Source organism: Pseudomonas sp. J380 (assembly GCF_009827115.1).
In the GTDB taxonomy this organism is placed as follows: domain Bacteria; phylum Pseudomonadota; class Gammaproteobacteria; order Pseudomonadales; family Pseudomonadaceae; genus Aquipseudomonas; species Aquipseudomonas paracarnis.
Map to the genome: position 1 here is coordinate 2,743,594 of NZ_CP043060.1, position 227,881 is coordinate 2,971,474.

Annotated in this window: 205 protein-coding genes, 1 other RNA gene, 1 pseudogene and 1 riboswitch (1 of these 208 cut by a window edge); of the genes and pseudogenes, 90 read left to right on the forward strand and 117 right to left on the reverse strand. The window is 60.4% G+C overall.

Annotated elements, in window-relative coordinates; all coding sequences use genetic code 11:
* Positions 1-764, forward strand: the 3' portion of a protein-coding gene (rlmF, locus tag FXO12_RS12375) for a 23S rRNA (adenine(1618)-N(6))-methyltransferase RlmF (RefSeq protein ID WP_057976115.1). 253 nt of this gene lie to the left of the window's left edge; the window shows 764 of its 1,017 coding nt (coding positions 254-1,017); the start codon falls outside the window, past its left edge; its stop codon occupies positions 762-764.
* Positions 765-946: 182 nt separating this feature from the next.
* Here rlmF and FXO12_RS12380 read toward each other — a convergent pair whose 3' ends face one another.
* Positions 947-1,228 (reverse strand): HU family DNA-binding protein, encoded by a 282-nt coding sequence (locus tag FXO12_RS12380; RefSeq protein ID WP_003188840.1) that lies wholly within the window; start codon positions 1,226-1,228, stop codon positions 947-949.
* A gap of 396 nt (positions 1,229-1,624) precedes the next feature.
* Here FXO12_RS12380 and yejK point away from each other — a divergent pair, with 396 nt between their 5' ends.
* Positions 1,625-2,629, forward strand: a complete 1,005-nt coding sequence (gene yejK / locus FXO12_RS12385) for a nucleoid-associated protein YejK (protein ID WP_003171997.1) — start codon at positions 1,625-1,627, stop codon at positions 2,627-2,629.
* Complete coding sequence (locus tag FXO12_RS12390; protein WP_054921114.1) at positions 2,629-2,979, forward strand: glutaredoxin family protein; 351 nt, start codon at positions 2,629-2,631, stop codon at positions 2,977-2,979. The genes yejK and FXO12_RS12390 overlap by 1 nt, the downstream gene beginning before the upstream one ends.
* A 230-nt stretch (positions 2,980-3,209) precedes the next feature.
* Here FXO12_RS12390 and FXO12_RS12395 read toward each other — a convergent pair whose 3' ends face one another.
* Genes FXO12_RS12395 through FXO12_RS12415 form a run of 5 tightly spaced genes read right to left on the reverse strand, consistent with a single transcriptional unit; the run spans position 3,210 to position 6,969 of the window.
* A complete protein-coding gene (locus tag FXO12_RS12395) occupies positions 3,210-4,187 on the reverse strand; it encodes a FecR family protein (RefSeq protein WP_054897747.1) in 978 nt (325 codons plus the stop codon).
* Entirely contained in the window at positions 4,184-4,762 is a 579-nt protein-coding gene (locus FXO12_RS12400) for an RNA polymerase sigma factor (RefSeq protein ID WP_054897746.1), read from the reverse strand. The genes FXO12_RS12395 and FXO12_RS12400 overlap by 4 nt, the downstream gene beginning before the upstream one ends.
* Positions 4,763-4,769: 7 nt before the next feature.
* Positions 4,770-5,096 (reverse strand): DUF3325 domain-containing protein, encoded by a 327-nt coding sequence (locus FXO12_RS12405; protein WP_034128665.1) that lies wholly within the window; start codon positions 5,094-5,096, stop codon positions 4,770-4,772.
* Positions 5,096-6,670, reverse strand: a complete 1,575-nt coding sequence (locus FXO12_RS12410; protein WP_057976119.1) for a PepSY domain-containing protein — start codon at positions 6,668-6,670, stop codon at positions 5,096-5,098. The genes FXO12_RS12405 and FXO12_RS12410 overlap by 1 nt, the downstream gene beginning before the upstream one ends.
* Positions 6,667-6,969: a DUF3649 domain-containing protein gene (locus FXO12_RS12415; protein WP_014717062.1), complete on the reverse strand. Its 303-nt coding sequence runs from the start codon at positions 6,967-6,969 to the stop codon at positions 6,667-6,669. The genes FXO12_RS12410 and FXO12_RS12415 overlap by 4 nt, the downstream gene beginning before the upstream one ends.
* Before the next feature lie 171 nt (positions 6,970-7,140).
* Here FXO12_RS12415 and FXO12_RS12420 point away from each other — a divergent pair, with 171 nt between their 5' ends.
* The 3 genes from FXO12_RS12420 to fecA all read left to right on the forward strand — a co-directional run bounded on the left by FXO12_RS12420 (position 7,141) and on the right by fecA (position 11,125).
* Positions 7,141-7,629 carry a sigma-70 family RNA polymerase sigma factor gene (locus FXO12_RS12420; protein WP_014717061.1) on the forward strand — a complete coding sequence of 163 codons (489 nt, stop codon included), beginning with the start codon at positions 7,141-7,143 and terminating at the stop codon, positions 7,627-7,629.
* Complete coding sequence (locus FXO12_RS12425) at positions 7,626-8,567, forward strand: FecR domain-containing protein (protein ID WP_034128667.1); 942 nt, start codon at positions 7,626-7,628, stop codon at positions 8,565-8,567. Before FXO12_RS12420 ends, FXO12_RS12425 begins: the two co-directional genes overlap by 4 nt.
* A gap of 221 nt (positions 8,568-8,788) precedes the next feature.
* Positions 8,789-11,125, forward strand: coding sequence for a TonB-dependent Fe(3+) dicitrate receptor FecA (fecA, locus tag FXO12_RS12430; RefSeq protein ID WP_057976121.1), 2,337 nt, complete (start codon positions 8,789-8,791; stop codon positions 11,123-11,125).
* 132 nt (positions 11,126-11,257) lie between these two features.
* Here the strand turns inward: fecA and FXO12_RS12435 are convergent, their stop codons facing one another.
* Positions 11,258-12,130 carry a LysR family transcriptional regulator gene (locus FXO12_RS12435; RefSeq protein ID WP_057976123.1) on the reverse strand — a complete coding sequence of 291 codons (873 nt, stop codon included), beginning with the start codon at positions 12,128-12,130 and terminating at the stop codon, positions 11,258-11,260.
* Between the two features lie 104 nt (positions 12,131-12,234).
* Here FXO12_RS12435 and FXO12_RS12440 point away from each other — a divergent pair, with 104 nt between their 5' ends.
* The gene (locus FXO12_RS12440; RefSeq protein ID WP_057976125.1) at positions 12,235-13,746 is read left to right on the forward strand and encodes an MFS transporter; all 1,512 of its coding nucleotides are present in this window, start codon (positions 12,235-12,237) and stop codon (positions 13,744-13,746) included.
* Between the two features lie 53 nt (positions 13,747-13,799).
* Here FXO12_RS12440 and FXO12_RS12445 read toward each other — a convergent pair whose 3' ends face one another.
* Positions 13,800-14,210: an HPF/RaiA family ribosome-associated protein gene (locus tag FXO12_RS12445; RefSeq protein WP_003188815.1), complete on the reverse strand. Its 411-nt coding sequence runs from the start codon at positions 14,208-14,210 to the stop codon at positions 13,800-13,802.
* A gap of 213 nt (positions 14,211-14,423) precedes the next feature.
* Complete coding sequence (locus FXO12_RS12450) at positions 14,424-15,371, reverse strand: LysR substrate-binding domain-containing protein (protein ID WP_057976127.1); 948 nt, start codon at positions 15,369-15,371, stop codon at positions 14,424-14,426.
* A 137-nt stretch (positions 15,372-15,508) separates the two neighbouring features.
* Between FXO12_RS12450 and FXO12_RS12455 the strand changes: the two genes are divergently transcribed.
* From FXO12_RS12455 to FXO12_RS12465, 3 genes are all read left to right on the forward strand, one after another.
* A complete protein-coding gene (locus tag FXO12_RS12455) occupies positions 15,509-16,885 on the forward strand; it encodes an L-serine ammonia-lyase (RefSeq protein ID WP_034128672.1) in 1,377 nt (458 codons plus the stop codon).
* A 61-nt stretch (positions 16,886-16,946) separates the two neighbouring features.
* Positions 16,947-18,236 (forward strand): serine/threonine transporter, encoded by a 1,290-nt coding sequence (locus tag FXO12_RS12460; RefSeq protein ID WP_057976130.1) that lies wholly within the window; start codon positions 16,947-16,949, stop codon positions 18,234-18,236.
* A 277-nt stretch (positions 18,237-18,513) separates the two neighbouring features.
* Positions 18,514-18,831, forward strand: coding sequence for a DUF3509 domain-containing protein (locus FXO12_RS12465; protein ID WP_034128674.1), 318 nt, complete (start codon positions 18,514-18,516; stop codon positions 18,829-18,831).
* Here the strand turns inward: FXO12_RS12465 and FXO12_RS12470 are convergent.
* A complete protein-coding gene (locus FXO12_RS12470; RefSeq protein WP_003188808.1) occupies positions 18,828-19,316 on the reverse strand; it encodes a phosphate-starvation-inducible protein PsiE in 489 nt (162 codons plus the stop codon). The genes FXO12_RS12465 and FXO12_RS12470 overlap by 4 nt on opposite strands.
* 427 nt (positions 19,317-19,743) lie before the next feature.
* Here FXO12_RS12470 and FXO12_RS12475 point away from each other — a divergent pair, with 427 nt between their 5' ends.
* Positions 19,744-20,004 carry a YebG family protein gene (locus tag FXO12_RS12475; RefSeq protein ID WP_003188807.1) on the forward strand — a complete coding sequence of 87 codons (261 nt, stop codon included), beginning with the start codon at positions 19,744-19,746 and terminating at the stop codon, positions 20,002-20,004.
* Positions 20,005-20,059: 55 nt separating this feature from the next.
* On the opposite strand, the gene FXO12_RS12480 is transcribed toward FXO12_RS12475, so the two are convergent.
* Entirely contained in the window at positions 20,060-21,079 is a 1,020-nt protein-coding gene (locus tag FXO12_RS12480) for a Glu/Leu/Phe/Val dehydrogenase dimerization domain-containing protein (protein WP_054897738.1), read from the reverse strand.
* Between the two features lie 187 nt (positions 21,080-21,266).
* Between FXO12_RS12480 and FXO12_RS12485 the strand changes: the two genes are divergently transcribed.
* Entirely contained in the window at positions 21,267-22,070 is an 804-nt protein-coding gene (locus tag FXO12_RS12485; protein WP_057976132.1) for a SirB1 family protein, read from the forward strand.
* A gap of 99 nt (positions 22,071-22,169) precedes the next feature.
* Here the strand turns inward: FXO12_RS12485 and FXO12_RS12490 are convergent, their stop codons facing one another.
* The 4 genes from FXO12_RS12490 to hmgA all read right to left on the reverse strand — a co-directional run bounded on the left by FXO12_RS12490 (position 22,170) and on the right by hmgA (position 26,855).
* The gene (locus FXO12_RS12490) at positions 22,170-23,486 is read right to left on the reverse strand and encodes an aromatic acid/H+ symport family MFS transporter (protein ID WP_057976134.1); all 1,317 of its coding nucleotides are present in this window, start codon (positions 23,484-23,486) and stop codon (positions 22,170-22,172) included.
* A 147-nt stretch (positions 23,487-23,633) separates the two neighbouring features.
* Positions 23,634-24,269, reverse strand: coding sequence for a maleylacetoacetate isomerase (gene maiA / locus FXO12_RS12495; RefSeq protein WP_057976137.1), 636 nt, complete (start codon positions 24,267-24,269; stop codon positions 23,634-23,636).
* A gap of 12 nt (positions 24,270-24,281) precedes the next feature.
* The gene (gene fahA / locus FXO12_RS12500; RefSeq protein WP_054921080.1) at positions 24,282-25,568 is read right to left on the reverse strand and encodes a fumarylacetoacetase; all 1,287 of its coding nucleotides are present in this window, start codon (positions 25,566-25,568) and stop codon (positions 24,282-24,284) included.
* Between the two features lie 3 nt (positions 25,569-25,571).
* Positions 25,572-26,855, reverse strand: a complete 1,284-nt coding sequence (hmgA, locus tag FXO12_RS12505; RefSeq protein WP_054897734.1) for a homogentisate 1,2-dioxygenase — start codon at positions 26,853-26,855, stop codon at positions 25,572-25,574.
* A 120-nt stretch (positions 26,856-26,975) separates the two neighbouring features.
* Between hmgA and FXO12_RS12510 the strand changes: the two genes are divergently transcribed.
* The gene (locus tag FXO12_RS12510) at positions 26,976-27,755 is read left to right on the forward strand and encodes an IclR family transcriptional regulator (RefSeq protein ID WP_057976139.1); all 780 of its coding nucleotides are present in this window, start codon (positions 26,976-26,978) and stop codon (positions 27,753-27,755) included.
* 1 nt (position 27,756) lies between these two features.
* Here FXO12_RS12510 and dacB read toward each other — a convergent pair whose 3' ends face one another.
* The 6 genes from dacB to FXO12_RS12540 form a co-directional block, all read right to left on the reverse strand.
* On the reverse strand, positions 27,757-29,214 hold the full coding sequence (gene dacB, locus FXO12_RS12515) for a D-alanyl-D-alanine carboxypeptidase/D-alanyl-D-alanine-endopeptidase (protein WP_057976141.1): 1,458 nt from the start codon (positions 29,212-29,214) through the stop codon (positions 27,757-27,759).
* A gap of 169 nt (positions 29,215-29,383) precedes the next feature.
* Entirely contained in the window at positions 29,384-31,798 is a 2,415-nt protein-coding gene (locus tag FXO12_RS12520) for a TonB-dependent receptor (protein WP_057976143.1), read from the reverse strand.
* 83 nt (positions 31,799-31,881) lie between these two features.
* Positions 31,882-32,187, reverse strand: coding sequence for a GIY-YIG nuclease family protein (locus FXO12_RS12525; protein WP_034128684.1), 306 nt, complete (start codon positions 32,185-32,187; stop codon positions 31,882-31,884).
* Between the two features lie 37 nt (positions 32,188-32,224).
* Complete coding sequence (locus FXO12_RS12530) at positions 32,225-32,695, reverse strand: nuclear transport factor 2 family protein (RefSeq protein WP_054897730.1); 471 nt, start codon at positions 32,693-32,695, stop codon at positions 32,225-32,227.
* A 422-nt stretch (positions 32,696-33,117) separates the two neighbouring features.
* Positions 33,118-33,753, reverse strand: coding sequence for a response regulator transcription factor (locus FXO12_RS12535; RefSeq protein WP_034128686.1), 636 nt, complete (start codon positions 33,751-33,753; stop codon positions 33,118-33,120).
* 196 nt (positions 33,754-33,949) lie between these two features.
* Entirely contained in the window at positions 33,950-34,768 is an 819-nt protein-coding gene (locus FXO12_RS12540) for a response regulator (protein ID WP_057976146.1), read from the reverse strand.
* Between the two features lie 270 nt (positions 34,769-35,038).
* On the opposite strand from FXO12_RS12540, the gene FXO12_RS12545 reads away from it, so the two are divergent.
* The 8 genes from FXO12_RS12545 to FXO12_RS12580 all read left to right on the forward strand — a co-directional run bounded on the left by FXO12_RS12545 (position 35,039) and on the right by FXO12_RS12580 (position 42,885).
* Positions 35,039-35,794 carry a DUF1120 domain-containing protein gene (locus tag FXO12_RS12545; RefSeq protein ID WP_306109892.1) on the forward strand — a complete coding sequence of 252 codons (756 nt, stop codon included), beginning with the start codon at positions 35,039-35,041 and terminating at the stop codon, positions 35,792-35,794.
* Between the two features lie 34 nt (positions 35,795-35,828).
* Positions 35,829-36,443 carry a DUF1120 domain-containing protein gene (locus FXO12_RS12550; RefSeq protein ID WP_057976150.1) on the forward strand — a complete coding sequence of 205 codons (615 nt, stop codon included), beginning with the start codon at positions 35,829-35,831 and terminating at the stop codon, positions 36,441-36,443.
* A 12-nt stretch (positions 36,444-36,455) separates the two neighbouring features.
* Positions 36,456-37,079 carry a DUF1120 domain-containing protein gene (locus tag FXO12_RS12555; RefSeq protein WP_054921063.1) on the forward strand — a complete coding sequence of 208 codons (624 nt, stop codon included), beginning with the start codon at positions 36,456-36,458 and terminating at the stop codon, positions 37,077-37,079.
* Between the two features lie 80 nt (positions 37,080-37,159).
* Positions 37,160-37,789 carry a DUF1120 domain-containing protein gene (locus FXO12_RS12560; RefSeq protein WP_054921061.1) on the forward strand — a complete coding sequence of 210 codons (630 nt, stop codon included), beginning with the start codon at positions 37,160-37,162 and terminating at the stop codon, positions 37,787-37,789.
* Positions 37,790-37,820: 31 nt separating this feature from the next.
* Positions 37,821-38,525, forward strand: coding sequence for a fimbria/pilus chaperone family protein (locus FXO12_RS12565; protein ID WP_034128691.1), 705 nt, complete (start codon positions 37,821-37,823; stop codon positions 38,523-38,525).
* A 138-nt stretch (positions 38,526-38,663) separates the two neighbouring features.
* Positions 38,664-41,078 carry a fimbria/pilus outer membrane usher protein gene (locus FXO12_RS12570; protein WP_060772947.1) on the forward strand — a complete coding sequence of 805 codons (2,415 nt, stop codon included), beginning with the start codon at positions 38,664-38,666 and terminating at the stop codon, positions 41,076-41,078.
* 11 nt (positions 41,079-41,089) lie between these two features.
* Entirely contained in the window at positions 41,090-42,229 is a 1,140-nt protein-coding gene (locus FXO12_RS12575; protein WP_057976152.1) for a DUF1120 domain-containing protein, read from the forward strand.
* Positions 42,230-42,240: 11 nt separating this feature from the next.
* Complete coding sequence (locus FXO12_RS12580; protein ID WP_034128692.1) at positions 42,241-42,885, forward strand: DUF1120 domain-containing protein; 645 nt, start codon at positions 42,241-42,243, stop codon at positions 42,883-42,885.
* On the opposite strand, the gene FXO12_RS12585 is transcribed toward FXO12_RS12580, so the two are convergent.
* Complete coding sequence (locus FXO12_RS12585) at positions 42,882-44,147, reverse strand: CynX/NimT family MFS transporter (protein WP_057976154.1); 1,266 nt, start codon at positions 44,145-44,147, stop codon at positions 42,882-42,884. The genes FXO12_RS12580 and FXO12_RS12585 overlap by 4 nt on opposite strands.
* The gene (locus FXO12_RS12590) at positions 44,137-44,796 is read right to left on the reverse strand and encodes a FadR/GntR family transcriptional regulator (RefSeq protein WP_057976183.1); all 660 of its coding nucleotides are present in this window, start codon (positions 44,794-44,796) and stop codon (positions 44,137-44,139) included. Before FXO12_RS12590 ends, FXO12_RS12585 begins: the two co-directional genes overlap by 11 nt.
* A gap of 159 nt (positions 44,797-44,955) precedes the next feature.
* Between FXO12_RS12590 and FXO12_RS12595 the strand changes: the two genes are divergently transcribed.
* Together FXO12_RS12595 and FXO12_RS12600 are read left to right on the forward strand one after the other, a co-directional pair.
* On the forward strand, positions 44,956-45,267 hold the full coding sequence (locus FXO12_RS12595) for a type II toxin-antitoxin system MqsR family toxin (RefSeq protein ID WP_054897719.1): 312 nt from the start codon (positions 44,956-44,958) through the stop codon (positions 45,265-45,267).
* Positions 45,264-45,752 (forward strand): type II toxin-antitoxin system MqsA family antitoxin, encoded by a 489-nt coding sequence (locus tag FXO12_RS12600; RefSeq protein ID WP_057976156.1) that lies wholly within the window; start codon positions 45,264-45,266, stop codon positions 45,750-45,752. Before FXO12_RS12595 ends, FXO12_RS12600 begins: the two co-directional genes overlap by 4 nt.
* 236 nt (positions 45,753-45,988) lie before the next feature.
* On the opposite strand, the gene FXO12_RS12605 is transcribed toward FXO12_RS12600, so the two are convergent.
* The 4 genes from FXO12_RS12605 to FXO12_RS12620 form a co-directional block, all read right to left on the reverse strand.
* Positions 45,989-46,753, reverse strand: a complete 765-nt coding sequence (locus FXO12_RS12605; protein ID WP_010444394.1) for an amino acid ABC transporter ATP-binding protein — start codon at positions 46,751-46,753, stop codon at positions 45,989-45,991.
* A gap of 10 nt (positions 46,754-46,763) precedes the next feature.
* Positions 46,764-47,861 (reverse strand): amino acid ABC transporter permease, encoded by a 1,098-nt coding sequence (locus FXO12_RS12610; RefSeq protein ID WP_014717022.1) that lies wholly within the window; start codon positions 47,859-47,861, stop codon positions 46,764-46,766.
* Between the two features lie 10 nt (positions 47,862-47,871).
* Positions 47,872-49,053 carry an amino acid ABC transporter permease gene (locus FXO12_RS12615; RefSeq protein WP_057976158.1) on the reverse strand — a complete coding sequence of 394 codons (1,182 nt, stop codon included), beginning with the start codon at positions 49,051-49,053 and terminating at the stop codon, positions 47,872-47,874.
* A 72-nt stretch (positions 49,054-49,125) separates the two neighbouring features.
* A complete protein-coding gene (locus FXO12_RS12620) occupies positions 49,126-50,157 on the reverse strand; it encodes an amino acid ABC transporter substrate-binding protein (protein ID WP_034128697.1) in 1,032 nt (343 codons plus the stop codon).
* 346 nt (positions 50,158-50,503) lie between these two features.
* Between FXO12_RS12620 and FXO12_RS12625 the strand changes: the two genes are divergently transcribed.
* Positions 50,504-51,160: an alpha/beta hydrolase gene (locus FXO12_RS12625; protein ID WP_034128698.1), complete on the forward strand. Its 657-nt coding sequence runs from the start codon at positions 50,504-50,506 to the stop codon at positions 51,158-51,160.
* Positions 51,161-51,255: 95 nt separating this feature from the next.
* Positions 51,256-52,722, forward strand: coding sequence for an ATP-dependent RNA helicase RhlB (gene rhlB, locus FXO12_RS12630; RefSeq protein ID WP_034128699.1), 1,467 nt, complete (start codon positions 51,256-51,258; stop codon positions 52,720-52,722).
* Between the two features lie 143 nt (positions 52,723-52,865).
* Here rhlB and moaE read toward each other — a convergent pair whose 3' ends face one another.
* The 6 genes from moaE to FXO12_RS12660 form a co-directional block, all read right to left on the reverse strand.
* A complete protein-coding gene (moaE, locus tag FXO12_RS12635; RefSeq protein ID WP_054921052.1) occupies positions 52,866-53,315 on the reverse strand; it encodes a molybdopterin synthase catalytic subunit MoaE in 450 nt (149 codons plus the stop codon).
* A 2-nt stretch (positions 53,316-53,317) separates the two neighbouring features.
* The gene (gene moaD / locus FXO12_RS12640; RefSeq protein ID WP_032903342.1) at positions 53,318-53,560 is read right to left on the reverse strand and encodes a molybdopterin converting factor subunit 1; all 243 of its coding nucleotides are present in this window, start codon (positions 53,558-53,560) and stop codon (positions 53,318-53,320) included.
* The gene (gene moaC, locus FXO12_RS12645; RefSeq protein WP_034128701.1) at positions 53,557-54,030 is read right to left on the reverse strand and encodes a cyclic pyranopterin monophosphate synthase MoaC; all 474 of its coding nucleotides are present in this window, start codon (positions 54,028-54,030) and stop codon (positions 53,557-53,559) included. The genes moaD and moaC overlap by 4 nt, the downstream gene beginning before the upstream one ends.
* 181 nt (positions 54,031-54,211) lie before the next feature.
* The gene (locus FXO12_RS12650; RefSeq protein ID WP_160049681.1) at positions 54,212-57,940 is read right to left on the reverse strand and encodes an autotransporter domain-containing protein; all 3,729 of its coding nucleotides are present in this window, start codon (positions 57,938-57,940) and stop codon (positions 54,212-54,214) included.
* A gap of 296 nt (positions 57,941-58,236) precedes the next feature.
* Positions 58,237-59,631, reverse strand: coding sequence for a PhoH family protein (locus FXO12_RS12655; RefSeq protein WP_005785025.1), 1,395 nt, complete (start codon positions 59,629-59,631; stop codon positions 58,237-58,239).
* Between the two features lie 339 nt (positions 59,632-59,970).
* Positions 59,971-61,095, reverse strand: coding sequence for a polysaccharide deacetylase family protein (locus tag FXO12_RS12660; protein WP_057976161.1), 1,125 nt, complete (start codon positions 61,093-61,095; stop codon positions 59,971-59,973).
* A 241-nt stretch (positions 61,096-61,336) separates the two neighbouring features.
* Between FXO12_RS12660 and yaaA the strand changes: the two genes are divergently transcribed.
* The 13 genes from yaaA (at position 61,337) to FXO12_RS12725 (ending at position 79,490) form a co-directional block, all read left to right on the forward strand.
* Positions 61,337-62,116 (forward strand): peroxide stress protein YaaA, encoded by a 780-nt coding sequence (gene yaaA, locus FXO12_RS12665; protein WP_034128704.1) that lies wholly within the window; start codon positions 61,337-61,339, stop codon positions 62,114-62,116.
* An 879-nt stretch (positions 62,117-62,995) separates the two neighbouring features.
* Positions 62,996-64,312 carry a nucleotide sugar dehydrogenase gene (locus FXO12_RS12670; RefSeq protein WP_034128705.1) on the forward strand — a complete coding sequence of 439 codons (1,317 nt, stop codon included), beginning with the start codon at positions 62,996-62,998 and terminating at the stop codon, positions 64,310-64,312.
* A gap of 103 nt (positions 64,313-64,415) precedes the next feature.
* The gene (gene alg8, locus FXO12_RS12675) at positions 64,416-65,885 is read left to right on the forward strand and encodes a mannuronan synthase (RefSeq protein WP_034128706.1); all 1,470 of its coding nucleotides are present in this window, start codon (positions 64,416-64,418) and stop codon (positions 65,883-65,885) included.
* A 37-nt stretch (positions 65,886-65,922) separates the two neighbouring features.
* Entirely contained in the window at positions 65,923-67,089 is a 1,167-nt protein-coding gene (locus FXO12_RS12680) for an alginate biosynthesis protein Alg44 (RefSeq protein ID WP_034128707.1), read from the forward strand.
* Between the two features lie 170 nt (positions 67,090-67,259).
* Positions 67,260-68,639 carry an alginate biosynthesis TPR repeat lipoprotein AlgK gene (algK, locus tag FXO12_RS12685; RefSeq protein WP_057976185.1) on the forward strand — a complete coding sequence of 460 codons (1,380 nt, stop codon included), beginning with the start codon at positions 67,260-67,262 and terminating at the stop codon, positions 68,637-68,639.
* Entirely contained in the window at positions 68,636-70,126 is a 1,491-nt protein-coding gene (locus tag FXO12_RS12690) for an alginate export family protein (protein WP_054921029.1), read from the forward strand. Before algK ends, FXO12_RS12690 begins: the two co-directional genes overlap by 4 nt.
* Positions 70,126-71,694, forward strand: a complete 1,569-nt coding sequence (gene algG, locus FXO12_RS12695) for a mannuronan 5-epimerase AlgG (protein ID WP_034128775.1) — start codon at positions 70,126-70,128, stop codon at positions 71,692-71,694. Before FXO12_RS12690 ends, algG begins: the two co-directional genes overlap by 1 nt.
* 11 nt (positions 71,695-71,705) lie before the next feature.
* Complete coding sequence (locus tag FXO12_RS12700; RefSeq protein WP_054898947.1) at positions 71,706-73,154, forward strand: alginate O-acetyltransferase; 1,449 nt, start codon at positions 71,706-71,708, stop codon at positions 73,152-73,154.
* Between the two features lie 8 nt (positions 73,155-73,162).
* Positions 73,163-74,272: a mannuronate-specific alginate lyase gene (locus FXO12_RS12705; RefSeq protein WP_054898941.1), complete on the forward strand. Its 1,110-nt coding sequence runs from the start codon at positions 73,163-73,165 to the stop codon at positions 74,270-74,272.
* Positions 74,273-74,461: 189 nt separating this feature from the next.
* Positions 74,462-75,994: an MBOAT family protein gene (locus FXO12_RS12710; RefSeq protein WP_057976163.1), complete on the forward strand. Its 1,533-nt coding sequence runs from the start codon at positions 74,462-74,464 to the stop codon at positions 75,992-75,994.
* Positions 75,995-76,005: 11 nt separating this feature from the next.
* A complete protein-coding gene (locus FXO12_RS12715; protein ID WP_054921024.1) occupies positions 76,006-77,178 on the forward strand; it encodes an alginate O-acetyltransferase in 1,173 nt (390 codons plus the stop codon).
* A 16-nt stretch (positions 77,179-77,194) separates the two neighbouring features.
* Positions 77,195-77,851: an alginate O-acetyltransferase AlgF gene (locus tag FXO12_RS12720; protein ID WP_032893493.1), complete on the forward strand. Its 657-nt coding sequence runs from the start codon at positions 77,195-77,197 to the stop codon at positions 77,849-77,851.
* 187 nt (positions 77,852-78,038) lie between these two features.
* Positions 78,039-79,490, forward strand: a complete 1,452-nt coding sequence (locus tag FXO12_RS12725; protein WP_057976165.1) for a mannose-1-phosphate guanylyltransferase/mannose-6-phosphate isomerase — start codon at positions 78,039-78,041, stop codon at positions 79,488-79,490.
* Between the two features lie 128 nt (positions 79,491-79,618).
* Here the strand turns inward: FXO12_RS12725 and FXO12_RS12730 are convergent, their stop codons facing one another.
* The 5 genes from FXO12_RS12730 to FXO12_RS12750 form a co-directional block, all read right to left on the reverse strand.
* Positions 79,619-80,083, reverse strand: a complete 465-nt coding sequence (locus FXO12_RS12730) for a hypothetical protein (protein ID WP_054898944.1) — start codon at positions 80,081-80,083, stop codon at positions 79,619-79,621.
* Positions 80,084-80,404: 321 nt separating this feature from the next.
* A complete protein-coding gene (locus tag FXO12_RS12735; protein ID WP_082631527.1) occupies positions 80,405-83,104 on the reverse strand; it encodes an RHS repeat-associated core domain-containing protein in 2,700 nt (899 codons plus the stop codon).
* Positions 83,101-87,636: a SpvB/TcaC N-terminal domain-containing protein gene (locus tag FXO12_RS12740; RefSeq protein ID WP_057976171.1), complete on the reverse strand. Its 4,536-nt coding sequence runs from the start codon at positions 87,634-87,636 to the stop codon at positions 83,101-83,103. The genes FXO12_RS12735 and FXO12_RS12740 overlap by 4 nt, the downstream gene beginning before the upstream one ends.
* A gap of 11 nt (positions 87,637-87,647) precedes the next feature.
* Positions 87,648-92,474, reverse strand: coding sequence for a neuraminidase-like domain-containing protein (locus FXO12_RS12745; RefSeq protein WP_087715931.1), 4,827 nt, complete (start codon positions 92,472-92,474; stop codon positions 87,648-87,650).
* Between the two features lie 36 nt (positions 92,475-92,510).
* On the reverse strand, positions 92,511-96,461 hold the full coding sequence (locus tag FXO12_RS12750) for a Tc toxin subunit A (RefSeq protein WP_057976175.1): 3,951 nt from the start codon (positions 96,459-96,461) through the stop codon (positions 92,511-92,513).
* Positions 96,462-96,831: 370 nt separating this feature from the next.
* On the opposite strand from FXO12_RS12750, the gene FXO12_RS28995 reads away from it, so the two are divergent.
* The 4 genes from FXO12_RS28995 (at position 96,832) to FXO12_RS12765 (ending at position 99,411) form a co-directional block, all read left to right on the forward strand.
* Positions 96,832-97,140 (forward strand): transposase, encoded by a 309-nt coding sequence (locus FXO12_RS28995; protein ID WP_057978987.1) that lies wholly within the window; start codon positions 96,832-96,834, stop codon positions 97,138-97,140.
* Positions 97,141-97,148: 8 nt separating this feature from the next.
* Entirely contained in the window at positions 97,149-97,979 is an 831-nt protein-coding gene (locus FXO12_RS12755; RefSeq protein ID WP_232458742.1) for an IS3 family transposase, read from the forward strand.
* A 140-nt stretch (positions 97,980-98,119) separates the two neighbouring features.
* The gene (locus FXO12_RS12760; RefSeq protein WP_034126362.1) at positions 98,120-98,584 is read left to right on the forward strand and encodes a hypothetical protein; all 465 of its coding nucleotides are present in this window, start codon (positions 98,120-98,122) and stop codon (positions 98,582-98,584) included.
* A gap of 14 nt (positions 98,585-98,598) precedes the next feature.
* Complete coding sequence (locus FXO12_RS12765; RefSeq protein WP_057976901.1) at positions 98,599-99,411, forward strand: SDR family oxidoreductase; 813 nt, start codon at positions 98,599-98,601, stop codon at positions 99,409-99,411.
* On the opposite strand, the gene FXO12_RS12770 is transcribed toward FXO12_RS12765, so the two are convergent.
* Positions 99,408-100,265, reverse strand: a complete 858-nt coding sequence (locus FXO12_RS12770; protein ID WP_057976899.1) for a LysR family transcriptional regulator — start codon at positions 100,263-100,265, stop codon at positions 99,408-99,410. The genes FXO12_RS12765 and FXO12_RS12770 overlap by 4 nt on opposite strands.
* Before the next feature lie 111 nt (positions 100,266-100,376).
* Between FXO12_RS12770 and FXO12_RS12775 the strand changes: the two genes are divergently transcribed.
* Positions 100,377-101,564, forward strand: coding sequence for an MFS transporter (locus FXO12_RS12775; RefSeq protein ID WP_057976898.1), 1,188 nt, complete (start codon positions 100,377-100,379; stop codon positions 101,562-101,564).
* The gene (locus tag FXO12_RS12780) at positions 101,557-101,958 is read left to right on the forward strand and encodes a hypothetical protein (protein ID WP_057976896.1); all 402 of its coding nucleotides are present in this window, start codon (positions 101,557-101,559) and stop codon (positions 101,956-101,958) included. The genes FXO12_RS12775 and FXO12_RS12780 overlap by 8 nt, the downstream gene beginning before the upstream one ends.
* A gap of 183 nt (positions 101,959-102,141) precedes the next feature.
* Here FXO12_RS12780 and FXO12_RS12785 read toward each other — a convergent pair whose 3' ends face one another.
* From FXO12_RS12785 to FXO12_RS12800, 4 genes are read right to left on the reverse strand one after another with little or no spacing between them, the layout of a single operon-like run.
* Positions 102,142-103,002 carry an HlyD family secretion protein gene (locus FXO12_RS12785; protein ID WP_057976894.1) on the reverse strand — a complete coding sequence of 287 codons (861 nt, stop codon included), beginning with the start codon at positions 103,000-103,002 and terminating at the stop codon, positions 102,142-102,144.
* A 10-nt stretch (positions 103,003-103,012) separates the two neighbouring features.
* Complete coding sequence (locus tag FXO12_RS12790) at positions 103,013-103,213, reverse strand: DUF1656 domain-containing protein (RefSeq protein WP_005784982.1); 201 nt, start codon at positions 103,211-103,213, stop codon at positions 103,013-103,015.
* The gene (locus FXO12_RS12795) at positions 103,203-105,380 is read right to left on the reverse strand and encodes an FUSC family protein (RefSeq protein WP_060772873.1); all 2,178 of its coding nucleotides are present in this window, start codon (positions 105,378-105,380) and stop codon (positions 103,203-103,205) included. Before FXO12_RS12795 ends, FXO12_RS12790 begins: the two co-directional genes overlap by 11 nt.
* A gap of 10 nt (positions 105,381-105,390) precedes the next feature.
* On the reverse strand, positions 105,391-106,902 hold the full coding sequence (locus FXO12_RS12800; protein ID WP_057976890.1) for an efflux transporter outer membrane subunit: 1,512 nt from the start codon (positions 106,900-106,902) through the stop codon (positions 105,391-105,393).
* A 181-nt stretch (positions 106,903-107,083) separates the two neighbouring features.
* Between FXO12_RS12800 and FXO12_RS12805 the strand changes: the two genes are divergently transcribed.
* From FXO12_RS12805 to FXO12_RS12825, 5 genes are all read left to right on the forward strand, one after another.
* Positions 107,084-108,043: a LysR family transcriptional regulator gene (locus tag FXO12_RS12805; protein ID WP_034126355.1), complete on the forward strand. Its 960-nt coding sequence runs from the start codon at positions 107,084-107,086 to the stop codon at positions 108,041-108,043.
* 144 nt (positions 108,044-108,187) lie between these two features.
* A complete protein-coding gene (locus FXO12_RS12810) occupies positions 108,188-109,162 on the forward strand; it encodes a D-glycerate dehydrogenase (RefSeq protein ID WP_054898821.1) in 975 nt (324 codons plus the stop codon).
* Positions 109,163-109,338: 176 nt separating this feature from the next.
* Positions 109,339-110,241: a chemotaxis protein CheV gene (locus FXO12_RS12815; RefSeq protein WP_014716988.1), complete on the forward strand. Its 903-nt coding sequence runs from the start codon at positions 109,339-109,341 to the stop codon at positions 110,239-110,241.
* 3 nt (positions 110,242-110,244) lie between these two features.
* Positions 110,245-110,727 carry a GNAT family N-acetyltransferase gene (locus FXO12_RS12820; protein WP_034126353.1) on the forward strand — a complete coding sequence of 161 codons (483 nt, stop codon included), beginning with the start codon at positions 110,245-110,247 and terminating at the stop codon, positions 110,725-110,727.
* 108 nt (positions 110,728-110,835) lie between these two features.
* A complete protein-coding gene (locus FXO12_RS12825) occupies positions 110,836-111,579 on the forward strand; it encodes a YkgJ family cysteine cluster protein (protein ID WP_057976888.1) in 744 nt (247 codons plus the stop codon).
* A gap of 258 nt (positions 111,580-111,837) precedes the next feature.
* Here the strand turns inward: FXO12_RS12825 and FXO12_RS12830 are convergent, their stop codons facing one another.
* A complete protein-coding gene (locus FXO12_RS12830) occupies positions 111,838-112,620 on the reverse strand; it encodes a transporter substrate-binding domain-containing protein (RefSeq protein ID WP_034126351.1) in 783 nt (260 codons plus the stop codon).
* 162 nt (positions 112,621-112,782) lie between these two features.
* Positions 112,783-113,016, reverse strand: a complete 234-nt coding sequence (locus FXO12_RS12835) for a hypothetical protein (RefSeq protein ID WP_034126350.1) — start codon at positions 113,014-113,016, stop codon at positions 112,783-112,785.
* Positions 113,017-113,230: 214 nt separating this feature from the next.
* Between FXO12_RS12835 and FXO12_RS12840 the strand changes: the two genes are divergently transcribed.
* The 6 genes from FXO12_RS12840 (at position 113,231) to FXO12_RS12865 (ending at position 122,905) form a co-directional block, all read left to right on the forward strand.
* Positions 113,231-114,397, forward strand: coding sequence for an efflux RND transporter periplasmic adaptor subunit (locus FXO12_RS12840; RefSeq protein WP_057976886.1), 1,167 nt, complete (start codon positions 113,231-113,233; stop codon positions 114,395-114,397).
* Complete coding sequence (locus tag FXO12_RS12845; RefSeq protein WP_060772871.1) at positions 114,394-117,489, forward strand: multidrug efflux RND transporter permease subunit; 3,096 nt, start codon at positions 114,394-114,396, stop codon at positions 117,487-117,489. Before FXO12_RS12840 ends, FXO12_RS12845 begins: the two co-directional genes overlap by 4 nt.
* Positions 117,490-117,496: 7 nt before the next feature.
* A complete protein-coding gene (locus FXO12_RS12850) occupies positions 117,497-118,189 on the forward strand; it encodes a heavy metal response regulator transcription factor (RefSeq protein WP_057976884.1) in 693 nt (230 codons plus the stop codon).
* Positions 118,179-119,543 (forward strand): heavy metal sensor histidine kinase, encoded by a 1,365-nt coding sequence (locus FXO12_RS12855; RefSeq protein ID WP_054898816.1) that lies wholly within the window; start codon positions 118,179-118,181, stop codon positions 119,541-119,543. The genes FXO12_RS12850 and FXO12_RS12855 overlap by 11 nt, the downstream gene beginning before the upstream one ends.
* 381 nt (positions 119,544-119,924) lie before the next feature.
* A complete protein-coding gene (locus FXO12_RS12860; RefSeq protein WP_034126341.1) occupies positions 119,925-121,247 on the forward strand; it encodes an OprD family porin in 1,323 nt (440 codons plus the stop codon).
* 161 nt (positions 121,248-121,408) lie between these two features.
* Positions 121,409-122,905 (forward strand): diguanylate cyclase, encoded by a 1,497-nt coding sequence (locus FXO12_RS12865; protein ID WP_054898815.1) that lies wholly within the window; start codon positions 121,409-121,411, stop codon positions 122,903-122,905.
* A 173-nt stretch (positions 122,906-123,078) separates the two neighbouring features.
* Here the strand turns inward: FXO12_RS12865 and lpxC are convergent, their stop codons facing one another.
* From lpxC to rsmI, 18 genes are all read right to left on the reverse strand, one after another.
* Entirely contained in the window at positions 123,079-123,990 is a 912-nt protein-coding gene (gene lpxC / locus FXO12_RS12870; RefSeq protein WP_003171886.1) for a UDP-3-O-acyl-N-acetylglucosamine deacetylase, read from the reverse strand.
* A gap of 112 nt (positions 123,991-124,102) precedes the next feature.
* Positions 124,103-125,299, reverse strand: a complete 1,197-nt coding sequence (gene ftsZ / locus FXO12_RS12875; protein ID WP_003188685.1) for a cell division protein FtsZ — start codon at positions 125,297-125,299, stop codon at positions 124,103-124,105.
* A 75-nt stretch (positions 125,300-125,374) separates the two neighbouring features.
* Positions 125,375-126,637 (reverse strand): cell division protein FtsA, encoded by a 1,263-nt coding sequence (ftsA, locus tag FXO12_RS12880; RefSeq protein WP_003188682.1) that lies wholly within the window; start codon positions 126,635-126,637, stop codon positions 125,375-125,377.
* Positions 126,638-126,652: 15 nt separating this feature from the next.
* Positions 126,653-127,522 carry a cell division protein FtsQ/DivIB gene (locus FXO12_RS12885; RefSeq protein WP_019816943.1) on the reverse strand — a complete coding sequence of 290 codons (870 nt, stop codon included), beginning with the start codon at positions 127,520-127,522 and terminating at the stop codon, positions 126,653-126,655.
* A gap of 4 nt (positions 127,523-127,526) precedes the next feature.
* Complete coding sequence (locus FXO12_RS12890) at positions 127,527-128,483, reverse strand: D-alanine--D-alanine ligase (protein ID WP_014716974.1); 957 nt, start codon at positions 128,481-128,483, stop codon at positions 127,527-127,529.
* Entirely contained in the window at positions 128,480-129,928 is a 1,449-nt protein-coding gene (murC, locus tag FXO12_RS12895) for a UDP-N-acetylmuramate--L-alanine ligase (RefSeq protein WP_003188677.1), read from the reverse strand. The genes FXO12_RS12890 and murC overlap by 4 nt, the downstream gene beginning before the upstream one ends.
* A complete protein-coding gene (murG, locus tag FXO12_RS12900; RefSeq protein WP_003188675.1) occupies positions 129,921-130,991 on the reverse strand; it encodes an undecaprenyldiphospho-muramoylpentapeptide beta-N-acetylglucosaminyltransferase in 1,071 nt (356 codons plus the stop codon). Before murG ends, murC begins: the two co-directional genes overlap by 8 nt.
* Entirely contained in the window at positions 130,981-132,204 is a 1,224-nt protein-coding gene (gene ftsW, locus FXO12_RS12905) for a putative lipid II flippase FtsW (RefSeq protein ID WP_003188673.1), read from the reverse strand. The genes murG and ftsW overlap by 11 nt, the downstream gene beginning before the upstream one ends.
* Complete coding sequence (murD, locus tag FXO12_RS12910) at positions 132,201-133,547, reverse strand: UDP-N-acetylmuramoyl-L-alanine--D-glutamate ligase (RefSeq protein WP_034126339.1); 1,347 nt, start codon at positions 133,545-133,547, stop codon at positions 132,201-132,203. Before murD ends, ftsW begins: the two co-directional genes overlap by 4 nt.
* A gap of 6 nt (positions 133,548-133,553) precedes the next feature.
* Positions 133,554-134,636: a phospho-N-acetylmuramoyl-pentapeptide-transferase gene (gene mraY, locus FXO12_RS12915; RefSeq protein ID WP_003188670.1), complete on the reverse strand. Its 1,083-nt coding sequence runs from the start codon at positions 134,634-134,636 to the stop codon at positions 133,554-133,556.
* Positions 134,636-136,006 carry a UDP-N-acetylmuramoyl-tripeptide--D-alanyl-D-alanine ligase gene (murF, locus tag FXO12_RS12920; RefSeq protein WP_160049682.1) on the reverse strand — a complete coding sequence of 457 codons (1,371 nt, stop codon included), beginning with the start codon at positions 136,004-136,006 and terminating at the stop codon, positions 134,636-134,638. Before murF ends, mraY begins: the two co-directional genes overlap by 1 nt.
* Positions 135,999-137,462, reverse strand: coding sequence for a UDP-N-acetylmuramoyl-L-alanyl-D-glutamate--2,6-diaminopimelate ligase (locus FXO12_RS12925; protein WP_054919287.1), 1,464 nt, complete (start codon positions 137,460-137,462; stop codon positions 135,999-136,001). The genes murF and FXO12_RS12925 overlap by 8 nt, the downstream gene beginning before the upstream one ends.
* A complete protein-coding gene (locus FXO12_RS12930; protein WP_019816949.1) occupies positions 137,462-139,204 on the reverse strand; it encodes a penicillin-binding protein 2 in 1,743 nt (580 codons plus the stop codon). Before FXO12_RS12930 ends, FXO12_RS12925 begins: the two co-directional genes overlap by 1 nt.
* Positions 139,204-139,497, reverse strand: a complete 294-nt coding sequence (ftsL, locus tag FXO12_RS12935) for a cell division protein FtsL (protein WP_003188663.1) — start codon at positions 139,495-139,497, stop codon at positions 139,204-139,206. The genes FXO12_RS12930 and ftsL overlap by 1 nt, the downstream gene beginning before the upstream one ends.
* The gene (rsmH, locus tag FXO12_RS12940) at positions 139,494-140,441 is read right to left on the reverse strand and encodes a 16S rRNA (cytosine(1402)-N(4))-methyltransferase RsmH (protein WP_003188661.1); all 948 of its coding nucleotides are present in this window, start codon (positions 140,439-140,441) and stop codon (positions 139,494-139,496) included. Before rsmH ends, ftsL begins: the two co-directional genes overlap by 4 nt.
* Positions 140,438-140,893: a division/cell wall cluster transcriptional repressor MraZ gene (gene mraZ, locus FXO12_RS12945; protein WP_004371993.1), complete on the reverse strand. Its 456-nt coding sequence runs from the start codon at positions 140,891-140,893 to the stop codon at positions 140,438-140,440. Before mraZ ends, rsmH begins: the two co-directional genes overlap by 4 nt.
* Positions 140,894-141,248: 355 nt before the next feature.
* Positions 141,249-141,602, reverse strand: an RNA gene (gene rnpB / locus FXO12_RS12950) — RNase P RNA component class A.
* Positions 141,603-141,698: 96 nt separating this feature from the next.
* A complete protein-coding gene (gene rsmI / locus FXO12_RS12955; protein ID WP_087149550.1) occupies positions 141,699-142,604 on the reverse strand; it encodes a 16S rRNA (cytidine(1402)-2'-O)-methyltransferase in 906 nt (301 codons plus the stop codon).
* Between the two features lie 176 nt (positions 142,605-142,780).
* On the opposite strand from rsmI, the gene FXO12_RS12960 reads away from it, so the two are divergent.
* The 4 genes from FXO12_RS12960 to FXO12_RS12975 all read left to right on the forward strand — a co-directional run bounded on the left by FXO12_RS12960 (position 142,781) and on the right by FXO12_RS12975 (position 146,228).
* On the forward strand, positions 142,781-144,592 hold the full coding sequence (locus tag FXO12_RS12960; RefSeq protein ID WP_054919296.1) for a penicillin-binding protein activator: 1,812 nt from the start codon (positions 142,781-142,783) through the stop codon (positions 144,590-144,592).
* Positions 144,592-144,963: a YraN family protein gene (locus FXO12_RS12965; RefSeq protein ID WP_054898902.1), complete on the forward strand. Its 372-nt coding sequence runs from the start codon at positions 144,592-144,594 to the stop codon at positions 144,961-144,963. The genes FXO12_RS12960 and FXO12_RS12965 overlap by 1 nt, the downstream gene beginning before the upstream one ends.
* 93 nt (positions 144,964-145,056) lie before the next feature.
* The gene (locus tag FXO12_RS12970; protein WP_007904374.1) at positions 145,057-145,650 is read left to right on the forward strand and encodes a phosphoheptose isomerase; all 594 of its coding nucleotides are present in this window, start codon (positions 145,057-145,059) and stop codon (positions 145,648-145,650) included.
* Entirely contained in the window at positions 145,647-146,228 is a 582-nt protein-coding gene (locus tag FXO12_RS12975) for a BON domain-containing protein (protein WP_003188655.1), read from the forward strand. Before FXO12_RS12970 ends, FXO12_RS12975 begins: the two co-directional genes overlap by 4 nt.
* A 217-nt stretch (positions 146,229-146,445) precedes the next feature.
* On the opposite strand, the pseudogene FXO12_RS12980 reads toward FXO12_RS12975, so the two are convergent.
* The 3 genes and pseudogenes from FXO12_RS12980 to FXO12_RS12990 form a co-directional block, all read right to left on the reverse strand.
* A pseudogene (locus FXO12_RS12980) lies at positions 146,446-146,589 on the reverse strand (cell envelope biogenesis protein OmpA); the annotation flags it as partial.
* 184 nt (positions 146,590-146,773) lie between these two features.
* On the reverse strand, positions 146,774-147,544 hold the full coding sequence (locus FXO12_RS12985; protein ID WP_019816951.1) for an OmpA family lipoprotein: 771 nt from the start codon (positions 147,542-147,544) through the stop codon (positions 146,774-146,776).
* 177 nt (positions 147,545-147,721) lie between these two features.
* Positions 147,722-148,366, reverse strand: a complete 645-nt coding sequence (locus FXO12_RS12990) for an MBL fold metallo-hydrolase (protein WP_034126333.1) — start codon at positions 148,364-148,366, stop codon at positions 147,722-147,724.
* 155 nt (positions 148,367-148,521) lie between these two features.
* On the opposite strand from FXO12_RS12990, the gene FXO12_RS12995 reads away from it, so the two are divergent.
* From FXO12_RS12995 to FXO12_RS13010, 4 genes are read left to right on the forward strand one after another with little or no spacing between them, the layout of a single operon-like run.
* Complete coding sequence (locus tag FXO12_RS12995) at positions 148,522-149,112, forward strand: paraquat-inducible protein A (protein ID WP_057976879.1); 591 nt, start codon at positions 148,522-148,524, stop codon at positions 149,110-149,112.
* Positions 149,109-149,753: a paraquat-inducible protein A gene (locus FXO12_RS13000; RefSeq protein WP_054919304.1), complete on the forward strand. Its 645-nt coding sequence runs from the start codon at positions 149,109-149,111 to the stop codon at positions 149,751-149,753. Before FXO12_RS12995 ends, FXO12_RS13000 begins: the two co-directional genes overlap by 4 nt.
* On the forward strand, positions 149,734-151,383 hold the full coding sequence (locus FXO12_RS13005; RefSeq protein WP_014716962.1) for an intermembrane transport protein PqiB: 1,650 nt from the start codon (positions 149,734-149,736) through the stop codon (positions 151,381-151,383). Before FXO12_RS13000 ends, FXO12_RS13005 begins: the two co-directional genes overlap by 20 nt.
* A 14-nt stretch (positions 151,384-151,397) precedes the next feature.
* On the forward strand, positions 151,398-151,955 hold the full coding sequence (locus FXO12_RS13010; protein ID WP_057976877.1) for a membrane integrity-associated transporter subunit PqiC: 558 nt from the start codon (positions 151,398-151,400) through the stop codon (positions 151,953-151,955).
* Positions 151,956-151,964: 9 nt separating this feature from the next.
* On the opposite strand, the gene FXO12_RS13015 is transcribed toward FXO12_RS13010, so the two are convergent.
* From FXO12_RS13015 to FXO12_RS13035, 5 genes are all read right to left on the reverse strand, one after another.
* Positions 151,965-154,694 carry a LuxR C-terminal-related transcriptional regulator gene (locus FXO12_RS13015; RefSeq protein WP_057976876.1) on the reverse strand — a complete coding sequence of 910 codons (2,730 nt, stop codon included), beginning with the start codon at positions 154,692-154,694 and terminating at the stop codon, positions 151,965-151,967.
* 311 nt (positions 154,695-155,005) lie between these two features.
* Entirely contained in the window at positions 155,006-156,370 is a 1,365-nt protein-coding gene (locus FXO12_RS13020) for a DUF1329 domain-containing protein (protein ID WP_034126328.1), read from the reverse strand.
* 42 nt (positions 156,371-156,412) lie between these two features.
* Entirely contained in the window at positions 156,413-158,272 is a 1,860-nt protein-coding gene (locus FXO12_RS13025) for a DUF1302 domain-containing protein (RefSeq protein WP_003188640.1), read from the reverse strand.
* A gap of 332 nt (positions 158,273-158,604) precedes the next feature.
* The gene (locus tag FXO12_RS13030) at positions 158,605-160,287 is read right to left on the reverse strand and encodes a fatty acid--CoA ligase (protein ID WP_057976872.1); all 1,683 of its coding nucleotides are present in this window, start codon (positions 160,285-160,287) and stop codon (positions 158,605-158,607) included.
* Positions 160,288-160,552: 265 nt separating this feature from the next.
* On the reverse strand, positions 160,553-161,185 hold the full coding sequence (locus FXO12_RS13035) for a LysE family translocator (RefSeq protein WP_014716957.1): 633 nt from the start codon (positions 161,183-161,185) through the stop codon (positions 160,553-160,555).
* A gap of 84 nt (positions 161,186-161,269) precedes the next feature.
* Here FXO12_RS13035 and FXO12_RS13040 point away from each other — a divergent pair, with 84 nt between their 5' ends.
* The 3 genes from FXO12_RS13040 (at position 161,270) to FXO12_RS13050 (ending at position 164,106) form a co-directional block, all read left to right on the forward strand.
* Positions 161,270-162,235 (forward strand): 2-hydroxyacid dehydrogenase, encoded by a 966-nt coding sequence (locus FXO12_RS13040; protein ID WP_057976907.1) that lies wholly within the window; start codon positions 161,270-161,272, stop codon positions 162,233-162,235.
* Between the two features lie 30 nt (positions 162,236-162,265).
* Positions 162,266-163,264 (forward strand): class I SAM-dependent methyltransferase, encoded by a 999-nt coding sequence (locus FXO12_RS13045; RefSeq protein ID WP_034126326.1) that lies wholly within the window; start codon positions 162,266-162,268, stop codon positions 163,262-163,264.
* Positions 163,265-163,315: 51 nt separating this feature from the next.
* A riboswitch (yybP-ykoY riboswitch) is annotated at positions 163,316-163,433 on the forward strand.
* An 88-nt stretch (positions 163,434-163,521) separates the two neighbouring features.
* Positions 163,522-164,106: a TMEM165/GDT1 family protein gene (locus FXO12_RS13050; protein WP_054897011.1), complete on the forward strand. Its 585-nt coding sequence runs from the start codon at positions 163,522-163,524 to the stop codon at positions 164,104-164,106.
* Positions 164,107-164,247: 141 nt separating this feature from the next.
* Here FXO12_RS13050 and FXO12_RS13055 read toward each other — a convergent pair whose 3' ends face one another.
* The 4 genes from FXO12_RS13055 to FXO12_RS13070 all read right to left on the reverse strand — a co-directional run bounded on the left by FXO12_RS13055 (position 164,248) and on the right by FXO12_RS13070 (position 166,319).
* On the reverse strand, positions 164,248-165,066 hold the full coding sequence (locus tag FXO12_RS13055; RefSeq protein WP_014716953.1) for a M48 family metallopeptidase: 819 nt from the start codon (positions 165,064-165,066) through the stop codon (positions 164,248-164,250).
* A gap of 120 nt (positions 165,067-165,186) precedes the next feature.
* The gene (locus FXO12_RS13060) at positions 165,187-165,807 is read right to left on the reverse strand and encodes an SOS response-associated peptidase (protein ID WP_034126325.1); all 621 of its coding nucleotides are present in this window, start codon (positions 165,805-165,807) and stop codon (positions 165,187-165,189) included.
* A 36-nt stretch (positions 165,808-165,843) separates the two neighbouring features.
* On the reverse strand, positions 165,844-166,104 hold the full coding sequence (locus FXO12_RS13065) for a putative signal transducing protein (RefSeq protein ID WP_032893538.1): 261 nt from the start codon (positions 166,102-166,104) through the stop codon (positions 165,844-165,846).
* A 32-nt stretch (positions 166,105-166,136) separates the two neighbouring features.
* Positions 166,137-166,319: a CPXCG motif-containing cysteine-rich protein gene (locus FXO12_RS13070; protein WP_034126324.1), complete on the reverse strand. Its 183-nt coding sequence runs from the start codon at positions 166,317-166,319 to the stop codon at positions 166,137-166,139.
* 132 nt (positions 166,320-166,451) lie between these two features.
* Between FXO12_RS13070 and FXO12_RS13075 the strand changes: the two genes are divergently transcribed.
* The gene (locus FXO12_RS13075; protein WP_169918829.1) at positions 166,452-167,615 is read left to right on the forward strand and encodes a 1-acyl-sn-glycerol-3-phosphate acyltransferase; all 1,164 of its coding nucleotides are present in this window, start codon (positions 166,452-166,454) and stop codon (positions 167,613-167,615) included.
* Between the two features lie 165 nt (positions 167,616-167,780).
* Here the strand turns inward: FXO12_RS13075 and FXO12_RS13080 are convergent, their stop codons facing one another.
* Positions 167,781-168,038 carry a hypothetical protein gene (locus FXO12_RS13080; protein ID WP_034126322.1) on the reverse strand — a complete coding sequence of 86 codons (258 nt, stop codon included), beginning with the start codon at positions 168,036-168,038 and terminating at the stop codon, positions 167,781-167,783.
* A 182-nt stretch (positions 168,039-168,220) separates the two neighbouring features.
* Here FXO12_RS13080 and FXO12_RS13085 point away from each other — a divergent pair, with 182 nt between their 5' ends.
* A complete protein-coding gene (locus FXO12_RS13085) occupies positions 168,221-168,430 on the forward strand; it encodes a hypothetical protein (RefSeq protein ID WP_003188620.1) in 210 nt (69 codons plus the stop codon).
* A 60-nt stretch (positions 168,431-168,490) separates the two neighbouring features.
* Here FXO12_RS13085 and FXO12_RS13090 read toward each other — a convergent pair whose 3' ends face one another.
* Positions 168,491-169,075 carry a YajG family lipoprotein gene (locus tag FXO12_RS13090; RefSeq protein WP_034126321.1) on the reverse strand — a complete coding sequence of 195 codons (585 nt, stop codon included), beginning with the start codon at positions 169,073-169,075 and terminating at the stop codon, positions 168,491-168,493.
* A gap of 183 nt (positions 169,076-169,258) precedes the next feature.
* On the opposite strand from FXO12_RS13090, the gene FXO12_RS13095 reads away from it, so the two are divergent.
* Positions 169,259-169,492: a hypothetical protein gene (locus FXO12_RS13095; protein ID WP_057976869.1), complete on the forward strand. Its 234-nt coding sequence runs from the start codon at positions 169,259-169,261 to the stop codon at positions 169,490-169,492.
* A gap of 727 nt (positions 169,493-170,219) precedes the next feature.
* Positions 170,220-171,758: a malate dehydrogenase (quinone) gene (mqo, locus tag FXO12_RS13105; protein ID WP_057976867.1), complete on the forward strand. Its 1,539-nt coding sequence runs from the start codon at positions 170,220-170,222 to the stop codon at positions 171,756-171,758.
* Between the two features lie 98 nt (positions 171,759-171,856).
* Here mqo and FXO12_RS13110 read toward each other — a convergent pair whose 3' ends face one another.
* The 3 genes from FXO12_RS13110 to FXO12_RS13120 all read right to left on the reverse strand — a co-directional run bounded on the left by FXO12_RS13110 (position 171,857) and on the right by FXO12_RS13120 (position 173,384).
* Positions 171,857-172,144 (reverse strand): PA4642 family protein, encoded by a 288-nt coding sequence (locus tag FXO12_RS13110; RefSeq protein ID WP_003188614.1) that lies wholly within the window; start codon positions 172,142-172,144, stop codon positions 171,857-171,859.
* A gap of 211 nt (positions 172,145-172,355) precedes the next feature.
* Positions 172,356-172,823, reverse strand: coding sequence for a WbuC family cupin fold metalloprotein (locus FXO12_RS13115; RefSeq protein WP_034126318.1), 468 nt, complete (start codon positions 172,821-172,823; stop codon positions 172,356-172,358).
* 3 nt (positions 172,824-172,826) lie between these two features.
* On the reverse strand, positions 172,827-173,384 hold the full coding sequence (locus tag FXO12_RS13120; RefSeq protein WP_003188610.1) for a hypoxanthine-guanine phosphoribosyltransferase: 558 nt from the start codon (positions 173,382-173,384) through the stop codon (positions 172,827-172,829).
* A gap of 164 nt (positions 173,385-173,548) precedes the next feature.
* Here FXO12_RS13120 and upp point away from each other — a divergent pair, with 164 nt between their 5' ends.
* Positions 173,549-174,187 (forward strand): uracil phosphoribosyltransferase, encoded by a 639-nt coding sequence (gene upp, locus FXO12_RS13125; RefSeq protein ID WP_003188608.1) that lies wholly within the window; start codon positions 173,549-173,551, stop codon positions 174,185-174,187.
* Between the two features lie 2 nt (positions 174,188-174,189).
* On the forward strand, positions 174,190-175,464 hold the full coding sequence (locus FXO12_RS13130) for a uracil-xanthine permease family protein (protein WP_003188606.1): 1,275 nt from the start codon (positions 174,190-174,192) through the stop codon (positions 175,462-175,464).
* Between the two features lie 127 nt (positions 175,465-175,591).
* Here FXO12_RS13130 and hisC read toward each other — a convergent pair whose 3' ends face one another.
* The 10 genes from hisC to FXO12_RS13180 form a co-directional block, all read right to left on the reverse strand.
* On the reverse strand, positions 175,592-176,644 hold the full coding sequence (gene hisC / locus FXO12_RS13135; RefSeq protein WP_054897013.1) for a histidinol-phosphate transaminase: 1,053 nt from the start codon (positions 176,642-176,644) through the stop codon (positions 175,592-175,594).
* A gap of 3 nt (positions 176,645-176,647) precedes the next feature.
* Positions 176,648-177,964, reverse strand: coding sequence for a histidinol dehydrogenase (gene hisD, locus FXO12_RS13140; protein WP_057976865.1), 1,317 nt, complete (start codon positions 177,962-177,964; stop codon positions 176,648-176,650).
* 128 nt (positions 177,965-178,092) lie between these two features.
* Entirely contained in the window at positions 178,093-178,728 is a 636-nt protein-coding gene (gene hisG, locus FXO12_RS13145; RefSeq protein ID WP_003188599.1) for an ATP phosphoribosyltransferase, read from the reverse strand.
* Positions 178,729-178,939: 211 nt separating this feature from the next.
* Positions 178,940-180,205, reverse strand: a complete 1,266-nt coding sequence (murA, locus tag FXO12_RS13150) for a UDP-N-acetylglucosamine 1-carboxyvinyltransferase (protein ID WP_034126315.1) — start codon at positions 180,203-180,205, stop codon at positions 178,940-178,942.
* 23 nt (positions 180,206-180,228) lie between these two features.
* Entirely contained in the window at positions 180,229-180,468 is a 240-nt protein-coding gene (locus tag FXO12_RS13155; protein WP_003188597.1) for a BolA family protein, read from the reverse strand.
* A gap of 114 nt (positions 180,469-180,582) precedes the next feature.
* On the reverse strand, positions 180,583-180,888 hold the full coding sequence (locus FXO12_RS13160; protein ID WP_003188596.1) for a lipid asymmetry maintenance protein MlaB: 306 nt from the start codon (positions 180,886-180,888) through the stop codon (positions 180,583-180,585).
* Positions 180,885-181,532 carry a phospholipid-binding protein MlaC gene (locus FXO12_RS13165; RefSeq protein ID WP_054919319.1) on the reverse strand — a complete coding sequence of 216 codons (648 nt, stop codon included), beginning with the start codon at positions 181,530-181,532 and terminating at the stop codon, positions 180,885-180,887. Before FXO12_RS13165 ends, FXO12_RS13160 begins: the two co-directional genes overlap by 4 nt.
* An 11-nt stretch (positions 181,533-181,543) precedes the next feature.
* Entirely contained in the window at positions 181,544-182,011 is a 468-nt protein-coding gene (gene mlaD, locus FXO12_RS13170) for an outer membrane lipid asymmetry maintenance protein MlaD (protein ID WP_003188593.1), read from the reverse strand.
* Positions 182,011-182,808 carry a lipid asymmetry maintenance ABC transporter permease subunit MlaE gene (gene mlaE / locus FXO12_RS13175; protein WP_003188592.1) on the reverse strand — a complete coding sequence of 266 codons (798 nt, stop codon included), beginning with the start codon at positions 182,806-182,808 and terminating at the stop codon, positions 182,011-182,013. The genes mlaD and mlaE overlap by 1 nt, the downstream gene beginning before the upstream one ends.
* Positions 182,808-183,617, reverse strand: a complete 810-nt coding sequence (locus tag FXO12_RS13180; protein ID WP_003188590.1) for an ATP-binding cassette domain-containing protein — start codon at positions 183,615-183,617, stop codon at positions 182,808-182,810. Before FXO12_RS13180 ends, mlaE begins: the two co-directional genes overlap by 1 nt.
* Positions 183,618-183,927: 310 nt before the next feature.
* On the opposite strand from FXO12_RS13180, the gene FXO12_RS13185 reads away from it, so the two are divergent.
* The 10 genes from FXO12_RS13185 to FXO12_RS13230 all read left to right on the forward strand — a co-directional run bounded on the left by FXO12_RS13185 (position 183,928) and on the right by FXO12_RS13230 (position 190,936).
* Positions 183,928-184,902 carry a KpsF/GutQ family sugar-phosphate isomerase gene (locus FXO12_RS13185; protein WP_034126314.1) on the forward strand — a complete coding sequence of 325 codons (975 nt, stop codon included), beginning with the start codon at positions 183,928-183,930 and terminating at the stop codon, positions 184,900-184,902.
* The gene (locus tag FXO12_RS13190; RefSeq protein ID WP_054897015.1) at positions 184,903-185,427 is read left to right on the forward strand and encodes an HAD family hydrolase; all 525 of its coding nucleotides are present in this window, start codon (positions 184,903-184,905) and stop codon (positions 185,425-185,427) included.
* An 8-nt stretch (positions 185,428-185,435) separates the two neighbouring features.
* A complete protein-coding gene (gene lptC, locus FXO12_RS13195) occupies positions 185,436-186,008 on the forward strand; it encodes an LPS export ABC transporter periplasmic protein LptC (protein ID WP_014716937.1) in 573 nt (190 codons plus the stop codon).
* The gene (gene lptA, locus FXO12_RS13200) at positions 185,995-186,528 is read left to right on the forward strand and encodes a lipopolysaccharide transport periplasmic protein LptA (RefSeq protein WP_032893554.1); all 534 of its coding nucleotides are present in this window, start codon (positions 185,995-185,997) and stop codon (positions 186,526-186,528) included. Before lptC ends, lptA begins: the two co-directional genes overlap by 14 nt.
* Positions 186,528-187,253: an LPS export ABC transporter ATP-binding protein gene (gene lptB, locus FXO12_RS13205; RefSeq protein WP_003188582.1), complete on the forward strand. Its 726-nt coding sequence runs from the start codon at positions 186,528-186,530 to the stop codon at positions 187,251-187,253. Before lptA ends, lptB begins: the two co-directional genes overlap by 1 nt.
* Positions 187,254-187,437: 184 nt before the next feature.
* The gene (locus FXO12_RS13210; RefSeq protein ID WP_034126312.1) at positions 187,438-188,931 is read left to right on the forward strand and encodes an RNA polymerase factor sigma-54; all 1,494 of its coding nucleotides are present in this window, start codon (positions 187,438-187,440) and stop codon (positions 188,929-188,931) included.
* A gap of 75 nt (positions 188,932-189,006) precedes the next feature.
* A complete protein-coding gene (hpf, locus tag FXO12_RS13215; RefSeq protein WP_003171804.1) occupies positions 189,007-189,312 on the forward strand; it encodes a ribosome hibernation-promoting factor, HPF/YfiA family in 306 nt (101 codons plus the stop codon).
* Positions 189,313-189,322: 10 nt separating this feature from the next.
* A complete protein-coding gene (gene ptsN / locus FXO12_RS13220) occupies positions 189,323-189,787 on the forward strand; it encodes a PTS IIA-like nitrogen regulatory protein PtsN (RefSeq protein WP_034126311.1) in 465 nt (154 codons plus the stop codon).
* Positions 189,788-189,789: 2 nt separating this feature from the next.
* Complete coding sequence (gene rapZ / locus FXO12_RS13225; protein ID WP_034126310.1) at positions 189,790-190,647, forward strand: RNase adapter RapZ; 858 nt, start codon at positions 189,790-189,792, stop codon at positions 190,645-190,647.
* A 16-nt stretch (positions 190,648-190,663) separates the two neighbouring features.
* A complete protein-coding gene (locus tag FXO12_RS13230; protein ID WP_003188577.1) occupies positions 190,664-190,936 on the forward strand; it encodes an HPr family phosphocarrier protein in 273 nt (90 codons plus the stop codon).
* 117 nt (positions 190,937-191,053) lie between these two features.
* Here the strand turns inward: FXO12_RS13230 and FXO12_RS13235 are convergent, their stop codons facing one another.
* The 6 genes from FXO12_RS13235 to pmbA all read right to left on the reverse strand — a co-directional run bounded on the left by FXO12_RS13235 (position 191,054) and on the right by pmbA (position 196,307).
* On the reverse strand, positions 191,054-191,947 hold the full coding sequence (locus tag FXO12_RS13235) for a ZIP family metal transporter (protein WP_160049683.1): 894 nt from the start codon (positions 191,945-191,947) through the stop codon (positions 191,054-191,056).
* A gap of 32 nt (positions 191,948-191,979) precedes the next feature.
* Complete coding sequence (locus FXO12_RS13240; protein ID WP_034126308.1) at positions 191,980-192,591, reverse strand: superoxide dismutase; 612 nt, start codon at positions 192,589-192,591, stop codon at positions 191,980-191,982.
* 1 nt (position 192,592) lies between these two features.
* Positions 192,593-193,021 carry a hypothetical protein gene (locus FXO12_RS13245; RefSeq protein ID WP_034126307.1) on the reverse strand — a complete coding sequence of 143 codons (429 nt, stop codon included), beginning with the start codon at positions 193,019-193,021 and terminating at the stop codon, positions 192,593-192,595.
* Positions 193,022-193,048: 27 nt separating this feature from the next.
* Positions 193,049-194,425 carry a lyase family protein gene (locus tag FXO12_RS13250; RefSeq protein WP_160049684.1) on the reverse strand — a complete coding sequence of 459 codons (1,377 nt, stop codon included), beginning with the start codon at positions 194,423-194,425 and terminating at the stop codon, positions 193,049-193,051.
* Positions 194,418-194,813 (reverse strand): hypothetical protein, encoded by a 396-nt coding sequence (locus FXO12_RS13255; RefSeq protein WP_003188570.1) that lies wholly within the window; start codon positions 194,811-194,813, stop codon positions 194,418-194,420. The genes FXO12_RS13250 and FXO12_RS13255 overlap by 8 nt, the downstream gene beginning before the upstream one ends.
* Positions 194,814-194,960: 147 nt before the next feature.
* Complete coding sequence (gene pmbA, locus FXO12_RS13260) at positions 194,961-196,307, reverse strand: metalloprotease PmbA (protein ID WP_034126305.1); 1,347 nt, start codon at positions 196,305-196,307, stop codon at positions 194,961-194,963.
* A gap of 108 nt (positions 196,308-196,415) precedes the next feature.
* Here pmbA and yjgA point away from each other — a divergent pair, with 108 nt between their 5' ends.
* Positions 196,416-196,937, forward strand: coding sequence for a ribosome biogenesis factor YjgA (gene yjgA / locus FXO12_RS13265; RefSeq protein WP_003188568.1), 522 nt, complete (start codon positions 196,416-196,418; stop codon positions 196,935-196,937).
* A gap of 45 nt (positions 196,938-196,982) precedes the next feature.
* On the opposite strand, the gene tldD is transcribed toward yjgA, so the two are convergent.
* The 8 genes from tldD to mreB form a co-directional block, all read right to left on the reverse strand.
* The gene (gene tldD / locus FXO12_RS13270) at positions 196,983-198,425 is read right to left on the reverse strand and encodes a metalloprotease TldD (protein ID WP_003188566.1); all 1,443 of its coding nucleotides are present in this window, start codon (positions 198,423-198,425) and stop codon (positions 196,983-196,985) included.
* Between the two features lie 16 nt (positions 198,426-198,441).
* Positions 198,442-199,290, reverse strand: a complete 849-nt coding sequence (locus FXO12_RS13275) for a carbon-nitrogen hydrolase family protein (RefSeq protein WP_054897020.1) — start codon at positions 199,288-199,290, stop codon at positions 198,442-198,444.
* A 48-nt stretch (positions 199,291-199,338) separates the two neighbouring features.
* Positions 199,339-203,154 (reverse strand): YhdP family protein, encoded by a 3,816-nt coding sequence (locus tag FXO12_RS13280; protein WP_057976863.1) that lies wholly within the window; start codon positions 203,152-203,154, stop codon positions 199,339-199,341.
* Between the two features lie 78 nt (positions 203,155-203,232).
* Positions 203,233-204,690, reverse strand: a complete 1,458-nt coding sequence (gene rng / locus FXO12_RS13285) for a ribonuclease G (RefSeq protein WP_003188562.1) — start codon at positions 204,688-204,690, stop codon at positions 203,233-203,235.
* A 70-nt stretch (positions 204,691-204,760) separates the two neighbouring features.
* Positions 204,761-205,357, reverse strand: a complete 597-nt coding sequence (locus tag FXO12_RS13290) for a nucleoside triphosphate pyrophosphatase (RefSeq protein ID WP_054897022.1) — start codon at positions 205,355-205,357, stop codon at positions 204,761-204,763.
* A gap of 51 nt (positions 205,358-205,408) precedes the next feature.
* Positions 205,409-205,897: a rod shape-determining protein MreD gene (mreD, locus tag FXO12_RS13295; RefSeq protein ID WP_003188558.1), complete on the reverse strand. Its 489-nt coding sequence runs from the start codon at positions 205,895-205,897 to the stop codon at positions 205,409-205,411.
* The gene (mreC, locus tag FXO12_RS13300; RefSeq protein WP_034126299.1) at positions 205,897-206,940 is read right to left on the reverse strand and encodes a rod shape-determining protein MreC; all 1,044 of its coding nucleotides are present in this window, start codon (positions 206,938-206,940) and stop codon (positions 205,897-205,899) included. Before mreC ends, mreD begins: the two co-directional genes overlap by 1 nt.
* Positions 206,941-207,109: 169 nt before the next feature.
* The gene (mreB, locus tag FXO12_RS13305; RefSeq protein WP_002555108.1) at positions 207,110-208,147 is read right to left on the reverse strand and encodes a rod shape-determining protein MreB; all 1,038 of its coding nucleotides are present in this window, start codon (positions 208,145-208,147) and stop codon (positions 207,110-207,112) included.
* A gap of 210 nt (positions 208,148-208,357) precedes the next feature.
* Here mreB and gatC point away from each other — a divergent pair, with 210 nt between their 5' ends.
* The 6 genes from gatC to FXO12_RS13340 all read left to right on the forward strand — a co-directional run bounded on the left by gatC (position 208,358) and on the right by FXO12_RS13340 (position 213,557).
* Positions 208,358-208,645 (forward strand): Asp-tRNA(Asn)/Glu-tRNA(Gln) amidotransferase subunit GatC, encoded by a 288-nt coding sequence (gatC, locus tag FXO12_RS13310; protein ID WP_003188556.1) that lies wholly within the window; start codon positions 208,358-208,360, stop codon positions 208,643-208,645.
* A gap of 16 nt (positions 208,646-208,661) precedes the next feature.
* The gene (gene gatA / locus FXO12_RS13315) at positions 208,662-210,113 is read left to right on the forward strand and encodes an Asp-tRNA(Asn)/Glu-tRNA(Gln) amidotransferase subunit GatA (protein ID WP_057976861.1); all 1,452 of its coding nucleotides are present in this window, start codon (positions 208,662-208,664) and stop codon (positions 210,111-210,113) included.
* A 10-nt stretch (positions 210,114-210,123) separates the two neighbouring features.
* Positions 210,124-211,569, forward strand: coding sequence for an Asp-tRNA(Asn)/Glu-tRNA(Gln) amidotransferase subunit GatB (gatB, locus tag FXO12_RS13320; RefSeq protein ID WP_054897023.1), 1,446 nt, complete (start codon positions 210,124-210,126; stop codon positions 211,567-211,569).
* Between the two features lie 130 nt (positions 211,570-211,699).
* Complete coding sequence (locus FXO12_RS13330) at positions 211,700-212,071, forward strand: septal ring lytic transglycosylase RlpA family protein (RefSeq protein WP_034126298.1); 372 nt, start codon at positions 211,700-211,702, stop codon at positions 212,069-212,071.
* A gap of 26 nt (positions 212,072-212,097) precedes the next feature.
* The gene (locus FXO12_RS13335) at positions 212,098-213,177 is read left to right on the forward strand and encodes a calcium/sodium antiporter (protein ID WP_057976859.1); all 1,080 of its coding nucleotides are present in this window, start codon (positions 212,098-212,100) and stop codon (positions 213,175-213,177) included.
* Positions 213,174-213,557 carry a carboxymuconolactone decarboxylase family protein gene (locus FXO12_RS13340; RefSeq protein WP_034126296.1) on the forward strand — a complete coding sequence of 128 codons (384 nt, stop codon included), beginning with the start codon at positions 213,174-213,176 and terminating at the stop codon, positions 213,555-213,557. Before FXO12_RS13335 ends, FXO12_RS13340 begins: the two co-directional genes overlap by 4 nt.
* A 124-nt stretch (positions 213,558-213,681) precedes the next feature.
* Here the strand turns inward: FXO12_RS13340 and FXO12_RS13345 are convergent, their stop codons facing one another.
* The 5 genes from FXO12_RS13345 to kdgD all read right to left on the reverse strand — a co-directional run bounded on the left by FXO12_RS13345 (position 213,682) and on the right by kdgD (position 220,366).
* The gene (locus FXO12_RS13345) at positions 213,682-214,623 is read right to left on the reverse strand and encodes an AEC family transporter (protein ID WP_034126295.1); all 942 of its coding nucleotides are present in this window, start codon (positions 214,621-214,623) and stop codon (positions 213,682-213,684) included.
* Positions 214,624-214,842: 219 nt separating this feature from the next.
* Positions 214,843-216,396, reverse strand: a complete 1,554-nt coding sequence (gene garD, locus FXO12_RS13350) for a galactarate dehydratase (protein ID WP_032903376.1) — start codon at positions 216,394-216,396, stop codon at positions 214,843-214,845.
* A 10-nt stretch (positions 216,397-216,406) separates the two neighbouring features.
* Positions 216,407-217,771: an MFS transporter gene (locus FXO12_RS13355; RefSeq protein ID WP_003188541.1), complete on the reverse strand. Its 1,365-nt coding sequence runs from the start codon at positions 217,769-217,771 to the stop codon at positions 216,407-216,409.
* A 183-nt stretch (positions 217,772-217,954) separates the two neighbouring features.
* On the reverse strand, positions 217,955-219,400 hold the full coding sequence (locus FXO12_RS13360) for an aldehyde dehydrogenase family protein (protein ID WP_057976857.1): 1,446 nt from the start codon (positions 219,398-219,400) through the stop codon (positions 217,955-217,957).
* A 54-nt stretch (positions 219,401-219,454) separates the two neighbouring features.
* On the reverse strand, positions 219,455-220,366 hold the full coding sequence (gene kdgD, locus FXO12_RS13365; RefSeq protein ID WP_003188537.1) for a 5-dehydro-4-deoxyglucarate dehydratase: 912 nt from the start codon (positions 220,364-220,366) through the stop codon (positions 219,455-219,457).
* A gap of 233 nt (positions 220,367-220,599) precedes the next feature.
* On the opposite strand from kdgD, the gene FXO12_RS13370 reads away from it, so the two are divergent.
* The gene (locus FXO12_RS13370) at positions 220,600-221,757 is read left to right on the forward strand and encodes a hypothetical protein (RefSeq protein ID WP_057976855.1); all 1,158 of its coding nucleotides are present in this window, start codon (positions 220,600-220,602) and stop codon (positions 221,755-221,757) included.
* 141 nt (positions 221,758-221,898) lie between these two features.
* On the opposite strand, the gene FXO12_RS13375 is transcribed toward FXO12_RS13370, so the two are convergent.
* The 8 genes from FXO12_RS13375 to rplM form a co-directional block, all read right to left on the reverse strand.
* Positions 221,899-222,648 carry a FadR/GntR family transcriptional regulator gene (locus tag FXO12_RS13375; RefSeq protein ID WP_034126291.1) on the reverse strand — a complete coding sequence of 250 codons (750 nt, stop codon included), beginning with the start codon at positions 222,646-222,648 and terminating at the stop codon, positions 221,899-221,901.
* A gap of 159 nt (positions 222,649-222,807) precedes the next feature.
* Positions 222,808-223,227 carry a ClpXP protease specificity-enhancing factor gene (locus tag FXO12_RS13380; protein ID WP_014716912.1) on the reverse strand — a complete coding sequence of 140 codons (420 nt, stop codon included), beginning with the start codon at positions 223,225-223,227 and terminating at the stop codon, positions 222,808-222,810.
* Positions 223,228-223,244: 17 nt separating this feature from the next.
* Entirely contained in the window at positions 223,245-223,862 is a 618-nt protein-coding gene (locus tag FXO12_RS13385; protein ID WP_003188529.1) for a glutathione S-transferase N-terminal domain-containing protein, read from the reverse strand.
* 148 nt (positions 223,863-224,010) lie between these two features.
* Positions 224,011-224,790: a cytochrome c1 gene (locus FXO12_RS13390; protein ID WP_014716911.1), complete on the reverse strand. Its 780-nt coding sequence runs from the start codon at positions 224,788-224,790 to the stop codon at positions 224,011-224,013.
* Positions 224,790-226,001: a cytochrome bc complex cytochrome b subunit gene (locus FXO12_RS13395; protein ID WP_003188526.1), complete on the reverse strand. Its 1,212-nt coding sequence runs from the start codon at positions 225,999-226,001 to the stop codon at positions 224,790-224,792. The genes FXO12_RS13390 and FXO12_RS13395 overlap by 1 nt, the downstream gene beginning before the upstream one ends.
* Positions 226,001-226,594, reverse strand: a complete 594-nt coding sequence (gene petA, locus FXO12_RS13400; protein ID WP_003188524.1) for a ubiquinol-cytochrome c reductase iron-sulfur subunit — start codon at positions 226,592-226,594, stop codon at positions 226,001-226,003. Before petA ends, FXO12_RS13395 begins: the two co-directional genes overlap by 1 nt.
* Positions 226,595-226,860: 266 nt before the next feature.
* Positions 226,861-227,253, reverse strand: coding sequence for a 30S ribosomal protein S9 (gene rpsI / locus FXO12_RS13405; RefSeq protein WP_002555064.1), 393 nt, complete (start codon positions 227,251-227,253; stop codon positions 226,861-226,863).
* 14 nt (positions 227,254-227,267) lie between these two features.
* Entirely contained in the window at positions 227,268-227,696 is a 429-nt protein-coding gene (gene rplM, locus FXO12_RS13410) for a 50S ribosomal protein L13 (RefSeq protein ID WP_003188508.1), read from the reverse strand.
* Positions 227,697-227,881: the final 185 nt, after the last annotated feature.

Consider the following 227,881-nt stretch of genomic DNA (forward strand, 5'->3'; position numbering starts at 1 on the left):
CGTTCTATGGCATCCAGCATTGGGACATCCCTGCCGACTACCTGTGCCCGCCGGTGCCGGGGCGTGCCGACTACGTGCACTTCCTCGCCGACCTGCTGGCCAGCGTCAACGACGGCAAGATCCCGCGGGGCTCGATCGTCAAGGTGCTGGACATCGGTATGGGCGCCAACTGCGTGTACCCGCTGATTGGCTATATGGAGTACCGCTGGAACTTCCTGGGCTCGGAGGTCGACCCGATCGCCGTGTCCGCCGCCAAGGCCATCGTGCAGTCCAACGACCTGAGCAAGGTCATCCAGCTGCGCCAGCAACCCAACCCCAAGCAGATCCTGTTGGGCCTGCTGGAGCCGGGTGAGCGCTTTGACCTTACGATGTGCAACCCGCCGTTCCATGCATCCATGGACGAAGCCACCAAAGGCAGCGAGCGTAAATGGCGCGCCTTGGGCAAGGCCGACCCGAAACGCAAGTTGCCGGTGCTCAACTTCGGTGGTCAATCGGCCGAACTGTGGTGTGAAGGTGGCGAAGCGCGATTTGTGACGCAACTGATCGCCGAGAGCGCGCATTTTGCGCATAAAGTGCTGTGGTTCAGCACCCTGGTGTCCAAAGCGTCCAACCTGCCGGCGATCGAAACCGCGCTGAAAAAAGCCGGCGTGCTGGAAAGCCAGGTGGTGGAGATGTCCCAAGGGCAGAAGCAGAGCCGCTTTGTGGCCTGGACATTCCAGACCAAGAACGAGCAGCAGATCTGGCGCCAGCGCTGGGTTCGATAAGAATCATTGTGGCGAGGGAGCTTGCTCCCGCTGGGCAGCGCAGCGGCCCCAAAATCCTGGGAGCGCTGCGCACTCCAGCGGGAGCAAGCTCCCTCGCCACAATAACCGCGCTCTACAATAAAATCGCAGGCAATAAAAAACCGTGCCCGGATCACTCCGAAGCACGGTTTTTTTGCTGCGTCTTACTTGTTAACAGCGTCGGTCAGGCCTTTAGCCACAACCAGCTTGATAACTTTCTTGGCAGCGATTTCGATGGCAGCGCCAGTCGAAGGGTTACGGCCAGTACGGGCAGGACGCTCGGTCACTTTCAGTTTGCCAACGCCTGGCAGAGTGATTTCGCCGCCATTTTCCAGCTGATCAGCAACAACTTGGCTCAGTTGGTCCAGCAGAGCGCGCACGGTAGTTTTCGGTGCGTCTACTGCTTCAGCCAGGTCAGCGATCAGTTGGTCTTTAGTAATAGCCATTGTGGTGTTCCTTCCCTATCAAATTCATATGGATTGCAGAGTGCAGTGTCAGCCGTCGAGCCCGACCGTCATGGCCTGGCATCCCCGGCCATAACCACGGAGATCGGGGTTATAGATGCTTGAAACGGGGATTGGTTCGACCTGACAAATGCTGAATGCACGCTTAACGCCGAGACTTGGCGTAAGACGGGGCAAAACTAGCACAGAGACGGGGAAATATCCGCCTCAACATACCCATTTGGTCAGCTTTATCGCTCTAAACCGTGAAAAAAAGGCATATGGCCAGTGGGAGGGCGTGCAAAATGCCGTTCGGGGCACGTCTTGACCAATGGGTGCGGTACACTGGGCGACTTTTCGGGGAGGCCAACCGCTCCCCTTCAACCAGCCGAGAAGCCTATGCCGATCCGTCATTGCATCGTCCACCTGATCGACAAAAAACCCGACGGCACACCCGCAGTTCTTCACGCCCGCGACTCGGAGCTGTCCGAGTCCGCCGCCATCGAGAACATGCTTGCCGACCTCAACGAGAGCTACAACGCCAAACAAGGCAAGGCCTGGGGTTTCTTCCATGCCGAGTCCGGCGCGCACCCGTTCAGCGGTTGGTTGAAGGAATACTTTGACGGTGGCCAGGACTTCACCACCTTCAGCCGCACGGCGGTAGAGCACCTGCAAAAGCTGATGGAGGAATCCAACCTCTCCACCGGCGGCCATGTGCTGTTTGCCCATTACCAGCAAGGCATGACCGACTACCTGGCTATCGCCCTGCTGCACCACAGCGAAGGCGTGGCAGTGACCGACGAGCTGGACGTGACGCCCTCGCGTCACCTGGACCTGGGCCAACTGCACCTGGCGGCGCGTATCAACGTCTCCGAGTGGCAGAACAACAAGCAGTCCAAGCAGTACATCTCCTTCATCAAAGGCAAGAACGGCAAGAAGGTCTCGGAGTACTTCCGCGACTTTATCGGCTGCCAGGAAGGCGTGGATGGCCCGGGCGAAACCCGCACCCTGCTCAAGGCGTTCAGTGACTTCGTTGAAAGCGAAGACCTGCCCGACGAGTCCGCCCGCGAGAAAACCAAGACCCTGGTGGACTACGCCAGCAGCCAGGCCAAGCTCGGCGAACCCATGGGCCTGGAAGAGCTCTCCGGGCTGATCGATGAGGATCGGCCAAAAGCCTTCTACGACCATATCCGCAACAAGGATTACGGCCTGTCGCCGGAGATTCCGGCCGACAAACGCACCCTCAACCAGTTCCGCCGCTTCACCGGGCGCGCCGAGGGCCTGTCCATCAGCTTTGAAGCGCACCTGCTGGGCGACAAGATCGAGTACGACGAAGCCGCCGGCACCTTGATCATCAAGGGCCTGCCGACCCAACTGACCGACCAGCTCAAGCGCCGTAACTGATGCTGGGCGGGGTGCTCAAGAAAGTCCTGCTGGTGTTGCTGGTGGTGGTTGCGATCCAGAACTGGGGCAAGGTGGAGCGGCTGTTCAACCCGTCCCAGGTGGCGCCCGAGCACGTACGTGCCTCTGCGCGGGTGGTGCTCTATGCCACCGAGTGGTGTGGGTACTGCAAGCAGATCCGGCGTTTTCTGGACCAGAAGGGTATCCCGTACCAAGCCGTCGATATCGAGAAGGATGCCAAGGCGCGCAAGGCGTATGAGGCGCTGGGCGGTGGCGGGATTCCGTTTGTGGACGTGAACGGCACCTTGATTCGCGACTACAACCCCGAAGCAATCATGGCCGCCCTGAAGTAACACCCAATCAAATGTAGGAGCTGGCTTGCCTGCGATGGCGGTGTAACAGGTTCAATACCTGTGACTGACACACCGCTATCGCAGGCAAGCCAGCTCCCACACAAGTCTGCTCTGCGCATCGAGCTCTGGGGTGTGATTTAAAATTGGCCTCCAGCGACACCATCGCCGAGCGTGTCGAGCTGAGGTATTTCTTGCCTGACAGATTCAGCAGCGAAAACCCCAACGCAGCCCTAGCGCAGCACAATCATGCGGCCCAACAGGCTGTGCTGTTCAAAACCCAGCACCGCTTGCAAGGCGTTCAAGACCGCTACAGGGTCCTGGCTCGGAAAGCTGCCGCTGACGCGTTTTGCGGCCATGTCCTCGTTAAGCAGAAGAATTCGACCGGGGTAATAACGCCTCAGGTCCTCGACCACATCGGCCAGGGGGGCCTTGTAGTAGTTGAGCCAACCCTCGCGCCAGGCCAGGCGTGAGGCGCTGTCGACCCCATGCAAAGGGTCGGCAATACCATCGGCGTAGGCCACTTGCTGGCCTGCTGTCAGCACCTGTTGCTGGCCCTGTTTGGAGGGCGTCACGCCCACACGGCCGGACAGCACAGTGACCTCGGCGCCGTCAGGTTGCAGGCGCACTTCAAACTGAGTTCCCAGTACTCGCGTTTCACCGCCGCTCGCCTCCACCACGAAGGGTTGGCCGGTGTGGGTCACGCTGAAAAAACCTGCACCACGGCGCAATTGGATGTGCCGTTCGCCCTGGCTGAAATCCACGGCGATGGCGCTGTCGGCGTCGAGGGTGACCTTGGATTGATCGGCCAGGGTGAAGGTCTTCACCTCCCCCGGCGCCGTCACATAATCGGCGCCCCACTCATCGACCCAGCGTGACGGCTGCCAACCGACGCCCATCGACACCATTAGCAGCAAGCAGGCGGCGACGGCCAAGGCACCAGACCAACGCGCTACCCGGGAGCGTTTGGAGGCGTTGATCGTGTTGAGGTAGCCCTGCAACGCGAGCGCGTCCTCGTCGGCCAGCTGGCGCGCCGGTACTTCGCTTAATTCCCAGAGCACCTGGGCTTGGGAGTATGCCTCGACGTGTGCGGGATCTGCGCGTAACCAGCGGCTGAACGTGGCCTGGTCGCCGCTGCTGGGCTGGTCATGCAGCAGGCACAACCAATCGAGCGCGGCCTGTTCCTGGGCGGGCGTGGGCGTGACGTTCACGGGGCGTTCCCTGGCGTGCGTGGAGGCGATGGTTCGCGAAGGCTGGCCTTGCAGGCTTCGAGGGCGCGCATCATATGTTTTTCCACGGCGCTTTGGGACAGGCCCATGGCCTTGGCAATTTCGGTGTACTTGCGCCCGTGGATGCGGTTAAGCAGGAAAATCTGGCGAGTGCGTTCGGGCAAGCTGCGCAAGGCGGCTTCCACATGACGCAGATCATTGCCCGCCTCCAGCGCCGCCTGGGGTTCGCAGCCTTGGTGGTCGGATTGTTCCGGTAGCCAGCCTTCGCTGCTGCGCGCCCGTGCGCTTTCGCTGCGCAGGTGGTCGATGGCGATGTTGCCGGCGCAGCGCAGCAGGTAGGTGCTCAGCTCTTCGACCTGCACCAGCGGGCGACGCCAGAAGCGCAGGAACAGATCCTGCACCAGGTCGGCTGCCGTGGCGCGGCAACCCACACGGCGGCTGACCAACGCCTCCATTTGCGAGCGCTGGGACAAAAACACCTGCAGGAAATGCGCGCGTCCACCCGCTGCATCCGGGTGCGGAGTGTCCTGAGAAGATTGCGGTGGTTGGGTCCTCATGGCCGGCTCAAGAGAGGGCGAACGCCGCAACAGGGCTGGCCAGAAGAGCGAGCCCCGCGAGGATCAAGGCCAGCCTCGGCCGATACGGCAACAGCAACACCAGTAGCAAGGCGCTGAGCATCAACACCGCGCACCACTCCACCAGGCCCTGACTCCAACCGGCGCCCAGCACCGATGGCCAGATCGACACGCCCAGCAGCAACCAACCGCCCACCCGCAACCCCAAGCGCCGAATGGGCGTGGGTTTGCTGTGCAGCAGTTCGCCGTGGTGACGGTCGGTGGACAAGCACAGTGCCATGAACCCGGCGTAGCACATCAATAGCGCCAGAAGCATCAGTTGGCCTGCTGCTTGAGTGTTAACCCGCGGGCACGCTCGGCCTTGGGTAGCGGCGCGCTGCGGTGGTGCATCGTCCAGGCTGCCCAGGCGAGGAACACGCCACTCGCCAGGCAGGTGAGGTCGAAGCCGGCCATGGCCCAGTCGCCACTTGGCACGGAGACGCCCAAGTGGTGCGAGGTGGTGATGGCGTTAAGCAATGGAATGGCGGCAAACAATAGCGCGCCGAGGCTCAGTTGCTCGACCCAGCCCTGGCGACCGCGCCGCAGCAAGGCGTGCAACAGGCTCAGGCCCCAGGCGATAAAGAACGCCTGCACTTCCCAGTCCGAACGCTCGGTGAAGCTCACCGGCAGCAGGCGGTTGGCCCAGAAAAACGCTGCAATGGCGATCATCAATCCGGACATGCTGGCGATATTCAGCACCTCCACCAAACGCAGTTCAAAGGGCATCACCGAGGCCTTGGCGTGTTTGAGCTGACGTTTGCCCAGCCAGATCACCAAGCCTGTGCCGATCATCGCCGTGCCCGCCAGGCCGCAGATAAAGTACAGCCAGCGCAGCACCGGGCCGGCGAAATGGCCCATGTGCAAACCGTAGAAACTGCCACCAACGACCGCTGGCAACGATGGCTCGGCACTGGCCCGCAACAGCTCGCCAGTGGTGCCGCTAAACGACAACGTACTGCCCGACGCATGCACTACGCTGTCGGAGCCGGCGCGGAACACATTGACCGAGGCGTTGACATCGCCAGGGTTGTTGACCGCCACACGCCCTACATGACCACCTGCCCACTGCTCCCGCGCCTGCTGGTACATCGGCATCAACGGCAGCAGTTTGCCCGGCTGGCCGAGGGCCGGCGCATTGTCAGTAGCGGGGAACAGCTCACTGAAAAACGCCCGGCTGTCGTCACCGTAGGACGCCACGATGGGCGCGGGCATGACCATGCTCATGAAAATCACCAGGCTGCTGTAGGTGATCATCAGGTGAAACGGCAGCACCAGCACACCCACCGCGTTATGCCCGTCCAGCCAGGAGCGCTGGCCTTTGCGCGGGCGGAAGGTGAAGAAGTCCTTGAAGATTTTCTTGTGGGTGATGATGCCCGTGATCAGCGCGACGAACATCACCATGGCAGCGATGGTCGACAGCCAGCGGCCCCACGGGTAAGGCATTTGCAGTTGGAAGTGGAAGCGATAGAAGAACTCACCGCCCTTGCTTTCCCGGGCCTGCACCGGTTGGCCGGTGACGGGGTCGAGGACTTTCTGGATGAAAGTGCCGCGCTTGCCGGGCTCGACCTTGTCTTGCCACATCACCGACAAGCCGGGGTCGCGGCGGTTCGGCAAGGTAATGAACCAGCGTGCGGCGGTAGGCGCCTGCTGTTGCAGATAGTTTTGCGCGACGGCGAGGCTGCGCTCATCGTCCAGGGGATGGGCCTGCACTTCGGGCTGCATCCAGTGGGTTATTTCATCTTTGAAATAGGCCAGGGTGCCGGTCAGGAAAATCGCGAACAGCAGCCAGCCGAAGATCAAGCCTGCCCAGGTGTGCAGCCAGGCCATGGCCTGGCGAAAGCCCTCTTTCATGTGCGAGCCATCCAAAAACCGATGCCGGCCAGGGTGGCCAAGAGTGCGCTCGGCACCATCACCCCTGCCCAGGCGCGCCATGCCGTGCGGCAGGCAAAACACCAGAGCACCGCCAGCAGGTAGAACACAAAGGAACTCATCATGCCGGTGACCACCGCATCGGCACGGGAGGTGGGCAGCCAGAGCGCCAGGCAAATGGCGGCCAGGGAAGCCATCAGGTAACCGCCAATCACCGCCGCCAGCACGCGCGAGGTGACGGCGAGGCGGTAGGACACGGGCAATGAGGTTTTGCTTTTCATGCGGCAGGCGCCTGGTTCATCAGCGCGCAATATTAATGATAAATATTCTCATAAGCAAAAGAGAACGGATGAATCACCTGCCCTGGCCGATTGCCGAACCTTGTCACGCACCCTACAATGCGAACAATTCTTGTTCTCTAAAGCATGTCGAATGCTTGCGGAGTGATCGCGTTGCAGCCGTCCAACCCCGTCGAAGTGTTGTACAACGACCATCACCACTGGCTCACCGGCTGGTTGCGACGCAAGCTCGGCTGCCCGGAAAACGCCGCCGACCTGGCTCAGGACACCTTTATCCGCGTGCTCAGTGCGCGGGAAGCGCCAACGCTGATCGAGCCGCGCGCCTTCCTCACCACCGTGGCCAAGCGTGTGCTGTTCAACTTCTACCGCCGCCAGGACCTGGAGCGCGCCTACCTCGAGGCCTTGGCGCAGATGCCCGAACATGTGGCGCCGTCGGAAGAAGACCGCGCAATCATCCTGCAGACCCTGCTGGAACTGGACCAACTGCTCGACGGCTTGCCCAAGCAGGTCAAACGCGCCTTCCTGCTGGCCCAACTCGACGGCCTGACCTACGCGCAAATCGGCGCGCAACTGGGCATCTCCATCGCCACGGTCAAACGCCACCTGACCAAAGCGGCCATGCGCTGCTACTTCGCCCTATGAACGTCTCCAGCCAAGTCGCCGAACAAGCCGTGCACTGGTTGCTGGAAATGCAGCAAGGCGCGCTCAACCCACGCCAGCAGGCGGCCTGGCAGCAATGGTTGAATGCCCACAGCGAACACCAACGCGCCTGGGAGCAGATCCAGCGCGTCAACCAACGCCTGCGCGGCGTGCCCTCGCCCCTGGCCCACGCAGCGTTGAACGCGCCCACCTCCAGCAGCCGACGTCAGGCGCTTAAATTGCTGTTGATTCTGGGTGCCGGTTCGGCCGCCGCCTGGAGTCTGCGCCAGCAACATATCTTGCCGCCGCTGACGGCTGACTATCGCAGCCCGGTGGGCCAGCGCCGCACAGTACAACTGGCCGACGGCAGCCAGTTGCAGCTCAACACCGGCAGCGCGGTGGATGTGCATTTCGACGGCCAACAGCGCCTGGTGCGCCTGCTTGAAGGTGAAATCCTGCTCACCGCCCGTGCAGGCCAGGCGCCGTTGCACGTGCTGACCGGCCAGGGTCTGCTCAGCAGCCAGGCAGCGCGCTTGACTGTGCGCCAGTTCAACGACCACACCCAACTGGCGGTACTGGCCGGTCAGGTCGAGGTGATGCCCAACCGCTACAACGGCCTGCCGCTTAGTGTCGACGCCGCGCACCAAGTCAATTTCACCCGCAAAGGCTGGGACACCCCGCGCCCCACCGACGCCAACAGCGGCGCCTGGGCCGACGGCATGCTGGTGGCCGCACACATGCGCCTGGAAGACTTCCTCAATGAATTGGGACGCTACCGTCGCGGCCAGCTCCATTGCGATCCACAAGTCGCCAACCTGCTGCTGTCCGGCAGTTACCCACTGGATGACAGCGAACGCATCCTCGACCTGCTGGAGATCAGCCTGCCGGTGAAAGTGCGGCGCTTTACCCGTTATTGGGTGACCGTGCAGGCACGTGCGTGATGCATAGCGCTTTTTGTAGGAGCGAGCTTGCTCGCGAAAAACCTCAACCCACCGCGTTAAACCAGACAACCCGCGTGATCGTTGACGACCTTCGCGAGCAAGCTCGCTCCTACAGTGGGCGGTGAGCTCGAAATATTTTTTGCAGCTGTGAGCCGTTTTCCGCACCTGGCGTGACAGAGAAGGAAAGCCACCTTGATCCTTCCTTCTCAGGACCGCCCTTCATGCCCCAGCATCCGACGCTTCTCGCCCGTACACTGCGCCAACTCCTGCTCGGCGCAAGCCTCAGCCTGACCGCACTGCCGGCGGTGATGGCAGCCGACGCCAAGGCGTACCACATTGCACCGACCACCCTGGAAGCGGCCCTGAATCAATTCGGTCGTGAAGCCGGCGTACTGGTGTCCTTCGGCTCCGCAGTGACAGTCGGTATGCAAAGCCCAGGGCTGTCGGGCAATTACAGCGCTGCCGGTGGCTTGCAAAAACTACTGGAAGGCACCGGCCTGCAAGCCCGCGCCGAGGGTGATAACGCCTACAGCCTGCAACCAGCCGGCGCCCCCGCCACCCTGGAGTTGCAGACCTCCAACGTGGTCGGCGACTGGCTCGGTGACGCGGCGCAAACCAACGTGTTCGAACACCCCGGCGCCCGAGATGTGATCCGCCGCGAAGAATTCGAACGCCAGGGCGCCACCCAGGCCCGCGATGTGCTCAACCGCATCCCTGGCGTCAACGCCCCGGACAACAACGGCACCGGTAGCCACGACATGGCGCTGAACTTCGGCATTCGCGGGCTCAACCCGCGCCTGGCGTCGCGCTCCACCGTGCTGATGGATGGCATCCCGGTGCCCTTCGCGCCTTACGGCCAGCCGCAACTCTCCTTCGCGCCGATCAGCATGGGCAATATGGACGCGGTGGATGTAGTACGTGGCGGCGGTGCGGTGCGCTATGGCCCGCAAAACGTCGGTGGCATCGTCAACTTCGTCACCCGTGCCATCCCGGATGCGCCGACGGTCAAGGGTGGTTTGCAGACCGAGACCAGCCCCTCCTCCAGCCACGACGGCTTCAAGACCACCGGCAACTTGCTGGCTGGCGGCACCGCCGACAATGGGTTGGGTGGCGCGCTGCTGTACTCCGGCACCCGCGGCGGCGACTGGCGCGAAAACAGCAACACGCGCATCGACGACCTGATCCTCAAGGGCAAATACCAGTTGGACGACGCCAATAGCTTCAACGCCATGGCGCAGTACTACGAAGGCCAAGCCGACATGCCGGGCGGTTTGAACGTCAAGGACTACAAGGCTGATCCGTACCAGTCCACCCGCCCGTATGACAAGTTCTGGGGCCGCCGCACGATGTTCAATGTGGGCTATCGCTACGAGCAGGACCGCCGCGAATTCACGGTCAACAGTTTCTTCACCAAGACCCTGCGCAGCGGCTACCTGGACCAAGGCAGCTTCCTGTCGCTGTCGCCACGGGAATATTGGGTACGTGGCCTGGAAACGCGCTTCGCCCAGGGCTTCGACTTCGGCCCCACCAGCCACGAAGTGGGTGTTGGCTACCGCTACATCAATGAAGCCGGCCACGAGCTGCGCTACCGCACGCCGATTGCCGTCAACCAGCAAATCCCCACCACCAACAGCCGCAACGACCGCGACACGCGCGGCGGCACCGAAGCCAATGCGTTCTTCATCGACGACCGCATCGACATCGGCAAGTGGACCATCACCCCAGGCATTCGCTACGAGATGATCGAGTCCCAGCAGACTAACAACCTGAGCAACGTCAAATACAAGGGCGACTACAACACCGCACTGCCAGCGCTGAACGTGCTCTATCACCTCACCGATGATTGGAACCTCTACGCCAACACCGAAGGCTCGTTCGGCAGCGTGCAGTACAGCCAGATGCCCAACCGTGTGAACAGTGGCGAAGTGAAACCGGAAAAAGCCCGCACCTGGGAACTCGGCACGCGCTACGACAACGGCAGCTTGCGCGCAGAAATCGGCGCATTCCTGATCAACTTCGACAACCAGTACGACAGCAACCAGACCAACGACACCGTGATCGCCCGCGGTGAAACTCGCCACCAAGGCATCGAGTCGAGCATCAACTACGCCCTCGACGGCCTGAGCCCCGCACTGGCCGGCTTCGATGTGTACGCCACCTACGCCTATGTGGATGCGACCATCCGCGAAGACGGCCCCAACAAAGGCAACCGCGTGCCCTTCTCCTCCAAGCACAAAGGCACCCTCGGCGTGGGTTACACCGAAGGCCCTTGGAAGCTGAATGTGGACAGCAGTTACCAGAGCAGCCAGTTCGCCGACAACGCCAACACCCAGGCCGAAAGCGCCGACGGTGCCAATGGGCGCATCCCCGGCTACATGCTGTTCAGCAGCCGCGCAGCCTACGATTTCGGCCCGCAGTTGTCGGACTTGAATGTGGCGGTGGGGGTGAAGAACATCTTCAACAAGCAGTACTACACCCGCTCGTTCGATGACAACAACAAGGGCAAGTACGTGGGTGAGCCGCGTACGGTGTATGTACAAACCTCTATCGCGTTCTAACTGTATTTTGTAGGAGCGAGCTTGCTCGCGAAAAACTCACAGGCGCCGCGTTCATTCAGCAAACACGCGTTATCGTTGACGTTTTTTTCGAGCAAGCTCGCTCCTACAGATGGTTTTCAGTATGTTCAGGATCTAACTGCCCGCCAGGCAACTCGGGGTGGCCGCCACCAACGCGTCAATGGCACACCGCGTCTTGGCCGGCATATGCGCCGCCGTCGGCCAGATCACATGGATCGGCGCAGGTTGCTCACGGTAGCTGGGCAGCACGGCCTGCAACTGCCCGCGCAGCGCATAGTGGGCAATCAACCAACTCGGCAACCAGGCCAGGCCTACGCCCGCGATGGCGGCATCGGCTACCGCCTGGAGGTCGTCCACGATCAAGGGCGAAGCCAGGCGCGAGCGCTGCGCGGTGTTGCTGCGGTAGGCAATGCCACGATGAGCGGCCAGGTCTTCGATACTGCCAATAGCACCCTTGCGCTGCAAATACGCCGGCGACGCTGCCAGCCCCATGACCTGCTGACCCAGGCGCCGTGCGCTCAGGCGGTCGGTGTCGGGCAACGGGCCGATGCGCACGGCCATATCGAAGCCCTCCTGCACCAAGTCGATCATGCGGTCGGAAAAACAAAGGTCGATTTCCAGTTCCGGATAACGATCCAGCAAGGCCCACAACGCTGGCGCGGCATAGTGATGCCCAAACGCCAGGGGCACGCTCACTCTCAAACGCCCCCGAGGTTGCTGGCGGCCGCTTTCCAACACGGACTCGGCGGCCTCCAGCTCTGCCAATGCGCGCAGGCAATGCTCGTAGTACGCCTGCCCGTCCTCGGTCAACCGCTGGCGCCGGGTGGAACGCTGTAACAGGCAAGCGCCCAGGCGTGCTTCCAGGCGCGCCAGGCCCTTGCCCACCGCAGAACGCGTGAGGTTCAGGCGTTCGGCGGCTTCGGTGAGGTTGCCGCTTTCAACAATCTGCAGAAAGAGTTCGACACCATCAAAACGTGGGGTAGCCATGCTTAATTGTCGCCCTCTATTCCCTTGTTCAAGGAAAAATTATCGCTAATAAAGAACCTGATTCCCGAGAGAATAGCCCCTCCCGCTTTCGAAAGGAATGTCGTATGCCCCGCGCCGCCGCACTCTCGGCCCTCACTCCCCCGCGCACCGCCAGGAACGGCCTGGCCCTCACCGCCGTCTGCCTGGTGGCCCTGATGTTCGGCCTGGAAATCTCCAGCGTGCCGGTCATCCTGCCGACGCTGGAACAGGAACTGGGCACGGGCTTTCAAGACGCCCAATGGATCATGAATGCCTACACCCTGGCCTGCACCAGCGTGCTGATGGCGGCGGGGACCTTGGCGGATCGCTTCGGTCGTCGGCGTGTGCTGGTGGTGTGTCTGTGGGTATTCGCCCTGGCCTCGCTGGCCTGTGGCTTGGCCAACGATGCGCCGACACTGATCGCGGCGCGTTTCGTCCAGGGCATTGGCGCCGGGGCCATGATGATTTGCCAATTTGCGATCTTGTCCCATCAGTTCCGCGAACCGGCGGCGCGTGCGCGGGCCTTTGCGATATGGGGCGTGATCGCTGGCGTGGGCCTGGGTTTCGGACCGATGGTGGGAGCCTTGATCCTGGCCGTGGCGGACTGGCGCTGGGTGTTCCTGGTGCATGTACCGCTGACCCTGTTCACCTTGGCGTTGTTGCACATCAGCGTGCAGGAATCCCGCGACCCGGCCAACCATCGCCTCGACATCGCCGGCATGCTGACCATGACACTCACGGTGTTTGCGCTGGTTTATTTCATCACCCAGGGCAGCGAAATCGGCTTTGGCGCCCCGGCGATGCTCGGCTGGGCCGGCCTGGCGGTCTTCGGGCTGCTGCTGTTTATCTTGCTTGAGCGGCGCAGCGCCCATCCGATGTTCGACTTCTCGGTGTTCCGCATCCAACGCTTCAATGGCGCGTTGATGGGCTCGATCGGCATGAACTTCAGTTTCTGGCCGTTCATGATTTACCTGCCGTTGTACTTCCAGGCGGGCCTGGGTTACGACACGCTGACCACCGGCGCCGCCTTGCTCGCCTACACCTTGCCGACTTTGCTGGTACCGCCGCTGGCCGAACGCCTGGCCCTACGCTTTGGCGCCGAACGCATCATTCCCCTGGGCCTGGGGGTAATGGGCGCAGGGTTCATGGGAATGGCCGCCGTTAATTACGCCGAACAACCCAGCACGGCGCTGGTGCTGCTCAGTTGCGTGATCGCCGGTATCGGACTGGCGTTGACCAATTCGCCGACCACCAACACCACCACCGGCTCCGTCTCGAATGACCGCGCAGGCATGGCCTCGGGCATCGACTTCAGCGCACGGCTGATCACCCTGGCGCTCAATATCGCGCTGATGGGCCTTGTGTTGTTGTTAGGGATCAGCCACAACCTGGCCCATGTGCTGCCTGACAGCACGGCAATGGAGTGGGCAAGCCTCAGCCAGCATATTGCCGCCGGCAAGTTGGATGCGCCGGGGCTGACCATTCTGGATGCGCAAACAGCACTGCGCAGCGGCGCCGGCTGGGCCATGCTGTTTGCGGGGTTGGGCGCCTGCGGGCTGGCGCTGCTGAGCCGGCATTTCTTCCGGCGCGAGCGCTGAACGAAAAACGGGCCTGCATGTGCAGGCCCGTTTTCATTGGGGGAGTGGAAAAATCAGCCGTTAATGGCAGCGTTTTCGTTTTCCAGGAATTCCTCTTCCAAAGCGTCTTCGTTCACTTTGTTGATTGGCTGGTTTTTACCGGCAGCGCGCGGCTTGCCTTGCAGTTTGCCAAACAGATGTTCCAGTGCGTGGTCGAGCTTGACTGCGGCGCCATCGATCGCTTGCTCCAGCGTATCGGCTTTATGGCACACGGAAACTGGTTGATGGCCCTTTGGCCGTGCTTCCAGGCGGCAACTCAAATCGTGAGGGCCGGGCTTGTCGCCGTTCTCGTCTCGCAGGTAGACCTCTACACGGGTCAGGTCTTCTTCGTAGCGTTCGAGCGTGCTCTCAATTGTAGTACGTACCCACTCCTCCAGTCGGATGCTGCTTTCAATATGGTTATCGCTATTGACTTGGATTTGCATAGTTCTTCCCTTATTTCAGCTAGCTCGCCAGAGGTCACAAACTGCAACACCGGGGTGGTGAAACCATGACCTCTTGATTACACAATTGAGCACCTGCTGAAACATTTCAACCCCTTTGCAAAGATAAATCCTACATTACAAATTAACCCTGACGACGAGCAAAAACGCTGGTAGGGTGGGGAGTTAGTTACAACTTCTTACTTTCTGTTTTCCTCACAATTGCCCCTCTCCCAACGGGTGCAAGCTGCGAAAAATCCTCGCCTCCTCCACCAGCCAGTCATGCACCGCACGCACGCCCGGATGGTTCAACGCGCCCGGCGCATACAGCAGCACGTAGCGTTTATGGTTGGGCACGGCCAGGCCGAACGGCACGATCAAGGTGCCGCGCTCCAGCTCATCGTTCAGCAAGGTGCGCCGCGCAATCGCCACGCCCATGCCGGCGATGGCGGCTTCGATAGTCAGATGATTGCGGTTGAAGGTGTGCCCGCGCCGTACGTCGGCACCGTGGTAGCCGATGGCATTGAGGTAAAACTCCCATTCGGCATATTCATAACTCCCACGCCAGGCCGTGATGTCGTGCAGCAGCGGGAAATGGGCCAGGTCCGCCGGGCCATGCAAGGGTGGGCGGCCACGCAACAGGCTGGGGGCGCACACCGGGAATATCTGTTCGTCCAACAGGGCTGTGGATAACAAGCCAGGGTAGCTGCCGTCGTTGAGGTCGATGGCCAGGTCGAAGTCGCCTTCATGCAGGGCGATGCTGCTGTCTTCGGCGACCATGCGCAGTTGAATGTCCGGAAAGCGCTGCTGAAAACGTGGCAGACGCGGGGTCAGCCACTTGCCCAGAAATGAGGGGATAGAACGCAGGCGCAAGGTGCCGCTGATCATCCCGGCGTCCAGGCGCTGCAGTTCGGCATCAATGCTGCCATAAGCCTCACCCACCACGGCCGCCAGGCGCTGCCCCTCGGCGCTGAGTTCAACGCCTCGCGCACGCCGATGAAACAGTCGAAAGCCCAGGCGCTCTTCTAGCTGGCGAATTTGTTGGCTCACCGCTCCCGGCGTGATGTGCAGTTCCTCGGCGCAGCGGGTGAACGATAGATGCCGCGCAGCGCAGGAAAACACATGCAGCCAGACATAGGTCTGGCCATGGAGGGGGCGAGTCATAGCGTTTAGTCCTGCTAAAGGGTGTCTTAGGATAATTCGTTGGTCAGTACTGATCCAGAGGCTCAGTATCGCGCCAATTCCGCCTGCTCTACAAAACATGGCAGCGATTTCTACTCCATTGCTTGTAAGGCTTTAGCATGGCTATCAGTGTTTTCGATCTATTCAAGGTGGGCATCGGCCCTTCCAGTTCCCACACCGTCGGCCCGATGCGCGCCGCCGCGACATTCGCCCAAGCCCTGACCGACCTGCATTTGCTCAGCCAAACCCGTCGCGTCGAAGTGCGCCTGTATGGCTCGCTGTCCGCTACCGGTGTCGGCCATGCCACCGACCGCGCCTGTGTCATGGGCTTGATGGGTGAATGGCCAGATCGCGTCGACCCCACCTCGATCAATGCGCGTATCCAGCAACTGCGCGAGTCCGGCCAATTGCTGCTGGCGGGCTCTCAGGCAATTGCTTTCAACTGGCACACCGACTTGCTGCTGCTGGACGAAAGCCTGCCGTACCACCCCAACGCCATGTCCTTGCACGCCTATGGCGACAGCGGCCTGCTGAGCGAACAAACCTATTACTCGGTGGGCGGTGGTTTCATCATCGAAGCCGCCGAAGCTGCGTCAGGCATTGCGCCGACCAGCGACGTGCAATTGCCCTACGACTTTTCCAGCGCCGTAGAACTGCTGGCCTTGTGCAACAAGCACGGCCTGCGGGTATCCGAGCTGATGATGGCCAACGAACGGGCGTGGCGCAGCGATGAAGAGATCCGCAGCGGCCTGCTGCATATCTGGTCGGTGATGCGCGAGTGCGTGGAACAGGGCCTGCGCGATGAAGGCATCCTGCCCGGTGGCCTGGATGTGCCCCGTCGCGCCGCGAAGTTGCATCGCAACCTGTTGGAAATCGGTAAGCCCAACGTGATCACCTCGACTTTGTCGGCGATGGAATGGGTCAACCTGTTCGCCCTCGCCGTCAACGAAGAAAACGCCGCTGGCGGGCGCATGGTCACCGCCCCGACCAATGGCGCGGCCGGAATTATCCCGGCAGTGCTGCATTACTACATGAAATTCAACGCCGACGCGTCTGACGATGACGTGGTCAATTTCTTCCTGGCCGCCGCTGCCGTCGGCATCCTCTGCAAGAAAAACGCCTCCATCTCCGGCGCCGAAGTCGGCTGCCAGGGCGAAGTGGGCTCGGCCTGTGCCATGGCCGCCGCAGGCCTGGCCGATATCCTCGGCGCCACCCCGGAGCAACTGGAAAACGCCGCCGAAATCGGCCTGGAACACAACCTCGGCCTGACCTGCGACCCGGTCGGTGGCCTGGTGCAGGTGCCGTGCATCGAGCGCAATGCCATTGCGGCGGTCAAGGCGATCAACGCCACGCAGATGGCCCTGCGCGGCGACGGCAAACACTTCATCTCCCTCGACCGGGTCATCCGCACCATGCGCGATACCGGCGCCGACATGCATGACAAATACAAAGAAACTTCACGGGGCGGCCTGGCGGTCAGCTGGGTGGAGTGCTGATCGGAGCACTGCTACCCGCCCCAACGTGAGCCCGCGCAAAAATAATAACGAGGCAATACCGATGACTGATGTACGTACACCTGCTGCCGAAAATCCCGATGTCAGAGAAAACACAGTAACCACCGGTTGGACCAAACACGACACCACCTGGATGCTCGGCCTCTACGGCACCGCCATCGGCGCGGGCACCCTGTTCCTGCCGATCAATGCCGGCGTCGGTGGTTTCTGGCCGCTGATCGTGCTGGCGCTGCTGGCCTTTCCGATGACCTTCTTCGCCCACCGTGGACTGACGCGCTTTGTGGTGTCGGGCAAATCCGGCGACATCACCGAAGTGGTCGAGGAACACTTTGGTGTCGGCGCCGGCAAGCTGATCACCCTGCTGTATTTCTTTGCGATCTTCCCGATCCTGCTGGTGTACAGCGTGGCGCTGACCAACACCCTGGGCAGTTTCATGGAGCACCAATTGCACATGGCGCCGCCGCCACGGGCGATTCTGTCGCTGGTGCTGATCCTCGGCCTGATGGCCATTGTGCGCTGTGGCCAGGGCGTGATCGTCAAGGCCATGAGCGTGCTGGTGTACCCCTTCGTTGCCGCCTTGCTGCTGCTGGCATTCAGCCTGATTCCCAACTGGAACGGCGCGTTCTTCGCCTCGGCCAGCGAAGGCATGCCGCTGCCGCTGTTCTTCAAAACGCTGTGGCTGGCGATCCCGGTGATGGTGTTCTCGTTCAACCATTCGCCGATCATCTCCGCCTTTGCCGTGGACCAGAAGCGCGTCTACGGCGCCCAGGCCGAGCGCAAAAGCAGCGGCATCCTGGCCACCGCCCACGGCATGATGGTGCTGACCGTGATGTTCTTCTGCTTTAGCTGCGTGCTGGCGCTGTCACCGGCTGACCTGGCCGCTGCCAAGGCGCAGAACATCTCGATCCTGTCGTACCTGGCCAACCACTTCCAGACGCCGGTGATTGCCTACGCCGCACCGTTGATCGCGCTGGTGGCGATTACCAAGTCCTTCCTGGGTCACTACATTGGTGCCAGCGAAGGCTTCCAGGGGCTGATCGTCAAATCCCTGCGTGGGCGCAACCGTTCGATGTCGTCCAAATGGCTGGAACGCTGCACCGCGTTGTTCATGGTGCTGACCTGCTGGGCCGTGGCCACCTTCAACCCGAGCATCCTGGGCATGATCGAAACCATGGGCGGACCGATCATCGCGTGCCTGCTGTTCCTGATGCCGATGTACGCCATCCGCCGAGTGCCATCTTTGCGCCAGTATTCAGGCCAGGCATCCAATGTATTTGTGGTGGTGATCGGGCTGATTGCGCTGTCTGCGATCGTTTTTTCCGTGATGCCCTGAATTAGCTCACTGATCTCCAAAAACAGCACAAAAAATGTGGGAGCGGGCTTGCTCGCGATTGCAGTCCTTCAGCCAAGTATTTGTTGGCTGATACACCGCAATCGCGGGCAAGCCCGCTCCCACATTTGAATATCTATGTCGGGTAAATCGCTGTACGGCACGTCCTTTGCTGTAGAACTTTTGAGGAAAACGGAATTTGGCCAGTGGTCAGGCAATGCGAACTAATCCCGACACCGGCCGTCAATGACTGCATGTTCTTATCAGGCGGTAACGCACCATGGACAATCCTTTTCAGATCATCACCGACACGTTCAGCCCCCAATACCGCGTCAACCTGAGCATCCAACGGCTGGACGGCAGCATCATGCTCACCCTGTCTGACGAGACTGGCGTGGTGGCCAAGCGCATGATCAGCGCCGAACAACGCAACGACCCGCAGCGCCTCAGGCGCCTGGTGCAAAGCATCCAGTTCGGCATTGCCATCGAGCAAGGCCATAGCGCTGTAGAAATCCTGGAGCTGATGACGGACGGCGACAGCCACAAACTCCTGCAGCGACCGCCCGCCCGTACCCTGCCCTTCAGCGTCGGGCTTTAAAGCTCGCCCTTCTCGGTCTCCAGGCTCGCCTCGCCCTTGCGACGCGGGCTTTCGACCTTCACCGAAGGGAAGGCCGACGATGCGTAGCGCACCACCAGGATTGCAAACGCCAACAGCAAAATGCCGCCGCACAGGTAGATGATGCCCACGTCCGGCGGGTTGTGGTGCGACACGTTGGAGATCAGCAAACGCGTGAGCGCAGTGATCGCCACGTAGATCAGGAAGCGCACCGGCATGTGGTTGGTCTTGAAGTAAATCCCGACCATGGCACCCAATTCCAGGTAGATGAACAGCAGCAAGATGTCATCGATCTTGATATGGCCGTTCTCCAGCATCCCCAGAAATTCCATCACCGCCGCCCAGGCGGTCACCGCACCAATGGCGAACAGCGCCAGGTAATGGAACGACTCGACAAACAGATTACCCAGCGACTCGGCCAGCCCGTGTACTTGCTGACGCAGCCTTTCGGCCCAATTGATTTTCACGATGATGCTTCCTTAGGTCGGCTCGACCGGATAATGCGGGGTGGACGTGACGGTTGTTCTGCATGCAGAAAAAAGGCCAGCACTGCCATGAGATGATGGCTCGGTGGCATGAGGCACAGAAATCCGAGCCCTCGCCACAGCCCGATCGTTCCCACGCTCCGCGTGGGAACGCCGCCTGGGACGCTCCGCGTCCCTCAGACCTGCTCGTGGGTGACGCGGAGCGTCACGGGATGCATCCTCACGCGGAGCGTGGGAACGATCGACCATCGACCTCAGCGTGCCGTGCGAAATTTCCGGTTCAGCCCCCTATTTCCCAACTACATTAAAAACCTACTACCCAAACCCCGACGTTTGGCTTATCCTTTTCGCTGTATATAAATACAGTAGTCGCAAAAGACAACTATCGTGAAGGCATGTGAGGTGGTGAATGGCCGTCGAAGTGGTATACCGCAGCAGCCGAGATCTGGAGCGTTTGTTCATGGATAAAGCCGAAGCTGACCGTCATGACAAGATGCTTGAACTCGCTGAGTTGCTGGCAGAGGTGTTGCAAAAAGCCGTGCCGTCGTTGAGCGAGCAGCAGGTGGAAGAAGCCGGGATCTATATGGCGAAGAACCGCGATGTCTTTGCCAAGGCGTTCAAGAGCCAACCGGACGCATTGTCCGAGTTGCTGAACCCGGCGGCGGAGTAAAGCCCGAATTGAACAGGCCCTGAATCATGGATTCAGGGCCTTTTTAATGCCTGGCCTATTTGTACAGCAAGCGTTCGGCCAGTTCATCGGCCACCCGCGCGGGGGAGCGTTTTTCGGCTTGGGCGTGGGCAAAGATTTCGGTCAGGCGGCTGCCGATGTTCGACAGGTGCGCGGTGATGCCTGGCAGGTCGGTACCGGCGTGTTTGAGGGCGACGTAGATCAGCCCGCCAGAGTTGATCACATAGTCCGGTGCGTAGAGGATGCCGCGGCCTTCCAATTGGTCGGCGATGTCCAGGTTGGTCAGTTGAGCGCTGGCCGAACCCGCCACGGCGGCGCAACGCAACTGGCCGACGCTGTTACGGTTGAATACGGCGCCGACGCCGCACGGTGCGAGGATGTCGCAGGGCGTGCTGAGCAAGGCGTCGTTGGCAATCGGGTGGGCACCCAGTTGCTCCATGGCCAGTTGCACCTTGCCGTGGTCGATGTCGCTGACCAGCAGCTCAGCACCGGCGGCGTGTAGTTGTTCGGCCAGGGCATAACCGACGTTGCCAAGGCCCTGCACCGCCACGCGCAGGCCCTCGAGGTTGTCGCTGCCCAGGCGCGCCATGGCGGTGGTGCGGATACCGGCGAACACCCCCATGGCGGCATGGGGCGCAGGGTCGCCGGCGGCGGTGGTGCTGGTGACAAAGCGGGTGTTCTGGGCGATGCAGTCCATGTCGGCGACCGAGGTACCGCTGTCGATCGAGGTGATGAAGCGGCCGTCGAGTTTTTCCACACAACGGCCAAACGCCTCGAACAGCGCCGCACGGCTTTCCACGTGCACGGGGCGGATGATCACCGCCGTGCCGCCGCCCACCGACAGCCCGGCCAGCGCGGCTTTGTAGCTCATGCCTTGCGCCAGGCGCGCGGCATCGGCCACGGCGGTTTCGTCGTTAGGGTAAGCCAGGTAACGACAGCCACCCAACGCTGGGCCCAGGCGACTGTTGTGGATGGCGATGATCGCCTTCAAGCCGGTCACCGGATCAACGCTCAGGTGCAGCGATTCAAGGCGGGTGCTGTGCATGAGCGCAAACATCAATGGGCTCCCGAATCACTTCTGGTAGTGGGCCAAGTATAGGCTTGCGGCAGAAAACTGCTGGATTGCGCTGGAATAAGCCGCGCGTTTTCGTGGGATCTACGACATAAGAGCGTGGGATATCTCTCAAGATGCTGGACGAAAATTCGCAGCAAGGCTAAAACGGGGGCATATGCCGGAGAACTCAATGAATCCCCGCACCGCCTTTTTCGCCTGCCTGGACCGTTCACCCCCCGCGCTGTTTGAGGCCGCGCTGTGGATTGCTGCCGAGCATGACACCAGCGTGCAGCCGGCGTTGATCCTGCACGACCTTGGCGCGCTACAACAACAGGTCAGCCTGGGCATGCCCCTGTTACCGGCGGATGAACTCGGCCAGCCGCTGCTGCGGCGCATGAATGACCTGGGGTTTGCCCAGGATGACCACACGCCGTTGCGCCCCGCCGCCGCGCTGCTGGACAAAGTGCTGCAACGCAAACGCGGGCAACCCTTGGCCATGGGCCTGATCGCACTGGAGATGGCACGGCGCCTGGATATCCCCCTGGTCGGCGTGAACTTCCCTGGGCACTTCCTGCTGCGGGTACCGGGAGCCGACCACCTGTTGGACCCTTGCGGCGGCCGGCGCCTGTACCCCAACGACTGTCGCGAGTTGCTGGCGCGCCAGTACGGGGCGAAGCTGAAATTGCAGGCCGATCACCTGCTGACCGCCGAGCCACGGGCCATCCTGCAACGGCTGTCGCGCAACCTGCGCCAACTCTACCTTGCCAACGACGAGCCACTGGCCGCCCTGATGGATGCCGAGCGGGTACTGGAACTGGGCAACGCCAGCGCCTCCGACTACCTGGCGCGGGCCAGCCTGTATCAACGCCTGGACTGCCCCAGCGCCGAACGCTTCGACCTGGAACACGCCCTGCTGCTCAGCGACGACCCGATTCAGCGCCTGCGCCTGACCGAGCGGCTGGGGCACCTGCCGCCCAACTCAGTGGTGCACTGACCCCTGTAGGAGCGAGCTTGCTCGCGAAGAACGTGAACGATAACGCAGGCATCCTGGTTTAACGCGCTGTCCTTGCGGCCTTCGCGAGCAAGCTCGCTCCTACAGTGAAGGCGCCCGCACTTGAATAATCAACAACGCTGCAATCACCGCCGGAATCGCGCAGAAGAAGAAAATCTGCTCGACCGGTATATGCATCGCCAACAACAGGCTGCCAAACAGCGGCCCCAGAATTGACCCGAACCGCCCCACACCCAACGCCCAGCCCGTGCCGGTGGCGCGCACCTGCGCCGGGTAGAAGTTGCTCGCGAAGGCATTGAGGGTCAGTTGCCCGCCGATGATGCAGAACCCTGCTGCAAACACGCAGGCCACCAGGTAGCGTGGGTTGTCGTGGTTCAAGCCCAGCAGGATGGTGCACAGCGCTGCCGCCGCCAGCACGCCCGACAGCAACCGCACTTTGCTTTTCAGACGGTCGGCAAACCAGGCCATGAGGATGGCGCCCAAGGTGCCAGCGAACAGGAACATGGAGGTGACCAGGTTGGCTTCGTTCAACGCCAGGCCGCTTTCGAGCAATAGCGACGGCAACCAACTGATCATGAAATACAGCAGGATCAGGCTGACAAAAAAGGTCGCCCAGATCAGCAGCGTCGGGCGTGCGTAGCCGTTGCGAAACAGCTCCACCACCGTCAGTTTGCTGCCCTGTTCCTGCAAGTTTTCAGCTTCGGTCGCCGGTGGCGGTTGCCAATCGGGCAGCATCCGCGCCGTGACTTTGCGCAAACGCAGATACGGCGGTGCATCGCGCAACAGGCGTGGCAAGGATTCGGGCAACAGCCACACCAGGAACGGGAACAGCAGCAGCGGCGTCACACCACCCGCCAGGAACACCGCCTGCCAACCAAAACCATCGATAAACCCGGCCGCCACAAAGCCGCCTGCTGCGCCGCCGAACGAGAAGCCGCAGGCCGCCAGGGTCACCATCAAGGTGCGCATCCGCGGCGGCGAGTATTCAGACATCAATGCCATGGCACTGGGCATCGCGCCGCCCATGCCAATGCCGCAGATAAACCGCGCCGCCATCAACGTGGTCAGGGAATTGGCGAACACCATCAATACCGTGAGGCTGGCGTAGATCAGCACGCATGCCAGCAGGATACGTCGCACGCCGAACCGATCCGCCAGCGGTGTCACCAACAGCGAGCCCAGGGTGAGGCCCAGCAGGTTGGCGCTGAACACGGGGCCAAACGCGGACTTTTCCAGGCCCCAATCCTGGGCCAGCGCCGGCACTACATAGCCCAGCACCTGGGCGTCATAGCCATCGGTGACCAGTAACAGTGCCAGCAGCAGGAGAATCAACCATTGGTAGCGCGACACCGGACGGGCGTCGAGTGCCGCACGAAAGCTGGCAATCTGATTGTGCATCGCAAGGTACCTGTTTTTTTATGATTGTTCCCACGCTCTGCGTGGGAATACAGCCCTGGACGCTCCGCGTCCGTTTTTAGAGCCGTGACGCAGAGCGCCACATGAGGCGTTCCCACGCTGAGCGTAGGAACGATCATTACAGGGGGTTCAGGGGGTGTCAGGTTGATTGGCGGGGTGGGCCTGCATGAAGGCTGGATGTTGGGCCGCCAACGCCGCCACCCGCCCAATGCGTGGGTATGCCGCCAAGGGCACCTTGAAGCGCTCGGCCGCATACAACTGCGGGATCAGAAACGCATCGGCCAAGCCCGGCTGCTCACCAAAGCAAAACCCGGTGTCGCCAATCAACTGCTCCACCGCGCCCAGGCCCTGGCTGATCCAGTGCCCGATCCACTCCAGCAATTGCGCCTCATCGTGCCCCCACTTGCGCAGCAAGTTCTGGGTGCTGGAGTTATGCAACGGGTGGATATCACAGGCGATGATCGACGCCACCGCCCGCTCATGAGCCCTGGCGACCAAATCCCTGGAGAACATCGGCACCTGTGGATAACGCTCTTCCAGGTACTCAATGATCGCCTGTGACTGGATCAGCAACGCCCCTTCATCAGTACGCAATGCCGGCACGCGCCCTTGGGGGTTGATCGCCAGGTATTCAGGCTGGCGGTTGGCGCCGCCTGCCGGCACCAGCAGGTTGACCGGCAGCGCGGTGAAATCCAGGCCTTTGAGGGCCAGGGCAATACGTACTCGATACGACGCGGTGGAACGGTAGTAAGTATAGAGTTCCATGGCCCTGCCCTCTCAGCGCGCCGCGACCACGGTACCGCGGCATTCGCCGAAGCCGATGGAGGCAAAGCCCTCGCGGCTGCAACGGGCACGCAGAATGATTTCGTCGCCGTCTTCAAGGAATTTACGTACCTCGCCGGAGGCCAATTCAATCGGCTTCTTGCCGCCTTCGGTAATTTCCAACAGGCTGCCGAACTGCCCCGGCTGCGGGCCAGACAACGTGCCCGAACCAAACAGGTCACCCGCCTGCAACTGGCAGCCATTGACGCTGTGGTGCGCCACCATTTGCGCCACGGTCCAGTACATATGCTCGGTGTTGCTCAGGGTCAGGCGATGGGCGGGCAGGTTTTGCTCACGCATCGAGGCCGTGGTGAGCAGCACTTGCAGTTCGATATCAAAGGCGCCCGCGTTCTGATCACGCTTATCCAACAGGTAAGGCAGCGGTTGCGGATCACCTTCAGGGCGCGGCGGCTGGGCTTTGCGGAAAGGCTCCAAGGCTTCGGCAGTCACCACCCACGGCGAGATGCTGGTGATAAAGCTTTTCGACAAGAACGGCCCCAGCGGCTGGTACTCCCAGGCCTGGATATCCCGCGCCGACCAGTCGTTGAGCAGGCAGAAACCGGCGATATGCTCGGCGGCATCACCAATGGCAATCGCATCGCCCATGGCATTGCCCTGGCCGATCCAGATGCCCAGCTCCAACTCATAGTCCAGGCGCGCGCATGGGCCAAAGGTCGGCTCGGACTGACCGGCTGGCAAGGTCTGGCCCTTAGGGCGTCGCACCTCTGTACCCGAGGGACGAATGGTCGAGGCACGGCCGTGGTAACCAATCGGCACGTACTTGTAGTTCGGCAACAGCGGGTTATCGGGGCGGAACAATTTGCCGACGTTCTGCGCGTGCTCGATGCCGACGTAGAAGTCGGTGTAGTCATTGATCTTGGCCGGCAGGTGCATCTGGCAATCGGCGGCACGGTGCAGCACTTGCGCCTCGCGGGTTTGCAGCTTGCTGCCTTCGGCCAGCAGTTCCAGCAGGCGCTGGCGCAGGGCAACGCGAGGCCCACGGCCCAGTTCGAAAAACGCGTTCAACTGCCCGCCCGCAGTGGCTTCGACGGCGCGCCGGGCGTCACCGTCAAACTCATCCAGCGCGGCGTGCAGGTCGAGGATCATGTCGCCAATCGCCACGCCACTGCGCGGGGCCGAGCCGTTGATACTGAACACGCCCAGGGGCAGGTTTTGCAGGGGGAAATCCGCGTGACCATTGGCCGAGGCCACCCAGCTGCGGGTCTGCGTTGGTTGAGTCATGGGTTATCTCCGGTTCGGGTTGAAGGTGGCGGGCAGCGAGGCCCAGCACGCGTCGTAAGCAGGTTGCAGTTGGGGGCACTCCAGGGCGAACTGGGTCGGACGCAGCACTTGGCTGGTCTCGAACATGAAGGCCATGGTGTTATCGATCTTGTGCGGCGCCAGGTCCACGTTGATGGCCTTGGTGCAAGTTTCGCCATCCGGGCCGTGGGCGCTCATACAACTGTGCAGCGACGCGCCGCCCGGCAGGAAGCCTTCGGCCTTGGCATCGTAGGCGCCCTGGATCAGGCCCATGTATTCGTTCATGAGGTTGCGATGGAACCACGGCGGCCGGAAGGTGTTCTCGGCCACCATCCAGCGCGGCGGGAAGATCACGAAGTCGAGGTTGGCCAGGCCGTGCACGCTGGTGGGCGAGGTCAGCACGGTGAAGATCGACGGATCCGGATGGTCAAAACTCACCGTGCCAATGGTGTTGAAGCGACGCAGGTCGTATTTGTACGGCACGTTATTACCGTGCCAGGCGACCACGTTGAGCGGTGAGTGATCCAGCTCGCAGGCCCACAGTTCGCCGAGGAATTTCTGTACCAGCGTGGTCGGTTGCTTGAGGTCTTCGTAACGGGCGACGGGCGTGAGGAAATCGCGCGGGTTAGCCAGGCCGTTGCTGCCAATCGGCCCCAGGTCAGGCAGGCGCAGCGGGGCGCCATGGTTTTCAGCGACGTAGCCGCGGGCTTGCGCGTCCAGCAGTTCGACACGGAACTTGAGGCCACGGGGCAGCACCACGATTTCCAGCGGCTCGACATCCAGCACGCCCAGTTCGGTGGCGATGCGCAAGCGGCCCTGCTCCGGCACGATCAGCAACTCGCCGTCGGCGTTGAAGAACACGCGCTCCATGGAACGATTGGCGCGGTAGTTATAAATGCTGATGCCCGAAGGTTTTTCCGACCCCGAGTTGGCAACCATGCCGACCAGTCCATCGATAAAGTCCGTGGGTTCACTCGGAATATCCAGCGGGTTCCAGCGCAGGCGGTTGGGCGTCACCGCCCCCAGCGGGCCACCGGCCAATTGCCGCGCAAGTTTGACGAACGCCGGGTGATTGGCGGACGGCTGGATGCGGTACAGCCAGGTGCGCCGGGCTTCGCTACGCGCCATGGTGAAGGCAGTGCCGGAAAACAGTTCGGTGTAGAGCCCGTAGGGGGCTTTTTGCGGCGAGTTCTGGCCGACCGGCAGCGCGCCAGGCAAGGCTTCGCTGGCGAATTCGTTGCCGAAACCCGACAGGTATTCGAGGTCCATGGATCTTCCTCTGTGCAGAAGTTGTTTTTATCGTAATCCAGTTACGCACAACGTAATTTGATCACTGTCGACCGTCAAGCTATAAAGACGCCCATTCATCTCTCGGATTCTCGCCCTTCCATGGAAAAGCCCCGCGACACCGGTAAACAGAAAGTCCGCTCGGCGGAAGTCGGCACCGATATTCTCAAGGCCCTGGCCGAACTGTCCCCGGCCACCTCGCTGTCACGCCTGGCCGAGCATGTGCAGATGCCAGCGAGCAAGGTCCACCGCTATTTGCAGGCGCTGATCGCCTCGGGTTTTGCCGAACAGAACAGCGCCACCAACCATTACGGCCTGGGCCGCGAAGCGTTGCGCGTGGGGCTGGCGGCGCTGGGCAGCATGGATGTGTTGAAAGTCGGCGCCCTGCCCTTGGCCGAACTGCGCGATGAGTTGAATGAAACCTGCTTTCTGGCGGTGTGGGGCAACCAGGGCGCGACCGTGGTGCAGATTGAGCCGGCCGTGCGCGCCGTCACCGTGGTGACGCAGTTGGGCTCGGTGTTGCCGCTGCTCAGTTCGTCCACCGGGCTGGTGTTCAGCGCCTACTTGCCGTCGCGGGAAACCGTGGAGCTGCGCGAACGCGAGGTTCAAGCCGGCACCGCTCACACCTTGGCGGACGATCAGGCCTATGCCAGCGTGTGCGAGCAAATCCGCAGCCGCGGCCTGCACTTTGTACATGGCCTGCTGATGCCCGGCGTGGATGCGTTGTCGGCGCCGGTGTTCAATGCGGTCGGGCAAGTCGCGGCGGTGATGACCGTGGTCGGCCCAACCTCGCTGTTCCATGCCGATGAAGATGGCCCGGCGGCGCAGCATCTGCTGGCGGCGACCCGGGCCGTGAGTTGGCGGATGGGCTATCAGCCCTGAATCAATCGTCGCTGCGCGCCAGCGCCACGGCCACGCGATCCTCCAACGCCTTGACCTGCGCGCCGGCCACCACGTAGTTGTTGGTCAGCATCGAGAACACCAGCTTGCGCCCGCCGGCATCGGTGATGTACCCACTCAATGACGACACGCCGCCCATGGAGCCGGTCTTGGCGTGCAGGTTGTTTTGCGCCTGTGTGTCGCGCAAGCGATAGCGCAGGCTGCCGCCGGTCATGCGGTCGGTGTTGCCGGCAATCGGCAGCGCGTTGTACCAGGCGTCAAACCACGGCTGTTTGCTGGCGGCCAGCAGCAGGTCGGTGAGGGTTTGCGACGACACCAGGTTGCGCCGCGACAGGCCTGAGCCGTCGACCTGACTGAATGTGGCGGTTTCCAGCCCCTGGCGCTTGAGGAACCCGGCCACCGCCAGAGCACCCGCCGCTGCCGTGCCGCTATTGGCCATCTTGCGCCCCATGGCCTTGAGCAAGGCTTCAGACATATTGTTGTTCGAAAGCTTGAGCAGCGGTGTGATCAGCGCCTGTAACGGCGCCGATTGGTGCTCGGCCAGCACCGTTACCGCCGCCGGGCTTGCCCCGCCCATCACCCGACGCCCCAGTACGGTAATGCCCTGTTGCGCCAGGGCCTGTTCAAACAGATTCGCGACCAGTTGCGTTGGCTCCCAGACGCTGACCAATTGCTGGCTCTGCTTTCCCGGCGCTACTGCGCCGCTGAGTTGCAACAGGTTGGTGCCGTGACGGCGATTGATTCCATAGCTGTTGCCCGGTCCGCTCATGGCACGGTTGCTCAGTTGCAGGTAATCAGTAGGCGGGAAAATATCGACACTCACCGGCGAGCCGTTCCGCAATGGCGCCTTGGCCGTAACCAGTACGCTGCCCGCATCAAAATCCGCATTGGGCGCCACGGTCAGCGCCGAAATCTGCGCGCCGTAGTAGGTGGTTTCATCGTCATGGGACCAATCCACCCCCAATCGCTCGGCATCGAACCAGGTGTCATCGAACACCAGATCACCCTGCACCTGGCGCACGCCCTGGCTGGCCAATTGCGCGGCCAGCGCCTGGTAGTCGGCAAACTGAATGCTCGGGTCGCCCAGGCCACGCAGGTACAGGTTGCCGGTCAGGCGGTCGCCCTGGCGTATGCCGTTGCTCAGCAGTTGGGTGGCGAAGCGGTATTGCGGTCCCAGCACATCCATGGCCGCCGCCGTGGTCAACAGCTTGAGGTTGGACGCGGGCACCAACCGGCTGCGTGGGTTGTGCTGATACAGCGTGGTGCCCGTGCGGGCGTCACGTACCATCAGCGAGACCGTAGCACCTTGCAGCGCCGGATCGCTCAGCAGTTTATCCAGGGTTGCCGGAGTGGAAGTGTGGGAGACGCTGGCGCAGCCGCCCAGTAAAAAACTCAAACCGACCAGCAGGGTGCCGGTGCGTAGCCATTTTCCAAAGTACATCAGTAGCGTTTTCCATAAGCATGCAATGGCGGCAACGCTAACAGCTCGCTATCAATGTGGCGACCGCTTTCCTGTGGGAGCTGGCTTGCCTGCGATGCAGACAACTCGGTGTATCAGGCGAACCCAGTCGATGCCATCGCAGGCAAGCCAGCTCCCACAGATAAATGAATCAGAAGGTAAGCGTGCTGGACACCGACACCTGCCGCGCATCGCCCATGGACACAAACTGCGTATTCACCGAGGACGTGTAGTAGGTACGGTCGAACAGGTTTTTCACGTTGAGCTGGAACTTGACCTTTTGCCCCTCAAGCTTGGTGTCGTAGCTGGCGAACACATCAGCCACGGTGTAGCTGGGCAGCTCGAAACTGTTGGCCGCATCCCCTGCCCGCTCGCCGACGTAACGCGCCCCGGCGCCGACGCGCAGTTGATCACCACCCAGGATGCTGCCGAAGTCATACACCGCCGACAACGAGCCGGTGCTTTTTGCCACATTCTGCAGGCGATTGCCTTTGAGCTTAGGGTCTTCAGTGACCTCTGCATCGGTGTAGGCATAGCTGCCGATCAGGCTCCACCTATCCGTCAGCTGGCCGCTGGCATCCAACTCCAGACCACGGGAGCGCACTTTGCCGGCCACGCTGTACTCCGAGGTCAGGCCCTCGCCTACCTGCACCAACACGTTGCGTTTATCGATGGTGAACAACGCTGCGCTGGCGGTGATACGCCCCGGCAGGTCGAACTTGGTACCCAGCTCCCAGGCTTTGGATTCCTCCGGCTGCAAACTGCCATTCAACACGGTTTTATTGGCCAGTGGCGCGATGGTGGAGTTGGGTTTGAACGACTCGGTGTAGCTGCCGTAGAACGACAATTCGTCACTGTAGCGATACACCAACCCGGCCCGAGGCACCCACTTCTGGCCATTGCCGTCGGTGTTGGCGGTGAACGGCACGCCTTTGCCGGCGTATTGGTCGTACATCTGGTAGCGCGCACCGCCGACCAGAATCCATTGATCGTTGAGGTGGATAGCATCCTGGAAGAACAGCGAATCGCTGCGCAAGAGGTCGGTCTGGTTGCTGTCCGGCGCGCTCACCTTGGAACCGGCGACTTCGTTGCCGTACACCGGGTTGGTGTAATCAAAGGTGCCCCGCGGTGCCTGGCGGATCAGGTCGGCACGGTAGATCTTGCGGTACTCATCGTCCAGGCCGAACACCAGGTCGTGCTGCATACCCGCGACATCTACCTTGCCTTCGAGGCTGGCGGTGGCGAAGCGGTCGGTGGTCAGCGCGCCCTGGGTGCCGTCCATGCTGCGGGTCAGGGTGCCGTTGGTGTTGACCTTGACCACGCGCACCTGGCTGGCGTCGTAGGTCTCGCGGTTCCAGCTGTAACCGAAGTGGGCTTTCCAGTCGTCGTTGAGATCATGATCGACAGTCAGGCGGTACAGATCGGAGCGCCCTTCCATATTGTTGAACGGTTCATCCAGACGGCGGGTGGCGGGGATGTTCAACGGATGGTTGGTCTTGGGGTCGATGGCGGTGCCACGGTCGAACGGTGCGAGAAATTCGCGGTGCTCATAGGCCAGCAGCACTTGGGTGGTGTCGCCATACCAGCCCAGGGACGGCGCCACCAGGGTTTCGCGGTGGGTGCCGTAGTTGCGCCAGTAATCTTCGTCTTCATGGTCGACGATCAGGCGATAAGCCAGGCCGCTGTCACCCAGGGGCCCGGTGGTGTCGAGGTTACCGCCGCTGCCGTTCTTGCCGCTGCCGAAGGTCGAACCGCGTGCGGTCAGGGAAGTGGACTGCACCAGCTCAGGCTTTTTGCTGACGATATTGACTACACCGCCTGGGTCCTGGATGCCATACAACAGCGACGACGGGCCCTTGAGCACTTCGACGCGCTCGGCTGTCGCGTTCAAGGCACGGCCCTGCACCATTGGCATACCGTCCTTCATGATCGAGCCGTTACGGTTGTCGCCAAAGCCGCGCAACATCACCGCGTCCTGGGTGCTGCCGAGGGTGTTTGTCTGGGTGATACCGCTGATATTGCCCAGCGCGTCATCCAGGTTGCGCGGTTGCTGGTCGCGCAGCACTTGAGCAGGCACTACGTTGACGGTTTGTGGGGTTTCCAACAGCAACCCATGGGAGCGCATTACCGAGCTGGTCGGCGGCGGTTGGTAGCTGGTGCTGTCCTGGGTGAGGTTGGCGCCGCTGATGGTGGTAGCGCCGAGGTTGACCGCGCCGTCGGTTGGCACCGGCTCCAGCGCCAGGGTGCGGGCATCGATCTGGCGGAACGTGAAGCCGGATCGGCTCAGCAGGCGTTGCAGCGCCTGCTGAGCCGTCATCGGCCCGCTGACTGCCGGGGCATTGAGGCCGTAGGGCGCTTCATCGGTATAGATCACGCTGATGCCGGTGACCCGGCTGAATTCGCTCAGGGCCTGGGGCAGTGGTTTGGCTGCCAGGGCAAAATTGAACTGAGCGCTGTGCTGCTCCTGCGCACGCGCAACGCTCAAGGGCAGCAACGCCAGCCCCGACACCGCCAAGACCGAAGCTCCCAGCCACTGTTTTACCCAACCGCCCGCCGTCGACTTCATGCTCTGAGAACCCGTGTTGAAAACGCTGTTAATGCGAATAGATCGCAGTTTCAAGCACAACACGGATGGGGCGCAGGTTTACCTCACATGGGTTCGCAACTATTTTTGTGTATGCCGCTCTCGAGGCCACTCGCGGCCAGGCACTCCTTGGCACTCTTCTTCAATTTCTTGATCAAGCGCTCCTGACGCAGCGCCTCGCCCTTGCTCGCACATTGCTCGGTATAGACCAAGGCCACGGCAGGGCTGGACAGAAAAAACCGTGCGCCCTTGCCGCTTTGGTGCGAGGCAAACCGGCGCACGGGGTCATTGCTGATACCGCAGTACAGCGAGCCATTGGCGGCCCGCACCAGATAGACGAACCAGGGTTTGGGTTCAGAGGGATCAGTCACAAGTCGATGTCGGCAAACCAGAAGAGCGCCAAGCTTATCAACGCCCGGCCTGAAATGCCTTCAAGCCTTTGAGCGCCTGGGCACGTACCGCGTTTTTCAGCGCGGGCGACCAACCCAGCAACAGGCCCTTGAGGCCCAACGCCTGGCGCGACCAACGCCACAGGTCGAAGTGGTCGTGGTGTTCACAGATCTTGCCGTCACGGAACACGAACCGCGCACCGATATCGTTGACCACGGTATTGCCGGTGGCGCTGAACAAATACGTCGCCACCCAATGGGCACTGCCGGTGCTGTCATCGCTGCGCACATGGTCGAACGTCAGGGAAAAATCCTTGGCCCGCGTGGTAAGCATGCGCCACATATCACCGGCATCCCGCCCGCGCAGTTCGCCGAACGCCGGGTCGCTGAAGACCACATCGTCGGTGTAGCAAGCGGCCATGGCCTCGGCGTCAAGGCGCTGAAAGGCCTCATAGAAGCGGTGGATCAGAGCATCGTGGGCAGCACTCATGGGCAGGTTCCGCAGCAATTATTGTCAGGCCTGCACGATAATCCGCACAGGCCGCGAAGACCATGGGCATTCATGACAAAAATAGCGCTGCCGTCGATCTGGATCTCTTCAGCGGTCGGCAGTGCGGACTTGAACACTAGCCGCGCGGCCTTGACGGCTATCAATGCAGGCGCGTTGCAACTGACCTCCGGCAGGGTTGCATCACTTACGATCGATCAACCAGCGGTTACGCGGGCACAAGCAAGTACATCGCACAATGGGTATTTCGTCTCAACTAATTTGACCGGAATTTTAAACAACCCTCAACTAATGCCAGCAGGCGCTAACAACAATTTAGAGCACTTAGCGCACCAGCCCCATACAATTAATACGAATCCTGCACTTGGCCTTTAGTTAAACCACTGTCATAAAACTGCAACTTTCTAAGGCACCATTCCCGATGCACGCGCATAGGCGAACAGTTCAACATCGGTAGAGATACTCAGCCGCTGCATCGCTGTACTTTTCTGTTTGCTGATAGTGGAAATACTCCGGTGGACCTTGGCCGCGATCTGGCTGACAGTCATGCCGCTGGCCAACATACGCACCACCTCGCTCTCCTTGCCGGACAACTGCGGCTCATGGGACTGATTGCCTGTCCCCGCCTCCACCAGTTGCACCCGCAGGCATTCACTGGCGAAGGTCTGGCCCGCGCACACGGCTTTGATCGCCAGGGGCAACTCCTTGGCAGAGGCACTTTTGGCGACCACTGCCTTGGCACCATGGGCGAAGGAGGCACGCAGGGTGGCAACGTTGGCGAACATCGTCACCAGGATCACCGGCACGTTCGGGTACTGACGACGCAACAGGCTCAACAGGCTGTAGCCATCAGCTTGCTGACCGCCCGGCATGGCAAAATCGGTGACCAGCACATCACATGCCGTAGTACTCAATACCCCGAGCAATTGATCGGGACCGTCGGCTTCGCCGACCACCTTGCACTTGCCATTCGCCTCAATCACGACTCTCTGCCCGACTCGAACAATAGGGTGATCGTCAGCAATAATTACTCGAAGCATAGATACCTACGAATGGTGGCAACTTGAATCCGCGCAAAATACCTCTGTCAGCGCTCATCAACAACTACTAACAAAGACCCACTTGCAGCCGAAGCCAATGTTTAGTAGCGGCTATTTTTTGGACTACAACATAATAGGAAACCACCTACAGCAAAAACTAGACTTCCAAATAACTTAAACCCTCTGTAAACACCTTTCACAGAGTGGACAGATAATCCAGATAGGTGCGCAAGCGTGCCTGGAACGATGTCAACTCCGCCTGGTGCGCAGACACGCCATCGCGCTGAACCTGCTCGATCAACCTCACGGCACAGGACTCAAGCCCTGTTCCTCCTATAAATACCAGGCTACCCGTCAATCGATGCAGGCGTTCGGCGGTCAATGATGCGTTCAATGCGGCACAGGCACGGCCCAACAGGTCGTGATCTTGCCAAGCCTCGACCAGCAGATTTTCCAACAGTTGATTGACCACCTGTTCACTGCCAAACGTCGCGACCAGGCTCGCGCGGGCGGGCCACCCCATAACCTTCGCAACAGGCTCCGCACCGATAGGCATGTGATCGGCACCCGGGAGCCATCGCGCCAAAACGGCACTTAATTGTTCCAGGGTCAGAGGCTTGAGCAGCCAGGCATCCATGCCCGCGTCGCGGCAGCGCTGGGGGCTGTCGTTTTGCAGGTCGGCGGTCAACGCGATGATCGGCACTCGCCTCAAGCCGACGTGGTGCTCATATTGGCGAATGGCGCGGGCCATGCTGTAACCGTCCATAACGGGCATCTGGCAATCAGTGATCACCAGGTCAAAGGGCCGACAAGCATAAGCCACTCGCCCGAGATACCCGTCGGCGACCAGCTCATGGTCCAACCCGAGTTTTCGCAGCAAGCAACCCAGCAATAGACGGTGGGCTGAATGATCCTCCGCCACCAGGACATGCAACTGCCGCCAGTGAGGCGGGGGAGTAACAGGCGATCTCGATTTGCGGCTCGCGCCTGCGGTTGAACCTGACAGCGAACCCATCAGTACCTCTTCGTAGCTATTGATACGGCAGCAACCTTCGGCACTGGCGCAATAGCCATAGAGGCCTACTTAGGCAGCAACGATCGCCACATTCCTTTGAATGCTATCGACGAAAAACCAATAACCTTTTGAATGGCTTAAAGCCGATACAACAACTACGAAAAAACGCGAACTCACCCTATTCGATCCACCCTGCCAATGTCGTATTAGTTGTATTTCCCCCGCGCACGCTCCTCGCTAAATTGTGCCCCACCCCAAAAGAGGGACGGCTTGCCACTCCCCGGCAGCCGCAAAAAATATCGAGACCGTCGCACCGACAACCACCCGCCGACACCAGCGCGGGCGTTGCGTTGCACGCACCTCTATCTGCCAGCCTGCAATGGAAAAAACAGAAAAATGAAGAGCCCTGTAGCCCTATTGAGCAGTGCCCTGCTGCTCGCCATGAGTTCATCGGTATTCGCAGCCAGCAGCGTGGAACTGGCCGTCAAAGGGCTGATCACACCCAGCGCCTGTGCACCTAGCCTTTCAAGCGGCGGGATTGTCGACCACGGAAAAATTTCGGCCAAGGATTTGAGGCTGGATGGATGGACCGTGCTTAAAAGTCACAACCTGCAACTGGGCATCACGTGCGATGCGCCAACCCTGCTAGCCCTGAAGGGCATTGATAACGTTGGTGACGCCCACGATCCGAGGAACAGCTATGGCCTGGGCTTGGTCAGCGGAAAAAAATTAGGCAGTTTCTCCCTGACCTTAAGCAATCCAATCGCCGATGGCGCAGCGATCTCCATGATTGAGTCCTCGGATAACGGCCTCACCTGGCGGGCAAGTTTCCCAGGTGACATGTGGCCAGCCTCCTACCTCGCTTCGTTTGGCGACAACACCACCGGCAGCTGGGCACCCACCCCGGTCCAGCAGGTGTTGGCAGACCTCATGGTGGCAACCATCATCGCGCCGACAGCAGGAATGGATCTGACCACAGAGGTTCCAATCAACGGGTCCGCCACGCTTGAAGTCAAATACCTATAACGCCTCTGCCCCATGCCCAAGGAGATTCACTGACATGAATGTTTTTGCATCCGGCCTGATAGGCGCCTTGCTCCTCAGCCCGACAGCATTCGCCGCCAGCAACACAGACTTGCTCGTGCGCGGCAGCATCACCCCCAGCGCTTGCTCACCAGTCATCGCCGGCGGCGGGACTGTGGACTTCGGCAAGGTGTCGGTCAAGGACCTCAACACCGACACCTACACCGATCTGCCCAGAGAAACCATGCTGTTGAGTGTGCGCTGCGACGGGCCGACGTACTTCACCCTCAACACCATCGACAACCGTTCAGGCACCGCCGCCAGCCACTTCAGCTGGCATGGGCTGGGCACCACACCCAGTGATGAAAAAGTCGGGGATGCCGGGCTGGGTCTCTATATGCCCGTGGCCGACGGCGTCTCCGTGCGCACCATCACCTCAAGGGATGGCGGCGTGACCTGGATGCCTTCGGTGATGCTCAGCCATACCTTGCTGACGGCGATCGCCCACAGCGACGACGTGATACCGATTGCAGTCCAGGAACTGGACGCCGAGATCCGCCTGATCACCCACATCGCACCTGCCAACAACCTGACGTTGACCGACGAAGTCCCTATCGACGGTCACGCCACCGTACAAGTCAATTACCTTTAAGGAGTCCCTACGATGAAAACCCGATTGACCACCCTGGCCGCCGGCGTATTGCTGCTCGGCTCGGCGACAACCTTCGCTGCATCGTCCGTTGACCTGACCGTCAAGGGGCTGATCGTGCCCAGCGCTTGCACACCCAGCTTGTCCGGTGGTGGCGTGGTCGACCACGGCAAGATTTCCGCCAAGGATCTGAATCTGGACGACGCAACATATCTGGATAAACGCACCCTGACGATGACGGTCAACTGTGACGCTCCGATTCAGTTTGCCCTGCACCCGATTGATAATCGGGCAAGTTCCAGCATGAGCAGCTCGTACTTTGGCCTGGGTTTTATCAACGATACCCAGAAACTGGGTTACTACTTCCTCACCTTGAGCAACCCGGTCGCCGATGATGGCGTTGTAGTGCAGACGATCGGTTCCACTGACCAGGGCCAGACCTGGTTCAAAGAGAAGTTCCTGGACCCAGGCCTGTACATGTCAGTTGCCTCAATGGAGGACCTTACCCTGCCCCTGGCGGTCAAGGACTTGAGCGTTGATGTGGGTGTAAGCACTGCAATTCACCGCGCCGACGGCCTGGACCTGAGCAACGAAGTGACCATCGACGGCTCCGCCACCCTTGAAGTGAAGTACCTCTGACCCATGGCGCCCCATGCCCTTACCCTTGAAGGGCATGGGCTTCGCCGTGGGCTGTGCTCACCCGTGCCAGTGATGAATCGATGACTATGTTCACCCGTTTCTTTACCGTGCTGTTGTTATCCCTGTGCGCTGCGGCCAAGGCCAGTGCGGGCAGCGCTGCCGAGCTTACGGTAACCGGTCGTGTGACACCGGATGCCTGCTATATCGAGCTGTCGGATGAAGGCTTTGTCGACCACGGAAAGATCCCCGCACACACCCTCCTTGTCGACGAATTCACCGTGCTGCCCAGCCGACAACTCGAACTGCAGGTGCAATGCGCCAGGCCCATGCTGTTTGCGCTGGTGGGTATCGACAATCGTGCGGAGTCTTCCCTGGCACCGGATTTTTTCTATGGGCTGGGCAGAAACATCCATGCACCGGACGAACGCCTCGGCTCCGTGGCGTTGTCGTACCGCAACCCAGTGGGGGACTCACAGGCCATGCAAGTCCTGGCCTCCACCAACAGCGGCGAAAGCTGGACGCCCGAGCCCAATGGCTATCCACGATCCTATATGGCATTTGCTCCGACGGGCGACCGTCAGCCCGACTTCATCAGCCAGTTGAGGGTCCAGCTTCAAGTGGACACCGCCATCAACTTTTCGCAGTACCTGACCCTGAATCAGGAAGTGCCCCTCGACGGCTCCATCGTTCTGGATTTGCGTTACCTCTGACCCACTCATTTCGCCTAATGGAAAACCCATCATGACGATGACATGCTCAAACACCGCGTTCGGCCTTATTGCCCTGCTGCTGATATTCGGCAACCAAGCAAAGGCTGACGGCATGGTCCCGGACACATCCGTGGTGATCGTCCACGAGGCCGATGGTGAAGCTTCCGTTTCGGTGACCAACTCCGACAGCCAGCTCTCGTTGTTGCATGTGACCTTGCAGGACATTCCGGAAGACACCGAACCCCTGCTGGTGGTGACGCCGCCGCTGTCTCGAGTCGAAGCGTCCAAATCCCAGTTGGTGCGCTTTATTCTGCAAAACCAAAAACCGTTGCTCACCCAGCGGCTCAAACGCGCCGTGTTCGAAGGCATGCCCCAGGGCCGCGCAGCCACTGCCGCCGGTCATGCCCGCGTGGGCGTGACCGTGCGCCAGAACCTGCCGGTGATTGTGCATCCCAAGGGCCTGGCACCCAATCGCAGCCCCTGGACCGGCCTGACATGGACCCTGCGCGACGGCCAATTGCAGGTGCGTAATGACACACCCTATGTGGTGCGCCTGGCCCAGGAGCTGCGGCTGTTGCCCGGCGACGGCAAGGCGATGCTGCCGCGCACCTACGTGCTGCCAGGTGAAGCCTTGAGCGTGCCTGCCAGCGGTGGCCAAGCCAAGACGGTGAGGCTACAACCGGCCACTGTGTACGGGTTTGCGGTCAAGGCCTACGACGCCCCCATCACCCTCTGACAGAAAACCACAGGCGTCGCCAAGACCGCCGCCTGGATAACGAAGTGACGGCTTATCGACCGTCACCAGAACGCCCAAAGCCCCGAACCCAATGAGGGCTGTGCGTTCACTAAGCGAGTACCTTGCGTGAAAACAGTATTGAGTTACCGTGACGGCGAAGCCGTGCCCATTCGTCCAGCCTTGCCGCTGGTGTTGCTGCTGTATGCGCTTATGCCGGACAAGGCGTGGGCCGACGACACCAGCCCCGCAGGCTTCGACGCCCAGACCTTGCATCAGCGCGGCATCGATCCACAGTTGGCCAGCCTGCTGCTGGCAACACCGCGCTTTGCCGCCGGCCGTCATAACGTCAACCTGCGGGTCAATGGCCTGCGCCGGGGACGCCTGGAGGTCAGTTTCGATCAACAGGGCAACCCCTGCCTGGACCGTGCGTTGCTGGACGCCGCCAACCTGGTGATACCCGCTGAACCCGTGGGTTGTGAGGATTTTCTCGTGCGGTATCCGCAAAGCCTGGTGGAACCGGACCCGTCGACACTGACGTTGGCACTGGTCGTGCCCACCGAAGCACTGCGCCCCGTGCAACAGGACATCTCGGGCTACCAGACCGGCGGGTTTGCCGGGATGCTCAACTACGACCTGAGCGGGTTCTACAACCGCTTTGGCGAAGACGCCAGCCGGTTTGGCTCAGCCAATACCGAAATCGGCTTCAACGCCGGCGACTGGATCGTGCGCAGCCGCCAGGTGCAGACCTGGCAGGATGGCTTATCGCGCAGCGTCCACTTGGAGGCCTATGCGCAACGGACCTTCGCCAGCCATCAGGCAGTGCTGCAGGCCGGGCAGATCAACCTCTATAACCCGGTGTTGTCTGGCGCACAGATCACCGGCGTGCAGGTGCTGACCGAGCACGCCCTTCAGGAGCAAGGCCAGAGCGCGCAAATCCAGGGGATCGCCAACAGCCCGGCACAGGTAGAAGTGCGCCAGAACGGCGCGCTGATTCACTCCACCGTGGTGCCTGCCGGGCCGTTTGTGCTGAACGATGTACGTCGCCTGAATACGCGCTCGGACGTCGAAGTCACGGTCAAGGAAAGTGTCGGCGGGGAACGACGTTTCACCGTACCCGCCGCCATGCTCGGTCTCGGCCTGCCTGCACCCGGCTATTCGGTCGCAGCGGGGCGCGTACGTAACGTCGGCGGGGCCGAGGCAGAGGCGCCGTGGGTGGTCAGCGCCGGTTGGACCGGGAACTTGCATCCGCAACTGACCCTGGGCAGTGGCGTGCTGGCGACCGGCGAGTATCGCTCGGCGGGCGCCAGCCTGGGCTGGCTGCCGTGGCTGGACAGTCAGATCCAGGTGTCCGCCCAATTGTCCAACACCCAGTCGTGGGAAAAAGTCTCGGGCGTGCAGACTGATCTTTCCTGGTCACAGCGCCTGAGCGAGCGATGGTCGTTCAGCGCCGCCAACTCCTGGCGCAGCAGCGGCTACCGCGAACTGGAGGAAAGCACCTACGAGCGCGACGGCAGTCAGCGCAACTCACGCTATCGCGATCAACAAAGTATCAACCTGGGGTGGTCACATCCGCAGCTGGGCGCATTCAGCGCCGGCGTTTCACGTTCGAGTACCTTCGAGGGCAACAGCAGCAGCCGCGCGCTCGCAGCGTGGGGCACGAGCATTGGCGCAGTCTCGTTATCGGCCAGCGCCGAGTGGCAGATGGGCGGACGCCAGCAACAGGACAACGCGGTCTACCTCACTGTCAGCGTGCCGTTGGGCGAAAGCCGCCGGGTGCGCAGTTGGGTGCGCAACTCCGGCGGCCAAAACCGTACCGGTCTGGGCCTGACCGAACAGCTTGACGACCAATTGAGCTACCGCGTCAGCGCCGAACACGACAGCAGTGACCATGAGGTGGAAACCAGCGTGGGCATTTCGGCATTGCCACGCTATACCCAACTCGACTTGAGCTACAGCCGCTCCGATGCCGAGCGTTCGAGCTACCAGGGCGGCGCCCGCGGCGGTGTAGTCGTGCATGGCGACGGTATGACATTTACCCCCTACCCGGTGCGCGACACCTTCGCTCTGGTTTCCGTCGGCGACATGAGCGGCATCAAACTCAGCACCCCCAGTGGCCCGGTCTGGACCGACTGGCAAGGCCAGGCCGTGGTGTCGCAGGTGGCCGCCTACGGGCGCAGCCCAGTGGAAGTGCAGACCCGCTCTCTACCGCGCAACGCCGATATCAACAATGGCCTGGCCATGATCTCGGCCGGGCGTGGCGCTGTCGATCGGGTCGAATTCGGCGTGGGCCTGACCCGCCGCATGCTGCTCACCGTCAGCGACGATCAGGGAAACCCCATGCCCGTGGGAGCGTCCGTTACGACGAACACAGGTGAGTTCATCACCTTGGTGCAGGACGCCAGCCAGGTGTTCCTGCCCAATGTGCTGGACCAAGGAGCGCTGTGGATCACCACCTCGCAAGGCAAACGCTGTGAATTGCGCTACCAACTGCCGGCAAAAGCCGACCCCACGGTGTATTTCGAAACCGCACCTGCTCGTTGCCACACACCATGAGGACTACTGCCATGCACCCTGCAATCTGTTTGCGCTACGTGAGCCTGGGGTTATTGCTCGCATTTGCCGGCACCGCTCAAGCCTTTGAGGAATGCCAATTCAACCTCAGCGAGCCGCTGGTGGATTTGGGCTTGATGAGTCGCCTGGCGCAAAGCGACAGTGCGCCGCAACGCCTGCTCGGCGAGCGCCGTTTGAGCCTGACGTTCACCTGCCCCCAGGCCCAGGACCTGAGCCTGTTTTATCGCGGCACCGCCGCCTCCGCGCAACGCCTGCAATTCACTCCCAACGGCAGCTACGCCATCGAAGTCGGCAACGCCGTACTCGACGGCCGGGCGGTGGAACTGGGCTTGTTGCCCGGCGCAGGCCAGGCGCCGGTGAGCAGCGCCAGCGTGCTGGAATGGCGACCCGACCATGGCATCGCTCCGCTGCACCAGGGCACGGTATTGCAGGGGAAAACCCTGGCGTTGCAGTTGACTCTGCGCGCCTGGGCCGACCCGGCCGCCACCCAGGTACGCGACGCCACCACCTGGGAAGTCAGCGGGATGATGTACCACAGCGCAAGCGGGCGTTACCGCGACCTCACGTTGCGCGCTCACTTCGCGCCGACCGCCTGCCAACCGACACTGTCGGACCAGGGCGTCGTGGACTACGGCACGCTGTACGCCAAGGATCTGAGTGCCACCCACGAAACACCGCTACCGACGCGCACCGTACGCCTGAGCGTGACCTGCGATGCTCCGGCCCGCTTCGGCCTGCGCATGAAAGACAATCGCGATGGCTCGGCTACCGGCGGCACCGATGAAACGGCCTATGGCCTGGACCTGGACGCCAGCAACAACAAAATCGGACGTTTCTACCTGACGGTCGACCCAGCGGAATTCAGCGCCGACAGCTTATCCACGCTGTACCGCACCGACTCCACCAGCAATGGCGCAGCCTGGAGCAGTTCCACTGCGCGGCAGATCCCCATGGCTGCCAACAGCCTCATGGGCTTTACCGACAAGACCGGCGTGACTACGGGCCCGCTCGCCATACAGGTCCTGACCGGCACGATGCGCATCAAGACGTACCTGGCCCCCACCCAATCGCTGGATCTGCGCGATGTCGTGCGTATCAATGGGTCCGGCACCCTCGAAATCATTTACTTGTAGGAGTGCGTACCATGAAAATTCCTGCCCTTTGCAGCCTTCTATTATTGACCAGCACCCAGGCGGCGCTGGCGGCCTCGACGGTGGACCTCAGCGTCCAGGGGTTGGTCACGCCCGCCGCGTGCCTGCCGCAACTGTCAAACGGCGGCCTGATTGACTACGGCAAAATATCTCAACAAGACTTGAACCTGGAAACCCGCACCCGTCTTCCCGCCAAGACCCTGTTCTTCGGCATGGCGTGTACCGGCCCGGTACGTTATGCCCTGCGCATGCAAGACAACCGCAGCGACTCGACCCTGGTCGAAAGCGAGATTTACTACGGGCTGGGATTCGACAGCAACGGCACGCCCCTGGGCGTCTACTCCATGACCTTCGATCCTCGGCAGACCCAGGCCAGCAACAACGGGCAACTCTACGGCACCGAATCCACCACCGGGGGCCTGGCATGGCGCACGTCCAACCTCAACCCCATCGACATCGGTTCCCGCAGCTACCTGGGCTTTACGTCGATCGAGGGCAGCGTCAGCGGCCCCACCGCCATTGGCATAATAGGCAGCCACGTAACGGTGCAGACCGTGATCAATGCTCGCAAGAATCTGGACTTGAGTACGCAAACCCCGATTGACGGCTCGGCCACGCTGGAAGTGGTTTATCTTTAGACCTTCTCACAGGTGACGTGCACGTAGCGCGCACGTCCGGCGCCCAGGCCCGCCACGATGGCGCCGAGGCCGATCACTGCGAAGATCCAGCCGATGGCCGTCCAGCCGCCGGTCCAGTCATGCACCACGCCCACAGCGAAAGGGCCAAGGGACGCCAGGGTATAACCGATCCCCTGGGCCATGCTCGACAGGTTGGCAGCTACGTGAGCGTCACGCGAGCGCAGCACAATCAAGGTCAGCGCCAGGCTGAAGGTGCCGCCCTGCCCCAGACCGAGCAGAATCGCCCAACCCCACAAACCGTCCAGCGGCGCATACAGGCAGCCGAACAGGCCGCCGAGGGTCAGCAGCATCACCACCACGATCGCCAGGCGCTGGTCCTTGCCACGGGTAGCCAGCCATGGCGCGGCCAGGGAACTGAACAACTGCACAATGATCGAGCCGGACAACGCCAATCCCGCCTCTGTGGCACTCAGGCCACGGCCGATCAGGATCGACGGCAACCAGCCGAACACGATGTAGGCCAGGGACGATTGCAGGCCCATGTACAAGGTCACTTGCCAGGCCAACGGGTCACGCAGTAGCCCCTTCACGCGGTAGGCGACGCGATGGGCGCCGTGCTTCTGCCCGACTTGCGGCAACCAGAACAACGCCGCCAATAGCGCTGGCAGAATCCAGAACCCCAGGCCAAGGGGCCAACTGTCGCCGAAGTAATGACTCAGGGGTACCGTTGCCCCTGCCGCCAGTGCGGCGCCCAGGCACAGGGCCATGGTGTAGACGCCGGTCATGGCGCCCGCACGTGCGGCGAAGTCGCGCTTGACGATACCCGGCAGCAATACGCCGATGATGCCAATGCTGGCGCCGGCGATCAGGCTGCCGGCAAACAGGCCCACTTCCCCGAATGAACTGCGCAGGATGATCCCGCCAGCCAGGGTCAGCAAGATGCCGAACACCACCCGCTCAGCCCCAAAGCGTCGGGCCAGGATCGGTGCCATGGGCGCGAACAGGCCCAGGCACAACACCGGCAGGGTGGTCAGTAAACCGGCTTGGGCGGCCGACAGGCCCAGGCTGCTGGAGACGTCGGCCAACAGCGGCGAGAGGCTCGACAAGGCCGGGCGCAAGTTGAGCGCCACCAGGATCAGGCCCAGCAACAGCAACCAGGGCCGGCTCACCAGCGGGTGGTTGTGTTGCACCACGTCGTCATCGGCCTCGGCGTCAATCAACAACTCTTCAAGTTCGGGTGTGTGTTGGGTTTCAGGGTTCATTGATCAACTGCCGGCAGAGGGATTTGGCACGTTCGGGGTCTTGCTGTTCCACGGCGTCAAGCAGGGCAACGTGCAAGTCGAACACGGCCTGGCGACGCGGTGAAAGGTTCAGGGTCTGGCGCAACTGCGCGCCGACGATGGCGGAGAAATACTGATACAGCTCGCTCAAGGCCGGGTTGTGTGCGGCGTCCACCAAGCGTTGGTGAAACGCCAGGTCAGCGCTGATATAGGCCTCGAGGTCGCCCTGATACAGCGCGGCGCTGGTATCCAGCGCTGTGCGCAACGCTCGCAGGTCACTTGCAGTATGGCGTTGCGCAGCAAGGCCGATGGCTTCCACTTCCAGAATCTGCCGCGTCTCCTGCGCCTGCCCCAGGGTGCAATGAGACAACGCACGCATCGTGCCCAACGGGTCGGTCATCGAGCGCAGATAACTGCCGTCGCCCTGACGAATTTCGATCAACCCGGAGAATGCCAATACACGCATGGCTTCACGCACGGTATTACGGCTGATCCCCAGTTCGGCGCACAGTTCGGGCTCGGTGGGCAGGCGTTCGCCAACGGCCCACGCACCCTGGGCAATGCGCAGACGCAGTTGTTCCAGCGCCTGGTCAACCAGGGAGCGTTTGATCAGCGGGGCAATGTCTGTCATGGGCTTTACGTTTTCGTCCAATCATAGGATGAATTTTCCTACAGCCTATTAGGAGTCGCCTACAAAGGCAACGCACTAGGGTTTTTAGGCAGGGAAAGGAGCAGTATTTTCGATTGGTAAAATTACCCTCAGAGGGTAATTATTGGACTCAGGTGTCTTATGGAAAAGTACACACCTCATTACGATCTGGCCTTGATCAAGGCGCAAGTCATCCGGCTGGGCCACAGAGCCTTTACGGCAACTGCGCGGGAGAGCGCTCGTCAACTTGAATTGAGCATCGGCCAGATGCGGTTGGCGGTCTGCGCCCTTGAAACGCGAATGTTGTACAAATCGATGACAACCTATGCAGACCACCGGATATGGCAGGACGTCTATCTGATCAAGATGTACGGTACGGAGATTTACATCAAGGTGACTCACCGCCCAGGCGGCGAAGCTCCCGTAATCTCCTTCAAGGAGAAAACCTTATGAAAACCCAACAATGCGTGAATTGCGGAACCCATAATGGAATGCAGTATTTCGCAGGTCGCACCTTCACCATCAACACACGCGGCATGATGCGCGACATTCCAAACATCGCGGGCTGGGAATGCCAGGTTTGTAAGGAAATCGAATTCGATCATGACGATGACAGCGCAGAGCGTTATTCCGATGCCAGTGACCAATTATTGATTGATGGCAGAAAAGTCATCGCGGCTGAAATGAAGCGAATCCGTCGCAAACTGCACCTCACTCAGAAGGAGGCAGTGAAGCTGTTGACTGTGCGCGGGCAAAACTCATTTTCTCGCTACGAAAGGGCTGAGGTTTTCCCTCCTGAACCATTGTTTACACTCATGCGCCTACTGGATAAGCATCCGCATCTGCTGGCCGAGATCGAGGCGCTCAATGTCGGAGAAGACCTCAATCGCCTGCTCATAGCAAAAGATGAGCAACAACGTGCGGCACAAGCATCCTGAACAGACCAACAGGCAAAAATAAACCCGGCACCAGGCTAATGCCAGTCAGTTAAGACAGAATCGGTAACTGTGGCGAGGGAGCTTGCTCCCGCTGGGGCGCGAAGCGGCCCCCAAAATGGGACTGCTACGCAGTCCAGCGGGAGCAAGCTCCCTCGCCACAAGTCACTGGTTGTCTGCTCTAGCTCTTAACTGACTGGCATTAGGCACCAGGCCGGGTTTATTTTTTCAAACGTCGATCAATGCAATATCTGGCTCAAGAACAACTTGGTCCGCTCATTCTGCGGGTTATCAAAGAAGTCATTCGGCGCCGCCTGCTCGACGATCTCGCCCTTGTCCATGAAGATCACGCGATTGGCCACTGTGCGGGCAAAGCCCATTTCGTGGGTCACGCACAACATGGTCATGCCGTCTTCGGCCAGGCCGATCATGGTGTCCAGTACCTCTTTGACCATCTCCGGGTCCAGCGCCGATGTCGGCTCGTCGAACAACATGATTTTGGGCTTCATGCACAGCGCGCGGGCAATCGCCACACGCTGTTGCTGACCACCTGAAAGCTGCCCGGGAAACTTGTGGGCCTGCTCCGGAATGCGCACACGCTCCAGGTAGTGCATGGCAATTTCCTCGGCCTTGCGCTTGGGCATCTTGCGCACCCACATGGGCGCCAGCGTGCAGTTTTGCAGGATGGTCAAATGCGGGAACAGATTGAAGTGCTGGAACACCATACCGACTTCGCGGCGGATCGCTTCGATCTGCTTGAGGTCGTTGGTCAGCTCCACCCCATCGACCACAATGCGGCCTTGCTGGTGCTCTTCCAGGCGGTTGAGGCAGCGGATGGTGGTGGACTTGCCCGAGCCCGATGGGCCGCACAGCACGATACGCTCGCCCTGCTTGACGTTGAGGTTGATGTCTTTCAACACGTGGAACTGGCCGTACCACTTGTTGACGCCCTGCATCTGGATAATGCCTTCAGGGCTCACAGGCTGTTTGATTGCTTCGCTCATCAAAAAACTCCTAACGCTTGTGGCCAGTGTCGAGCTTGCGTTCCAGATGCATGGAATAGCGCGACATACCAAAACAGAAAATCCAGAACACCAGGGCGGCGAACACATAGCCTTCGGTGGCCATGCCCAGCCATTTGGGGTCGGCGGCGGCTTGCTTGACGCTGTTGAGCAGGTCGAACAGGCCGATGATGATCACAAGGCTGGTGTCCTTGAACAGGGCAATGAAGGTGTTGACGATCCCAGGGATCACCATCTTCAAGGCTTGCGGCAGGATCACCAGGCCCATGCTGCGCCAGTAGCCCAGACCCATCGCCGCAGCGGCTTCATATTGGCCCTTGGGAATCGCCTGCAAACCACCGCGCACCACTTCGGCCACATAGGCCGACTGGAACAGGATCACACCGATCAGCGCCCGCAGCAGCTTGTCGAAGTTCATGCCTTCAGGCAGGAACAGCGGCAGCATCACCGAAGACATGAACAGCACGGTGATCAACGGCACGCCGCGCCAGAACTCGATGAAGGTCACGCAGACCACCCGAATGGCCGGCATGTTCGAACGCCGCCCCAGCGCCAGCACAATGCCCAGCGGCAAGGCGCCGGCGATGCCCACCGTGGCGATAACCAGGGTCAGCATCAAGCCGCCCCATTGGCTGGTCGCCACGTTGCTCAGCCCGAACACGCCGCCATGCAGCAAGCAGTAGGCAATGATCGGGTACAGCACCAAAAAGCCCAGGCCATAGATCGCCTTGCGTGGGAAACGCGAGATGAACAACGGCGCCACGCCCACGATGGCCAGCCATACCGTCATGTCCACGCGCCAGCGCAGGTCGACGGGGTAATAGCCATACATGAACTGCCCGAAGCGCTGTTGGATAAATACCCAACAGGCGCCCTCCTTGGTGCAGTCGGCGCGGGTGGTGCCCACCCAGTTGGCATCGAGGATGGCCCAGTGCAGGATCGGTGGCACCACCAGGTACACCAGGTAGATCGCCAGCAGGGTCAGCAGTGTATTGAGCCAGCTCGAGAACAAGTTGGCGCGCATCCAGGCCACCGGCCCGAAGACTTTGCTCGGCGGCGGCATATCAGGTTTGAACGTATGCGTAGTCATGGGTGTGTCCTCACCGCTCGATCAGCGCAATGCGCTTGTTGTACCAGTTCATCAGCAGAGAAATGCTGATGCTGATCGCCAGGTACACGCTCATGGTGATGGCAATGACTTCAATGGCTTGGCCGGTCTGGTTGAGCACCGTGCCGGCAAACAGCGAAACCATTTCCGGATAACCGATACCGGCGGCCAACGACGAGTTTTTCGCCAGGTTCAGGTATTGGCTGGTCAGCGGCGGAATGATCACGCGCAACGCTTGCGGGATGATGACCTTGCGCAGCGTCGGCCCCGGGCGCAGGCCCAGTGAACGTGCCGCTTCGGTCTGGCCATGGCTGACGGACTTGATGCCCGAGCGCACGATCTCGGCAATAAATGCCGCCGTGTACACCGTCAGCGCCAAGGTCAACGCCAACAGCTCTGGGATCAGTACCCAGCCACCGACAAAGTTGAAGCCCGCAAGCTTGGGCATTTCCCAATGCAATGGCGTACCGAAGATCAACACGCATAACGCCGGGATCACCACCAGCAGCGCCAGGCCCGCCCAGAATTTATGGAAAGGAACCCCCGTCGCTTCAAAGCGCTTGTTGGCCCAGCGGGTCATCAGCACGATGGCAACGATAGCGACCACCAGGCTGGTGACAAACGGCCAGAACCCGTCGGACACCAGCGCTGCCGGCATGTTCAAGCCACGGCTGCTGACAAAGAAGGTGTCACCGAAGTTATGGCTGTTGCGCGGCCCTGGCATGGTCAGGAACACCGCGAAGTACCAGAACAGGATTTGCAACAGCGGCGGAATGTTGCGGAATACCTCCACGTACACGGTCGCCAGCTTGTTGATCATCCAGTTGGGCGACAAGCGTGCCACGCCGATGATGAAGCCGAGCAGGGTTGCCAGCACCACACCGATGACGGTCACCAGCAAAGTGTTGAGCAGGCCGATGACAAACACCCGGGCATAGCTGTCCGATTCGGTGTAGTCGATCAAGTGCTGCGCGATGCCGAAACCGGCACTGCGCTCAAGAAAGTCGAAACCCGAGGTGATGCCCCGGTGTTGCAGGTTGGTCTGGGTGTTATGGAACAGGTACCAGCCCAGCGAGACCACCGCCACGATCGTGATGATCTGGAACAGCCACGCACGCACTTTGGGGTCGCTGAAGCTGAGCTTCTGCTTGGGTGCGCCGATTTGATTTTGCATGAAGTGCCCCGAAAATAATGGAACAGAACATCACCCGGCAGTTGGCCTACCGGGTGACAGAACCATCAGCGATCAGCGCACAGGGGGTGCGTATTGAATGCCGCCGTTGTTCCACAGGGCGTTCAGGCCACGGTCGATTTCCAGCGGCGTGCTCTTGCCCAGGTTGCGCTCGAACATCTCGCCGTAGTTACCCACTTGCTTGACGATCTGTACCACCCAGTCCTTCTTCACTTTCAGGTCTTTACCGTATTCGCCGTCGGCACCGAGCAGACGCGCAACGTCCGGGTTCTTGGTGGCCTTGGCTTCAGCTTCGACGTTCTTGGAGGTCACACCGGCCTCTTCAGCGTTGAGCATGGCGTAGCCCACCCAGCGCACGATGGCCAGCCACTCATCATCACCGTTACGCACGACCGGGCCCAGGGGCTCCTTGGAAATGGTTTCCGGCAGCACCACGTAGTCTTTCGGCGAAGCCAGCTTGCTGCGCTGGGCGAACAGCTGGGATTTGTCGGACGTCAGCACGTCGCAACGCCCGGACTCCAGCGACTTGGCGCTTTCATCGGAGGTGTCGAAGGTGATCGGGGTGTATTTGAGGTTGTTGGCGCGGAAATAGTCGGAAACGTTCAGCTCGGTGGTGGTACCGGCCTGGATGCAGATGGTTGCACCGTCCAGTTCCTTGGCGCTCTTGACGCCCAGCTTGTTGTTCACCAGAAAGCCGATGCCGTCGTAGTAGGTAATGAAGCCCGGGAATTTCAGGCCCATGCCCGCATCGCGGGAGCTGGTCATGGTGGTGTTGCGCGACAGGATGTCGACTTCGCCTGACTGAAGCGCGGTGAAACGCTCCTTGGCGTTCAACTGGCTGAACTTGACCTTGGTGGCATCGCCAAATACGGCAGCCGCCACAGCGCGGCAATAGTCAGCGTCGATCCCGAGGATCTTGCCGCTGGCATCCGGCACCGAGAAACCCGGCAGGCCGTCACTCACACCGCACTGCACAAAGCCTTTCTTCTGCACGGCGTCCAGGGTGGCGCCCGCCTGGGCAAAACCACTGACACCCAGTACAGCCGCCGCAGAGACGATGGCCAGGGTGGATTTCAATACCTTCATTACAAACCTCCAATTGCTCTTGTTGTGTCGGAGCTCCAACCTCAGCGCACCCTTATGAGGCGATATCGACCCGTGTTGGTTTTTTTTGGGGCCAAGCAGCATGAGGTTTTTGCGGTAATTCCAGTTGCTTTCCCACGAGCGGCAGTCACTGATAGTGTTACCGCCCTGGGAGAGTTCTGACATCGAGCTACACATAGCAAGGCGCGTACCAGAGTCTTGGCCGAGTGGCTGTAACTGCGCTTCGATGGCAAAAGATTCAACCTTGCGACATTCTCTTAACAGATCAACCTGTCGCGCACCGTTCCGACGCACCTCATCGGAGCGCCCGCACATCTATGGAGCAGACATGACCGAACCCTTGATTCTTCAGCCCGCCAAGCCCGCAGACGCCTGCGTTATCTGGTTGCATGGCCTGGGCGCTGATCGCTACGACTTCCTGCCGGTGGCCGAAGCCCTGCAGGAAACCCTGCTGACCACCCGCTTCGTTTTGCCCCAGGCGCCCACGCGTCCGGTGACGATTAACGGTGGCTACGAGATGCCGAGCTGGTACGACATCAAGGCCATGAGCCCGGCCCGTTCGATCAGCCTGGAAGAACTGGAAGCGTCGGCAAAAATGGTCACAGACCTGATTGAGGCGCAACAGAGAACCGGAATAGACACCTCGCGAATTTTCCTCGCCGGTTTTTCTCAAGGTGGCGCGGTGGTTTTCCACACCGCGTTCAAGAAATGGGAGGGGCCCTTGGGCGGTGTGATCGCCCTCTCCACCTATGCGCCAACCTTCGATAATGACCTGGAATTATCCGCCAGCCAGCAACGCATTCCCACGCTCTGCCTGCATGGCCAGTACGACGATGTGGTGCAGAACGCCATGGGCCGCAGCGCCTACGAGCATTTGAAGGGCCGTGGTGTCACCGTGACATGGCAGGAATACCCAATGGGCCACGAAGTGTTACCCCAAGAGATACACGATATAGGCACCTGGCTGACTGAACGCCTGCGCTGAATCCCGTGTTTATGTAGCCGTATGACAGACGCACTACGCCGCGCCCGATTCTTGCATTACACTGGCCGGCGTACATTCCTTAATCAATTAATGAGATGACCGTGCTCAAAGCACTCAAGAAGATGTTCGGCAAAAGCGAGGCTGAGCCGCTCGCGCCTGTTCCCAGTGCTCCTGCCCCCAAGCCCGGCAACCGCAATGACGGTCAACAGCCCGGCCGGAACGCGCCCGCCGCCTCACCGAACAAAACCACGGTGACGCCGCCTGAACAGGTAAAGCCTGCCGCACCCGCCCCGGCGCCTGTGGCCAAGCCCCGTCGCGAACGTGCGCCCAAACCGCCCGTGACCCCCTGGAAACTCGAAGACTTCGTCGTCGAACCCCAGGAAGGCAAAACCCGCTTCCACGATTTCAAACTGGCCCCGGAACTGATGCACGCCATCCAGGACCTGGGTTTCCCGTACTGCACGCCCATCCAGGCACAAGTGCTGGGCTTCACCCTCGCGGGCAAAGACGCCATCGGCCGTGCCCAGACCGGCACCGGCAAGACCGCCGCGTTCCTGATCTCGATCATCACCCAGCTGTTGCAAACGCCGCCGCCCAAGGAACGCTACATGGGTGAACCGCGCGCGCTGATCATCGCCCCGACCCGGGAGCTGGTGGTGCAGATCGCCAAGGACGCCGCCGACCTGACCAAGTACACCGGCCTCAACGTGATGACGTTTGTGGGCGGCATGGACTTCGACAAGCAACTCAAGCACCTCGAAGCCCGTCATTGCGACATCCTCGTCGCCACCCCGGGCCGCCTGCTCGACTTCAATCAGCGTGGCGACGTGCACCTGGACATGGTCGAAGTGATGGTGCTGGACGAAGCCGACCGCATGCTCGACATGGGCTTTATCCCGCAAGTACGCCAGATCATTCGTCAGACGCCGCCGAAAACCGAGCGCCAGACCCTGCTGTTCTCCGCGACTTTCACCGAAGACGTGATGAACCTCGCCAAGCAGTGGACCACCGACCCATCCATCGTCGAGATCGAAGCACTCAACGTTGCCAGCGAAAACGTCGAGCAGCATATCTACGCCGTCGCCGGTGCCGACAAGTACAAGCTGCTCTACAACCTGGTCAACGACAACGGTTGGGAGCGCGTGATGGTCTTCGCCAACCGCAAGGACGAAGTGCGCCGCATCGAAGAACGCCTGGTGCGCGACGGCGTCAACGCTGCGCAACTGTCGGGTGATGTGCCGCAGCACAAGCGCATCAAGACCCTGGAAGGCTTCCGTGAAGGCAAGATCCGCGTGCTGGTGGCTACCGATGTAGCCGGTCGCGGTATTCACATCGACGGCATCAGCCACGTGATCAACTTCACCCTGCCGGAAGTACCGGACGACTACGTGCACCGCATCGGCCGTACCGGGCGTGCTGGGGCTGCGGGTGTGTCGATCAGCTTTGCGGGCGAAGATGACTCGTACCAGTTGCCGTCCATCGAGGCGTTGCTGGGGCGCAAGATCAGCTGTGAGACGCCGCCGACGCATTTGTTGCGCGCTGTAGAACGCAAACGCCCTTGAGCTGAAATGCGGTAAAAAATGTGGAAGCGGGCTTGTGTGGGAGCTGGCTTGCCTGCGATGCAGACACCTCGGTTTTTCAGTCACGCCGAGGTGATGCTATTGCAGGCAAGCCAGCTCCCACATGGGTTTCAGCGTCTGGCTGGCTACTTCCAGCGATCCGCTGCGGCGTGGTCACTGCTGCGCCCTTCTACCCAACGCGGGCCCTCACTGGTGTTCTCCTTCTTCCAGAACGGCGCCCGCGTCTTCAAGTAATCCATCACAAATGCACAGGCATCAAACGCTGCCTGCCGATGCGCACTGGCCGCGCCGACAAACACAATCGGCTCGCCCGGCTCCAGCGCGCCGATACGGTGCAGCACCTCCAGCTTGAGCAACGGCCAACGCTGCTCGGCTTCCACAGCGATCTTGCCCAGGGCCTTTTCGGTCATGCCGGGGTAGTGTTCCAGGAACATCCCTGACACGTCGCGCCCCTCATTGAAGTCGCGTACATAGCCGACAAAGCTCACCACCGCGCCCACGCCCACGTTGGCCGCGTGCATGGCGTTGACTTCGGCACCGGGATCAAAGGCTTCGACCTGCACACGAATGGCCATGGTCAGCCTCCGGTCACGGGTGGGAAGAAAGCGACTTCATCGCCGGCTTGCACCGGCTCGTCCAGGCTGCACAACTCCTCGTTGCGCGCACACATCAGGCTCGCTTCGTTGAGCACGGCGAATTCCGGGTCAGCAGCTAGCGCGAGGCGCACGGCATCAACACTGGCAAACTCACCTTCCATCTCCAGCGAGTCGAAACCCACCGCTTCGGCGTAGCGCGCAAAAAACAGTACGTTGATACTCATTGTTCATCCGCCTTGAAATGCCCGCTCTTACCGCCCAGTTTTTCCAGCAGGCGAATACTCTCAATGGTCATGCCGCGATCCACCGCCTTGCACATGTCGTAGATCGTCAGTGCCGCGACGCTGGCGGCGGTCAGGGCTTCCATCTCAACGCCGGTCTGGCCGGAGAGCTTGCAGCGCGCGAGGATATGCACAGCGTCTACGCCGTCGGCGCGCAGCTCCACCTTGACGCCGGTCAGCATCAACGGATGGCATAAGGGGATCAAGTCGCTGGTTTTTTTCGCCGCCTGAATCCCGGCAATGCGGGCCACGGCAAACACGTCGCCCTTGGGGTGGGCGCCGTCAACAATCATTTGCAGAGTGGCGGGCAACATGCGCACCCGCGCTTCGGCCACCGCCTCACGGAACGTCACGGCTTTTTCGGTGACGTCGACCATATGGGCGCGACCTTGGGAATCGAGATGAGTCAGCACAGGGATACTCCTGATCAGGAGCAGCGATTGTAAACCTGTGGGTCAAAATTTGCGCAGGGCTGTTTATCCCATCCTGTAGGAGCGAGCTTGCTCGCGAAAAACTCTCAGGCGCCGCGTTTACCCAGGGTGCACGCGTTATCGTTGACGTTTTTCGCGAGCAAGCTCGCTCCTACATTCAAGGTTAGAACCGGAAGCTAAACCCGGCATTGATCCCGTTGTTGTTGCCCCGGTTGGAGAGCAAGCCGCTGTAGTTCAACGACACCAGGGTGTCCTTGGTCAACGCCATTTGCGCACTGGCCTTGATCACCGCGCCATCCCTGGCCACAGGCACGCTGTTGACGGCGAAGGCCGTGTCACTGCCGGCAAACTTCAGAGAAGCTTCACGATCGGTATCACCAAACTGATGCTCCCAACCCAACTCACCGCGCAGGGTCACCGCCGAGGTGGACGTGAGCGGCAACTGAGTGTGGCCACGCACGCCCAGGGTGGAGAGCGTCGCGTCCTGGCCTTGCTTGCTGGCATGCAGGGCTGCGGCACCGCCTTTTTCCTTGAACGAGTCGCTTTGATAGTTCAGGTACGTGAGGTTGGCGAAGGGTTCAAGCAGGGTCCATTGGGTGTAACCGATCTCGGCAAACACTTGGTCGGTACGCGCGTTGTAGTCGGCCTTGGCATGGTCCGACTGATTGGCATAGGCCACCCGTCGCGAAGTGTCCAGGCGGTGCCAGGTGCTGGCACCGCCCAGGCGCAGGGCAATCGCCTCAAAGCGTTTGCCACCATAGACCGACAGGTGATAGTTGTCGCTGTCCGCCGACGCCGACTGGCCGTTGAGGTGGCTTTGGGTATAACCGGTGGCTGCGCCCACGCGCCAGCCGTCGTTCACCTCGGTGTCCAGGCCCAGCAGTACGCCGCTGGTGGACGAGGAGTAACCGCTGGCGTTGTTGTCACCACTGACGTTGTTGCGTCCACCGAGTAGCTGTACCCAGCCGCCGTTGTCACGGCTGTCGATCTGCGCGTTGGAGTCCAGTGCCTGCGCCTGTTGCAGGCGAGCGTTGACCGCTTCACGCAGGTAGCGGCTGTCGGCCATTTGCGCTGCGGCCACGTCCGAATGCAATTGCCCTGAAAGTTGCTTGAAGCCCTCCCGCGCCTGGGCGGCGGAATCCGATGACAGCAGGCTTTCGTAGACCGGGCTGCCAGCGCCCAATGTCTCGGCCACCGTCGCCACCGCACGCTCGTTGCGGGTTTGCGCGACACTGGCGAAGGTGGTCTGGTTGCGAGCTATCGCCAGGGTCAACTGATTCGGTTGATAGTTGAGCGCAGTGCCAATGAACAGGTAGTTGGGGGCGAACGCTGCAAACTGCCCCTGGATACCTTGGCTGGCGCTGAGGATATTGAACTGCTGGCCCAGCAAGCTGCACGCCTCGGTGGCGGTCAACAGGTTGGGGCTGTTCTCCAGGGACACGCTCACCACACCGCCATTGAGGGTCGCCACCCCGCTGCTCTGCAACTGGTCGCTGCGGCCATCGGCCCCGACTTCGACGACATACACCGAACCCGGGTTGAATGTGACGTCGCCGGTGCGCAGTGTGCCAATCGAATGCCCCGGGGCCACTCGCCCACCGTTGTTGACGGTCAAGGCACCCACCGTGCCGTTGCCGGCCAGGGTGCCGCCCAGTGTGGTCATCACGCGGTTATCGGCATTACGCGTGCCCAGGGCACTGCTATCTACCGTCACGGCAGAGGTCAATGCGCCGTCCACCGACAATTTGCCTCCGCGTACCCAGGTACTGCCCGAATAGCTGTTCTGGCCTTCCAGCACCAACTCGCCATCCCCGGACTTGACCAGGCTACCGACGTAGGTGCTGCCGGTGAGCACGTCCTGGCCGCGGGTGAGTGTTGCCTGCTCCCGGGCATGACCGATGTCGTATTCAAACTGATCGTCGGCCGAGGCATTGGCGGGCAGGCCATTGAGCCAGCCTTTTTGCTGCTTGGTGGCGGCCCAGGTCGCCTGCTCGGCAGCGTCTTCTACGCGGCGGGCGCGAATGGCTTCATCGGAAATCGGGTTGGCCCAGATATCTCGGGTACCGTTGGGCAACGCCACTGCCACAGCCCCGAGGAACTGCCCCGGCCCTTGCATGGCTTTTTGCAGGTTGGGCAAGCCCCAGCCACTGACCACACCTGGTACTTGTGGGACACCCGGCGCGGCATCGTGCACCGGTTGCAGGTTGTCGTAGGTGCGGCCTCCGGTCAGCTCGCCAACCGGCGTGTCCGGTCCATCCGGCGCCTGCAGGCTGGAGGTGGTCAGCAACACGTCCCGCGCCTGGTTGGGCGTCATATAGGGGAAGCGTTGCATCACCAACGCCAGGGCCCCGGAAACGCTCGGCGCAGCGGCCGAGGTGCCGTTGGCATTCGGGATAATTTCGCCCTCGGGGCCGGCAGACGGAATGCCCGACACGCCCATCACGCACCACCACTTGGAGGTACCGCAACGGTTGTAGACCTGGGCGCTAGTTTCGTCGTAGCCCGTGATGGAGAGGAACCTGCCTTCGATATCCGGCTTGAAAAACGGCAGGTTCGCATTGGTGTCCGGGTTGGCGCCGTGGCTGTCGTTGCCCGCCGAGATGATCTGGATGAATGTGTTTTGCCGGGCCGCATCAGCCATGGCGTCCATCCAGGTTTTGTGCCCGGCATGGGCCTTGTCCCAGAACGGGCGATAGGCGGCGGTCATGTCCTGCAGGTTTTGCGCGGCGCTGTCGCCGACGTTGCCGAAGTGGTTCTCCACGTCATCGCGCGAGCTCTGCCCCCAACTCTGGTTGACGATCGCCACGTTCTTCGCCGCCAGGGCGTTGTAGCTGGCCATGAATGCGTTGTAGTCGAGGTCGTTGGAGCCTTGGTAGCGGTCGTTGTCGCTGCCGCCAGTGTTGGCGACAAAAAGATTGGCGTCGAAGGCAATGCCGTGCATACCAGTGCCGTTGCGGTTGGCAGCCAGCACCCCGGACATTTCCGTGCCATGCCCGTCGTTGAACTCCGGGTCGTATTCCCCAGGGATACTGAAAGGCTCCCCCTGCTTGAACTCGCCGCTGGGTACTTCAAGGCGGTAGCGCGGATGGGTGGCGTAGTACTCGCCCGTGGAGGTCACCGCCTGCACCCGGTCCTGGCCCTGGGCATTTTTGCCCTGGAACTCGGAGTGTTCGGTGAGGATGCCCGAGTCGAGTACGCCGACATTCACCCCCTTGCCGGTGATGCCCAAGGCATAGGCGTAATACGCGTTGGTGCGGTCCAGGCCGGAATTGACCTGAGCTTCCGGGGTCTTCCAGGTTTGCGCGTTGGCACTCCAGTCACGGGTTGCGCCAGCCCAGGACTGGCCTGCGTTCAATTGCCCGCTCAGGTTGCTGCTCACGCCCGGCTCGACGTAGGTGAAAGGCTTGGCGGCCGGCAGGTTGGCGATAATGGCCTTGGAGAAGTCCAGAATATTGGTGGTGTAGCGGCCGCTGTTGCTGAACAGCCGGCTGCGGTAGTAATCCAGGCGCGAAGCGTAGTCCAGTGGCCGACGGGTGTCGCCGAGCATGGCGCCGATGGTCAGGTTCTCGGGTTGCAGCTCATAGTTTTGCTTGAGGGCCGAATCGAACTTGCCGGATTGGGCCGCGAAGTCCTTGGCCGCAAGATCGACAATATCCGCGTAGGCAAACCTGAGGTTTTTGTACACGGCAGTCTCAGGACCGAATGAGGCGACGGCTGTCCTGAACGCCGATTCCAATACCTGCGGGGTGTAAGGGTTGTCGTCTGCCCTGGCCACGGAACCGTGGCCCAGCCACAAGGCCAGGCCGAGTGCTATGGGTGTGAGGGGTGTGGTCTTGAAACGGGGGGTGCGATTGCGTTGCGACACAATGAAGCCATTACCTGCTACGTCCATTTTCCTTTCCCTTTGGATATATGCGTCATCAATGAGCGGTGTTTCGGGCTTTTGTAATAGGCAGGGTCACGGTGAAAACCCTGGACAGGTTTTCTAAACGTTCGTCGAATCAAGGAGGTGGTGTTCCGACGGGGTCTTGCAGTGTTCTTATAGTTTTTATCGCAAGAAAAAATGTAACAAAATAATTACAGAGACCACAAGCACCCGGGACGCGTTAACGCAGGCAAATGTCGCACAAAACAAAAACCCCGGACTTCGTGAAAAATCCGGGGCTTTTCGTCGCAGGTTCGCTGCAGTTACAGATGGGACTCGGCGTATTCAGCCAGAATCGAACGCGGTACCCCTTGCAGCGCAATGTGCACGCCGTTCGGGAAGTCCTTGAAGCGTTCCGTCAGGTAAGTCAGCCCGGAGCTGGTCGCGGACAGGTAAGGGGTGTCGATCTGCGCCAGGTTGCCCAGGCACACCACTTTGGAACCGGCGCCAGCACGGGTGATGATGGTTTTCATCTGGTGCGGCGTAAGGTTCTGGCATTCATCAATCAGAATCAGGCTCTGCTGGAAGCTGCGACCTCGGATGTAGTTGAGGGATTTGAACTGCAACGGCACTTTGCTGAGGATGTAGTCGACGCTGCCATGGGTGTTTTCGTCATCCATGTGCAAGGCTTCGAGGTTGTCGGTAATAGCCCCCAGCCACGGCTCCATTTTTTCCGCCTCGGTACCGGGCAGGAAACCGATTTCCTGGTCCAGGCCCTGCACGCTGCGGGTGGCGATGATGCGGCGATAGCGTTTGGTCACCATGGTCTGTTCGATGGCGGCGGCCAGGGCGAGGATGGTTTTCCCCGAACCTGCGGCGCCCGTCAGGTTGACCAGGTGAATGTCCGGATCGAGTAGCGCATACAGCGCCAGGCTCTGGTAGATATCACGCGGTTTCAGGCCCCAGGCTTCCTGGTGCAACAGGGGTTCCTGATGCAGGTCGAGGATCAGCAGCTTGTCGACCTGGATCTCTTTGATCCAGCCCACGAAGCCCTGTTCGTCGACGATGAACTCATTGATATGCACGGCCGGCAGGTTGTCGATCAGCTGTACCTGGTGCCAGGTGCGGCCGTGGTCCTGACGGGTTTCGACCTTGCTGACACGGTCCCAGAACGAGCCGGTCATCATGTGATAACCACGGGACAACATCGACACGTCGTCGACCAGTTGGTCGGTGCTGTAGTCCTCGGCAGCGATCCCACACGCTCGTGCCTTGAGGCGCATATTGATGTCTTTGGTCACCAGCACCACGCGCAGGTCCTTGTCGCGGGCGTGCAGGTCGATCAATTGGTTGATGATTTTGTTGTCGTTCAGGTTTTCCGGCAGCAGGCTGTTGGGCTCGCTGCGCTTGCTCATCAGGATCGACAGCAAGCCCTTGGGCCCGCTCTTGCCACGCTGGATGGGCACGCCGACCTCGACGTCCTCGGGCGAAGCTTCACCCAGGGTCTTGTCGATCAGGCGGATGGCCTGGCGGCATTCGGCGGCAACGCTGTGGTGGCCGCTTTTGAGTTTGTCGAGCTCCTCAAGCACGATCATCGGGATGGCGACGTGGTGTTCTTCGAAGTTCAGCAGTGCGTTTGGATCGTGGATCAATACGTTGGTATCAAGCACATAAAGGATTGGCTGGTCGGAAGAAGGGTTACGTCCATGATCATCCATACTCGGTCACCTTTGTGGGAGCCATTCGACGCAATACCTGGGCGGTGCTGCGCCTCGATTCGACCACCGAGTGCACCTGAGGGACGTCAAGTGCAGTGCCCACATGCGGAGTCTTGGAAGACGCCACCTGTGTTGCAGGTTTCGGCGGTCTGACTTCGTAATACCGCAAAACCCATGACAGGAAAAAGCACTTTGACGCTTTTTTGAAGTTTATTTTTCAGGATGACGAATAGCACTAGCCGAGTGCCATGTACCCCGTTAAAGTCGGAAGTCCGCCTGCATCGAAATGTTGCAGCAAATCGCCCCGAAAACACCCCATCCCCAGCAAAGCCGGGCACTTCATCGAAATGCCTCGCGACACTCCTGCCAACCCAAGCCACTCTGCGCCGTAGCCTGCAACACCATCGGCAATGCCACCCGCGCCTTGTCCTGGGTGTCGTGAAACACGATCACGCCTTTGCGCCAAAGCAGCATCAATGTCAGCACCCGTTGCGCCGACTCATCGGCCTTGAGCTTGCCCGGCTCGTCCTGGGAGTCGATGTCCCATAACGCCACTTGCAGGCCCTGTTGCTGGAAGAAGCCCTGGCTGTCCGCGCGGCGCTGCCCATACGGTGGGCGGAACAAGGGCACATAGTTTTCCGGCATCAGGTTCTGTACCAGCCCGGCACTGCGGGTGATGGAGCTTTGCCAGTCGACCCAATGGCTGTGGGAGCGGTACTGCCAGCCCTGAAGCCCCACGCACTGCCCTTGGTACAGCGCCTGCACATCGGCGGCGGAACTGCGCTCCACACGGGTTTGCAAGCTGCTGCCAAGGACAAAGAACGTCGCGTTCATCTTTTGCTTGCGCAGGTAATCGGTGAGCCAGTCGGTATTGCCGCTGACAGGTGCAGGGCCACCGTCGAAGGTCAGTAAAAACATCCGGTCATTGAGTTCATCACCGTTGCGCTCATGATCGCCAAAGCGCGCCACTTCACTGCTGATCTGCGGAAACAGCGCGGCCTTGCGCAACAACTCGTCCAGATAGCGTGCGTGAAAGTGCCGGCTGGGGGCGGCCCAGCCTATATAGAAAGAGTTGTCACTGACCTCGAACTTGCCGGCCTGCTCACGCAGGTCGTCCATGTTTTCCACCAGGTAGCAGAACGAGGCGTCTTCTTCGCAGCTCTGCTGGGCGAATGTGTAGTTCTCCAACAGCCGTTGCCAGAGCTGGCGACGCAGGTCGCCGATGGCGGCCAGGTTGATGTTCTTCAGCCCCAGGCGTTGCTTGAGCGCCGCGTCGTCCAGGGCTTCGCTGGCGAGCAGGCCGTGGGCGAACATCAGGATCTCCGCACGCGAAGCCACATCGAACAGCGCCGGGCTGGCGAGTTTTTCCGGCCAGGTACCACGGTCCAGGCTGGCGACATCCACCGGCGCGGCCTGGGCATTCAGGCACAGCAGGCAAGCGGACAATAAAAGCGCTAATCGCACACGAGGTCTCCCTCTACAGAGTTACCGCCCATCATAGCGGACTGGTCCGCCCTTTTTGTGTAGGAGCGAGCTCGCTCGCGAAAAACGTCCGGGCACCGCGTCTATTCAGTCTGCCAGCATTCTCGTTGACGACTTTCGCGAGCAAGCTCGCTCCTACAAAAACCGGGGCCTATCGGCTTGATAGGTGGAGTCGAACGCTCCAACCCCCTAGAATCCCCCCACGATTCCAGGAGCCAACTTCATGCTGATGGTGATTTCCCCCGCCAAAACCCTCGACTTCGAGTCCAAGCCGGTCACTGCGCGCTTCACCCAGCCGCAGTACCTGGACCACTCCCAGGAACTGATCGAGCAACTGCGCGAACTGAGCCCGGCGCAAATCAGTGAGTTGATGCACGTCTCCGACAAGATCGGTGGCCTCAACGCCGCGCGTTTCGGCAGTTGGACGCCGGCCTTCACTCCGGCCAACGCCAAGCAGGCGCTGCTGGCGTTCAAGGGCGATGTGTATACCGGCCTGAATGCCGAGACTTTCAGCGAGGCCGATTTCAGCTATGCCCAGGACCATCTGCGTATGCTCTCGGGCCTGTACGGCCTGCTGCGTCCGCTGGACCTGATGATGCCGTATCGCCTGGAGATGGGCACCAAGCTGGCCAACGCCCGCGGCAAGGACCTTTACGCGTTCTGGGGCACACGCATCAGCGAATGGTTGAATGAAGCCCTGGCCGAGCAAGGCGACGATGTGCTGCTCAACCTGGCGTCCAATGAGTATTTTTCGGCGGTCAAGCGCACGGCCTTGAACGCGCGGATCATCAATACCGAGTTCAAGGACCTGAAGAACGGCCAGTACAAGATCATCAGCTTCTACGCGAAAAAAGCTCGGGGCATGATGAGCCGGTTTGTGATTGAAGAACGCATCAACGATCCGGCCCAGCTCAAGCAGTTCGATGTACAGGGCTATCGCTTCAATGCGGAGCAGTCCAAGCCGGATAACCTGGTGTTTTTGCGCGATCACGCACCGGAATAAGGCCTGTACAGCCACCAACATCAACTGTGGGAGCTGGCTTGCCTGCGATAGCGGAGGGTCAGCCGACTCACATGTCGCTGATACACCGCTATCGCAGGCAAGCCAGCTCCCACATTTTTTGCCTGCATTTCACCCCACCAATCGTCATTTATTTGACGTCAAAAAACATCAAGACACATCTCTAACAATTTCTTCACTCGACACTCGTCGGTTTTTTTCGTAGTGGCACCACTTTTTTTTAACGGTAGTGGCACAAAACTATCCTCTCGCACCAACTCCCCACAACTACTGGCCTAAATAGCAAGTGCTATCAATATAGTACTAGTGCCATCTTTTCTAATATTTCAAAAAATTTCCGGAAAGGGGATGAGCGGCCCGGAACTTCGTCCTGAAGCACCGCTCATACCACCGGTAACGAAATTCTCTGTTTACGTAAGAGATGACTTACATACCGACCAATGGAAGTAGCCAAGTTGTCATAAAGCACTTTGGCTCGAGGGTCATATCATCAACTGATTGAGTTGAGGGCGGCGATAAGGACTCATTGCCAACCCCCTAAAGGCCAAGGCAGCGCTGACCTAAATGAGCCAGTGTTAACACCCAAGGCATTGATATCAAAAGGCTTCTCGCCCGTATCAAAGCCCTGTGGCACTGGCGCTGGACCCTTCCGCCATGGAAAACCGGCTGCATTTCAGGGCAAGCCCCAATAACAAGGCCACGTTGCGCACAACTTGAGTGCAATAGTTAGTCACTCGCTATTTAACATGCCTGCACGCGGTAAGTCGGCGTCTATTCGCCTAACTTTCGCGGCATCAGTGACGCTTGCAAACATGAACTCCGGCCATCTAATGGCATGATTTAAACATAGAGGTAATTGCGATGCGCATCAGCATATTTGGTTTGGGTTACGTTGGCGCCGTGTGTGCCGGTTGCCTGTCTGCCCGTGGCCATGAAGTGGTCGGCGTAGACATCTCCAAGGACAAGATCGACCTGATCAATGCGGGTAAATCCCCCATCGTTGAACCGGGTCTGGGCGAACTGTTGAGCCAAGGCATCGCAACCGGTCGACTGCGCGGTACCACCAACTTCGCCGAAGCCATCCGCGACACCGACCTGTCGATGATCTGCGTCGGTACGCCGAGCAAGAAGAACGGCGACCTGGAACTGAACTACATCGAGTCGGTATGCCGCGAGATCGGTTTTGTACTGCGTGACAAGACCACCCGCCACACCGTCGTGGTGCGCAGCACCGTACTGCCGGGCACCGTGGCCAACGTGGTAATCCCGATCCTCGAAGACTGCTCCGGCAAGAAAGCCGGTGTTGATTTCGGCGTCGCGGTCAACCCGGAATTCCTGCGTGAATCCACCGCCATCGCCGACTACGACCTGCCACCGATGACCGTTATCGGCGAGTTCGACAAAGCCTCCGGCGACGTCCTGCAGTCGCTGTACGAAGAACTCGACGCGCCGATCATCCGCAAGGACATCGCCGTTGCCGAGATGATCAAGTACACCTGCAACGTATGGCACGCCACCAAAGTCACCTTCGCCAACGAGATCGGCAACATCGCCAAGGCCGTCGGCGTTGACGGTCGTGAAGTGATGGAAGTGGTCTGCCAGGACAAGACCCTCAACCTGTCCCAGTACTACATGCGCCCAGGCTTCGCTTTCGGCGGTTCGTGCCTGCCAAAAGACGTGCGTGCCCTGACCTACCGCGCCGGCTCCCTGGACGTGGAAGCACCGTTGCTCAACTCGCTGATGCGCAGCAACGAATCCCAGGTGCAGAACGCCTTCGACATCGTCTCCAGCCACGACAAGCGCAAAGTCGCCCTGCTGGGCCTGAGCTTCAAGGCCGGTACCGATGACCTGCGTGAAAGCCCATTGGTAGAACTGGCGGAAATGCTGATCGGCAAGGGCTACGACCTGAGCATCTATGACAGCAACGTCGAGTACGCCCGTATGCACGGCGCGAACAAGGACTACATCGAAGGCAAGATCCCGCACGTGTCGTCCCTGCTCAACTCGGACTTCGACGAAGTGATCAACAACTCCGACGTGATCATCCTCGGTAACCGTGACGAGAAGTTCCGCGCCCTGGCGCACGAAGCCCCGCACGGCAAGCAAGTGGTCGACCTGGTGGGCTTCATGTCCAAGGCCACCAGCGTGAGCGGCCGTACCGAAGGTATTTGTTGGTAAGGAGCAGCGGCTAGTTTCAAGCGGCAAGCTGCAAGTTAGAAGCGCTGGTTTTCGGCTTGTAGCTTGTGGCTTGCCGCCCGACTTCTCTGTGACGGACGCGAATATGCAACGGTTAAACCAAGCGACTGGCTGGCTACTATTTCTGGGGCTTTTAGCGCTTCTAGCTCTGGCTCTGCCAGCCAGCACCTTCGATTCGCAATCGAAGAATTTTATTTTCCTGATTGGTGCCGTGGGTATCTGGCGCTACTCGATGGGCGCGACGCATTTCTTTCGCGGCATGCTGTTCCTGTATGTGGTGTACCCGCACCTGCGCCGCAAAGTGCGCAAGCTGGGCAAGGCCGCCGACCCGTCCCATGTGTTCCTGATGGTCACCAGTTTTCGTATCGACGCGCTGACCACCGCCCAGGTCTACAGCTCGGTGATTCGCGAAGCTATCGACTGCGGCTTCCCGACCACCGTGGTGTGCTCGCTGGTGGAAATGTCCGATGAGCTGCTGGTGAAAAGCCTCTGGGAAAAGATGAACCCGCCGGCTCACGTCAAGCTCGACTTCGTGCGCATCGCTGGTACCGGCAAGCGTGACGGCCTGGCCTTCGGTTTTCGCGCCATCTCGCGCCACCTGCCGGACGACCGCGCCGTGGTCGCCGTGATCGATGGCGACACCGTGCTGGCCGAAGGCGTGGTGCGCAAGACCGTGCCGTGGTTCCAGCTGTTCGGCAATGTCGGTGGCCTGACCACCAACGAATTCTGCGAAGTGCGCGGCGGCTACATCATGAGCGAATGGCACAAGCTGCGCTTCGCCCAACGTCACATCAACATGTGCTCCATGGCCCTGTCCAAGCGCGTGCTGACCATGACCGGGCGCATGTCGGTATTCCGCGCCAGCGTAGTGACTGACCCGGGCTTTATCGCCGACGTGGAAAGCGACTCGCTGCAACACTGGCGCCTGGGCCGCTTCAAGTTCCTCACCGGGGATGACAAGTCCAGCTGGTTCAGCCTGATGCGCCTGGGCTACGACACCTTCTACGTGCCGGACGCCGCCATCAACACCGTGGAACACCCGCCGGAAAAGAGCTTTATCAAGGCCAGCCGCAAGCTGATGTTCCGCTGGTACGGCAACAACCTGCGCCAGAACTCCCGTGCCCTGGGCCTGGGCGTGCGTCGCCTCGGCCTGTTCACCAGCGTGGTGCTGTTCGACCAGCGCGTATCGATGTGGACCTCCCTGCTCGGCCTGACCGTGGCCATGATCGCCACCTTCAAGTACGGCGGCGCGTTCATCCTCGCCTACCTGCTATGGATCGGCATTACCCGCCTGATCCTCACCCTGCTGTTGTCGTGCTCCGGCCACAAGATCGGCCCGGCCTACCCGCTGATTCTCTATTACAACCAGATCATGGGCGCGTTGGTGAAGATCTACGTGTTCTTCCGCCTTGATCAACAGTCCTGGACCCGCCAGGACACCAAACTGACCCGCGATTTGGCCAGCTTTCAACGTTGGTTCAACACCTGGTCGTCTCGGACCATGACCTTCTCCGCCGGCAGCATCTTCGTTGCCGTGTTGCTGATGATGGTCTGACCCTGCCAAGCCTGAATTAACCTAGGAATTACACCCGATGAATAGCCAAGTAAACGCCAACGTTGTCCACGAATCCGAAGCCCAGCGCCAACACGCCCGGGTGAAAATCCCGGCCAAGCTGCGCTTCTTCAACAGCGACCGCACGCCGACCGAAGCAAAGGTTATCGACCTGTCCGCCGGCGGCCTGGCTTTCACCGCTACCCAGCCGCTCACCATCGGCCAAGTGCACAAGGGCCGCCTGCAGTTCGTGATCGACAACCTCGGCCTGGCCATGGACGTGGAGCTGCAGATTCGCTCCTACGACCGCCAGACCGGCCGCACCGGTTGCCAGTTCCAGAACCTCGATGCCCAGGATATTTCTACCCTGCGCCACCTGATCACCTCGCACCTGTCCGGTGACATCGTGACCATGGGCGACGTACTCGCGACCCTGCAACGCGACAACTTCACCAAGGCACGCAAGGTCAAGGACGGCGGCAGCGGCATGACCGCGTTCGGTCGCCTGCGCGCCGTGACCTTCAGCCTGGCGATCTTCCTGGTGGGCCTGGCGGCCTTCGGTTTTGTGGTCAAGTCGCTCTACGGCATGTACTTCGTCAGCCACGCCCAGGCCGGCCTCGTCAGCGTACCGGGCATGAACGTGACCATGCCCCGTGACGGCACCGTGCAAAGCCTGCTCAAGGGTGATTCGGTAGCAGCCAAGGGCGCGCCGCTGGCGACTTTCAGCACCAGCATGCTCGATGTACTCAAGGGCCACCTGGACGAAGACCAGTTGCAACCGGCCAAGGTCGAAGAACTGTTCGGCAAGCAAATGACCGGCACCCTGACTTCGCCGTGCGATTGCGTGGTGGCCCAGCAACTGGTCGCCGACGGCCAGTACGCCAGCAAGGGCGATGTGATCTTCCAACTGGTGCCGCGTGGCAGCCAGGCTAATGTGGAAGCACGCTTCACCTACCGCCAGTTTGGCGATGTACGCCCAGGTACGCCGGTGAGCTTTCAGGTCGCCGATGAAGAACAGGTTCGCACCGGCACCATCGTCAGCAGCACCAGCCTGAACAGCGCCGACCTGTCCTCCGACATCCGCGTGCAGATCAAGCCTGATGCACCACTGGACAGCACCTACGCCGGCCGCCCGGTGGAAGTCACCAGCGACCGTGGCCCATCGCTGAACTGGCTGATCGACAAAGCCATGGCTCACGGTCTGTAAGCGAGGACATGCCTGTGATGACTCTCTCAAAAACACCACAATCCCTGTGGGAGCGGGCTTGCTGTGGCGAGGGAGCTTGCTCCCGCTCGACAGCGCAGCTGGAGCCGGCTTTTGGGGGCGCTGCGCACCCCAGCGGGAGCAAGCTCCCTCGCCACAAAGGCAGTGCCCACATTGGTTCGGTAGCGTTGATCGCCCTAGCAATCAGCCTGGCCGGTTGCGCCGGCCTGCCCGACCAGCGCCTGGCCAACGAAGCCCTCAAGCGCGGCGACACCGTCACCGCGCAGCAGAATTACCAGCAACTGGCAGACCTGGGCTACAGCGAGGCCCAGGTGGGCCTGGCCGATATCCAGGTCGGCACCCGTGACCCCGCGCAAATCAAACAGGCCGAAGCCACCTACCGTGCGGCGGCAGATACGTCGCCGCGTGCCCAGGCACGCCTGGGTCGCCTGTTGGCGGCCAAGCCCGGCGCCACTGAGGCCGAACACCATGAAGCCGAAAGCCTGCTGAAAAAAGCCTTTGCCAATGGTGAAGGCAATACCTTGATCCCGCTGGCAATGCTGTACCTGCAATACCCACACAGCTTTCCCAACGTGAATGCCCAACAGCAGATCAGCCAATGGCAGGCGGCGGGTTACCCGGAGGCCGGCCTGGCCCAGGTGCTGCTGTATCGCACCCAGGATACCTATGATCAGCACCTGGATGATGTGGAGCGCATCTGCAAAGCCGCGCTGAACACCACCGATATCTGCTACGTGGAACTGGCCACGGTCTATCAGAAAAAACAGCAGCCGGAACAACAGGCCGAACTGCTCAAGCAAATGGAAGCAGGCGTCAGCCGTGGCACCGTGACTGCGCAGCGCGTCGACAGCGTGGCCCGCGTACTCGGCGATGCCACCCTCGGTACCCCGGACGAAAAAACTGCCCAGGCATTGCTGGAAAAAATCGCCCCTGGCTACCCGGCGTCCTGGGTCAGCCTGGCGCAACTGCTCTACGACTTCCCCGAACTGGGCGATGTCGACCAGATGATGAAGTACCTCGACAACGGCCGTGCCGCCGACCAGCCACGCGCCGAATTGCTGCTGGGCAAGCTCTACTACGAAGGCAAGTGGGTGCCGGCCGATGCCAAGGCTGCCGAGGCGCATTTCGAGAAAGCCGTGGGCCGTGAAGTGGCCGCCGATTACTACCTCGGCCAGATTTACCGCCGTGGCTACCTGGGCAAGGTCTACCCGCAAAAAGCCCTCGACCACCTGCTGACCGCAGCGCGCAACGGCCAGAACAGCGCCGACTTCGCCATTGCCCAACTGTTTTCCCAAGGCAAGGGCACCAAGCCCGACCCGTTGAACGCCTATGTCTTCAGCCAACTGGCCAAGGCCCAGGACACGCCAGAGGCCAATGACCTGGCCACCCAGCTCGAAGCGCCGCTGACGCCTGAGCAACGCGCCGAAGGCCAACGCCTGGTGCAACAGGAACTGGCCGCCCGCGGCACCCTGGCCCAAAGCACGCTGCAACTGCACGCCCTGCAAGAAGAAGACGGCGAGGAATCCCTATGAAGCTCAACCCATTCGTCAAGGCCGGTATCGGCCTGACCTTCGCCCTGCTGTGGTCTTGCCCGACCCTGGCCGCGCTCACCGAAGCCAAGAACTTCGGCCTGGAAGTCAAAGCCACCGCGCAGTCTGAAGATGACCGCGACCTCGGCACCCAGAAAGGCGGTGACGTCAACGGCATCGGCCTCGACCTGCGCCCCTGGATCTACGGCGAAAGCGGCGCATGGAGCGCCTACGCCATGGGCCAGGCAGTGGTTTCCAGCGATATCATCGAGACCGACACCCTGCAACAGTCGGCCGATGACACCACCGAGCAGCAGTCGAGCAACGACGACCGCAAGGCCAAGAAAAACTACCTGGCCCTGCGTGAGTTCTGGGTCGGCTACAGCGGCTTCACGCCCTACCCCGGCGAGATCCTCAAGTTCGGCCGCCAGCGCCTGCGCAATGACGACGGCCAATGGCGCGACACCAACATCGAAGCGTTGAACTGGACCTTCGACACCACCTTGCTCAAGGCCAACGTCGGCGCTGCCGAACGTTTCAGCGAATACCGCACCGACCTCAAGGAACTGTCGCCGGTCGACAAAGACCGCCAGCACTTCTACGCCGACGCTGCCTACCAGTGGACGCCGGGCCAGTGGATCGGCGTGCGCGGCCACCACACCCATGACGACGGCAAGCTCGACTACGCCGAACCGGGTGTCGCCAGCGACCCGTTGGACAAGCGCGAAAACGGCGACCTGACCTGGCTGGGCATCGAAGCCAACAGCGACGCCTACAACTGGCGCAACACCAACACCGTCAACTACTGGGCAAGCATCACCGGCATGCGCGGCGACCGCGACAAGGTCAACGCCTTGAACGCTGACGGCACACGCCCCACCAGCGCCAAGCGCAGCGATGACCTGAGCGGCTGGGCCACCGATATCGGCGTGCGCCTGCGCCTGGATCCGCAGTGGCAAGTGGGTGCCGCGTACTCGCGCGCCAGTGCCGAGTACGAACAGAACGGCCTGCAAAGCAACCGTTCGAACTGGACCGGCACCCAGTCCCGCGTGCATCGCTTCGGTGAAGCGTTTCGCGGTGAAATGAACAACATGCAGTCCATGAGCCTGTTCGGTTCCTGGCAACTGCGCGAGGACTACGACGCCAGCCTGGTGTACCACAAGTTCTGGCGCGTGGACGGCAACAAGCCGGTGGGCAGCAACGGCATCGACGCGGTGCAGAACAACACCGATGACGTCACCGGCGCGATCCTCTCCAGCACCTCCCTGCCCCTTGAAGACGGCAAGAAAGACCTCGGCCAAGAAATGGACCTGGTGGTCACCAAGTACTTCAAGAAAGGCTTGCTGCCAGCCGCGCTGAGCCAGTCGATCGACGAGCCTTCAGCCCTGGTGCGTTTGCGTGCCGGTGTGTTCAAGCCCGGCGATGCCTATGGCAGCCAGGTCGACTCCTACATGCACCGCGCGTTTGTCGACGTGGTCTGGAAATTCTGATGGGAGCCTGCGCCATGAATGCTCAAAGCCTACTCGTCGCGGCAATGCTGATGGCCAGCGCCACAGCGTTTGCCGATACGGCGGCCAAGGCGCCGATCATCGCCAAGGAACTGCAACAGGCCAAAACCTACACCATCTCCAGCCCGCCCACCGCGCCGCTGGAAATGGCCAAGCCGGCGCTGCCCGACCTGTCGGGCTACACCGCGCAGGCGATGGAAAAGAAAATCGTCAAGGCCAAAGCCGGCAAAATCAGCATCCGCCGCATGATGCAGGAAGACGCACTCAAGGACTTTATCGGCGGCGATAACAAGATGGCCGAATGGGTAGTGCGCCAACACGGCATTCCCCAGGCGATCTTTGTCGACGACGGCTACATGAACCTCAAGGACCTGCTGGGCAAGGTGCCCAAGCAGTACTTCAGCGAAACGTCGCCGGGCGTGTTCCTGGCCAAGTTGCCGATCGTGGTGGGCCGTAAAGGCATCCTCGATATCGACAAAAACACCCAGGAACTGCGCCTGTCCCAGCAAGCCGGCTCATTTTTGATCAATGACGGCCAGCTGTTCGTGCGTGACACCAAGGTCACCGGCTGGGATGAAAAAACCAACGGCCCGGCGCTGTTCAAGTCGGCCAAGGAATTCCGCCCGTTCCTGCTGGCCTGGGGCGGCACCGAGACCTATATCTCCAAGACCAAGATGGCCAGCTTCGGCTACGCCAACAGTAAGTCGTACGGGGTGAGTATTTCCCAGTACACGCCGAACATGGCCAAGGTGCTCAAGCGCCCCGAGCCGACCGGTTGGATCATCGACTCCGAGTTCTCGGACATGTGGTACGGCTTCTACTGCTACGAGACCACAGGCTTTGTGATCAAGGGCAATACCTACAAAGACAACATCGTCTACGGCATTGACCCCCATGACCGCTCCCACGGCCTGATCATCGCGGACAACACCGTGTACGGCACCAAAAAGAAACACGGCATCATCATTTCCCGGGAAGTGAACGACAGCTTCATCTTCAACAACCGCAGCTACGACAACAAGCTCTCGGGCCTGGTGATCGACCGTAACAGCGTGAACAACCTGATCGCCGACAACGAGATCTACCGCAACCACACCGACGGCATCACCCTCTATGAGAGCGGCGACAACCTGCTGTGGGGCAACAAGGTGATCAGCAACCGTCGCCACGGGATCCGCGTGCGTAACAGCGTGAACATCAAGCTCTACGAAAACACCTCGATGGCCAACGGGCTAACCGGCGTGTATGGCCACATCAAGGACTTGACCGACACCGACCGCGACATCGCCCTCGACCCGTTCGATGCCAAGGTGTCGCTGATCGTGGTTGGCGGTGAACTGGCGGGTAACGGCAGCGGGCCGCTGTCTATCGACTCGCCGTTGAGTATCGAGCTGTATCGCGTGTCGATGCTGGCGCCGACCAAATCCAGCGGTATCAGCTTCTCCGGCATCCTGGGTGACCGCCAGGAAGAAATTCTCGACCTGCTGGTGCGCCAGCAGAAAGCCGTGCTGATCGACCCCGTCGAACGCCAGACCGAATTGCAGGACTGAGGATGACCCTTATGCACCCACACATGATCAAACTGCTGAGCCTCTCGGGTCTGACCCTCGGCCTGCTGGCGGCCAGCCAGGGCGTACGCGCCGATGAAGTCAAAGCTCCGACCTTCACCGCCGAACCGTGCTGCAGCCTGTGCCCGGCCGCCCATGACGCCAAGAACTACACCACGCGCTACCAGCAGAACTTCACCACCTTGGTGCAAGCCCAGGGCGACTGGCTGTTCCGTACCCAGGAAGACCTGCGCACCGAGTTCGACACCACCCCGGCCGGCTACAAGCGCATGCAGCAGTTGCACGATGCGTTCAAGAGCAAGGGCGTGGAACTGGTGGTGGTCTACCAGCCGACCCGTGGCCTGGTGAACCGCAACAAGCTCAACCCTGAGGAAAAGGCCAAGTACGATTTCGACAAGGCCCTGACCAACTACAAAACCATGCTCGGGCGTTTCGCCAAGATGGGCTACGTGGTGCCAGACCTGTCGCCGCTGACCAACGAGCAACTGCCGGATGAGTTGCCGGCCCACGATTTCTACTTCCGTGGCGACCAGCACTGGACCCCGTACGGCGCCCAGCGCACCGCGAAAATCGTCGCGGCCAAGGTCAAGCAGATGCCGGAATATGCCGAGATTCCCAAGCGTGAATTCGAGACCAAGCGCTCGGGCCGCATGGGCAAGACCGGCACCCTGCACAACATGGCCGGGCAACTGTGCGGCACCAGCTATGCGATCCAGTACATGGACCAGTTCACCACCGAGCCCAAGGGCGAAGCCGGTGACGGCGACCTGTTCGGCGATTCGGGCAACCCGCAGATCACCCTGGTGGGCACCAGCCACAGCGGCAAGAACTACAACTTCGCCGGCTTCCTGGAAGAAGAAATCGGCGCTGACATCCTCAACGTCGCCTTTCCCGGCGGTGGCCTGGAAGGCTCGATGCTGCAGTACCTGGGCAGCGATGAATTCCAGAAGAGCCCACCGAAGATCCTGATCTGGGAATTCTCGCCGCTGTACCGCCTCGATCAGGAAACCATCTACCGCCAGATGATGGCGCTGCTGGACAACGGCTGCGAAGGCAAGACCGCGCAGATGTCGGCCAGCACCACGCTCAAACCGGGCAAAAACGAACTGATGGTCAACAGCGCGAACAAAGACCTGCGCAACGCCAACCATCAGGTCGATATCCGCTTCGCCGATCCGTCGGTGAAAACCTTGCAAGCCACCCTCTGGTACATGAACGGGCGCCACGAGGACATCAAGATCGAGAAACCCGAAACATCCGATACAGACGGGCGTTTCGCCTTTGAACTGCGCACCGATGAAGACTGGGCCTCGCAGAACTTGCTGGCCGTGGAAGTGCAGGGCCCCGAAGCGGGCACTGCGGCGCAGAAGGTTGAAGCGAAAATTTGCACACGCAACGTATTCCCAAGCGGTGGTCAGCAGACCGCCCAACTCGGGAAGTGAGGTTACTTATGCAAAAGTTATTGCTCCCTACCCTGCTGGGCCTGGCCGTGTTTGCCGGCTCCGTGAATGCGGCCGCGCCGTTGCGCCCGCCCCAGGGCTATTTCGCACCGATCGAAGCGTTCAAGACCGGCGACTTCAAGAATGATTGCGACAGCATGCCAACGCCCTACACCGGGCCATTGCAGTTTCGCAGCAAGTACGAAGGCTCTGACAAGGCCCGTTCGACCCTGAATGTGCAGTCGGAAAAAGCCTTTCGCGACAGCACCGCCGACATCACCAAGCTGGAAAAAGACACCAGCAAGCGCGTGATGCAGTTCATGCGCGACGGCCGTCCACAGCAGCTCGAATGCACCCTGAACTGGCTGGTGTCATGGGCCAAGGCCGATGCGTTGATGTCCAAGGACTTCAACCACACCGGCAAGTCCATGCGCAAATGGGCATTGGGCAGCATGGCCTCGGCCTATGTGCGCTTGAAGTTCTCCGAGTCGCAGCCGCTGGCCAAGCACCCGCAGGAAGCCCAGCAAATCGAAGCCTGGTTCAACAAGCTGGCCGACCAGGTGGTGAGCGACTGGGACAACCTGCCCCTGGAAAAAACCAACAACCACTCCTACTGGGCCGCCTGGTCGGTGATGGCAACGTCCATCGCTACCAACCGCCGCGACCTGTTTGATTGGGCGGTGAAGGAATACAAGGTCGGCGTGAACCAGGTCGATGACCAGGGCTTCCTGCCGAACGAATTGAAGCGCCAGCAACGCGCCCTGTCGTACCACAACTACGCCCTGCCGCCGCTGTCGATGATCGCCAGCTTTGCCCTGGTCAACGGCGTGGACCTGCGCCAGGAAAACAACAGCGCGCTCAAGCGCCTGGGCGACAAGGTGCTGGCCGGGGTGAAAGACCCGGACATCTTCGAGCAGAAGAACGGCAAAGAGCAGGACATGAAGGACCTCAAGGAAGACATGAAATTTGCCTGGCTTGAGCCCTTCTGCACCCTCTACACCTGCGCCCCGGACGTGATCGAACGCAAGCATGGCATGCAACCGTTCAAGACCTTCCGCCTGGGCGGCGACCTGACCAAGGTCTACGACCCGGCGCATGAAAAAGGCAACAAAGGCAGCTAGTCGCTGATCGTTCCCACGCTCTGCGTGGGAATGCAGCACGGGACGCTCTGCGTCCCAAAGCGTGACGCACAGCGTCACAAGAGGCATTCCCACGTAGAGCGTGGGAACGATCACAACCTCCCCCGAAATCGTGGGGGGGTTTGGGGGGGCTCCGGCCCTTGACTGTTGGTTAAACATGGAGAGATCGGGATGGTTTTCTCGTCCAATGTGTTCCTGTTTCTGTTCTTGCCGATCTTTCTCGGCTTGTACTACTTAAGCGGGCAACGCTATCGCAACCTGCTGCTGCTGATTGCCAGCTACGTGTTCTACGCCTGGTGGCGAGTGGACTTCCTGGCGCTGTTCGCGGCCGTCACGCTGTGGAACTACTGGATCGGCCTCAAGGTCGGTGCCGCCGGTGTGCGCACCAAGCCGGCGCAGCGCTGGCTGTTGCTCGGCGTGGCGGTCGACCTGTGCATCCTCGGCTACTTCAAGTACGCCAACTTCGGCGTCGACAGCATCAATGTGATGATGAAGTCCGCGGGACTGGAGCCGTTCATCCTCACCCACGTGCTGTTGCCGATCGGGATCTCGTTCTACATCTTCGAGTCCATCAGCTACATCATCGACGTGTACCGTGGCGACACTCCGGCGACTCGCAACCTCATCGACTTTGCGGCGTTCGTGGCGATCTTCCCGCACCTGATCGCCGGTCCCGTGCTGCGCTTTCGTGACCTGGCCGACCAGTTCAACAACCGCACCCACACCCTGGATAAATTCTCCGAGGGCTGCACGCGGTTCATGCAGGGTTTCATCAAGAAGGTCTTTATTGCCGACACCCTGGCGGTGGTGGCCGACCATTGCTTCGCCCTGCAAAACCCCACAACAGGCGATGCCTGGCTCGGCGCGCTGGCCTACACCGCGCAGTTGTACTTCGACTTCTCCGGCTACAGCGACATGGCCATTGGCTTGGGCTTGATGATGGGTTTCCGCTTCATGGAAAACTTCAAGCAGCCGTACATCAGCCAGTCGATCACCGAGTTCTGGCGGCGCTGGCACATCAGCCTGTCCACCTGGCTGCGTGACTACCTGTACATCACCCTGGGCGGCAACCGCAAAGGCACCCTGACCACTTACCGCAACCTGTTCCTGACCATGCTGCTCGGTGGCCTGTGGCACGGCGCCAACATCACCTACATCGTGTGGGGCGCCTGGCACGGCATATGGCTGGCGATTGAAAAAGCCATCGGCCTGAACACCGCGCCGCGCAGTTTCAATGTGCTGCGCTGGGCCTTCACCTTCCTGCTGGTGGTGATGGGCTGGGTGATTTTCCGCGCCGAAAACCTGCACGTTGCCGGGCGTATGTACGGTGCGATGTTCAGCTTCAGCGAGTGGTCACTGTCGGAACTCAACCGCGCCAACCTTACCGGCCTGCAAGTGGCAACCCTGGTGGTGGCCTACGCAACCCTGGCGTTTTTCGGTCTGCGCGACTTCTACACCAACCGCCCTGCCGACAAGGCCAAGCCAGCCGACCCGAGCCTGATCAAGGCCGTACCCGGCGACAATCCTGGCAGCATCCACGAGCCCGGTTTCAGCGTGGGCCGTGACGCTGCCGTGCAACCGGCCTACTGGACCGCTGACTGGCCACGCTACGCCATGCGCGCTGCGGTGCTGCTGCTGTTCGTGGCGTCGATTCTCAAACTGTCGGCGCAGAGTTTCTCGCCGTTCCTTTACTTCCAATTCTGAGGGAGCCGACCATGACCCGTTCATTACGCGTCCTCTACATAAGCCTGTTCCTGGTGCTGCTGCTGGCACTGGGCGCCTGGTCACTGCGCAGCTTCTTTGGCTTCAGCACCAACGCCGATGCCACGGTGCTTAACGGTCGCTGGACCAAAGCCGTCGAGACTCACTACGACGACGAGTTCCCGATCAAGCGCCTGGGCACCAACCTGTGGGCAGCGCTGGACTACAAGCTGTTCAATGAAGGCCGCCCTGGCGTGGTGCTGGGCCGTGATCACTGGTTGTACAGCGACGAGGAATTCAACCCCGCCGTCAACGAAGACCAGAACCTGCAAGGCAACTACGCGCTGGTCGAAGGCGTACGCCAGAAGCTCAAGGCCCAGGGCATCCAACTGGTGATGGCGATCGTGCCGGCCAAGGTACGCCTGTACCCGGAGCACTTGGGTGAGGTGAAACCGGCGAGCATCCACGCCAACCTGTACCAGGACTTCCACGCCCGCGTGGCGGCAGACAACATCCCGGCGCCAGACCTGCTCGGCCCGCTGCAACAGGCCAAGCTCGCCGGCAAGCAGGTGTTCCTGCGTACCGATACCCACTGGACCCCGGACGGTGCCGAAGTCGCCGCCAAGCAATTGGCCAAGGCGATTGCCGACAAGACCCCACTGAGCGGCGAGCCGCAGCGTTTTGTCACCGAGGCCGAGAAAACCGAACCGCATAAAGGCGACCTGCGTTTGTTCCTGCCCTTGGACCCGCTGTTCGAAAACCTGATGCCACCTAAAGAGCCGCTGGAAAAACGTGTCACCCACCTGGCCGAAGAGAAAGGTGATGACGCGCTGTTCAGCGACAGCGAAACCCCGGTGGCACTGGTCGGCACCAGCTACAGCGCCAACCCCAACTGGAACTTCGTCGGTGCACTCAAGCAAGCCTTGCACAGCGACGTGGTCAGCTACGCCGAAGACGGCCATGGCCCGATCCTGCCGATGCTCAGCTATCTCAAAAGTGATGACTTCAAGAACAGCCCGCCCCAGGTGCTGATCTGGGAGTTTCCTGAACGCTATCTGCCCGTGAATAACGAAATCGGTGATGCCGACCCAGCCTGGGTTGCGCAGCTTAAACAAGCCGGTTCGCGCCAACAGAACATGGCAATCAACACATCTAAATCCGAGACGCCCGACCGGGCGCAAAACTGAAAGAGAGGTAACTCACATGACTTTCACTACTACTCCTCGTCGTCTCGCTAAAACCCTGGCTATCGCAGCAGGCTTGAGCTTCGTATCCCTGTCGGCCTTCGCTGCCGGTGATGCCGCCCTGTACGGCCCGACCGCACCAAAAGGCTCCAGCTTTGTACGTATCTACAACGCCAGCAACCAGGAAGTCAGCGCCACCGTCGGCAGCACCAACCTCAGCGACGTTGCGCCACTGGCCAGCAGCGACTTCAGCTTCATGCCGGGCGGCGACTACAGCGCCAAGGTCGGCAGCCAGACCCTGCCGGTCAAACTGGCTGCCGACCACTACTACACCCTGGTCAACAGTGGCAGCGGCCAGCCGCAACTGATCGAAGAACCGCCGTTCAAGAACAAGCAGAAATCCCTGGTGCGCGTGCAGAACCTCAGCGACAAGGCCCTGACCCTGAAAACCGCCGACGGCAAGACCGATGTGGTCAAGTCGGTGGCTGCCAAGGGCCGTGGCGAGCGTGAGATCAACCCGGTGAAAGTGAGCCTGGCGTTGTATGACGGTGACAAGAAAGTCGGCGATGTGAAGCCGGTTGCGTTGGAACGCGGTGAAGCGGCGGTGCTGTATGTCACCGGTTCTGGTTCGAGCCTGTCGCCAGTGTGGGTGAAACGCCCAGTGTCGACCCGCTGACTATTTCCCTGAGTTGACACGCCCCCTTGTGGGAGCTGGCTTGCCTGCGATGGCGGTCTTGTAGGCGCCATCGCAGGCAAGCCAGCTCCCACACTGACCGGGGCTCAACTCAGGACCGAGACAAAAACAAGAGTGAAACGACAAACCTTCGTAGCTCTGACCCAAACTGATTCAAGGAGAAACACCCATGATCCCAGTAATCCTTTCCGGTGGTAGCGGCTCACGTCTTTGGCCGCTTTCCCGTAAACAGTTCCCCAAGCAGTTCCTGGCCCTGACCGGCGAGCACACCTTGTTCCAGCAAACCCTGGAGCGCCTGGTGTTCGAAGGCATGGACGCCCCCATCGTGGTCTGCAACAAAGATCACCGTTTCATCGTCAACGAGCAACTGAGCGCACGCAAGCTCGACTGCCAGCGCATCCTGATGGAACCCTTCGGCCGCAACACTGCGCCGGCCGTGGCCCTGACCGCGATGATGCTGGTCAACGAAGGCCGTGACGAGCTGATGCTGGTACTGCCCGCCGACCACGTGATCGACGACCAGAAAGCCCTGCAACGCGCACTGGCCCTGGCCACCGTGGCCGCTGAGCGTGGCGAGATGGTGCTGTTCGGCGTGCCGGCCACCCGCCCGGAAACCGGCTACGGCTACATCAAGTCCACCAACGACTCGCTGCTGCCTGAAGGCGTGAGCCGCGTGCAGCAGTTCGTGGAGAAACCCGATGAAAAACGTGCAATCGAGTTCGTCAAAAGCGGTGGCTACTTCTGGAACAGCGGCATGTTCCTGTTCCGCGCCAGCCGCTTCCTCGAAGAGCTGAAAAAGCACGACCCGGATATCTATGACACCTGCGTGCTGACCCTGGAACGCAGCGAGCAGACCGCCGACACCGTAACTTTCGACGACTCCACGTTCGCCTGCTGCCCGGACAACTCCATCGACTACGCCGTGATGGAAAAAACCCAGCGCGCCTGCGTAGTCCCGCTGGCAGCCGGTTGGAGCGACGTGGGCTGCTGGGCGTCGCTGTGGGCGGTCAACGATAAAGACGCCAACGGTAACGTGAGCAAAGGCGATGTAGTGATCCAGGACAGCCGCAACTGCATGGTGCATGGCAACGGCAAACTGGTGTCGGTGATCGGCCTGGACAACATCGTGGTGGTGGAAACCAAGGACGCAATGATGATTGCCCACAAGGACAAGGTCCAGGGCGTCAAGCAGATGGTCAACACCCTCAACGAACAAGGCCGCAGCGAGACCCAGAACCACTGCGAAGTCTATCGTCCGTGGGGTTCCTACGACTCGGTGGACATGGGCGGGCGTTTCCAGGTCAAGCACATCTCGGTCAAGCCGGGCGCGTGCCTGTCGCTGCAGATGCACCACCACCGCGCCGAACACTGGATCGTGGTCAGCGGCACCGCCGAAGTCACCTGTGACGACAACGTGTTCCTGCTCTGCGAAAACCAGTCCACCTATATCCCGATCGCCTCGGTGCACCGCCTGCGCAACCCGGGCAAGATCCCGTTGGAGATCATCGAAGTGCAATCGGGCAGCTATCTGGGTGAAGACGATATCGAGCGCTTCGAAGATATCTACGGGCGCTCGACACCGGTTGAACGTGGCGTATCGGTGAAAACTATCGCGCAGTAAAACAGTCGTACAAGAAGCCCTCGCCCAGCCCATTGCGTCCCCTATCCGCAGTGGGTTGGGTGGGGGCTTTTCGGTTCAATGACCATCAAAACAGACAGAAAGCTCCTCGCGGGATGTCAGGCCTGTTTTTAACGAACCCAGTTACGCGGTGCAAACGCGTTGTAATTGCCGTCCTCCTTGGGTTCAGCATTTTTATACGTGTTCTTGCCGATTTTCTCCGCCGCTTTACCCCCCCACATCAGCGCCGAACCTGCGACTTTCGAGGAAACGCCACCTGAGCTTGCCATCTTCTTGCCGGCCACCTTCGCCATCCCGCCAACGAACGTCAACGCGGCCCCATAGGCTTTGTCTTTCGAACTGTCGGTGCTATGAAGTACTGAGGATGGCAAAACATGCGAACGAATTGTATCGCCGAGGCCTTGCAGCACAGTTTGCCGCAAGCTCGTAAGCCCCATACTTTGCATACGCGGCCCCGAGCGCGATTCGAGGGGGGCGGCACTCGCTTGCACGGGTCCTGCCTGGCTGGAGGCCTCCGCTGGTGCGGACACGCTGAGAGGGGTGGACAGGCTTACAGCGGCGTCTGAAATATTCATAAAAAACTCACATTGTATAAGTGCAACGTTGGGTTCCGTCGTTGATCAACCAAGCCTCCTTGCGCAAACTGTGTGGCAAGTTATTCAAACCGGTTCCCACATCGTCGGGTGCAATGACCTACGTTGACCCTTGCCCTCATCTTGCCGATCCTTGCGCCTACCACGACGCATTCGTGATGAGGTTTGACGGCCTCAGAGATTCATAGGATCCCTTCTTTTTCAGAAGATCCATGTCAGCTATGAGTGGGTTGGGTGGGGGCTTTTTATTTGGACTGTATAACGCCTGTACACAGTTACTCGCCAGGGCCCTTGCGGTTAACATTAAACTTGTTTGAAGTATCCCCGCTTTATCGTCGACAGTTTTGCCTGCTCCTTTATATGTGCGGTTTCCCCTTCCCAAGTAGCAGTACTGTGTCGCGCCATATATAATTTTGCGCCAAACTCATCTATAGGTTTCACACCGTTCGCCCCTACATAACCATTGAACTTTCGGGGAGATATAGTGCTATCCGACCATCGCTCAAGCCGGTTATCAGTCGGCTCCCCCCCCCAAAAATCTATCGGCCCTGGAATCGTACTTTCCAAGGTATCGTGCCCCTCCCGACTGGGATGAAACCCCGCCAACAAGTAGAAACCTGTAGCACTCATCGCTACGCCACTCGCTTCGACCCTTTGAATCGACTGTTCCTCAGCGTCATACGTCAACTCTAAAAGCAGCAGGGAACCGTAGCCTTTCCCCTCGGGCTTTGCATCAAACAAATGAACATCTGCAACTCGTTTCTCAGCGTCATCGCGCACCACATACTCTATATATCCATGAACGGAAGAGTTTTGTTCCTCACTACCATCAGGGTTGGCTCCCACGTAACTAATTCTGTTACTGCCATCTTGGAATGTTTGTCTGGTCACCAGTATATTGGCCGTGGCCGCGCCTCCGCTTGGCGGGATCCACACGTAAACTTGCGTCTCAGCGATGTGCGTAGATGATCGCTCTTGGATCACGCTGTTTTTTTTCAGCCAGGCTGGCAGCATTCTTTGAAATAGAGAGGGCGATGCCGACTTGTTGATCTCTTCTTTCGTAGGTACCAGACCTTCATCATCTCTGAGCAAAACCGGATTATTTCTGACCATTCTATACAGATTCAAACCGTCGATCCGTCCCGCCGGATCAGGGTTAATCCAACGCTGTAACCACGGCACGTAGTACCTGAACCCATAGTAATAAAGCCCCGTCGCATCCCGCTCCTTACCCGAATAACGCAACGTGCGATAACTCTGCTCGCTCGAGTCTCCCCTCTCAGTGAACGCCGTACTGCCAAACGGATGATAAGTCTCGCGGCTGATGATCCGCGCTTCACTGTCCAGCTCCAGCGAGCAGGACCCCAAATGATCGTTCAGGTTGTAGCGGTATTGATCATTGGCCAGTTGACGCGGCACCGCGCCCTCCCAGTGCAACACCTGCACCGTGGTGCGGCCGGCCTGGACGGTGACGACATACAGTTTTTCGTCATCAATCGTGCGGGTTTCCAGACCGGGTAAATAGCACGTCTCGCTGATCACCGTGCGGGCGTTGGTTTGTGCTGTGCGCACCTTGCGCTGGCGCATGCCGTCGGCACCGTAGACGTAGCGCTCGGTGTCATTGAGGCGCAACGTGCGCTCCACCATATGCACATGGCTCAGTTGGTTACGTGCATCCCAACTCAGTGTTCGGCACCGGTCCAACATCAACAGGTTGCCGCTGGCATCGAAGGCTTCGGCAATCTCCGCTTCGGTCGGTGGCCTCCCGCCCACCTCGGGCAGGCAGCGATTACTGTGCTTGGCCGCCGTCAACACACGCCCATGTTGCTGTGGGCCGTGGTGGATCAGCTCGAGCAAATTGCCGCCAGCGTCGTAGCGATAGGTTTGACGATAGTTAGCCACGGCAGCCGGATCCTCGAGATGAGCAGGCCCGCGATTAGCGCTGCCGCCCTCCCAGCCGGTGGCTTCGATCAACTGGTAAAGACTGTCGTAGGTATAGCGGTTGATCGGCTCGATGCGTTGGTTGGCAAAGAAGCGCACCGGCAGTGCCTTGTCTTCAAGGCTAAGGATATTGCCCACCGGGTCATAGACGTAGTGCAAATCCTGTAGCGGTTCGTCGCTAGGCCCGGCAGCGCTCAGACGGTTCAATCGCCCGTCTTTCGGGCAGTAATCAAACCGACTGGTGACCTGGTTGCCTGCCGTTTGCTGTTCTATCTGTCCTTGAGCGTTGTAGTGAATGTCATGTACCAGCCGCTGCGCGGCGGTCGCGTTTTTCAGCTGCAGCCAGGCCTCGCGCAATCGGCCGTCGATGGTGTGAGTGAAACGCTGCCGATTACCCTGCGCATCGGTTTGCTCCAGCACATTGCCCACCGGGTTGAACTGCAAAGTACTGCGAGCACCGGCTGCTTGTTCAAGCAAATCATCTCTCTCATCAAGGGGCAGTGGCCAATCGGGCATATCCAGGCTTTGCAGAAAGTGTTGATGCTGTTCCAGCACCGCGCCGGTCAAGCCGAACTCATTGAAATGCTGCGTTCCAGCCGGGGTGTCGTGGCGGATCAACTGGCCGCATTGGTTGTGCGCGGCATAGTGCGGCGACGCATCGGCGTAGTGATGACGTTCGACGCACGCAGCTTGCTCGAACACCGCCACAGGCCTTAGCAAACTATCGTATTCAACCTGTCGCTCATTACCGCGAGCGTCCCACGCTTGCACCTGTTCAGCCGCCTGCGTGAACAGGCTGACACGCCATCCTGCATCAACGCTGTGGGAGCCCAGTACCTTGCTGCCGAGCGAGTAAACCTGCGTCAGGTTGGCCCGCTCCACCAAACGCGGGTCCCACTCGGCCACGACTCGGCCCGCACCGTCGAAGCCACTACGACTGCTCCTTGCCTGCGCCTGCTCCCGCCCACTCTCACGCCAATAGCGCACCGTGCGCACCGTCAGCCCGCGAGGGTCGCTCACACTCAGGCCTGGGGTCTGCCGGTGCAGCGCAAGAGCGGTCATTGCAATGTCTTCCCCCGGGCCTCTTTCATCGCCATCACCTCTTCATAGGTGTCGTTTTCATCCTCGTAAATGCTGTACCAAGGCCAGTAGGTATGACGCCGCAGGTAGTCCTCCTTGGCGAGGACGGTACGAGTAGGACGGCCCAACGGGTCATAGAATTGTCGGTCGCTGTAACCGTGTTGCCTGAAGCTGACATCGTTGATGTAGCGATGATGATCGGCAAAATAGGGCCTGTAGATGCGCACAATCAGCCCCTTGTTGTTGTACTCGACCCGCTCGCTGACCCGCCAGCGCTCAACATCCTGTACCGTCACCGGCCGACAATTGCCGTCAAGCGCCAACGAGCCATCTTCCTGTACATGGTAGGCATAACCGCGCTCGACCTTTTGCTTGCTCTGCAAGGCGCGACCGAAACCGTCCCAACAGCTCAAGGCGACGCGGATTTGTTTTTCCGGATCGAGCGGGTAGCGATCAGCCTGCAAGGTAACGGCGTGAACAGGCTCGCGGCGCACCTGAGGGATCAAGCTCAACAGGCGTTGTCGCGCGGGCGTCAATGCATCGGATGGCGAGAGCAAACGGGCCGACACACGAATATGCCCGCTGGGTAGCAGGTCGCCCTGCGCTACGCATTCGTCCAGCCATTGGCGATCCTGCAGGTCGGCGTCAGGCACTCGGCCCATCCAACTGAACGGGTCGGCAAAGTGCGCAGTGGCGGCATCCTGCAACGCCGCGGCCGGTGCATCAATGATTTGGCCAGGTGTGCCGCCGAGTGGAGGACGGTAGTCATCGAGCGACGCAAAGCCCACGGGTTGACCACGTTCGGTGCCGAAAAAACTGGTGGCGATCACCTGGCCGAATGCCCCGTAAAGCACCTCCTGAGTGTTTTGATTGGGGTCGATAATGCGCGCCGGTTGCAGCAAGCGATAGTCAATCGAATCCACACGCGTCTCACAGCCGTCAGGTAGGCGTACCCGAGTATTCAGGCAGCCATAGGGGTCGTAACTCAGATGGGTCACACCATGACTGCGGGTTTGCTGCACGGTGATGACGTTATAGAAACCCGCGAGGCCGGCGTAGGTATTGAAACCGCGCTTGACCGACCACAATGGCGCTTGCGCCCCGTCGATGGACGGCAGAACCAGGCGCATTTTGTGGTACCCGACCTCCAGGAGTTTTTGCTCCAGGTCAAACGGCATTTCACCCTCGTCATTGCGCAGCAAGTCGTACGCCTTGAGCGCTGCCTCATCCAGCTCGGCAATTTCCAACTCATCGGCCAAGGCCAGGAACATGGCCTCTCCATCCGGTAAGGGGTGAACCCCGGACAAGTCCCGGTAGCGCTGCACCGACTGCCCCACCAGTGTTCGCTGAGCTTGGGGATTCAAGGGGTTTGCGGCGGTTTGCGCGATAAAGGCTTCATAGCTGATCGCGTCGGGTTGCAAGCCGTTGGGACCAGAGCCCTTACCCAGCACCAGCGCGTTGTCACGTTGCTGAAAAGGCAGGGCCAGGCGCCAGCCCTGTGGGTGTGTCAGGTGAATAAACCGCGCCAGGCTTTCACTCAGGTAGTAAACCTGCTGCGCCGAATCATGGGCATCACACCACCAGCGTTTCTGCGGTGTGATTTCATTCGGGTCCACCTGGCAGGCCGGATCATCCTGGGCCGTCAGGCGCCGGGCATAACTGACCCTGACGCCATGGGTCAGGCTGCCAAAGGCATCCCAGCGCAGGTTGATCCCGTGCTGGCACTGCGGGTCATCGACCTGTTGCTCGTACTGGTAGGCGATCGACTCCAACGATAACGCCAGCATCACCTTGTAAGGTGCGAATTGACCGCCTACTGGCCGATCCAGCACGCGTACCAGGTAGCGGTTTTGCTCGACGCTATAGGGGACGTCGCCTGCGTTGCGCCCTCCATAGGTTTCCACACGCAATACCTGGCCTGCCAGTGCTTGGAGCATGCCAGGCAACTCATCGGCCTGGGGTACGACAAGTTCATCGACACCGTCGGCTTCGTGATAATGGCTAAGCAAGGTTGCTCCCAAGGGGTGAGCGGCCAGATCACCGTTGAAATACTCATCGCACGCTGGGTCGATCACTTGTCCGACATGAAACCAGGTCTTGCGCAATACCGGCTCACTGAAACCCGACTCCGGTGATGCCTCGGCAGCAGTGTCGGTATCAGTCGCCAGGAGCAGGGCAAAACCTCGAAACGTTCGTACCTGTCCGTCGTAAAAACCTTTTCGATATTCGAACCGTTGCGTCAGCCGATTGCCCGTGATTTCGTCACATTGAACCTGCTCACTCACCACCGGCACGGGGAAAGGTAAACGACACACGGCCGGTTGATCGCTGGCGAGCAATTGCTGCTTTTCATCCAGCCACTCCTGGGCCGAACTGCGATATTTCACGCTCGCGGCGGCGCCTTGGTTGTTATTGGTGGCACATAACAAATAGGGTTTGGCTGCGACAAAGTCATACCGCCAATGCATGGGCGACATATGCGGCACCGTCAACACCAGGCTGGAGCAACCCAGCCCTTGCAAGTCAGCGGTACTCACCCGGCAAAATCTGTCATAGCGAACGTTTTTGGGCCAAGGAAGCTCGACGGCGTCGTCAAAGCCGTTGCCACAACGGTTCATGAACACCAGCGCGCACTCGGCTTTCAAGTAGACCAGGTCTGCGGCACCGGAGCCGTCCAGATCCGCGAGCAAGACCCGCGATGCATCGAACTCGTCATAAGCAAAACCCAGCGTGCTGAACCTGAACCCTTTACCAAAGCGGCCTCGCCCCAGGTTGGGCCAGCATTCAAGCCGGTCGTGGCGGATGCGGATCAGGTGCTGCTGGCCGCTGCCGAGCACGTCACTGAAGGCGACCAACTCGGTGGCGGCGTTACTGATCAACGGCAGATCATCCTCGCCTTCCTTGCGCTTAACCTGGGTGGCGGGGGCAAACCCCGCTTGCCGCTGGTTGGCATACAAACGTACGCTGCGCGGGCCGATCATCGCCAGGTCAGACAAGCCGCCCCCCATCAGATTGGCCAATTGCCCCTGGGGATGAAAAAACTCGTGAGGGAAGGCGTCCACGGTCGCGAAGTTCGACCAACTGCGGTCCGGGTTGCAGGTAAAAAAACCACACAGCCCAGGCTGGGCTACGACCCATTCAAGGCCGCCATCACCGGTGAGGTCGCTTAAAAACTGCCGGGGTGCTTGCAGGCGGTCAGCTATCGGAATCTCTGGCAACTCATGCCAATCGTCATAGGCCACGTCGTCAGGGTGGCTCGCCGCCTTGGCCCGCATAGGTGCGCGGTAATACCAGGCTTTATCGTCAGAATACAAAATGCCCGGAAAACCTTCGCCGTACAGGTCGACAAATTGATAACGCTGGCCGTCGTCAAGACCCGGCATCGTTTCAAATGGCTGATAGCGCTGGGGATCCGGTGCGAGCTCGAACGCGTTATAGATGAACTCCAACGGCGGCCGACTCTGTACCTTCCCGGCCCGGTCAATGGCTTGTTCATGGGCCGCATGCAGCAGGCTATAACCCAGTGACGATGGCCGATATTCAAGCAGTAGTCGGCGCACCAGCACGGGCGCCGACCCCATGTCTGGCTCATCGGGAAAGCAGTGGAACATCAGCACCTGCCGACACAGTTGTCGCGTCCTGAGCTTAAAACCATAGACATAGCTGGAGAACGGGTCGCTGCGCCCAGGCCATGCCTGGGTGGCCTCATAAGGTGGAGCGGTCATGAGGGCAGTAGGACGCTCACCATGATCGAACACCAGATGAAAATGCCATAGCACGCCTTGCCCAGCCTCAACGCGCCACGCATACAGCTGGTCATCGGCGAGCGCATTGCCGTAAAGCACCTTGCTCAAGTAACGCTGGGCACCTGCGTGATCGCCGGCCTGATAATGGTAGACAATATGCTCGCCACGCGGGTTGAGGCTTTCTTCGAGCAGCCACTCCCCCACACGCGCATCGACATCCGGGTCGGCACGTCGTGAAGCAGCGGTTTTGCCGTACAGGTGCAGATTGCCGTCCGCACTGTGAATCAGCCAGACCCCCCCCGGGTCGTCGGTATCGGACCAACGCTCGATCAGTGCAAATGCGCCTTCGGTGCGAGGCCAGTAGCGTACAACGGTGTAAGGCCCCACCGGCAAGCCGTTATAGGCCGTCTCGACCCTTGAAACCTCTGTACCCGTCATCGGGTTGCGTTCCGGCATCCAGGGCTCCCCATCCGGCCCCAGGATCACGTCTTCATCGGTATACGCCGGCACCCCTGTGGACGTTCGTCGAGTGATCGCATTGGGCGTCTTGCCCCAGCCTATTCCGAACGAGCTGTTGCCGTTGGTGCTGCTGTAACCCAGCGTCAGGTCCGGGGCAAAACCCCGCCCGGGGGAGATTGGCAAGGGCAGCTCGAACGATGCACCACCGCTGATACCGACCGGTCCCAGGCCGTTGCCGATACTCTGGATGGCGCCACCGCCCTTGGGCAGGGACGGCGCGGCGATTTGCAGCGACTCGTCATGGTTCACTATGCCTCCTCCTAGCCAGCCTTGGCCGTGTAGTGCAGCTTAAGGATGATGTCGGTCAGCGATTCGAACAGGCGGTTCCGCGCCGCAACGTCAGTCGAGGTGAATTCCAACGCCCAGCTTGAAATAGCGCCCGTACCCTCAAAGGGCAAATAACGCTCATCGTCGAAACTGAAAGTGAACAGCCCATCGTCATCCACCCCGCCAGACAAAACGATTTGCTGGCTGGCCCGCAGGTTTTCCTTGAGGGTGTCGCCTATCTGCACGGCACTGTAGGTTTGGGTCAAGGTGGCGTGAATGTCTTCGTAGGGCCCCAGGACCACAGGCAACGACACGCTGATACGTTTGATCCGGCGCACGCTATGCCCAGGGTAATTGCTGTCGAACATGGGCTGCGTCAGCTGGAAATCGACGCGGCAGTTGTCTATCAGGCCAAGCTTGATGGTGTCCCAGTCCTGATTGATGGCGGAGGTCGGATCCTTGTCCTTGAGTTGGCGCAGGGACACCGTCTTGGTGATCTCCAGCCGTCGTTCATTGCGACTCAGGTACGCCGAATCCATTTTCAATAAGGACAACTTCAACGCCTCGCCGGCGCTCAAGCCTCGGTAGCTGTCCTTCCAGACGCCCGCCTGAATAAAGCGCGTGCTGAAGTCGGCGAGTTCAAATTGCCAACAGGCTTCGGCGGCCAGACACAGCGCCAAGGTGGCATCGTAGGCCTGGTAATAGAAGGTCGCGAACTGGCCGTTGAGCCATTGATAGAGTTGCGCATTGCTAAAACGGGTGCGCAGAAAATCATAGCTGGCCAACGCCTGATCCTGGGCGACGCGGGCCTGGTTCAATTGCAGGGTGGTGGCGCGGGCCTGTGCTTCAAGCACCTGCATTTGTGCCTCGATCTGGGCAATTTCCAGCGTGGCTTGGTCACGGGCTTGCATCCATTCCTGGTGGCGGCGGCGGAAGTTTTCAGCGCGGTCCGTCGCCTCCGCAATGGTATGGAGCATCGCCGCCCTGGCTGAAGAATAGGCACTGACCATTTCGGCGACGCCCTCCAGGCGCCATCCCCCGGAGGACGCTATGGCAACGGCACCATTAGTCAAACCCGCGTGAGCCCCGCCGCCGCCGCCAGCCGAATTGGGGGGGGCCTTCAGGCCACTGCCAACGGCATTGGCCACCTGACTGATGTTGTCCAACACCCGCCCTTCCAAGTGCAGCGCTGCAGCAGCTTTTTCACCGGCATTCACCACTTCATCGGCCAACTTACGGTAGAAATCCAGGCGCCCCTGAGCCAGCGCCTTACTCGCCTCCAGTGCTTTTTTCTGCTCAAGGTCAATCGCTTGTGCCTGTTGTTGCAGGTCCACGGCAAACTGGGCGAACTCCCAAGCCTGGTGGTATTGCAGCTCCTGCAGTTGCGCCTGTTCCTTGCGCTCGATCAATGACAACAACGTATTGCCAAATTGGATCAGGGTTTCCACAGCACTGCTGGCACGGTTGTGCATCACACTGTAGCGATAAGGTGGCACCTCCTGGGCCAACAACCGCGCGGCACCACCGGAGGCCGCGCCCTGACCGAACGCCGCCAGCAGATCGCGCGGGTTCAAGGGGGCGGCAAACAAGGGCAGCATCAGCGGCTTGCCGTCCAGCGTACGGTTGTTACGCAGGTTGTCCAGGCGCGCCTCGGCGGTATCCCAGTTCTGGACCAACTCACGGTTGAAGGGCAAGCGCAGGTATCTGTTATCCAGATCAAGCAGGGTAGGGTCGGGCGCGAAAGTGCGCAGGTACAGCGGCGGTTCGGCGAAGTGGTAGAGCGACTCGCCATCGTTGGCCGCGGCACTCTCTTCGCGTAGTTGGTCCTGCCGGATCAGGCGCTGTTCGAACTCGCGCAATTTTGAGTTGGTGGCGTCGCTCAGGGTTTTCAGGGGGATCGGTTGCCAATGGTCCACCACGTTGATATCAGGGCGCGGCCCCAGCAGGTCAAGCACGCGCACGTACCACAGCTTGGCCGCTACGAGGCTGTCGGGGGTCAGTTGCCGGTAGGCGGCGTCACCCCGGTCCAGCAGGTTCTTGATGTAGAACATGTAGATCGCCTTGCGATAGCGCACCGGGTGGCTGCTAGCGATACCGTCCGGATCGGCGGGTTTGCGCGACACGTAGTCCATTTCTACCGGGTCATCCATCAAAGGCCGTACGTTCCAGTAGGCCGGACGGCCCTTCTCGTCTTTTTTGCGCGAAGGGTCGAAGATAAAGCCCAGCCACTGTTCGGCGCCTTCGAAGTTTTGCTCCTGGTTCAGACGGTGGCTGACCATGAAAGGCAGGTGCAGGAACAACTCCCAGAAATACAAGCCGTTGGCACCGTGAAAATCCATCTGGTTAATGGCCGCTGGTGGATTGAGAGGGGGCTCTTCAAGGAGCTGAGTATCCCAGGACAGCAGGTTTTCCAGGGCGATATTGGCGCGGTTGATCAACTCGCGTGCAAACAATGTATTCATGCGGATGGGTTGGCGTGGAGCGGTGCCGGCATCGTTTAGCTTGATGCCAGAGTTGGTGAAATCGATGAATTCGGCGATGCCCAGAGTTGGGCTGGCACGGGTGTTGATGCGAGGGGCGATCAGCGGTGTGGTGACTTGCGCGACAAGCTCCAGTTCTACGTAGGTCATTTTCAGGGCATGTCCCAAAACCTGCCAGGTGGTACCGTTGAACACCTTGATACCATGGATAATCGGAATTTTTTTTGAGCCGATGGGCCAGGCTCCCGGCCAGTCAGGCAACAGGGTTTCAGGGTTAATGGGGAGCTTTAATGTATGGGTGTCGGGTGGATTTATTACTGCGAATCCACCGGAGTGCCAAAGTGACGCCGCGCCAGGATTAGCTGCCATCGGATCACTCAGATTCAGAGGTCGCAGAATAACGTGCTGAAAAACATAAGTAGGGGGCCTTATAAACTCCTGGACCTCAGCGTGACGGAATCCAGCAGGCCAATCCGTCTGCACTGTTTTTAATACTAAACCGGTGTGCATCAAATAATCACGCACCAGCACAGCAATCTTAGAAGATATTGATATAAAACCATTTGCATCCGGCAGACCAAGAGTACAATGATGAACATCATATGTGTCACACAAGAAATAAGACAATAACCCGCTTCCAACGTATCCATTAGTACGAGAAGATATCAAACTAACCCTACACCTCCCCCCACCACTAAACTGCGAACCACTCAACACTTGAATTCTAGAACCGTTCAAAAGCGTCTCATAGCCCGCCGTTTGGTTTGCGGGCAAAACCATTTCAAGCTTATATCTATCTTGCGTCTCCGAATCAAAAGCCGTTATAGAAAACGTCACATCCGGAGGCTTTGAAAATACAGCTGATATTTTAGATTTAAAGAACACTTCCCCTGTAGACTTATCATAAGTAACATCATCCCCACGGGAAGGGCTAACAATCGAAACCTGCCTCTCTTCAAAATTCCAGTTATCCAGCTCTTGATGCGGTCGATGCGACTCGACACTTTTCAGCGCTATACTAAGCTCAGGCACTTTGAACTGAAACCGCCCTTTATTATCCTGAGCAAATAACCGTCCCACCCTCAAGACATGGGGTGCCTTGATCTCCTTTCGAGTTCCGATACTGGGCACATACCCACGATTGGGAAACAGCGCCGTTACATTAAAATTTTTATCGATCATTGCCGTTTTTAGAAACGCATATTGATCCGCCGCACCATCCGTCGCATTACCTGCGGTATACCCCATATACATCGCCACAAACATCGACTCCGGCATTGTCGAACTGTCGGCCACGGCAATGCTCTCAACCTGCTCCGCCAAGTCCATAGTCTTGAACAACGGTGACCCACTCCAGGCTTCAATGACGGTTTGCGGCATACTCCAACTGTCGTCGTACTTCTTGTAGACCATGTTCAAACGCAACATCGGGTTACTGTGTACTTTGATAACCGGTGAGCCCGGATCTGGCGGTATGGGGGTACCACCTGGGCGATAACCTTCTTCAACCGTCATCTGAGCAGGGTCGTTATCCACGCACTCCACCCACAATACAAACAGGCGGTTATTGAACAACACTGGCCTGATGGTGCGCTCAATCGCACTGGCCGAAATCGGCAAGTTAGCCTTGTGCCAGTCTGACCACGCCCCCGGCTGCGGATAATCGAACTTTGGCCGGTTGGGATCCGTGCCGTTGAGGTTCATGTAAGTACGCTGGGACATATCCACCGAGCGCCAGTAGTACACACTCTCGGCCCGGGACTTGCCGATAAAGTAATACATGCCATTCTTGAAATCGGTGGTATTGATGTAACCATTGATAATCGTCAGGTTGGCCACTTCCTCAAAGCTCGCCAGATAAGACAGCACCGCTTCCTGAGTGGTGTCGATCTCGATCTTGTTCTGATTGAGGTCGTTTTCCAGTTGTTGGAAATACGTTGATTTGCTCAAGCGCAACGAGGGGTCGATATACAGTTCCGGGTAATAGCTCAACTGCTGGTTGGCCGCCCAGATGGGGTATTGGCAGTCGATCTCGCGCCACTGCCTGATCAGGTGATCTTCCATCACCTTGGTTTCATAGCCCGGCTCCATGCCCATCAGCGCGGCATTGATGTATTGCTGAATACTGGCGATGGCCGAGGCCACCGGGCTGGTGGGCACGGCCTGGCTGACCTGCACATCCAGCAGCTTGTATTGGTAGAGGTCGTTGGCGGTCTTGATTTTGTCGCTCAACTGGGCGTCGACAAACTCCGCTGCGTTCGGTACCACCTCATCCAGATAGTAGGCAACCAGGGCATCGCGCAGGGTTTCGTTGAGCTGGCTATCGATTGAGCTGGACATGCTCGCTCCTTATTCATCGTAAAAGTGCGCAGGCGCTCAGCGCCGGGCAGCCATGACCGCATTGCCTACCGCTTGCCAGGCCACACCCGTACTGTCGCCGTGCAGGGCTGTGGCCCTGAGCAAGTCCGCCGCAGCCAGGCCGCTGGCGGCACAGGTGGCTTGGCTGCGCAGGATCCAGTCGATGTCGGCCATGGAGCAGGCGCGCTTTTGCGCCAGCAGTTGGAAAAGCTCATGCACGTCGTCCTGCCGCCACCCCAACAGCCTGGCCAAAACGGAAGCGGCCTGGTCGCTGACTGCAGCGCGCAATGTTTTGTTTTTGAGCGCTGTTTTTCCGGGGTTGGCCGCGATGAAATAACCCAGCAATGCCTCCTCCGCCTGGCTTTGGCCATGAAACCACTGACTGTAGCGGCTCAGCAGGTAGAAGCTCTTGAGGTTCAACTCCAGATTTCTACCCGGAACTCCCAGCCATTGCGGATTAAGCAAAAACACACGCAAGGCACTGGTGCTCAACCGCAGGTCCATCACCACTGTCCCATGACGCAATACACGCTCGAGTTGATTGATCAATGAGTCAGTGGCGGCTGCGGTAGCCAGCCCCAACACCGCTGACAACAGGGCGTGTACCGAGGTCTGTGCCCAACGCAGTACAACTTGGGTGCGGTCCATCGGCAGGTTGATCATTTCTTGTGCCAAACCTTCGATCAGCCGCAGTTGGCGGTCATGGCCGGCCAGTAACATGTCGGCAAGCTTCGCCACGCTCTGCTCGCGCTCGTGAGGGAAGAGGTTCAACTGCCCCACTCGATAGTTAATCGCTTCTTGCAAGTAATGATGGGGGTCTTCGAGACCTGTGAGCGGAACAGGCCTCACCAGCCCCTGCGGGTCCAGCAAATACTGCAGCACTTCGCGCCATTTGATGGGCTCTCGTGCGGCAGCGGACTTGGGCCGTTCATAAACAGGCAGATTCAGCGCCGAGATCTGCTCATCGGTAATCAATACCTCTCGCGTCGCGGCGGCCAATATGCCCAAGCGGTCCACCAAGCCTTGGGGGGGCAGGTAATCTCCAGGCTCCAGGCCCAACGCGCGGCGTACCCCGGTAACACTTTGCTTGCTGTCCTTGAGCCAATTCACGGCCCAATCCATCTGCATCAACACATCGAGAACGTCAGGCGCGGGCGCCATTGCATCCTCTTCCCAAGCCTCTACGGTCGGTAGGTGTCTTTTAGGCAGCGTGCCGCACTTTACTTGCAGGTGGTGAACTGAAGACGGTTGGCTGGTTATTACCTCCCAAGCTGTCCTTGAAAGGCGCTTGCCGCTGAGCGACAACGTCCCACCAGCGCTCAACGGTTCAAGCGTAAGCGCGCTGCCGTCAGGATTGCGCACGAAGTTTTCTTCGTCTGAATGCTGGGGCTGCCGTTCCAGGGTAAACACCCGCGTGCCAGCTGCTGATGCAAAGTCGGTCCCCGCCAGCACAAACAAGGCTGAACCTGGCAGCAGACGCAATAAGGTACCTTCATGCGCGGCATCAACCACCAGCACCAGCCTGATGCTCATATCGCTGGCGCCCTGCGCAGTCAACGACCATGGCCTGAGGGACGACAATGAGGGTTGTAGCAGGCGCCCGGTACAGAGTAATCGCTGGTACTCCAGCCCCCCCAGCATATCCACCAGGCCCCAGCCTTCCTCCGGCGACAAGCCAAACATTTGCGGAATACGCGCCTGACGGTAGAGCGAGGACAGGGTGCCAAGGTCGCGGAGTAACGGCCCAACAAAATCCTTCGTTTGGTTGGCCAAGCGAGAAAGCGATGACTCTGTAGGCTCAAGGCCGAGCGCGGCACAGAGTTGTGCGACGATTTTTTTGTTCGCAGCGTCTGTCCCACTGACATTAAAGGCGGCTCTATTGAGTTCCAACGGCGTATCGAACAGCGCAGCAGGGTTAAAGACTTGGTCAAACAGCGGCACCTTGTCACCCGTGGCGTAAGGCGTGAGATCGTGGAGGAACGCCGCAAATTCTTCGGGCTTGATGCCATAACGTCGGCTGAAATAACGATAAACACCCAAGACCCGCAGGGTATTGGTGTTCAGGTCCATGGTCAGGTTGTGTTCACCCTCGCTGCGGATGGCGCAAATGAGCAGCGTGTCCAGTTCGGCATAGGACATGTCCATACCCAGGTCTTTCTTCAGCCAGCGCTGCAGACGAATCATGCGTTGCAGGCGGTCAAACCGTTGAGGGGACGTTTTAGTCAGGTACCAGACCGTGCGGCTACCGAGCGTGGTTTCCTTGAGGCCCATGGAATTGTCGAACTGGTCCGCACACGTCGAGACAACGGTAGCAGGCACAACACTGTCATAACGCTCGCTGCCATGGCCGTTGACATAACACGCGCCATAGTGAGAGGCGTGCGGGTATGCCTTGCCGACGCCATTGCCCCCCGTCCATTGTGGGTTGCCGCTGGGGCAATTGGGAGACACGTGGGGGAAATGCTGACGCTGGGATAAAAGCGCCTCGACCTGCTCGGCATCCAGCTCCGAACGTTGCATGAAGGTCTCGAGCTGCACCAGTGGGTTGTCAACGTGACCAATACCTTGGAGACCGTAACTGCGCTGAAAAAACTCCTGCTGCTCGGCCGTCCATGTCACGTACTCATCCAGGACAATGGTGAAGCTGAGTACCGCCAGTGAAACGGGCCTAGTGGTAGTGCCCGTGGTGGTGGTGACAGTAAATGAGGCTCGATAGCCCGGTTCGATAGGAAACGGTTCTTCTCCCCCCCAGCGGATAACTGTGCAGATTGTTGAGGTATTCGCGGGGTGAAGATAATTAGGCGTCCAAATATTAGCCGTGTTCGCATATAACGGCGTCCCAGAATTAATCCAGAAAAGACCCTCTCGTTTAGTATCGTCAGGCCCCGAGAATTCAATCGTTGCCGTGCTCGTCAATTTCCCTTGGTTGACTAAGGTTTCTGCCTGAGGCACAACAGACTTCAGGCTTGACTGTGGGGATATCAGTAAAGCAATCCTGATGGCCGAATGCGGACTCAGATGAGAAGTCCCCGGCCCTGCCCAGGTCTGCGTCAGCTGAGCCTTCGATAGATAAAACGTGGTGAACAATGAAGGTTCGATCAACAGTTGCTGTTGCTGAGGGCTTAACCCCGACATCAACAGTTGCGCTTGCGCTGCAGTGTTCTGCACCACGCCATAATCGTTCAAGCCCCGTTGGCTGATGGGCAACTGCAAGCTGATGCGATAGTTCAACTCCCCCAACTCAAGCTTCTTTTCGGCCAGCCCCAATCGGCATTGGTGGTGAGGGTAGTAATACGGAAACATGAACGGATAGCGCCGCTCGGCCAGTACGTCGTAAATCGGCTTGTTGGCATCCGGCTTTCCTGTCCGGTACCGGGTGATGTCGGCCATGAGTATCTCATTGACCAACTCCAGCATCGGTCTGGGGGTAAAGGTGCTTTGCTGGTCAATGATCAACCCCTCCAGATCGGGCCGCCGAGTCCTCAACAGAATCTTGGGCCGATCACCCTGGCCGGAGCCTTCCAGGGTGCGCGTAGCGAAACGATATTGAGCGCTGAGGTAGGCCACCGGCGAATCGACCGCCGCCATCGCGCCGACTTTGCAGAACTCATCCCAGTTTTCCTTGAACAGGTTCGGGAAACTCGGCCCGACATCGACCAGCGCACGCACACCGGTCTGCTGGCCCTGGTACTGGGTTCTGCCGTTGGATACCTGGTGTTCACGGTACAGCCGACCGATCTGCACCGCATAGCACATGGCATTGTCATAGGCCAGCTCGCCATCCGCCTCGCAGATCTCACCCAGGCGTTGGACGAAGTGGGGCTTGGGTTGGGCGATGATGTCGAACACCGACGTCATGCCCATTTGCTGCATCGCGGTGATGAAGCTGACTTTTTCCAGGCCCACTTGCCGTTCGGGCTCGTTGACCAACGTAAGAAGCAGACGGTCAGTTCTCGAGTCGTTGTCCATGCCCACGCATTCCCTCAGGTAGAGATACACCGCTACGTCCAACAAACTGAGTGGTTCTAAAAAATAAAGAACCTGTGAACTCTGACAGTAACGACGAACGGTACCTGGGGACGGCCGAACACCAGAGCTACCTGAATTGGACGAGTCTGCAGTTGGCGGAAACTGGCTTGGCTTTGGTGGAAGCTTGCATTGATGGCTTGCAGGCCGATGCTTGTGCTCAGTAAGTCAGTCATCGCGGGCGAGCCCACTCCCACAGTTTGACCGGGTACGTCCTTGGAATAGGGTCAACCTGTGGGAGCTGGCTTGAACTGGCCTAATGCTCCCGGACACCTCTTAAGGGCGATATGATTCGCCCAATCAGGAGGTTTCCATGCAAGAGCGAAAGACCTACACCCGCGAGTTCAAGCAACGTGCTGCAAGCATGGTTCTTGATGATAATTGCTCAGTTCCCGACGTATGTGCATCGATGGAAGTTGGCCCTACGGCTCTGCGCCGCTGGGTTGATCAGGTTCGTAAAGAACGCCTGAAAGGGCAGCCAGTGGTTGGTACCAAGGCAATCAGCGAAGAACAGCGAGAGCTGCAGCAGCTGCGAGCCAAGATCAAGCGTCTGGAGACCGAGGCTGAAATCTTAAAAAAGGCTACGGCTCTCTTGATGTCGGATCCCGATCGTTTTTCCTGATCGAGGAACTGAGAGAGTCGAGTTCATATCCGACCTGCCTGCTTTGCAGTGCGCTGGGCGTTTCCCGTAGCGCGTTTTATGACTGGCTTAAGCGTCGCTCAGCGCCGAATACCAAGCGTGACGCACTCAGAGCAAAAGTCGTGCAACTGCATGACGAAAGCCGGGGAAGTTCAGGCGCGCGGATGATCTCTCAGCACTTGAAGGCCCAGCAGATCAAGGTGGGACGGCATCTGGCCGGAAAACTCATGGCGGAGGCAAATCTGGCCAGCAGGCAGCGCCGCCGCCATCAGTATCGCTCTAGAGGAGTCGAAGCATTTGTGGCCAAGAACTTGCTCGAGCGTAACTTCGAGCCAGCCGCAATTAATCAGGTCTGGTGCGGCGACGTTACCAGCCTGATGGTTGGTAAACGCTGGTATCACTTGGCAGCGGTCATTGATCTGTTCGCCCGCCGAATCATTGGCTGGGCGTTTTCCCTGATCAATGACGCCGACCTGGTTAGCAAGGCGCTGAGAATGGCGGTGGAGGTTCGAGGCAAACATGCAGGCTTGATCTTTCATTCGGATCAAGGCTGCCAATACACCAGCCAGCGCTTTCAGTCTGAGCTGCTGGAACATGGGATAACGCAAAGCATGAGCCGCAGGGGGCAGTGCTGGGACAACGCGCCAACAGAGCGTTTCTTCGGGACGCTCAAGTCAGAGTGGGTGCCCACCAAGGGTTATACGACAGTTGAAGAAGCCAGGCAGGATATGACCAGCTTCTTCATGCGATACAATCGAATCAGGCTCCACAGCTACAACAACTACCTGTCGCCAATAGCCATGGAGCAAAAAGCGGCATAAACACCGTAATCGGTGTCCGGGATTACTTGACCAGTTCAGCTTGCCTGCGATGGCGTGCGCCCGGCCAGCACAATGCTCAAGCTAACCCATCCCGCCTACGCTTAAGTTAGGATGCTCGTTCCCTATTCGAGGTGGTCTCCATGTTTTTCGGCGTTCTCCTGATCATCACCTGGCTGATCCTGCTGCTGCGCTACCCGGCCAAGGCGCTGCCGGTATCGTTGGCCGCTGCCGTCGGCCTGGGGTTTGTCGCGGTTTGGGTGGTATGGCTGGACAATCGCGAAGCGTCACAACTGGCGCGTCTTGAGTTGCGCATCACCTACGCGCCGCAAGACTGCCCCGCCGACCGACCGCTCAAACTGACCCTCAACAACGGCAACGATGTACCGCTCACCGAACTGCGCTGGCGCGTGGCCGCCTACGCACCGGGCGATACGGTCAACCTGGCCGACAATGTCTACGCCGCCCCACGCTATCGCGGCCCCGGCGAGTTGCAGGCGGGCGCCACCTGGGATGACTGCCTGCCCACCCCGCCGCTGCGCCCCGGCTATCGCCCCCAAACCCTGGAATTTCGCGCCGAGCACCTGCAAGGCAGTTTCTCGGACTGACAAAGGATGGACCCATGCCCAACGTACTGATCACCGGTTGCTCCAGCGGCATCGGCCGCGCCCTCGCCGACGCGTTCAAAGCCGCAGGCTTCGAGGTATGGGCCAGCGCCCGCCAACCCGATGACGTCGCCGCCCTCGCGGCCGCAGGCTTCAATGCTGTGCAGTTGGACGTCAATGACAGCGCCGCTTTACAACTCCTGGCCGGGCAATTGAGCGAGCTGGATGTACTGGTCAACAACGCCGGCTACGGCGCCATGGGCCCGTTGCTCGACGGCGGTACCGAGGCGATGCAACGCCAATTCGAAACCAATGTGTTTTCCATCGTCGGCGTGACCCAGGCGCTGTTCCCTGCCTTGCGTCGCAGCAAGGGCCTGGTGGTGAATATCGGCAGTGTTTCCGGCGTATTGGTGACGCCGTTCGCCGGCGCCTACTGCGCATCCAAAGCCGCCGTGCATGCGTTGAGCGACGCCCTGCGCATGGAGCTGGCACCGTTTGGCGTGCGGGTGATGGAAGTGCAGCCCGGTGCGATCAATACAAGCTTTGCGAAGAATGCCGGCGCCCAGGCCGAGTTACTGATCCAGGAACAGTCGCCATGGTGGCCATTGCGCGAGGGCATTCGTGCACGCAGCCAAGCGTCCCAGGACAAGCCAACCCCGGCCAGTGAGTTTGCTGCAGACGTGCTCAAGGCGGTGCAGCAAGCGCAACCGCCGCGCCTGTTGCGTTCGGGCAACGGCAGCCGCGCGTTGCCGTTGATGGCGGCGCTGTTGCCCAAGGGGTTGTTGGAGAAGGTGCTGAAGAAGCGCTTTGGCTTGGGCGGCAGGCTCTAAGGTTTCATGAAATCAATGAACGCCCGCACCTTCAGCGGCAAATGCCGCGTGTCTGGATACATCGCGTAAACCCCTTGCGGGGCAAAGCGGTGGTCCGCCAACAGGCGCACCAAGCGTCCCGCGTCGACATCCCCCTGCACCAACCATTGCGGTAAAACCGCCACACCGTGGCCGCGCACCGCAAATGCCTGGAGGACCGACGCGCTGTCGGCCACCAAGGCTGACGGGCCGGCTCGATAAGGGTGGTCGAGACCTGCCGGGTCGGTGACGCTCAGTTCGCTCAAGCGGCCGTGGCCCAGCCTGGGCAACTGCTCCAACTCAGCCAGGGTTTGAACTGCGGCAAACTGCGGCGCCGCGACGGCGAACACGTCGAATGTGGACAACTGCACGGCGCGGTGATTGGAGTCCAGCAAGCGCCCCAGCCGAATCGCCACGTCAAAACGCTCGGAGATCAGATCGGCGTGGGTGGAGGATGTGGATAAGTGGATATTCAGGTCCGGGTGCAGGCGTCGAAAGGCTTCTACCGCCGGAGCAACTACGGCCAGGGCATATTCGACAGTGGTGGTGATGCGCAGGGTGCCTTTGAGCTGGGCATGTTCACTGCGGGCTTCTTCTACCGCCAGGCGGGCCTCTTCAAGCATGCGCGTGCAGCGCAGGTAGAAGCGCTCACCCGCGTCGGTCAGTGCCAGTTGGCGGGTGTTGCGGGTCAGCAGGGTGACGCCGAGTTCCGCCTCCAGGCGCTTGAGGTTGAAGCTGACCACGGCGCGAGTCTGGCCCAGCAGGTCCGCGGCAGCGGTGAGCGAGCCGGCCTCGACCACGGCCTTGAAAGTGTCAAAACGGTCCAGGCTGACCATGGTGGACGCCCTCCTTTGTCAAAAAATTTTTGACAAACTAGCAGGCAAACCGACGTATCCCAAACCCTGCGTGCGGCCTACCCTGCCGGCTCCACTCGCAGGAACGCGTTCATGACCTACCGCTCGAAAGTCGCCTGGATCTTTTTGTTGGGCTTTGCCCTGGACCTGGTGAACATGTTTGTCGCCACCGTCGCCTACCCGGATATCGCCCGCGAACTGCACGCCTCGGTCACCCAGTTAGCGTGGATCAGCAATGCCTACATGCTCGGGCTGACAGTGATCATTCCCTTGAGTGTGTGGTTGGCGGCGCTCATGGGCGAGCGCACCCTGATCGCTACCAGCCTGCTGCTGTTTGCCGGCGCATCGGTGATGGTCGGCCAGGCTGGCTCCATCGAAGCGTTGATAGCTTGGCGCGCCTTGCAGGGGCTCGGCGGCGGCTTACTGATTCCGGTGGGGCAAGCCATGGCTTACCGACACTTTCCCGCGGCCGAGCGCAGCCAATTGACAGCGCGGGTGATGTCGGTGGCGTTGCTGGTGCCAGCGCTGTCCCCGGCGTTGGGTGGGGTGATTGTCGACAGCCTGTCCTGGCGTTGGATTTTCTACGCCAACCTGCCTCTGGCGCTAGTGACGCTGCTGCTGGCGCTGCTGTGGATAAAACCCGATGTGCCTTTAACCGAGCGCCCGCCCCTGGACCTGGGCAGAGTGTTCAAACAAGCCGCCAGCCCGATGCTGCGCGTGGCAATGCTGGTTTACCTGTGTATTCCGGGGGTATTTATCGGCACCAGCCTGATCGCCATCCTCTACGTGCGTGGCCTGGAGTATGACGCCACCCAGACCGGCGCGCTCATGCTGCCGTGGGCACTGGCCTCGGCCGTGGCGATCTACCTGAGCAAGCGACTCTTCAATCGCTGCGGCCCCAAACCCTTGTTACTGGCCGGCATGGCGCTGCAATGCGGCGGTATCCTGCTGCTCAACGAGCCGACGCTGATTATTGCGGCCTACGTCTTGATGGGCCTGGGCGGCAGCTTGTGCAGCAGCACCGCACAAACCCTGGCCTTTCTGGATATTCCCGCCGAGCGCATGGGCCACGCCAGCGCGTTGTGGAACATGAACCGGCAAGTGAGTTTCTGCGTGGGCGCCGCCGTGCTCAGTGCCGTACTGTCGGCCTTGGATTCCTTCGCGATTACCTTCACGATGGCGGCAGCTCTGACCCTGTTGCCGCTTTTCGCAGTGTTGCGCCTGGATGCTTCCAGGGTACGCGCGCTGCTTCACCCTTGCAGCGAGCCCAAACATGATTGACTACAGCGATTTTTTTGAAGAAGTGATCCAGACCCACGTCGAGATCGAACAATGGTTTGCCGGCGTTGCGCCTGAGGGCACGCTGGAAAATCTGCTGGCGCGCTTCTCACCCGAGTTCAGCATGGTGGCGCCCGCCACCGGTACGCGGGTCAACACGGCCGGGGTCAATGCCTTGTTCACGCGCCTGGGCGGGATGCGTCCGGGACTGAAAATCACCCTGAGTGAAATGACCGGCATCGACCAGCATGCACGCGGCGCGACGGTCACGTATCGCGAGCATCAGATTGACGACAGTGGCACCCAGACCGACCGCCGCGCCACAGTGGTGTTCGAGAAACAGGCCAGTGGCACGCTGCTGTGGCGGCACTTGCATGAGACCTTTATCAAAGCCTGACGCGGGTCTAGATGTATGAGGGGGCTTACATCGCCCACTGTAGGAGCGAGCTTGCTCGCGAAAAACCTCAACGATAACGCGTGCTTCCTGAATGAACGCGGCGCCTATGAGTTTTTCGCGAGCAAGCTCGCTCCTACAAAAGCCTTGACTGACTGGCATTAGGGCTTGCCCCTCCCACATTTTTTAGTTTTGTGTTGGGTTGACGATCACCGTGCAGGTAATCCCCGCCGCCAACAACACGCCCTCCGGCACTTCATCAATGTGAATCCGCACCGGCACACGCTGGGCCAAGCGCACCCAGTTGAAGGTCGGGTTCACATCGGCGATCAGTTCACGGCTCTCGGGGTTGTCGCGATCGTAGATGCCGCGCGAGATGCTTTCCACATGGCCCTTCAAGGTCTCGCCGCTCATCAATTGCATATCGGCTTTGTCGCCCACCTTCACGTGGGGCAGTTTGGTTTCTTCAAAGAAGCCATACACCCAGAACGAGTTCATATCCACCACGGCCATTTTCGCTTCGCCGATACGCGCATAGTCGCCACGGTGCACGTTGAGGTTGGTGACATAACCGTCCACCGCCGCCAGCACTCGCGTGCGTTTCAAGTTGAGTTCGGCGGCCTCCAGTTGCGCCAGGGCGTGCTGATAATCGGCCAGGGCCGAGTCGGCGATGTTGCTGGCGTCGTCGCGGTTTTCCTTGGAGATCACCAGGGCGTCGAGGTCGGCGCGGCGGTGCGCGTTGACCTTGCGCATTTCCCAGGTGGCCTTGCGTGAAGCCACCAGCGATTGCGCTTGCTTGACGGCAATGCGGTAGTGCTCGGGGTCGATCTGCATCAGCAGGTCGCCTTTTTTCACCAACTGGTTATCGCGTACCGGCACGTCCACCACTTCGCCGGTGACGTCAGCCGCCACATTGATAATGTCGGCGCGCACCCGACCATCGCGGGTCCACGGCGTTTGCATGTAATGCACCCACAACGTGCGGCCAATCCAGATCGCCAACGCCAGAACCAGCAAGGTGGCGAGCAGGCTGAAAAACTTTTTCATCGGGGCATTCTCAACGGTAGACGCTCAGCGCCAGGGCGCCGAACAGGCAAGCGAACAGGCTCAGGCGCAGCAGCGCCGGGTGCCAGAAGAAACGGTACAGGTCGAACCCGGCCAGGAAGCGATCAATCGCCCAGGCCAGCCCGGCTGCGATCAAGAACATCAGGGTCATGGTCGGCATATAGATGCCGTGGAATGCAATTTCACGAGGCATTCGGGGCTCCTTTGAGGGCGGCCAGAGGCGATTGCGGGTCGAGCAACGAGGTGCGAATAAAGTGCAGGTAGCTCTTCACACGGCGCAGGGCCGAGGTGTCGAAGTGCGGGGCGAAGGGTTCGTCGGTGGCCTGCACACGGCTGATCGCATGGTCGACGGCAATCAACCCGCGCTCCAGGTTGCTGGCGCTGGGTTGCAGGAACAGCCGCACCAGCGAGCGCCCCATCACGCGGATCGCTTGGCGCCACGGCTGCGATTCGGCATACGCCGGGTGCACCGGCAAAATCGCCTGCTCCTTGCGCAGCTCGATGATCGCGTGGCCGACCTCCAGCACCACGAACATCCAGCGCAGCAAATCGCGCTGCACCTGCGGCTCGCCGGCCGCGAGGCCATACGCCTGGTGCAGCAGGTCGCGGGTGCGGCTTTCAAAGCTCGACGCCAGGCCCTTGAGCTTGCCGCTGATGGCATACACCACTTGCTCACGCAGGTCTTGCTCCAGGCGGCGCCACAACCAGCGGCTGTTGGGCGGCAGGATGATCGCCCCCGCCGCCGCGCACACCAGCATGCCAATGACCATGGCGATGTAGTCGTTGATAAAGGTGTAAGGGTTGTAGACCGTAAGGTTGTCCGGCACCGAGCCGGTGCTGAAGAAGATCAACAGGCCCACACCCACACCGGCGTATTGCGGGCGTGAAGACAGAAAGGCCCCGAAGATGATCACCGGCGCGAGCATCACGCACAGCAGCGGGAAACCGTCGATCCAGGGGAACACGAAGAACATTTCGACAAAGCCGACCAAGGCGCCGATCAAGGTGCCGCAGGCCATCTGGAACGCCATGCGCTTGGGGTTGGGCGTGGCAGCAGACAGGCCCACCGTGGCCGCCGCGATCAGGGTCATGGTGGCGCCGCTGGGCCAGGCAGTGGCCACCCAGTAACTGCCCAGCACAACCAGGATAAACGAGGCGCGCACCCCGGCAGCGGCACAGGCCAACCAGTTGGTCTTTGGCGTGTAGGCTTCGTGCCAATCCTCCCGCGCATGGCGATGCTCGGCCAGGGACGCGTGGGTTTGCGCGTAGTTGTGCAGGTCGTCGACGAAACGGTACAGCAGCTCGTAGGCAGTGTGGAAATCCAACTGCTCGGCGTCCGTCGGGTTGCCCTCCTGGAAGCTCGCCCGCAGGCTGCGCACCTTGGCGGGCAGGCCGTCCTTGTAGGCGCTCAGTTGGTTGACCAGGCGCGCGGCATCGGGGCTGGTGAGGGCGCGGCCAGAGAAGCTGTCGAGCACTTCGGCCAGGTCTTGCAGGCCGGGTTTGATCGCTGCCACCACATGGTCTGCCTCATCGGCGCGCAAGCGTTCGAGCAATTGGTGCAAGGCGTTGAAGCGTGTGGTGATGCTCATGAATTCGCTGTTGAGGCGACTGAGCCGCCCGTTGCGCCGACGCATGTGCGGGTCCTCAAACACGGTGACGCTACGCAAGCCTTCCAGGCCCACGGCTTCGGCAATAAAGCGCACGTTGCTGGCCTCGAAGCCTTCGCGCTGGCTGCGCCCGCGCAGGCCGTCGGTCACGAACAATGCGAACACGCCGAAGCGCTGGTACAGCGCGTTGCGCATGGCGGCGCTGGAGGTCTGCGGCAGGATGGCGGCGCTGACCAGTGTCGAGCACAGTATCCCCAGGGAGATTTCCAGCACCCGCCACACCGCCGCCATGAAGGCGCCGTCCGGGTGGGCCAGGGCCGGCAGCCCGACCATCGCCGCGGTGTAGCCGGCGAGCACGAACCCATAGGCGCGAAAGTTGCGGTTGCGCGTGGCACCGGCGGTGCAAATGCCGACCCAGATCGCCAGCGCCCCCAGGAACAGTTCGGTGTTCTGCGCAAACAAGGCGATCAACAGCACCATCACCGCCGAGCCTGCCAAGGTCCCTAGGAAACGGTAGAAACTCTTGGCGAACACCTGGCCGCTCTGGGGCTGCATCACGATAAATACGGTGATCATCGCCGTGCGCGGTTGCGGCAGTTCCAGGCGCATGGCCAGCCACAGCGTCAGGAACGCAGCGACCAGCACTTTGAAGATATACACCCAGGTCACGCCATCACTGCGTGCCCAGTCGAAGAAACCACGGCGCCACTCAAGGGAATACAGCCAGCGCAGCGGTGCAGGCAAGGGAGTCATCAAGGCCTACTCAGTGATCAAACACGGCGAGCGCCGCCGGAGTCTTGCTTGGGAGTGTCTTGGCAGCCGTGGGCACATCATCGCCAGCACCGAGGCCGCCGCCCAAGGCGGTCACCAGCTCGGCATGGGCGCTGAGGCGTGCCGCCTGCACCTGTTGTTCGATCTGCTGCTGGCGAAACAACAAGGTTTGGGCGTTGAGCACGTTGAGGTAGTCAGTGAGGCCACGTTGATAGGCGACCATGGCGATGTCGTAGGTTTTCTGCGCCGAGGCCACCGACTGCGCGGCGAAGGCCGACTGTTTGTCCATGGACTCGCGGCGGATCAACTGGTCGCTGATGCCCTTGAGCGCATTGACCAGGGTCTGGTTGTACTGGGCCACCGCGATGTCGTAGCCGGCACTGGCTTCACCCAATTGCGCACGCAGGCGGCCGCCGTCGAAGATCGGCAAGGTGATCGCCGGGCCGACGTTGTAGTTGAATTTCTTGCCGGCCAGGAATTCCAGCATGCCGCCGCCGGTGGCCATGTAGCCAAGGCTGCCGACCAGGTCGACGTTGGGATAGAAGCCTGCATGAGCCACATCGATACCCCGTGCCTGGGCTGCTACCTGCCAGCGGCTTGCAACCACATCCGGGCGTTGGCCGAGCAATTGCGCCGGCAGGCTGGAGGGCAATTTCAACGGCGCGGCGAGGGCCAGGGTCGGGCGCTGCAATTGCGCGCCCTCCCCCGGGCCTTTGCCGGCCAACGCCGCCAGTTGGTTACGGCTCAGGGCGATTTCCTCGTCCAGGGCATCCAGTTGGCGATGGGTTTCCGGCAGCGGCGTTTCAGCCTGGCTGACGTCAAAGTGAGTGCCGATCCCGGCGGCCAGGCGTTTATTGGCCAGGTCCAGGATCTGCTGTTGCTGGGCCAGGGTGGCGGCCGCGATGTCACGGTTGGCGTACTGCAACGACAGCTGGATATAGGCGCGCACCACGTTGTTTTGCAGTTCGAGTTGGGCCAGGCGCGCTTCGGCGGCGCTCATGTGCGCCAGGTCGACCGCACGTTCGGTCGTGTTGCTTTCCCGGCCCCACAGGTCGAGGGCGTAGCTCAGTCCCAGGGAAGAATTGTTGTCCCAGGTGTTGGCGCCGCTCAATTCGCCAGGACCGTAGAACTGATCCTTCGGCCAGTTGTGGCGCTTGAGGGTGGTGTCGCTGTTGATCTGCAGCGACTCGGCCGACTCGGCCACCCCGGCCAGCGCTCGGGCTTGCCGTACACGGGCGGCGGCCACGGCCAGGCTGGGGCTGTTGCGGGTGGCGAGTTCGACCCAACGGTTGAGCTGCGGGTCGCCGTAGGCCTGCCACCATTGGGCGGTGGGCCAGTGGGCGTCGCGGGCGGCGCTCTGGATCGCGGCGTCGGTGGCCAGGCTATTGGCGTTGATCGCCTGGCCCTGCGGGGCGATTCCTCCGGTTCCGATGCAACCGCTGATGACTGACGTTAAAGCCCAAACACTGAGAGTCTTCAGCTCTCTGCTGATGCGACGCGGCACGGCAAGCGAATTCCTGAGAGGGTGTTGCGGGAGAGGTGGCGCAATTCTAGGCGGCGCCAGGGAGGACGATAAGCTGGCATTCCTGTGAATCTTTGTTACCGTTCAGGCGATAATCCGTTGGTAGGGATCACTGAAAGCGTAACTTTCTGTCACAATTTGCTATCTCCCTTGAGAACACTCCATGGACACTTTGCAAAACATGCGCGCCTTCAGTTGTGTGGCCGAAGCCGGCAGCTTCACCGCCGCCGCCGTGCAACTGGACACCACCACGGCCAACGTCTCGCGCGCGGTCTCCAACCTTGAGGCCCACCTGCAAACCCGCTTGCTCAACCGCACCACCCGGCGCATCGCGCTGACCGAAGCCGGCAAACGCTATTTGCTGCGCTGCGAGCAGATCCTCGCCTATGTCGAGGAGGCCGAGGCCGAAGCCAGTGACGCCCATGCGCGCCCGGCCGGGCAGTTGAAAGTGCACACCATGACCGGCATCGGCCAGCATTTCGTTATTGACGCCATTGCCCGCTATCGCCGCACCCATCCCGACGTGACCTTCGACCTGACCCTGGCCAACCGCGTGCCGGATTTGCTCGACGAGGGCTACGACGTGTCCATCGTGCTGGCCAGCGAACTGCCGGACTCAGGTTTCGTTTCCCAGCGCCTGGGCATCACCTACAGCATCGCCTGCGCCTCGCCGGACTACGTCAAGGCCAAGGGCTGCGCACAGCGGCCCCAGGACTTGCTCAACCATGCGTGCCTGCGCCTGGTCAGCCCGGTGGTCCAGCTGGACAAATGGACCTTCAACGGCCCTGAAGGCCAGGAAAGCGTGGCGATCAACAGCTCGCCCTTCCTGGTGAACTCGGCCGATGCGATGAAAACCGCGATCACCAGCGGCATGGGCGTCGGCCTGCTGCCGGTGTACGCCGCCATCGAAGGGCTGCGCAACGGCACACTGGTGCGGGTGATGCCGACCTACCGGTCCCAGGAATTGAACCTGTACGCCATCTATCCTTCGCGCCAATACCTGGATGCGAAGATCAAGACCTGGGTGGAATACCTGCGCGGTTCGTTGCCGGAAATTCTGGCGGCGCACCAGGCGGAGTTGGTGGCGTATGAGTTGAGCGGTGGTGTGCGGATGGCGAACTGATTTTGAAATGCTGCTTCCCACCCCCTAAAAATTTATTGTGGGAGCTGGCTTGCCTGCGATGACGGTGGATCAGCCAATACAATAGTGGCTGACACACCGTCATCGCAGGCAAGCCAGCTCCCACATGTTGAGTGGAGTTCTGTCATGAAAAAGACTGTCCTGGCCTTCAGCCGTATCACCCCGCCGATGATCGAACGCCTGCAACAGGATTTCGAGGTGATCGCGCCCAACCCCAAGCTGGGTGACATCAATGCACAGTTCAACGAAGCCCTGCCCCACGTCCATGGTTTGATCGGTGTGGGTCGCAAGCTGGGCCGCGAGCAGCTTGAAAGCGCGAGCAAGCTGGAAGTGGTGTCCAGTGTGTCGGTGGGCTACGACAACTACGACGTGCCGTACTTCAATGAGCGCGGGATCCTGCTCACCAACACCCCCGATGTGCTCACCGAGAGCACTGCCGACCTGGCCTTTGCGTTGCTGATGAGCAGCGCCCGCCGCGTGGCCGAATTGGATGCCTGGACCAAGGCCGGCCAATGGAAAGCCAGCGTGGGCGCGCCTTTGTTTGGTTGCGATGTGCACGGCAAGACCCTGGGCATTGTCGGCATGGGCAATATCGGCGCGGCCGTGGCCCGGCGTGGGCGCCTGGGCTTCAATATGCCAATCCTTTACAGCGGCAATAGCCGCAAGACCGCGCTGGAGCAGGAACTGGGCGCGCAGTTTCGCAGCCTGGAGCAGTTGCTGGCCGAGGCGGATTTCGTCTGCCTGGTGGTGCCGTTGAGCGACAAGACCCATCACCTGATCAGCACCCGGGAGCTGGGGTTGATGAAGTCCAGCGCGATCCTGATCAATATCTCCCGTGGGCCAGTGGTGGATGAGCCTGCGCTGGTCGAAGCCCTGCAAACCCAGCGCATTCGTGGTGCCGGGCTGGATGTGTACGAAAAGGAACCGCTGGCTGAATCGCCGTTGTTCCAGCTGAGCAATGCGGTGACCCTGCCGCATATTGGTTCGGCCACCGGTGAAACCCGCGAAGCCATGGCCAACCGCGCCGTGGACAACCTGCGCAGCGCCCTGCTGGGCCAACGCCCGCAGGATCTGGTGAACCCACAGGCCTGGAAGGGCTGACACCCCACCCCACTGTAGGAGCGAGCTTGCTCGCGAAAAACGTCAACGATAACGCGCAAAATCTGTTTTAACGCGGCGCTTTGAAGTTCTTCGCGAGCAAGCTCGCTCCTACAGTTTTCGAGGACAAGGTCGATAACGGTGTATAGATCGTCATCCCTGATCCACAGAAGGTTTTTATGTCCACCACCAAAGCCCGCGCAGACTCACTCTCGCTTCTGCTCTTTACCTTGCGCAGCGGCAAGCTGATGGCCATCAACCTGTTGAAAGTCAGCGAGATCATCCCCTGCCCGCCGTTGACCAAGCTGCCGGAGTCCCACCCGCACGTCAAAGGCATCGCCACCTTGCGCGGCGCCTCGTTGTCGGTGATCGACTTGAGCCGCGCCCTGGGTGAAATGCCCTTGCAAGACCCGGATGGCGGCTGCCTGATCGTCACCGATGTCAGCCGTTCCAAACAGGGCCTGCACGTGCAGGCGGTGAGCAAGATCGTGCATTGCCTGACCACCGATATCCGCCCGCCTCCCTACGGCTCCGGCGGCAATCGGGCGTTTATCACCGGGGTGACCCAGGTGGAAGGTGGGCTGGTGCAGGTGCTGGATATCGAGAAAGTCATCCATGGCATCGCCCCGGCACCGATTGAAGCGGCGCCGACCGACCTGACCATGGAAGAAGCCGAAGTGCTGGGCAACGCCCGCATCCTGGTGGTGGACGACAGCCAGGTGGCTTTGCAGCAATCGGTCCACACCCTGCGCAACCTCGGCCTGACCTGCCACACCGCACGCAGCGCCAAGGAAGCCATCGACGTGTTGCTGGAGCTGCAAGGCACGGTTGAACAGATCAACGTAGTGGTGTCGGACATCGAGATGTCTGAGATGGACGGCTACGCCCTCACCCGCACCCTGCGCGAAACCCCGGATTTCAAGGACCTCTACGTGCTGTTGCACACCTCCCTGGACAGCGCGATGAACAGCGAAAAAGCACGCCTGGCCGGTGCCGACTCAGTACTCACCAAATTCTCATCCCCAGAATTGACCAAATGCCTGGTCGTCGCCGCACAAACCGTGGCGCAAAAGGGCCTGTAAGCCTTGGGCGAGTATTACCAGCTGCTGCGTCGCGACCTCACCGGCAGCCTTCCCGCCCCGCAGTGGCCAGCGGATACCCGGCTGGATCATTATCGCGATGAACTGGCCCCGGCGATCCATGCCGTGCTGCGCATGACCCAGGACCAGGGCGGCGGCCGTGTCGGCCACCTGGAGGAGTGGCGCCAGCAGTTCGTCACCGATGCCGAGTACGACCCGACGCTGTGTCTGGTGGCCAGTAACCACGACGGTGTCCTCGCAGTGGCCCAATGCTGGACCAGCGCCTTTATCAAGAACCTGGCCGTACACCCCTGCGCCCAAGGCCAAGGGCTGGGCCGCGCCTTGCTGCTGCACAGCTTCCAGGTATTCAAGCAGCGCGGTGAACCCTATGTGGACCTCAAGGTGCTGGAGAGCAACCTGCGCGCCCGGCAACTGTATGAAAGTGCGGGCATGCGATTTGTGCTGCGCGACATCGTATCCAAGGGCTGATCCTCACTGGCGCATAACTTGCTTCCAGAGCCCTTGAGCGGTAGATAGAGGTAAAAACCCGTCACCCCTCAAGCGTGCCCTCTGACCTTGCCTGGTGACAGATCCGCCATGAACACACACTTTTCCTGCGTCGGTTGCGGTAAATGCTGCAGCGACCATCATGTGCCCCTGACCCTCGAAGAAGCCCGCAGCTGGGCGGCGGACGGCGGTAACGTCATCTTTCTGGTGGAGGGCTTTCTGGGTAACGGCCTGGGCCTGCCCCTGCAACAACGGGAACATGCCGAGCGCCGCTCAGTGATCGTGCCCAGCGGCAATACCGAGGCGTTTGTGGCAATTACCTTTGCCGCCTACAACGCCGGACGCTGCCGGAATCTTGACGAAGACAACCGCTGCCGCATCTACGAACGGCGCCCGCTGGTGTGCCGCATCTACCCGATGGAGATCAACCCGCATATCCCACTGAACCCAAGCGCCAAGGACTGCCCGCCGGAATCCTGGGAGCAAGGCCCTGCGCTGATCGTCGGTGGTGAGTTGATGGATGCGCAACTGGCCGAGCTGATTCGCCGTTCACGCCAGGCCGACCGTGATGACGTGCAGACCAAAGAAGCGGTGTGCGCGTTGCTTGGCATTCGCACGACCGCACTCAAGGGCGACGGGTTTACCGCGTACTTGCCGGACATGCGGGCGTTTGCCCAGGCCATTGAACAGGCGGCTGAACTGCCGGCAATGGCCAATGAATGGGTATTTCATGTGTCGGGGATGGACATCGCTGAACAGGTGCTGGATGCCGGGGCGCGCATTGCCACTGAGGTGCCGGCCAATTATGCGTTTATCTCGTTGAGGGCGGCTTAGGCTACTACAGCCTTATTTTGGCGTAGGTATGTACTCAACTTCAGCGCGACGCTGGACCTGTGGCGAGGGAGCTTGCTCCCGCGACGGCCTACCATTCGACGACAATTTCCCTGACGCCCCTCGATCCAACTGTGGGGCGTCAGCTAGATAGTCGCAAGCTGTCAGGCCGTCATCGCAGGCCAGCTCCCACATTTGGAGCTCGGAGTGTCAGGTAGATAGGCGCCTCTCGGGAACAGAGTTGCACTCACACAATAGCGCTCATGGATGGGCAGGCAACACATCGAGGCGATAGGGCTGGAGGATGCGTTGGTATTCGCCATTGTGCATCAGTTGCTCAAACGCGTGATTAAGCTCATTACGCAACGCGGTATCGGTTTTTCGCACCGCAATCGCCACGCTATTACCCAGCAGGCCAGACGACACAGGCGGCCCCATGAAATTGAAGTCCAAGCCCTGGGGCGTGTCTAGCAGGGCCTCTCGGATCTCCACGGCGCCTTGAAGGGTCGCGTCAATATCGCCCGAAACCAGGCTCTGCACCAGTTGGTCGTTGAGCCAGAAACTCCTGATGATTACCCCTGCCGGCGCCCACTGCGACAGGGCAAAGGCTTCCCGGTTACTGCGCACCAGCACCCCGACACGCTTGCCCCTGAGCGACCGTCGATTAGGGCGCAGGCCCGAGGTTTTACGCGCCACCAGCCGAGTGGTGATCGGGTAGAGATCACGGGTGAAACTCACCCGTCGCCGTCGACTGCAGGTGGGCGCCATGCCCATGATCGCGTCGAACTGCCTGGCCTCAAGAGCGGGGAAATTTTCCATGACGATCTGGTCAACCCAGGTACAGCGCACGTTGAGCTGCTCGCACAGGGCATTGCCCAGTTCGATGTTCAGCCCCACCAATTGCCCTTGGGAATTGCGGCTTTGAAAAGGCGGAAAATGTGCAGCGACGGCGAAACGGATTTCACGCCGCGGTTGAACGTCGGCGGCAACGACACTTGTCGAGAGCAAGAGGGCAAGCACCGCACAAAGGTGTATCAGGGCCACGGGAATGTCCTTTTCCGGAAAGCTGACTCACCACGCCCCGATGAGCGTCATCGGGACGAAGCAAACGCTGTGCAAGCTTTCAAGAATCGGTCGCGGACCTACAAGCAGAAATGTCCACGGGCGATGTAGGCAACTGCCTATAACGCACGCAACGCTTTAATCTTAGCGTTTACCCATGGAGCGGCGAGTGCCCGGAGGCGCCATGCCTGGCGTCTTGGTATGGCCGTTCTTGGCGCCGCCTTTGTACCAGGGCTGGCTGGCATTCTTGGCGCCAGCCAGCTCACCCGGTTTGAAGGGGAACTTGAACGCCGGGATCTCGGCTTTTTCAACGCCGTCGGCGGTGGCCGAATCGACGAGGTCAGCCGCGTCGACAGGGGGTTGGGTTGGGGAAGTCATAGGGGCTCCGGCGCAGCGATAGGCGTAAAAGCGCCAGTATACGGGGGCAAAGCGGCAAGCGGTAAGCTTCAAGCCACAAGTAAAAAGCGCTAGCTGTCGCGGCTGTCAGTTTGGCGTCACCGTGCTGACCGCATTACCGGGCTATAAAGCAGCTACCCAACCTTCAACTGGCAGCTTGCAGCTTAAAACGTGCAACTGCGCCCCGGCGCCTCCCATGCAGACAAAACGAAACACGGCCCTGATGGTGGGCATCCTCTTGGTATTGGCGGTGGCCGCCTGGGCAGTAACACGGCCTGCCAAGCCCCGCCTGGCAGCGGCCACGGCGATCCCGGTACGGGTAGTGAGCGTCGCGCAACAGGACGTTCCCAGGTTTGTCAGCGGCATAGGCTCAGTGCTGTCGTTGCACAGCGTGATGATTCGCCCGCAGATCGACGGCATCCTCACCCAGTTGCTGGTCAAGGAAGGCCAATCGGTGAAAGCTGGCGATCTGTTGGCTACCATCGACGACCGCTCGATCCGCGCCAGCCTCGACCAGGCCAAGGCTCAATTGGGCGAAAGCCAGGCACAGTTGCAAGTGGCATTGGTCAATCTCAAGCGTTACAAGGCGCTAAGCATCGACGACGGTGTGTCGAAACAGACCTATGACCAGCAACAGGCACTGGTCAACCAGCTCAAGGCCACGGTGCAGGGCAATCAGGCGGCCATTGATGCGGCTCAAGTACAACTCTCCTATACCCAGATTCGCTCCCCGGTCAGCGGCCGCGTGGGCATCCGCAATGTGGACGAAGGCAACTTCCTGCGCATGAGCGACACCCAGGGGCTGTTTACCGTCACCCAACTCGACCCGATTGCCGTTGAGTTCTCGCTGCCACAGCAGATGCTGCCGACCTTGCAGGGCCTGATCGCCGCCCCCACCCGGGCCACCGTCGACGCCTACCTGGGCGCCGACACCGATGGCCAGACCGGCGATCTGCTCGGCGAAGGCCACCTGAGCCTGATCGACAACCAGATCAGTTCCACCACCGGCACCCTGCGGGCCAAGGCCGAGTTCAGCAACCCGGCGCATAAGCTATGGCCGGGACAACTGGTGACCATCAAAATCCAGACGGCCCTCGACAAGGACGCCCTGGTGGTACCGCCGACCGTGGTGCAGCGCGGGCTGGACTCACATTTCGTGTACCGCGTAAGCGCTGAAAAAGTCGAGGTGGTGCCGGTGGAGGTCGCCTACCAGAACAGCGACATCAATATCATCAAAGGCGTGCAGGCCGGCGATGTGCTGGTCAGCGATGGGCAATCGCGGCTCAAGGCCGGTGCGCAGGTGGAGGTGCTCAAGGAGCCGCCGCAAGTGATCCACACCGCCAACGCCCAGGTGCAGCCATGAGCGCCAGCCGGTCGCCCTCGGCCTGGTGCGTTGATCACCCGGTCGCCACCCTGCTGTTGACCTTCGCATTGGTGTTGCTGGGGATTATTGCCTTCCCGAACCTGGCCGTCGCGCCATTGCCGGAAGCGGAATTCCCGACCATCCAAGTTACCGCGCAACTGCCTGGCGCCAGCCCGGACACTATGGCCTCATCGGTGGCCACGCCTCTTGAAGTGCAGTTCAGCGCCATCCCCGGCATGACCCAGATGACCTCCAGCAGCGCCTTGGGCTCCAGCCTCTTGACCCTGCAGTTCACCCTGGAAAAAAGCATCGACACCGCCGCCCAGGAAGTCCAGGCCGCGATCAACACCGCGTCCGGCAAGCTGCCCAGCGACATGCCGAGCTTGCCTACCTGGAGGAAGGTCAACCCGGCAGACAGCCCGGTGCTGATCCTCAGCGTCAGTTCCAGCAACATGCCCAGCACCGAGCTGAGCGACTACGTGGAAACCCTGCTGGCGCGCCAGATCAGCCAGATCGACGGCGTCGGCCAGATCAACATCACCGGCCAGCAACGCCCGGCGATTCGCGTGCAGGCCTCCCCTGACAAGCTCGCGGCCATTGGCCTGACGCTCGCCGATATACGCCTGGTCATCCAGCAGTCGAGCCTCAACCTGGCCAAGGGCGCGATCTATGGCGAAAACAGCGTGTCCACCCTGTCGACCAACGACCAGCTGTTTCACCCGGAGGAATACGGCCAACTGATCGTTTCCTACAAGAACGGTGCGCCAGTTCAACTGCGCGATATCGCCAACGTCGTCAACGGCTCGGAAAACGCCTACGTACAAGCCTGGTCCGGCGATACGCCTGGGGTGAACCTGGTGATTTCGCGCCAGCCCGGCGCCAACATCGTCGACACCGTCGACCGCATTCAAGCCGAGCTGCCGCGCCTGCAAGGCATGTTGCCGGCCTCGGTGCAGGTCAGCGTGTTGACCGATCGCACCAAGACTATCCGCGCCTCACTGCACGAAGTGGAAATGACCCTGCTGATCGCCATCCTGCTGGTGGTGGCGGTGATGGCGTTGTTCCTGCGTCAACTGTCGGCGACGCTGATTGTGTCTGCGGTGCTGGGTGTCTCGCTGGTGGCCAGTTTCGCCCTGATGTATGTGATGGGGTTCAGCCTGAACAACCTGACTCTAGTGGCCATCGTGATCGCCGTGGGCTTTGTGGTGGACGATGCGATTGTGGTGGTGGAGAACATCCATCGGCACCTGGAGGCAGGCCTGGGCAAGCGCGAAGCAGCGATCAAGGGCTCGGGAGAAATTGGCTTTACCGTGGTATCCATCAGCTTCTCGCTGGTGGCGGCGTTTATTCCGCTGCTGTTCATGGGCGGGGTGGTCGGTCGGTTGTTCAAGGAGTTTGCGTTGACGGCCACCGCGACCATTCTGATTTCAGTGGTGGTTTCGCTGACATTGGCACCGACGCTGGCCGCCTTGTTCATGCGTGCCCCTACCCACCCTGCCCACGCCAAACCCAGCTTCAGCGAACGCCTGCTGGCCGGCTATGCGCGCAACCTGCGCCGTGCCCTCGCGCACCAACGCAGCATGGCCGCGATCTTCGTGGTAACCCTGGCCCTGGCGGTGGTCGGCTATGTGTTCATTCCCAAGGGATTCTTCCCGGTGCAGGACACCGGTTTCGTGCTCGGCACCAGCGAAGCGGCGGCCGATGTGTCGTACAAGGACATGGTCGCCAAGCACAAGGCCCTGGCCGAGATCGTCAAGGCCGACCCGGCGGTGCAGGCGTTTTCCCATTCGGTGGGCGTTACCGGCAGCAACCAGACCATCGCCAACGGCCGCTTCTGGATCGCCTTGAAAGACCGCAGTGAGCGCAATGTGTCCGCCAGCCAGTTCATCGACCGCATCCGCCCGCAACTGGCGAAGGTGCCGGGCATCGTGCTGTACCTGCGCGCCGGTCAGGACATCAACCTGAGCTCCGGCCCCAGCCGCGCCCAGTACCAATATGTGCTCAAGAGCAACGACGGCCCGACGCTGAACACCTGGACCCAACGCCTCACCGAAAAACTGCGCGCCAACCCGGCGTTTCGCGACCTGTCCAACGACCTGCAACTGGGCGGCAGCATCACCCATATCAGCATCGACCGCCAGGCCGCCGCGCGCTTCGGGCTGACCGCCACCGATGTCGACCAGGCGTTGTACGACGCCTTCGGCCAGCGCCAGATCAACGAGTTCCAGACCGAGATCAACCAGTACCAAGTGATACTTGAACTGGACAGCCAACAGCGCGGCAAGGCCGAAAGCCTCGACTATTTTTACCTGCGCTCGCCACTGACCAATGAAATGGTGCCGCTGTCGGCCTTGGCCAAAGTCGACCCGCCCACAGTCGGGCCGTTGTCCATCAGCCATGACGGCATGTTCCCCGCCGCCAACCTGTCATTCAACCTCGCGCCCGGCGTGGCCCTGGGCGACGCAGTGATCATGCTCGACCAGGCCAAGAACGAAATCGGGATGCCGAGCACAATCATCGGCAACTTCCAGGGTGCGGCCCAGGCGTTCCAGAGCTCGCTGGCCAACCAACCCTGGCTGATCCTCGCGGCGCTGGTAGCGGTCTACATTATCCTGGGTGTGCTGTATGAGAGTTTTGTGCACCCACTGACGATCATTTCCACCCTGCCCTCGGCGGGCCTCGGTGCGCTGGTCATGTTGTGGCTGCTGGGCCAGGACTTTTCGATCATGGCCTTGATCGGCCTGGTGCTGCTGATCGGCATCGTGAAGAAAAACGGTATCTTGATGATCGACTTCGCCCTGGAGGCGCAGCGGGTACGCGGGCTGCCGCCCGAAGATGCGATTTATGAAGCCTGCGTCACGCGGTTCCGGCCGATCATCATGACCACCCTTGCCGCGTTGCTCGGCGCCGTGCCGTTGATGCTCGGCGCAGGCCCCGGGGCGGAACTGCGCCAGCCGCTGGGCATCGCGGTGGTCGGTGGCTTGTTGGTGAGCCAGGCGCTGACGCTGTTCACCACGCCGGTCATATACTTGTACCTTGAACGTTTTTTCCACAGGCCCAAACCAGCGCTGGCGCTGGCGACCACACACTGAGGCGGTCATGCGCGTCCTGATTATTGAAGATGAAGAAAAAACCGCAGACTACCTGCACCGCGGCCTGACGGAGCAAGGCTATACCGTCGACGTGGCACGTGAAGGCGTCGAGGGTCTGCACCTGGCGCTGGAGAATGAGTACGCGGTGATCGTGCTCGATGTGATGTTGCCCGGCCTGGACGGCTTTGGCGTATTGCGAGCGTTGCGCGCCCGCAAGCAGACGCCGGTGATCATGCTCACCGCCCGCGAGCGCGTGGAAGACCGTATCCGCGGCCTGCGCGAAGGCGCCGATGATTACCTGGGCAAGCCGTTTTCGTTCCTGGAACTGGTGGCCCGCCTGCAAGCCCTGACCCGCCGCAGCGGCGGCCATGAACCGGTGCAGGTCACCGTCGCCGACCTGTGGATCGACCTGATCAGCCGCAAGGCCAGCCGCAACGGTGTACGCCTGGACCTGACCGCCAAGGAGTTCTCGCTACTCAGCGTATTGGCGCGGCGCCAGGGCGAGATCCTGTCCAAGACTGCAATTGCCGAGATGGTCTGGGACATCAATTTCGACAGCGATGCCAACGTGGTGGAAGTGGCGATCAAACGTCTGCGCGCCAAGCTCGACGGACCGTTCGAACACAAGCTGCTGCACACCATTCGTGGCATGGGCTATGTGCTGGAGAATCGCATGCAGGAAAACCACAGTGGTCGCTAATTCCATCGCCCTGCGCCTGAGTGGCATGTTCACCCTGGTGGCGCTGCTGATCTTTCTGTTGATCGGCGGCGCGCTGTACCAGCAGGTCGACCGTGGCCTGGGGTTGTTGCCAGGTGCCGAGCTGGATGCGCGCTACAGCGTACTGGAGTCGTCGATCAATCGCTTCGGCACGCCGGAGCATTGGGCCAAGATCAGGTCCAAGCTCAAGCTGTTGGGGGAAGAAGACAAGCGCATCCGTTTCTGGGTGGTCAGCAGCGACCCGAGCTACGAATACGGTGAGCCGGATGCGCAGATTCGTGCCTTTGCCGAGGGCGCCACGGGTAAGCGCGACCTGCGCCTGCCGGGTCACGATTATCCCTTCAAGGTGCTGGTCAGCCAGTTTGCAGCCAAGGACCAGCGCCCGGCGCTGCGCTTCATGATTGCCATCGACACGGAGAACTTCCGCGCCACCCAGCATCACTTGCTGGTGGCATTGGTCAGCCTGGCGCTGGTCGGTGTGGTACTGGCGGCACTGTTGGGGTTCTGGGTCGCGCGTATCGGCCTCAAGCCCCTGGGCAAACTCTCGGATGAGGCGCAAAAGCTTGCACCGCCGAAACTCTCCGGGCGCCTGCACCTGTCGCCGCTGCCGCCGGAATTGAGCCAGTTCGTCAATTCGTTCAACGCCACCCTCGACCGTGTCGAGCAGGCGTATTCGCGCCTGGAATCGTTCAACGCCGACGTCGCCCATGAACTGCGTTCGCCGCTCACCAACCTGATCGGCCAGACCCAGGTGGCCCTCACTCGCGGTCGGTCGGCGGAGCAGTATTTCGAGGTGCTGCAATCGAACCTGGAAGAACTGGAACGGCTGCGCTCGATCATCAATGACATGCTGTTCCTCGCCAGCGCCGACCAGGGCAGCAAGGCCACCAAGCTGATCGAAAGCGCCCTGGCCGATGAAGTGGCCACCACCCTCGACTACCTGGACTTCATCCTCGAAGACGCCCAGGTCGAAGTGCGCGTGCACGGCGATGCCGTGGTGCAGATCGAAAAGGCCCACCTGCGTCGCGCACTGATCAACCTGCTGAGCAATGCCGTGCAACACACGGCGCCGGGGCACGTCATCGACGTGCACATTGAAGTGCAGGCACACCAGGTGACGATTGGCGTGACCAACCCCGGCGAGGTCATTGCCAGCGAACACTTGCCACGCCTGTTCGAACGCTTCTATCGGGTGGATGCATCGCGCAGCAACAGCGGGGCCAATCATGGGCTGGGGCTGGCCATCGTCAAGGCGATTGCGTTGATGCATGGGGGGGATGTGTTTGTGCGTAGTGAAGGCGGTGGCAATACGTTTGGTATCACCCTGCCGATCTAAACAACTCGGTCAAAATGTGGGAGCTGGCTTGCCTGCGATAGCATCACCACGGTAGGCCTGGCATACCGAGGTGTCTGCATCGCAGGCAAGCCAGCTCCCACAGAAGATCCCATGGCCCTCACTGTTGCGGTTTGGGCAATAGTTATTATCTTGTTACACTCTGTATCGCACCGCTCGCCTGCGTTACTTTGACGCATCGATGAGCGCGACGGCAAAGGCAGCTGACCACTCACCCGAATTTCCCTCGACTTATTTCCAGGGCTCTACACTGGGAATCTGTCTTAAAGCCGCTGACTTCAGCGGCTTTTTTTTGCCGTGAAAAAAGGCCGGGCACACCCCCACGACACTGGCCGTTCATGATTGACCAAAGGAGCTCCACCGGTGAAGAACTCGCTGACGTTCACCCCGTTATTCCTCGCAATCGCAGCAACGATCATCCCCCTTGCCCACGCGGCAGACGCCCCGCCCGTCGAAGGTTTCGTCGAGGGTTCACACCTCACGATCAACACCCGCAACTACTACATGAACCGCGACCGGCGCGATATTCATACCGATGACAGCAAGGAATGGGGCCAGGGCTTTATCGGCACCTTCGAATCCGGCTACACCCAGGGCACCGTCGGCTTCGGCCTGGACGTCAATGCCATGCTCGGCCTCAAGCTCGACGGCGGTGGTGGTACGGATGGTTCCAGCATCCTTCCGTATGGCAGCGGCAACGGCAAAGCGCCGGGTTCGTTCTCGACGGCTGGCGGCACCTTGAAGCTGCGCGCCTTCGACACCGAACTGAAAGCCGGCGACCTGTTCCTCAACAACCCGGTGATCGCCGGCGGCATGACGCGCATGTTGCCGCAGACTTTCCGTGGCGTGAGCCTGACCAACCACAGCTTTGACGGCTGGATGATCGAAGGTGGCCAGGCCAGTTTTACCAAGCTCTACAACCAGAGCGGCCATCGGCGCATCGGCACCAGCTACGGCACACTGCCCGCCAACACCGACAGCCAGCATCTGGACTGGGCTGGCGTGTCGTTCAGCGGGATCGAGGGGCTGACCAGCAACCTGTACGCCTCCGAACTCAAGGACGTCTGGCACCAGTATTACTACGACGTGGAATACACCTATGCCCTGAACAACCTGGTCAGCCTGACGCCCGGCCTGCACTACTACCATACCCAGGACACCGGCCAATCGCTGCTGGGGGATATCGACAACAACACCTACAGCCTGCATTTCACCGTGGGCGTGGGCAACCACAGCGTCACGGCGACTTATCAGCGGGTCAATGGCAACACGCCGTTCGACTACATCACCCAGGGCGACAGCGTGTACCTGGACAACTCCCAGCAGTACTCGGATTTCAACGGGCCCAACGAGCGCTCCTGGAAGCTCAAGTACGCCTACGACTTCGCCGGCCTCGGCGTGCCCGGCCTGACGTCCGCCGTGTCCTACATCAGCGGCAAGACCGACCTGACCAAGGTCGACCCCAACAGTCGTGGCTACAGCAACTGGTACAGCGCCGATGGCAAGGACGCCAAGCACTGGGAGCGCGATATCGACCTGAAATATGTGGTGCAGGGCGGCAAGGCCAAGGACTTGGCCGTGCGCCTGCAATGGGCGACCAATCGCGGCAGCAATGGCTACTCTGCAGTGGACCGCGATGTGGATGAATACCGTGTGATCGTGGATTACCCGATCAACGTGTTCTGAGTACAGGTGGGAGCGAGCTTGCTCGCGAAAAACGTTAACGATAACGCGTGCTTCCTGAATAAACGCGGCGTCTGTGAGTTTTCGCGAGCAAGCTCGCTCCTACAGCCATATTTAAGAGTTGCTACTACGCTAAGGGCATTCTCAACGCAGAAGTGTGCCCGATGAGTTCAAGCCTTACCCGCCCCAACCGCCGCCCGGAGCGCCTGCTGATCCTGGGCAGTACGCTCACGGTGTTGCTGATCGTGGGGGTCGTCACTGCGCTGCTGATTCGTGAACATGCCAATACCCTGCAGACGGCCAAGCGCACCGCCAATACCATCACTCAATTGATCGACGCGGACGTGCTGCGCAATGTCGAACTTTACGACATGGCCCTCAAAGGCTTGATCAGCGCCACCGAGCGCACCGACCTGCAAGACGTTTCAGAGAGCATCAGGCACTTGGTGCTGTTTGATCGTTCCGCAGCGGCGCCCTACAAGGGCGATATCCTGCTGTTGGACCCGGCCGGCGAGGTGATTGCCGATTCGTCCCTGCTCACGCCAAAGCTGGGTAACTTTGCCGATCGGGACTATTTTCAGGCGCACCGCACCAACCCCGACCTGGGCTTGTATATCAGCCGCCCGTTCATGGCGCGCTGCCAGTGTGCCGACCCCTGGCGCATCGCGTTCAGCCGTCGCGTTTCGTCACCGGATGGGCGTTTCCTGGGAGTGGCGGTCGCGTCCATGCGCCTGTCGTACTTTCATCAGTTGTTCAGCAGCTTGAACATCGGCAGCAACAGCACCATCAACCTGCTCAACCACCAAGGCATCCTGCTGGCGCAAGAGCCTCTGCTGGAAGCAGATATCGTCGACAAGGACCTGAGCCAGCGCCCGAATGTGGCGCGCATGCTGCGCGAACGGGACGGCAGCTTCCAAAGTATCTCCAGTGTCGATCGCCAGGCACGGCTCTACAGTTTTTCGAATGTGGGCAACTTGCCGCTGATCGTGGCGGTGGCCTTGTCCAGCGATGAAATGTTCGCACCCTGGCGGCGTGCGGCGTGGCTGGTCAGCATCGCGACCGGAGTGTTGTGCGTGGGCCTGTTGTGGCTGACTTGGGCACTGTGCATGGAGTTGCGCCGCCGCCATCGGGCTGAACAGGTGCTGTCAGAACTGGCAGCCACCGACGCCCTTACCGGCCTGGCCAACCGTCGCACGCTGGACGAACGCTTGCGGCTGGAATGGGACCGGGCACAACGCTCCACCGAGTCGTTGAGCGTACTGATGATCGATGTGGACCACTTCAAGGCCTTCAACGACCGCCATGGTCACCAGGGCGGCGATGAGGCGTTGCGTGCAGTCGCGCATGTGATCGCCAGCCATATCCGCCGCCCTGCCGACCTGGCGGCGCGTTATGGCGGTGAAGAGTTCGCGGTGGTGCTGCCCAATACCGACGCCAAGGGCGCGTGGGTGATCGCCGAGCATATCCGCAAGGGGGTCCAGCACTTGCCGAGAGTGGCCGGGGATGAGCAACCGATCACTGTGAGCATCGGACTGAGTACCTGGCAGAAGCACAGCCGTATCTCCCTTGAAGACCTGCTGCTCAAGGCTGACCAGGCGTTGTATCAGGCCAAGCACAGCGGCCGTAACCGGATAGTGGATGTTTCAAAAACCTCAAACTGATGAGGTCAGGTGTGGGAGCTGGCTTGCCTGCGATGGCGGTGGGTCAGCTACCTATAAGCTAACTGGCAGGCCGCTATCGCAGGCAAGCCAGCTCCCACATTTGGATCTTCGTCGGGCATAAAAAAAGGCCACCCGAAGGTAGCCTTTCAAAACTAAAGAAAGAGAGTTGTTACTTACACCGCCGCAACGGGACGCATGTAAGAGATCGGTGCGGTGCTGGCATCTTCGAAGGTCACGACTTCCCAAGCGTCTGTCTGCTCAATCAACTTGCGCAGCAGCTGGTTGTTAAGGGCGTGGCCCGACTTGAAGCCTTTGAACTCGCCTATCAGGCTATTGCCCAGCAGGTAGAGGTCACCGATTGCATCGAGGATCTTGTGCTTCACGAATTCGTCTTCATAGCGAAGGCCGTCTTCGTTCAGTACACCATCCGCGTCGACCACAATGGCGTTTTCCACGCTGCCGCCGAGTGCGAGGTTGTGCTTGCGCAGGTACTCGATGTCACTCATGAAACCAAAGGTGCGGGCGCGGCTGACTTCTTTTACGAACGAAGTGCTGGAAAAATCCACGCTTGCACTTTGGGTGCGGTCACGGAATACCGGGTGATCGAAATCGATCTCAAAGCTCACTTTAAAGCCTTCGAACGGGACGAAGGTGGCGCGCTTGTCGCCGTCTTCTACTGTCACTTCCCGCAGAATGCGAATGAACTTCTTGGCTGCGTCCTGTTCTTCCAGGCCGGCAGATTGAATCAAGAATACGAAGGGGCCAGCGCTGCCATCCATGATCGGGACTTCGGACGCGGAGAGCTCGACGTAGGCGTTATCGATGCCCAGGCCAGCCATGGCCGAGAGCAAGTGCTCCACCGTGTCCACTTTGACGTCACCGTTGACCAATGTGGTCGACATAGTGGTTTCGCCAACGTTTTCCGCGCGAGCAGGAATCTGCACCACAGGGTCCAGGTCGGCACGCACAAACACGATGCCGGTGTCGACAGGTGCAGGCTTGAGGGTCAGGTATACCTTCTCCCCGGAGTGCAGACCTACACCTGTGGCACGAATAATATTCTTCAGGGTGCGTTGTTTAATCATGGCTTGGACCGCTTCAGCGCAAATTGCGAACTGGTATCAACAAAGGCTGGCGATAATAGCAGACCAGACCTTTGCTGAACACCAATCACCTTCATAGCCCTGATACATTCCATTAATCGGCCTGACGACGCAGGAATGCCGGGATGTCCAGATAGTCCAGGTCATCTTGCGGATTCGGGCTACGGGACGCCGCAGCACCGGCCTGAGCCTGGTTGCGCATCACGGTCGGACGGTCCAGGTCACGGTAGTTGACCGACGGCAGTTCCTGGCGAGCAGGGGCTGGAGCGGCAGCTGCCTGGCTGGCCTGGCTGGTGTGCAGGGTGTTGTCGATGACCTTCACAGGCTTCTCGATTTTTGCACCCAGGCCGGTAGCAACCACGGTTACATGCAGCTCATCGCGCATGTCCGGATCAATAACGGTACCGACTTTGACCATGGCGTGCTCGGACGCGAAGGCTTCGATGATGCTACCCACGTCGGAGTACTCACCCAGGGACAGGTCAGGACCGGCGGTGATGTTCACCAGGATGCCGCGTGCACCTTGCAGGTTCACGTCTTCGAGCAACGGGTTGCGGATGGCCGCTTCGGTGGCTTCGCGTGCACGGTTCGGACCGCTGGCGCAGCCAGTGCCCATCATCGCCATGCCCATTTCGCTCATCACAGTACGTACGTCGGCAAAGTCGACGTTGATCATGCCTGGGCGCTTGATGATGTCGGAGATACCGCGAACGGCACCGGCCAGTACATCGTCAGCCTTGGCGAAGGCGGACAGCAGGCTGGCATCCTTGCCCAGGATGGTCAGCAATTTCTCGTTGGGGATGGTGATCAACGAGTCGACGCTTTCAGACAGCAGACGGATACCTTCGTCGGCGATCTGCATGCGCTTGCGGCCTTCGAACGGGAACGGACGCGTCACGACAGCAACGGTCAGAATCCCCATTTCCTTGGCCACTTCGGCAATGATCGGGGCCGCACCGGTACCGGTACCGCCGCCCATGCCAGTGGTGATGAACACCATGTTGGTGCCTTGCAGCACTTCGGCAATACGCTCGCGGTCTTCCAGGGCGGCTTGACGGCCGACTTCCGGATTGGCGCCAGCGCCAAGGCCTTTGGTCACCGCGGTGCCCAATTGCAGGATGGTCCGGGCGCCGATGCTTTTGAGCGCCTGGGCATCAGTGTTGGCGCAGATGAACTCAACGCCTTCAATGTTGCTCTTGACCATGTGGTTGACAGCGTTGCCGCCGCCACCGCCGACACCGATTACTTTGATAACCGGGCTAGCGGGGATGTTGTCTACGAGTTCGAACATGTTCCCTCTCCTTTCATTTTCTCTAGTTTTTTCGCCTACTGCTTATTGCGGGTGTTGCGGTGTCGCGGTAAATCTTTAGAAATTGCCTTTTACCCAAGCCTGCAGCCGCTCGAACAATGGCGCTTTCGCCTCGTCGTCGCTGCGGTAGCTGTCACGGATGCTCGGGCCTGACAGGGAAATGCCGTCGGTCTGCTTTTGCAGCCCGTACAACAGCAAGCCCACACCGGTGGAATAAATCGGGTTACGCACCACGTCGCCCAGGCCCTTCACGCCATGGGGCACGCCCAGGCGCACCGGCATGTGGAAGATTTCCTCGGCCAACTCGACCGCGCCTTCCATCTTCGAGGTGCCACCGGTCAGCACGATGCCGGCCGGGATCAAATCTTCGTAGCCGCTGCGGCGCAGCTCAGCCTGGATCAGGGTGAACAGTTCGTCGTAGCGTGGCTCGACCACTTCGGCCAGGGCCTGGCGCGACAGCTCGCGAGGTGGACGATCACCGACGCTTGGCACCTTGATGGTCTCGCCGGCACCGGCCAGCTTGGCCAGGGCGCAGGCGTAGCGGATTTTGATTTCTTCGGCGTACTGGGTCGGTGTGCGCAGCGCCATGGCGATGTCGTTGGTGACCTGGTCGCCGGCAATCGGGATCACGGCGGTGTGACGGATCGCACCCTCGGTGAAGATCGCGATGTCGGTGGTGCCGCCGCCAATGTCCACCAGGCACACGCCCAGTTCTTTTTCGTCGTCGGTCAGGACCGAGTAGGCCGAGGCCAACTGCTCGAGAATGATGTCGTCGATTTCCAGGCCGCAGCGGCGCACGCATTTTTCAATGTTCTGTGCGGCGTTGACGGCGCAGGTCACCACGTGGACCTTGGCTTCCAAGCGAACGCCCGACATGCCCAGGGGCTCGCGCACGCCTTCCTGGTTGTCGATCACGTAGTCCTGCGGCAGGGTGTGCAGCACGCGCTGGTCCGCCGGGATCGCCACGGCCTGGGCAGCGTCGAGGACGCGCTCAAGGTCGGCCGAGCTGACTTCACGGTCGCGGATCGCCACGATGCCGTGGGAGTTCAGGCTGCGGATGTGGTTGCCAGCCACGCCGACGAACGCCGAGTGAATCCGGCAACCGGCCATCAGCTGCGCTTCTTCGATGGCGCGCTGGATCGATTGCACGGTGGACTCGATGTTCACCACCACGCCCTTCTTCAGGCCCCGGGACGGATGCGTGCCAATACCGACGATTTCGATCGCGCCGTCTTCCCCGACCTCGCCCACCAGCGCCACCACCTTGGAGGTGCCGATATCGAGACCGACGATCATTTTGCCGCTTTGCACGTTTGCCATGGGTCCTGCCTCTTCTTAATTCTTCGCGACAGCGGGTTGTGCTGCCGTGGGCGCAGCCGGTGTACGCCAGCCGACGGCCAGGCCGTTGGCGTAACGCAGGTCGACGCTCGCAATGTTCGTAATCTGTTCTTTCAAGGTTTTTTCATAGATGGCAATAAAGCGGCGCATCTTTTCCACCAAGCGGTCGCGTCCCAGCAACAACTCGATGCCCGGGCCGGAACTGCCTGCCCCGGTCGTCAAAAACCAGCTGCCCCGCTCACGCAATTCCAGGCGTGCAATGGAGAAGCCCAGTGGCCGCAGCATCTGGCTCAAGGCCTGGTACTGCTGCATCACTTGCTGCTGCGCCCGCTGCGGCCCGAACAGCTGCGGCAGGTGTTCATAGTTGGCCAGCTCACGCGGAGTGAACGCCTGGCCCTGGTTGTTCAACAGCGCTTCATCGCCCCAACGGGCCACGGGCAGTTGTTCTTCCAGGCGAATCGTGACCTGGTCCGGCCATACTCGGCGAACTTCGGCGTGGGCGATCCACGGCATCTGTTCCAGCTCCGAGCGCATGCCGGCCAGGTCGATGGTAAAGAAGCTCGCCGCCAGGTATGGGCCGATGCGCTGCTGTACCGCTTGCTGGCTGATGTAGCTCAAGTCGCCCTGCACGCTGATCTTGGTGATCGGCCGGTCGGCATACGGCAACAGACGCTGCGCGCCTTCGTACGTGCCAAAGCCCAGCACCACCAGCAGCACCGGCCAGAACAGCGCCTTGATAAAACCAAAGTTGGCTTTTGGCAGGCGCGCCGACATCGGCTCTTTAGCCACCATTCGGCTTGCACCCCGTGGCACCGGCTTGCGGCTCGGTGCTTGTGGGGGCTGATGACGAAGCGATGCGCCGTTCATGTGTTTAGCCTCTTGGCTCAATGCTGTCGGCCAGGATCGCCAGCACTAACTGCTGGAAATCCAGACCGGCGGCACGGGCTGCCATGGGAACCAGGCTGTGGTCGGTCATGCCCGGTGCGGTGTTGACTTCAAGGAACCAGAAATTCCCTTGGTCATCCTGCATCACGTCTGCCCGCGCCCAACCGGCGATACCCAGCGCCTCACAGGCTTTCGCCGTGAGGTCCATCAATTCCTGTTCCTTGGTTGCTTCGAGCCCACACGGGATCCGGTACTGAGTATCGGAAGCCAGGTACTTGGCGTCGTAGTCATAAAAGGTGTGGGGCGTGCCCAAAGCGATGGGCGGCAATACCTGTCCACGCAGGGTGGCGATGGTGTACTCGGGACCGGAAATCCACTGTTCCACCAACACTTGCGAATCGTAGGTACTTGCCGCTTTCCATGCGTCGATCAATTCGGCGGCCGAGTTCACTTTGGCCATGCCGATACTGGAGCCTTCATGGGCTGGTTTGACGATCAAAGGCAGGCCCAGTTCCTTGGCCGCAGAAATACAATCGTCTTCACTGCACAGTACGGCGTGACGTGGGGTCGGAATGCCCAGGCTGTGCCACACCTGCTTGGTGCGCAACTTGTCCATCGCCAAGGCCGACGCGAGGATGCCGCTGCCGGTGTAAGGGATGCCGGCGCATTCGAGCAGGCCCTGCATGCTGCCGTCTTCACCGCCGCGGCCGTGAAGAATGAGAAAGGCACGGTCGATCTTCTCGGCCTGCAGGCGGGCAAGGAAGTCATCGCCCACATCGATACCGAAGGCATTCACGCCAGCACTTTGCAGCGCCTCAAGCACCGCATTGCCGGACTTGAGCGACACTTCGCGCTCGGCGCTCTTGCCGCCGAACAACACGGCCACGCGACCGAAGTCGGCAGGCGCAAGGGTGGAAAACAGGGAGCCGTAATCAGTGGTCATTTCGACTTCCCCTTGGCGGCGGCTGCAAACAGCGGGCTCGCCAGCAATTTGGGCGCAAGGCCACCGATATCACCGGCCCCCTGGCACAGCAGGATGTCACCAGCACGCAACAGCGGCTTGACGATAGGCGCCAGGTCCACGCCACGCTCGATGTAGATCGGGTCCAACTGGCCGCGCTGGCGGATGCTGTTGCACAGCTTGCGGCTGTCAGCGCCCGGGATCGGTTCTTCACCGGCCGGGTAGACTTCCATCAGCAGCAGCACGTTGGCATCGGCCAGTACATTGACGAAATCGTCGTACAGGTCGCGGGTGCGGCTGTAGCGGTGCGGCTGGTACACCATCACCAGCCGGCGCTCCGGCCAACCACCGCGCACGGCCTTGATAACGGCCGCAACTTCGGTCGGGTGGTGCCCGTAGTCGTCCACCAGCATCACGTCACCGCCTTCGACCGGCAGTTGGCCGTAGACCTGGAAGCGACGGCCCACACCGGCAAAGCGCGACAGGCCCTCGACGATGGCTTCATCGCTGACGCCTTCATCGGTGGCAATGCAGATGGTCGCCAAAGAGTTCAGCACGTTGTGATTGCCCGGCATGTTCACCGACACGTCCAGAGGCTCGCGATCGGGGCGCAGCACGGTGAAAAAGGTTTGCATGCCTTCCTGGCGCACATTGATTGCGCGCACGTCGGCGTCTTCGCTGAAGCCGTAGGTCACGGTAGGGCGTTTGACCTGGGGCAGGATTTCACGCACCACCGGGTCGTCCAGGCACACCACCGCCAACCCGTAGAACGGCAGGTTGTGCAGGAAGTCGACGAAGGTTTTCTTCAACTTGTTGAAGTCGCCGTCGTAGGTCGCCATGTGGTCTTCGTCGATGTTGGTGACGACGGCAACCAGCGGTTGCAGGTGCAGGAAGCTCGCGTCACTTTCATCGGCTTCGGCGATCAGGTAGCGACTGGTGCCCAGCTGGGCATTGGTGCCAGCTGCATTCAAGCGGCCACCGATGACGAAGGTCGGGTCCAGGCCACCGGCGGCGAACACCGAGGCGATCAGGCTGGTGGTGGTGGTCTTGCCATGGGTACCGGCCACGGCGATGCCGTGGCGATAGCGCATCAGCTCGGCAAGCATCTCGGCACGCGGTACCACAGGGATACGGCGCTCAAGGGCGGTCGCCACTTCCGGGTTGGACGTGTTCACGGCGCTGGACACCACCAGCACGTCAGCCTCGGCGGCGTTCTCGGCACGGTGGCCGATGAAGATCTGTGCGCCAAAGGACTTCAGGCGCTCGGTGACCGGCGACTCTTTCAAGTCCGAGCCGGACACCTGGTAGCCCAGGTTCAGCAACACTTCGGCAATCCCGCACATGCCCACGCCACCGATACCGACGAAGTGAATACGACGGATGCGGCGCATCTCGGGTTGCGGCATGGCTTTCTGATTCTCAACCATGGGCCACCTCCAGGCAGATATCGACCACGGTGCGGGTTGCGTCAGGTTTGGCCAGGCGGCTTGCGGTGCTCGCCATGCTGTTGAGTCGTTCCGGTTGCATCAAAACCTCGGTCAGGCGTGCGGCCAAATCGGCGGCGCCAGTCGTTCTTTGCGGCAGCAGGAAGGCAGCGCCCTCCCCGGCCAAATATTCGGCGTTGCGGGTCTGGTGATCGTCGATGGCGTGGGGCAAAGGCACCAGCAAGGACGGCAGACCGGCGGCCGCCAGTTCACTGACGGTCAGCGCACCAGCGCGGCAGACCACCAGGTCGGCCCAGCCATAGGCTTGGGCCATGTCTTTGATGAAGGGCTGTACATTGGCCTCTACACCGGCCTCGCGATAACGCGCGGCGGTGACTTCATCGTGGTTCTTGCCGGCCTGGTGGAAGATCTCCGGGCGCACATCCTCAGGAAGTTGCGCAACGGCTTCAGGCAGCAATTTATTCAGTGGCTCGGCACCCAGGCTTCCGCCCAGGATCAGCAGGTGAGCCTTGCGCCCGGCCAGCGCGTCACGCGCAATGGCCATGAACAGTTCGGTACGCACCGGGTTACCGGTGGTGCGAAGCTTGTCGGAGGCGGCGAAGGTTTTCGGAAAGGCTTCACACACCCGCGCGGCCAATGGCACCAGCAGGCGGTTGGCGGTACCGGCGACGGCGTTCTGTTCATGGACGATCACCGGCACGCCCGCGAGTTTCGCCGCAACGCCACCAGGGCCGGTCACATAACCACCAAAGCCAAGCACACACACCGGCTTCAACTCGCGAATGATCTTGCGCGCCTGCATGACCGCCTTGAGCAACACGAACGGCGCCTTGAGCAATGACAACTTGCTCTTGCCGCGCAACCCGGTGACGTTGATCAAATGCAGCGGCAAACCGGCATTGGGCACCAATTCGTTTTCGATGCCACGGGGCGTACCCAGCCAGTGCACGGTATAGCCACGGTTCTGGAATTCACGGGCGCAGGCCAGGGCCGGGAACACATGCCCCCCGGTACCGCCCGCCATGATCAGCACGTTAGCGCCCATGAGTCGGCTCCTCGGCGAAGTCGCTCTCGCTGAACTCCATCTCTTCGCTGCCCAGGTGGGTGCGACTCTCCCACTCGATACGCAGCAACAACCCGAGACAGGCGCAGCAAATCACCAACGAGCTGCCGCCGTAACTGAGGAACGGCAAGGTCAGGCCCTTGGTCGGCAGCAGGCCGACGTTCACGCCGATGTTGATCAGGAACTGGCCGATCCACAGGAAGGCCAACCCATAGGCAACGTAGGCGGCGAAGAACTGCTTGGCCTTCTCGGCCCACAAGCCGATGTACATGGCGCGCACACAGACGAATACAAACAGAGCCACGGTGCACAGCGAGCCCACCACACCCAACTCTTCGGCCAATACCGAGAACACGAAGTCGGTGTGGGCTTCCGGCAGGTAGAACTGCTTCTGCACACTGTTGCCCAGGCCCACACCCAGCCACTCGCCTCGACCGAAGGCAATCAGCGCCTGGGTCAACTGGTAGCCGGAGCCGAACTGGTCGGACCAGGGGTCGGTAAAAGTAATCAGACGCGCCATCCGGTAGGGTTGCGCCTGCACCAGGATGGTCACGGCCGCGACTGCCAGCACCACCATCAAGGTGAAGCGGAACAGCCCGACCCCACCCAGGAACAGCATCGCGGCGGCGGCGCCCATCATCACGACCGTGGCCCCGAAGTCGGGCTCCATCAGCAGCAGGCCAGCCATGGGCAGCAGCACGATGAACGGCTTGAAGAAGCCCATCCAGCTTTCGCGTACTTCTTTCTGACGGCGCACCAGGTAACCGGCGAGGTAGATCACCACGAACACCTTGGCGATTTCCGAAGGCTGCACGTTGAACGCGCCGAAGCCGATCCAGCGCATCGAACCGTTCACCTCGCGGCCAATGCCCGGGACGATCACCATGACCAGCAAGCCGAACGCACCGATCAGCATCAGCCAACCCAGACGCTGCCAGGTGGCAATCGGAATCATCATGGTGACGATGCAGGCGCCCAGGCCGATCACCAGGTACACCAGGTGGCGGATCATCATGTACAGCGTGTTGCCCGACTGCACGGCAGCCACTTCGGAGGACGCCGAAGTGATCATCACCAGGCCCAGGCCGAGCAGCGCCAGGCAACCGGCGAGCATAGGGAAATCAAGGTCAATGCCGCGCCCGGTAATGATCGGCGACGGGTATGGCTTGATGATGTTTCTCAGGTTGAGGCTCATGCCAAAGCCTCCACGGCGCGGGCGAACAGTTGGCCGCGCTCTTCATAGTTCTTGAACATGTCGAAGCTGGCGCACGCGGGCGACAGCAACACCGCATCGCCAGGCTGGGCCAGGGCTTTGCTCTGGGCAATGGCATCATCCAGGGAAGCTGCGCGTACTTGCGGTACAGCGTCACCGAGGGCGGCGGCGATCAGGTCCGAATCGCGGCCCATCAGCACCACGGCGCGGCAATGGGCGGCGACTGGCGCTTTAAGGTCCTTGAAGTCGGCGCCCTTGCCATCACCACCGGCGATCAGCACCAGCTTGCCGTCGATATCGGCACCCAGGCCTTCGATGGCCGCCAGGGCTGCACCGACGTTGGTGGCTTTGGAGTCGTTGTAATAGCTGACGTCATTGAGGTCGCGCACCCACTGGCAGCGATGCTCAAGCCCGGCAAACGTGCGCAGGCTGGCGAGCATGGCGTCGAATGGCAGGCCAACCGCGTGACCGAGTGCCAAGGCCGCCAGGGCATTGGACTGGTTGTGTGCGCCACGGATTTTCAGTTCGCGTACCGGCATCAGGTTCTGGAATTCGAACGCCAGGTACTTCTCGCCGTTCTCTTCACGAATGCCGAAGCCTTTGAAGTCCGGTTTGCCCAAACCGAAGGTCCAGCAGGGCATGCCCTCGCCCATCAGCGGACGGCTCAGGGCATCCTGGCGGTTGACGACAAATTGCCTGGCGCCCCGGAAGATTCGGTGCTTGGCCAGGTGATAAGCCGGCAGGCCGCTGTAGCGGTCCATATGGTCTTCGCTGACGTTCAATACCGTCGCCACTTCAGCGCCCAGGTCGTGGGTGGTTTCCAGCTGGAAGCTCGACAATTCCATCACATACAGCTCGACGTCGTCGCTGAGCAGGTCCAGAGCCGGCACGCCAAGATTGCCGCCGACGGCCACACGCTTGCCCGCCGCCGCTGCCATCTCGCCGACCAGAGTGGTAACGGTGCTTTTGGCGTTGGAACCGCTGATGGCCACGATCGGCGCCTTCGCGTTGCGTGCGAACAGGTCGATATCGCCAGACAGCTTCACGCCACGGGCCGCAGCTGCTTGCAGGGCCGGTGTCGCCAGGGCCAGGCCCGGGCTCACGTAGAGCTCGTCGGCACGACACAGAAACTCGACATCCAGCTCGCCACAACGCACTTCCACGTGCGGGTAGTCACGGCGCAGCGTGACCAGCTCCGGTGGATTTTCCCGCGTATCGGCCACGGCAAACGACGTGCCCCGGTTCGCCAGGAAGCGAACCAGGGACATGCCGCTCTTGCCGAGGCCGACAACGATGCGGAAGTGGTCTGAAGCGATCAAGGACACTCGTTTCTACCTCAGTTTCAGGGTGGCAAGGCCGACCAGTACCAGAATCACGGTGATGATCCAGAAGCGGACAATCACGCGCGGCTCAGGCCAGCCCTTGAGTTCAAAGTGGTGGTGAATCGGCGCCATGCGGAACACACGACGCCCGGTCAACTTGAAGGACGCCACCTGGATGACCACCGACAGGGTTTCCATCACGAACACACCGCCCATGATGAACAGCACGATTTCCTGGCGAACGATCACCGCGATGGTGCCCAAGGCTGCGCCCAGCGCCAGTGCGCCGACGTCGCCCATGAAGACTTGTGCCGGGTAGGTGTTGAACCACAGGAACCCCAGGCCGGCACCGATCAAAGCGCCGCAGAACACGATCAACTCACCGGCGCCCGGCACATAAGGAATCAGCAAGTATTCAGCGAATTTCACGTTACCCGAGAGGTAGCAGAAGATGCCGAGCGCACCGCCCACCATCACCGTCGGCATGATCGCCAGGCCGTCGAGGCCGTCGGTCAGGTTCACCGCGTTGCTGGAGCCGACGATCACGAAGTAGGTCAGCACCACAAAGCCCACACCCAGCGGGATGCTCACATCCTTGAGCATCGGGATGATCAAGGTGGTTTCCACGGCACTCGGCGCGGTGGTGTACAGGAAGATCGCCGCAGCGAGGCCGAACACCGACTGCCAGAAATACTTCCAGCGGCTTGGCAGCCCCTTGGAGTTTTTCTCGATCACTTTGCGATAGTCATCCACCCAGCCGATGGCACCGAACAGCAGGGTCACCAGCAACACAACCCACACGTAGCGGTTATGCAGGTCGGCCCAGAGCAAGGTGCTGACGCCGATGGACGACAGGATCAGCGCACCGCCCATGGTCGGCGTGCCGGACTTGGACAGGTGCGACTGCGGGCCGTCGTTACGAACCGATTGACCAATTTGCAGGTTCTGCAGGGTGCGGATCATCCACGGCCCCAGGAACAGTGACAAAGACAGCGCGGTCAGCACACCCAGGATCCCGCGCAGGGTCAGGTACTGGAAGACCGCGAAGCCTTTGTGGAACTGTTGCAGATACTCAGCCAGCAGCAGCAGCATTAATGTTTCTCCGTACTTGAGCCACACAAGGCTGCGACGACGTTTTCCATCACCGCGCTGCGCGATCCCTTGATCAAAATGGTTGTGTGTTTGTCATGTTCAGCCGCCGTCAACGCCTGGATCAGCTCGGCCTGGCTCGGGAAATGCCGCGCGCCAGGGCCGAAAGCGTTGACCGCATGGGCCATGTTTGTGCCAACGGCGTAGAGCGCGTCCACTTTGCCGGCGGCATAGGCGCCGACTTCACGGTGGCCCTGTTCAGCCCAATCGCCCAATTCGCCGATATCGCCCAGCACCAGCACCTTGCGCCCATCAAAGCCTTTGAGCAGGTCCACAGCGGCATTGATGGAGGACGGGTTGGCGTTGTAAGTGTCATCAATCACGCGCATGCCGTTGCCAGCCAGTTGCGCCACGGTGCGGCCCTTGACCGGCTGCACCGCGCCCAGGCCGGTGGCAATACCGAACAGCGACACGCCCAGGGCATGGGCGGCAGCGGCGGCGGCCAAGGCGTTGGCGACGTTGTGGTTACCCAGCAGGTTCAACTGCACGTGCTCATCACCTTGCGGGGTGTGCAAAGTGAAGGACGGGCAGCCACGGGCATCGACATTGATGTTGGAGGCGTGGAAATCGGCTGCGGCATTCAGCACTGCAAACGTCAGGACCTTGCGACCGGCGGCGCGTACACGCCAAGTCTCGAAGGCCTTGTCATCCAGGTTCAGTACCGCAGTGCCCGAGGCGTCGAGGCCCTCAAGGATTTCGCCCTTGGCTTCGACGATTTTTTCCGGGCCGCCGAACTCACCGACATGGGCGGTACCGGCGTTGTTGATGATCGCCACGTGAGGCTGGGTCAGCGCCACGGTATAGGCGATTTCGCCGATGCGCGAAGCCCCCAGTTCAATCACTGCCGCCGTGTGTTCCGGGGCCAGTTCGAGCAGGGTCAGCGGTGCGCCGAAATCATTGTTCAGGTTGCCACGGGTCGCGAGTACCGGCCCGCGCGTACGCAAGACGCCAGCAAGCAGTTCCTTGACCGTGGTCTTGCCGCTGGAACCGGTAATGGCCGCCACCGGCTTATCAAAAGCAGCACGGTTAAGCGCACCCAATCGGCCCAGGGCCAGGCGGGTGTCGGCTACCAGCAATTGCGGCAAGGCAGAATCGGCCACTTCACGCTGTACCAGGGCACCGACGGCACCTTTGGCGGCAACGTCGTTGAGGTAGTCGTGACCATCGAAACGCGGGCCGGCCAGGGCGACAAACAGCTGCCCCGGCTGGATGTTACGACTGTCGATACTGACGCCGGTGAATGTGCAGTCGCTCGACAGCACACGGGCCGACAGGGCCTGGGCCAGTTCGCTGAACGTCATCGCCTTAAGCATGGGCGACCTCCCAGGCGGTCAGGGCGTGATCCGCCTCGACCAGATCAGAGAAGGCATGGCGCTCACCGTTGATTTCCTGATAGTCCTCGTGGCCTTTACCCGCGAGCACCACTACGTCGTCCGCGCCGGCACTGGCGATCAACTGGGCAATGGCGGCGCCGCGACCAGCCACAAAAGTGACGTTGGAGGCGTCTTTGAAACCGACACGGATGTCGTCGAAAATCTGGCTCGGGTCTTCGCTGCGCGGGTTATCGTCGGTGACGAGTACGCCATCGGCCAAGCGCTCGACAATTTCGGCCATCAACGGGCGCTTGCCGCGATCGCGATCACCGCCGCAACCGAACAGGCAAAGCAGTTTGCCTTTGGCATGTGGGCGCAGGGCTTCGAGGACTTTTTCCAGGGCATCCGGTGTGTGGGCGTAATCGACCACCACCAACGGTTGCGTGCCGCCACCCAGGCGCTGCATGCGACCGGCCGGGCCTTCCAGCTTCGGCAGTACCCGCAGGATTTCATCCAGGGCGTAGTCCAGGCCCAGCAGTGCACCGATAGCGGCGAGCACGTTGCTCAGGTTGAACCGCCCGAGCAAGGTGCTGCGCAAGTGGTGCTCGCCCTGCGGCGTCACCAATGTGGCGCGCACGCCTTCATCATTGAATTGGGCTTCGCGGCAATACAGGTAGGCACTGGCATCTTGCAGGCTATAGCTGATCAGGCGCGCGTCGCTCCCTTCGCCCGCCAGTTGGCGGCCGAATGCGTCGTCGAGGTTGACCACCCGGCACTTCAGGTCATTCCAGGCAAACAGCTTGGCCTTGGCGGCGGCGTACGCCTCCATGGTGCCGTGGTAGTCGAGGTGGTCGCGGGACAGGTTGGTCATCACGGCCACGTCAAAGGCCAGTGCGGTGACACGCCCTTGGTCCAGGCCATGGGAAGACACTTCCATGGCTACCGCCTTGGCGCCGGCCTTTTTCAGATCGGCCAGGGTCGCTTGTACGGCAATCGGGTTTGGCGTGGTGTGCAGGCCGCTTTGCAGCGCGCCATAGAAACCGGTGCCCAGGGTGCCGACGATGCCGCAGTGCTGACCCAGCAGGTCCAAAGCCTGGGCAACCAACTGGGTCACACTGGTCTTGCCGTTGGTGCCAGTCACGCCCACCAGGTTGAGTTGACGGCTCGGGTCACCGTAGAAACGCCCGGCAATGTCGGACAACTGCGCTGCCAGGCCCTTGACCGGAATCAACGGCACATCGGTGATCGGCAGCACGGTGGCGCCTTCCACTTCATAGGCGACCGCAGCCGCACCGCGTTGCAGGGCATCGGCGATATGCGCACGGCCATCGAGCTTGCCGCCAGGTACCGCCAGGAACAGGTCACCGGCGCGTACATTACGGCTATCCAGCGTCAGCTCACGAATAAGCAGATCGTGGCCGGCATGGGCAAAAATCTTGTTCAGGCTAAGAGACATCAGCCGCGCCCTCCATTGGCTTTGACAGCGGCAGCCGGTGGACCAGCGTTGGCTTGTTGCGTTGGCGGCAGGTTGTCCGGCGTGATATTCATCAAGCGCAGGGTGCCGGACATCACTTTGCTGAACACCGGCGCCGAAACCAGGCCACCGAAGTAGCCGGCTTTACTAGGCTCGTCGATGACCACGACGATGGCATAGCGTGGGTCGCTCATCGGGCCGAAGCCGGCGAACAACGAACGGTAGGAGTTTTCGGCATAGCCCTTGGTGCCCACCGAGGTCTTACGCGCCGTACCGGACTTGCCAGCAACGTGGTACGCCGGCACCTGGGCGCGGAATACGCCACGCGGTGCCTCGATCACTTGTTGCAGCATGCCTTGCATAGTCTTGGCGACGTTTTCCGGGATCACTTGGGTGGCTTTTGGCGCTTCGTCGACGTGGATCAGGCTCAGCGGAACCATACGGCCGTTATTGGCCAATACCGAGAACGCGTGGGCCAACTGGATGGCGGTCACCGACAGGCCGTAGCCATAGGAAAGCGTGGCAGTCTCGGCTTTTCTCCACTCGCGGTAGTTCGGCAGGTTACCGACCCGCTCGCCCGGGAAGTCGAGGCCGGTGGGTTGCCCCAGGCCGATCTTTTGCGCCAGGTGATAGATGGTCTCGCCGCCGATATCGAAAGCAACCTTGCTCATGCCGACGTTACTGGAGTTGATCAGGATGCCGGTCAGGTCCAGCACTGGCCCCTCGGTGCGGGACACGTCACGAATGGTGTACTTGCCCAACTGCAAGGTGCCTGGGTAAACCTCGACCTTGTCGCTGGGTTTCCAGCGGCCGGTTTCCAGGGCAGCGCTCATGGAGATGGCTTTCATGGTCGAACCGGGTTCGAACACGTCGATCATCGCGCGGTTACGCATCATCGCCGGCTGCAGGTTGCGGCGGTTGTTCGGGTTGTAGGTGGGCTGGTTGACCATGGCGAGGATCTCGCCAGTCTTCACATCCATGATCACCAGGCTGCCGGCCTTGGCGCCGTTCTCGATGATCGCGTTACGCAGTTCGCGGTTGGCCAGGTATTGCAGGCGCAGGTCAATCGACAACGCCAGAGGCTTGCCGGCCTTGGCGTTCTTGGTGACCTGGACGTCCTTGATCAGTCTGCCGCGCCGATCCTTGATGACCTGACGCTTGCCCGGAACCCCGGCCAGCCATTCGTCATAGGCCAGTTCGACCCCTTCGCGGCCGTGGTCATCGATGTCGGTGAAACCCACCATGTGCGCGGTGGTTTCACCGGCCGGGTAGAAACGCCGAAATTCCTCGATGCCGTAGACGCCGGGAATTTTGAGATCGAGCACTTGCTGGCCTTGCTCAGGGGTAAGCCCACGAACCAGGTAGATGAATTCTTTATTGGCCTGGGCTTCCAGGCGTTCGGTCAAGGCCTTGCGGTCCTGCCCGAGGGCAGCGGCCAGTTCAGGCCACTTGTCCTTGGCAACTTGCAGCTCTTTGGCGTTGGCCCACAGGGTGGTCACCGGGGTACTGACGGCCAGAGGCTCGCCGTTACGGTCGGTGATCAGGCCACGGTGTGCAGGAATCGGGATGTGCCGCAGGCTGCGAGCGTCACCCTGGCCGATCAGGAAGTCGCGGTCGACGACCTGAAGGTCGAAGATGCGCCAGACGATCGCGCCCACCATCAATGCCAGCAAGCCGAGCATCAGGCGAAAGCGCCATGGGTAGAGTGCCCCTTCGAGTTTCATCATGGCGCCACCATGCGAACTTCAGCCGCGCCTGGGATGTGCATCTTCAACTGTTCGGTAGCCAGCACTTCGATACGGCTGTGGGCCGTCCAGGTGCTTTGCTCAAGAATCAACCGGCCCCATTCTGCCTGGGCTTTGTCGCGCACGCTCAATTCCCCGTAAAGGGTATTGAGCAACTGACGGTTCCAGTGGGCGCTGTAGGACACCGCTATCGCGGACACCAGCACGCCGACAAACAGCAGCAACATAAAGAAGCTGCCGCCCGGGAGGGGCTTGGCGAAAAGCTTGCTCACCGCAATTTCTCCGCAACACGCATGACGGCGCTACGGGAACGTGGGTTGGCCTTGAGTTCGGCTTCGGAAGCGAACTGCGCTTTGCCATGGATTTTGATTTTCGGCACGAAGGCTTCGAAACGCACCGGCAGGTTACGCGGCAGGTTATCGGACTCGCCCTTTACCAGACGACGCATGAAGAGTTTGACGATCCTGTCTTCCAGGGAGTGGAAGCTGATCACCACCAGGCGACCGCCCACTTCCAAAGCATCCAGAGCGGCCTCGAGGCCGGCTTCCAGATCGCCCAATTCGTTATTGACGTGAATGCGCAACCCTTGGAATGCGCGGGTGGCCGGGTTCTTGCCCTTTTCCCAGGCAGGGTTGGCGACCTTGAGCACTTCGGCCAGGTCAGCGGTGCGTTCGAACGGCTGGATTTCGCGGCGCTCCACCACGGCACGCGCCATTCGACCGGCGAAGCGCTCTTCACCGTATTCCTTGAACACACGGGCGATTTCTTCTACCGGCGCGGTGGCGATGAATTGTGCGGCACTGACCCCACGAGTGGGGTCCATACGCATATCGAGGGGGCCGTCGTTCATGAAGCTGAAGCCGCGCTCCGGGTCGTCGAGCTGTGGCGAAGACACGCCCAGGTCGAGCAGAACCCCGGCCACCTTGCCCGCCATACCGCGCTCGGCAACTTCGGCACCCAGCTCGGCAAAGCTGCGCTGCACAACGACAAAGCGGCCGTCTTCGGCCGCTAGCGCTTGCCCGGTGGCAATCGCTTGAGGGTCTTTGTCGAACCCGAGGAGTTTGCCGTCGGACCCGAGCTGGCTGAGTATCAACCGGCTATGCCCGCCCCTGCCGAATGTGCCATCGACATAGCAGCCATCGGCACGTACGGCGAGAGCCTCAACGGCTTCGTCAAGCAGTACGGTGATGTGGTTAAAGCCGCTATCAATAGTCACAGGATCAAATCACGCAGTTCATCAGGCATGGCGCCCGGTTGTTGAATAGCAGCCAGGTCCGCTGCAGACACAGCATCCCAGGCATCTTCGTCCCACAATTGGAACTTGTTCAGTTGGCCTACCAGCATTGCGCGCTTGTCGAGCCTGGCGTACTCGCGCAGTCGCGGCGGCACCAGGAAACGACCGCTGCCATCGAGCTCAAGGTCGACGGCATTACCGATCAGCAAACGCTGGAGGCGGCGGTTTTCTTCACGCAATGAAGGCAGCGCGCGCAACTTGGTTTCAATCAACTCCCACTCATCGAGAGGGTAAACACATAAACAGGGGTCAACGGCGTCAATCGTGATGATTAACTGCCCTGAACTTCGCGAAATGAGCTCGTCACGATACCGGCTCGGCATGGCGAGACGGCCTTTTGCATCGAGACTGATAGCGTTAGCTCCGCGAAACACAGATGCGTTTCTCCAAATTTTAGCGTTTTACGTTCAAAAAACCCACTTTTTGCCACTTTCCGCCACTTGCGCACACTATAGGAATGCGCCCACCACACCGTCAAGGCGCGTATTCAAGGAAAAGCCTTACAGAACGGAGATTTAGGAGTGCAAAAGGAGGAGAAACGAGAGTTTGGCGATGTTTTTGACTCAACAACGGCAAATAGCTCAGAGAGCTAGAGGCTAAAGTTAAAGTAATTTATTAAGAGTAAGATTTTTTTGGTATTACGAAGATGCATCTGCCAATGATTTGGCAGGGAGGGATTCTTGCGTTACTACCGGGTTTGCGCACGAGATTCGAACGCAAGGAAAAAAGGTGGAGAGTCGATCTGTAAGCCGGGTTCTGTCTTGAACAGTCATTCGTCTACGATGGCCATCACTGGACATCTTTAGCAACCTACCCGGTCCCAGCGCGGGCCACGCCTTGGGACCCTATTTGGTCTTGCTCCAAGTGGGGTTTACCTAGCCACGAACTGTTGCCAGTCGTGCGGTGCGCTCTTACCGCACCTTTTCACCCTTACCGGCACCGAAGTGCTTAGGCGGTTATTTTCTGTGGCACTTTCCGTAGGCTCACGCCTCCCAGGCATTACCTGGCACTTCGCCCTATGGAGCCCGGACTTTCCTCCCCCCCCTAATTTTCATAGAGGGCAGCGACTGTCCAATCGACTCTCCGCCGCGCAGGTTAACGGCACGGCGGCTTGAGGACAAGTATTAAAAGTGCGGCATTGCCATCACGTTCAGACGAAATACAGATTTGCCCCTGGAACTATTCGGCCTTCTGCTTATCGAGCGCGACCTGATACAACACATTCTTGCGCACGCCGGTAATTTCCGCTGCCAGGGCGGCGGCGCGCTTGAGTGGCATTTCCTTGAGCAACAAATCGAGGACGCGCATGGCCTCGCTGCCCACCGCATCTTCATTCTCCGGCGCGGTCCAGCCTGCTACCAGCACCACGCATTCACCACGTTGTTGATTGCTGTCGCCCTCGACAAACGCTCGCAGCTCCTCCAGCGGCAACCCCTTGAGGGTTTCGAAGGTCTTGGTCAACTCTCGGGCCAGCAAGGCCAGGCGCTCACCGCCGAACACCAGCTCCATGTCTTGCAGGCATTCAAGGATACGATGCGGAGCCTCATAGAAGATCAAGGTGCGCGGTTCTTCTTTAAGTGCCTGCAGACGCGCCCGACGCCCTACAGCCTTGGCGGGCAGGAAGCCTTCGAAGATAAAGCGGTCCGAGGGCAACCCGGCGGCCGATAATGCAGCAATCAGCGCGCAGGCTCCCGGAACAGGCACTACATTGATACCTGCGGCACGGGCCTGGCGGACCAAGTGGTAACCAGGATCGGAAATCAGGGGCGTGCCCGCGTCGGAAATCAGCGCGACGTCATCACCCGCCAAAAGACGTGTGATAAAGCGGCTACCCTCTTCACGTTCGTTGTGTTCGTGGCAGGCCGCTAATGGCGTGCTGATACCAAAATGCTGCATCAACCGTTGGGAGTGCCGCGTGTCTTCTGCCGCGATCAATTTCACCTCGCGCAACACTTTCAGCGCCCGGGCACTGATGTCGTCCAGGTTGCCAATGGGCGTCGCCACCACAAAAAGCGAGCCAGCAGTGGAATTCAAAAGACCTGGAGCAGTCAAAGCGCACACCTCGATGGTTGGCAAAAGCCACATTGTAGCGCGTAGACGCCTTGAAAATATGCCATCACGGCCGATGCCGTTTCAGCCACCATTAGCTAAACACAACATTTGCACGACCTAAATCCACGGTTTAACGCCATGAACATCGCGCCTGGGCCAGTGCTTGGGTACACTTCCACGCTAATTTGATCGGTATCAGGAACACTTACATGATCGCTTGCCTGCGGCTGCTCTCCGCCCTCTGCCTCGCTGCCTTGCTGGCTGCTTGCGCCAGTTCGCCCTCCTCCAGTCTTGGCGAACTGCCACGCACGCCCGATGCCAGTATCGAGCAACTGCTCGAACAGGCGACGAACGCCAAGACGCCAGAAAAAGCCGCGTTGCTGCGCCTGAGCGCGGCGGACCTGGCTTACCAGCAGAACAACCCCGGCCGCTCCTCGCAGATCCTTGCGCAAGTGCCCCTGGACGCCCTGAAGCCAGCCGCGCAAGTATTTGCCAGCACCCTGGCCGCAGAACTGGCCATGGGGCGCAACCAGCCCAAGGCGGCTTTGGCAGCGCTGAACCACCCCAGCCTGCAAAGCCTGAAGGAACTGCCGACCGACCAGCAGATCCGCACCGGTACCGTACATGCACGTGCCTATGAAGCCGATGGGCAGACCCTCGCCGCCGCTCGCGAGCGGGTGTCCATGGCGCCCCTGCTGACGGGTGAGGCTGCCAACAGCAACCACGAGGCCATCTGGGTATTGATTGCCGCGTTGCCAGCCGAACAGCTGCAAGCCACTGGCAACCCGACACTCGATGGCTGGATCACCCTGGCCCAGGCGGTCAAGGGCGCCGGTACGCTGGAGCAACAACAAGCCGCCATCGACACCTGGCGCGCACAGAACCCGGGCCACCCGGCTGCAGTGCAACTGCCAGCGCCGCTGACCAAGCTCAAGGAACTGGCCAGCCAGCCCCTGAACAAGATCGCCCTGCTGCTGCCGCAGGAAGGGCCGCTGGCGGCTGTGGGCAAAGCGCTGCGCGAAGGCTTCATGGCGGCTCACTACCAGGCTGAACAAGCCGGGCAGAAGCCACCGGTCATCGAGTTCTATGACAGCTCGCGCCTGGGCTCCCTCGACGACTTCTACGCCAAGGCCCAGGCCGCTGGCGTGCAACTGGTGGTCGGCCCGCTGGAAAAACCGCTGGTCAAGCAACTCAGCGCACGCCCGCAGCTGCCGATCACCACCCTCGCCCTGAACTACAGCGAGACCGATCAAGGCCCGGCGCAGTTGTTCCAGTTCGGCCTGGCCGCTGAAGACGAAGCCCGCGAAGTGTCGCGCCGTGCACGTGCCGACGGCCTGCACCGTGCCGCCGCCATGGTGCCCCGTGGCGAATGGGGCGAGCGCGTCTACAAAGCGTTCCGCCAGGATTGGGAAGCCAATGGCGGCACTGTCATGGGCGTTGAATATGTCGATCAGCCTGTTGCCCTGGCCCAGCAGATCGCCGATCTGTTCCAACTGCGCAAGAGCGAAGGCCGCGCCAAGAGCCTGCAAAGCACAGTAGGCACCGACGTAGCCGCCCAGCCTTCGCGTCGCCAGGACATCGAGTTCATCTTCCTGGCTGTCACGCCACAACTGGCCCAGCAGATCAAGCCGACCCTGAACTTCCAATACGCCGGCGATGTGCCGGTGTACGCAACCTCCCACGTGTTCAGTGCCAGCGGTGACCGTAACCAGTACCTGGACATGACCAACGTGATGTTCTGCGAAACCCCCTGGTTGCTCAACACCACCGACCCACTGCGCAACCAGGTTGCGGCGCAATGGCCGCAAGCCAATGGCAGCCTGGGCCGCCTCTACGCAATGGGCGTCGATGCCTACCGCCTGGCACCACGCCTGGGCCAGCTCAAGGCACTGCCTGACACCCGTGTCGACGGCCTCTCGGGCAACCTGGGCATCAGCGCCAACCAGCGCGTGGACCGCCAGATGCCGTGGGCGAAGTTCGTCGGCGGCGAAATACAGCGCCTGCCCGATACCCCACGCTGATGCCCCAGCGGTCCAGCGCACAAAGCGGCAAGGATGCCGAACTGCATGCGCTCGATTACCTGCAACAACAGGGTCTGCGCCTTCTGGCGCAGAACTGGTTATGTAAACGCGGCGAGCTTGATCTGGTCATGCTTGACGGCGATACAGTAGTATTCGTCGAAGTCCGCTACAGAAAACACGCACAATGGGGTGGCGCGCTCGCCAGTATCGACGAGCGCAAGCGTCAAAAGCTGATACTCGCTGCGCAGTTTTTCCTGCAAAAAGAGCATCACTGGGCTGACCGCCCCTGCCGTTTCGATGTGGTTGCCATGGAAAGCACCCCGTCAGGCACAGCTGATCTGACCTGGCTTAAAAATGCCTTCGACAGCTGATTCGCCGGGCACCCTCACCACTCACTTTTGCTCTTTGCATTGCGGGCTGCACATTACCTGTGCCAAACAGCCGCGCTACTTAAGGTCACACAGATGGACATGCAATCCCGAATTCGCCAGCTTTTCCAGGCCAGCATCGACACCAAGCAACAGGCGATGGACGTACTTGCACCGCACATCGAGCAAGCCAGTCAGGTCATGGTCAATGCCTTGCTCAACGAAGGCAAAATGCTTTCGTGCGGCAACGGTGGTTCGGCCGGCGATGCCCAGCATTTTTCCTCCGAGCTGCTCAACCGTTTCGAACGCGAGCGCCCGAGCCTGCCGGCCATTGCATTGACCACCGACTCGTCGACGATCACTTCGATCGCCAACGACTACAGCTACAACGAAATCTTCTCCAAGCAGATCCGCGCCCTAGGCCAGCCGGGCGATGTATTGCTGGCGATTTCCACTAGCGGCAACTCGGCGAATATTATTCAAGCGATCCAGGCCGCACATGATCGCGAAATGATTGTCGTAGCCTTGACCGGTCGCGACGGCGGCGGCATGGCTTCGCTGCTGCTGCCCGAGGACGTGGAGATTCGCGTCCCGGCCAATGTCACTGCACGTATCCAAGAAGTTCATCTGCTGGCGATCCACTGCCTGTGCGATCTGATCGACAGCCAACTGTTCGGGAGTGAAGAATGACCGTTAATCGCCTCAGTCTTTTGGCCATTACGCTGTGCGTCGCCATCAGCGGCTGCAGCTCGGCTATCACCGCTACACGGGACACCCCTATTCAGGACGACCGGGGCACACGCACCTTCGGCAGCACCATTGATGATTCGCTGATCGAAACCAAGGTCAAGGTCAACGTCGCCAAGGCTGCTACCGACCTGGGCAACGGTGCCTCGCGCATCGTGGTGACCAGCTTCAACGGCGTGGTCCTGCTGGCAGGCCAAACACCCCGCGCCGATCTCAAGGCCCAGGCCGAGCAAGCCGCTGCCGGCGTGCAACGCGTCAAGAAGGTCCACAACGAACTGCAGGTCATGGACCCGATCACTCTGCTGGCCATCAGCAACGATGCCTTGCTGACCACCAAGATCAAGGCCCAGATGCTGACCGACAGTGCAGTGCCAGGCTCGCGAATCAAGATCGTCACCGATAACGGCATCGTCTACATGATGGGCCTGCTGACCCAGGCAGAAGCCACCCGCGCCGCCAACCTGGTGCAAGGCGTGTCGGGCGTACAGAAGATCGTCAAGGTATTCGAATACATCGACTGATGTAGATCGAAGCTGCCTGATCGTTCCCACGCTCTGCGTGGGAACGCATCCCGTGACGCTCCGCGTCACCGCACAAGCTTCAGCTTTTGCGCCAAGAATGGGACGCGGAGCGTCCGAGCGGGCATTCCCACGCAGAGCGTGGGAACGATCAAAAAAGGGCGCCGTGCATTGACTGCACGGCGCCCTTTTTAGTGCCCAGGGTTTACTGGTATTGCTGCTACGGATTGCCCTGGAACTGGTTGTTCTGCTGTGGTGCCTGCTGCTGACCAGGCTGGCCGTATTGCTGGCCAGGGATCGGGCCGAGGTTGACTTCGACGCGACGGTTCTGGGCACGGCCATTCACGTCGGCGTTGCTGGCAATGATCGTTCCCACGCTCTGCGTGGGAACGCATCCCGTGACGCTCCGCGTCACCGCACAAGCCTCGACTTTTGCGCCATCAGTGGGACGCGGAGCGTCCGAGCGGGCATTCCCACGCAGAGCGTGGGAACGATCAAAAAAGGGCGCCGTGCATTGACTGCACGGCGCCCTTTTTAGTGCCCAGGGTTTACTGGTATTGCTGGTACGGATTGCCCTGGAACTGGTTGTTCTGCTGTGGCGCCTGCTGCTGACCAGGCTGGCCGTATTGCTGGCCAGGGATCGGGCCGAGGTTGACTTCGACGCGACGGTTCTGCGCACGGCCATTCACGTCGGCGTTGCTGGCAATCGGGTTATCCGGACCGGCACCGCGTGCGCTCAGGTTGGCACCATTGACGCCTTGGGAGGTCAGGTAGTTGGCCACGCTCTGCGCACGGCGCTGGGACAGGTCCATATTCAGTTGGCGGCTACCGGTGCTGTCGGTGTAGCCAACGATCTGGATGGTGTTCTGGTTGAACTGCTTGAGAGAGTTGGCCAGGTTGTTCAGCGGCTGGTAGAAGCTGCTGGAGATCGCGTCCGAGTTGGTGGCGAAGGTAATGTTGCCCGGCATGATCAGCTTGATCTGGTCACCCTGGCGCTGCACCTCAACCCCGGTGTTCGCCATGCTTTCACGCAGTTTTTTCTCTTGCTGGTCGGCGTAGTAGCCATAGCCCGCCGCACCGGCACCCGCAACGACTGCGCCAATCAGCGCGCCCTTGCCACGGTTGTTATGGTCGATGGCCGCACCGGCCAATGCACCAGCCAGTGCACCGAGGCCGCCGTACTTGGCGGTTTTGCTCATGCCGCTTTCGGAACCATTGCTGGCCTGTCCCTGGCTGCCGTCATAAGGGTTAGGTGAAGCGCAGCCAGACAACAGGGCTACGGCGGTAGCGACAACAAGCAGACGACGCGGAGTGAACATGAAGGAAGCTCCTACTTTTGCATTCTGTGATGCAGAGGACATTGGCAATGGACCTGTGCCGAGTTTGGAACGCGACAAACGGCAAAAATTCCGTGGAGGGTGCGTAAAGCATAGCTGTGTTTGGCTCGGGCCTGTGTCTGTGTGTCTGTACCGCTTTGTATCAGAGCCGACAACCCATCACGCACGCACGAAAGGATTCTCCCGCATCTCATCGCCCAGCAACGTATCCGGCCCATGCCCAGTGACCACCGTCGCGCCCTCGTCCAGCGTATACAAGCGCTGCTTGATCGACCGCACGATCGTCGCCTGGTCGCCGCCCCATAAGTCCGTGCGCCCTACGCCGCGACGAAACAAGGTATCGCCGGCGATCAACAGCTTGGCGTCGGCGAACCAGAAACTCATCGAGCCCGGCGTATGCCCTGGGGTGTGCAAGGCTACGCCACAGCCGCAGGCCAGTTCTTCGTCATGCTCCAGCCAGCGATCCGGCGACGGTACCGGGACGTAGGGCACGCGAAACATCTGGCATTGCATTTCCAGGTTGTCCCATAGAAATTGATCATCTTTGTGCAGATGCAGCGTGGCGCCGGTCTTTTCTTTCAATTGGCCGGAGGCGAGGAAATGATCGAGGTGAGCATGGGTGTGGATAATGCTCACCACCTTCAGTCCCAGCGCATCAAGGCGCGCCAGGATCAACTCGTGATTGCCACCGGGGTCGACCACGATGGCTTTTTTAGTGATCGGGTCGCCAATGATGGTGCAGTTGCACTGCAACGGGCCGACGGGAAAGGTTTCGCGAATCAACGGTTGTTTTTCAATAGTCATGGGTGTCCTGCAAGCTCTCTGGCGCGTTCCAAGTGCAGTATGGTGTAGCTTGGCCCTGCTCTGGAAGGAGTCGATTACGCGGTCCATCCGCTGCTAAGCTACGCAAGCGCCATTGAAATCCCCTGCTGCAGTCAGTCGCATTTGGAGCAACACCCATGGCGAATCAACAGATCATCTGCGAACACTGCGACTGCGTGTACGAGAAAGTCACGCTCGCCAAACATCAAAAAGCCCTGTGTGTGCGTTGTTCTGGCGTGCTGCAGCGCTATAACGGCCTGTCGGTGCAGCAACGCCTCGCCCTGACGGTGACCGCCGCAGTGCTGTGGACCTTTGCGAACTTTTATCCGGTGATGAGCATCAGCCTGCAGGGCTTGAAAAACAGCGCGACGCTCTGGGATTCAGTCGTTGCATTGAGCCTGGGGCCGATTACGTTCATTGCTTTGGTCGCGGCGATTTCCATCATTATCGCGCCGGTGTTTCAGCTGCTGTTGCTGATCTGGGTGCTGAGTTTCGCGTTGGCCGGCAAGCGCTCGCCGGCATTCAAGCTGTGCATGCGCTGGCTCGAAGCACTCCGGCCCTGGAGCATGCTGGAGGTGTGCCTGCTGGGCGCGATGGTCGCGGTCTTCAAGCTGGCCGGCATGCTGGATGTGATCCCTGGCACCGGCCTGTTCGCCTTGGCCGCCCTGAGCCTGTTGCTGATCCGCATTGCCGGGCGCGATGTACGCGACCTGTGGGACACCGTATGAATTCACCGCCCACCGCCCGCGAGCTGAACCTGTGCCTGTGCCATACCTGCGGCCAGCCCTGCGACATGCGCCGTGAGCCCACCGAGTGCGATCGCTGTGGCGCCGCACTGCATCGGCGCAAGGTGCAGTCCCTGACCCGAACCTGGGCCTACATGCTCACCGCCCTCGCCTTTTATGTCCCGGCCAACTTACTGCCGGTGATGAACACCACCATGCTCGGCTCGGGCGCAGACAGCACCATCATGAGTGGCGTGCTGGAGTTCTGGCAGCATGGCGCCTGGGACATTGCGCTGATCATTTTCATCGCCAGCATTGCCGTGCCGGGTATCAAGTTCCTGTCGCTGGGGCTGCTGCTGGTCACCGTGCAGCGTAATAGCCAGTGGGCGCGCAAGGAGCGTTCAAAGCTGTTTCGGTTTATCGAACTGATCGGCTACTGGTCGATGCTCGATGTCATCGTGGTTGCCCTGGTGGCCGCGCTGGTGAAGTTTCAAGCCCTGGGCACGATCGAACCGCGCCTGGGCATTCTGTTTTTTGGCCTGGTGGTCGTGTTTACGATGCTGGCGGCCATGAGTTTTGATCCCCGGCTAATCTGGGAAAATCCACATAACGAGGAGACCTCGGATGAGCTCATCCAAGGCTGACACCCCTGCGGGGCAACCCGTGATCAAGACGCGTCGTTTCAGTGTCTCGCTGGTCTGGATCGTGCCGATTGTCGCCGTACTGGTGGGGATCTCGCTGGTGATTCACAGCGTCATGCAACAAGGGCCGACCATCGTCCTCAACTTCAAGACCGGCAGCGGGCTGGTTGCCAACAAAACCGAGGTCAAATACCGCAACGTGGTGATCGGCCAGGTAACCGCCGTGGCCCTGAGTGATGACCAGAAAAGCGTCAATGCCACCGTCGAGCTGGTCAAACAGGCCGAAAGTTTCACCCGCGAAGATTCAAAATTCTGGGTGGTGCGCCCGCGCATCGGCGCAGGCGGCGTGTCGGGCATCGACACGTTGTTGTCCGGCGACTACATCGGCGCAGACATTGGCCAGTCCGAGACTCGCGCCAAACACTTCACCGGCTTGGAAAACCCGCCGCCCATCACCTACGGCGAGCCGGGCAAGCGCTTCACCCTGCACACCCAGGCCTTGGGCTCCCTGGATATCGGCTCCCCCGTCTATTACCGCAAGATCCCGGTGGGCCAGGTAGTGGCCTATGAGCTGGACAACGAGGGCAAGGGCGTGAATGTCGAAATCTTTGTGCATGCGCCCAATGATGTGTACATCACTGAGAACACGCGTTTCTGGAATGCCAGCGGCGTCGACTTGAGCGTCGGTGCCAATGGCTTCGCGCTGAAAACCGAATCCTTGTCCTCCATGTTGATGGGCGGGATCGCCTTCCAGGCGCCGCCCTACAACCCCAATGACAAACCGGCCGAAGAAAGTCGCAGCTTTGAATTGTTCGAAGACCAGCAAAGCGCCCTCGCCCCGCCCAACGGCAAGGGGCAATACATGGTTCTGCGCTTCGATCAGGCCCTGCGTGGGCTGAAAGTCGACGCGCCGGTGGAGTTCCTCGGCGTCGAGTTCGGCAGGGTTGTATCGATCAACCTGGATTTCGATGCGAAGAAACGCACCTTCCCGGTCAATGTCGGCATCGTGATCTACCCGCAACTGCTCGGCGAGGCCCACACCAAGTTGCTCAAGGCCATGAACAATAACCCTGACGATGAGGCAGCCGGCGTACGCCTGATCGGCACCTTCATCGAAAACGGCCTGCGCGCCCAGGCCCGCAGCGGTAACTTGCTGACCGGCCAGCTGTACATCGCCCTGGACTTCTACCCCAAGGCCGAGAAAGTCGCGTTCGACCCGAACCAGCGCCCCGTGGGCATCCCCACGATCCCGGGCAACCTGGAACAACTGCAAGAGAAGTTCGAAGGCATCGTCAACAAGATCAGCCAACTGCCTGTCGAGCGCATTGCCGGCAACCTCGACGCCAGCCTGGTCGAACTGCGCAAGGGCCTGGCGCAATTCAACGCTAAGACGCTGCCGGGTGTGCAGACGACCTTGGCCGACGTGAGCAAGACCCTGCAATCGGCCAGTTCAACCCTGGCCGAAGACTCGCCGCAGCGTGAACAACTGACGCAGACCCTCGACGAGTTGGGGCGCATGTCGCGCTCCCTGCGCGAGCTTTCGGATTACCTGGGCCGGCATCCGGAGTCGCTGATTCGCGGCCGCCCCGATAACGCCGCACCGACGGACCTGCAAGGGCCACCCCGCAAATGACCATTGGAGCCGCCATGACATTGCCGTTGAAGATCACGTTGCTGAGCACCCTGCTGCTGCTCGGTGCCTGCCGCAGTGAACCCATCGCTTTTCATACCCTGACCCCGGCGCACTTGAGCCCGAGTACGCGAGCAGAGGCCGGCGGTGTGCGCATTGAGAGCATCAGCGTGCCGCCTCAGGTCGACCGCGCGCAGATCGTGATCCGCCAGGGCGACAGCGGCCTGGCGATTCTTGAAACCCAGTGGTGGGCCGCCACCCTCGCCGATGAACTGAGGAGCGCCTTGGTGGATCAATTAGCCAACAGCAATGCCCGGCAAGCCGTGGCTTTGCGCGTAGACGTGCAGCGGTTTGACTCGGTACCGGGGCAGTACGCATTGCTCGATGTGCGCTGGCGCGTGAGGCAAGTCAATGGCGATCGCCCGGCCTTGACCTGCCGCACCACCTTGCAATCACCTGCCGGGCCGAGCATCGACGAGTTGGTGGTGGCGCATCAGAACAACCTCAAGCGTTTCGCGGCGCTGATCAATCAGACCGTCGACACCTCACTCAAAGGCTGCCCGACCACGCCATAAACCCAGGGCTCAGGCCAACAACCCCATGGCCTTGGCCCGCGCCACCGCCTGGGTACGACGCTCCACGCCGAGCTTGCTGTTGATATGGCTGGCGTGGGTCTTCACCGTGTGCAGGGAGATGAACAGCTGGTTGCTGATTTCCTGGTTTGAACAGCCTTGGGCAATCAGTTGCAGCACCGCCAGCTCTCGAGTGCTGAGGGTTTCCTGTTGAGGTGTGGCTTCAACTGCGCTGGCTTGGGGCAGCAACTCCAGCAAGCTCTGATTGAGCAGCCCATGGGAATCCTTGCCCAACTGATCGCGTATCCACTGCGGATAACCCTCCAACAACCGTTGAAACGGCTGCAACGCACCGCCCGAACCGGCTTCCAGGGCACGGGCGAATACCGGCCGGGCCTTGGCTTCCAGGCCATTATCCAGAAGTAACTGCACCTGCTGGACCAGCGCCATCAGGGCAATCATCTGGCGCCCACTGTCATGGGCATGTTGGGCCAACGCTTCCAGGCGTTGCAGCGCGCTGTCGGGCTGATGGCGCGTGGCATCGAGCGCAGCTTGTTGCAGCTCGATATGTTGCGGCAGGTGCGGATGAAACTCGGGGGCCGCCGCGGCGTGCTCGCCGTTGTAGGTCTGCCCCAGGCGGGCCAGCCAGGCGTCGGCCAGGTCAGTGCGCCCCTGGGCCAGCCACAACTCGCATTTGATCAGGGTGATCATCGCCAGGTAATAGATCGGCGGCACATCCCAGATGTGCATCAAGCGCTCGGCCTCGGCCAGTTCGGCAAAAGCATTGGCAAACTCCCTACGCCGCCCTTCGAAGCTGGCGATGACGCAGTGCCCGATCAGCACGCTGATATCGCGGCAGGCACGGGCCTCGGCCAGGCCGGCGCGCAAACGCGCCAGGCCGGCCTCGGGCTGGTAACGCACCAGCAGCAGGTAGCCTTCGTACAGCGACAGGCGCGCGCGCACGGCATATAGGCGTTGGGAGGCGAGCCCATGCAAGCGCTCCAGGCCCTGACGGACTTCATCCAGGGAACGCAGGATCTCCCCCCGCGCCTGCAGTACCCGGGCCCGGTCGTAATGGGCCAAGGCTTCAAACAAGGGGTTACCGACGCGCTGCGCCAGTTCCAACGATTCGCGGTTCAGGCCACGGGCGCGCCACAGGTCGGCATCGACGATCGCCAGGTTGGACAGGGTCGAAAGGCACATCAGGCGCTGGCCGTAACGCTTTTGCGGCAGGCTTTCCAACGCCTCTTGGCAATAGCGCTGGGTCAGCTCACGGTCCCCACGCCCACGGGCAATAATCCCGCTCAGCGCCAACCACTGGGCCAACATGGATTTTTGCGCGGTGGCCGACGGGGCAGGCAGGAAGCGGCTGAGGTAACTGGACAGCTCCTGTGCCGCATCCAATTGGCACGCCAGCCCCAACGCCCAGCTATACAGCACGATCAAACGTGGCGTGCTGATCAGCAGGCTGTCGGGCAAATCCATCTTCCAACGCAACAGCATGCCCACATTCTGCTCTGCCAGCAGTTGCTCTTCGGACAGGTTCTGCACCAGGTTCGCCGCCACATCCAGATGCCCGGCCCGCAGCGCCTGCTCCACCGCCTCGTCGATCAAGCCCTGGGCGTTAAACCAGCGACAGGCGCGCAAGTGCAAACTGGCCGGCGGCAAGGTGGCGCTTTTCTCGCGGCGGGTGCGCAGCAGGTCGGAGAACAAGTGGTGGTAGCGGTACCAATGGCCCTGCTCATCCAACGGCACCAGGAACACTTGATGAGCCTGCAAATAGCGCAGGATTTCTGCGCTGTCATGGGCCTCGCGGACGGCGTCGCATAGTTCGCTGCAAAAGCGCTCCTGAGGTGCGGTGTCGTACAGGAACGCTTGCACCTCCGCAGGCAGGCAGTCGATGACTTCTTCGAGCAGGTAATCGCGAATCAGACCCTCGCCACCGTGCAGGCTTTGCGGCAAGGCGCTCTCACTGCCGGCTTCGGAGGCCGCCAACAGCCAAAAGCGCAGGCCGGCGACCCAGCCCTCGCTACGGCGAATCAGGTTTTCCAACGCCTCGCCGCGCAATGCATTGCCGTGTCCATCCAGCACCGCCAGGGACTCGTCATGGGTCAGGCGCAGGTCTTGCTCATGCAGTTCCAACAGGTGCCGCGACAGGCGCAGGCGTGCCAAGTGCCAGTCCGGACGCTGCCGGCTGGTGACCAGCACCACTAGGCCATCAGGCAAATGATTGAGAAAAAACTGCAGGCAGCGATCCAGCACCGGGCCTTGGGCCAGGTGATAGTCATCCAGCACCAGCAATAACGGCGAACGTGCAGACAGGTGCACTGCCAGTTCGTCGAGCAGGCCATCGAGCCATTCTTCGAAGGCAAAGGGTTGGTGACGCTGGCGCATTTTCAGCAACCCCAGGGATTGGGCGCCGAGTTGCGGGAAATACTGTTGCAAGCCGTCGAGCAGCCGCTCCAGGAAACGGCCGGGGTCGCTGTCCCGAGGGCTCAGGCCCAACCACAGGCTTTGCCACTGGGCAGGCAAGCCCTGGCAGAACTCCACCGCCAACGAACTCTTGCCAAACCCCGCGGGCGCGCTGACCAGCAACAGTCGCCCATCAAGGCCCGCATTCAGCCGTTCGCACAGGCGCGGGCGCAGCACGTAGCCGTCAGGCAGTGGGGGCCGGTAGAAGCGGCCTTCCAGGGTCGGCATCACCACACTGGCAGGCCCATGGGTTCGGGACAGATCAGTCATCGCCGGGCTCTTGTAGAAGGCTGTTGTCGGCATTGCAGATGTCCGCAGACTAGCGGTAAAAGCGGCGGGATTGTAGATCTTTGCAACAAATGACTGAAAAAGAACTGCGACAAGAAATATCCCGTCCAGCCTCCTGGAAAGAAGTAGGAGCGAGCTTGCTCGCGAAGCGCTCAAAAACAACGCGCCCATCCAGGAATGATCGTTCCCACGCTCTGCGTAGGAATACAGACTTCGACGCTGCGCGTCGACTTTTGAGGCGTGACGCAGAGCGTCACGGGAAGCGCTCCCACGCAGAGCGTGGGAGCGATCAGTTAGCGAACGCCGTCCTGGCGCAGGGCCGCTGGGGTGAAGTCGCTGGTGCTGGCGGTGAAGCCGAAGTCATAGGCCTGCTTCTCTTCGTTCTTCATGCCCAGGGCCAGGTAGCGGCCGGACTGCAGGTCGTAGAGGGTTTCCAAGGCGTACCACGGCACTTGCTTGTCGTAGTAGTTCTCGGCATGGGCTTCGGCAACGCGCCACAGTTGGCCGCGACCGTCGTAGTGGTCGATCACCGCTGCTTGCCAGGTGTCTTCGTCGATGTAGAAGTCACGCTTGGCGTAGATGTGGCGCTGGCCTTCCTTCAAGGTGGCGACCACGTGCCAGACCCGGCGCAGCTCGTAGCGAGCCAGGTCCTGGTTGATGTGGCCAGCCTTGATGATGTCGGCGTACTTGAGCTTGGGATCGTCGACCTTGTAGCTGTTGGAGGCGATGTACATCTCTTTCTTGCCTTCCAGCTTCCAGTCGTAGCGGTCCGGCGCACCGTTGTACATGTCGAGGTTATCGGAGGTGCGCAGGCCATCGGCGGCAGTACCCGGCCCGTCATAGGACACTTGCGGCGCCCGACGCACACGGCGCTGCCCGGCGTTGTAGACCCAGGCCGAACGCGGCTCTTTGACCTGGTCCAGGGTTTCGTGCACCAGCAGTACACCACCGGCCAGGCGCGCTGGCGCAGTCACTTGCTGCTTGAAGTAGAACAGCACGTTGCCTGGGTTTTTCGGATCGAAGTCCTTCATCTTGTCGCGGAACACGAACTGGTCGCGGAAGTACACCAGGCTATAGGAACCGTTGGTTTGCGGGGTGGCCTGGGTAACCAGGCGGGTCACGCTGCCGCCGCGATAACGGGTGATGTGGTTCCAGATAACCTCGACGCCGCTCTTGGGAATCGGGAACGGGACGGCGGTTTCGAAGTTTTCCAGGCCGTTGCCGCCGGACACCAGGTTGGTGGTGGTGGCGTTTTTCTTGATCGAGGCAAACACCTCGGCCGGCACGGTGGCGCCGCGATGGGTCGGGTACACCGGCATCTTGAAGCTGTCCGGGTAACGCTTGAACATTGCGTATTGCCCGGGGGCCAGCTTGTCTTTGTACTGCTCGACGTTCTGCGCGGTGATGGTGAACTGCGGTTGCTCGCTGGCATACGGGTTGGCGAGGAAACCACGGGCGTCCACCGCGCCGGCATTGGTCGGCAATGGCGACCATTTAGGAATGGTGCCGGCCGCGTTACCGGCCATCTCGGCGCCCATCGGGGTCAGGGTCGTGCCGAGCTTGGCGGCTTCATCTGCCGAGACTGCCGCCATGACGTTACTCGCCAGGATCGACAGCCCAAGCACACCCACGTGCAACAGACTTTTTGTTATTTTCATGCTCTGGTCTTCCTGAATACATGCCACTTGAAAAGAGTGTGCTTAGAAGTTGGCGCCGAAGCTCAAGGCGACAAAGTCGCGGTCATCCACGGTGCTGAACTTGCCACCAAAGAAGTTGGTGTACGCCAGGCTCGCGGTGTAGGTGTTCTGGTATTCGGCATCCAGGCCCAGGCTGACCGCCTTGCGACCTTCTTCAAAGTTGCCGCCAGGGCCTGGCGAGTAACCTTTGACGTCGTGGGACCAGGCCACGTTGGGCTTGAGGTTCACGCCTGCGAACACGTCCGGGTATTCCCAGATGGCACGGGCGCGGTAGCCCCATGACGTTGCGGTGGTATAGCCGTCGTTATTGCAATTGGTGTTCAGGCCAGCAGCGTTGGGCAAGCCGGCGCCGTTGGCGGTGGAGTTGTTGAGGGCGTTGCAGAACCCACCTGGCAGCGTGCCTGGGCCGAACACCGGATCGCGGCCGTAACGAGCCTGGGATTTGCTTTCCAGGCCACCCACGTGGGTCACGCCGATTTCACCGACGGTGGTGAGGCGGCTGGCGCCCATGACCTGGTCGAAGAAGTGCGTGAAAGTGGTCTGGAACTGGGTGACTTCCTTGCGGTTGTAGCCGTGCAGGTCCTGGCCTGGCGTGCCCTTGAGCACGGACGCATTGCCAAAGCCGGGGATCGGCGTGACGCCGGCGAACAGAATGTCAGTGGTGCTCAACTGCACCGGCGCATTCGGACGGTAGCTCAACTCACCGCTCCAGGCGGTGCCGGTAGGCAAGGTGGTGGAGAAGCTCAGGCCGTAGAGGCGAATATCTTCCGGGTACTCGACGAAGTAGTTCGAGCTACCCGCCACGATCAACGGCCGCAAGGCCCCCAGTGGCCCCAGCGGACGCGTGTAGGCCGCCGATGGCGCGCCCTGCGCACTGAAGATCGGCGCACGGCTGTGGTAGTTCATGAAGTAGGCGCCGAATTCGGTATCCAGCGGTTCGAAGTTGTAGCGCATGGCCACGCCAAACTGGCCGCTGTCGCGGGCATCACGGTCCGGCCCACGGCGCACCAGCACGCCTTCGCTGTTCACGTCCACCCCCAAGGCACCCAGGGTCGGCAGGGCGGCGGCAGGAATGGTCGAACGCTTGTTCAGTACCCGCAGGTTATTGCTGCAACCATCGGAGATCACGTCCGGCTGCGAGAAGAACGTGCCGCAGTTATCGGTCACGGTCTGGTCCCATTCCAGCTGGTAAAACGCCTCGGCCGACAGGTTGTCGGTGAGCGACTGGGACACGTAGAACATGTTCACCGGGATCAAGCCTTCCTTGATCTCGGCCCCCGGACGGCGAAACGCCGACACGTCGATCGGGTTGATGGAGTTGATGCCGCCGCCGATGAAGGTACTTTCGCCCCAGCTCACGACCTGCTTACCAAAACGCACGGAACCCGGCGCATCGGCAATCGAGTAGTTGTGGTAGACGAATGCATCGAGAATCTGCCCGCCCGAAGACTTGGCACCTTCCTTGCGGTTGTTGTCGCTGATGTCCTTGAACGGACGGCTTTCGTCCTTGAGTTCGAAGTCGTACCAGTACTTGCCCCGCACAAACACACCGGTGTCGCCGTACTTCAGTTCCAGGTCGTGGATGCCCTTGAAGATCTTCGAGAACGTTTCGCCGCGCTTGAAGTTCAAGTGCCCGTCATCGGAGGTCTGGGACAGGCCCTTGCCGCCGTTGTTGGCACCGATCAGGTCACGATTGGGCTTGGCCGTGGACCAGCTCGCCCCCACGGAAAGCGACGAGTCAAAGCTCCCTTCGATTTCACCAATGTTGAAACTGACGCCGAATGCCGGCCCGGCGAGCGTAGAAGCGAGGCTGACGGCCAGGGGCAGTCTTGCCCGGCGCCAGAACTGGTTTACTGAGGTCATCGACGCTACTCCATGTGCATATTTTATTGTTATGGCAGTGAGCCCTTTCTTCAGATGTAACGGCCGGGATACAACGATTCCAATGCCGCATCGCCACCGAGCCTCCATGGCTCGAAGCGCAACATCCGCGAAAAACTCTGAAAGGGACTATAGCCAGAGGGGGGTAGTGCTTGATCCCTCTAAAGTGTGATTTGCATCACCAACCTGTCTGCCACAACCCTTTCGCCACGCCGACGAAGGTCGACGCGGGAAGGATGGCTGAAATTCGGCAAATCACAAGTAAAGGCTTGATATAGAGCATTGCCGCGCCCGAACGGGCGCGGCGAGAGGGTTTAAAGCGTGGACAGGAACGTGCTGTTGTTGGCCTGCCATTCGATGATGTCGACACGGATACGTTTCTTGTCGAGCTTGCCGACACTGGTCTTGGGAATTTCAGTAACAACGGCGATCTGGCTCGGGATCGCCCACTTGCTCAAATGGCCCAGTTCGACAAAAGGCTTGAGGTGTTCCTTGAGCTCTCGCGCATCGATCACATGCCCTTCACGCACCACCAACAAGGCGAAGGGGCGCTCGCCCCATTGCGGATCGGCAATGCCTACCACCGCCACTTCCCGTACGGCGGGGTGACGGCTGACCAGGTCTTCGAGGGCCAGGGAGGAGATCCATTCGCCGCCGGTCTTGATCACATCCTTGATGCGGTCACGAATATCAATCACGCCAAAGGCATCCAGCGTAGCCACATCACCGGTGTGCAACCAGCCACCGGACCATAGCTCGGCGCCCTTGTGCGGCTCGTTGTAGTAACCCTCAGTCAGCCACGGCGCGCGCAGCACCAGTTCGCCCTGGGTTTCGCCATCGGCGGGCAGGAAACGACCGTCGGTGTCCATGATTGCCGCTTCGACCAACGGCCCCGGCACACCGGCCTTGATGCGGTAGGTGGTGCGCTCATCTTCGCTGCCGGCCATCAGCTCATCATTGAGGTGAGCACAGGATACCAGCGGCCCGGTCTCGGACATGCCGTACGCGGCGGTTAGTTGAATGCCTCGGGCCTTGGCGGCTTCGTACAGCGAACGGTTCAGGGCGCTGCCGCCGATGACGATTTTCCAACCGCCGAAATCCACGTTCTGCGCAGCCTTGGCGTTGAGCACCATTTGCAGAATGGTCGGCACACAGTGGGAGAACGTCACCTTCTCCTTGCGCCACAGTTCCACCAGGTATTCCGGGTCGTAGCGGCCGGGGTACACCTGTTTCAGCCCGAGCATGGTCGCCACATACGGCAAGCCCCAGGCGTGTACGTGGAACATCGGCGTGATCGGCATGTACACGTCGTTGGTGCCCAGCAGCCGCACGCTGTCGACGCTGCCCATGATGGTCGCCACGCCGATGGTGTGCAGCACCAGTTGCCGATGGGTGAAGTACACACCCTTGGGGTTACCGGTGGTGCCGGTGGTATAGAAAGTGGTGGCGACCGAGTTTTCGTCGAAATCTTCGAAGTCATAGGTGGGGCTGGCGGCGGCCAGCAGGGTTTCGTACTCACCTATCAGGTTGGGTAGCTCGGCGGTGTGGGTGTCACCATCGGTAATCAATAAGGTCTTGTCGACGGTAGTGAGCTGCCCGGCAATCGCCTGGTAGAGCCCCACGAACTCACTGTTGACCAGCACAAAGCGGTCTTCGGCGTGGTTCATGGTGTACAGAATCTGTTCTGGCGACAGGCGCACATTGATAGTGTGAATCACCGCGCCGATCATCGGGATGGCGAACATACACTCCAGGTAACGGTGGCTGTCCCAGTCCATCACCGCCACCGTGTCACCGGCCTTGACCCCGGCTTCGGTCAGCACATTGGCCAGGCGAGCGACGCGCTCGATCAGCGTCGGGTAGCTATAGCGCAGCTTGTCGCGATAGATAATTTCCCGGGTTTTCTCGTAGCGAGTCCCGGACATCAACAGGCGCTTGATCAACAGCGGGTATTGGTACGCACCTTCGGCGGGCGGGATAACACGGGTCTGCAACATAAGAATCCCTTTAATGACTGCACGGTCTTGGCTTGAAGACCTGCACTGTAGAGCGCTTATGTTTCAGCCAAATCAGCCAAAGGAATGATTTGCAGGGGCCAGTAAATGCTAGCGTTACGCCATTACCGAGGACCTAATGAGACCCAATGTGGGAGCGGGCTTGTTCGCGAATGCGGAGTGTCAGCCGGTATATCTTTGACTGAAGCACCGCATTCGCGAGCAAGCCCGCTCCCACATCTGGATTGTGCTCACTTGAGAAAAATGATTATTTCATGCTGGTAAAGGCCAGTTTCACCCCGATGGCAATCAACACCGCGCCCATGGTCCGATCAAACCAATGACCCATCTTTGCAAACCCGGCGCGCACGCGCTGCTGGCTGAACAACATGGCCACTAGGCAAAACCACAACGCAGTCGCCACCGCCAGGTACACCCCATAACCGGCCTGCACTGCCAGCGGCGTGTGCGGGTTGATCACTACGGTGAACAGCGACAGAAAGAACAGCGTGGCCTTGGGGTTCAAGCCATTGGTCACAAAACCTGCGGTAAACGCGCCGCGTGGGGTGCGCTCGCCCGCTTCACGGTGCAACTCGCCCTCGGCCGCAGGCTTGGCCGGCTGGGCGCGCAGGGCCTTGAAGCCAATGTAAAGCAGGTACGCGGCTGCGGCCCACTTCAACGCATTGAACAACACAATGGACTGGGACACGATCAAGCCGATACCCAGCAACGAGTAACCCACATGCAGGAAAATCGCCGAACCGACGCCCAAGGCCGTCCATGTGCCAGCACGGCGGCCGTGGGTCACGCTTTCACGCACCACCACGGCGAAATCCGGGCCGGGGCTCGCCACTGCCAACAAGTGAATCAAGGCTACGGTCAAAAACTCGGCGACGTACATGCTCACTCCATTAAGTAACTGATTATTTCATCTGATAGGCTCGGCAGATTACGCCTTCGAACCTCGTCGCAAAAGGTACAGTTGATCATGAACAATCGCCGCGCCGTCTTCCTCGACCACCCTTCCCTGGACTTGGGCGACCTCGACCTCAGCGGTTTGCATGACTGCTTCAGCCAGTTGCAGTTGTTTGAACAGACCACGCCAGAAAATGTGCGGGAGCGCTTGCAGGGCGCCCAAGTCGCCATCAGCAACAAAATCCCGCTCACAGCCCAAACCCTGGCGGCCTGCCCCGAGCTCAAGCTGATCCTGGTGTCGGCCACCGGCACCAACAATATCGACCTTGAAGCGGCCCGCGCCCAGGGGATTACCGTGAGCAACTGCCAGGGTTACGGCACGCCGTCGGTGGCGCAACATACGATCATGCTGTTGCTCAACCTCGCCACGCGCTTGAAGGATTACCAACAGGATGTGGCCGCTGGCAAATGGCAGCATGCCAAACAGTTTTGCCTGCTGGACCATCCGATCGTCGAACTGGAAGGCAAAACCCTCGGCCTGCTCGGCCATGGTGAATTGGGCAGTGCCGTGGCACGCCTGGCCGAAGCGTTCGGCATGCGCGTGATGCTCGGCGCGATACCTGGGCGCCCTGCCCGCGCCGACCGTGTGCCGCTGGGCGAATTGCTGACCCAGGTCGATGCGCTGACCCTGCATTGCCCACTCAATGAACACACCCGCGACTTTATCGGCGCCCGTGAACTGGCCTTGCTCAAGCCCGGCGCATTTGTGGTCAATACTGCGCGCGGTGGTTTGATCAATGAACAGGCCCTGGCCGACGCGCTGCGAAGTGGTCACCTTGGCGGCGCGGCGACTGATGTGCTGAGTGTCGAGCCGCCAGTCAATGGCAACCCGCTGCTGGCGGGAGACATTCCACGCTTGATCGTCACGCCCCACAACGCCTGGGGCAGTCGCGAAGCACGGCAGCGTATCGTTGGCCAGCTCACGGAAAACGCCCAGGGCTTTTTCAACGGCGCCCCGCTGCGCGTCGTCAGTTGATAAACTGCGCCCCTTTTCAAGGAGCAGACTATGGATCCGCGCAGTGAAGTACTGCTTCGACAGGCCGAACTTTTTCAAGGCAACCTGCTGCTCGTAGGTTTGCCTGCCGACGATTTGCTTGGGCGCCTGCCCAATGCCCACGGCTGGTGCTGGCATGCCGGTGACCAGGCGGCGCTCGATGCGCGCTTCGCCGAACGCAGCCAGTTTGGCGTGACAGTGCCCGAGCGCGCCTTTGATGCGGCGGTGATTTTCCTGCCCAAGTCCAAAGACCTCACCGACTACCTGCTCAACGCCGTGGCCGCGCGCCTGCCTGGCGCCGAGCTGTTTCTGGTGGGCGAGAAAAAGGGGGGGATCGAAAGTGCCGCCAAGCAGATGGTTCCGTTCGGCAAACCGCGCAAGCTCGATAGCGCACGGCATTGCCAACTATGGCAGGTCACTGTCGCTAACGCGCCGCAAGCCGTGGAGCTTGAGAGCCTGGCGCAGGTCTTCGACGTACCCCTGGCCGAAGGTCCGCTGAAGGTGGTGAGCTTGCCAGGGGTGTTCAGCCATGGTCGCCTGGACCGCGGCACCGAGTTGTTGCTGGAGCACTTGGACAAGCTGCCCAGCGGCAACCTGCTCGATTTCGGTTGCGGCGCTGGCGTACTGGGGGCTGCGGTCAAACGCCGCTACCCGCATAACACCGTGACGATGCTGGATGTGGATGCCTTCGCCGCTGCCAGCAGTCGCCTGACGCTGGCAGCGAACGGCCTGGAAGCCGACGTGTTGACCGGCGACGGAATCGACGCGGCGCCCATGGGTTTGAACGCGATTTTGAGCAACCCACCGTTCCATGTCGGCGTGCACACCGATTATTTCGCCACGGAGAACCTGCTGCGAAAAGCAGCGAAACACCTGGCAAAAGGTGGCGAACTTCGCCTGGTTGCCAATAGCTTCCTGAAGTACCAGCCACTGATCGAAGAACATTTGGGCATCTGCGCAATCAAGGCCGAAGGCAATGGTTTTCGCATTTACCGCGCCAAGCGCCCCTGACGGACGTTTGAAAAAGAACGCTTGCCGAATGGGTTTTGCCTAGGCAGAATCCGCAGCGTCCTAGGGGAGTAGTCTCCCACGAGCCATGCTCGTCCGGCATACGTCAACATACTTGGTCAGCAGACCATGGCGTATGCGACCCAGGAGTCCGCACAGACGGACCGGGGTTTGACAAGACCTATGACACGCACACCTTACCCGGGGCGGGAAGGCTGTACGTGTCATAGCCGTGTCGACCCGCCCCTGGAAACTACCTGATGCTGGATTCACTACTCGTTCCTACCGCAATCGTTGCGTTGGCCGAAATCGGCGACAAGACGCAACTGCTCGCACTCATCCTTGCTGCTCGCTTTCGCAAGCCCTGGCCAATCATCGCCGGCATCGTCGCCGCGACCCTGGCCAACCATGCGGCGGCCGGTGCCGTGGGCGCCTGGTTCGGGAGTTTCTTCTCGGATGCGGTGCTGCACTGGATCCTCGCCGCGAGCTTCTGCGCCACGGCGCTGTGGACCCTGGTGCCGGACAAACTCGATGATGACGAAGCCAGTACCACCCGTAAGTTCGGGCCCTTCCTGACCACCTTGATTGCGTTCTTCCTCGCCGAAATCGGTGACAAAACCCAGATCGCCACGGTGATGCTGGCGGCGCAATACCCGGAACTGTGGCTGGTGATTATCGGTACCACCCTGGGCATGTTGATTGCCAACGTGCCGGTGGTGCTGGCGGGGAATTTTGCCGCGGAGAAACTGCCGCTGACCTTGATTCGTCGCTTGGCGGCTACGGCGTTCTTCGTGCTGGCGATTATTGCAGTGTACAAGGCCATGCAGAGCAGCGGCTGGATCTAAGGCAAACACGGAAGATGGTTTGCCCTGATGCTTGTAGGAGCGAGCTTGCTCGCGAAAAACTCACCGGCGCCGCGTTTATTCAGGCAACACGCGTTATCGTTGACGTTTTTCGCGAGCGAGCTCGCTCCTACACGGCGTCGATCAGGACTTCTTGGCCTGCTGGTAGAGCGGCATCACCTTCGGAATCGCCGCCTGCAAGGACGCGATGCGGCTGTCCGAAGCCGGGTGCGTGCTCATGAATTCCGGCGGTGCGCCTTCCGAAGCCTTGGCCATCTTGTTCCACAACGTGATGGCCGCGTTCGGGTTGTAGCCAGCGCGGGCGGCCAGCTCCAGGCCGATCAGGTCGGCTTCGTTTTCGTTGCTGCGGCTGTTGGGCAAGGTCATGCCGTAGTTGGCGACGGTATCGGCCAGTGCCAGGCTGTCCTGGCCGAGACCGAATATTGCCCCGGCGCCCTGCTTGGCCATCTGGATACCGTAGGCCTTGGACATCGCTTCGCGGCCGTGTTCACGCAGGGCGTGGGCGATTTCATGACCCATCACGGCAGCCAGCTCGTCATCGGTGAGCTTGAGGTTGTCGATCAAGCCGCTGTACACCAGGATCTTGCCGCCAGGCCCGCAGTTGGCGTTCATCTCATCGCTTTTGATCAGGTTCACGTCCCAGTTCCACTGGGCCGCATCCGCGCGGAAAGTCGGAGCCTGGGCGATCAGGCGCTTGGCAATGGCCTGCACGCGCTTGGCGTTGGCGCTGGTCTTGTCCAGCACCCCTTTGCTGCTGGCTTCACCCAGGGTCTGCTGATAAGACTGGGCATACATCTGGTCGACTTCCTGACTCGACAGCATGCTGAACATGTACTGCTTGCGCTCTACCCCAACGGCGCCGCCGCTGGTGGTATTGACCGACTGGCAACCCGCCAGCAGCATTGCTGCAACCAAACCACTTACCACCAATGACTTCTTCATGAACACGCTCCCTGAAAACATGGCGCGTATCGTAGGCGGTCATTTGTATCTGCGCCAGATACCCTGGACGTTTAACCGCTGAATTTAAGATACATCCGAACGCGGCTCGACGGACAAAGCTCATGCCGGGGTCAGGCACTCCGGCCCATTGAGCTTCGGATCGTTGACCATATTGGCCAGCACCCGCTCGCGCAGCACGGCAGGCTCAGCCGCCAGCAGGCCCTGCAGCACCTGCAGCGGAGTCTCGGGGTCGAGCCAGGCGGCCTGCCCTGCCGCGTCCAGGATCAATGGCCGCCGCTGACTTTGCGCCGCCTGGGTAACCACCGCCGTGCTCAGCCACACCTGCTCCTGCACCGGATACGCTTCCCACACTGCGGCAAAGAACAACGTGGAGCCCTCCCCCGGCGTGAGCCAGTACGGGCGCTTGCGCTGGGTGCCGCGCCACTCATAAAAGCCATTGGCGGGCAGCAGGCAACGGCGCAAGCGGAAGGCTTCACGAAACATCGGTTGTTCGGCCAGGGTTTCTGCGCGAGCGTGGGCCGGGGTGCGCGACAGGTCTGTCAGCCAGGGCGGTGTGAGGCCCCAACGGGCACGCGCCAGGGTGAGTTGGCCCTCGCTCAGGCGCTGGATCAGCACCGAATCATTCGGGGAGATGTTCCACTGGGCCTGCTGGTCGGCGGGGAAGCCGGGCAAGGCAGCAAAGGCAGGGTTCCAGCGAAACAGGGCATAACGTCCACACATGGGGCAACACGACTCTTGGGTAAACCGACCGACAGCCTAACAGACCAACACGTCAGGGAAGCTGTCGGGTTCGTCGCCGGGCAAGGGTTGGGCGCCGATATAGGCGGTGATCAGTTCGCGGGCGCAGGCGGCCTGGTCGTTGTCGACCTCCAGCCCCAGCAAGCCGAATATCGGCAACTCGCCCGTGCCGCCGAGCAAATGGCGCCCCACCAGGTGCGCCTCGATACCTTCACTGGCAAGCATCTGCTGCAACAACTCGCCCTCCATCAGATTTTCCGGTTCGTAGATTCGCTGCATGGGCGTACCTTTTTATTCGTTCTCGCTGCGCATTATTCATTTTCGCTGCGGGTTTCAAGCATCCACTCTTCACCATGAACTTGCAGGTCGAACGTGATCGGCCGGCAACACACTTGGCAGTCTTCTATATAGGTCTGGTCCCCGCCAGACAAATCCACCGTCGTCTCGACCGCTTCGCCACAATAAGGACAATCGTACAGCGCAGTTTCGAGCATCGCAGTCTCCTAGGTGACTTGTGCGTATAATCGCCGGTCTATTTACAGGGCTATTCTTGGCCGGCCCCTTATTCGGACCGCACCCTGACATTTCCTTTTACTTACCCTAGCCGTTTCTAACAAGAGAGCATGATGGGCGAATTCGATACCATCCGACCTTACAACGACAGCGAAGTCCCGGCAGTGCTGGCGCGCCTGTTCAGTGACAAGGCCTTTCTGGACATCCTGACCCACTTCCGCTTCCCGCGCTTTGCAGGCGCCCTGGGCTGGCTGCTCAAGCCAATGATTGCGCGCAAACTGCGCCGCGAGTTCGCTGGCGTCACCACCGTGGCCACGCTGCAGGACAAGGTCGAGTACTACGTTGACCACACCATTGACCGGGCGACCGACGGCGTGACCTATACCGGCGTCGAGCAACTGAAATCCGGCACCGCCTATCTGTTTCTGGCCAACCACCGCGACATCGTGATGGACCCGGCCTTCGTCAACTACGCCGTGTACCACGCCGGCCTGCCGACGCCGCGCATCGCCATCGGCGACAACCTGCTGCAAAAGCCGTTTGTCAGCGACCTGATGCGCCTGAACAAGAGCTTCATCGTGCACCGTTCGATTACCGGGCGAAAGGAGAAGATGGCGGCCTACAACCTGCTGTCGGCCTACATCAACCATTCGATCCGCAACGACTGCCAGTCGATCTGGATTGCCCAGGCTGAAGGCCGGGCCAAGGATGGCGATGACCGTACCGAATCGGCGATCCTCAAGATGTTCCACGTCAGCCGCAAGGACGAGCCATTTGCCGAGGTCATCCAGTCGTTGAACCTGACGCCGGTGTCCATCAGCTACGAGTACGACCCCTGCGATGCCGCCAAGGCCCGCGAGCTGTATATCCGCGCCACCACCGGCACCTACACCAAGGCACCGGGAGAGGATGATGTGAGCATTGCCTTGGGCATTACCGGCTATAAAGGCCGGGTGCACGTGAACTTTGCGCCGCCGATCACCGAGCGTTTTGAAGACACCAAGCTGCTGGCCGCGGAAATGGACCGGCAGATCCTCGGTGGCTACCGCTTGTTTCCGGTGCACTACCTGGCGTACGCGCAGTGGAGTGATGCCGACCCGCAATTGCAGGTGCCCAAGGCGGCGGACGTGTTCCCGGCCGATGAGCTGGCCAAGGCCAAGGCGGAATGGGAGCGGCGCTTGAACGAGTGCCCGGCGGAGCATCGGCCTTATCTGGTGGTGCAGTATGCGACGCCGGTACGCAACCAATACCGAGTCAAGGCCGGTATCCCCCTGTAATAGTGAGCCCACAGGGGATATGTGGCAGGCGCTGACTCTGCGGGCAGTACATGGCCAGTGTGGGAGCTGGCTTGCCTGCGATAGCGTTGGTTCAGTTAAAGATTCAGTGGCTGATACACCGCCTTCGCGGGCAAGCCCGCTCCCACATTTGGTTTCGCAGTGGAATTACAAGCGGGTGCTGAGCCAGGAGATGGCCAGGGCCAAGCCAAGGCAGGCGAACCCGACGCGGTACGCCAGGCGATGCGCCCGTTCGGTGCGTGTATCCAGAAACAGCATCGGTTGGTCGATAGCGCGCTCTTCGCTGCGCAGGGCCAGGTCAGCTATCGCACGCTGTGCATGCAGACGGGTGATGAACAACACCCAGGCGCCCGAGCAGGCAACCAAGAGGGCAACAATATTGATGAGCAGTGCGGGCAGCGCCATCGCAAACCTCGGTAAATCAGTCTTCGGGTATCAGTCCAGGTACACACCTGAACGACAGTCGCCTCCTGCGCATTTAATGCTCCTTCCCCATTGACGGCTAATGTATCCAGTAATTTACGCCGTCACCTGAACGTCACCTTAACAAGCCACTCTGTTGCCCTTCGACGCTTGAGGAGCTTGTCATGTTGCATGCGCAAAACCAGGATCGGCTGTATTTGATCGCCCAGAGCGAGGAACAGGAGGCGCTGATCGGCAGTCTCGCGTTCAACGTTCAGGACCGCCATTGGCTGGTGTATTGCGCCCTCGGCGGGCACCAGCATGCCGATCTGCCGGAGCTGGATCTGCTCACCGGTGTGAGCATGCTGGACTTTTATGTCGATACGGCCGCATGACAAAAACCACGGGCACAAAAAAACCGGGCTCAGCGATGAGCCCGGTTTTTTGTGAGCGGCTTATTGCGCGCTGAGCAGTTGACCGATGCTTGGGTCCTTGAACAGGCGGGTCAAGGCATCACTGAGCACGTCGCTGACCAGCTTGGTGTTGGTTTCCTGGTTGGGCGACATGCCGAACCGCTGGTTGAGCGAGGCTGCGTAGCGGCCACTGTAGCGGCGGGTACCGGCACTGACGTCAGACTTGAAGGTAGCGCCGATGGAAGCCTCGGTCACATACAGGCCGTCTTTGGGCGACTGGTATTTCAGCTCGGCCAGGGTCACGGTCAGTTGCGGCACGCCTGGCGAGTTGGTCGGCGTAAAGCCCAGCAAACGCACAGCGGCTTCAGCCTGGGCCTGCAACTTGGGCAGCACATCCTGGCCGTTCACCGAAATCAGTGCGGTCTCAGGATACAGGCCGCCACGCGAACCCAGGGTTGGCGACGGGCGACCGTCAACCACGCGTACCGAAACCGGCTGGCCGTGGCCTACCGCCGCCAACTGCGCGGTGACTTTAGGTTGCGGGCTGAGTTGTTGCGGGCTGTTGGCGCAGCCGACAAGGGTCAAACTGGTCACAGTGATCAAACCGAACAACAGGCGTTGCAACATACGCATTTCTCCAGGACTAGGTGCAGACAGGACGCCAGTATAACGGTGCACGCGCACCACTCACCAGCGATCCTGAACGGCGGCTGAAGCCCCTGCGCAAATTACAAATTCGCATAAATTCGTCACCCCAGTGTCATGCCACACTGGCAACCTTCAAGCATGTAACACACTAGGTACACAGCCATGCGCCTTCTCAAGACCCTGTTCATGTCCCACGCTCGTCATCGCCACTTTGCCCTGCTTGATGCCCACGGACATTGCCTGGCCTTCAAGCAGTGCAGCCTGCCGCCCGTCGGTGAAGGCTGGGTGGAAGTGACCGAGACTCACCTGGGCTGGATGCACCGCCCACTGCCGGCCAGCGCCCGGGTCAACCCAAAGGTTTTTCGCCCACGACACCGGCAAGCGTTGGCCTCCTGACCAGGCCCCTAATAAAAGTCATAAAACACGCCCATTTCACTGACGTTCTTCGCTACAATCTCCCCCCGATTATAAGGACGTCTCCTGATCGGGCCTCGCAGCATCGTTAATGCCCAGGCATTAGCCCCAAAATCGCCCACAGAGAGCCGCCCACACAGATCGAGTGAAGCTGGCGTGCTTGCTGTTTCCTTTGCAAACCACCCCGTCTTTTATCGAATCTGCCAGAGCTGCCATTGCGCTCGGCCACTTGAGTTGTTTGCCCGTTTTGCCGCGTGTCGGCAGAGGTTTACGGGCCAGGTGCCAGGCTGGGGCAGCCCTTTTTTGAGGTTCACGTCTTCAAAAGAGCGTGAAAAAACGGGTTTTCACAACTTCACAAGAGTGTGGCGAGCAAATGAATAGTTTGGCGTTTGTACAAGCACCATCAGCGTCTGGGTCAGCCCAATTACACAGGATCGAGCCTTCCTCAAAAACCGGAGCTTGAGCCTGTCCGCTACGGATTGGTTGCACGAATCGCACGCTTTGACCATAAGTCGAATTGCCACAGGCGCCCATGAATGCGTTCATAGGCAGATTAGCCCGGCAGGAAGCGTGTGCTGAAGTTGCAAAGAATTGCGAATCGGACATGGCGATCCTGGCCATGGGTAACCTGGGGCAACACGTGAACCGCCCCATCACTCCTGGCAGCCATGCCGTCAATTTGGTGCTGCAGATTTTGGAGACGCGTTAAATGGCGCATAACGAAGCAGTCGACGTAGTACTGGTAGGGGCCGGCATCATGAGTGCCACCCTGGCCGTACTGCTCAAAGAGCTCGACCCCGGCCTCACGCTGGAAGTCGTTGAGCTGATGGATTCGGGTGCCGCGGAGAGTTCCAACCCGTGGAACAACGCCGGTACCGGCCACGCCGGGCTGTGTGAGCTGAACTACACGCCGGAGGCCGCCGATGGCTCCATCGACATCAAGAAAGCCGTGCACATCAACACCCAGTTCGAGGTGTCGAAGCAGTTCTGGGCTTACCTGACCAAGAAGGGCACCTTTGGCTCGTCCAGGTCGTTCATCAGCCCGGTGCCCCACCTGAGCTTCGTGCAGGGCGACAAAGGCGTGTCCTTCCTCAAGAAGCGCTTTGAGACCCTCAGCCAGCACCACGCGTTTTCGGACATGCACTACACCGAAGACCGCAGCGAAATGGCCGAGTGGATGCCGCTGATGATGCCGGGCCGCCCGCTCGATGAAAAAATCGCCGCCACCCGTGTGATGAACGGCACAGACGTCAACTTTGGCGCCCTGACCAATCAGTTGCTCAGCCACCTGACCAGCTCGCCGGACGCCCAGGTCAAGTACTGCAAACGCGTGACCGGCCTCAAGCGCAACGGCGCGGGCTGGACCGTGAGTATCAAGGACGTGAACAGCGGTAACAGCCGCGACGTCGATGCCAAGTTCGTATTCCTCGGCGCTGGCGGTGCGGCGCTGCCGTTGCTGCAGGCCTCGGGCATCGAAGAGAGCAAAGGCTTCGGCGGCTTCCCGGTGAGCGGCCAGTGGCTGCGTTGCGACAACCCGGAAGTGGTCAAGCAGCACCAGGCCAAGGTCTACAGCCAGGCTGCCGTGGGCTCGCCGCCGATGTCCGTGCCGCACCTGGACACCCGCGTGGTGGATGGCAAGAAATCCCTGCTGTTCGGGCCATACGCCGGTTTCACCACCAAGTTCCTCAAACACGGCTCGTTCCTTGACCTGCCGATGTCGATTCGCGCCGGCAACATCGGCCCGATGCTGGCCGTGGCCCGCGACAACATGGACCTGACCAAGTACCTGGTCAGCGAAGTGCGCCAGTCCATGGAACAGCGCCTGGAATCCCTGCGTCGCTTCTACCCCGAGGCGAAAGCCGAAGACTGGCGCCTGGAAGTGGCCGGCCAGCGCGTGCAAATAATCAAGAAAGATCCGAAGAAAGGCGGCGTGCTGCAGTTCGGCACCGAACTGGTTGCTGCCAAGGACGGTTCGCTTGCGGCGCTGCTGGGCGCGTCTCCTGGTGCTTCGGTCACCGTCTCGATCATGCTGGAGCTGATCGAGCGCTGCTTCCCGCATAAAGCCGCCGGTGAATGGGCCACCAAGCTGCACGAGATCTTCCCGGCGCGCGAGAAAGTGCTGGAGACGGACGCCGAGCTGTATCGCAAGATCAACACGCAGAACAACATCAGCCTGGAGCTGGTGGAACCTGTAGGAGCGAGCTCGCTCGCGAAAAACGTCAACGATAACGCGGCGCAAGTGGATTAAGGCGCCGCTCTCAGGTTCTTCGCGAGCAAGCTCGCTCCTACCGTTAAAAGCAAAACGCCCCGGACTCTGAAGCCGGGGCGTTTTTTTTGTTCGGACGATCAGCCGCGGGCGTTGTCGATCAGTTCGATGTACTCGGCGGCGTTGCGCTGGTCCTTGATCAGGTCGACGAAGGTCTGGCCATGCTCGTCCTTGCCGTCCAGGTCCAGGCCTGCTTCTTTGAAAAAGCCCAGGAAACGCTCGAAGTCGTCGATACGCAGGCCGCGATAGGCCTTGATCAGTTTGTGCAGGGACGGCGACGTCGCATCGACCGGCTCGAAGTCCAGGAACAACTTGATCTGGTCGTCACCGATTTCGTCGCCAATCACCTGTTTCTTATCTTTACGCATTACCGACTCCAGCCTGCAGACATTTACACGGGGTTTGAAGTCTACCTGCGCGACGCCGGATGTGGGAGGGGGCTCGCCCTAATACCTGTAGGAGCGAGCTTGCTCGCGAAAAGCTCAAAGGCGCCGCGTTTATTCAGGAAGCACGCGTTATCGTTGACGTTTTTCGCGAGCAAGCTCGCTCCTACAGACGCCCACATTTGGATGTCAGTGTTCAGTCGAACTGAGCAAGCATCCAGCGCTGGTAGTCAGCCACACCTGCATCACCTTCTCGCGGTGCCCAATCAGCCAGTTCGCCCTCACCCACCGGTCGATAAGGCCCGGCCTTGCATTCGAACATCACCGTGTCAGGCTCCAGCACCACCAGGCCATGAAACACTCCCGGTGGCAGATCGACGCCTGCGCACTCGCCACCCGCCTGCATCACGCGTTTGGCGATCACTTCACCCGCATCGGTGAATATCAGCAGACCGAGGCGCCCCTGAAGCACCAGCAAAGTCTCGGCCTTGTCGGCGCTCAGGTGCCGATGAGGCGGCACATAGGTACTCGGCTGCAGCGCCACCGCGAGGCGATGACACGGCTCCTCCATCTGGTGGAAATTATGGTGGTATCGGCCACGGGGGCTATCGCCCGCTTTCTCGGCCAACTCTGCAAATAAGGTCTGATCAAGAAAGCGGGCCATCGATTACATCCCTTTAACGGCGTAGATGCCATTGGCGTTACGCCAGTAGCCCTTGTAGTCCATGCCATACCCGAAGATATAACGGTCAACGCACGGCAATCCGACGAAATCGGCTTTGAGCTCAGGACGAGCCTTGCGGTCGTGGTCTTTGTCGATCAGTACGGCGGTGTGCACTTTGCGTGCGCCGGCATGTTTGCAGAAGTCGATGATCGCACCCAGGGTGTGACCCTCATCGAGAATGTCATCGATGATCAGCACATCACGGTCGATGAAAGACACTTCCGGCTTGGCCTTCCAGAACAAGTCGCCGCCACTGGTTTCATTGCGATAGCGGGTGGCATGCAGGTAAGAGGCTTCCAATGGGAACTGCAGGTGAGTCAGCAATTTGCCGGCGAAGATCAGGCCACCGTTCATCACGCAGAAGACCACCGGGTTGGTGTCGGCCATTTCGCGAGTAATGTGCGCGCCGACCTTGGCGATCGCTGCTTCGACTTGCGCTTCGGTGTACAGGCAGTCAGCCTCGTGCATGATTTGACGGATATGCTCGAGATCAGCAGACATGGCGCTCTCCAAGGGGGTGCTGTGGCAAGAAAAGCGGGCGAAGGTACGCTTCTCGTGCGCTCCAATCAAGCCTTTATGGACTAACGTACTTGATGTCTATAGGACAACACCCTCGGATAGATTAATCTAGGCCGGTTTTTTTGCCCGCCGCCGGAGCCTTTCCTATGCCCACTCGCGAGATCCGCCACCCGCTGATCCGACACAAACTCGGCCTTATGCGCCGTGCCGACATTAGCACGAAGAACTTCCGTGAGCTTGCTCAGGAAGTCGGAGCGTTGCTCACTTACGAAGCCACCAAGGATTTGCCCCTGGAAACCTACGAGATCCCCGGTTGGGCCGGTCCCGTACAAGTGGAGAAAATCGCCGGTAAGAAAATTACCGTGGTACCGATCCTGCGCGCCGGTATCGGCATGCTTGAAGGTGTGCTCAGCCTGATTCCGGGCGCCAAGGTCAGCGCCGTGGGCGTGGCCCGCAATGAAGAAACGCTGCAGGCCCACACCTACCTGGAAAAACTCGTCCCGGAAATCAACGAGCGCCTGGCCATGATCATCGACCCGATGCTCGCCACCGGCAGTTCCATGGTAGCCACCATCGACCTGCTGAAAAAAGCCGGTTGCCGGGACATCCGTGCCATGGTGCTGGTGGCCGCGCCCGAAGGCATCGCCGCCGTCGAGAAGGCCCATCCGGATGTACAGATCTACACCGCATCCATCGATGAGCGCCTGAATGAACACGGCTACATCATCCCGGGCCTGGGCGATGCCGGTGACAAGATCTTCGGCACCAAGCAGAAGGACGCGTGAACATGCAGGATGAATTCAACGACCCGCTTTGGCGCCAGATCCTGTCTGGCGCACAAATGCTCTTCGTAGCATTTGGCGCGTTGGTGTTGATGCCGCTGATCACAGGTCTTGATCCAAACGTCGCGCTGTTTACCGCAGGCCTTGGCACGTTGCTATTCCAGGTGGTGACAGGGCGGCAGGTGCCGGTATTTTTGGCATCGAGCTTCGCGTTCATCACCCCGATCATTCTCGCCAAGGGCCAGTTCGGCCTCGCAGCGACCATGGGCGGGGTGATGGCAGCAGGTTTCGTCTATACGTTCCTGGGCTTGGCCGTGAAGGTCAAGGGCACCGGTTTTATCGACCGGCTGCTGCCGCCCGTGGTGATCGGCCCGGTGATCATCTCGATCGGCCTGGCCATGGCGCCGATTGCCGCCAACATGGCCATGGGCAAGTCCGGCGACGGTGCAGAGCTGATCCACTACCAGACGGCGATGCTGATTTCGATGCCAGCGCTGCTCACCACCTTGATCGTGGCGGTGTTCGGCAAGGGCATTTTCCGCCTGGTGCCGATCATTTCCGGCGTGCTGGTGGGTTTTGCCATGTCGTTCTACTTTGGTGTGGTCGACACGGCGAAAATCGCCGCTGCGCCGTGGTTCGCCCTGCCCCACTTCACCGCGCCGGAGTTCAACTGGCAGGCCATCCTGTTTATCGTCCCGGTAGCACTGGCCCCGGCGATCGAGCATATCGGTGGTGTGATTGCGGTAGGCAGCGTGACCGGCCGCGATTACCTGAAAAAGCCTGGCCTGCATCGCACGCTGCTGGGTGACGGTATCGCCACCACGGCTGCCGGCATGTTTGGCGGCCCGCCAAACACCACCTACGCCGAAGTGACCGGCGCCGTGATGCTGACCAAGAACTACAACCCGAAAATCATGACCTGGGCGGCAGTGTTTGCCATCAGCCTGGCATTCATCGGCAAGTTCGGCGCGCTGCTGCAGAGCATCCCGGTGCCGGTGATGGGCGGGATTCTGTGCCTGCTGTTCGGCTCGATTGCCGCGGTGGGGATGAACACGCTGATTCGCCACAAGATCGACCTGGGCGAGGCGCGCAACCTGGTGATTGTGTCGGTAACGCTGGTGTTCGGGATTGGCGGTGTGCTGGTCGGTACCGGCACCGGCCCGGATGATTTCGGCCTCAAGGGCATCGCCCTGTGTGCGGTGGTGGCGATTGGTTTGAATTTGTTGCTGCCGGGCAATGATGGCTGGAAGAACAAGAAGCCGGATGAGCCGCTGCTGTAACTGACTAAACGCAAATCAGTGTGGGAGCTGGCTTGCCTGCGATGACGGTGTATCAAACGACAGATAGGTCGACTGTTACACCGTCATCGCAGGCAAGCCAGCTCCCACATTTGATTTTCAGCGTCTGTCAGAGCTCGCCGAGCCCGTCGATCAGCGCCTGGTTCTGCTCCGGTGTCCCGATGCTGATGCGCAGGAACTGAGCAATCCGCTCCTGCTTGAAGTGCCGCACGATCACCCCTTGCTCACGCAACTTGGCGGCAAGCCCTGCAGCGTCATGCCGCGGGTGACGCGCAAAGATGAAGTTCGCTGCCGACGGCAATACCTCAAACCCCTTGCCCTGCAATTGCGCGACGACCTGGTTGCGGCTGTCGATCACCCACTGACAGGTTTTCTCGAAATATTCACGGTCGTCAAACGCGGCCGCCGCGCCAACAATCGCCAACCGATCCAACGGGTAGGAGTTGAAGCTGTTCTTGACCCGCTCCAGAGCTTCGATCAGGTCTGGGTGGCCCACGGCCAGGCCCACACGCAAACCGGCCAGTGAGCGCGATTTGGACAGGGTCTGGGTCACCAGCAGGTTCGGGTAACGGTCTACCAGGCTGATGGCAGTTTCGCCGCCGAAGTCGATATAGGCTTCATCGACCACCACCACCGAATCCGGGCTGGCCTTGAGGATCTGCTCCACCGCGTCCAGCGCCAGTACGCAGCCGGTGGGTGCGTTAGGGTTGGGGAAGATGATCCCGCCGTTGGGCCTGGCATAGTCAGTGGCCCGAATCTGGAACTGTTGGTCCAGTGGCACCGCGTCGAACGTGATGCCGTACAGGCCGCAGTACACCGGGTAGAAGCTGTAGCTGATATCCGGGAACAGCAGCGGCAGATCGTGCTGGAACAGACCATGGAAGATGTGCGCCAAGACTTCGTCGGAACCGTTGCCGAGGAACACCTTGCCGGCATCGATCCCGTAATACCTGGCCACGGCCTGCTTGAGCAGGTCGCTGTTGGGGTCCGGGTACAGGCGCAAGTTGTCGTTCAACTCGGCCTGCATTGCCGCCAGCGCCTTGGGCGATGGGCCGTAGGGGTTTTCGTTGGTGTTGAGCTTGACCAGCTTGGTCAGCTTCGGTTGCTCACCGGGTACGTAAGGCACCAGGTCCTTGACGAAAGGGCTCCAGAATTTGCTCATGCCTTACTCTCCCTTGACGATGCGGTATTCAGCGCTGCGTGCGTGCGCGCTGAGGGATTCACCACGGGCCAGCACCGAGGCGGTCTTGCCCAGTTCGGAAGCGCCTTGTGGCGAGCAGAAGATAATCGACGAGCGCTTCTGGAAGTCGTACACCCCCAGCGGCGACGAGAAACGCGCAGTACCGGAGGTTGGCAACACGTGATTGGGGCCGGCGCAATAGTCACCCAGGGCTTCGCTGGTGTGACGGCCCATGAAGATCGCCCCAGCGTGACGGATCGATGGCAACCAGGCCTGTGGGTCCGCTACGGACAGCTCAAGGTGCTCCGGTGCGATGCGATTGGCCACTTCAATGGCCTGCTCCATGTCACGCACCAGAATCAGCGCACCACGGCCGTTGATCGACTTCTCGATGATCTCGGCACGCTCCATGGTCGGCAGCAGCTTATTGATGCTGGCGGCGACCTTGTCGAGGAACTCGGCATCGGGGCTGACCAGGATCGCCTGGGCGTCTTCATCGTGCTCCGCCTGGGAGAACAGGTCCATGGCGATCCAGTCCGGGTCGGTCTGGCCGTCACACACCACGAGGATTTCGGAAGGACCGGCAATCATGTCGATACCGACCTGGCCGAACACATGGCGTTTGGCGGTGGCGACGTAGATATTGCCGGGGCCGACCACTTTGTCGACCTTCGGCACGCTTTCGGTGCCATAAGCCAGCGCTGCGACGGCCTGGGCGCCACCGATGGTGAACACACGGTCCACACCGGCGATGCAGGCGGCAGCCAGCACCAGCTCGTTGATTTCGCCACGCGGGGTCGGCACCACCATGACCACTTCGGTCACACCTGCGACTTTGGCCGGGATCGCATTCATCAATACCGACGATGGATACGACGCCTTACCGCCCGGCACGTACAGACCGGCGCGGTCCAGTGGCGTGACCTTCTGGCCCAGCACAGTGCCGTCGGCCTCAGTGTAGCTCCAGGAGTCCTGCTTCTGCTTTTCGTGATAGCTGCGTACCCGCGCCGCAGCGACTTCGAGGGCTTCGCGCTGCGGTGCGGTGATGCGCGTCAGCGCAAGCTCCAGGCGTTCACGCGGCAGGATCAGGTCAGCCATGGACTGCACGTCCAGGCCGTCGAACTGGCGGGTGAAGTCCACCAGCGCTGCATCACCGCGCTCACGCACGGCCTTGATGATTTCGAGCACCCGCTGGTTGACCGAGTCGTCGGACACGCTTTCCCAGCTCAGCAGATGATCCAGATGATGGGCGAAATCCGGGTCGGCAGCGTTGAGTCGGGCAATTGCAGTGGACGTGGTCATAGCGAGGGCCTCAATAGAATTGGCAAAAACTCAGGCGCCCTAAACTAGCAGTCGTTTCCGCTTGGGCACCTGAGAATTCTGGCTATGAGGCGGATAGACGGGCGTAGCTCTTCAGCTACGCGGGTGAGTCAACCGCGGTGTCGAGACTCCACTGCCTTGCGCAGGGTGTCGATCAACGCCTGGATACGGGCGTGCTGCATCTTCATTGATGCTTTGTTGACGATCAGGCGGGAGCTGATGTCAGCGATAAAATCCTGGGGCTCCAAACCGTTGGCGCGCAGGGTGTTGCCGGTGTCGACAACGTCGATGATCTTGTCCGCCAGGCCGATCAGCGGTGCCAGCTCCATGGAGCCGTAGAGCTTGATGATATCGACCTGACGGCCTTGTTCGGCGTAATAGCGCTTGGCAACGTTGACGAACTTGGTGGCGACCCGCAAGCGGCCCTTGGGTTCGACATCACCGACGCGGCCGGCGGTCATCAGCTTGCACAGTGCGATGCGCAGGTCCAGGGGCTCGTACAGGCCCTGGCCGCCGTATTCCATCAGCACGTCCTTGCCGGCAACACCCAGGTCGGCGGCGCCATGTTCAACGTAGGTCGGCACGTCGGTAGCCCGCACGATCAGCAGGCGCACGTCGTCCTGGGTCGTGGGGATGATCAGCTTGCGGCTCTTGTCCGGATTCTCGGTCGGCACGATGCCCGCTTCAGCCAGAAGCGGCAACGTGTCGTCAAGGATGCGGCCCTTGGACAGTGCGATGGTCAACATGGGAAATGTCAGTCCTTCATCAGGCTATTGCTGTCCGGTCGCAAACGGCGCCAGACACAGATCGAGGCCATGACAGCCTCGATTTGAAACAAACCAGTCAACAACAAACTGTGGCGAGGGAGCTTGCTCCCGCTGAGACGCGAAGCGGCCCTCGAAGAGCGGGACTGCTACGCAGTCCAGCGGGAGCAAGCTCCCTCGCCACAAACAGGGACTAGCCCGGTACGCGGCGAATCTTCGCGCCGAGCATCTGCAGTTTCTCTTCGATGCACTCGTAACCACGGTCTATGTGGTAGATGCGGTCGATCAGGGTGTCACCTTCGGCGCACAGTGCCGAGATTACCAGGCTGGCCGAGGCACGCAGGTCGGTTGCCATTACTGGCGCGCCCTTGAGCTTGTCGATCCCGGTGACGATGGCGGTGTTGCCTTCGACCTGGATCTTGGCGCCCATGCGGTGCAGTTCATACACGTGCATGAAGCGGTTTTCGAAGATGGTCTCGATCACGGCACCGGTGCCTTCGGCAATCGCGTTCAAGGAGATGAACTGCGCTTGCATGTCGGTCGGGAACGCCGGGTACGGAGCGGTACGCACGTTGACGGCTTTTGGCCGCTTGCCGTGCATGTTCAGCTCGATCCAGTCTTCGCCGGTGGTGATCTCTGCGCCGGCTTCCTTGAGTTTTTCCAGGACGGCTTCCAGGATGGTCGGATCGGTGTCCTTGACCTTCACACGGCCACCGGTCACGGCAGCGGCAACCAGGTAGGTACCGGTCTCGATGCGGTCAGGCATGACTTTGTAGGTGGCGGTGTGCAGACGCTCTACACCATCAATAGTGATGGTGTCGGTGCCAGCACCGGAAACCTTCGCGCCCATGGCGTTGAGGAAGTTGGCCAGGTCGACCACTTCCGGCTCGCGTGCGGCGTTCTGCAACACGCTGCGACCGTTGGCCAGAGCAGCGGCCATCATGATGTTCTCGGTACCGGTGACGCTGACGGTATCAAAGAAGAAGTTCGCGCCGCGCAGGCCGCCTTCCGGCGCCTTGGCCTTGATGTAGCCGCCTTCGACGTCGATGACTGCGCCCATGGCCTCAAGGCCACGGATGTGCAGGTCGACCGGACGCGAACCAATGGCGCAACCGCCAGGCAAGGCTACTTCGGCTTCGCCGAAACGGGCAACCATAGGGCCCAGCACCAGGATCGACGCACGCATGGTTTTCACCAGTTCGTACGGAGCGACCAGGGTCTTGATGGTGCGTGGGTCGATTTCGACGGCCAGCTTCTCGTCGATCACCGGCTCAATGCCCATGCGACCGAACAACTCGATCATGGTGGTGATGTCGTGCAGGTGCGGCAGGTTGGCCACAGTCACCGGGCCATCGCACAGCAGGGTCGCTGCCAGGATCGGCAAGGCGGAGTTTTTCGCACCGGAAATGCGAATCTCGCCATCAAGGCGGGCACCGCCGGTAATAATCAATTTATCCATAAGAATCTCGACGCCTTGGGGGCTCAGGTGCGCTCGGCCCAGGCCGCGCGGCTGAAAAATTTCATAGTGACCGCATGGATGCTGCCATCGGTGATCCATGGGTTCAAATGGGCATAGATCTGCTGCTGACGCTTGACCGGGCTCAATGCCGCCAGTTCATCGCTAATCACGTTCAGCTGGAAATTGCAGCCTTCGCCTTCGACTTCTACAGTCGTTTCAGGCAGCTTTCCTTCAAGGAAGCTCTTAACTTCTAGGGCCTGCATGCTCAACCTCTATCGGCGCCCAGTGCGCACGGGTCGCACATCATACAAAAAAGCCCCGCGCCTGCGAACCCCGCATAGCAGGACTCTGACGGGGGGCTTCTTTAATAATGTGTATCAGGGATGCGCCAGCAGCTCGGTCAAACCGGAAACTTCGGCAATTTCGCGCATGTCTTCTGGTAACGCACGGATGCTTACCGGCTTTTTCGCCGCCTCGGCATCACGCATGAAGCACAGCAACAACGACAAGCCGACGCTGCTGGACTTGGTCACCGCCGAGCAATCAAGCACCAGCTCTGGCGCCTTGCTGGCCTTGATCAGCGCCTGGCCCTGCTTGCGCAGGTCAGGCCCGGTGCGGTAATCCAGCACGCCGCTGAGGAACAGCTCGCCGGCGTCGCCGATACGAACAGCCGACTCGGTCATTGCGCAGGCTTCCCGGCAGCTTTATCGGTTTCTTCCTTGGCCTTGGCCACTTCACCGGCCCAACCATTGATGGTCTTGTCCAGATCGTTGCCATTGCGCTGCATCGCGTCGGCGAACTGATCACGGAACAGCTTGCCGATGTTGATACCGTTGATGATCACGTTACGCAGTTTCCACTCACCGTTGATCTTCGTCAGGGTGTAGGACACAGGGTACACGGCGCCATTGCTGCCGGAGACTTTCATTCCGACTTCGGCACGGTCGCCCGACTCGTCCTTGGGCGCATCAACGATAATGCCCTGGTTGTTGTATTCCAGCAGAGCGTTACCGTAGAACTGGAACAGCCCCTTCTTGAAGTTTTCCTGGAACGTCTGCATTTGCGCAGGCGTAGCTTTGCGCGAATATTTGACCGTCATGATGCTTTTGGAGATGCCTTCAGCATCGACCACAGGGCCAACGATCGTGTTGAGCGCGTTGTAGAACCTGGAAGGGTCTTGCTTGTACTGTTCTTTATTAGCCTTGAGGTCAGCCAGCATTTTGCTGGTGGTGTCCTGCACCAAATCGTGGGCAGAACCTGCCGCGTTGGCCATCATCGGCAATGCTGCAAGCAGTACCAGCAGGCCACGTCGCAAGGTAGAGATCATGAACAGATTCCTCATTTAGCGTCTTTATTGACCGTATTGAGCAAAAATTTCCCGATCAGGTCTTCAAGCACCAGCGACGACTGTGTGTCGTGGATGGTCGAACCATCCTTGAGCAGGGCTGTTTCCCCCCCCACGCTGACCCCGATGTACTTCTCGCCCAGCAAACCCGCAGTGAGGATAGATGCCGTGGAGTCAGTTGGCAGATTATCTACCTTCTTGTCCAGTTGCATCGTCACCCGACCGGTAAAGCTGTCGCGATCCAGATCGATTGCCGTGACCTTGCCGATGGTGACACCGGCCATGGTCACTTTGGATCTGACCGTCAAACCGGCGATATTGTCGAAGTACGCGTAAAGTTTATAGGTATCGGCGGTAGGGCTGGCCGAAAGGCCACTGACTCGCAGGGCCAGCAACAGTAAAGCCAGGATGCCAGCCAGCAAGAAAAGGCCGACACCGATTTCCACAGTGCGGTTTTGCATCAGAAATCTCCAAACATCAAGGCGGTCAAAATGAAGTCAAGGCCCAGTACCGCCAACGAAGCGTATACAACGGTCTTGGTAGTGGCACGGCTGATCCCCTCTGAAGTGGGCTCACAGTCATAGCCTTGGAATACGGCAATCCAGGTCACCACAAAGGCAAAGACAATGCTCTTTATGATGCCGTTGAGCACGTCACCGGTGAAGGTCACGCTGTTTTGCATGTTGGCCCAGTAGGAGCCGTCGTAGACCCCCAGCCAGTCAACCGCCACCCACGAACCACCCCAGATACCCACCACGCTGAAGATCATTGCCAGCAGTGGCAGGGAAATGAAGCCGGCCCACAGGCGCGGGGCAACAATGTACTTGAGCGGGTCCACGCCGATCATTTCCAGGCTGGACAGCTGCTCAGTGGATTTCATATTGCCGATTTCAGCGGTCAGCGCCGAACCTGCACGCCCCGCGAACAACAAGGCGGTAACCACCGGGCCAAGCTCACGCAACAGGGTCAGGGCCACCATCTGCCCTACCGCCTGCTCCGAGCCGTAGCTGGACAGGATATTGAAACCCTGCAGCGCCAGCACCATGCCGATGAATACGCCGGAGACCACGATGATCACCAGGGACATCACCCCCACCGAGTGCAGCTGCTTGACCAGCAGGCCAAAGCCGCCGCCGATACCGCCGCGCCCCAGCAAGGCGTGAAACAGGAAAATGGTCGAACGCCCCAGCACTTCGACGATGTCGATGCCCGAGCGACCGAAAAGGCGAACCTTCTCGATAAGAGATGTCTTGCGCATCAGCGCTTCCCCAGAAGATCTGAGCGGTAGTCCGCTGCCGGAAAGTGAAAAGGCACCGGGCCATCGGGGTTGCCGGTCATGAATTGGCGAATGCGCGGGTTATCGGCGTTCATCAGCTCTTCAGGCGTACCCTGCCCCAGCACCTGACCATCACCCACTACATACAGGTAGTCGGCGATGCTCGCGGTTTCGGCCAGGTCGTGGGAAACCACGATGCTGGTGATCCCCAATGCATCGTTGAGCAGGCGGATCAGGCGCACCAACACGCCCATGGCGATCGGGTCCTGACCCACGAATGGCTCGTCATACATGAGGATCTGTGGGTCGAGGGCAATCGCCCGCGCCAGGGCGACACGGCGCTTCATGCCGCCGGACAACTCGTCCGGCATCAGGTCGATGGCGCCGCGAAGCCCTACGGCCTGCAGTTTCAACAACACGATGTCACGAATCATCTCATCGGACAGCTGGGTGTGCACCCGCAGCGGGAAGGCTACGTTTTCGAACACATCGAGGTCGGTGAACAGCGCGCCGCTCTGGAACAGCACGCCCATATGCTTGCGCGCATCGAACAGATCGCTACGCGACAGCGTTGGCAGGTTCTGGCCGTTGACCCACACTTCCCCGGCACTGGGGCGCAATTGCATGCCCATCAGGCGCAACAGGGTGGTCTTGCCGCAACCGGAAGGCCCCATGATGCCCGTGACCTTGCCGCGAGGAATGCGAATATCGACGTTATTGAAGATGCTGCGCGTACCGCGCTTGAAGGTAAGACCCTTCAGCTCGACCGCGTAGGCGTTATCGGCACTCATCTAATCTCCTTGGGATGCAGCCTTTCACTCAGACACCATGTGTGCGACTTTGGTTTTCAACAGATGCGCAATAGTTGAGCACATGGGTTGGGCGGACCGAACTGGCGGCGAACTATATCACTGCTGGTACAGAGCCCCCAAGGCCGGAACAGCGCTGGTTCAGATTTGAGACAGGGAAAAAACGTTGCTTGCTATGTTACCGACGGTGGTTTTCAGTTATCCCGCGCACAAAGCCTGACGAACTTGCGTGAGGGAATTGATCATTACCGCTATAATCGCCGACTTTTCGTCAGGCTATACGATTTCAGACATGAGCCAATCCAGCGACCTTATTCAATCCGCACAACGCACCATACGCCTTGAGCTTGAAGCCGTAGAGGGCTTGCTGGCGCATATCGACGCGGATTTCGTGCGCGCCTGCGAGATGATTCTGGCCAGCAAGGGCCGCGTTGTGGTGGTCGGCATGGGCAAGTCCGGCCACATTGGCAACAAGATCGCAGCGACCTTGGCGAGCACCGGGACCACCGCGTTTTTCGTGCACCCGGCCGAAGCCAGCCACGGCGACATGGGCATGATCACCAAGGACGACGTGATCCTCGCCCTGTCCAACTCCGGTACTACCAACGAAATCGTGACCCTGCTGCCGCTGATCAAGCGCCTGGGCATCCAGATGATCAGCCTCACTGGCAACCCTGAGTCAACGCTGGCCAAGGCCGCCGACGTCAACCTGAACGTGCACGTAGCCCATGAGGCCTGCCCGCTGAACCTGGCGCCCACCTCCTCCACTACCGCCGCGCTGGTAATGGGCGATGCCCTCGCGGTGGCACTGCTGGAGGCCCGCGGGTTTACGGCCGAGGACTTCGCATTTTCCCATCCGGGTGGCGCACTGGGCCGTCGCCTGCTGCTGAAAGTGGAAAATGTCATGCATCGCGGCGCCGAGCTGCCGAGCGTTCCACGCGGCACCCTGCTCAGGGATGCGCTGATGGAAATGACCCGCAAGGGCTTGGGCATGACTGCCATCGTCGAAACCGATGGCCGACTGGCAGGGATATTCACCGACGGTGACCTGCGTCGCACCCTGGACCGCACCATTGATATCCATACCGCGACCATCGACGCAGTGATGACCCCTCACGGTAAGACCGCGCGCGCCGAAATGCTCGCGGCCGAAGCGTTGAAAATCATGGAAGATCACCGCATAGGCGCTCTTATCGTGGTCGACGACGATGACCGGCCGATCGGGGCCCTTAACCTTGGCGACTTGCTGCGCGCAGGAGTGATGTAAATGAACAGCGACCTGTTGCAACGCGGTAAAGACATCAAGCTGGCGATTTTCGACGTTGACGGCGTGCTGACCGATGGCCGCCTGTACTTCCTCGAAGACGGCAGCGAATTCAAGACCTTCAACACCCTCGACGGCCAAGGCATCAAGATGCTGATGGCAGCAGGCGTGCAAACCGCAATTATCAGCGGTCGAAAAACACCGGTTGTGGAACGCCGTGCACAAAACCTCGGTATTCCTCACCTGTATCAGGGCCGCGAGGATAAACTGGTGGTGCTGGACGAGCTTCTTGGCCAACTCAACCTAAGCTATGAACAAGTCGCCTATCTGGGCGACGACCTGCCAGACCTGCCGGTGATTCGCCGGGTGGGCCTGGGCATGGCCGTCGCAAATGCCGCGGCGTTTGTCCGCGAACACGCCCATGGCATCACCACCGCCCGTGGCGGCGAGGGTGCCGCCCGCGAGTTCTGCGAGTTGATCCTGCGTGCCCAAGGCAGTCTTGAAGCGGCCCACGCCGCCTACCTATAGAGCGTTATATGCTGAGTAAAAAGATTCGCAACTTCCTGTTATTCGGGGTCATCGCCGCGCTGCTCCTGGCGGTGGGCTACTGGAATATCAGCCCGGAGCGCTTTCTCGACAAGCCTGTTGCACAGGTTGACGAAGGCCTTATCGACTATTACGCCACCAATGCCTACAGCATTCAGTATCTGCCCGACGGCAAGGTGCAGTATGAGATGACATCGGACAAGGTCGAGCACTTGAAGGCTTCCGAAGTCAGCCTGCTGACCAATCCGGACCTGAACCTGTATCGCGGCACCGAATTTCCCTGGCACGTGACCAGCAAGCGTGGCGAAGTCAACCCTGACGGCACCGAAGTTGAACTGATCGACTCGGTTCGCGTCGCACGTACAGACGCGCAGAACCGCGACACCATCATTACCAGCAGTCGCATGACCGTATTCCCACAGAAGCAATATGCGCAGACCGAGCAAGACGTTAGAATCGACGGCGCTGGCGGTGTATCGACTGGCAAGGGAATGAAAGCGTATTTGAAAGAAAGCAGGATACACCTGCTATCGAACGTAAGAGGACAGTATGAGGCTCGTTAAAACTCTCCCTATTTTGCTCGGTCTGGGCGCAGCACTGGGAAGCGTGAGCGCCTGGGCTCTGCCGAACGATAGCCAGCAACCGATCCACATCTCGGCTGACGATGCGCAGCTCGATGACAAGCAAGGTGTCGCCACCTACACCGGCGGCGTGATCATCACCCAAGGCTCGATGAAGATTACCGGCAACACGGTGACCCTGACTCGTACCAAGACCGGCGATATCGATGTGGTGACTTCGGTCGGCAACCTGGCTTATTTCGAGCAGAAGCAGTCCGCTACCGATACAGGCCCCATGAAAGGCTACGGCAAGACTATCCAGTATCACGCCCAGCAGAACCGCATCGTACTGATTGATCAGGCCAAGGTGCTGAGCCCGGACGGCAACTCCACGGAAGGTGAAAAAATCACCTATGACACCGTGAAGCAGATCGCTAACGCCGGTCGCGCCAACGGCAACAAGGTCACCGCACCCCGCCCACGCATCGACATGGTTATCCAGCCGAAGAAGAAGGCCGAGTAATGGCAACCCTGAAAGCCCAGCATCTGGCCAAGGCCTATAAAAGCCGCCAGGTGGTACGCGACGTCAGCCTGTCGATCGACAGCGGCCAGATCGTCGGCCTGCTCGGTCCTAACGGTGCCGGCAAAACCACCTGCTTCTATATGATCGTCGGGCTGGTCCAGGCGGACCAGGGTCGCGTATTGATCGACGACCTGGACGTCAGCCACCAACCCATGCACGGTCGTGCACGGGCAGGTATCGGCTATCTTCCGCAGGAGGCGTCGATCTTCCGTAAACTGTCGGTAGCCGACAACATCATGGCGATCCTCGAGACCCGCAAGGAACTCGATCGCGATGGCCGCCGCCAGGAGCTGGAAAGCCTGCTGCAGGAATTCCACATCAACCATATTCGCGACAACCTCGGCATGAGCTTGTCCGGTGGTGAACGTCGTCGCGTGGAAATCGCCCGCGCCCTGGCGACCGCGCCGAAATTCATCCTGCTGGATGAACCCTTTGCCGGCGTCGACCCGATTTCGGTGGGCGACATCAAGCAGATCATCCATCACCTCAAGGCCAAGGGCATTGGCGTGCTGATCACCGATCACAACGTGCGCGAAACCCTCGATATCTGCGAAACCGCGTATATCGTCAACGATGGTCAGCTGATTGCCGAAGGCGATGCCGAAACCATCCTGGCCAACGAGCTGGTGAAGGAAGTGTACCTGGGTCACGAGTTCCGCCTGTAAACACAGGGGTATCGCGCTCTTACCTGGAGCGTGCGGGAGTCAATGGAAACCTCGGTTTTTTTATTGTTACCGCGCTCTAGGCAAAGGCCCCGAGATCAGGCATATAATTTGCTTATGTTTGGCGCTCACGCGCCCTGTCGTGGATGGCGCATTGCGCCGGCGAATAAGGTGTTAAGCCCCTGCCATGAAACCATCGCTAGTCCTGAGAATGGGCCAGCAGCTGACGATGACACCGCAGCTGCAACAGGCCATCCGCCTGCTCCAATTGTCGACCCTGGACCTGCAACAGGAGATCCAGGAGGCCCTGGAGTCCAATCCGATGCTCGAACGCCAGGAAGAAGGCGACGACTTCGATAACGCAGATCCTCTGGCCGATAACATCGAGCAAAAACCCAATTCCGACGTGCAGGAACCCTCCTATCAGGAAACCGCCCCGACGGTGGACAACCTGGAGGAAGGCGACTGGAACGAACGCATTCCCAACGAGCTTCCCGTGGACACCGCCTGGGAAGACGTCTACCAGACCAGCGCCAGCAGCCTGCCAAGCAGCGATGATGACGAGTGGGATTTCACTACCCGCACGTCGGCGGGCGAGAGCCTTCAGAGCCACTTGCTGTGGCAACTGAACCTGGCGCCGATGTCCGATACCGATCGCCTGATCGCGGTCACCCTGATCGATTGCATCAATAATCAGGGTTACCTGGACGAAACCCTCGACGAGATCCTCGAGGCCTTCGACCCGGAACTGGATATCGAACTGGACGAAATCGAAGCCGTCCTGCACCGCATCCAGCAATTCGAGCCCGCAGGCATCGGCGCACGCACACTCAGCGAGTGCCTGTTACTGCAACTGCGCCAATTACCGGCCAAGACGCCATGGCTCACGGAAGCGCAACGCTTGGTCAGTGACTACATCGACCTGCTGGGCAGTCGCGACTACAGCCAACTGATGCGCCGTATGAAGCTCAAGGAAGATGACTTGCGCCAGGTCATCGAACTGGTGCAAAGCCTCAACCCGCGTCCGGGCTCGCAGATCGAGTCCAGCGAAGCCGAATATGTGGTGCCCGACGTCATTGTGCGCAAGGACAACGAACGCTGGCTGGTGGAGCTGAACCAGGAGTCGGTACCGCGCCTGCGGGTCAACCCGCAATACGCAGGTTTTGTGCGCCGCGCCGACACCAGCGCCGATAACACCTTCATGCGCAACCAGTTGCAGGAAGCGCGGTGGTTCATCAAGAGCCTGCAAAGCCGCAACGAAACCCTGATGAAAGTCGCAACCCAGATCGTCGAACACCAGCGCGGTTTCCTGGAGTACGGCGACGAGGCCATGAAGCCTCTCGTGCTGCACGACATCGCCGAAGCCGTCGGCATGCATGAATCGACGATTTCCCGGGTTACCACGCAGAAATTCATGCATACCCCACGGGGTATTTATGAGCTGAAATACTTTTTCTCCAGCCACGTCAGCACCTCTGAAGGCGGTGAATGCTCGTCCACGGCGATCCGTGCGATCATCAAAAAACTGGTTGCCGCTGAAAATCAGAAAAAGCCGTTGAGTGACAGCAAGATCGCTGGTTTACTGGAGGCACAAGGCATTCAGGTCGCCCGTCGAACCGTCGCCAAGTACCGCGAGTCCCTAGGGATCGCGCCTTCCAGCGAGCGTAAGCGGTTGATGTGACGGGCGGGCCACAGCGTTCCAGTGGTGGGTATTCCTGCCCACCGCTTTATGCACTGGCAACGAAGGAGAAGCTGTATGCAAGTCAACATCAGTGGACACCAGCTGGAAGTCACCAAGCCCCTGCGTGAATACACCGAGAGCAAACTGAACAAGCTTGCGGGGCATTTTGACAAGATCACCAACGTGCAGGTCATCATGGAGGTCGATAAGCTCAAGCAGAAAATCGAGGCCACCCTGCACGTACCGAATGCCAAGCTCGTCGCCAATGCGGAACATGAAGATATGTACGCGGCCATTGACTCCCTCTACGACAAGCTCGACCGCCAACTCATAAAGCATAAGGAAAAGAATCTGCACCTGATGCAAGGTACAGGTCGTTAACTCTCCCCCCATGATCCGACTTGAAAACATCCTGACCCCCGGCCGTTCCCTCGTGAACGTGCCGGGCGGCAGTAAAAAGCGCGCCCTCGAACAAATTGCCAACCTGATCGCCCGGGAAATTCCGGATCTGGAGATGCAAGATGTCTTCGAAGCTCTGATTGCCCGTGAAAAACTCGGCTCCACCGGTTTTGGCAACGGCATCGCGATCCCCCACTGCCGCCTCAAAGGTTGTGATAAACCCGTGAGCGCGCTGATGCACCTAGACGCTCCGATTGATTTCGACGCCATCGACGGCGCCCCGGTCGACCTGCTGTTTGTGCTGCTGGTCCCGGAAGCCGCCACCGATGCGCACCTGGAACTGCTACGGCAGATCGCCAGCATGCTAGACCGCAAGGATGTACGCGACAAACTGCGCAGCGCTTCCAGCAATGAAGCGTTGTACCAAGTTGTCCTGGATGAACAAAACGGGCAGTAATCATGCGTTTGATCATCGTCAGCGGTCGCTCCGGCTCCGGTAAGAGCACCGCCCTCAATGTGCTTGAGGACAACGGCTTCTATTGCATCGACAACCTGCCTGCCGGCCTGCTGCCAGAGCTGGCGGAGCGTGCACTGATCCATACCGAATTGGCGCAGCCGCTCGTTGCGGTCTCGATTGATGCGCGCAACCTGCCCAGCCACCTCTCGCGCTTCCCGGAACTGTTGGAAGAAGTGCGTGCCAAGCACATTCATTGCGATGTGCTGTACCTGGATGCCGACGAAGAGACCCTGCTCAAGCGTTTCTCCGAAACCCGTCGACGCCACCCCCTCAGCAGCGCCAACCGTTCCCTGGCCGAAGCCATCGAGGACGAGACCAAGCTGCTCGGGCCGATCATTGACCTGGCCGACCTGAAGATCAACACCACCAACCTGAACCTGTATCAGTTGCGCGACGCGATCAAGCTGCGCCTGCTGAACCAGCCTGAGCCGGGCACAGCGTTTCTGGTCGAGTCGTTTGGCTTCAAGCGGGGCATGCCGGTAGATGCCGACCTTGTGTTCGATGTGCGCTGCCTGCCCAACCCTTACTGGAAACCGGAGTTACGCGACCAGTCCGGGCTGGATCAGCCCGTGATCGACTACCTGGCCGCACAACCGGACGTAGAAGAGATGTTCCTGGATATCTCCAGCTACCTGCTCAAATGGTTGCCGCGCTTTGCCGCCAGCAATCGAGCCTATGTCACCATTGCCATTGGCTGCACTGGCGGCCACCACCGCTCGGTCTATCTGACTGAGCGCCTGGGCCAGGTGCTGCAACAAACCCTCAAGAACGTCCAGGTTCGCCACCGCGACCTGAGTTGAAAGGAACACCTGCGCGATGCCTGCTCTGGAAATTGAAATCATCAACAAGCTGGGCCTGCACGCACGGGCGTCGGCTAAATTCGTCGGCGTGGCCGGCCAGTTCCCCTGCCAGATCCGTGCTGGGCGTACGCCAGAGTCCATGGTAGATGGCAAAAGCATCATGGCGATGATGATGTTGGCGGCCGGCAAAGGCACAAAAATTCATCTGAGCACCGAGGGCGAGCAAGAAGACGAAGCAATGGCCGCACTGGTCGAGTTGATCAACAACTACTTCGACGAAGGCGAATAACCCCCTTATGTAGGAGCGAGCTTGCTAGCGAAACGTCAACGATAACGCGGGCATCCTGGTTTAACGCAGTGTTCTCAGGTTTTTCGCGAGCAAGCTCGCTCCCACATGGAACCACCCTCAGCCCAACGCCGTATCCATCACCATCATCACGCAAAACCCGAGGCACAGCCCAAGGCTGGCAAGCTTTTCATGGCCATTGCGGCGCGACTCGGGGATGACTTCATGAGTCACTACCAGCAACATTGCCCCGGCGGCCAACGCCAAACCCAGCGGCAACAACACTTCGGCAAGGCTCACCAGCCATGCGCAGAGCACCGCAAATACCGGTTCAACCAAGCCCGATGCAGCGCCAATCAGGAAGGCTTTGATCCGCGACATTCCCGCCCCAGCCAATACCAACGCAATCACTAGCCCTTCAGGTACATCCTGCAAGGCAATGCCCATGGCGAGGCTGTCGGCATCCGCCATGCCTCCGCCCGCAGAAACACCTACAGCCATGCCTTCCGGGATATTGTGCGCAATGATCGCAAACACGAATAACCAGATACGCGGCGGGATAACCGGTTTATCCGGTGTACCCACCAGCATTTCCGGGCTGGCGCCAGAAACTTTGCGGTCTACGAGGTACAGGCCGAACGCCCCGAGCATGATGCCGAAGCTGATCAAGCCACCGGCCCCCCAAGGTGAAAGCCCCAGGTTTTCAGCGGCGGCGATACCCGGCACGACCAGGGAAAAAGCGGTTGCTGCCAACATCACACCGGCACCAAAGCCCAGCAAGGTATCGCTCAGCGCCATTGGCATGCGCCGAATCACCAACACCGGCACCGCGCCCAGCGCCGCGCCCAGCGCGCAGATCGCTCCACCCTGCAAAGCGCGCAGGATGCGCGGCTCTAGGTTCAACCAGGCCAGCCCATGGGCCACCAATAACGCAGTACCTGCCAATAGCAGCAGCGTGCCAAACGCATAACGAAACATTCGTACGCTACCGATCGCCAGTGTTTGAGTGCCCATAGTCGGCCTTAGATCTTGTTATGGAGTGAGTGTCAGGCCAAGGCCGCCTGATACCGCGCGGCAACTTCCGGCCAGTTGATGACGCTGTAAAATGCATTGATGTACTCAGGTCGTCGGTTTTGATATTGCAAGTAGTAGGCGTGCTCCCAAACGTCCAGGCCCAGCACGGGTGTATTGCCGCTCATCAGCGGGCTGTCCTGGTTGCCGCTGCTTTCCACCACCAGCGTTTTCTGTGGCGTGACACTCAACCAGGCCCAGCCGCTACCGAAACGCGTCAACGCCGCCTTGGTGAAGGCCTCCTTGAAGCTGTCGAAACCACCCAATTGCTCGTCGATAGCCTTGCCCAGCGCGCCCTCGGGTTTGCCGCCCCCTGTCGGTGACATGACCGCCCAGAACAACGAGTGGTTCGCATGCCCGCCTCCTTGGTTGACCACGGCAGCGCGTAATTTCTCCGGCAATGTTTCGACGCTGGACACCAGCTTCTCCACGGGCCAGCCGGCGAACTCAGTGCCCTCGACCGCGGCATTGAGGTTATTGATGTAGGTCTGGTGGTGTTTGGTGTAGTGAATTTCCATGGTTTGCGCGTCGATATGCGGCTCGAGGGCATCGTAGGCGTAAGGCAAGGCCGGCAAGGTATAGGTCATATCAATGTGCTCCATAATGGGACGTGGACGGTGGCGTCGCAGCACTTCCCAGCAGCCGATGAGTGCGCGGGTATTCGCCGTGATCGCTGATGAAATTCAGCAGCTCGACGTAGGTCTTGCTGCTCTGGCGCAACGCGGCCTCGCGCAGTGACGGGCTGAGGCGTGGGTCCTGCATGGTCTGCAAGAGGCGCTGATGGATAGCGCAGAGGTATTCGGCGCTTTCCTCAGGCTGGTTCAGGCGCAAGTGCAGGTCCGCCAGGTTGTGATGGGAAATGACACAGGCCGCCACTGCTTCGTCAGCATCCGCCCAGCGTTCGAACAACACTTGGGCCAGGGCCAGGGCTTGCAGATAGGCCTCGCGAGCGTCAACCAACTCGCCTGCCATAAAGCAGCGATTGGCCCGTTCGATCGTGCGTTTCCAGTGCTCCATGGTGAGCCTCCAAAGCAGGGTCGTTGATTACACGCCACCGGCGGTGAGCTTTTCCGGGTCCAGCAGGACTTCCAGTTGGCTGCGAGGCAGGTCGGTGTGTTCGAGGGCGACATCGATCACCGGGCGGCCTTGCTGATACGCCTTCTTGGCGATTTCAGCGGCTTTCTGGTAGCCGATGATCGGGTTAAGTGCGGTGACCAGAATCGGATTGCGCGACAGCGCTTCCTTGAGCTTGGGCTCATTGACCTTGAAGCTGGCAATGGCCTTGTCCGCCAGCAACCGGCTGGCATTGGCCAGCAATTCCAGGCTGCTGAGCAGGTTTTGGGCAATGATCGGCAGCATCACATTCAGCTCGAAGTTGCCCGATTGGCCGGCCACCGTGATCACTGTGTCATTGCCGATGACCTGGGCGGCCACCATGGCGGTCGCTTCCGGAATGACCGGGTTGACCTTGCCCGGCATGATCGAAGAGCCTGGCTGCAGCGCCTCCAGTTCGATTTCACCGAGGCCGGCCAATGGCCCGGAGTTCATCCAGCGCAGGTCATTGGCGATCTTCATCAGCGACACCGCCGTGGCTTTCAACTGGCCAGAGACTGCAACGGCGGTGTCCTGGGAGCCAATCAGCGCGAACAGGTTCTTGCCGGGCGTGAATTTCACCCCGGTCAAAAGGCTCAGTTGCTGGCTGAAGCGCCTGGCAAACTCGGGGTGTGCGTTGACCCCGGTACCGACCGCCGTGCCGCCCTGAGCCAATGCTTGCAGCGCCGGTAGCAGGTCCTGCAAGTGACCGATATTGGCCTTGAGCTGCTGCGCCCAGCCGTTCAGCACCTGTCTCATGCGCACCGGCATGGCGTCCATCAAATGCGTGCGGCCGGTCTTGATGAACGGGTGAACCGCCTCGGCTTTTTGCTCGATGACTTGCACCAGATGCAGCAGGGCCGGCAACGTTTGCTCGTGCAGCACCAACGCGGCACTGACGTGGATGGTGGTGGGGATGATGTCGTTGCTGCTCTGGCCGCAATTCACATGATCGTTGGGGTTGACCGCCTCGCCCAGCAAACGGCTGGCAAGGGTCGCGATCACTTCGTTGGCGTTCATGTTGGAACTGGTGCCGGAGCCGGTCTGGAAGATATCCACCGGGAAGTGCTGCATGTAGTCGCCTTCCAGCAAGCCTTGGGCGGCATCGACAATAGCCTTGCCCTGCCCTTCGCTGATTTGCTTGAGCTCGACGTTGACCTTGGCCGCGGCTGTCTTGGCCAGGATCAGGGCGCGGATGAATTGCGCCGGCATGGGTTGATGACTGATGGGAAAGTTGTTCACCGCACGCTGTGTTTGTGCGCCATACAAAGCTTCTTGCGGCACATGCAGTTCGCCCATGCTGTCGCGTTCGATACGGGTGTCACTCATCATTAGATCCTTGCACCAAGTCAGAAACGGAAATCGAAGGCAGTAATTCGCAGCTCGCCAATTGCCAGGCAAAGGTCTGCCAGCGCTTGAGGCGGCAGGCACAGTGGGAGAGTTTTTCCAAGTCGCGCAGTGGCCGCCAGGCTTGGTCCAGGCACAGGGAGCGCCAATGCCAGGGCAAGGCGACATCAGCGGCGGTGTCGATCAACAAACGAAATGAGGTTTCAGCGATCGTCCACGGATGGGTTGCGGTGCAACACGCCAGATACCGACCTTCGTTCAGGTAGTGCTCAATCAGGCGGGGTTCATTGGGATCCAGGCCACAGCGAATCTGGCGGCTCATCCAACGCCAGCTTTCCAGATAGGGATCCTCATGCAGGACAGAACTCATGAGCCACACTCATTCGGTAATGATATTTATTATTAAATGATATTGAGAATCAAAACAAGAGCAGCCCATTAATCCTGCCGTGACAAGGCAATAAAAAAAGGCGCGCCATCTTCGCGATGGCGCGCCTTTCAGGACGTGCGGGAGGGATTAGCTGCCAGCGACCGTCATGCGTTCGATCAGCACCGAACCCGTGCGAATATTGCTGCGCAGTTCCAGGTCGTTACCCACGGCAACGATCTGCTTGAACATATCGCGCATATTGCCGGCGATGGTCACTTCCTGGACGGCGAACTGAATCTCGCCATTCTCCACCCAGAAGCCCGCCGCACCCCGCGAGTAGTCACCGGTGACCATGTTCAGGCCATGGCCCATCAATTCAGTCACCAGCAACCCGCGCCCCATCCGCCGCAACAACGCCGCCTGGTCTTCATCACCGTGGGTCACGAACAGGTTATGCACACCGCCTGCGTTAGCGGTGCTTGGCAGGCCCAGCTTGCGGCCGGCATAAGTACCCAGCACATAGGACACCAGCTCACCCTTCTCGACAAACGGCTTGGCATAGGTCGCCAGGCCATCGCCGTCGAACGACGAACTGCCCATCGCGCGCATCAGATGCGGGCGCTCGTCAATGGTCAGCCACTCAGGGAACAGTTTCTGACCGATGGCGCCTTCCAGGAACGAAGACTTGCGATACAGGTTGCCACCGGAAATCGCGCCCAGGAAGCTGCCGAATAAACCACCAGCCAGCTCTGCGGAAAACAGCACAGGCACTTCGCAGGTCGGCACCGGGCGCGCGCCCAGGCGGCTCGCGGCCCGTTGCGCCGCACGCTGGCCAATGCTTGCAGGGTCTGCCAGTAAATCGCCTTGGCGGTTTACGTCGTACCAGTAATCACGCTGCATCTGCCCATTGGCTTCGGCAATCATCACGCAACTGAGGCTGTGACGCGTGGAGGCATAACCACCGATAAAGCCATGGCTGTTGCCGTAGACGCGGCAACCCTGATGAGTGCTCAAGGTGGTGCCGTCCGCATTCTTGATGCGGGCATCGGCATCGAACGCTGCCGCTTCGCAGGTCAGCGCCAGCTCGATGGCTTGCTCAGGGGTGATATCCCAGGCATGGAACAGGTCGAAATCCTGCACATCCTTGGCCATCAGCGCCTTGTCGGCCAGGCCCGAGCTTTCATCCTCGGAGGTGTGCTTGGCAATCGCCAGTGCTGCGGCGACGGTCTCGCGAATCGCCTCCGGCCCACTGGCCGAGGTGCTGGCCGAACCTTTGCGCTGGCCCGCATACAAGGTGATGCCAAACCCTTGGTCGCGATTGAATTCAACCGTTTCCACTTCCCGCTGGCGCACCGAAGTCGACAACCCTTGCTCCAGCGACACCGCCACTTCACAGGCGCTGGCCCCCTGGCGCTTGGCTTCGGCAAGGATCTGCTCGACTTGTTCCTGCAGTGCCGGTAACGCTTGTGGACCGACGCTTTGGGCTGCACTCATGGTTTTCTCCACTCAAATTCTGCTTTCGGTAATGGCCATCGAGCGACCGGGCCGGACAAGCGGCCCCCGACTGGTTATCATGGCGGCGTTTCTTTGCGGACTGCCACCATGGTTGATTCTTACGACGACTCCCTCGATGGGGAGAAAAGCAAAACCCAGGTCAAACGTGAGCTGCATGCTCTGGTTGACCTTGGCGAGCGCCTTACAACGCTCAAAAAGGATTTGGTTGCCAAACTGCCACTGACCGACGAAATGCGTCGGGCCCTGGCCGATGCGCCCAAGCACACCGCGAATATCGCGCGTAAACGGCACATCTCGTTTATCGGCAAACTGATGCGCGACCAAGACATTGACGCCATTCTGACTTTGCTCGATCAAACCGATGCCTCCACTCGCCAGTACAACGAACGCTTCCACAACCTCGAACGTTGGCGTGACCGCCTGATCTCGGGCGATGACGCGGTGCTGGAGAAATTCGTACTGGACTATCCGGACGCGGACCGCCAGCAATTGCGCTCCCTGATCCGTCAGGCCCAGCACGAGCTGGCGCATAACAAGGCGCCGGCCACCAGCCGTAAAATCTTCAAGTACATCCGTGAGCTGGACGAGACTCAACGCGGTCTGCGCTGATCCTCTTCCCCGGGTGGCGGTCTTCGCCACCCGAAGCTCCGGCTCCTACGATCCCGTGCCACCCACGGTAATCGCATCAATTTTCAACGTTGGCTGGCCGACACCTACCGGCACCGACTGCCCATCCTTGCCGCACGTGCCCACGCCGCTGTCCAGCGACAGGTCGTTACCGACCATCGACACCTTGCTCATGGCTTCCGGCCCGTTACCAATCAGCGTCGCCCCTTTGACCGGCGCGGTAATCTTGCCGTCTTCGATCAGGTACGCCTCGCTGGTGGAGAACACGAACTTGCCGCTGGTGATATCCACCTGGCCGCCGCCGAGGTTGGCGCAGTAGATACCGCGTTTTACCGAGGCAATGATTTCTGCCGGATCGCTTTGACCACCGAGCATGTAGGTGTTGGTCATGCGCGGCATCGGTAGATGCGCATAGGACTCACGACGACCGTTACCGGTGCGCGCCACGCCCATCAGGCGGGCGTTGAGCTTGTCTTGCATGTAGCCCTTGAGCACGCCGTTCTCGATCAGGGTGGTGCATTCGGTCGGCGTGCCTTCGTCATCGACGCTCAGCGAACCACGGCGGCCGGCCAGGGTGCCGTCATCGACAATGGTGCACAGCTTGGACGCAACCATTTCGCCCATGCGCCCGCTGTAGGCGGAACTGCCCTTGCGGTTGAAATCGCCCTCCAGGCCATGGCCCACGGCTTCGTGGAGCAACACGCCAGACCAACCCGAACCCAGCACCACCGGCAAGGTGCCGGCCGGCGCGGGAATCGCTTCCAGGTTGACCAATGCCTGGCGCAGCGCCTCACGGGCATAGCCCATGGCACGGTCGTCAGCAAGGAAATAACGGTAGTCGGTGCGCCCACCGCCGCCATGTCCGCCGCGCTCGCGGCGCCCGTTCTGTTCGACGATCACACTCACATTGAAACGCACCAGCGGCCGTACATCCGCCGCCAGCCCACCGTCGGTGGACGCCACGAGGATGCGCTCCCACACGCCAGCCATGCTCACGGTCACTTGCTGGATACGCGGGTCCAAGGCACGGGTAGCAGCGTCGATACGCTTGAGCAGCTCTACCTTTTCCGCACGACTGATCACTTCCAAGGGGTTATCCGGCGCATACAACTGCGCCACGTCCTGGGTACTGAACGCCTGCACCGTGCCATTCTGCCCGGCACGGGAGATCGAACGGGCGGCACGCGCCGCCAGGCCCAGGGCCTCCAGGGTGATCGCATTGCTGTAGGCAAATCCGGTCTTCTCACCCGATTGCGCGCGAACGCCTACGCCCTGGTCAAGGTTGAAACTGCCTTCCTTGACGATCCCATCTTCCAACGCCCAGGACTCGGAAATCTGCCCCTGGAAATACAGGTCAGCCGCATCGATACCCGGCCCGGCCAGATCGCCAAGTACGGTTTGCAGGCTTTCGATGGTCACGCCACCGGGTGCCAGGAGGTGATCACTGACTGAGGACAACAACTCGCTCATAGGTTTGGCCTTAAATTCATCGTTCTGAAGCAGGCCGCTGCGCGCCCTGCGAGAAAAAGCGCCGGTGATTGGCCACCGGCATGCGCGCCCGTATCGACGCCTGTTCACTGCTGTCGCGTTCGGCCAGTAACACCGCTTCGCCTTGATCCTGTTGCGCCAGCACTCGGCCCCAAGGGTCGACAATCGCCGCATGGCCAAACGTTTCCCGTGGGCCTGGGTGCACACCGCCTTGGGCGGCTGCCAGCAGGTAGCACTGGGTTTCGATGGCACGTGCGCGAATCAGCACATCCCAGTGTGCAGCCCCGGTCACCGCCGTGAAGGCCGAGGGCGCGGTAATCAGTTCAGCCCCCGCCGCACGTAACTCGCTGTACAGCTCGGGGAAACGCAGGTCGTAACACACCGTCAACCCCACACGGCCCACCGGCGTATCCGCCACCACCACATGGTTACCGAAAGCATAGTCGTCAGATTCGCGATAACGACCGCGAGCATCCGCCACGTCCACATCAAACAGATGGAGTTTGTCGTAGCGAGCGACGATTTCACCCTGATCATTGATCAGCAGCGAGCAAGCATTGGGTTTGGCGTGGGGCTGGTCCTTGGGCGGCAGCGGCAATGTGCCGGCCACTATCCATAAGGTGAGGTCGCGGGCGGCCTGTTTCAACCAGGGCAGCACAGGCCCTTGGCCCAACGCCTCGGCACGGCCTATGTCGGCCAGGTCGCGGCGGCCCATGGCGGCGAAATTCTCTGGCAGCACCGCGAGTTTCGCACCATCGGCCGCCGCCTGCTCCAGCAGGCGACGCGCCTGGGCGAGGTTGGCCAGCACGTCACTCTGGCTGACCATTTGAATTACCGCAAAGGACATGGGCCGACACTCCATACAGGGCATGGGGCCATGCTACTCCACAGGCTCTCAGTTTGGCTTTTCAAATGGCTTGTCGAAGGTGATTTTTGGATCCTTCCAGGGGCCTTGCACCTTGTATTGCACACTGGCGAAGCGCGAAACCCGGTCACCGATCAGCTTGTCGATCAAAAACAGCGCACCACCAATGGCCGGCGCACCGACAATCAGTGCCGCAATCGGCAGGTTGTTGGTCACAGGCAAGGTGACCAGCAATTTGGCGTCGACGCGATCGGCCACCAGATCCAGGGTGCCGTTAAGCTCCAAGTTGGTCGAAGGCCCGGTCATGGTGATGGGCTCGCGGGTCACGAACACGCCATTACTGGCGGCCAACAAGCCTTTGACCCGGTCGTAGCTCAAGCCCTTGCCGAACAAGTCGGAAAAGTCCAAACGCAAACGCCGGCCAATGGAGTTGAAGTTAAGCAGGCCAAACACTCGCAACGCCTGGGCCCCGCCCTCCACTTCGACGAACTGACCTTTACGGAACGCGGCATCCAGGCTGCCGGAAAACCGCTTGGGCCCGACCCAGGCCGGCGACCCCGGCCAGCGGCCATCCACGTCCAGATGAAAGTCTTCGCTGGTCACCGTAGGCGCAAAACCCCAGCCCTTGAGCACGTCGGCAATGTTGCGGCCATCAAGGCGGCCCTTGTACCAACTGCTGCTGGCGCCTGGCGCACCTTCCCAACCCCCGGCGCCCTTGAGCAGCATGCCCTTGAGGCCAAGGTCGAGGTTATTGAAGGCCAGCCCTTTGGCGGTGGGGCGGATCCTCAGCGACCAGGCCCCGATCAGGTCCGAGCCCTGGAAAAGCTGGTCGACGGCAATATCCAGCGCCGGAATGCTTTTTGGGTCGATATCGGCCAGCGGGTCCGGCGCGTTTTCGTCCGCCTGCGCGGTCGGGTCTGGCGCAGGCAATTTCACATACTTGAGGTTGACCGCAATCGGCGCGCCTTTGGCGTCCGGCAGGTACACCGCGCCCTTGGCTTGCTGGCTATCGAGTTGCAAGCCCCAGGCCGCTGGTTTGCGATCGAGCTGCAAGCTGACCTGATCAAACTGGGTACCAAACCCGGTCAGTTTGCCCACCTTGAAGTCCGCACCGCTGAGCAGCTGCTTGGCATTGCCACCTGGATCATTGCCCGCGTAGCGATCCACAAGTTTCTTCCAGGGATCGATATCCAGTTCCGACAGCACGCCACGAATGCGCAGGCCCTTGGCACCGGGCAACATGGCATCACCGTCGCCGAGGAACAGTTCGCCGCGGCCATCATTGAACTTGTCCGGCGGCGCGGCAAAAGTGAAATTCGCCAACTCGCCGTAATCAAACCAGTAACGGCGCTCAGCACCCTGCAAGGTCATGCGAAAGGTGCTGTCACGCCCCTGGCTGGCGGGCATGCCGAACGGTGCCGGCAGGTCCACCGCGACACCCTTGAGGTTGGAGTTGACCATCAACTGGCTGTCCGCGCCGTCCAGGATCACTTGCAACTGGTACGGAATATCGCCGGAGACCGGCAACGGCTGGCTGATTTTCAACCAGTCCGTAAGGCGCTTGACGGTGACCTGGCCATTGGCAGTCACCCGCGTGCTGATATTACCCGGTTTGCCTTCGGCAAAGATCTGCGCCGTGATGGGGCGGTCGAACGCCTGGGCCGAGATCTTCTGCCCGCTCAGGCCCTTGGCGCTGTCGAAGCGAAAATCACCCTTGAGCTGGGTCAGGTCCAGCGGCGGCTCGGCCAATTGCAGGCGCGCCTTGTCGGTCTTGAAGTCCACCACGATCTTGGGCTCAGTGCCTTTGGCCAGCGGTACGTCCAGGTCCAGGCTACCTTGCAGGTCGCCCTCGCCTTTCCAGCCGGCGAACGTAGACGCCGTGCCGATAGGGGCTTCTTGAAGGATCTTCAGGCCGTCGCCCAAACCGCCGGAGAACCCGCCCGTGAGCAGCAGATGACTGTCCCCGCCCGCTGGGGCGTGGGGGATATTGACGTAGACATCCTTGACCTGGGTGTCGAGCAACTGGCCCTTGCTCGCCAGAATGCGTACGCCGCTCTCCTCGACAAACACTTCGCCATTGACCTTGTTCACATGAGGCCAGCCCGGCTGGAAGGCGAGTTCGGCATCATGCACCTTGAAGAACAGGCTGATATTGCGCGATGCGGGCAGCGCATTGTGGCTGAGCGAGCCCTGGTACTGGAAGAAGCCTTCGTCCACCGCGCCCTTGAGGATCGCCGTGCGCAGCCATTCATCCAGCGCCGGGCTCAACACGGCGGGTAGATACTTGGGGGTGAAACGGCCATCGCCATCGACCATGCCGACCCGCAGGTCCATGTAGTCTTCCTGGCTGTGGTCGAAATGCAGACGAATCAGGAAGTCCGCCGCCACCTTGCCTTCCTCGCCCAGTACCTTGATATACGGGGCGATCAGGGTGAAGCCTTGCTTGTCCAGCTTCCAGGTCAGGCGCGCATTGGCCTGGATGTACTGCCACGGCTTGGCGAAGATCGGATACAGATGCAAGGAAAAGTCCTTGCTGTCCATGCGCAACTCACCCTGGCCCAGGTCGCCACTGATGCTGCCGGACACATTGCGTGCGGCCGGCGCGCCAAAGTAGGCATCGAAGCCGACACGCTCCAGGTTGGCGGCAAAACTGAGTTTGCGGTCGGTGGTGTCTTGCGGTCGGAAGTCCACCAGCACATTGCGTAACAGGCCAGTGGCTTTGAGGTGTTCGACGGCCTTGGCGAAACCTTCTGGCAGCGGCGCCAAGGCGTTGAGCAACGGGGTAATGGGGGTCAGGTCGAGGCGGTCGGCCTGCAATTTCCACACTTCCTGTTCCTTGTCGGTCGCCAGGCTTTGCTGCAATTGCAGGCGCGACTCCCAGCGGGTTTCGCCAATGTTCATCGCCAGGGAATCAAACAGCACCTTGAGGCCAGCGTCACTGCGCTGCAGGTAGGCGGTCAGGGCCAGGTTTTCAAGGTGCACCGGCTTACGGTCGGCGTAACTGCCCTTCACTTGGGGCGAATTGAGGCGTACCGCCGCGCTTTGCACCGTGCCTTTGGCCCAACTGAGCCAAAACTCGCCGCCAGCCTTCAATTGCGTCAGCTTCCATTGCTGGGTCAGTTTGGCGGGAATCCACTTGGCCCAGTCGCTTTGCGGCAGGCTCAGGTAGGCATCGACCTCAGCGTCTTGCCACTGGCTGGCACGAATGCGGCTACGCAGGCTGACCGCCAACGGTTGGCCATCGGGCAATGTCAGGCGAGCGTCCAGACGCTGCTGGCTCATGCCGGTATGCAGGCTCAGGCCCACATAGGTCACGGTCACTGGTGCCTGGTCGAAGGGTTGCAGGGTCACCTGGCTGTCCAGCACCGACACGCGCTTGACCATTTGCATGCGCGTCAGCAGTTGTTGCGGGTCCAACGGCTGGTCGTCCTGCACCGGCAAGCCTTGCAGGGTCCAGCGGCCGTCCTGGTCTTCCTTGACACTCAGTTGCAAGCCACTGACTTGCAGATGGGCGATACGCACTTCGCGGGCCAACAGGCTGGCCCACATATCCGGCACCACTTCCACCTGGTCCAGGCGCAAGGCACTGCTGCCCTCGCCGACCATGACGTCGTGGGCCAGCAATACCGGGGCAAACCCGCTCCAGCGGCCTTCAAGGCTGCCGATATGCAGCGGTGTATCCAGCGCAGCCTGGGCCTTGGCCTCGACTTCGGCGCGGTATTCGGCCACCAGCGGGGTGAGTTCGCGCCCCAGGCTCACGTACACCGCCGCCAATACCAGCAACAACGCACACAGGCCCAGACTCCAACGGGTCAAAGCGGCAAAAAAGCGTATCAGACGCTCCATGTCAGGCGACCCTCAAAAAACAGTTAGCGGACCGCAGATCAAGGTCTGCCGGTCTCGAAGAAAGTGCACAGTTGGGGATCAGAGCAACACCACGTCGTATTGTTCCTGGGAATACATGGTTTCGACCTGGAAGCGAATGGTGCGACCGATAAAACTTTCCAGTTCGGCGACGTTACCGGACTCTTCGTCCAGCAGGCGATCCACCACCTTCTGATTGGCAAGCACTCTATAACCTTCGGCCTGATAGGCGCGTGCCTCCCGCAGGATCTCACGGAAAATCTCGTAGCAAACCGTTTCCGGGGTCTTCAGTTTGCCGCGCCCCTGGCAACTGCTGCACGGCTCGCACAGTACCTGTTCCAGGCTCTCACGCGTGCGCTTGCGGGTCATCTGCACCAGGCCCAACTCGGTGATGCCGATGATGTTGGTCTTGGCGTGATCGCGCTCCAGTTGTTTTTCAAGCGTACGCAGCACCTGGCGCTGGTGCTCTTCATCTTCCATGTCGATGAAGTCGATGATGATGATGCCGCCCAGGTTACGCAGGCGCAGTTGACGAGCGATGGCCGTGGCCGCTTCGAGGTTGGTCTTGAAGATCGTCTCTTCAAGGTTGCGATGGCCCACGAAGGCACCGGTGTTGACGTCGATGGTGGTCATGGCTTCTGCCGGGTCCACCACCAGGTAGCCGCCGGACTTGAGTGGCACCTTGCGCTCCAGGGCTTTCTGGATTTCGTCTTCGACGCCATACAGGTCGAATATCGGCCGCTCGCCGGGGTAGTGTTCCAGGCGATCGGCGATTTCTGGCATCAACTCAGCAACAAATTGCGTGGTGCGCTGGAAGGTTTCCCGCGAATCGATGCGAATTTTCTCGATCTTCGGGCTGACCAGATCGCGCAACGTGCGCAACGCCAGGCCAAGGTCTTCATAAATGACGCTGGGCGCGCCAATGGTCTTGATCTGCGCGTCGATTTGGTCCCACAAGCGCCGCAGGTAGCGAATATCCATGAGGATCTCGTCAGCGCCTGCGCCTTCTGCGGCGGTGCGCAGGATAAACCCGCCCGCTTCCTTGATGCCCTCGGCGGCGACGCAGTCGCTGACCACCTTCTTCAGGCGCTCGCGCTCGGCTTCATCTTCGATCTTCAAGGAAATGCCCACATGGGCGGTGCGCGGCATGTACACCAGATAGCGCGAGGGAATCGACAGTTGGGTGGTCAAGCGGGCGCCCTTGGAACCGATGGGGTCCTTGGTGACTTGCACCACCAGGCTCTGGCCCTCGTGCACCAGAGCGCTGATGCTTTCCACCGCAGGACCCTCGCGCAAGGAAATTTCCGAGGCATGGATAAACGCTGCACGGTCCAGGCCGATGTCGACGAAGGCCGCCTGCATGCCCGGCAATACGCGCACCACCTTGCCTTTGTAGATATTGCCGACGATCCCGCGCTTCTGGGTGCGCTCGACATGCACTTCTTGCAGAACACCGTTCTCTACCACCGCCACGCGCGATTCCATCGGCGTGATATTGATCAGAATCTCTTCACTCATGGCTGGGTCTCGTTCAGGCGTTTTCACAATAGTGACCGTTCGCTTAAGGCTTGGCGCTGGAATACGGCGTTCAGCACACGGTAAGGTTTTGCCAACAGGGTATGCCGAATTGGGCGAGCAGTTGCGCGGTTTCGCAGACTGGCAGGCCCACCACGGCGGAATAACTGCCATTCAGCCCGGCCACAAACACCGAGCCCAGCCCTTGGATAGCATAGCCGCCGGCCTTGTCCTGCGGTTCGCCACTGTGCCAGTAGGTGGTAGCCTCCCGCACAGAAACCTCGCGGAAACGTACACGGCTGCTGACACATCGGGTTTCACATTGCTGGCCGTCGGTCAGGGCGATGGCGGTGAGCACTTCATGCTCGCGGCCGGAAAGGGCCATCAGCATGGCCAGTGCATCAGCCTGGTCCACCGGCTTGCCCAGGATCCGCCCATCGACAATCACCGCCGTGTCGGCCCCCAGTACGCAGGTGCCCGAGGTGTGGCCAAGCGCGACAAAACCTGCCGTCGCCTTGCCCCGCGCAAGGCGCTCGACATAGGCAACGGCAGGTTCGTCGTTCAGGGGAGTTTCATCAATAGCGGCGCTGACCAGGGTGAAGGGCACACCGATCTGGGCCAGCAGTTCACGTCGCCGCGGGGAGCCCGAGGCCAGATAAAGCGAATTCATTGCAGACTCTCCCTGTGGGGTTCGATAACCAGGCAGAGCCTCGCAATCCATTCAATTGATTTTATAGCGACGACGCAGCCCACGCAGGCCAAAACTGATCCAGGGCCATAACAAGGCGCTGACCAGCGCCGGCAGAACCAAGGCCAGGGTCGGCTGGCGGTTGCCGGTCAACGCGCTGAGCCATAGTTGCACCAACTGCGCCAGGCCGAAGATCACCAGGATCACCAGGCACTGCTGCCACATCGGGAACATGCGCAAGCGCTGCTGCAGCGACAGCACCAGAAAGGTAATCAGGGTCAGGATCAACGCGTTCTGGCCCAGCAAGGTGCCATACAACACATCTTCGGCCAAACCCAGGCACATGGCCGTGACCATGCCCACCTTGTGCGGCAGGTTCAATGACCAGAACGCCAGCAACAAGGCCAGCCAGAGCGGGCGCAGGATTTCCATGAACTGCGGCAGCGGCGAGACGCTGAGCAGCAAGCCGATGGCGAAGGTCAGCCAGACGATCCAGCCATTGCGTGAATGAGTACCCGCCATTAGTCCCCCCTCTGCGGTGTGGTGGCCGGAGCGGCGGTCGGTTTAGCCGGGCGCGCGTTATGCGCGGCAGGTTTGGCCGGCGTTGCCACAGGTGCTGCAGCTGCCGGTGCAGGTGACGTGGCTGGCGCGGGTGCAGGTGGGCCAACAAAAGCAGGTTTTGGCACCGTGGCCGGCACGATAGGCGCGGTGCCATTCTGCTGGTCCTCCGCTTCCTGGGCCTGGGCAGCGTCGTTAGCGCGCTCTTCCGGGGTGCGGTTGTCGCTGAACACCAGCAGCAGGTAACGGCTGCGGTTCAGCGCGGCAGTCGGTACCGCCCGAACGATAGCGAACGGCTGGCCGGAATCGTGGATCACCTCTTTGACCGTCGCCACCGGATAACCCGCCGGGAAGCGCTGGCCCAGGCCAGAGCTGACCAACAGGTCGCCCTCCTTGATGTCAGCGGTGTCGGCCACATGGCGCAGTTCCAGGCGTTCCGGGTTACCGGTGCCGCTGGCAATCGCGCGCAAACCGTTACGGTTGACCTGTACCGGAATGCTATGGGTCGTGTCCGTCAGCAACAGCACCCGCGAGGTGTAGGGCATCAACTCCACCACCTGGCCCATCAGGCCACGGGCATCGAGCACCGGCTGGCCAAGCACCACACCGTCGCGCTCACCCTTGTTGATGATGATGCGGTGGGTAAAGGGGTTGGGGTCCATGCCGATCAGCTCGGCCACTTCGACCTTTTCGTTGACCAGCGCGGAAGAATTGAGCAACTCGCGCAGCCGAACGTTCTGCTCGGTGAGGGCCGCCAGCTTTTGCATGCGCCCCTGCAACAGCAGGTTTTCAGTCTTGAGTTTTTCGTTCTCGGCGACCAGTTCGGTGCGGCTGCCAAATTGGCTGGACACGCCCTGGAAGAGACGTTGCGGCAGGTCGGTGATCCAGTAGGTCTGCATCAACACCAGCGACATCTGGCTGCGCACCGGCTTGAGCAGTGCAAAGCGGGCATCGACCACCATCAGCGCGACCGAAAGCACGGTCAGCACCAATAAGCGCACACCCAATGAGGGGCCTTTGGCGAAAAGCGGTTTAATAAGCCGCTCCTCCCAGGCAAATGTTCTCTTTATTCATACGGCATCAAACCGGCCTGGATGCAGATTGAAGAAGATAAACGCCAACAGGCAGCACTGCAAAGTGCTGCCTGCCGACGAAGCATGAACCATCCAGGCAATCTTATTCGCTGGAGAGCAGGTCCATGGTGTGTTTATCCATCATTTCCAGCGCACGACCACCGCCACGGGCAACGCAGGTCAGCGGGTCTTCGGCGACGATCACTGGCAGGCCGGTTTCCTGGGCCAGCAACTTGTCGAGGTCGCGCAGCAAGGCGCCACCACCGGTCAGTACCAGGCCACGCTCGGCAATATCGGAAGCCAGCTCCGGCGGCGATTGTTCCAGGGCACTTTTCACCGCCTGAACGATGGTGGCCAGGGACTCTTGCAGAGCCTCCAGCACTTCATTGGAGTTCAGGGTGAAGGCACGTGGAACGCCTTCGGCCAGGTTGCGACCGCGCACATCGACTTCGCGCACTTCACCGCCTGGGTAAGCGGTGCCGATTTCCTGCTTGATGCGCTCGGCGGTGGATTCGCCGATCAGGCTGCCGTAGTTACGACGCACATAAGTGATGATCGCTTCGTCGAAGCGGTCGCCGCCCACGCGCACGGATTCGGCATACACCACACCGTTCAGGGAAATCAGGGCGATTTCGGTAGTACCACCACCGATATCCACCACCATCGAACCGCGCGCTTCTTCCACCGGCAGGCCGGCACCGATCGCAGCCGCCATTGGCTCTTCGATCAGGAATACTTCACGGGCACCGGCGCCAAGGGCCGATTCACGGATGGCGCGACGCTCCACCTGGGTGGACTTGCACGGAACGCAGATCAGCACGCGAGGGCTGGGCTGCAGGAAACTGTTTTCGTGAACTTTGTTGATGAAGTACTGCAGCATCTTTTCGCAGACGCTGAAATCGGCGATCACGCCATCCTTCATCGGACGAATGGCAGCAATATTGCCTGGTGTACGGCCGAGCATGCGCTTGGCCTCGGTGCCAACGGCAACGACACTTTTCTGATTACCATGGGTCCGAATGGCCACAACCGATGGCTCATTCAGAACGATACCGCGCTCGCGCACGTAAATAAGGGTGTTGGCAGTGCCCAGGTCAATGGAGAGATCGCTGGAAAACATGCCACGCAGTTTCTTGAACATGGGGAAAGGACCCTAGGCAACGCGTGGGTAAAAAAGTGCGGCAAACTCTAACAACGACAGGGATTTTGGGCAAGGCGCCAATGTGCTAAATTGGCCGACTTTCTGTGCACCAACCCCCACAATCGCGGCCTTATGACCGTAGAAATGCGGTAGTGTTCCGACAATCTAACACACGGACGCCCTCCGTTCTGTTTTCCACTGGAGAATCCCATGGCGCTTGAACGCTCCGACGTGGAAAAAATCGCACATTTGGCCTCGCTTGGCCTTAATGATGCCGATCTTCCACAGACCACCGCAGCCCTGAACAGCATTCTCGGGCTGGTCGACCAAATGCAGGCCGTGAATACCGACGGCATCGAGCCCCTGGCTCACCCACTGGAAGCCAGCCAGCGCCTGCGCGCAGACGTCGTGACCGAACGCAATAATCGCGAGGCCTACCAGTCCATCGCGCCAGCGGTCGAAAACGGCCTGTACCTGGTTCCGAAAGTCATCGACTAAAGGGAAAGAGCCTTTCATGCATCACATGACTCTGGCCGAGATCGCCCGCGGTCTCGCCGACAAATCGTTTTCTTCCGAAGAGCTGACCCAGACCTTGCTGGCGCGTATCGCCGCGCTCGATCCGAAGGTCAACAGCTTCATCAGCCTCACCGAGGAGCTGGCCCTGAGCCAGGCCAAGGCCGCCGACGCCCGTCGCGCCAACGGTGAGAACGGCGCGCTGCTCGGCGCACCGATCGCCCACAAGGACCTGTTCTGCACCCAGGGCATTCGCACCAGCTGCGGCTCGAAGATGCTCGACAACTTCAAGGCGCCCTACGACGCCACTGTGGTCGCCAAGCTGGCCGCCGCCGGCGCCGTGAACCTGGGCAAGACCAACATGGACGAATTCGCCATGGGTTCGGCCAATGAGTCCAGCTACTACGGCGCGGTGAAAAACCCGTGGAACCTGGAACACGTCCCGGGTGGTTCGTCCGGTGGTTCGGCTGCGGCCGTGGCCGCACGCTTCCTGCCGGCCGCTACCGCCACCGATACCGGCGGTTCGATCCGCCAGCCAGCCGCCTTCACCAACCTCACCGGCCTGAAGCCGACCTACGGTCGCGTTTCCCGCTGGGGCATGATCGCCTACGCCTCAAGTCTCGATCAGGGCGGCCCCCTGGCACGCACGGCTGAAGACTGCGCAATATTGTTACAAGGCATGGCAGGCTTCGATAAACAGGACTCCACCAGCATCGACGAGCCAGTGCCGGACTACAGCGCCAGCCTGAACACCTCGATCAAGGGCCTGCGCATCGGCGTGCCGAAGGAATACTTCAGCGCCGGCCTCGACCCGCGTATCGCCGAACTGGTGCAAAACAGCATCAAAGAGCTGGAAAAGCTTGGCGCCGTGATCAAGGAAATCAGCCTGCCGAACAACCAGCACGCGATTCCCGCCTACTACGTGATCGCGCCAGCAGAGGCCTCTTCCAACCTGTCGCGTTTCGACGGCGTGCGCTTCGGCTATCGCTGCGAAAACCCCAAAGACCTCACCGACCTGTACAAGCGCTCCCGTGGCGAAGGCTTCGGCAGTGAAGTGCAGCGCCGGATCATGGTCGGGGCCTACGCCCTGTCGGCCGGCTACTACGACGCGTACTACCTCAAGGCGCAAAAAATCCGTCGCCTGATCAAGAACGACTTCATGGCCGCCTTTGAAGAAGTCGATGTGATCCTCGGCCCGACCGCGCCGAACCTCGCGTGGAAGATCGGCGCCAAGACCGGCGACCCGATCGCCGAGTACCTGGAAGACCTCTACACCATCACCGCCAACCTCGCGGGCTTGCCGGGCTTGTCCATGCCCGCAGGTTTCGTCGATGGCCTGCCGGTGGGCGTGCAATTGCTCGCCCCATATTTCCAGGAAGGCCGCCTGCTCAATGTGGCGCACCAGTACCAGTTGAACACCGACTGGCACACCCGCACCCCTACCGGCTTTTGAGGAGAACACTATGCAATGGGAAGTTGTGATCGGGCTGGAGATTCATACCCAGCTCGCCACCCAATCGAAGATTTTCTCCGGTAGCGCCACCACGTTCGGCTCCGAGCCCAATACCCAGGCCAGCCTGGTAGACCTGGGCATGCCCGGCGTGCTACCGGTGCTGAACCAGGAAGCGGTGCGCATGGCGGTGATGTTCGGCCTGGCGATTGACGCCGAAATCGGCCAGCACAACGTGTTTGCGCGCAAGAACTACTTCTACCCGGACCTGCCCAAGGGCTACCAGATCAGCCAGATGGAACTGCCGATTGTCGGCAAGGGCCACCTGGACATTCCCCTGGAAGACGGCACCATCAAGCGCGTCGGCGTCACCCGTGCACACCTGGAGGAAGACGCCGGCAAAAGCCTGCACGAAGAATTCCCGGGCGCCACCGGTATCGACCTGAACCGTGCCGGCACGCCGCTGCTGGAGATCGTGTCCGAGCCGGACATGCGCAGCGCCAAGGAAGCCGTGGCCTACGTCAAGACCATCCACGCGCTGGTGCGCTACCTGGGCATCTGCGACGGCAACATGGCCGAAGGCTCGCTGCGTTGCGATTGCAACGTGTCGATCCGCCCCAAGGGCCAGGTCGAGTTCGGCACCCGCTGCGAGATCAAGAACGTCAACTCGTTCCGCTTCATCGAGAAAGCGATCAACAGCGAAGTACGTCGCCAGATCGAACTGATCGAAGACGGCGGCAAGGTGATCCAGCAAACGCGCCTGTACGACCCGAACAAAGACGAAACCCGCGCCATGCGCAGCAAAGAGGAAGCCAACGACTACCGTTACTTCCCCGACCCGGACCTGTTGCCGGTGGTGCTGGAGGATTCGTTCCTCAATGACATCCGCGCCACCCTGCCGGAACTGCCGCAGCAAAAACGCGAGCGCTTCCAGGAGCAATTCGGCCTGTCGGTCTACGATGCCAGCGTATTGGCCTCCAGCCGTGAACAAGCCAACTACTTCGAAAAAGTCGTGAGCATTGCCGGCGACGCCAAGCTGGCGGCCAACTGGGTGATGGTCGAGCTGGGCAGCCTGTTGAACAAACAGGGCCTGGAAATCGACGACGCGCCGGTCACCGCCGAACAACTGGGTGGCATGCTGCTGCGCATCAAGGACAACACCATCTCCGGCAAAATTGCCAAGACCGTGTTCGAAGCGATGGCCGCCGGTGAAGGCAATGCCGACGAGATCATCGAGAAGCGTGGCCTCAAACAAGTCACCGACAGCGGCGCCATCTCGGCCGTGCTCGATGAAATGCTCGCGGCCAATGCCGAACAGGTCGAGCAATACCGCGCCGCAGACGAAGCCAAGCGCGGCAAGATGTTCGGCTTCTTTGTCGGCCAGGCGATGAAAGCCTCCAAGGGCAAAGCCAACCCGCAACAGGTGAACGAACTGCTCAAAAGCAAGCTCGAAGGCTGATCCATGATCGTTCCCACGCTCTGCGTGGGAACGCCTCACGGGACGCTCCGCGTCCGCTTTTGTGACGCGTAGCGTCACCAGCTGCATTCCCACGCAGAGCGTGGGAACGATCCAACGGGGACATCTTGAAATGAAGCGTCTACTCGGCCTCCTGGCCCTGTCCTCCCTGCTGGCCGGTTGCGCCAGCGGCCTCATCGACCCCAACGGCTACGACGAAACCGGCACCGCGTCCTATTACGGCGCCAAGCACCATGGCAAGAAAACCGCCAGCGGTGAACCTTTCAACCAGAACGCCTTGACCGCCGCCCATCGGCGCCTGCCCTTCGGTACGCAGGTCAAGGTGACCAACCTCGACAACAACCGTTCTGTCGTGGTGCGTATCACTGATCGCGGCCCGCATACCCGTGGCCGCCTGATCGACGTTTCACGCAAGGCTGCCGAGCAGTTGCGCATGCTGCGCAGCGGTACCGCACGGGTACGCGTGCAAGCCCTGAACAACTGATCGAGGCAGCCTTGAGCATTTTCGGATTGAACGCCCTCTCACCCTGGAGCCTGCTCGAACTGGTGGGCGGCCTGATCTTGCTGATCATCGGCGCTGAAATCCTGGTACGCGCCGCAGTACGCCTGGCGGCGAGTCTCAAGGTTCGGCCACTGATCATCGGCTTGAGCATCGTCGCCTTCGGCAGCAGTGCGCCGCAGATGACCGTCAGCCTTCAGGCCACGCTGGCCGGCAACACGGATATCGCTGTGGGCAGTGTCATCGGCAGCAGTATCTTCAACATCCTCGTGACCCTGGGCTTGTCCGCACTGATCATTCCGTTGCGGGTCTCGCGGCAACTGGTGCGCGTAGATATCCCGGTGATGATCGTCGCCGGCCTGCTGGTATTTATCCTGGCGGCTAACGAAATGCTGACGCCCTTCGATGGCGCCGTGCTGCTGGTGGCGCTGGTGGCCTACCTTGGCGTATTGCATTATCAGACGCGTCATTCCCGCCGCCCGCGCACTCTGGACACCGTGGCGAAGGCGCCATGGCTGAGCAGTGTGCTGCTGATGCTCGGCGGTTTGCTGGTGCTGGTGCTGGCCGGGCATTTGTTGCTCGGCGCAGCGGTGGATGTAGCGGGCGATCTCGGATTGTCGGAGCGCGTCATCGGCCTCACGTTGATCGGCGTCGGCACCTCGCTGCCGTGCCTTGCCACATCGCTGATCGCCGCGTTGCGTGGCGAACGGGAGATCGCCGTGGGCAACGTGATCGGCAGCAACTTGTTCAACCTGCTCGGCGTGCTGGGCTTTACCGCACTGGTGGCGCCGACGCCGCTGTCGGTCTCGCCCAACGCCCTGAACTTCGATTTACCGGTGATGCTCGGCGCCATCATCCTGTGCCTGCCGGTGTTCTATACCGGCTATCGGGTAACACGTATCGAAGGGCTGGTGCTGCTGGGGCTGTACCTGGCGTACGGGCTGCATGTCATGGCCTTCACCACTGGCATGCCGCTGGCCAACAAGCTTGAACAATTGATGCTGTATTACGTCCTGCCAGCGTTAGGGGCTCTGCTGTTGTTCACCTCACTGCGCGCCTGGCACCGCCAACACAAGAGGGAATCGCAATGACCGAACAGAAAAAACCCGGGGTTGAAGTACGTCGCCAGGTCATGGGCGATGCGTTCGTCGACCGCGCCCTGGGTAATGCCACGGCGTTCACCCAACCGCTGCAGGACTTCGTCAATGAGCACGCGTGGGGCAGCGTCTGGAACCGCGAAGGGTTACCGCTCAAGACCCGCAGCCTGATCACCCTCGCCGCCCTCACCGCCCTCAAGTGCCCGCAGGAACTCAAGGGCCATGTGCGCGGTGCGCTGAATAATGGCTGTACGGTGGAGGAGATCCGCGAAGCGCTGCTGCATTGCGCGGTGTATGCAGGGGTGCCGGCGGCGATTGATGCGTTTCGGGCGGCGCAGGAAGTGATTGAGGCGTATCAGGCCGATCAGCAGTGACTGTCCTGTAGCTATCGCAGGCCAGCCAACTCCCACACTTGAGGGTATTCACACGCCCACATGTGGGAGCTGGCTTGTCGGGTCGCCGCATCGCTGCGATGGGGCCTCAAGCTGCCCGCCGATTTCAGATCCAACCACCCGCCTGCAACACAAAAATCCCGATATTCGTGGTCACCGCCGCCATCAGCGTGGTGATCACGATAATCGCGGCCGCCAGCTCATGATTACCCTGCGCCGCCCGGGCCATCACAAAGCTTGCGGCGGCGGTCGGCGCACCGAAATACAGAAACAGAATCCCCAACTCCGGCCCTCGGAACCCCAGCAACCACGCGCCCAGGGTGGCGATCACCGGTAGCCAGATCATCTTCATCAGGCTCGCGCTCAACGCCATGTTGCCGCTCTTGCGCAGCGCGGCCATGGACAAGGTGCCACCGATGCAAATCAACGCCAGCGGCAGCGTGGTATCGGACAGGTACTGCAAGGATTTCTCAAGCCAACCGGGCACGCCGATCTGGAAGTACGCGAACGGCGTAGCGACGATCACGCTGATAATCAGCGGGTTGGCCAATACGCTTTTGAAGATGCTCCACGGGTCGGACTTGATCACCGGGCTATAGACCGCCAGCACAATGGTCGACAGCGTGTTGTAAAAGAGGATCACCAGCGCGGCGAGGATCGCGCCCAGGGATATGCCGTAATCGCCGTACATACTGGCCGCCAGTGCCAGGCCGATGACCCCGTTATTGCCACGAAACGCGCCTTGGGCGTAGATGCCTCGGTCTTCGCGCTTGCAGCGAAAGATCGCCCAACCCCAGGCCACGGCAAAGCTCACCAGGGTGGCGACGCAGAAGTAGATGAGCAGGCCCGGCTTGAGCGCCGAGTGCAGGTCGGCATGCAGAATGCCAAGGAACAGCAGCGCCGGCATGGCCACGTTGAACACCAGGGACGATGCGGTGTGGATAAAGTTGTCGTTGATCCAATTGATGCGCTTTAGAAACACGCCCAGGAACAGCATGGCAAACACCGGCGCGGTGATGGTGAGGGTGGTGAGGAAGATTGCCAGCATGCCGGGGAGAACCTTGGTGGGCGTCGTTAGTTGGCTAATGATAAGCCAGTACGAGCGGGTTCGTGTGGGCAACGCCATTCAAATGTGGGAGCTGGCTTGCCGTCGTAGGAGCGAGCTTGCTCGCGAGAAACTCCCAGGCGCCGCGTTCATTCAGTTAACACGCGTTATCGTTGGCGTCTTTCGCGAGCAAGCTCGCTCCTACAGGGTTAGCGCCTGGTTTCAGGTAATCGGCGCCGGGTTGAACAGCGTGATGTCGTTATGCAGCTTATGCCGCTCTGCCCAGGTCTGCTTCTTGCCGCTGGCCACATCCAGATAGAAGTGGAATAGCTCCCAACCCAGCTCCTCGATACTCGCACGCCCCGTCGCAATGCGCCCGGCGTCGATATCGATCAGGTCCGGCCAACGCTGGGCAAGCTCGGTGCGGGTGGAGACCTTCACCACCGGCGCCATCGCCAGCCCATACGGCGTGCCGCGCCCGGTGGTGAACACGTGCAGGTTCATCCCCGCTGCCAGTTGCAAGGTGCCGCAGACAAAATCACTGGCCGGTGTGGCGCAGAAGATCAGGCCCTTTTCCTTGAAGCGCTCGCCAGGGCCAAGTACACCGTTGATTGCACTGCTGCCGGATTTGACGATGGAGCCCAACGACTTTTCGACAATATTCGACAGCCCGCCTTTCTTGTTACCCGGCGTGGTATTGGCGCTGCGGTCTGCCTCGCCCTTGGCCAGGTAACGGTCATACCAGTCCATTTCCCGGACCAGCTCGCGGGCAACGTCCGGGTTCTTCGCGCGTGAGGTCAGCAGGTAAATCGCATCGCGCACTTCAGTCACTTCGGAAAACATCACCGTCGCGCCGGCGCGCAGTAACAGATCCGAGGCATACCCCAGCGCCGGGTTGGCGGTGATGCCGGAAAACGCATCGCTGCCGCCGCACTGCATTCCCAGGATCAACTCGGAGGCCGGCACGGTTTCGCGGCGACGCTGGTTGAGTTTTTTCAAGCGCACGTCGGCCAGGGCCATGATCTGCTCGATCATTTCGGTAAAACCATGGCTGGAATCTTGCAAGCGATACAGCCACGGCTCGCTCAGGTCCACGGAGCTGTCGTTGTCGTGCATCACCTGGCCGGCCTGGAGCTTTTCACAGCCCAGGCTGATCACCAAGGCTTCGCCGCCCAGATTGGGGTTGCGCGCCAGGTTGCGCACGGTGCGGATGGGAATGTAGGCATCCGTCGCCGTAATCGCCACGCCGCAGCCGTAGCTGTGGGTCAGCGCCACCACGTCATCGACATGCGGGTACTGGGGCAGCAACTCGTCCTTGATGCGCTTGACCGCATGGTCCAGCACGCCGGTAACGCATTGCACGGTGGTGGTAATGCCGAGGATGTTGCGCGTGCCCACGGTGCCGTCCGCATTGCGATAGCCCTCGAAGGTAAACCCCTCCAGGGGCGCCTGGGTTTCAGGCACCTCGGTGGACAGCGGCAAGCTGTCCAGCGGCGGTGCGGTGGGCATGCGCAACTGGTCCTCCTGCACCCAACTGCCACGCGGAATCGGCGCCAGGGCATAACCGATGGTCTGGCCGTAGCGAATAATCTGGCCGCCCTCGGGGATGTCTTCCAGCGTCACCTTGTGGCTCTGCGGGATGAAATCCACGGTGACCAGGCCGTCGGGAAACTCGGTACCGGCGGGTACCCCTTGATCGTTCACCACGATCACCACATTGTCGCGCTCGTGCAAACGGATCGAGCGCGGCGAGTCGGCATGTTCAATCAACTGCATCACACGAACCTCAGGAATGCGCTTGAGAAAGGTTGGTCAACTCAGGGCCCTGGGTAGGCGGCTCCTTGAGCACCACGCGCTTGATCGGGCCGACAATCACCAAGTAACTGAACACCGCCACCAGCGCGTTGGCGCCCACGAACACCAGCGCCCATTTGAACGAGCCGGTGGTGCTGATGATGTAGCCAATCACAATCGGCGTGGTGATCGAGGCCAGGTTACCGAAGGTGTTGAACAAGCCGCCACTGAGGCCTGCGATTTGTTTCGGTGAGGTGTCGGACACCACCGCCCAACCCAGTGCGCCAACGCCTTTGCCGAAGAAGGCCAAGGCCATGAAGCCCACCACCATCCATTCGATGTCCACGTAATTGCACGCCACGATGCTGCTGGAAATCAGCAGTCCACCGATGATCGGCGCCTTGCGTGCGAAGGTCAGCGAATGGCCTTTGCGCAGCAGGTAGTCGGAAATCACCCCGCCGAGCACTCCGCCGATAAAGCCGCAGATCGCCGGTAACGAGGCAATGAAGCCGGCCTTGAGGATGGTCATGCCACGCTCCTGCACCAGGTACACCGGAAACCAGGTCAGGAAGAAGTAGGTGATGCCGTTGATGCAGTACTGGCCCAGGTAGACGCCGAGCATCATGCGGTTGGTCAGGAGCTGGCGGATGTAATCCCACTTCGGCCCGTCGGTTTTCTTACCCTTGCCCTTGTCCTGATCCATATCGACCATCGCGCCATTGGCGGCGATGTGATTGAACTCGGCCTCGTTGATCATCGGATGCTGGCGCGGGCTGTGGATAACTTTCAGCCAGATCAGCGAGAAAACAATGCCGATCACGCCCATCACGATAAACACGTGCTGCCAGCCGAAGCGATAGACGATCCAGCCCATCAACGGCGCGAACAACACCGTGGCGAAGTACTGGGCCGAGTTGAAGATCGCCGACGCAGTGCCGCGTTCAGCCGTAGGAAACCACGCCGCAACAATACGGGCATTTCCAGGAAACGACGGCGCCTCGGCCAAGCCCACCATGAAGCGCAGCATAAACAGCGCGACCACCGCAGTGGAGACGCCAAACTCACCGACATAGCCTTGCAGCACGGTGAACAGCGACCAGGTGAAGATGCTCAGGGCATAGACTTTTTTCGAGCCGAAACGGTCGAGCAGCCAGCCACCGGGAATTTGCCCGGCCACGTAGGCCCAACCGAATGCAGAGAAGATATAACCGAGGGTGACCGCGTCGATACCGAGGTCTTTTTGCAGGCTGGAGCCGGCGATAGCGATGGTGGCCCGGTCGGCGTAGTTGATCGTGGTCACCAGGAACAGCATGAGCAGGATCAAATAGCGGACGTGGGTCGGCTTGGTCGCTTGCATGTAGAAGTACTCCCACTAATTATTTTTTTTGCGGGTAATGATTTTGTATTGCCTGGTTGCGCCTCCCTGTAGGAGCGAGCTTGCTCGCGAAGAACTTCAACGATCACGCGGGCATTCAGGATGCACGCGGTGAATTTGAGCTTTTCGCGAGCAAGCTCGCTCCTACAGAGAGGATGCTGCGTGTTACGAACCGATGTAGCTGGTTTTCACCACGGTGTAGAACTCTTGCGCATAGCGACCCTGCTCACGCGAACCGTAGGATGAACCCTTACGGCCACCAAATGGAACGTGGTAATCCACCCCCGCCGTCGGCAGGTTGACCATCACCATCCCAGCCTGGGAGTGGCGCTTGAAGTGGTTGGCATATTTGAGCGAGGTGGTGGCGATGCCGGCCGACAAGCCGAACTCGGTGTCATTGGCCATGGCCAGCGCCGCCTCGTAGTCCGCCACGCGCACCACGTTGGCCACCGGGCCGAAGATCTCTTCACGGCTGATGCGCATGGCCGCTTCACTGTCGGCAAACAGTGTGGGCGCCAGGTAATAGCCTTCGGTGTCGCAGGTCACCAGGCCGCCCCCACTCACCAGCCGGGCACCTTCGCTCTGGCCGATGTCGATGTATTTCAGGTCCTGATCCAACTGGGCCTGGGATACCACCGGGCCAATATCGGTGCCGCTATTCAAAGCGTGGCCCACCTTGATCGACTTCATGCGCTCGGCCATGGCGGCGACAAACTGGTCGTGGATCCCCGCGGTGACAATCAAGCGGCTCGAGGCCGTGCAACGCTGGCCGGTAGAGTAGAACGCACTCTGTACCGACAGCTCGACAGCCTGCTTGAGGTCGGCATCGTCGAGAATGATTTGCGGGTTCTTGCCACCCATCTCCAACTGCACCTTGGCCTGGCGCGATACACAACTGACCGCGATCTGACGCCCAACGCCCACCGACCCGGTGAAACTGATGCCATCGACTTTCGGGCTGTTGACCAACACGTCGCCGACCACACGGCCACTGCCCATCACCAGGTTGAACACACCGGCGGGGAAACCGGCGCGGGAGATGATTTCGGCCAAGGCCCAGGCGCAGCCCGGCACCAGCTCGGCAGGCTTGATCACCACGCAGTTGCCGTAGGCCAGGGCCGGGGCGATTTTCCACGCGGGGATGGCGATCGGGAAATTCCACGGGGTGATCAGACCCACCACACCGAGGGCTTCGCGGGTCACTTCAACGTTGACGCCCGGGCGCACCGAAGGCAAGTAATCGCCCGAGAGGCGCAAGCACTCACCGGCGAAGAATTTGAAGATATTGCCGGCGCGGGTCACTTCGCCAATGGCTTCAGGCAGGGTCTTGCCCTCTTCGCGGGCCAGCAGGGTGCCGAGTTCTTCGCGACGGGCGAGGATCTCGCTGCCGACTTTATCCAGCGCATCGTGACGCGCCTGGATACCGGAGGTGGACCACGCCGGGAACGCGGCGCGGGCAGCGTCGATGGCCGCGTTGACTTGGGCCACGTCGGCTTTGGCGTATTCGCCAATGGCGTCGGACACATCCGACGGGTTGATGTTGGTGCAGTAGTCGGCGCCGGTTACCCATTCGCCATTGATGTAGTTCTCAAAACGCTTTGCCTGGGACACGAATCTTCTCCTGACGCAAAAGGCCGCTGATTGCTCAGCGGCCTTGTGGATAATTTATTGCGCGCCTTGCTTGTCGATCAGCGCGGCGAGGGCTTCGTACTCTTCCGGCAGCAGGTCGGTCAGTGGCGTGCGCACCGGGCCTGCGTCATAACCGACGATTTTCGCACCGGCCTTGACGATGCTCACCGCGTAACCGGCCTTGCGGTTACGGATATCCAGGTATGGCAGGAAGAAGTCGTCAATGATCTTGCCAACGGTGGCGTGATCTTCGCGGGCAATGGCGTGGTAGAAATCCATCGCAGTCTTGGGGATGAAGTTGAACACCGCCGAGGAGTACACCGGCACGCCCAGGGCCTTGTAGGCCGCGGCGTAAACCTCTGCGGTCGGCAAGCCACCGAGGTAGCTGAAACGGTCGCCCAGGCGACGGCGGATCGACACCATCAGCTCGATATCACCCAGGCCATCCTTGTAGCCGATCAGGTTCGGGCAGCGCTCGGCCAGGCGCTCCAGCAGCGGTGCGGTCAGGCGGCAGACATTGCGGTTGTACACCACCACGCCGATCTTGACCGACTTGCACACGGCTTCAACGTGGGCGGCAACCCCGTCCTGGCTGGCTTCGGTGAGGTAGTGCGGCAGCAGCAACAGACCTTTGGCGCCGAGGCGTTCGGCCTCTTGGGCATACTCGATGGCCTGGCGGGTGGCACCGCCTACACCGGCCAGGATCGGCACGCTGGACGCACAGGTATCCACGGCGGTTTTCACCACCTGGGAATATTCGCTGGCCGCCAGGGAGAAAAACTCACCTGTGCCACCTGCGGCGAACAAGGCGCTGGCGCCATAAGGGGCCAGCCATTCCAGGCGCTTGATGTAACCCGCCTGGTGGAAATCACCCTGGGCGTTGAAATCGGTCACCGGGAAAGACAGCAGACCGTGGGAGAGGATGGACTTCAGTTCTTGTGGATTCATTATTCGAACACCCTGGGCGAAGACTTTCTAACGAAAGGTTGTTGTTGGTTTTGATGATGTCGTACGTCATCGTACAACTATAAATAGATTCGTCAACTGCAATTCATCCGGCGTCATCCCGCGAAGGCTTAAGACGCGGCTCTTGACGTAGGAAATTTCTCACATATGATTCAGAAAGCTGTATGCATATACAGTTATCACGGAAGATTCCTACGACATAGCAAGGAGCTAACATGTCAGGTCTTGAACTCGCAGCACCCGAAAAAACACCACCTACCCTGCGCTTCGAAGGCGGTGAACACACCGCCATCGGCGATGACACCCTGCTTCGCTTCGTCAAGGACGCCCCGGCCATTCCTGCGCGCCAAGTCGAACTGCACCTGCCCAACGGGCTTGCGCTGACCTATGGCCAAGTGATCGCCCTGGGCGGCGACTTCTATGGCATCCCCGGCCAACCGATCAGCGAGGGCAATTCTCCGGCCGAGCGCGTGCAACGCTTCACCGCGGCCTTCAATTCTCTTGCCGTGTTGCCTGCTTCACGGGAAGAAGCGCAGAAGATCCTGGCGGTGATGCAAAAGGAGATCAACGCCGTCAACCAGGCGATCAAGGACGGCAAACAGCCTCATGAAGCCTATGACGCCTTGGGAGATACGTTGTCGGAGGAGTGGAACCGTATTACCGGTGGGGGCAGTGCTGTTTCGGCCCTCGTGCCGCTGGGCCGCTACCTGAAGCTGGCAGCGGACAACGCCGACCACTTCGGTGAATGGGCCCTGTCCGCCTACTTGGCCGGCCATACGGCAGCCTTGCAACAGGCAGTAGTGGCCCATCAGACCGGCACCGACCAGGCCCTGGAATTGGCCTACGCCATGAACAGCTTTGCCGATCATTTTTTGACCGACCTGTTTTCCGCCGGCCACCTGCGGGTACCGCGCAAACAACTGGCAGCGGTCGTGACGCCTGGAGAACTCGGCTCGCTGATCAGCCGCTTCATGCACGATGAAGACAGCAAATTCGGGCTCAAGGTGCGCAATGCCATGGGCGCTCAGTGGCATGCCTACGGCGACAAGCGCTACTTCGACAGCATCGACGCCGACAATCGCGTGCAGGTCAAACAGGCGGTACAGGCCTCGGCAGATGAAATCTTCGAAACCTTCATCAGCGGTATCGCGCCCTTCCCGGCTGAATTCAAGGCACCGCTGTATGTGCCCGACCTGAACGCCGCGCAAAACCCGACGAATAACTTCTCGCCGCTGTTCAAGATGGAGGGGGACAAGGTGCTGCGGCGCAAGGACGTCAACGATTTGAACGACAAGCACTGGACCAATGATTGGTGGGGGTGGAGTACGTACTTGCTGCTTAAAGACTACAAGCCAAACCAACCCGTCAACTAACGGCTGGCATGATCGTTCCCACGCTCTGCGTGGGAATACAGCCTATGACGCTCCGGGTCACCCTGCGAGGGCTTGAGAAGTTCACGCGCATCGGGACGCGGAGCGTCCATAGAGGCGTTACCACGCAGAGCGTGGGAACGATCAGACCCGCTGCGCCTCTGCCTCTTCATGGGCATGGCGCAGTCGTTCGCGACTGTTGGTCAAATGCAAGCGCATCGCAGCCCGCGCCGCATCCGAATCCTGGCGGGCTATCGCCTCGTAGATCTCTTCGTGTTCGCGGCTCAAGCGGCTCATGTAGTGCTGTTGATCATCATGGGCCAGGCGCGCCGAATTCAGGCGGGTACGCGGAATGATGCTGGTGCCCAGGTGGGTCATGATGTCGGTGAAGTAGCGGTTGCCGGTAGACAGTGCAATTTCCAGGTGGAAGGCAAAGTCCGACGCCACCGCATCGCCGGCGTGGGCCGCACTCTCATTCAAGGCATCGAGGGCCGCACGCATGGCCGCCAGTTGCTCATCGCTGCGACGCAGCGCCGCGAGGCCCGCAGACTCCACTTCCAGGCTGATACGCAGCTCCAGAATCGCCAGCACATCGCGCAAGGTCACCACGGTGGCCGGGTCTATGCGAAAACCGCTGGGGCTTGGCGTGTCCAGCACGAAGGTGCCGATACCGTGGCGAGTCTCGACCTGCCCCGCCGCTTGCAGGCGCGAGATGGCTTCACGCACCACCGTCCGACTGACGCCGTGGGCATCCATGATCGCCGACTCGGTGGGCAACTTGTCGCCGCGTTTGAGCTGGCCATCGCGGATCTGCTCGGACAACACCGTGACCAATTCCTGGGCAAGGCTGCGGCGCTTGCGGGGAAGACGTGGGGCGGCGCTGGCGTTTTCCATGATGAACCATCTTTCTCGACGAACTAAAGACCGCATCATAGCCCATGGTGGTTGTACGATCACCGTTCTGGCGCGACTTTCATCCATATCCTTCACGCAAAAAAAATGCCCCGACAGACGTCGGGGCATTTTTCAGATGGATCTGTAAGCGAAATCCGCCTACTTCACCACTTTCAAGCTTGGCCGACCGCTAGGGCGCGGCGGCTCGGTATCCGGTGGCGGTACATCATCACCGTCTTCGCCTTCGATCGTTTCGTCATCCTCCAAAGGCGACTCCAGATCGAACACCATACCCTGGCCATTTTCCCGGGCGTAGATCCCGAGGATGGCACCGATGGGCACGAACAGCGTATGGGGCACACCGCCGAAACGCCCTTCGAAGCTCACCGCTTCGTTGTCCATGTGCAGGTGGCGCACGGCACTGGGCGATACGTTCAGCACAATCTGTCCGTCACTGGCAAAACCCTGGGGTACCTGAACCGCAGGAAATTCGGAATTGACCAGCATGTGCGGGGTGCAATCGTTGTCCACAATCCACTCATAGAGCGCGCGGACCAGGTAAGGTCGACTGGAGTTCATCAACGGCTCCTTAAGCCTTAGCGCATATCACGTTCGGCACCAGACAGACTTGCCTGGAAAGCCTCACGCGCAAACTGGCGCTCCATGTAATCAAGCAACGGCTTGGCCGGCCGTGGCAGTTCAATGCCCAGAATCGGCAAGCGCCAGAGTATGGGTAATAGGCAGCAATCCACCAAGCTTTGTTCCTCACTGAGGAAAAAAGGTTTATCGGCGAACAACGGCGAAACGCCGGTGAGGCTCTCGCGCAATTCCTTGCGCGCCTGCACACGAGCGGCTTCTTTGGAACGCGAATCCAGGATCACATCCACCAACCCGCACCAGTCACGCTGGATCCGATGGATCAGCAGGCGGCTGTTGGCACGCGCCACCGGGTACACCGGCAGCAAAGGCGGATGAGGGTAACGCTCATCCAAGTATTCCATCACCACGGTCGACTCCCACAACGCCAGGTCACGATCGACCAGGGTGGGCAAGCTGCCGTAAGGGTTCACTTCGATCAGCTTCGGCGGCTGACGGCCCGCCTCCACACTGATGATCTCGGCGCTGACACCCTTCTCTGCGAGCACGATGCGTACTCGGTGGGAATAGTGGTCGGCGGGGTCGGAGTAACAGGCCAACCGGTTGGTCACGCCCATGGCGGTCCTCCTCGCTTGTTGAAATTATCGAAAGCTCAAAAACGAGCGCGCCCAGAAAGCATCCCTGTAACGTCCGGTTCAAACCGACGCTACGTGTTCAGAGATGCCGCTGGGCGCGCAAGATTAACAGCAATTGCTTACGGTTGGATCAATGCACATCCTTCCAGTATTCACGCTTGAGCAAATAAGCGAATACAAAGAAGAAAGCCAGGTACAGCAAGACGTAGGTACCGATGCGCTGATGCTGCAGTTTGACCGGGTTGGCCGAGTAGGCCAGGAAGGTCACCAGGTTCTTGACCTTCTCGTCGAACTGCTCTTCGTTCAGCGTACCGGTCTTGGGCACGATGGTCAGTTGATCGCACGCTTCATGGGTCAGCGGCGTGCCGGTCAACGGATCATATTGCTTCTTGCCGTCTTCAACGACCTGAACCTGTTTGCATCCTACCACCTGGCGCCCCTGCAGGCCGACCAGAACGTTCGGCATGCCGACGTTCGGGAAGACTTTGTTGTTCACGCCATAGGGGCGTGCAGGGTCTTCGTAGAAGGATTTGAGGTAACCGTAGAGCCAGTCGGTACCGCGTACACGAGCCACCAGGGTGAGGTCGGGCGGCGCGGCGCCGAACCAGGTCTTGGCGTCGGCCGGTTGCATGCCGATGTTCATGTGGTCGCCGATCTTGGCACCCGTGAACACCGCGTGGCTGAGCATCACTTCATGGGGAATGCCCAGGTCATCGGCAACGCGCTCGTACCGTTGGAACTTGGCGCTGTGGCACCCCATGCAGTAGTTGGTGAATGTACGCAGCCCATCCTGCATGGCGGCTTTGTCAGACACATCGATATCGACTTTTTCCAGCTGCGCACCATGTTCGGCAGCGAAGGACAGTAGCGGCAGCGCCGCAAGCACGAATGCAACGAGTAATTTTTTCATCAGCCAGTCACCCTTTCCGGAACCGGTTTGGTCTTCTCGAGCCGGGTATAGAACGGCATCAGAATAAAGTAGGCGAAGTACAGGAAGGTGCAGACCTGCGACAGCAAGGTCCGTTCAGGGGTGGGCGCCAATACACCCAACACACCCAGGATCACGAACGAAATGCAGAACACCCACAGCCAGATCTTGCTCAGCCAGCCTTTGTAGCGCATTGACTTGACCGGGCTACGGTCGAGCCACGGCAGCACGAACAGCACCGCGATGGCCGCGCCCATGGCGATCACGCCCATGAGTTTGTCGGGGATCGCACGCAAGATCGCGTAGAACGGCGTGAAGTACCAGACCGGGGCAATGTGCTCAGGTGTCTTGAAGGCGTTGGCCTGTTCGAAGTTAGGCTTCTCCAGGAAATAACCACCCATCTCCGGGAAAAAGAACACGATCGAGCAGAACACAAACAGGAACACGACCACGCCGACAATGTCTTTCACGGTGTAGTACGGGTGGAACGGAATGCCATCCAGCGGGATGCCGTTTTCGTCCTTGTGCTTCTTGATGTCCACGCCATCCGGGTTGTTGGAACCCACTTCGTGCAGCGCCAGGATATGCAATACCACCAGACCCAGGATCACGATCGGCAAGGCCACCACGTGCAAGGCGAAGAAGCGGTTCAGGGTGATGCCGGAGATCAGGTAGTCACCACGAATCCACTGGGTCAGGTCGTTGCCGATCACCGGGATTGCGCCGAACAGCGAGATGATCACCTGGGCGCCCCAGTAAGACATCTGGCCCCAAGGTAGCAGGTAGCCCATGAAGGCTTCGGCCATCAGCGCCAGATAGATCAACATGCCGAAGACCCACACCAGCTCACGGGGCTTCTGGTACGAGCCGTAGAGCAGGCCGCGGAACATGTGCAGGTAGACGACGATAAAGAACGCCGACGCGCCGGTGGAGTGCAGCAGGCGCAGGATCGAGCCGTACTCGACATCACGCATGATGTATTCGACAGAGGCAAACGCCTCTTCCGCCGACGGCGTGTAGCTCATCGTCAACCACACGCCGGTGACGATCTGGTTGACCAGCACCAACAGGGCCAGGGAGCCGAAGAAGTAGAAGAAGTTGAAGTTTTTCGGCGCGTAATATTTGCTGAGATGGTCTTCCCACATTTTAGTGGCGGGGAAGCGCGCATCCACCCAATCCATGAACTTGCTCATCACGCGTTCTCCTTGTCGAGGCCAATGACAATGATGTCGTCAGATTCGTAATTGTGAGGAGGAACCGGCAGGTTCAGGGGGGCGGGCTGGGATTTGTAGACGCGGCCCGCAAGGTCATAGTGAGAACCGTGGCACGGGCAGAAATAACCGCCGACCCAGTCTTTGCCCAAATCGACAGGCGCCACTTCCGGGCGGAAGGTAGGTGAGCAACCCAGATGGGTACAAAGACCAACCAGCAGCAGAATCTCTGGCTTGATCGAACGTGCTTCGTTCTTGGCGTAGGCGGGCTGGTCGGACTTTTCGGATGTCGGGTCAGACAGCTGGCCTTCGATCTTCTTCAGATTCCCCAGGATTTCCTCGGTACGACGAACAATGAAAACCGGCTGGCCGCGCCACTCAGCAATCATCTGCTGGCCTGGCTCGATCTTGCTGACATTCACCTTCACCGGTGCACCTGCGGCTTTCGCCTTGGCACTGGGAAACCATGACCCCACGAACGGGACCGCAGCCCCCACCGCTCCTGCAGCACCCACCACGGATGTGGCTGCTACCAAGAAGCGACGCCGGCCTGCATTCACGCCGTCATTGCTCATTCAGTCCTCTCCCATCAGCTTTTTGGCCTGTTAAATCAGGCGTCTACTAAGTGTTGAATCTTTACTTATAAAAATTTTGACGGATGGTAATGAAAAGCCCCACGTATGACAAGGGAATTGCCCGGGGCTCCGTCTCCAGGCCTTGTAGTATAGGGGGTCTACGGATGTGGCAAGTTGTCACGGCGAAAAATGTGCATAAATCACAGGCAATAAAAAACGCCCAGCTCCGTGAGGAGGCTGGGCGTTTTTGTGGAACGTAAAGCGAATTAACGCTTCGAGTACTGCGGACGCTTACGCGCTTTACGCAGACCGACTTTCTTACGTTCAACTTCACGAGCATCGCGAGTCACGAAGCCAGCTTTGCGCAGAGCGCCACGCAGGGTTTCGTCGTACTGCATCAGAGCGCGAGTGATACCGTGGCGGATTGCGCCAGCTTGACCACTTACACCGCCACCGATAACGGTGACGTAGATGTCGAACTTTTCAACGGTCTCGGTCAATTCCAGCGGCTGACGAACTACCATGCGGGCAGTTTCGCGACCGAAGAAGTTGTCCAGGGAGCGGTTGTTGATCGAGATGTTACCAGTGCCCGGACGCAGGAAAACGCGTGCGGTTGCGGTTTTGCGACGGCCAGTGCCGTAATTTTGAGTCGCCGACATAATGAACTATTCCGTTAAAACTTCAGTTCTTGGGGCTGCTGAGCAGCATGAGGGTGTACAGCGCCCGCATAGACTTTCAGCTTGCGAAACATATCGCGACCCAGTGGGCCCTTAGGCAGCATGCCTTTGACCGCGATTTCGATCGGGGCTTCAGGCTTCTTGGCAATCAGGCCTTCGAAGTTGGAAGACTTGATACCGCCTGGGAAACCGGAGTGACGGTAGTACATTTTGTCGCTTGCTTTGTTGCCGGTTACACGAACCTGCTCAGCATTGATGATGACGATGTAGTCGCCGGTATCAACGTGCGGGGTGTATTCAGGCTTGTGCTTGCCACGCAGACGGCTGGCGACTTCAGTGGCCAGACGACCCAGGGTCTGACCAGCGGCGTCGACGACAAACCAGTCGCGCTGAACTGTTTCCGGTTTTGCAGTAAAAGTTGTCATTCTTTAATAGCCTCAGGGGCCGCCTGTAAATTTAGACGGCGGATCTTACTGAATAGTGCGTACTTTGACAAGGTCAAAGGCAGCCGGATACAGACGCTATCGGGGGCTCGGGTCGGCGCGTCCGTTCAACGGCAAGATTCTTCGGCAGGCGGCGCATCACTTCCACTGCAGAAAGAGGTGGGCAA

What these genes read in the sequence shown, in the direction of transcription:
- ptsN (WP_034126311.1), top strand. Translation starts at nt 189,323, where the DNA reads ATGATCCGACTTGAAAACATCCTGACCCCCGGCCGTTCCCTCGTGAAC.
- FXO12_RS12970 (WP_007904374.1), top strand. Translation starts at nt 145,057, where the DNA reads ATGGACATGCAATCCCGAATTCGCCAGCTTTTCCAGGCCAGCATCGAC.
- FXO12_RS12845 (WP_060772871.1), top strand. Translation starts at nt 114,394, where the DNA reads ATGAGCGCCAGCCGGTCGCCCTCGGCCTGGTGCGTTGATCACCCGGTC.
- FXO12_RS12460 (WP_057976130.1), top strand. Translation starts at nt 16,947, where the DNA reads ATGACTGATGTACGTACACCTGCTGCCGAAAATCCCGATGTCAGAGAA.
- upp (WP_003188608.1), top strand. Translation starts at nt 173,549, where the DNA reads ATGCCCACTCGCGAGATCCGCCACCCGCTGATCCGACACAAACTCGGC.
- FXO12_RS13110 (WP_003188614.1), bottom strand. Translation starts at nt 172,144, where the DNA reads ATGCGTAAAGATAAGAAACAGGTGATTGGCGACGAAATCGGTGACGAC.
- FXO12_RS13065 (WP_032893538.1), bottom strand. Translation starts at nt 166,104, where the DNA reads ATGCAGCGAATCTACGAACCGGAAAATCTGATGGAGGGCGAGTTGTTG.
- pmbA (WP_034126305.1), bottom strand. Translation starts at nt 196,307, where the DNA reads ATGAGTGCAGCCCAAAGCGTCGGTCCACAAGCGTTACCGGCACTGCAG.
- FXO12_RS12775 (WP_057976898.1), top strand. Translation starts at nt 100,377, where the DNA reads ATGACCTACCGCTCGAAAGTCGCCTGGATCTTTTTGTTGGGCTTTGCC.
- murF (WP_160049682.1), bottom strand. Translation starts at nt 136,006, where the DNA reads ATGCTTAAGGCGATGACGTTCAGCGAACTGGCCCAGGCCCTGTCGGCC.
- FXO12_RS12710 (WP_057976163.1), top strand. Translation starts at nt 74,462, where the DNA reads ATGGTTTTCTCGTCCAATGTGTTCCTGTTTCTGTTCTTGCCGATCTTT.
- rhlB (WP_034128699.1), top strand. Translation starts at nt 51,256, where the DNA reads ATGACCGTGCTCAAAGCACTCAAGAAGATGTTCGGCAAAAGCGAGGCT.
- FXO12_RS12990 (WP_034126333.1), bottom strand. Translation starts at nt 148,366, where the DNA reads ATGACTATTGAAAAACAACCGTTGATTCGCGAAACCTTTCCCGTCGGC.
- FXO12_RS13190 (WP_054897015.1), top strand. Translation starts at nt 184,903, where the DNA reads ATGAACAGCGACCTGTTGCAACGCGGTAAAGACATCAAGCTGGCGATT.
- FXO12_RS13015 (WP_057976876.1), bottom strand. Translation starts at nt 154,694, where the DNA reads ATGACTGATCTGTCCCGAACCCATGGGCCTGCCAGTGTGGTGATGCCG.
- FXO12_RS12520 (WP_057976143.1), bottom strand. Translation starts at nt 31,798, where the DNA reads ATGAAGTCGACGGCGGGCGGTTGGGTAAAACAGTGGCTGGGAGCTTCG.
- FXO12_RS12670 (WP_034128705.1), top strand. Translation starts at nt 62,996, where the DNA reads ATGCGCATCAGCATATTTGGTTTGGGTTACGTTGGCGCCGTGTGTGCC.
- yjgA (WP_003188568.1), top strand. Translation starts at nt 196,416, where the DNA reads ATGGTTGATTCTTACGACGACTCCCTCGATGGGGAGAAAAGCAAAACC.
- mlaE (WP_003188592.1), bottom strand. Translation starts at nt 182,808, where the DNA reads ATGCGCAAGACATCTCTTATCGAGAAGGTTCGCCTTTTCGGTCGCTCG.
- gatB (WP_054897023.1), top strand. Translation starts at nt 210,124, where the DNA reads ATGCAATGGGAAGTTGTGATCGGGCTGGAGATTCATACCCAGCTCGCC.
- mreD (WP_003188558.1), bottom strand. Translation starts at nt 205,897, where the DNA reads ATGGCGGGTACTCATTCACGCAATGGCTGGATCGTCTGGCTGACCTTC.
- murA (WP_034126315.1), bottom strand. Translation starts at nt 180,205, where the DNA reads ATGGATAAATTGATTATTACCGGCGGTGCCCGCCTTGATGGCGAGATT.
- FXO12_RS12585 (WP_057976154.1), bottom strand. Translation starts at nt 44,147, where the DNA reads ATGAACCCTGAAACCCAACACACACCCGAACTTGAAGAGTTGTTGATT.
- FXO12_RS13345 (WP_034126295.1), bottom strand. Translation starts at nt 214,623, where the DNA reads ATGCTGGCAATCTTCCTCACCACCCTCACCATCACCGCGCCGGTGTTT.
- FXO12_RS12850 (WP_057976884.1), top strand. Translation starts at nt 117,497, where the DNA reads ATGCGCGTCCTGATTATTGAAGATGAAGAAAAAACCGCAGACTACCTG.
- FXO12_RS13380 (WP_014716912.1), bottom strand. Translation starts at nt 223,227, where the DNA reads ATGAACTCCAGTCGACCTTACCTGGTCCGCGCGCTCTATGAGTGGATT.
- FXO12_RS13085 (WP_003188620.1), top strand. Translation starts at nt 168,221, where the DNA reads ATGTTGCATGCGCAAAACCAGGATCGGCTGTATTTGATCGCCCAGAGC.
- FXO12_RS12705 (WP_054898941.1), top strand. Translation starts at nt 73,163, where the DNA reads ATGCAAAAGTTATTGCTCCCTACCCTGCTGGGCCTGGCCGTGTTTGCC.
- FXO12_RS13180 (WP_003188590.1), bottom strand. Translation starts at nt 183,617, where the DNA reads ATGAGTGCCGATAACGCCTACGCGGTCGAGCTGAAGGGTCTTACCTTC.
- FXO12_RS13090 (WP_034126321.1), bottom strand. Translation starts at nt 169,075, where the DNA reads ATGTTGCAACGCCTGTTGTTCGGTTTGATCACTGTGACCAGTTTGACC.
- FXO12_RS12490 (WP_057976134.1), bottom strand. Translation starts at nt 23,486, where the DNA reads ATGCACAATCAGATTGCCAGCTTTCGTGCGGCACTCGACGCCCGTCCG.
- lptA (WP_032893554.1), top strand. Translation starts at nt 185,995, where the DNA reads ATGAGGCTCGTTAAAACTCTCCCTATTTTGCTCGGTCTGGGCGCAGCA.
- FXO12_RS12745 (WP_087715931.1), bottom strand. Translation starts at nt 92,474, where the DNA reads ATGTCCAGCTCAATCGATAGCCAGCTCAACGAAACCCTGCGCGATGCC.
- moaD (WP_032903342.1), bottom strand. Translation starts at nt 53,560, where the DNA reads ATGAGTATCAACGTACTGTTTTTTGCGCGCTACGCCGAAGCGGTGGGT.
- FXO12_RS12825 (WP_057976888.1), top strand. Translation starts at nt 110,836, where the DNA reads ATGAACACACACTTTTCCTGCGTCGGTTGCGGTAAATGCTGCAGCGAC.
- FXO12_RS13340 (WP_034126296.1), top strand. Translation starts at nt 213,174, where the DNA reads ATGACCGAACAGAAAAAACCCGGGGTTGAAGTACGTCGCCAGGTCATG.
- FXO12_RS13245 (WP_034126307.1), bottom strand. Translation starts at nt 193,021, where the DNA reads ATGGAGCACTGGAAACGCACGATCGAACGGGCCAATCGCTGCTTTATG.
- mqo (WP_057976867.1), top strand. Translation starts at nt 170,220, where the DNA reads ATGGCGCATAACGAAGCAGTCGACGTAGTACTGGTAGGGGCCGGCATC.
- yaaA (WP_034128704.1), top strand. Translation starts at nt 61,337, where the DNA reads ATGCTGATGGTGATTTCCCCCGCCAAAACCCTCGACTTCGAGTCCAAG.
- FXO12_RS12785 (WP_057976894.1), bottom strand. Translation starts at nt 103,002, where the DNA reads ATGAAAAAGTTTTTCAGCCTGCTCGCCACCTTGCTGGTTCTGGCGTTG.
- FXO12_RS12445 (WP_003188815.1), bottom strand. Translation starts at nt 14,210, where the DNA reads ATGCAAATCCAAGTCAATAGCGATAACCATATTGAAAGCAGCATCCGA.
- FXO12_RS13075 (WP_169918829.1), top strand. Translation starts at nt 166,452, where the DNA reads ATGGGCGAATTCGATACCATCCGACCTTACAACGACAGCGAAGTCCCG.
- kdgD (WP_003188537.1), bottom strand. Translation starts at nt 220,366, where the DNA reads ATGAATCCACAAGAACTGAAGTCCATCCTCTCCCACGGTCTGCTGTCT.
- FXO12_RS12400 (WP_054897746.1), bottom strand. Translation starts at nt 4,762, where the DNA reads ATGAGGACCCAACCACCGCAATCTTCTCAGGACACTCCGCACCCGGAT.
- yejK (WP_003171997.1), top strand. Translation starts at nt 1,625, where the DNA reads ATGCCGATCCGTCATTGCATCGTCCACCTGATCGACAAAAAACCCGAC.
- FXO12_RS13045 (WP_034126326.1), top strand. Translation starts at nt 162,266, where the DNA reads ATGGATCCGCGCAGTGAAGTACTGCTTCGACAGGCCGAACTTTTTCAA.
- FXO12_RS12965 (WP_054898902.1), top strand. Translation starts at nt 144,592, where the DNA reads ATGCCCCAGCGGTCCAGCGCACAAAGCGGCAAGGATGCCGAACTGCAT.
- FXO12_RS12985 (WP_019816951.1), bottom strand. Translation starts at nt 147,544, where the DNA reads ATGTTCACTCCGCGTCGTCTGCTTGTTGTCGCTACCGCCGTAGCCCTG.
- FXO12_RS13160 (WP_003188596.1), bottom strand. Translation starts at nt 180,888, where the DNA reads ATGACCGAGTCGGCTGTTCGTATCGGCGACGCCGGCGAGCTGTTCCTC.
- FXO12_RS12765 (WP_057976901.1), top strand. Translation starts at nt 98,599, where the DNA reads ATGCCCAACGTACTGATCACCGGTTGCTCCAGCGGCATCGGCCGCGCC.
- alg8 (WP_034128706.1), top strand. Translation starts at nt 64,416, where the DNA reads ATGCAACGGTTAAACCAAGCGACTGGCTGGCTACTATTTCTGGGGCTT.
- FXO12_RS13165 (WP_054919319.1), bottom strand. Translation starts at nt 181,532, where the DNA reads ATGATCTCTACCTTGCGACGTGGCCTGCTGGTACTGCTTGCAGCATTG.
- FXO12_RS13275 (WP_054897020.1), bottom strand. Translation starts at nt 199,290, where the DNA reads ATGTCCTTTGCGGTAATTCAAATGGTCAGCCAGAGTGACGTGCTGGCC.
- FXO12_RS12450 (WP_057976127.1), bottom strand. Translation starts at nt 15,371, where the DNA reads ATGACTCGCCCCCTCCATGGCCAGACCTATGTCTGGCTGCATGTGTTT.
- FXO12_RS12780 (WP_057976896.1), top strand. Translation starts at nt 101,557, where the DNA reads ATGATTGACTACAGCGATTTTTTTGAAGAAGTGATCCAGACCCACGTC.
- FXO12_RS12560 (WP_054921061.1), top strand. Translation starts at nt 37,160, where the DNA reads ATGACTATGTTCACCCGTTTCTTTACCGTGCTGTTGTTATCCCTGTGC.
- FXO12_RS12405 (WP_034128665.1), bottom strand. Translation starts at nt 5,096, where the DNA reads ATGCTTCTGGCGCTATTGATGTGCTACGCCGGGTTCATGGCACTGTGC.
- FXO12_RS13000 (WP_054919304.1), top strand. Translation starts at nt 149,109, where the DNA reads ATGAATTCACCGCCCACCGCCCGCGAGCTGAACCTGTGCCTGTGCCAT.
- FXO12_RS13230 (WP_003188577.1), top strand. Translation starts at nt 190,664, where the DNA reads ATGCCTGCTCTGGAAATTGAAATCATCAACAAGCTGGGCCTGCACGCA.
- FXO12_RS13055 (WP_014716953.1), bottom strand. Translation starts at nt 165,066, where the DNA reads ATGAAGAAGTCATTGGTGGTAAGTGGTTTGGTTGCAGCAATGCTGCTG.
- FXO12_RS13115 (WP_034126318.1), bottom strand. Translation starts at nt 172,823, where the DNA reads ATGGCCCGCTTTCTTGATCAGACCTTATTTGCAGAGTTGGCCGAGAAA.
- FXO12_RS12795 (WP_060772873.1), bottom strand. Translation starts at nt 105,380, where the DNA reads ATGACTCCCTTGCCTGCACCGCTGCGCTGGCTGTATTCCCTTGAGTGG.
- garD (WP_032903376.1), bottom strand. Translation starts at nt 216,396, where the DNA reads ATGCAGTTGATTGAACATGCCGACTCGCCGCGCTCGATCCGTTTGCAC.
- dacB (WP_057976141.1), bottom strand. Translation starts at nt 29,214, where the DNA reads ATGTACTTTGGAAAATGGCTACGCACCGGCACCCTGCTGGTCGGTTTG.
- algG (WP_034128775.1), top strand. Translation starts at nt 70,126, where the DNA reads ATGGGAGCCTGCGCCATGAATGCTCAAAGCCTACTCGTCGCGGCAATG.
- FXO12_RS12805 (WP_034126355.1), top strand. Translation starts at nt 107,084, where the DNA reads ATGGACACTTTGCAAAACATGCGCGCCTTCAGTTGTGTGGCCGAAGCC.
- ftsZ (WP_003188685.1), bottom strand. Translation starts at nt 125,299, where the DNA reads ATGTTCGAACTCGTAGACAACATCCCCGCTAGCCCGGTTATCAAAGTA.
- FXO12_RS13390 (WP_014716911.1), bottom strand. Translation starts at nt 224,790, where the DNA reads ATGAAAAAATTACTCGTTGCATTCGTGCTTGCGGCGCTGCCGCTACTG.
- FXO12_RS12835 (WP_034126350.1), bottom strand. Translation starts at nt 113,016, where the DNA reads ATGACTTCCCCAACCCAACCCCCTGTCGACGCGGCTGACCTCGTCGAT.
- FXO12_RS12455 (WP_034128672.1), top strand. Translation starts at nt 15,509, where the DNA reads ATGGCTATCAGTGTTTTCGATCTATTCAAGGTGGGCATCGGCCCTTCC.
- rpsI (WP_002555064.1), bottom strand. Translation starts at nt 227,253, where the DNA reads ATGTCGGCGACTCAAAATTACGGCACTGGCCGTCGCAAAACCGCAACC.
- FXO12_RS12790 (WP_005784982.1), bottom strand. Translation starts at nt 103,213, where the DNA reads ATGCCTCGTGAAATTGCATTCCACGGCATCTATATGCCGACCATGACC.
- murC (WP_003188677.1), bottom strand. Translation starts at nt 129,928, where the DNA reads ATGGTTGAGAATCAGAAAGCCATGCCGCAACCCGAGATGCGCCGCATC.
- FXO12_RS12555 (WP_054921063.1), top strand. Translation starts at nt 36,456, where the DNA reads ATGAAAACCCGATTGACCACCCTGGCCGCCGGCGTATTGCTGCTCGGC.
- mreB (WP_002555108.1), bottom strand. Translation starts at nt 208,147, where the DNA reads ATGTTCAAGAAACTGCGTGGCATGTTTTCCAGCGATCTCTCCATTGAC.
- FXO12_RS13250 (WP_160049684.1), bottom strand. Translation starts at nt 194,425, where the DNA reads ATGAGTGACACCCGTATCGAACGCGACAGCATGGGCGAACTGCATGTG.
- FXO12_RS13355 (WP_003188541.1), bottom strand. Translation starts at nt 217,771, where the DNA reads ATGCAAGCGACCAAGCCGACCCACGTCCGCTATTTGATCCTGCTCATG.
- FXO12_RS12530 (WP_054897730.1), bottom strand. Translation starts at nt 32,695, where the DNA reads ATGAGTGCTGCCCACGATGCTCTGATCCACCGCTTCTATGAGGCCTTT.
- FXO12_RS12715 (WP_054921024.1), top strand. Translation starts at nt 76,006, where the DNA reads ATGACCCGTTCATTACGCGTCCTCTACATAAGCCTGTTCCTGGTGCTG.
- FXO12_RS13050 (WP_054897011.1), top strand. Translation starts at nt 163,522, where the DNA reads ATGCTGGATTCACTACTCGTTCCTACCGCAATCGTTGCGTTGGCCGAA.
- FXO12_RS12415 (WP_014717062.1), bottom strand. Translation starts at nt 6,969, where the DNA reads ATGAAAAGCAAAACCTCATTGCCCGTGTCCTACCGCCTCGCCGTCACC.
- hisC (WP_054897013.1), bottom strand. Translation starts at nt 176,644, where the DNA reads ATGAGCAAATTCTGGAGCCCTTTCGTCAAGGACCTGGTGCCTTACGTA.
- FXO12_RS13120 (WP_003188610.1), bottom strand. Translation starts at nt 173,384, where the DNA reads ATGTCTGCTGATCTCGAGCATATCCGTCAAATCATGCACGAGGCTGAC.
- moaE (WP_054921052.1), bottom strand. Translation starts at nt 53,315, where the DNA reads ATGGCCATTCGTGTGCAGGTCGAAGCCTTTGATCCCGGTGCCGAAGTC.
- FXO12_RS12650 (WP_160049681.1), bottom strand. Translation starts at nt 57,940, where the DNA reads ATGGACGTAGCAGGTAATGGCTTCATTGTGTCGCAACGCAATCGCACC.
- FXO12_RS12885 (WP_019816943.1), bottom strand. Translation starts at nt 127,522, where the DNA reads ATGAACGGCGCATCGCTTCGTCATCAGCCCCCACAAGCACCGAGCCGC.
- FXO12_RS12600 (WP_057976156.1), top strand. Translation starts at nt 45,264, where the DNA reads ATGAAAACCCAACAATGCGTGAATTGCGGAACCCATAATGGAATGCAG.
- FXO12_RS12975 (WP_003188655.1), top strand. Translation starts at nt 145,647, where the DNA reads ATGACCGTTAATCGCCTCAGTCTTTTGGCCATTACGCTGTGCGTCGCC.
- FXO12_RS13005 (WP_014716962.1), top strand. Translation starts at nt 149,734, where the DNA reads ATGAGCTCATCCAAGGCTGACACCCCTGCGGGGCAACCCGTGATCAAG.
- FXO12_RS12720 (WP_032893493.1), top strand. Translation starts at nt 77,195, where the DNA reads ATGACTTTCACTACTACTCCTCGTCGTCTCGCTAAAACCCTGGCTATC.
- rapZ (WP_034126310.1), top strand. Translation starts at nt 189,790, where the DNA reads ATGCGTTTGATCATCGTCAGCGGTCGCTCCGGCTCCGGTAAGAGCACC.
- FXO12_RS13030 (WP_057976872.1), bottom strand. Translation starts at nt 160,287, where the DNA reads ATGTTGCAGACCCGTGTTATCCCGCCCGCCGAAGGTGCGTACCAATAC.
- FXO12_RS13290 (WP_054897022.1), bottom strand. Translation starts at nt 205,357, where the DNA reads ATGAATTCGCTTTATCTGGCCTCGGGCTCCCCGCGGCGACGTGAACTG.
- FXO12_RS12475 (WP_003188807.1), top strand. Translation starts at nt 19,744, where the DNA reads ATGGCCGTCGAAGTGGTATACCGCAGCAGCCGAGATCTGGAGCGTTTG.
- mlaD (WP_003188593.1), bottom strand. Translation starts at nt 182,011, where the DNA reads ATGCAAAACCGCACTGTGGAAATCGGTGTCGGCCTTTTCTTGCTGGCT.
- FXO12_RS13155 (WP_003188597.1), bottom strand. Translation starts at nt 180,468, where the DNA reads ATGCAGGCCCTAGAAGTTAAGAGCTTCCTTGAAGGAAAGCTGCCTGAA.
- FXO12_RS12550 (WP_057976150.1), top strand. Translation starts at nt 35,829, where the DNA reads ATGAATGTTTTTGCATCCGGCCTGATAGGCGCCTTGCTCCTCAGCCCG.
- FXO12_RS12625 (WP_034128698.1), top strand. Translation starts at nt 50,504, where the DNA reads ATGACCGAACCCTTGATTCTTCAGCCCGCCAAGCCCGCAGACGCCTGC.
- FXO12_RS12810 (WP_054898821.1), top strand. Translation starts at nt 108,188, where the DNA reads ATGAAAAAGACTGTCCTGGCCTTCAGCCGTATCACCCCGCCGATGATC.
- FXO12_RS12750 (WP_057976175.1), bottom strand. Translation starts at nt 96,461, where the DNA reads ATGGACAACGACTCGAGAACTGACCGTCTGCTTCTTACGTTGGTCAAC.
- FXO12_RS12565 (WP_034128691.1), top strand. Translation starts at nt 37,821, where the DNA reads ATGACGATGACATGCTCAAACACCGCGTTCGGCCTTATTGCCCTGCTG.
- FXO12_RS12655 (WP_005785025.1), bottom strand. Translation starts at nt 59,631, where the DNA reads ATGGATGATCATGGACGTAACCCTTCTTCCGACCAGCCAATCCTTTAT.
- FXO12_RS13385 (WP_003188529.1), bottom strand. Translation starts at nt 223,862, where the DNA reads ATGGGCGTGACCAACCGGTTGGCCTGTTACTCCGACCCCGCCGACCAC.
- FXO12_RS12680 (WP_034128707.1), top strand. Translation starts at nt 65,923, where the DNA reads ATGAATAGCCAAGTAAACGCCAACGTTGTCCACGAATCCGAAGCCCAG.
- FXO12_RS13035 (WP_014716957.1), bottom strand. Translation starts at nt 161,185, where the DNA reads ATGTACGTCGCCGAGTTTTTGACCGTAGCCTTGATTCACTTGTTGGCA.
- FXO12_RS12700 (WP_054898947.1), top strand. Translation starts at nt 71,706, where the DNA reads ATGCACCCACACATGATCAAACTGCTGAGCCTCTCGGGTCTGACCCTC.
- FXO12_RS13130 (WP_003188606.1), top strand. Translation starts at nt 174,190, where the DNA reads ATGCAGGATGAATTCAACGACCCGCTTTGGCGCCAGATCCTGTCTGGC.
- FXO12_RS12890 (WP_014716974.1), bottom strand. Translation starts at nt 128,483, where the DNA reads ATGACCACTGATTACGGCTCCCTGTTTTCCACCCTTGCGCCTGCCGAC.
- rng (WP_003188562.1), bottom strand. Translation starts at nt 204,690, where the DNA reads ATGAGTGAAGAGATTCTGATCAATATCACGCCGATGGAATCGCGCGTG.
- mraY (WP_003188670.1), bottom strand. Translation starts at nt 134,636, where the DNA reads ATGCTGCTGCTGCTGGCTGAGTATCTGCAACAGTTCCACAAAGGCTTC.
- FXO12_RS13280 (WP_057976863.1), bottom strand. Translation starts at nt 203,154, where the DNA reads ATGGAGCGTCTGATACGCTTTTTTGCCGCTTTGACCCGTTGGAGTCTG.
- FXO12_RS12535 (WP_034128686.1), bottom strand. Translation starts at nt 33,753, where the DNA reads ATGCTTCGAGTAATTATTGCTGACGATCACCCTATTGTTCGAGTCGGG.
- FXO12_RS12380 (WP_003188840.1), bottom strand. Translation starts at nt 1,228, where the DNA reads ATGGCTATTACTAAAGACCAACTGATCGCTGACCTGGCTGAAGCAGTA.
- FXO12_RS13020 (WP_034126328.1), bottom strand. Translation starts at nt 156,370, where the DNA reads ATGAAAATAACAAAAAGTCTGTTGCACGTGGGTGTGCTTGGGCTGTCG.
- FXO12_RS13395 (WP_003188526.1), bottom strand. Translation starts at nt 226,001, where the DNA reads ATGAGCAAGTTCATGGATTGGGTGGATGCGCGCTTCCCCGCCACTAAA.
- FXO12_RS12815 (WP_014716988.1), top strand. Translation starts at nt 109,339, where the DNA reads ATGTCCACCACCAAAGCCCGCGCAGACTCACTCTCGCTTCTGCTCTTT.
- FXO12_RS13010 (WP_057976877.1), top strand. Translation starts at nt 151,398, where the DNA reads ATGACATTGCCGTTGAAGATCACGTTGCTGAGCACCCTGCTGCTGCTC.
- ftsA (WP_003188682.1), bottom strand. Translation starts at nt 126,637, where the DNA reads ATGGCAAACGTGCAAAGCGGCAAAATGATCGTCGGTCTCGATATCGGC.
- FXO12_RS12725 (WP_057976165.1), top strand. Translation starts at nt 78,039, where the DNA reads ATGATCCCAGTAATCCTTTCCGGTGGTAGCGGCTCACGTCTTTGGCCG.
- FXO12_RS12540 (WP_057976146.1), bottom strand. Translation starts at nt 34,768, where the DNA reads ATGGGTTCGCTGTCAGGTTCAACCGCAGGCGCGAGCCGCAAATCGAGA.
- FXO12_RS13235 (WP_160049683.1), bottom strand. Translation starts at nt 191,947, where the DNA reads ATGGGCACTCAAACACTGGCGATCGGTAGCGTACGAATGTTTCGTTAT.
- FXO12_RS13025 (WP_003188640.1), bottom strand. Translation starts at nt 158,272, where the DNA reads ATGACCTCAGTAAACCAGTTCTGGCGCCGGGCAAGACTGCCCCTGGCC.
- FXO12_RS13095 (WP_057976869.1), top strand. Translation starts at nt 169,259, where the DNA reads ATGCGCCTTCTCAAGACCCTGTTCATGTCCCACGCTCGTCATCGCCAC.
- FXO12_RS12615 (WP_057976158.1), bottom strand. Translation starts at nt 49,053, where the DNA reads ATGCAAAATCAAATCGGCGCACCCAAGCAGAAGCTCAGCTTCAGCGAC.
- lptC (WP_014716937.1), top strand. Translation starts at nt 185,436, where the DNA reads ATGCTGAGTAAAAAGATTCGCAACTTCCTGTTATTCGGGGTCATCGCC.
- FXO12_RS12865 (WP_054898815.1), top strand. Translation starts at nt 121,409, where the DNA reads ATGAGTTCAAGCCTTACCCGCCCCAACCGCCGCCCGGAGCGCCTGCTG.
- fahA (WP_054921080.1), bottom strand. Translation starts at nt 25,568, where the DNA reads ATGACTCAACCAACGCAGACCCGCAGCTGGGTGGCCTCGGCCAATGGT.
- FXO12_RS13070 (WP_034126324.1), bottom strand. Translation starts at nt 166,319, where the DNA reads ATGCTCGAAACTGCGCTGTACGATTGTCCTTATTGTGGCGAAGCGGTC.
- FXO12_RS12610 (WP_014717022.1), bottom strand. Translation starts at nt 47,861, where the DNA reads ATGACTACGCATACGTTCAAACCTGATATGCCGCCGCCGAGCAAAGTC.
- FXO12_RS13210 (WP_034126312.1), top strand. Translation starts at nt 187,438, where the DNA reads ATGAAACCATCGCTAGTCCTGAGAATGGGCCAGCAGCTGACGATGACA.
- FXO12_RS12440 (WP_057976125.1), top strand. Translation starts at nt 12,235, where the DNA reads ATGCCCCGCGCCGCCGCACTCTCGGCCCTCACTCCCCCGCGCACCGCC.
- FXO12_RS13370 (WP_057976855.1), top strand. Translation starts at nt 220,600, where the DNA reads ATGTCAGGTCTTGAACTCGCAGCACCCGAAAAAACACCACCTACCCTG.
- FXO12_RS13185 (WP_034126314.1), top strand. Translation starts at nt 183,928, where the DNA reads ATGAGCCAATCCAGCGACCTTATTCAATCCGCACAACGCACCATACGC.
- FXO12_RS12730 (WP_054898944.1), bottom strand. Translation starts at nt 80,083, where the DNA reads ATGAATATTTCAGACGCCGCTGTAAGCCTGTCCACCCCTCTCAGCGTG.
- maiA (WP_057976137.1), bottom strand. Translation starts at nt 24,269, where the DNA reads ATGGAACTCTATACTTACTACCGTTCCACCGCGTCGTATCGAGTACGT.
- FXO12_RS13080 (WP_034126322.1), bottom strand. Translation starts at nt 168,038, where the DNA reads ATGGCGCTGCCCGCACTGCTCATCAATATTGTTGCCCTCTTGGTTGCC.
- FXO12_RS12590 (WP_057976183.1), bottom strand. Translation starts at nt 44,796, where the DNA reads ATGACAGACATTGCCCCGCTGATCAAACGCTCCCTGGTTGACCAGGCG.
- FXO12_RS12485 (WP_057976132.1), top strand. Translation starts at nt 21,267, where the DNA reads ATGAATCCCCGCACCGCCTTTTTCGCCTGCCTGGACCGTTCACCCCCC.
- FXO12_RS12760 (WP_034126362.1), top strand. Translation starts at nt 98,120, where the DNA reads ATGTTTTTCGGCGTTCTCCTGATCATCACCTGGCTGATCCTGCTGCTG.
- FXO12_RS12770 (WP_057976899.1), bottom strand. Translation starts at nt 100,265, where the DNA reads ATGGTCAGCCTGGACCGTTTTGACACTTTCAAGGCCGTGGTCGAGGCC.
- FXO12_RS13255 (WP_003188570.1), bottom strand. Translation starts at nt 194,813, where the DNA reads ATGAGTTCTGTCCTGCATGAGGATCCCTATCTGGAAAGCTGGCGTTGG.
- FXO12_RS12465 (WP_034128674.1), top strand. Translation starts at nt 18,514, where the DNA reads ATGGACAATCCTTTTCAGATCATCACCGACACGTTCAGCCCCCAATAC.
- FXO12_RS12595 (WP_054897719.1), top strand. Translation starts at nt 44,956, where the DNA reads ATGGAAAAGTACACACCTCATTACGATCTGGCCTTGATCAAGGCGCAA.
- FXO12_RS12425 (WP_034128667.1), top strand. Translation starts at nt 7,626, where the DNA reads ATGAACGTCTCCAGCCAAGTCGCCGAACAAGCCGTGCACTGGTTGCTG.
- FXO12_RS12840 (WP_057976886.1), top strand. Translation starts at nt 113,231, where the DNA reads ATGCAGACAAAACGAAACACGGCCCTGATGGTGGGCATCCTCTTGGTA.
- FXO12_RS13240 (WP_034126308.1), bottom strand. Translation starts at nt 192,591, where the DNA reads ATGACCTATACCTTGCCGGCCTTGCCTTACGCCTACGATGCCCTCGAG.
- FXO12_RS12960 (WP_054919296.1), top strand. Translation starts at nt 142,781, where the DNA reads ATGATCGCTTGCCTGCGGCTGCTCTCCGCCCTCTGCCTCGCTGCCTTG.
- petA (WP_003188524.1), bottom strand. Translation starts at nt 226,594, where the DNA reads ATGAGCAATGACGGCGTGAATGCAGGCCGGCGTCGCTTCTTGGTAGCA.
- FXO12_RS12605 (WP_010444394.1), bottom strand. Translation starts at nt 46,753, where the DNA reads ATGAGCGAAGCAATCAAACAGCCTGTGAGCCCTGAAGGCATTATCCAG.
- rsmI (WP_087149550.1), bottom strand. Translation starts at nt 142,604, where the DNA reads ATGTGGCTTTTGCCAACCATCGAGGTGTGCGCTTTGACTGCTCCAGGT.
- FXO12_RS12575 (WP_057976152.1), top strand. Translation starts at nt 41,090, where the DNA reads ATGCACCCTGCAATCTGTTTGCGCTACGTGAGCCTGGGGTTATTGCTC.
- hisD (WP_057976865.1), bottom strand. Translation starts at nt 177,964, where the DNA reads ATGACCACGTCCACTGCAATTGCCCGACTCAACGCTGCCGACCCGGAT.
- FXO12_RS12995 (WP_057976879.1), top strand. Translation starts at nt 148,522, where the DNA reads ATGGCGAATCAACAGATCATCTGCGAACACTGCGACTGCGTGTACGAG.
- gatA (WP_057976861.1), top strand. Translation starts at nt 208,662, where the DNA reads ATGCATCACATGACTCTGGCCGAGATCGCCCGCGGTCTCGCCGACAAA.
- hisG (WP_003188599.1), bottom strand. Translation starts at nt 178,728, where the DNA reads ATGTTGACCATCGCACTGTCCAAGGGCCGCATCCTTGACGACACGTTG.
- murG (WP_003188675.1), bottom strand. Translation starts at nt 130,991, where the DNA reads ATGGGCGCTAACGTGCTGATCATGGCGGGCGGTACCGGGGGGCATGTG.
- FXO12_RS12735 (WP_082631527.1), bottom strand. Translation starts at nt 83,104, where the DNA reads ATGACCGCTCTTGCGCTGCACCGGCAGACCCCAGGCCTGAGTGTGAGC.
- lptB (WP_003188582.1), top strand. Translation starts at nt 186,528, where the DNA reads ATGGCAACCCTGAAAGCCCAGCATCTGGCCAAGGCCTATAAAAGCCGC.
- FXO12_RS12930 (WP_019816949.1), bottom strand. Translation starts at nt 139,204, where the DNA reads ATGAAACTCGAAGGGGCACTCTACCCATGGCGCTTTCGCCTGATGCTC.
- FXO12_RS12410 (WP_057976119.1), bottom strand. Translation starts at nt 6,670, where the DNA reads ATGAAAGAGGGCTTTCGCCAGGCCATGGCCTGGCTGCACACCTGGGCA.
- ftsW (WP_003188673.1), bottom strand. Translation starts at nt 132,204, where the DNA reads ATGAGCCTCAACCTGAGAAACATCATCAAGCCATACCCGTCGCCGATC.
- gatC (WP_003188556.1), top strand. Translation starts at nt 208,358, where the DNA reads ATGGCGCTTGAACGCTCCGACGTGGAAAAAATCGCACATTTGGCCTCG.
- rplM (WP_003188508.1), bottom strand. Translation starts at nt 227,696, where the DNA reads ATGACAACTTTTACTGCAAAACCGGAAACAGTTCAGCGCGACTGGTTT.
- tldD (WP_003188566.1), bottom strand. Translation starts at nt 198,425, where the DNA reads ATGAGCGAGTTGTTGTCCTCAGTCAGTGATCACCTCCTGGCACCCGGT.
- FXO12_RS12435 (WP_057976123.1), bottom strand. Translation starts at nt 12,130, where the DNA reads ATGGCTACCCCACGTTTTGATGGTGTCGAACTCTTTCTGCAGATTGTT.
- FXO12_RS12510 (WP_057976139.1), top strand. Translation starts at nt 26,976, where the DNA reads ATGGAAAAGCCCCGCGACACCGGTAAACAGAAAGTCCGCTCGGCGGAA.
- FXO12_RS13330 (WP_034126298.1), top strand. Translation starts at nt 211,700, where the DNA reads ATGAAGCGTCTACTCGGCCTCCTGGCCCTGTCCTCCCTGCTGGCCGGT.
- FXO12_RS12925 (WP_054919287.1), bottom strand. Translation starts at nt 137,462, where the DNA reads ATGTCTCTTAGCCTGAACAAGATTTTTGCCCATGCCGGCCACGATCTG.
- FXO12_RS12690 (WP_054921029.1), top strand. Translation starts at nt 68,636, where the DNA reads ATGAAGCTCAACCCATTCGTCAAGGCCGGTATCGGCCTGACCTTCGCC.
- FXO12_RS13375 (WP_034126291.1), bottom strand. Translation starts at nt 222,648, where the DNA reads ATGGAAAACGCCAGCGCCGCCCCACGTCTTCCCCGCAAGCGCCGCAGC.
- FXO12_RS13060 (WP_034126325.1), bottom strand. Translation starts at nt 165,807, where the DNA reads ATGTGTGGACGTTATGCCCTGTTTCGCTGGAACCCTGCCTTTGCTGCC.
- FXO12_RS12620 (WP_034128697.1), bottom strand. Translation starts at nt 50,157, where the DNA reads ATGAAGGTATTGAAATCCACCCTGGCCATCGTCTCTGCGGCGGCTGTA.
- FXO12_RS28995 (WP_057978987.1), top strand. Translation starts at nt 96,832, where the DNA reads ATGCAAGAGCGAAAGACCTACACCCGCGAGTTCAAGCAACGTGCTGCA.
- FXO12_RS12390 (WP_054921114.1), top strand. Translation starts at nt 2,629, where the DNA reads ATGCTGGGCGGGGTGCTCAAGAAAGTCCTGCTGGTGTTGCTGGTGGTG.
- FXO12_RS12480 (WP_054897738.1), bottom strand. Translation starts at nt 21,079, where the DNA reads ATGTTTGCGCTCATGCACAGCACCCGCCTTGAATCGCTGCACCTGAGC.
- hpf (WP_003171804.1), top strand. Translation starts at nt 189,007, where the DNA reads ATGCAAGTCAACATCAGTGGACACCAGCTGGAAGTCACCAAGCCCCTG.
- FXO12_RS12580 (WP_034128692.1), top strand. Translation starts at nt 42,241, where the DNA reads ATGAAAATTCCTGCCCTTTGCAGCCTTCTATTATTGACCAGCACCCAG.
- fecA (WP_057976121.1), top strand. Translation starts at nt 8,789, where the DNA reads ATGCCCCAGCATCCGACGCTTCTCGCCCGTACACTGCGCCAACTCCTG.
- hmgA (WP_054897734.1), bottom strand. Translation starts at nt 26,855, where the DNA reads ATGGACCTCGAATACCTGTCGGGTTTCGGCAACGAATTCGCCAGCGAA.
- lpxC (WP_003171886.1), bottom strand. Translation starts at nt 123,990, where the DNA reads ATGATTAAACAACGCACCCTGAAGAATATTATTCGTGCCACAGGTGTA.